We start from the raw sequence: 230,686 nt of genomic DNA, 5'->3' as shown, positions 1-230,686 counted from the left end.
CCGACGATACGGCCCAGGGCTGTCTTGATATCCATGAAAACTCCTTAGCGCACGCCACCGGTCTGTTTGAGAAAGTTGGCGAACAGCTCATGTCCCTGCTCGGAGAGGATCGACTCGGGGTGGAACTGCACCCCTTCGATGTTCAGTGTCTTGTGGCGCAAGCCCATGATTTCGTCGATCGAGCCGTCCTCCAGTTGGGTCCAGGCGGTCGGCTCCAGACAATCGGGCAAGGTTTCACGCTTGACGATCAGCGAATGGTAGCGCGTGACGGTCAACGGCAGGTGCAATCCCTCGAACACACCCTTGCCTTCGTGGAACAGCGGACTGGTCTTGCCATGCATCACCTGGCGGGCCCGCACCACGTCCCCACCAAAGGCCTGGCCGATGGACTGGTGTCCCAGGCACACGCCGAGGATCGGCAGCTTGCCGGCGAAATGCTGGATGGCTTCCAGGGAAATACCTGCCTCGGTCGGTGTGCAAGGGCCGGGCGAGACCACGATGCGCTCAGGCTTGAGGGCTTCGATTTCGGCCACGGTCAGTTCGTCGTTACGCACAACTTTGACGTCCGCGCCCAGTTCACCGAGGTATTGCACGACGTTGTAGGTAAACGAGTCGTAGTTATCGATCATCAGCAACATGACAAAGGGTTCCTCAGGCGTCGGACGCGGGGGTTTGTTCAGCAAGGGCAACCGCACGGAACATCGCGCGACGCTTGTTCAGCGTTTCTTCCCATTCCAGCGCCGGTACCGAGTCGGCGACGATGCCGCCACCGGCCTGCACGTGCAGCTCGCCGTCCTTGATCACCGCGGTACGAATGGCAATCGCGGTATCCATGTTGCCGTTCCAGGCGTAGTAACCGACCGCGCCGCCATACACGCCGCGCTTGACCGGTTCCAGCTCGTCGATGATTTCCATGGCACGGATCTTCGGCGCTCCGGACAACGTACCGGCCGGCAGGATCGCCCGCAGTGCATCCATGGAGGTCAGGCCATTCTTGAGCTGGCCGGTGACGTTGGAGACGATGTGCATCACGTTGGAATAACGTTCGATCACCATCTTCTCGGTGAGCTTCACCGAACCGATCTCGGAAACCCGACCGGTATCGTTGCGGCCCAGGTCGATCAGCATCAGGTGTTCGGCGATTTCCTTGTCATCCGACAGCAGGTCCTCCTCCAGCGCCCGGTCGGCCTCTTCGGTGGCGCCACGCGGACGGGTACCAGCGATTGGCCGGACGGTGATCAGGTTGTCTTCGACCCGCACCAGCACTTCCGGCGAGCTGCCGACTACGTGGAAATCACCGAAATTGAAGAAGTACATGTACGGCGTCGGGTTGAAGCAGCGCAGCGCCCGGTACAGATCGATGGGAGCGGCCTTGAAGTCGATGGACATGCGCTGCGACGGCACCACCTGCATGCAGTCGCCGGCCAGGATATATTCCTTGATGGTATCGACCGCGCGCTCGTAGTCACCCTGGGTGAAACTGGAACGGAACACCGGGTCGGCCGCCGGTGGGCGATCCAGTTCGAGGCCGCGACGCGGGGTGATCGGCTGGCGCAACTGTTCAAGCAACTGCTGCAGGCGCGCCTGGCCCTGCTCGTAGGCATTCTCCTGCGCCGGATCGGCCAGGACGATGGCGTGCATCTTGCCAGCCAGGTTGTCGAACACCACCACGGCATCGGACACCATCAGCAGAATGTCCGGTACGCCCAGTGGATCGGGGTTCGGACACTTGCCCAGGCGTTTTTCCACATAACGCACGCAGTCATAACCGAAGTACCCCACCAGGCCGCCGTTGAAACGTGGCAAACCAGGAATGGTCGGGACGTTGTAACGCGCCTTGAAGGCCTCGACGAAAGCCAATGGGTCTTCGGCCTCGCACGCTTCGACCTCGACGCCGTCGTGGGTGACACGGACCTGGTGATCATGCACCCGCAACACGGTGCGGCATGGCAGGCCAATGATCGAATAACGACCCCATTTCTCGCCGCCCTGCACCGACTCGAGCAGGTAGGAGTTGGGCTGGTCGGCCAGTTTCAGATAGATCGACAGCGGGGTATCGAAGTCGGCCAGGGTTTCGCAGGCAAGCGGGATGCGGTTGTAGCCGGCAGCGGCCAAACGCAGGAATTCTTCGCGGGTCATCATGTGCCTCGTGGCTTGAGGTTCAAACGGTCAGGTATGCAAACGCGCCGCACGGGGCGGCCAGATAAATGTCAGGCGCGCCAACGCCAACGGGCCAAGGCCTTGATGACTTTCATCCAGAGTTTGCGAGTGACCACCACGATGGCGTTTCCAGGAGGGGATTGATTACAGTCCGCCGACATTAGCTCAGCGCCGCCCTCCAGGCAACCAGGAATCAGCTCGCGCAGATCGTCGATGACCAGCGCCGGGTGTTCTTCGGCGATCGGTCGACCATGGTTGTAGCCATAGCTGAGTGCAATGCAGGCCACTCCGGCAGCCTTGGCCGCCTGCACATCGCTGCGCGAATCGCCGATGAACAGACTTTGCGACGCCGCAATACCGGCCATTTTCATCACATGGAACAACGCCGCCGGATCGGGCTTGCGTTGCGGCAGGGTGTCACCGCCGATGATCCAGCGGAAGAACCGTCCCAATTTCATCTCATCGAGCAACGGCGCAACGAAACGTTCGGGTTTGTTGGTGATCAGGGCCATTTCCACACCCTGCTTCTGCATCCAGCCCAGAGTTTCGCGCACGCCTGGGTAGACCGTGGTCCGGTCATGGCCGCCGTCGTAGGCCTCCATGAACAGTTCCAGCCCTTGCTCGGCATCGCTTTCGCTCACCGCCGAGTGATCGAGACCGCCAGCCAGCGCCCGACGCACCAGCACCGGAGCGCCGTTGCCGACCCATTCACGCACCGCGTCCAGGCCGGCGGCGGGCCGCCCCAGAGCGAGCAGCATCTTGTCGACGGCCGCCGCCAGATCCGGTACCGAGTCGATCAACGTCCCATCCAGATCGAACATCACCAGCTTGGGCAGCCTTCCGGCGAAGAGCTGCTCGAAGGCGCTCATGGACGAGCCAGCGCCAGTTCGGCGCGCATCTTCTGGATGACTTCACGGTAGTCCGCAGCGTTGAAGATCGCCGAACCGGCAACGAAGGTATCCGCGCCAGCCGCCGCGATTTCGCGAATGTTGTTCACGTTCACCCCACCGTCGATTTCCAGGCGGATATCGCGCCCGGAGGCATCGATCAGCGCCCGTGCCTCGCGCAGCTTGTCGAGGGTACCGGGGATGAATTTCTGGCCGCCAAAACCCGGGTTGACGCTCATCAGCAGGACCATGTCGACCTTGTCCATCACGTATTTGAGCACATCCAGCGGGGTCGCCGGGTTGAACACCAGGCCGGCCTTGCAACCACCGTCACGGATCAGTTGCAGGGAGCGGTCGACATGCAGAGTGGCTTCGGGATGGAAGGTGATATAGGTCGCACCGGCCTCGATGAAATCGCCGATGATGCGATCGACCGGACTGACCATCAGGTGTACATCGATCGGCGCGGTCACGCCGTACTTGCGCAGGGCCGCACAGACCATCGGGCCGATGGTCAGGTTGGGGACGTAGTGGTTGTCCATGACATCGAAATGCACGATGTCGGCGCCAGCGGCGAGGACGTTGTCCACTTCCTCACCCAGGCGGGCGAAGTCGGCAGAAAGAATCGACGGAGCAATTGCGAAGGGCTGCATGACGCACCTTTTTGAGCAGAATCACGGTGGCGCGCATTGTATACCTCATATTTCGCCGAGCGCACCGTGACCGCGATGATTGGCCGCACTTACAGCAGGCTCTTTCCTACGACTTTAGTCGCCTCGCAATAACCTCTTCATGGCCTTCAGAGTGGCATCAGACTTGGGCAGTACGCAGTTTCTCGCTGCGGCCCCGCAACCATTCCAGGGTCAGCAGCAGGATCACCGAGAAGGCAATCAGCAACGTCGCAGCGGCCGCAATGGTCGGGCTGAGGTTCTCGCGGATGCCACTGAACATCTGCCGTGGCAACGTTGCCTGCTCGGGGCCGGCGAGGAACAGCGTCACCACCACTTCATCGAAGGAGGTCGCGAAGGCGAACAACGCCCCGGAAATCACCCCTGGTGCAATCAACGGCAGGGTCACCCGGCGAAACGCCGTCAGTGGCGATGCCCCCAGGCTGGCTGCGGCGCGCACCAGGTTGTGGTTGAAGCCCTGCAAGGTTGCCGAAACCGTGATGATCACAAACGGCACACCCAATACCGCATGCACCACGATCAGTGACAGGAAGCTGTTACCCAGTCCCAGTGGGGCAAAGAACAGGTAGCTGGCAACTCCGATGATCACCACCGGGACCACCATCGGCGAAATCACCAGGGCCATGACCAGCGGCTTGCCAGGAAAATCACCCCGAGTCAGGCCGATGGCCGCCAGGGTACCGAAGATCATCGCCAGCGCCGTCGCCGCCGGGGCAACAATGATGCTGTTCTTGAGGGCCCGCATCCACTCGGCGGAGGCGAAGAAGTCCTGATACCAGTGCAGGGAGAAACCCTGCAGTGGATAGACCAGGAAACTGCCGGCATTGAACGACAACGGAATGATCACCAGCACCGGCAGGACCAGGAACAACAGGATCAACCCGCACAGAATGCGCAAGCTGTAGAACCAGACCCGCTCGACGGGCGACATGTACGGACTGAGCATTTCGATTCTCTCCTTAACCCAGGCTCAGGCGGCTCGCGCCCACCAGCCGGCTGTAGATCAGGTACAGCACCACGGTTGCCAGCAGCAGCAGGCCGCCCAGCGCCGTCGCCATGCCCCAGTTGATGCTGGTGTTGGTGTAGAAGGCGACGAAATAGCTGACCATCTGATCGTTCGGGCTGCCCAACAGCGCGGGGGTGATGTAGTAGCCGATCGCCAAAATGAACACCAACAGGCAGCCGGCGCCCACACCGGCATAGGTCTGCGGGAAATACACCCGCCAGAAACTGGCGAACGGATGGCAACCCAGGGAAATCGCCGCGCGCATGTAAGTCGGCGAGATGCCTTTCATCACGCTGTAGATCGGCAGGATCATGAACGGGAGCAGGATGTGCACCATGGAGATGTAGACCCCGGTGCGGTTGAACACCAGCTCCAACGGTTTGTCGATCACGCCCATGGCCATCAGCGCACTGTTGATCAGGCCGCCCGACTGCAGCAGCACGATCCAGGCCGCGACGCGTACCAGGATCGAGGTCCAGAACGGCAACAGCACGAGGATCATCAACAGGTTGCTTTTGCGCGCTGGCAGATTCGCCAACAGGTAGGCCAACGGGTACGCCAGGACCAGACAGATCGCGGTGATCACCAGCCCCATCCAGAACGTGCGAGCAAAGATATCGAGATAGATGGCCTGGTCAGGAGTAGCCGGGGCCAGTTCGCCGAGGTCGTCGATACGGTGATCGACAGCCGCCAGCAGGTAATAGGGGGTGATGCTACTGGTATTGCGGCGGATCGCCTGCCAGTACGCCGGATCGCCCCAACGTTCATCGAGCGCTTCCAGGGCATCCTTGTAGGAGGCCGGCTCGGCCTTGAACGGCAGGGAACGAGCAGTCTTGGTCAGCAGGCTGCGATAGCCGGCCAGTTCCATGTTCAGGCGCTTGGACAGATCGCCCAGGCTCTGATTCTTGCGGGCCTCACTCAGCTCTTCACCGAGGACCTTGTACACCGCTTCGCCAGGCAGGCCTTTACCGTCCCAGGCCGACACGGCCGCCACGGTACGCGGCAGGGCATTGACCACCTCGGGGTTGCCGACGCTCTTGTAGAGCAGTGCAACGATCGGTACCAGGAACACCAACAGCAGGAACAGCACCAGCGGCGCGATCAGGGCCTGGGCCTTCCAGCGGTTGACCCGCTCGGCACGCGCCAGGCGCTGCTTCAGGGTGGGACTGGTCCCCTCGTTCAGAGGAACGGTGATGGCCATGACGAACTCCGGAAAATTTTTATTGTGACTGACCGCATACCGACACCCGATGTGGAAACCAGCCCTGGAGGAGCGAGGCTTGCCTGCGAAGCTTTTGACGGCCTCGAGGGCCTATTCGCGGGCAAGCCACGTTCCTACAGGTCAAGGCAGGCCGGATGTACGGCGTCCGGGTGGACGCCGCCGCCAGCAAGCCGACTCCCACAAGGGGCAGTGGCGTATTACTTGGCCGCCCAGGCGTTGAAGCGCTGCTCCAGTTGCTCGCCGTTATCAGCCCAGAAGCTGACGTCGATCTGCACCTGGTTGGCGATGTTTTCCGGAGTGGTCGGCATATCCTTGAGGATGTCCTTGGCCAGCAGCGGTACCGCCTGGGTGTTGGCTGGGCCGTAGGCGATGTTTTCCGAGTAGGTCTTCTGCTGCTGCGGCATGACCGAGAAGGCGATGAATTTCTTCGCGACATCGGCACGCGCCTTGTCCAGGCCCTTCGGAATGGCCCAGGCATCGAAGTCGTAGATCCCGCCGTTCCACACCACCTTCAGGTTGCTTTCCTTCTGTACCGCAGCGATCCGGCCGTTGTAGGCCGAGCTCATCACCACGTCACCGGAAGCGAGATATTGCGGCGGCTGGGCACCGGCTTCCCACCACTGGATGTACGGCTTGAGTTCGTCGAGCTTCTTGAACGCGCGATCCTGGCCATCCTTGCCGGCCAGCACCTTGTAGACGTCTTTCGGCGCAACACCGTCGGCCATCAGAGCGAATTCCAGGGTGTACTTGGCGCCCTTGCGCAGGCCACGTTTGCCCGGGAATTTCTTGGTATCCCAGAAGTCGGCCCAGCTGGCGGGTGCGGAGGCGAGTTTATCGGCGTTGTAGGCCAGCACCGTCGACCAGACGAAGAAACCTACGCCACAAGGCTGGATGGCGCCCTTGACGTAGTCTTCGCTCTTGCCGAACAACGCAGGGTCCAGTTGCTCGAACATGTCTTCGTCACAGCCACGGGACAGCTCAGGCGACTCGACCTCGACCAGGTCCCAGGACACGCTCTTGGTGTCGACCATGGCCTTGATCTTGGCCATTTCGCCGTTGTATTCGCCGGCAACGATCTTGCCATTGCCCGCCTGGGCTTCCCAAGGTGCGTAGAACGCCTTGACCTGGGCCGCCTTGTTCGCGCCACCAAAGGACACCACGGTCAGGTCGGTCGCCGCCATGACATTTGCCGCGCACATCAGCCCTACTGCGAGGGCGCTGAATTTCAGGGATTTGAGCATTTATTCTTCTCTCCACGAGTGCAGGTTGGTGAAGCACGGGGCGATGGGTTCGCCTCTTGGGGGTACAGCGATCAGCCGGCGTCGAGCAACGGGTCCAGCGCACGAACGTGCTCGACCTGCCAGCCAAGGGGAACGACATCGCCGACCGCCAGCGCCGGGTCGAGCTCGGCGATGGGTTGTTTCACGAAAAAGTCGGTTTTGCCGCAGACTTCCAGGCGGACACGAACGTGGTCGCCCAGATAGATGAATTCAGCCACGCGTCCGGAGAAACGATTGACGCAGGATTCGCTGGAACCGTTGAGGCTGATGCGCTCGGGGCGAATCGACAGGGTCACCGGCTCGCCAGCCTTGCCGACATTGACCGCCAATGCCTCGACCTTCTCGCCACGGCCCAGCTCGACCACGCAGCGGTCGCCGGTATGACTGTGCAGGCGTCCGCTCAGACGGTTGTTCTCGCCGATGAAGTTGGCGACGAAGGTATTGCACGGCTCTTCGTACAGGGTACGTGGCGGCGCAATCTGCTGGATCTCGCCCTGATGGAACACCGCCACCCGGTCGGACATGGTCAGGGCTTCGCCCTGGTCGTGGGTCACGTAGACCACGGTCACACCGAGGCGCTGGTGCAGGTGCTTGATTTCCATCTGCATGTGTTCGCGCAACTGCTTGTCCAGCGCACCCAGCGGTTCGTCCATCAGCACCAGCTGCGGTTCGAACACCAGCGCCCGGGCCAACGCCACCCGCTGCTGCTGGCCACCGGACAACTGCGCCGGATAACGCTGGGCGAACTTGTCGAGCTGGACCATGCCGAGCACGCGCTTGACCCGCTCGCTGATGTCGGTCTTGCTCAGACCGCGCACGCTCAGCGGGAACGCCAGGTTCTCGGCCACGGTCATGTGCGGGAACAGTGCATAGTTCTGGAACACCATGCCGATATCACGCTTGTGCGGTGGCACGTTGTTGATGGAGCGGCCGGCCAGTTGGATCTCGCCGGCGGTCGGGGTTTCAAACCCGGCCAGCATCATCAGGCTGGTGGTCTTGCCGGAACCGGAAGGCCCGAGCAGGGTAAGAAATTCGCCCTTGCGAATGTCCAGGTTGAGGTCCTTGACGATCAGGTTCTCGCCATCGTAGCTCTTCTGCACGCCACGAAAGCTGACCAGGATGTCCTTGGCCCCAGCACTTGAATCAACCTCGCTCATACCCACACCTTCTTGTTTTGACTGCCGTGGTCTAAGCCTAGTGAAGGCTGCCGGCAGCGCAAATCGGGGGGTGTGAGAGATTGTCCTCAGCAGTCTGGAAGAGTTGGTGTAAGGATTGCCCTACAGGGATGACGCGATTGGATAAGCCGACAAACGGCTCATCACGGCAGAGCCCATCACTGCGTCAGCCCCCCATGCGCAGCTGTCGCAAATGGATATGCCAACGCAATTTTTCTGTAGGGCCGGCCTCAGAGCAATTTGTGCTCCATGGCGTATTTCACCAGTTCGGCCAGCGAGGTGATGTTGAGTTTCTGCATCAACCGGGCCTTGTGGGTACTGATGGTCTTGCTGCTCAAGGCCAGTTGGTGGGCGATGTCGTTCACGTTGGCGCCCTGGGCCAGGCGTTCAAACACCGAAAACTCGCGTTCCGACAGCAACGCATGCAAGGGTCGGGAGTCGGTCAGGCCGACCTCGAAGACCATCCGATCGGCCAGATCCGGATCGATATAACGCCCACCCGCCGCGACCTTGCGAATGGCCGTCAACAACAGGGATGGATCACTGTCCTTGGTGGCATACCCGGCTGCGCCGACCTTGAGCGCCCGAGCCGCCATCTGCGCCTCGTCATGCATGGACAGCACCAGGATAGCCGGGGGATCGTTCAACGCACGAATCCGCGGAATCGCCTCCAGGCCGTTCACCCCAGGCATGGAGATATCCAGTAGCACCACCTCGCAGGGCGTATGCCGCAAGGCTTCCAGCAACTGTTCGCCATTACTCGCCTCACCCACCACCTGCAGGTCCTTGGCCAGACCGATCAGTTGCTTGATACCCTCGCGGACGATGGTGTGGTCTTCGGCTACCAATACGCGGATCACGTCTTACTCCTGCTCGGTCAAAAGGCTCACATGGCCTGCGGCAGATCCAACGGTACACGAACGCTCAGGGTCGTGCCTTCGCCAACGCTGCTTTGCAACGACAGAGTGCCGCCCAGCATCAGCACGCGCTCGCGCATGCCCACTACACCGAACGAAGTCGGCCTACCGCTCTGGGCAGCAAATCCCACGCCGTCATCGCTGATGGTCAGACACAGGTCACTCCCATCGATCACCAGCGTCAGTTCCACAGTATGCGCCTGGGCATGGCGCATGACATTGGTCAGCGCCTCCTGAAGAATCCGGAACAGCCCGGTGGCCTTGGCATCGCTGAGCGCCGGCAGGTTTTCCGGCACCTGGACCAGGCACGGGATCTGCGTTCTTGCCTCGAAACGCCTGGCCTGCCATTCGATCGCCGAGGCAATGCCTGCGTCGAGAATCGGCGGACGCAGGGCAGTCGCGACATCGCGCACCAACTGGAACAACTGCGCGATCAGCTTCTTCATGCTGTTAAGGCGCTCGTTCAGCCCAGGGTCCAGCTCTGCATAGGCCAGCTCGCACATGGACGTTTCCAGCTTGAGCACCGTCAGCATCTGCCCCAGTTCATCGTGGACTTCCCGGGCGATACGGGCCTTCTCCTCTTCCCGGACACTTTCCAGGTGCGCCGACAGCTCACGCAGTTGCTCGCGCGAACTGGCCAGTTCCAACTCGATCCGCTTGCTTTCGCTGATGTCCCAGACAATACCGTCCCAGACCATCGTGCCGTCTGCCAGGCGACGGGTGATGGCCTTGATCTCGGCCCAGCGTTGCCGGCCTTCGCGGGTCACGATGCGCCCCTGCCAGGACCAGTCGCTGCTGGAATCGATTGCCAGGTCCTGAACACGATGATAATCGGCCCGATCATCCGGATGGACGACGCTGCGCAGGCCGATCTCCTGCCGCCGCAGGGTTGCGGGTGCATGGCCCACCAGACTGTCGCTGCCTTCACTGATATACGGGAAATACAGCTCGCCGGTCTGCGGCACCCGCTCCAGGCGGAACACCAGGCCCGGGACGTTGGCCGCGATGCCCTTGAGCCGGGCCTCGCTCTCCTGCAGCGCAGCCAGGGCACGACGCCGCTCGGTGACATCATTGAGATAGACCACCAGGTACTCGCCATCACGAAAACGCAGAAAGCTCAGGGACACATCCGCAGGCAGGACACTGCCGTCGGCGCGCAGGCATTGGGTCTCGAAGCTCTGCGGGGCCTCGTCAGTGGCCCGGGCGCGCTTCCACAGGTTCAGCCAGCGGTCCATGTGCAGGTTCGGCTCGAAGTCGATCAGCGGCCGGTCGAACAACGCGCCGGGGGGATAGCCGAGCATGTCCTCGGCCGCCCGGTTGGCGTAACGCACATGACTGTCCCAGTTGACCCAGAGGATGCCCACGGTGCTCTGGTCGATGGAGAACTGGGTCAGACGCAAGGCCTCCTCGCTGGCCTCGCGTCGGGCCAGATCCTCGCGGGCGGTCAGCAGAGCCTGTTCAAGAGCACGCTGCTGGCGACGCAACCAGAACACGATCGCCAGACAGGCCAGAAACATCACCAGCAACAGCAGGCAAAGGTTCAGCCAGAATCCCGGCGACGCCGACAGACGCGGGTACTTGGGCTGCAGCCAGCGCAGATGAAGTTGATCGAGATCCCGGGCCGGTATCGCATGCAGGGCTTTCTCGACGATACCCGCCAATTGTGGCCAGTCGCGCCGGGTCGCCACCCGCAACAACTGCGGCAGACCGATATCACCAACCACCGCCAGCCCGGCAAACTCCTCCTCGGTAGACAGGCGACTGAGCTGGGCCTCGTCGACCACCGCATAACGAGCCTGCTGGCTCAACAGCAATTGCAGGGCCTGGCGCTCCATCGGCACACCCTGCAAGTTGAGGTTGCTGTAGGTACTGCGCAAATAATCGGCGATGACACTGGGCATGCGCACGGCGACCCGGGTCTGGCTGTCGAGCTTCTCCAACTCGACAGCCCCGGCCCCATTACGCTCGCCGACGACCAACTGCGGCACCCGCATATAGGGGTCGGAGAACAACCACAGGCGCAAGCCGGCCGGTGTCTGGGTCAAGCCGGGGGCGATATCGATCTCATCGTCCTGCAGGGCCTTCTCCAGGTGTGCCTGGTCGGGGAAGTTTCGCCAGGTCAGCGCGACCTTCATCGTCGCGGCCAACCACTGCATCAGTTCGACATTCGCCCCCGACAGCCGCTGAAGGCGTCGATCGTACTGCGCGTAAGGCGCCTGCAGCACCAGACCGACACGCAGTTGCCGGTGCCCATCAAGCCAATGGCGCTGCTCGCCGGACAATGACAGATCGCTCGCGGCAGGTGCCGGCGCGGCCCAGGCCATCAAGGGAAGACACAGCCAGCCGATAACCCACAGACAGCAAAAACGCATGATTCGACTCATCCACACTGACAAATACTGACCAACCCATTAGGCTGCCAGGATTACCTCTGGCCTGGAAAATCCGATGCCCCCTGTCTACCGCTCGGCACTACCTGCGCTGTGCCTGTCGTTGATACTACCGCTAGCCGCACCGGTTCTGGCGGCAGATCCGGCAGCCCCCGCACAAGCGCCTACCGAGAAGCCGGCTGAACGTCAGTCATTGCCAGAACGCAGCCAGGAAGATGCCACAGCCCTGGAGCGGCAATTGCCACGCCAGGAGCAACAACAGTTGCAGGCGGCCGGCGACACGTTCCTGGCATTGTGGAAACCGGCCAACACGCCAACGCCCAACGGCGCGGTGATCATCATTCCCGGAGCCGGCGAAACCGCTGACTGGCCTCAAGTCGTCGCGCCCTTGCGCAACCAATTACCGGACGCGCGCTGGAGCAGCCTGAGTCTGACACTGCCGGATCTGCAAAGCGACGCCTCCTTGCCTCGGGTCGTGGAAGCGCCAAAACCTGCGGAGCCGGCCTCCAGCAACAGCAAGAACGCCAGCACCACTAGCAAGCCCATTGAACAGGCGGCCAGCGCCGAGACCGACGCGCCCGACCAGGCGCCAGCCGCGAACGCCGAAGACCCGCTCAAGGGTGACGCCGAACGGATTTTCGCTCGTCTCGACGCTGCCGTTGCCTACGCCCAGCAACAGAATGCCCGCAGCATCGTCCTGCTCGGACATGGAACCGGCGCCTATTGGGCTACCCGTTACCTGATCGAGAAAGCCTCGCCACAAGTGCAGAAACTGCTGTTGGTGGCCGCACAGACGCCGGCCAGCGCCAAGACAGACCTGGCACAACTGACCCCCGAACTGAAACTGGCGACCGCCGACTTCTTCTATAAGGACGAATCACTGGATCGCAAAGCGGCCCTGCAGCGCCTGCAAGCCAGCAAGCGTCAGAAGACGTCCAACTATACCCAGGTAGGACTCAAGGCGTTCCCCGGCAAGCCGGGGCAGGAGCAACTGGTGCGGCGGGTCCGCGGCTACCTGAACCCGCAGGACCTGGACAGCCAGTAAGCCCCTGGCACCTCAGCGAAAATCCCGGCGCTCGCGAATCAGTGTGTAAGCCTGATGCAGCTCCCGGGTCTTTTCGGTCGCGTCCTGCACCTGGGCCGGCGTTGCGCCGGCCCCCGCCACTTTGTCCGGATGATGGCGGCTCAACAAGCGACGATAAGCGCGCTTGATCTGCGCCGGTTCGCTGGTCGGGGTCACGCCCAGAACAATCAATGCGTCCTGGTAACTGCCGGCGCTGCTCAGCAGCGGTGTACGACCGGGTTCGTAGTCGCTGGCCAGTGCCTGGATCTGCTGCGCCGTCCAACCGAGCCACTTGCCCCAGAGCAGAATCAGCTCCCGCTCCTCACGCCCGGCACGGCCATCGGCCCAGACCATTCGCCAACAAGCACGCAATACGCCCTCGGCCGCGTGGGGCTGGGCCTTGAGATGACGCAGGTAGCCACGCAGGCGATCCTCTCCCGTCTTGCCACGATTGAAGGCGGCAATTGCCCGCCGCTGGGCGGCCTCACCCATATCCAATTGGCGCATTTCCTGGCGCGCCTGCTGAATATGCCCATCGACCACGCGACCGTCGCTCTTGGCCAGCCGGCCGAGCAGGACAAACAGCAGCTCGTCATTACGCAACGCCGGCTTGCCACCCAGGCGCTCGCGCAGATGCGCCAAGCTATGCAACTGCAAACGCCGATCCAGCGCCTGCCCCAACAATGCACCCAACATGGCCCCCGGAATACTGGCGATGGCAAAACCCGCCCCGGCTCCAATCAGAGTCCCTGGCCACAACATATCAGTGTCTCTCTTTCAACAATTGCTCGACTTGTGCCAAACGTTCCACGGTACCGACATCAACCCAGGCGCCGTCAAGATGCTCGCCACTCACCTGTCCCCGGGCCATGGCCTCGCGCAACAACGGCGCCAACTTGAAAGCCCCGGCGGTACAACCGGCAAACAGTTGCGGATGCAGCACCGAGATGCCGCTGAAGGTCAACCTCGGCACATCCGGCCGGTCGTCGAAGATTCGACCATCCAGCAGGGTGAAATCGCCTCCGGACGGATGATGCGGCGGATTATCGACCATCACCAGATGCGCCAGTCCACTCAGAGGACGACGCAACGCCGAAAAATCATAATCGGTCCAGATATCGCCATTAACCACCAGGAAGGGCTCATCGCCCAGCAATGGCAGTGCGCGGAAAATCCCGCCGCCGGTCTCCAGCGGCTCACCTTCCGGCGAATAGGCGATACTGAGACCATAGCGCGCCCCGTCACCCAGGTAGTCCTCGATCTGCTGCCCGAGCCAGGCATGATTGATGACGACCTCGGTGAAACCGGCTGCCGCCAGCGCCAGCAGGTGATAATCGATCAGTGGAACGCCTTGGGCACGAATCAGCGGCTTTGGCGTGTGCAGGGTCAGCGGGCGCATGCGCTCGCCCTTGCCCGCAGCGAGGACCATCGCCTTCATGACCCGGCCTCGACCGACGAACGCAGGCTGTCGAGCAACTCACCCAACTCGGCCAACTCCGGCCGACGCGCCAGGACTGACTCTATATAGGCAAAGAAACGCGGCACGTCCGCCAGGTAGCGCGGCTTGCCATCACGGTGGCAGATACGCGCAAAGATGCCGATCACCTTCAAGTGACGCTGCACGCCCATCAGGTCGCTGGCTCGACGGAAATCCTCGAAATCCGCCTGAACCGCAATGCCTTGCTGGCGAGCCCGTTGCCAGTAATCCTGTAACCAATCGGCAACCCGTGCCTCGGGCCAACTGAGAAACGCATCCTTGAACAGACAGGTAATGTCATAGGTCACCGGACCGTAGACCGCGTCCTGAAAGTCCAGCACACCCGGATTGGGCAGACTCAACATCAGATTGCGCGGCATGTAGTCGCGGTGCACCAAAACCTTCGGCTGCGCCAGCGCACTGTCAATCAACAAGGTACTGACACGCTGCCACAGCTCCAGCTGCTGCGGGCTGAAACGGGCACCCAGCTCGTGGCCCACATACCACTCGGGGAACAGTTCCAGTTCGCGGCGCAGCAAGGCGACGTCATAGCTGGGCAGTTGGGCATCCATCGGCAACTGCTGAAAGGCCAGCAAGGCATCGATGGCGTCGGCGAACAAGGCATCGGCGTTTTCCGCGTTGATGACATCCAGGTAGGTCTGATTGCCCAGGTCGTTGAGCAAAAGAAAGCCGTTTTCCAGATCCTGCGCATAAATTTCCGGCACGTTGATGCCGGATTTCGCCAACAGATGGGCGATATCCACGAAGGGAGCACAGTTCTCCCGGGGTGGCGGAGCGTCCATCACGATGAAGCTGCGGCCCTCGCCCAGCCAGCGGAAATACCGGCGGAAACTCGCGTCGCTGCTGGCTGCGGTCAATGTGGCATCAGATACGGGTCCCCAGCCCTTGGTCAGGAACAGGGCTGCCAGTTGCTCATCCAGCCAAACTTTCAGGTGTTGCAAGCGTAGATCTTGATCGGGCATCACAAGGGTCTCCGACGGCGCTAGCCGTCAAGCGGGTCATGCTTTATTATCCAGCATCTTTTTCAGACCATCGATAGGCGTGCGGCCCTTACCGCGGGCAGATGGCACGCAGGAAGCCCGGACTAATAAGATGGCATTGAAATCCCCCGCGTTTCGTAGAAAGTTTCCGTTGCTGGTCACCGGCAGTTTGCTGGTACTGCAACCTCTGGCCACTTCGTTCGTCGTTGCTGCTGAACAGTATGACTGTTCGGCCTCTGCTTCGGGCGCCTGGAACTGTGCGCCGAAAGCGACCACAGCACAGTTGCCACCGCGCCCGGTGCACGACGCCGGCTCGATCGGTGGCACTTCCCAGGCCACGGCGGACGGCAGCGCCGGCAGCGACAGCGCGCCAGCGACCAAACTGGTCACCGAGGCCAAGGGCCGCGGTCTGAAATCCCGCAGTGCCGACTACAGCCACCTCGACTGGGTTCCCCGCGAGAAGCTGACGCCTGCCCAGTTGGCCGAGACCGGTCCTTACTGCTCTGGTGCCTATATCGAACCGATTCGTCCTGGCATGAATGACAAGACGAATAAAAATGACGCGCCGACCTTCATCGGTGCCAAGGCGTCGCGCTATGAGCAGGAACAGCAGGTCGCCAGTCTGGCCGGTGACGTGGTCATGCGCCAGGGCAGCATGCAGGTCGAGGCCGACGAGGCGAATCTGTACCAGGCGGAAAACCGTGGCGAGCTGAGCGGCAACGTTCGCGTGCGCGATAACGGTGCACTGCTGGTCGGCGATCACGCCGACGTCCAGCTCGACACCGGCGAAGCCAAGGTCGACAACGCCGAATACGTTCTGCACAAATCGCGCGTGCGCGGCAGTGCGCTCTACGCCAAGCGTGCCGAAAACGCGATCATTCGCCTCAAGGATGGTACGTACACCACCTGCGAACCGAACAGCAACGCCTGGCAGCTCAAGGGTAACAACATCACCCTGAACCCGGCGACCGGCTTCGGCACCGCGACCAACGTGACACTTCGGGTCAAGGACATTCCCGTCCTGTACACGCCGTACATCTACTTCCCGATCGACAACCGTCGCCAGTCCGGTTTCCTGCCGCCCAGCTTCAGTTCGGGTGGTGATAACGGCTTCACGCTGGTCACGCCTTACTACTTCAACCTGGCGCCAAACTACGACGCCACGTTGTACCCACGCTACATGACCAAGCGCGGCCTGTTGATGGAAGGCGAATTCCGCTACCTGACCCAGTCCAGCGAAGGCCAGTTCGGCGGCGCATACCTGAACGACGACAGCAATGATCGCTCGAAGCAGACCGACTCCGAAAAAACCCGCTACATGCTCAACTGGCAGCACAAGGGCGGCCTGGACTCACGGGTACTGACCGAGGTCGACTACACCAAGATCAGCGACCCGTACTACTTCCAGGATTTGACCAGCGACCAGATCGGCGTCAAGGACGCTGGCGCCTACGTCAACCAGCAGGCGGCCGTCAGCTATCGTGGCGACAGCTATACAGCCAAGCTGAACGTACAGGCCTATCAGATGGCCAGCGTGTCGAACATCACGCCTTACAACCGCTTGCCGCAGATCACCTTCAACGGTGAACTGCCTTACCACCCTGAAGGTCTCGACTTCACTTACGAGACCGAAGCGGTGCGTTTCGAGCGTAGCCTGGAAAGTGGCAACTATTTCGATAAGGATGGTGGCCCGTTCGATGCCAACGGCAATGCTATCGGCACGCCACGCCTGGACACCAACGTCGTCGGCCTGGCCCGCGCAAACGGCGATCGCCTGAACCTGAAGCCCGGTGTCAGCCTGCCGCTTAACTGGACCTATGGCTACGTGAAGCCATCGCTCAAGTACCAGTACACCAAATATGACCTGGACCTGGGCGCTCAGGGCAGGGCTGACCTGGTCAACAATACCAGTAATGCCTCAGCACTCGGCGAGACCTTCAACAGCTCGCAAAGCCGTGGTGTGCCCATCGCCAGCATCGACAGCGGCCTGTACTTCGACCGCAACACCAGCATGTTCGGCACCAACTATCGCCAGACCCTGGAACCACGCCTGTTCTATCTCTATGTCCCCGAGAAAGACCAGAAAGACATCCCGGTCTTCGACACCGGCGAATACAGCTTCAACTACGCCTCGCTGTTCCGCGATAACCGTTTCTCCGGTTCGGACCGTGTGGGCGACGAGAACAAGCTGTCCCTGGGTGTGACCAGCCGCTGGATTGAAGACAATGGTTTCGAGCGCCAGCGCATCAGTGTCGGCCAGGCCATGTACTTCAAGGACCGTACCGTCCAGTTGCCGGGTGTCGATTACCGTACCCGCGCCGATGCCAAGGCCAATGTTTCGCCGTACGCTCTGGAATACGCCTACCGCTTCAACCGCGACTGGCGTGCGACAGCCGACTACAACTGGGATCCGGACAGCCACAGCCCGCGCTCGGGCAGTGCAATGTTCCACTACCAGCCTGAAGACAACCCGAACAAGGTGGTCAACGCCGGCTATCGCTATCGCAACGACCAGGTCATCTACAACCAGAACACCGGTCAATGGCAGTTCGGCGGCGACTACGGCACTCCAGGCACGGCCAACTACGTGAAGGACTACTACAAGATCCAGCAGCATGACTTCTCGGTCATCTGGCCGGTGCTGCCGCAGTGGAACCTCATCAGCCGCTGGCAATACGACTACAACCGCAACCGCACGCTGGAAGCCTTTGGTGGTTTCGAGTACGACAACTGCTGCTGGAAACTGCGCCTGATCAACCGTTACTGGGTCAAGTATGACGAATTCAGTCAGGACGCCCCACAGAACGAAAAAGGCGACCGCGGCATCTTCCTCCAAATTGTCCTGAAAGGTCTGGGCGGCGTTGTTGGCCAGAAAGTAGAAACCTTCCTCGACAAAGGCATCCAAGGTTATCGTGAACGTGAAGATCAAGCTTTCTGATTGTCTGCGCCCGCTGATGCTGGGCGTACTGGCCCTGAGTGCTGCGGTTCATGCCGCAGTACAACCGCTCGACAACGTCGTGGCGATCGTCGATAACGACGTGATCATGCAGAGCCAACTGGACCAGCGTGTCCACGAAGTCCAGCAGAGCATTGCCAAGCGCGGCGGCGGCGTGCCACCCAGCAGCGTCCTGGATCAGCAGGTTCTCGACCGCCTCATCGTCGAAAACCTGCAACTGCAGATCGGTGAACGCTCCGGTATTCGCATTTCCGACGAGGAACTGAACCAGGCCATCGGCAGCATCGCCCAGCGCAACAACATGTCGATCGATCAGTTCAAGGCCGCCCTGGTCCACGACGGCCTCTCCTATGAGGACGCCCGCGACCAGGTGCGCCGCGAAATGATCATCAGCCGCGTGCGCCAGCGCCGGGTTGCCGAGCGCGTGCAGGTATCCGAACAGGAAGTGAAGAACTTCCTCGCCTCGGACCTGGGCAAAATGCAGCTCTCCGAAGAACTGCACCTGGCCAACATCCTTGTCTCGACCCCGGACAGCGCCAGCTCGCAAGCCATCCAGGCAGCGGCGGCACAGGCTCAGGACATCTACCGGCAGCTCAAGCAGGGCGCCGATTTCGCCCAATTGGCCATTGCCAAGTCGGGTAGCGACAACGCCCTTGAAGGCGGCGACATGGGCTGGCGCAAGCCGGCACAACTGCCACCGCCGTTCGATCAGATGTTGAGCAACATGCCAGTGGGCGGTATCACCGAACCAGCCCGCGCACCCGGCGGTTTCATCATCCTCAAGGTGCTGGAAAAGCGTGGCGGCGAGACCCAGATGCGTGACGAAGTGCATGTGCGTCATATCCTGATCAAGCCGAACGCCATTCGCAGCGAAGCCGAGACCCAGGCCCTGGCCCAGAAAATCTACGAGCGCATCCAGAATGGCGAAGACTTCGCCACCCTGGCCAAGAGCTTCTCGGAAGACCCGGGTTCTGCCCTCAACGGCGGCGACCTGAACTGGATCGACCCGAAAGCGCTGGTCCCGGAGTTCCAGGAAGTCATGGCAAAGACCCCGCAAGGTGTGTTGTCCAAACCTTTCAAGACTCAATATGGCTGGCACGTGCTGGAAGTGCTGGGGCGCCGTGCCACCGACAGCACCAATCAGGCTCGCGAGCAACAAGCCATGACCGTACTGCGTAACCGCAAGTACGACGAAGAGCTGCAAACCTGGCTGCGTCAGATCCGTGACGAAGCCTACGTCGAAATCAAGCTCCCTGGCGCAAACCAGGCCGCCAAGTGAAACCCAAGCGTTTCGCGCTGACACCCGGCGAGCCGGCAGGCATCGGTCCCGACCTTTGCCTGCTACTGGCCTCGCAGCCCCAGCCCTACCCCCTGATTGCCATCACCAGCCGTGACCTGCTCGCCGAGCGGGCCGCGCAATTGGCGGTGGCCATCGAGTTGCTGCCAGTGGGACCGGATAACTGGCCCATTCAATCGGCTCCGGCGGGTAGTCTTTACGTCTGGGACACGCCATTGGCAGCGCCCGTCGTGCCCGGCCAACTGAACCAGGCCAACGCCGCCTTTGTGCTGGAAACCCTGACTCGCGCCGGACAGGGCTGCCTAAGCGGTGATTTCGCCGGCATGATCACCGCCCCGGTCCACAAGGGTGTGATCAACGATTCCGGTATCGCGTTTTCCGGCCACACTGAATTCCTCGCGGACCTGACCCGAACCGACCAGGTCGTCATGATGCTGGCCACCCGTGGACTACGGGTGGCGCTGGTGACCACACACCTGCCGCTACGCCAGGTGGCCGATGCAATCACCCCTGAGCGCCTGGAGCGCGTCACGCGAATCCTGCACACCGATCTCAAGGAAAAGTTCGGCCTCGGCCAACCGCGAATCCTGGTATGCGGGCTCAACCCCCATGCCGGCGAAGGCGGTCACCTGGGCCACGAAGAGATCGACATCATCGAACCCACCCTGGAGCGTCTGCGCAGCGAGGGCATGGATCTGCGCGGCCCGCTGCCTGCCGACACTCTGTTTACCCCCAAATATCTGGAGCACTGCGACGCGGTGCTGGCGATGTATCACGATCAGGGCCTGCCCGTGCTGAAATACAAAGGTTTCGGCGCGGCAGTCAATGTGACCCTGGGCTTGCCGATCATCCGCACTTCGGTCGACCACGGTACCGCCCTGGATCTGGCCGGCAGCGGCAAAATCGACACCGGCAGCCTGCAGGTCGCCCTGGAAACCGCCTACCAGATGGCCGAGACCCGTTTATGAGCGAGCAATACCAACACCGGGCGCGCAAGCGTTTCGGTCAGAACTTCCTGCATGATGCCGGCGTGATCGACCGCATTCTGCGGGCCATCCATGCCAAGTCCGAAGACCGCATGCTGGAAATCGGCCCCGGCCAGGGTGCCCTGACCGAAGGCCTGCTGAGCAGTGGTGCCCAGCTGGATGTGGTCGAACTGGACAAGGACCTGGTCCCGATCCTCAATCAGCAGTTCGCCGGCAAACCAAACTTCCAACTGCACCAGGGCGATGCGCTGAAGTTCGACTTCACCACCCTGAACGCTGCACCGAACAGCCTGCGAGTGGTCGGTAACCTGCCCTACAACATTTCCACCCCCCTGATTTTCCACCTGCTGAACAATGCCAACCTGATCCGCGACATGCACTTCATGCTGCAAAAGGAAGTTGTCGAGCGGCTGGCAGCCGGCCCTGGCGGCGGTGACTGGGGTCGCCTGTCGATCATGGTCCAGTATCACTGCCGCGTGGAGCACCTGTTCAATGTCGGGCCCGGGGCATTCAATCCCCCGCCCAAGGTCGATTCGGCAATTGTCCGCCTGGTGCCACATGCGGTACTGCCACACCCGGCCAAGGACCATCGCCTGCTGGAGCGCGTCGTTCGCGAAGCCTTCAACCAGCGCCGCAAGACCCTGCGCAATACCCTCAAGGCCCTGCTCGGCAGCGCCGAGATCGAGGCGGCGGGGGTCGATGGTAGCCTGCGTCCGGAACAATTGGATCTGGCAGCCTTCGTACGCCTGGCCGACAAACTCAGTGAACAGGCCGCCCAGCCGCCCGCCGCAGACTGACACTCACTTCATCGCCCCCGGGTACAACGCCAGCGACCATAGCTGGCCGACTACCCGGCAGTTGACCTAGACTAAGTGCCATCAGTCGCATCTTTCGCTTTTGCTTCCAAGGCCTCTTGCATGTCCGATCCTCGTTATCAGGTCGACGTCAGCGTCGTCACCCGGTTCCTTGCTGAACAATCACAGCCCGAACAGAACCGTTTCGCCTTTGCCTATACCATTACCGTGCGCAACAACGGACAACTGCCTGCCCGGCTGCTTTCCCGACACTGGGTGATCACCGATGGCGATGGGCATGTCGAAGAAGTCCGTGGCTCCGGCGTGGTCGGTCAGCAACCACTGATCGAAGTCGGGCAAAGCCATACCTACAGCAGTGGTACGGTCATGACGACCAAGGTCGGCAACATGCAAGGCAGCTACCAGATGCTGGCCGAGGATGGTCAGCACTTCGACGCCATCATCGCGCCCTTCCGCCTTGCCGTCCCCGGAGCCCTGCACTGATGGCGGTGTATGCCGTCGGCGACCTGCAAGGCTGCCTGGAGCCACTCAAGTGCCTGCTTGAGCGGGTCGCTTTCGACCCCGCCAGCGATCGCCTCTGGCTGGTCGGTGACCTGGTCAATCGTGGCCCTCAGTCCCTGGAAACCTTGCGCTATCTTTATCGCATGCGCGAGTCGCTGGTCTGCGTGCTCGGTAACCACGATCTGCATCTGCTGGCCGCCGCACAGAATGTCGAGCGTCTGAAGAAAAGCGATACCCTGCGTGAAATCCTTGAAGCCCCTGATGCGCCTGAACTACTCGGCTGGTTGCGCCAGCAGAAGCTGCTGCATCATGACGCCGAACGTAACGTGGCCCTGGTCCACGCCGGCATTCCCCCGCAGTGGTCGCTCAAGAAGGCGCTCAAGCTCGCGGCGGAAGTCGAGTCGGCCCTTCGCGACGATCAGCACTATGCGTCGTTCCTGGCCGGCATGTACGGCAACGAACCGAACAAGTGGGATGGCGACCTGGAAGGCATCACACGCCTGCGGGTGATCACCAATTACTTCACCCGCATGCGTTTCTGCACGGCCGAGGGCAAGCTCGACCTCAAGGGCAAGGAAGGCGCCGACACCGCGCCGGCCGGTTATGCGCCCTGGTTCAGCTTCAAGGAGCGCAAGACCCAGGGGCTGAAAATCATCTTCGGCCATTGGGCGGCACTCGAAGGCGAATGCAACGAACCGGGAATCTTTGCCCTCGACACCGGTTGTGTCTGGGGCGGTGCCATGACCCTGATAAACATCGATACCGGCGAGCGCCTGAACTGCAAATGCGACAGCCTGGGTGGGGTTGCGCCACCGCCAACCCTGGCCGAGCGATTCCGCGCCTGGCTCTATCGTTGACCCTACGACCTAACCGCCCCAGACGGAACCCATGATGAGCGAATTCAAACGCATCCCCCCCGAACAAGCCCAGGCCCTGCGCGAGCAAGGCGCCGTGGTCGTCGATGTCCGCGATCCACAGGCATTTGCCCTGAACCACATCACCGGCTCGAAACACCTGGATAACCATTCGCTGCACGACTTCATCACCAACGCCGATCTGGATCAGCCGCTGGTGGTGTGCTGCTACCACGGCAACTCCAGCCAGGGCGCGGCGGCCTACCTGGTCAGCCAGGGCTTCTCCGAGGTCTACAGCCTGGATGGCGGCTTCGAACTGTGGCGTACGACCTATCCGGCAGAAATCGCTCAGGATATTTCCGAATAATTTTTTTCCGTTGCTCCAGCCCGCATGAATCGCGGGCTGGAGCATTTCCAGACGAACGGTAAAGCACAACTAATTGTGCATCCCGCCTTGACCTCCCCGATTCCGAACTATCCTTAAGCGCGAGGCCATCCAAATCAGGGGAGAGCCGGTACACCGGCGTACGGGTCAGCGGTAGTAGGTTTCAAGGCCATCGCGCCTTGAGGGTGTTCTGGGGGGGTAAACATCAACGGTTTCACCGTTGCATGCCAGCACTTGACTGACTGATCCGGCACCGGCTCCAAGTATCGAGCGAGGTGACGTCATGAGCATATTCAGCCATTTCCAACAACGCTTCGAATCCACACGGCAGGAAGAACTCACGCTGCAGGAGTATCTTGAGCTGTGCAAAAAGGATCGTAGTGCCTACGCCTCGGCAGCCGAAAGGATGCTACTGGCAATCGGTGAGCCCGAACTGCTGGATACGTCCACCAACTCACGGTTGTCGCGTATTTTTTCCAACAAGGTGATCCGTCGCTATCCGGCCTTTGAAGACTTCCATGGAATGGAAGAATGCATCGACCAGATCGTCTCGTATTTCCGCCATGCTGCTCAGGGTCTGGAAGAGAAGAAGCAGATTCTTTATCTGCTCGGTCCGGTAGGCGGCGGTAAATCGTCCCTGGCGGAAAAACTCAAGCAACTGATCGAGAGGGTGCCCTTCTATGCCATCAAGGGCTCGCCGGTCTTCGAGTCACCACTGGGACTGTTCAACGCCACGGAAGACGGGGCGATCCTCGAGGAAGACTTCGGGATTCCACGGCGTTACCTGAACACCATCATGTCCCCCTGGGCGACCAAGCGCCTGGCCGAATTTGGCGGCGACATCAGCCAGTTCCGTGTGGTCAAGCTGTACCCTTCGATCCTCAACCAGATTGCCGTGGCCAAAACCGAACCCGGTGACGAGAACAACCAGGACATCTCTGCCCTGGTGGGCAAGGTCGATATCCGCAAGCTGGAGGAATTCCCGCAGAACGACGCCGACGCCTACAGCTACTCGGGCGCACTGTGTCGGGCCAACCAGGGCCTGATGGAATTCGTCGAGATGTTCAAGGCGCCGATCAAGGTGCTGCATCCACTGCTGACCGCCACCCAGGAAGGCAACTACAACAGCACCGAGGGGCTGGGCGCGATCCCGTTCACCGGCGTGCTGCTGGCCCACTCCAACGAATCGGAATGGCACACCTTCCGCAACAACAAGAACAACGAAGCGTTCATCGACCGTATCTATATCGTCAAGGTCCCGTACTGCCTGCGGGTCAGCGACGAAGTGAAGATCTACGACAAGCTGTTGCACAACAGTTCGCTGTCCAAGGCCCACTGTGCGCCTGACACCCTGAAGATGCTCGCACAGTTCACCGTCCTGTCGCGCCTCAAGGAGCCGGAAAACTCCAACATCTACTCGAAAATGCGGGTATATGACGGGGAAAATCTCAAGGACACCGATCCCAAGGCCAAGTCGATCCAGGAATACCGCGACTCTGCCGGCGTCGATGAAGGCATGAACGGCCTGTCGACCCGCTTCGCGTTCAAGATCCTGTCGAAAGTCTTCAACTTCGACCCCCACGAGATCGCCGCCAACCCGGTGCACCTGCTGTATGTGCTGGAGCAGCAGATCGAGCAGGAGCAGTTCCAGGCTGAAACCCGCGAGCGCTATCTGCGCTACCTGAAGGAATACCTGGCACCGCGCTATATCGAGTTCATCGGCAAGGAAATCCAGACCGCCTACCTGGAATCCTACAGCGAGTACGGCCAGAACATCTTCGACCGCTACGTGCTGTACGCCGACTTCTGGATCCAGGACCAGGAATACCGCGATCCGGAAACCGGCGAGATCCTCAACCGCGTTGCCCTCAACGAGGAACTGGAAAAGATCGAGAAACCGGCCGGCATCAGCAATCCGAAGGATTTCCGCAACGAAATCGTCAACTTCGTATTACGCGCCCGTGCCAACAACAACGGCAAGAATCCGACCTGGCTCAGCTACGAGAAGCTGCGGGTGGTGATCGAGAAGAAAATGTTCTCCAACACCGAGGATCTGCTGCCGGTCATCAGCTTCAACGCCAAGGCCAGCAAGGAGGATCAACAGAAGCACAACGACTTTGTCACCCGGATGGTCGAACGCGGCTACACCGACAAACAGGTACGTCTGCTCTCCGAGTGGTACCTGCGGGTTCGCAAGTCGCAGTAACGGCAGCTGCAAGCGTCAGGCTGCTGGTCGTCGACACGTCATACGACGTGTTTACGGTCCGTGCAGCCGACCGCTTGTCCCCGAGTTTCCAGCCCGGCGCTGGAAGCTTGTAACTTGAAGCTGCCCGGAGGGCTCCCCATGAGCTATGTGATCGACCGACGCCTCAATGGCAAGAACAAGAGCACGGTGAACCGCCAGCGCTTCCTGCGGCGTTATCGTGACCACATCAAGAAAGCGGTCGAGGAGGCCGTGAGCCGCCGTTCCATCACCGATATGGAACACGGCGAGCAGATCAGCATTCCCGGTCGCGACATCGACGAACCGGTGCTGCACCATGGGCGCGGCGGCAAGCAGACCGTGGTCCATCCCGGCAACAAGGAGTTCACCAGCGGTGAACACATCCCTCGCCCGCCCGGCGGAGGCGGTGGTCGCGGCCCCGGCAAGGCTGGCAACTCCGGCGAAGGCATGGATGAGTTCGTCTTCCAGATCACCCAGGAAGAATTCCTCGAATTCATGTTCGAGGACCTGGAACTGCCCAACCTGGTCAAGCGCAACCTCACCGGCACCGATACCTACAAGACCGTCCGCGCCGGGATCAGCAACGAGGGCAACCCTTCGCGCATCAACATCATCCGCACCCTGCGCTCGGCCCATGCGCGGCGAATCGCCCTGTCCGGCAGCAGCCGTGCCAAACTCAAGGAGGCCAAGGCCGAACTTGAGCGGTTGAAGCGTGAAGAGCCTGATAACTTCGGCGATATCCAGGAAATCGAGATGGAAATCGAGAAACTCAGCGCACGCATCCATCGCGTGCCGTTTCTCGACACCTTCGACCTCAAGTACAACCTGCTGGTCAAGCAACCCAATCCCAGCTCCAAGGCCGTGATGTTCTGCCTGATGGACGTGTCCGGTTCCATGACCCAGGCAACCAAGGATATCGCCAAGCGCTTCTTCATCCTGCTGTACCTGTTTCTCAAGCGTAACTACGACAAGATCGAAGTGGTGTTCATCCGCCATCACACCAGCGCCCGGGAAGTCGACGAGGAGGAGTTTTTCTACTCACGGGAAACCGGCGGCACCATCGTCTCCAGCGCCCTGAAGCTGATGCAGGAGATCATGGCCGAACGCTACCCAACCAACGAATGGAACATCTACGCCGCCCAGGCTTCGGACGGCGACAACTGGAACGACGACTCGCCGATCTGCCGTGACATCCTGATCAACCAGATCATGCCGTTCGTGCAGTACTACACGTATGTGGAGATTACCCCGCGCGAACATCAGGCCCTGTGGTACGAATACGAACGCATCAGCGAAGCGTTCAGCGATACGTTTGCCCAGCAGCAGCTGGTGTCGGCCGGCGATATCTATCCGGTCTTCCGTGAACTCTTCCAGCGCAGGTTAGTGACATGACCGCCAGAGAGCAGAAACAACCCAAGCGCCAACCCCTGTCCACCGGCTCGGAATGGACTTTCGAGCTGATCCAGGCTTACGACCGCGAAATCGGTCGTATTGCCGAGCGCTATGCGCTGGACACCTACCCCAACCAGATCGAGGTAATCACCGCCGAGCAGATGATGGACGCCTACGCCTCGGTGGGCATGCCGCTGGGCTACCATCACTGGTCCTACGGCAAGCACTTCCTCAGCACCGAAAAGTCCTATAGCCGTGGTCAAATGGGCCTGGCCTACGAAATCGTGATCAACTCCGATCCGTGCATCGCCTATCTGATGGAGGAAAACACCATCTGCATGCAGGCGCTGGTGGTGGCTCATGCCTGTTATGGTCACAACAGCTTCTTCAAGGGCAACTACCTGTTCCGGACCTGGACCGACGCCAGCTCGATCATCGATTACCTGGTCTTCGCCAAGCAGTACATCACCCAATGCGAGGAGCGCCACGGCATCGATGCCGTCGAGGACCTGCTCGACTCCTGCCACGCCCTGATGAACTACGGCGTCGACCGTTACAAACGGCCCTACCCGATTTCTGCGGAAGAGGAACGGCGGCGGCAGAAAGACCGCGAAGAACACCTGCAAAAGCAGATCAACGACCTGTGGCGGACCATTCCCAAGGGCGCGGACAAATACAGCGAGAAGGACAACGCCCGTTTTCCGTCCGAACCGCAGGAAAACATCCTCTATTTCATCGAGAAACACGCACCGCTGCTGGAGCCCTGGCAGCGGGAAATCGTGCGGATCGTGCGCAAGATCGCCCAATACTTCTACCCGCAACGCCAGACCCAGGTCATGAACGAAGGCTGGGCGACGTTCTGGCACTACACCCTGATGAATGACCTCTACGACGAGGGTCTGGTCACCGACGGTTTCATGATGGAGTTCCTCACCTCCCACACCAGTGTGGTCTTCCAACCCGGCTTCGATAGCCCCTACTACAGCGGTATCAACCCTTACGCCCTGGGTTTCGCGATGTATCGGGATATCCGCCGGATGTGTGAAGAACCAACCGAAGAGGATCGTCGCTGGTTCCCCGAACTGGCGGGGAGCGATTGGCTGTCGAGTATCAAGTTCGCCATGAGCAGCTTCAAGGACGAGAGTTTCATCCTGCAGTACCTGTCGCCCAAGGTGATGCGCGATCTGAAGCTGTTCAGCATTCTCGACGACGATCAGCGCGATGACCTGCTGGTGCCTGCCATTCATGATGAAAGCGGCTACCGCACCATCCGCGAAACCCTCGCGGCGCAATACAACCTGGGCAACCGCGAACCCAACGTGCAGATCTGGAGCATCGACCGTCGCGGCGATCGCTCGCTGACCCTGCGTCATCAACAGCACGACCGCAAGCCACTCGGCGAGTCGACCGACGAAGTGCTCAAGCACCTGCACCGACTCTGGGGCTTCGACATCCACCTGGAAACCCTGCAGGGCGACCAGATCATGAAGACCCACCATGTCCCGCCCAGGAGCGAACACAGCGAAAACGAATACGGTCGCCTCGACCTGGCCGTCATTCACCTCTGAGCAACGAGAGTCCTCCGCTGGCGCGACACAAGGGTTATCCTGTCGCGTCAACGGAGGTTTTTCATGCAGATCTATAAAGTCGGCGGCGCGGTTCGCGATCGTCTGTTGGGCCAACCTGTCACCGATATCGACTGGGTGGTGGTCGGCGCAACCAGCGATGACATGCTCGCCAAGGGCTTTCGCCCGGTCGGGGCCGACTTCCCGGTGTTTCTCCACCCCAAAAGTGGCGAGGAATACGCCCTGGCCCGCACCGAGCGCAAGAGCGGGCGCGGCTACGGCGGCTTTACCTTCCACGCCAGCCCCGAAGTCACTCTGGAAGAAGACCTGATCCGCCGCGACCTGACGATCAACGCCATGGCCGAGGACGATCATGGCCGACTGACCGACCCCTACCACGGCCAGCAGGACCTTGAAGCCCGCATATTACGCCATGTTTCCCCGGCATTCGCCGAAGATCCCCTGCGTGTCCTGCGGGTTGCCCGCTTCGCCGCCCGGTATGCCGGCCTGGGCTTCAGCGTGGCACCGCAGACCCTCGCACTGATGCATCAGTTAGCGGACTCAGGCGAACTGGAAGCGCTGACACCGGAGCGCAGTTGGAAGGAAATCTCCCGCGCCCTGATGGAAGAACAACCCCAGGTGTTTATCCAGGTGCTGCGGGACTGTGGCGCATTGGCGGTACTGTTTCCTGAAATCGATGCCCTGTTCGGCGTCCCGCAGCCTGCGGTCCATCACCCGGAGATCGACACGGGCCGGCATACGCTGAGCGTGCTGGAGCAGGCCGCCCGCCATCGACAACCGCTGACTGTGCGCTGGGCCTGCCTGCTGCATGACCTGGGCAAGGGCCTCACTCCCGAGGAAGAATGGCCAAGGCACATCGCACATGAGACCAAGGGCCTGACACTGATCAAGGCCGTCAACGAGCGCTACAAGGTACCCCGCGACTGTCAGGAATTGGCCTTGCTGGTGGGCGAGTATCACACCCACGGCCACCGCGCCCTGGAATTGAAAGCCTCGACCCTGCTGGAGTTGCTGCAGAGCTTCGACGTCTATCGCCGTCCGCAACGCTTCGAGGAGTTTATCGCCGCCTGTGAAATGGATGCCCGGGGACGGCAGGGGCTGGAGGCGCGTGATTATCCACAAGCCGCCTACCTGCGCGGCGCGGCGCAGGCCGCCAAGGCCGTTGCGGTCCAGCCGCTGATTGAAAAGGGCTTCAAGGGACCGGAACTGGGTGAGGCGCTCAGAGGCGAACGCCTGACCGCTCTCAAGGCCTACAAGCAACGCGCGGCGGTCTGACTCAGGTAGCCGTCATCACGCAGACAGCCATTGTGAAGGGGTCAATGGCTGTCCACGCCACTCGAATGCCACCGGCGCCAGCACCTGATCGATCTGCGCTTCGTCCCACAGGGTCGCAAAGCTCTTCTCGACTTCGGGATGCAGTTTGTCCGGGGCGATCAGCGACAATGGCCACAAGACGAACGCATTTTTCAGGATTTCCGCGCGAGGCAAGATCAATCCGTCGAAATTGCCCACCTGTTCGCCATACAACAAAACGTCGATGTCCAGCGGCAACCCCTTGCGATCGGGGGCATAACGGCCGTTATCGGCCTCGATGCACTTCAACCGACGATCCAGTTCCAGCAGGGGCAGATCGGTCGATGCCGACACCACCAGATTGAAGAATGGCCCGCTCTTGATCCCCACCGGCTGGCTCTCGAACACCGCCGAGCAGCGCATATCCGAGAGAAAACCGGCCAGGGCATCCAGACCGGCGCACAAATGGGTTTCGCGCTCGATATTACTGCCGAGCCCTAGATAAACCTGAGTTAGCGACATCCGCGCTCGATCTCCACGCCCACGCCCCTGGCGGCCGCAACCGCCCCCGGCTTGGTCAACTTGAGGTGCAGCCAGGGAATCTGGAACTCACTCATGAGCACTTCGGCCAGACGCTCGGCAAAGGTTTCCACCAACTGGAACTGCGACTGCTCGGCAAAGGTCTGGATACGCGTCGAAACGCTGGCGTAGTCGAGCGCCAGGGTCAGGTCATCCCCTGCGGCAGCCGGACGGTTGTCCCAGGCGAAGCTGAGGTCAAGACGCAGGCATTGCCTGATGCCGCGCTCCCAGTCGTAGGCCCCGATCACCGTGTCGACTTCCAGGCCCTCGATAAACACTCTGTCCAAGCACTCTTCTCCGCAGCACGACAAGGGCGCAATGCGCCGTTAGAATCAGGGCGTCCTCGCCCGGAATAGTTAGCATGTTTTGGTTACTGGCGATCCTCGCCTACCTGCTCGGCTCTCTGTCCTTCGCCATTTTGCTCAGCCGCCTGACCGGAACCCCCGATCCGCGAATGAGTGGCTCGGGCAATGCCGGCGCCACCAACATGCTGCGCCTGGCCGGCAAGAAGCTGGCGATCCTGACCCTGCTCGGCGACCTGTTCAAAGGCCTGCTGCCGGTGCTGATCGCCGGACTCGCCGGACTGGCGCTGCAACAACAGGCCTGGATCGGCGTCTGCGCCGTCCTCGGCCATCTGTTTCCCCTGTACTTCCGCTTTCGCGGCGGCAAGGGCGTCGCGACAGCCGCCGGCATGCTACTGGGGCTTTACCCACCTGCAGCCCTGCTGGCCATCACCACCTGGATCCTGACCTTCTACCTCACCCGCACCAGCTCGCTGGCCGCACTGATCGCCACACCCTTGACCCTGCCGCTGCTGGCCTGGCAGGAACCGGCGGCACTGCTGCCGATGAGCGTACTGACCGGGCTGATCGTATGGCGCCACCGCGGCAATCTACGCGACCTCTTTGCCGGTCGCGAACGGCATTTCTGACGCTGTACGTGAAAACCGTTCCAACCGTCGATGGGCAACCGCTCAAAGCGGCGGCAACTGCTCCATCGGCCAGCGCGCCTGCACGCTGATCGCCAGGCTCTCCTGTTGTCCCGCCTGCAGGCGCTGGCAACCGGCAAAAGCGATCATCGCGCCGTTATCGGTGCAGAACCTGGGACGCGCATAGAACACCTCGCCCTTCAGGTCGCCGAGCATCTTCTCCAGCGACGAGCGCAAGGCCTTGTTCGCACTGACACCGCCGGCAATCACCAGACGCTTCATACCGGTCTGCTTCAGCGCGCGCTTGCATTTGAAGGTCAGAGTCTCCACCACCGCCTGCTGGAAGGCCAGCGAGATGTCGCAACGGGTTTGCTCGCCGTCGTCCCCAGCGCTGACACACTGCTGCCAGGTATTGAGCGCAAAGGTTTTCAGACCACTGAAGCTGAACTCCAACCCGGGGCGATCACACATCGGCCGAGGGAACACAAAACGCCCAGGGACGCCCTGCTCGGCCAGCCGGGCAATTTCCGGGCCGCCCGGGTAGTTCAGGCCGATCAGCTTCGCGGTCTTGTCGAACGCTTCGCCGGCGGCATCGTCCAGGCTTTCGCCCAGCACGCTGTACTTGCCGATACCCTCGACCTGCACCAGTTGCGTGTGCCCGCCCGAGACCAGCAAGGCGACGAACGGAAACTGCGGAGGCTGCTCTTCGAGCATCGGTGCCAGCAGATGACCTTCCATATGGTGCACGCCCAGCGCCGGAATATCCCAGGCAAAGGCCAGCGCCTGAGCGCACGATGCGCCGACCAGCAAGGCGCCGACCAGGCCCGGGCCTGCGGTGTAGGCAATCGCATCGATCTCGGTCGCGGTGCAGTCGGCCTCGGCCAGCACCTGGCGGATCAATGGCAGCATGCGCTTGACGTGATCGCGCGAAGCCAGCTCCGGCACCACGCCGCCATAGGCCCGGTGCAGGTCGATCTGACTGAACAACGCATCAGCCAGCAGCCCGCGTTCACTGTCGTACAATGCGACGCCGGTCTCGTCGCAGGAGGTTTCTAATCCCAGTACTAGCATGGGTTTGCGCCCTGAGGCTGAATTCGAAGGCGCGCATGATAGTCGCCCCTCCCAGGCCCCGACCAGCGGTTTTCGATCAGAGGCTTTGCATTCCGCGTCCCGAGGGGTTAACATCCGCAACCCTTAAAAACCGATGATCTCCAGTGCGCTTTTGCCTGAGGACATCGACCCCGGTAATGAATGAAGGTAGCTCTGGATGCCAGCCGTCAAAGTTAAAGAGAACGAACCCTTCGACGTAGCTCTGCGTCGTTTCAAGCGCTCCTGCGAAAAAGCCGGTGTTCTGGCTGAGGTTCGTAGCCGCGAATTTTACGAGAAGCCAACTTCCGAGCGTAAGCGCAAAGCAGCTGCTGCTGTTAAGCGTCACGCCAAGAAAGTTCAGCGCGAACAGCGCCGCGCCGTTCGTCTGTACTAATACACAGACGTTCGTTGCAAGCTTCTGCCAAGCCCGGCCCTCAGCCGGGCTAATGGCATTTGCGGATAACGCTTGATGCTTCACCGTCAAAGCCGCTGATGTGGCCTCGACAAACCCGCTTCACCACGTCAGAACTGGCTTATAGCCAGCGGTGCACGTCTTTACTGACGAGCCTACCAAGGCTACCGACGAGCACACCCTTTCCAGCTTGCGGGCAATTCCGTGGTCGCCTTGACCTCCAACGGACCCGACAGCACATTGTACAAATCGAAACCTGAAAGGCCGTACGATTCAAGGTCAGTCAGTTTTGACAGATACACTTCCCGACGATGATTGAGCAGACGACGAACGGTCGCGCAGTGAACTGACCTGCATGCCCACGTCGACAGGCCCATTCGGGATTTCCTTGCAGCGCAGTGACGACGAGAACGCCATGGCCGGGCTGATACCCCAGAGCTTCATTGACGACCTGCTGAACCGTACCGACATCGTCGACGTGGTCAGCTCGCGCGTGCAGATGAAAAAGGCCGGCAAGAACTACACCGCCTGTTGCCCGTTCCACAAGGAAAAGACCCCCTCCTTCAGCGTCAGCCCGGACAAGCAGTTCTACTACTGCTTTGGCTGCGGCGCAGGGGGTAACGCCCTCGGCTTCATCATGGACCACGACAACCTGGACTTTCCCCAGGCCATCGAGGAACTGGCGAAAGCCGCCGGCATGGAAATCCCCCGCGAGGAAAGAGACAACGGCCGTGGGCGCAAGCCCCGCCAGCCGACCGACTCGCCGCTCTATCCGCTGCTGACCGCCGCCGCCGACTTCTACCGCCAGGCGCTCAAGAGCCACCCGGCCCGCAAGGCCGCCGTGGACTACCTCAAGGGCCGCGGCCTGACGGGCGAAATCGCCCGCGACTTCGGTCTGGGCTTCGCCCCACCGGGTTGGGACAACCTGTTCAAGCACCTGTCCAGCGATACCCTGCAACAGAAAGCGATGATCGACGCCGGCCTGTTGATCGAGAACGCCGAAACCGGCAAACGCTACGACCGCTTCCGCGATCGCGTGATGTTCCCCATCCGCGACACTCGCGGTCGTATCATCGCCTTCGGCGGCCGAGTACTCGGCGACGACAAGCCCAAGTACCTGAACTCGCCGGAAACCCCGGTATTCCACAAGGGCCAGGAACTCTACGGCCTGTTCGAAGCACGCAAGAACAACCGCAACCTCGACGAAATCATCGTCGTCGAGGGCTACATGGACGTCATCGCGCTGGCCCAGCAAGGCCTGCGCAACGCCGTCGCGACCCTGGGCACCGCGACCAGCGAAGAGCACATGAAACGCCTGTTCCGGGTGGTGCCCAACGTGCTGTTCTGCTTCGACGGCGACCAGGCCGGTCGCAACGCCGCCTGGCGCGCCCTGGAGGCGACCCTGAGCAGCCTGCAGGACGGCCGCCGGGCGCGCTTTCTGTTCCTGCCGGAAGGCGAAGACCCCGATACCCTGATCCGCGCGGAAGGCACCGACGCCTTCCGCGCCCGAATCAACCAGCATGCTCAACCGCTGGCCGATTATTTCTTCCAGCAATTGACGCAAGAGGCCGACCCGCGCTCACTGGAAGGCAAGGCCCACATGGCCACGCTCGCCGCGCCGCTGATCGACAAGGTGCCGGGGGCCAACCTGCGCACCCTGATGCGCCAGCGACTGACCGAAATCACCGGCCTGAGCAACGAAACCGTCAACCAGCTGGCTCAAAGCGCTCCGACGCAGATGCCACCGAGTTACGAACCGGCTATCGACTACGGTTTCACCCCGGACTACGCGGGCCATTCGGACTACTCCGATTACCATCAGCCGCAGGAAAGCTACGCGCCCCAGCAGGAATGGACACCGAAGAAACCCGGGGCCGGCGGCAAGAAATGGGACAAGAAACCCTGGGACAAGAATGGCAAACGAGGTGGCGATCGCGACCAGCCACGTGCCCCGAGAGTGCCGGCGCCCGTCGAACCTCCTATACAAGCTGCGGTGCGGACCTTGATCCACCACCCGCAACTGGCCGGCAAGGTCGAGACGGCGGGTCACTTCGCCGATGAAGACAACAGCACGACCCAGTTACTGGTGGCCTTGCTTGAGGCCGCACAGAAGAATCCTAAGCTAAGCTCAATTCAGATGCTTTCTCGTTGGCACGGCACCGAACAGGGCCGATTGCTGACCCGCCTGGCGGAAAAGGAATGGCTGATTGACGGAGAAAACCTTGAACAACAGTTTTTCGACACCATAACTAGCTTGTCAGCCCGCCAGCGCGAGCGAAAGCTGGAAACACTTATCAGGAAATCGCGACAGAGCGACTTGAGCAGCGAGGAAAAATCCCTGCTGCTCGAATTGCTCAAACGCGATATTCCTGCATCAAACCCGACCTCAACTGGCGCGTGAGGTCATAGCTCAGGTATAATCCTCGGCTTGTTTTTTGCCCGCCAAGACCTTCAGTGGATAGGGTGTTATGTCCGGAAAAGCGCAACAGCAGTCTCGCCTCAAAGAGTTGATCAGCCGTGGTCGTGAGCAGGGTTACCTGACTTACGCGGAGGTCAACGACCACCTGCCGGAGGATATTTCAGATCCGGAACAGGTGGAAGACATCATCCGCATGATCAACGACATGGGGATCAACGTATTCGAGAGTGCTCCGGATGCGGATGCCCTTTTGTTGGCCGAAGCCGATACCGACGAAGCCGCTGCCGAAGAAGCAGCTGCAGCGCTCGCGGCTGTGGAAACCGACATCGGTCGCACTACCGACCCGGTGCGCATGTACATGCGCGAAATGGGCACGGTAGAGCTGCTCACACGTGAAGGCGAAATTGAAATCGCCAAGCGTATCGAAGAGGGCATCCGTGAAGTGATGGGCGCAATCGCGCACTTCCCTGGCACGGTTGACTACATCCTCGACGAATACAATCGCGTCACCAGCGAAGGTGGCCGTCTGTCCGACGTTCTCAGCGGTTACATCGATCCGGACGACGGCATCGCGCTGCCTGCCGCCGAAGTACCGCCACCGGTCGATGCCAAGACCGGCAAGGAAAACGCCACCGATGACGAGGACGAAGAGTCCGACAGCGACGACGAGGACGAGGTCGAAAGCGGCCCGGACCCTATCGTTGCCGCACAGCGTTTCGGTGCCGTCGCCGATCAGCTGGAAATCGCTCGCAAGGCGCTGAAAAAGCACGGTCGCGGCAACAAGGCGACCATCGCCGAGCTGCTGCTCCTGGCCGAGCTGTTCATGCCGATCAAGCTGGTTCCCAAGCAGTTCGAAGTCCTGGTCGAGCGTGTTCGCAGTGCTCTGGAGCGTCTGCGTCAGCAAGAACGCGCCATCATGCAACTGTGCGTGCGTGATGCCCGCATGCCGCGTGCCGATTTCCTGCGCCAGTTCCCAGGCAACGAAATCGACGAAAGCTGGACCGACGCCCTGGCCAAAGGCAAGAGCAAATACGCCGAAGCCATCGGCCGTCTGCAGCCGGACATCATCCGTTGCCAGCAGAAGCTGACCGCACTCGAGGCCGAAACCGGCCTGACGATTGCCGAGATCAAGGACATCAACCGTCGCATGTCGATCGGTGAGGCCAAGGCCCGCCGCGCGAAGAAAGAGATGGTTGAAGCCAACTTGCGTCTGGTGATCTCCATCGCCAAGAAGTACACCAACCGTGGCCTGCAATTCCTCGACCTGATCCAGGAAGGCAACATCGGTCTGATGAAAGCGGTGGACAAGTTCGAATACCGTCGCGGCTACAAGTTCTCGACCTATGCCACCTGGTGGATCCGTCAGGCGATCACTCGCTCGATCGCCGACCAGGCCCGCACCATCCGTATTCCGGTGCACATGATCGAGACCATCAACAAGCTCAACCGCATTTCCCGGCAGATGCTGCAGGAAATGGGTCGTGAACCGACGCCGGAAGAGCTGGGCGAACGCATGGAAATGCCTGAGGACAAGATCCGCAAGGTATTGAAGATCGCCAAAGAGCCGATCTCCATGGAAACGCCGATCGGTGATGACGAAGACTCTCATCTGGGTGACTTCATCGAAGACTCGACCATGCAGTCGCCTATCGATGTCGCCACCGTAGAGAGCCTCAAGGAAGCTACCCGCGAAGTGCTGTCCGGCCTCACTGCCCGTGAAGCCAAGGTACTGCGGATGCGTTTCGGTATCGACATGAATACCGACCACACCCTCGAAGAAGTCGGCAAGCAGTTCGACGTGACCCGCGAGCGGATTCGTCAGATCGAAGCCAAGGCGTTGCGCAAGCTGCGTCACCCGACGCGAAGCGAGCATCTGCGCTCCTTCCTCGACGAGTGATAAACAAAACCCCCGGCCTGCCGGGGGTTTTGCTTTTTAGCGCAGCACAAAAGCCTCCCCTCCCCCACAGCCCGTCTACACTCGAATCAATCCCCGTGCCATAACGAGACCGTTATGCCCAGACTGCCAGCCCTGCTCATGCTGACGCTGCTTAACTGGACCGCAACGGCTGGCGCGTTAAGTCTCACCGATGAAGAACGTAGCTGGCTCGCGGCCCATCCGAACCTGCGCCTGGGCATCGACTCTTCCTGGCCGCCATTCGAGTTTCGCGACGAAGACGGGCGCCATCAGGGGTTGTCCGCCGACTACATGGCGCTGGTGGAAAAACGCCTGGGCATCCAGCTCACCCCCGCCGAGCCGATGAGTTGGGGCGACGTGCTGCGACAGGCGCGCGACAACCAGCTCGACCTGTTGCCCAGCGTGATGTCCACGCCCGAGCGTCTGGCCTATCTGGCCTTCACCCGGCCTTACCTGGACTTTCCAATCGTCATCCTGGCTCATGAAGGCGGTGCCAAGCCGCGCAACATGAAGGAGCTATATGGCCGGAAAGTCGCCGTGGTCGAAAACTACGCCTCCCACGAGCTGTTGCGCACGCATCATCCGGACCTGAACCTGGTTGTCCTGCCCAACGTCAGTTCGACCCTTCAGGCCCTGGCCACCGACGAAGTCGATGCGGTGGTCGGCGATCTTGCGTCCATGGTCTGGAGCCAGCGCGAACTCAAGCTCGATGGCTTGTATGTCAGCGGCGAAACGCCCTATCGCTACCAACTGGCAATGGGCGTACCGCCGGAACAGAAGATTCTGGTGGGCATTCTCGACAAGGTCATGGCCGACATGAGCCCCGCCGAAGTCGACGCCATCCAGAAGCACTGGGTCGGTAACGTGCTGACCGCCCCCTCGTATTGGGCCGATATCCTCAGCTACGGCCTGCCGGGCTTACTGTTGCTGGTCAGCGTGCTGGCGGTAGTGATCCGCATCAACCGGCGCCTGAGTTCGGAAATATCCCGAAGAGTGGCCCTCGAACGGGAACTGCGCAGCAGCGAGTACCACTACCGCGGCCTGGTGGAGAGCCTGTCGGCGATCGCCTGGGAAGCGCGGATGAGCGATTACAGCTACATTTATGTTTCGCCCCACGCCGAAGCCCTGCTCGGTTACCCATTGTCCCACTGGTTGACACCGGGCTTCTGGAGCAGCATCACCCACCCCGCCGACCTGACCCGCGCCCACGCCTTCTTCGACCATGAAGTCCTGGCCGGCCGAGACCACAGCCTCGATTACCGGGTCATCACCGCAGACGGCCAAGTCCTCTGGGTCCGCGATATCGTCAGCCTGATCGAACAGGGTGAGGAACGGCTCATACGCGGCCTGATGATCGACATCAGTGAAACCAAGCGCACCGAAGAAGCGTTGCGCCTGTCGGAACAGAAATTTGCCTCGGTATTCCAGCAATGCCCGGACATTCTGGTGATCGCCCGCCTTTGCGATGGCAGCCTGCTGGAAGTCAACGAAGCCTTCGAGAAACAGATCGGCCTGAGTGCCGCCCAGGTCGTCGGACGCACGGCCACCGAACTCAATATCTGGGGCCTCGAAGGGGTTGGCCCAGGACTCCTGCAACGCCTGCAGAATGGCAATATCCGCAATCTGGAAATGCCGCTACGCCGCAGCAACGGACAACTGTTCACCGGCCTGATTTCTGCCGAGGCTTTCGAACTCGACACCACCCCCGCGCTGGTGGTCGTGGTCCGTGATATCAGCCAACTCAAGGAAACCCAGCAGCAACTGGAAACCTCGGAAGAGAAATTCGCCAAGGCCTTCCATGCCTCCCCGGACGGCATGCTACTGAGCCGTCAACGCGACGGCCTGCTGCTGGAGATCAACGAGGGCTTCAGCCGCATTACCGGCTACAACAGCGCCAGCTCGCTGGATCACTCCACGCTGGACCTCGGCCTGTGGGTCAATCTCGACGAACGCAAGCACATGCTCAACGTGCTGCAGCGCGACGGTTTCGTCCGCGATTTAATGTGCCATATTCGCCGCAGCGATGGGCAGGTCCGTCTCTGTGAAGTTTCCAGCCGGCCACTGCCCATCGGCGGCGAAGACTGCATGCTGACCATCGCCCGGGACATTACCGAACGCCACCTGATGCAGGAAAAACTGCAACAGGCCGCCACGGTCTTCGAAAGTACCGCCGAAGGCGTGCTGATCACCGACACCCAGCAGCGCATCAGCGCGGTCAATCGGGCCTTTACTGAAATCACCGGCTACAGCGAAACCGAGGCGCTGGGCAATACGCCGCGCCTGCTCGCCTCGGGCCAGCACGATAGCGCCTTCTACATTGCCATGTGGTACCAGTTGAGCGCCGAAGGCCACTGGCAGGGCGAGATCTGCAACCGGCGCAAGAACGGCGAACTCTACCCCAGTTGGCTGACCATCAGCGCCGTACGCAACCGCGACAAGGTCATCACCCACTTCGTCGCCGTGTTTGCCGACATCTCCAGCCTCAAGCATGCCCAGGCCCGGCTCGACTACCAGGCCCACCACGACCCGCTGACCGGCCTGCCCAACCGCACGCTGTTCGAAAGTCGGCTACAGGCCGCGCTGGATAGCCAACCGGAGAATGGCGGCCAGGGCGCGGTGCTGTTTCTCGACCTGGATCGCTTCAAACATATCAACGACAGCCTCGGTCACCCGGTCGGCGACCTGCTGCTCAAGGGCATTGCCCAGCGTCTCAAGGAACAGTTGCGGGATATCGATACCGTGGCCCGTCTGGGCGGCGACGAGTTCATCATCCTGCTGCCCGGGCTGCACCAACCCAGCGACGCCGAGCACCTGGCCAACAAGCTGCTGGACTGCTTCAGCGCGCCCTTCCAGGCCGGCGAACACGAGTTCTTCATCAGCGCCAGTATCGGCAGCAGCCTTTACCCCAGGGACGGCAACGACGTCGCTACCCTGGTCAAGAACGCCGACGCTGCGATGTACCGTTCCAAGGCCAAGGGCCGCAACCGGGTCGAAAGCTACACCCGCGACCTCACCGCCCAGGCCAGCGAGCGAGTGGCGCTGGAACACGAACTGCGCCGCGCCATCGAGCGCCAGGAACTGCAACTCTATTACCAACCCAAGATCAGTCTCGAAACCGGCAGCCTGCTGGGCGCCGAGGCACTGATCCGCTGGCGCAATCCAACCTTTGGCGACGTACCGCCCGAACACTTCATACCGCTGGCGGAAGACAACGGCATGATCCTTCAGCTCGGCGACTGGGTACTGGAACGAGCCTGTCGCCAGATGCAGCGCTGGACCGCCCGTTACGGCGACTTCGGCGCACTCTCGGTCAACCTCGCCGGCGCGCAATTGCGCCAACCGAACCTGCTGGCGCGCATCGAACAATTGCTGAGGGACAACCACCTGCGCCCCGAGCGCCTGCAACTGGAAATCACCGAAAACTTCATCATGAGCCAGACCGAAGAAGCCCTGGAGGTGCTGCACCAACTCAAGCGCCTGGGCGTGCAACTGGCCATCGACGACTTCGGCACCGGCTACTCATCGCTGAGCTACCTCAAGCGCCTGCCGCTGGATGTACTCAAGATCGACCAGTCCTTTGTCCGCGGCCTGCCGGACGATCCTCACGACGTCGCCATCGTCCGCGCCATCATCGCCCTGGGCCGCAGCATGCAATTCACCGTGATCGCCGAGGGTGTGGAGAGCCTGGCGCAGCAGGAATTCCTGGCGGCCGAAGGCTGCGAACAGATCCAGGGCTACATCGTCAGCCTGCCGCTGGCGGCCGACGAATTTGCCGCGACCTTCCTTCATATGACGCTTTCGGAGTTTTCGGATAGCACAGGAGAGAAACCATCGTTATAATCCGCGGCCAACTGAGGGCCTATAGCTCAGTCGGTTAGAGCAGAGGACTCATAATCCTTTGGTCCACGGTTCGAGTCCGTGTGGGCCCACCAACTTCAAAGCCGCGCATTGCGCGGCTTTTGCGTTTCTGGTTTGCATGTTTTGACAGACTGACGATGACCCAGCTCTATTCAGGCGTTCTCTCCAAAAACGCCGGTAATCCCACGGTCAATGTCTGCCCACCGCCAGGTGCGTGTTGCACAATCCAATTCCGAATGTATGCCAACACCTGATTAGCACCTTCGACTGTTTCTGCCAGCTCTATCGGACGCTCCCCATCCAGGTACTGGTTGGGTTGCTCCATCCATTTGAACACTGCGGCCTTACTACCACGTACGGAAATTGCCAGCGCCAGAATCTCCGTAAGCGTACGGCGAACTCACCTTCCGAACTCCAGCATTAAGGGCGATGGTGTCCGCGTATTTTTAAGCGGACGCAATCACCCTTATCGCCAGGATTTTCATGCGCCAACGAAGCTCTTATCCGAAACCGTTCAAAGCCCAGGTCGTTCAGGAATGCCTGCAACCAGGGGCAACCGTGTCGAGTGTTGCCATCAGCCACGGCATCAATGCCAATGTCATCCGCAAATGGATGCCGCTCTATCGAGACCAGCCTGCAGCGACTTCACTACCGGCATTCGTTCCGCTAAAAGCCGCACCTAAACGGCCAGCCGAAGCGTCAGTGATCATCGAGTTGCCCATGGCCGGCCAAGTGATCACAGTGAAATGGCCAACCTCAGATCCCGAGGGCTGCGCGCAATTTATACGGGCTGTGGCCCAATGATCCGCATCAATGCGATCTGGCTGGCCACCGAGCCGATGGATATGCGCGCCGGTACCGAAACCGCATTAGCCCGGGTGATAGCGGTGTTCGGTGCGGCGAAGCCGCACTGCGCTTATCTGTTCACCAATCGCCGGGCTAACCGGATGAAGGTGCTGGTGCATGATGGTGTGGGCGTCTGGCTTGCCGCGCGGCGCCTGAATCAAGGCAAGTTTCACTGGCCCGGCATTCGCCACGGCTGCGAGGTCGAACTCGACAGCGAACAACTCCAGGCGTTGGTACTGGGTTTGCCGTGGCAGCGAGTCGGCGCGGGTGGCGTGATCAGCATGCTGTAATCGCCGGCCATTTGACCGGTCTGCTTATCGTCGTTTCGGGCCTGCTCTGGCACAATCGGTGGCATGACTTTCTCGCCCAACCTCGACCAGATGACCCCGGAACAGCTTCGTGCCTTGGCGGCACAGGCGTTGCAGTTGCAGTCCCAAGTCGAGGCGATGAGCAGAAAGATCCAGAACGATGAAACCATCATCGAGCAGCTCACTTACGAAATTGCCCTGCTCAAACGCCACAAGTTTGCCAAGCGCAGCGAGCAAATCAGTCCGGCGCAAGGCAGCTTGCTGGATGACCTGCTCGATACAGACCTTGAAGCTATCGAGGCAGAGCTGAAACAGCTCCTCCCAGCTTCGTCACAGGCCGAGCCACGGCAATCCCCCAAACGTGCGCCATTGCCACCGCAGTTTCCACGCACGGTGATTCGTCACGAACCGGAAAACACTCAGTGCGCTTGTGGCTGCCAACTTCAACGCATCGGCGAAGACGTTAGCGAGAAGCTGGATTACACGCCAGGCGTGTTTACCGTCGAGCAGCATGTACGTGGTAAATGGGCCTGCCGTCAGTGCGAAACACTGATCCAAGCGCCGGTGCCAGCGCAGGTTATCGACAAAGGTATCCCGACCGCAGGCTTGCTGGCCCACGTAATGGTGGCCAAGTTTGCCGATCACTTGCCGCTGTACCGGCAGGAGAAAATTTTTGGCCGCGCCGGGCTGGCAATCGCTCGCTCGACCTTGGCCCAGTGGGTCGGACAAACCGGTGTGCGGCTCCAGCCGCTTGTCGATGCACTGCGTGAAGCCGTGCTGAACCAAGGTGTGATTCACGCTGATGAAACACCGGTGCAAATGCTTGCGCCGGGTGAGAAGAAAACCCACCGAGCCTATGTCTGGGCCTACAGCACGACGCCGTTTTCGGCGCTCAAAGCTGTGGTTTACGATTTCAGCCCAAGCCGTGCAGGCGAACATGCGCGCAACTTCCTGGGCGACTGGAACGGCAAGTTGGTCTGCGATGACTTCGCTGGCTACAAAGCAGGTTTTGAGCAAGGCATCACTGAAATCGGCTGCATGGCCCACGCCCGTCGCAAGTTTTTCGACCTGCATGTTGCGAACAAAAGTCAGTTGGCCGAACAAGCGCTGCACTCGATCAGCGGCTTGTACGAAGTCGAGCGCCAAGCGCGGGACATGAGTGATGAAGATCGTTGGCGAATACGTCAGGAAATGGCGGTACCGATCTTCAAAAAACTGCATGACTGGATGTTGGCCCAGCGCGACTTGGTGCCCAACGGATCAGCCACGGCCAAAGCCCTCGACTACAGCCTGAAACGCTGGGTAGCGCTGACGCGCTACCTGGACGATGGAGCTGTGCCGATCGATAACAATCAGGTCGAGAACCAGATACGGCCATGGGCACTCGGGCGCTCGAACTGGCTGTTTGCCGGGTCGCTGCGCAGTGGTAAACGGGCGGCTGCAATCATGAGCCTGATCCAGTCGGCACGCATGAATGGGCATGATCCGTATGCCTATCTCAAAGATGTGCTGGCGCGGCTGCCGACACAGCGGGCCAGTGAGATCGGGCAGTTGCTGCCGCATCAGTGGGTGCCTGCCTAACTTACGCAAGGTGAGTTGGGCGGACGCTTACCTATCGGACGCTCCCCATCCAGGTACTGGTTGGGTTGCTCCATCCATTTGAACACTGCGGCCTTACTACCACGTACGGGAATTGCCAGCGCCAGAATCTCCTGCAACAACGCTGGCTGGCCGTACCAGGATTCAGGTTTGATAGTCGGCTTTCGGCCTGGAATCACTCGGGGTAACTGGCAGTCGGCTAGCTCCTGTGCGTTGATGTGCTTTCGCTTCCAGTGAGCAAACAGCCGTAGTAAAAGTTGTATCCGTCAATAATAGATGCGGGTGCGTAGAGACTCTAGAACTGGTTTCCCTTGCATTTCCGTACTCCGGAAACGAAAAAACCGGCTTGCGCCGGCTTTTTTCCCCTCCAACCAGATGGTCAAGCCACACCGGTCATGAGGGTTAGTTGTTGGACTGAGTATTGCGCAATGGTGACCGCGAAGCAAGGCGGTTTGAAGAGGGCAAGTAGCAACAAAACGTAACCCACACGCCAGTAACCGCCGATTTGACTGACAGTTACTGGCACAGTTTTAGACTGACGGCTGCGGCTCACCGGAGGCCAGAAGGGAATCCACCACGGCTCGCGACAACTCAAGCGAGTGCATCACACCGATGAACAGATCCCGATCGATACCATAGAGGCGCGGACCGATCTCGTCGCCATTCAACTCAGCGATTTTGAGCAGATCCGACACATGGGCTAGCGCGACTCTGGCAGTAATGCCCGACTGAACAACAAACAAAGGCTGTTGAGCAGAGCCGGAGGCGGCGGGATCGAAAGCGGTGCTGACGAGGCTATCGAGCAGAAGCGGCGGTGGTGGGTCTGAGTTGATCTGATCAGGCGTTACGCATGACGCTGCGTAAATAATCGCCTTTTTCAGAAAGACTGGATGTGCGGCAAGGTGGCGGATCGGGCGTAATTTTTTTGGTCACGAGTAAAACTCCTTCCGAATTACTGAGAGGAGTTCGCCAGTTTTCTCTTGTCCAGTGAAAGGGGTGGCGAATTGTACGCGGGTGGACAAACCGGGGGATTAGGACCCGGCACACACAAAGTGTCCCGCGCACAGCCCGCCATATCGCGGGCACAACGGCACCGTTCTCACGGCGTTGTGCGATTAATCCTAAATAAGCCACGGGTGTCCAGTCCGCATCGCTGATTTTGCAGCGATAGTCCAACACTAGGCGCCTAAACGGGTGCGATCAACGCAAATACCGTAGGAAAAGCCGCTAAAAAAACGCTCTGATTTCCCAACTAGCCCGCAGAAAAAGAAGCGTCCGTGAATAAGCCACAACTGGACGCTAAGCCGAATAACTCGCACAATCGGCTCACAAAATGAGCCGAATAGCCTTTTTATTCGGCTCACGCATCCGCCGAGACGCTAATGACCAACATTCCCTACTGGATCTGGCAGCAGTCCGACTGGCCCAATTTCAGCTGGCAAGCCGAAGCTCTGGCTCCCGACCTGCTGGCATGCAGTAAGGCCCAGGGGCGCTTGCTCGGCATGGCTCGCGCTATCGACAGAGACAGCAGCGCACAGAACGAACTGGATGCCCTGCTGCAAAACATCATCACCTCCTCGGCTATCGAGGGCGAGCAGTTGAATGCCGGCTCGGTCCGCTCCTCGCTCGCAAGACGCCTGGGGCTGGCTGCGGATCATCAGGTCAGTCCGCGCAGCGAAGGTCTGGCCGAGTTGCTTCTGGATGCGACCCAGCACCACGCACAACCACTGAGCCTGGAACGCCTGCTGCATTGGCACACATTGCTTTTTCCTGCTGACGAAGGTCCTTTGATAGCGCGTATCAGTCTGGGCAAGTTGCGGGGTGACGAGCCGATGCAAGTCGTCTCTGGGCGGCTCGATCGGCCAGTCGTGCACTTCGAGGCGCCACCGCGTAACAAGCTCGACCAGGAATTGCTGACCTTTATCCAGTGGTTCAACATCAGCCAAACGGATAACACACTGCATCCACTCCTACGTGCCGCCATCGCCCACTTCTGGTTTGTGACGCTGCATCCGTTCGATGATGGCAACGGCCGTTTGACCCGCAGCCTCACCGACCTGGCCCTGGCGCAGGCCGAGCAGCAGGCCATCCGCTTTTATGCGATGTCCGCCAGCATCCTCGAAGACCGCAAGGGCTATTACCAGATACTCGAAAGCAGTCAGAAAGGCTCGCTGGATATCACCGCCTGGTTGCAGTGGTTTCTCCAAACCTTGCTACGCAGTCTGGAACAAGCCCAGCATCGGATAGATCGCGTATTGATCAAGACCCGGTATTGGCAGCAGCATCGTCAGCATCAGCTCTCGGCCGAGCAGTTGAAGGTACTGAATCGCTTGCTCGATGGCGGCGAGAAAGGCTTCGCGAACGGGATCAGCGCCGCGCAGTATCAGGCGGTCGCCAAGGTCAGTAAGGCCACGGCAACGCGCCATCTGACCGACTTGCTGGAAAAGGGTTGCCTGATCCGCCTTCCCGGCGGTGGGCGCAGTACTCGCTATCAGATCCCTGGCCTGCACGCCGCGGATCAACTCGACCAATAATGTGAGCACGCCTCACCGACGGAGCAGCACCGTGCCTGACAGCCGTATCACCCTCGACGAAATCGACCGACAACTGATCGCTGCTTTGCAGATCAATGCCCGCGAAAGCGTGGCGATGCTCGCTCGGCAGTTGGGCATCGCCCGCACGACGGTGACCTCGCGGCTGGCACGGCTGGAAAAGGCCAAGGTGATTACCGGTTATGGCGTTCGTCTCGGCCAGCGGGTGGTCGATGGCGGCTTGCAGGCCTATGTCGGGATCACGGTGCAGCCGCGCTCCGGCAAGGATGTGGTGCGCAGGCTCAGCGCCATGGCGCAGATCCAGCAGCTCTGTGCGGTGAGCGGGGAATTCGACTACGTGGCATGGTTGCGCAGTGATTCGCCGGAGCAACTGGATCAGTTGCTCGACCAGATCGGCAGCGTCGAGGGCGTTGAGAAGACCACAACCTCGATCATTCTCAGTAGCAAGGTGGATCGAGGCCAACCGCTCTAATCCGGTTCCTGTTTTTGTTTCTTCCCTGACGCCCACATTCGCGAGCAAGCCCGCTCCCACAAGGGGCCGGCTCAAACCAAAGTCTTGCATACGACATCAACCCTGTGGGAGCAGGCCAGCCCGCGAATGGGTCGACACCCCTGCTACACAATAGCCAATGCTCTCGTCATAAAGCATCGAAGACCAGCAAAACGACGACACTCTGCGTCTTATTTACGTACTCCCCGCTGCCTACAATGGCGTCAGTCTTTTCCTAATTATACTTCTGTCGGGTAACGTTTCCGGCAGGGGTCGCCAGCAAGGTCCGCCATGAACAAGAAGAATCGCCACCCAGTCGACGGTAAAAAACCGGTGACCATTTTCGGCCCCGACTTTCCTTTCGCCTTTGATGACTGGATCGAGCACCCGGCCGGACTGGGCAGTATTCCTGTGGAAAACCATGGCGCCGAAGTCGCCATCGTCGGCGCCGGTATCGCGGGACTGGTAGCCGCCTACGAATTGATGAAGCTGGGCCTCAAGCCAGTGGTATACGAAGCCTCGAAGATGGGCGGCCGCCTGCGCTCCCAGGAGTTCGAAGGCGCCAAGGGCATCATCGCCGAGCTGGGCGGGATGCGCTTTCCGGTCTCGTCCACTGCGTTCTATCACTATGTCGACAAGCTCGGCCTGGAAACCAAACCCTTCCCCAACCCGCTGACCCCAGCCTCCGGCAGCACGGTGATCGACCTCGAAGGGCAAACCCACTACGCGGAAAAGCTCGCCGACCTGCCGGCGTTGTTCCAGGAAGTCGCCGACGCCTGGGCCGATGCCCTGGAGGACGGCTCGCGTTTCGGCGATATCCAGCAGGCCATCCGCGACCGCGATGTACCGCGCCTGAAAGAACTGTGGAACACCCTGGTGCCACTGTGGGACGACCGCACCTTCTATGACTTCGTCGCCACCTCGAAAGCCTTCGCCAAGCTGTCCTTCCATCACCGCGAAGTGTTTGGCCAGGTCGGTTTCGGTACCGGCGGCTGGGACTCGGACTTCCCCAACTCGATGCTGGAAATCTTCCGCGTGGTCATGACCAACTGCGACGATCACCAGCACCTGGTGGTCGGCGGCGTCGTGCAGGTGCCGCTGGGCATCTGGCGCCATGTCCCCGAGCGCTGCGCCCACTGGCCGGCCGGCACCAGCCTCAGTTCACTGCACCACGGCGCACCACGCACCGGGGTGAAACGCATTGCCCGTGCCGCCGACGGGCGCTTCGCCGTGACCGACAACTGGGGCGACACCCGCCACTACGCCGCCGTGCTCACCACCTGCCAGAGCTGGCTGCTGACCACCCAGATCGAGTGCGAGGAATCGCTGTTTTCGCAGAAGATGTGGATGGCCCTCGACCGCACCCGCTACATGCAGTCATCGAAGACCTTCGTCATGGTCGACCGACCGTTCTGGAAGGACAAGGACCCAGAGACCGGTCGCGACCTGATGAGCATGACCCTCACCGATCGCCTGACGCGCGGCACCTACCTGTTCGACAACGGCGACGACAAGCCGGGGGTGATCTGCCTGTCCTACTCGTGGATGAGCGACGCGCTGAAAATGCTCCCGCAGCCTATCGACAAGCGGGTCAAGCTGGCGCTGGACGCACTGAAGAAGATCTACCCGAAAGTGGACATCGCCGCGCGTATCATCGGCGACCCGATCACCGTGTCCTGGGAGGCCGACCCGCATTTCCTCGGTGCCTTCAAGGGTGCGCTGCCCGGCCATTACCGCTACAACCAGCGGATGTACGCACACTTCATGCAGGCCGACATGCCGGCTGAACAGCGCGGTATTTTCATCGCCGGTGACGATGTGTCCTGGACGCCGGCCTGGGTCGAAGGCGCGGTCCAGACCTCGCTCAACGCAGTGTGGGGCATCATGAATCACTTCGGCGGCCACACCCATGCCGAGAACCCAGGTCCGGGCGATGTCTTCGCCGAAATCGGCCCGATCGCCCTGGCCGACTGAATGGAGTCGCACCCATGCGCGTAGCGCTTTACCAATGCCCGCCGCTGCCCCTGGACGTGGCGGGCAACCTGCAACGATTGCAGCACCTGCTGAGCGAAGCCCATGGCGCCGATGTACTGGTGCTGCCGGAAATGTTCCTGACCGGCTACAACATCGGCCTCGAGGCGGTCGCAGCGCTGGCGCAACCCCGCGACGGCGCGGCGGCGCAGCACATCGCGGCGTTGGCCAAGGCCTCGAACATCGCCATCGTCTACGGTTATCCGGAGCGTGCCGAGGATGGCAGCCTCTACAACGCCGTACAGTTGATCGACGCCCAGGGCAACAGCCTGTGCAATTACCGCAAGACCCATCTGTTCGGCGATCTCGATCACTCGATGTTCAGCGCCGGGCCGGACGAGTTCCCGGTGGTCGAACTCAATGGCTGGAAGCTCGGATTGCTGATCTGCTACGACGTGGAGTTCCCGGAAACCACCCGCCGTCTGGCCCTGGCCGGGGCCGAGCTGATCCTGGTGCCCACCGCCAACATGGTGCCGTTCGACTTTGTCGCCGACGTGACCATCCGTGCCCGCGCGTTCGAGAACCAGTGTTACGTGGCCTATGCCAACTACTGCGGTCACGAAGACGACATCCACTATTGCGGCCAGAGCAGCATCGCCGCTCCGGACGGCAGCCGCATCGCCCACGCGGGCCTGGATGAAGCGCTGATCATCGGCACCCTCGATCGCGTCTCGATGCTGAAATCGCGTGCCAGCAACCGCTATCTGCTGGACCGGCGCCCCGCGCTCTACCGCCACCTCGGCCGGGACTGACCCGGCGTTATCCGCTAGCATGGGCGCTTCTCTGAAACGGAAGTGTCCATGCCTGCGCCCATCGCCCACGCCCCCCAATGCATGACCCTGGCCAATGGCCTGCGGGTCTCGCTGCGCCATGCGCCCCACCTGAAACGGTGCTCGGCGGCTTTACGGGTTGCGGCAGGCAGCCACGACGCTCCGCTGGCCTGGCCGGGGCTGGCGCACTTCCTCGAACACCTGGTGTTCCTCGGCACCGAACGCTTTGCTGCTGCCGATGGGCTGATGGCCTACGTCCAACGCCATGGCGGCCAGGTGAATGCGCAGACCCGTGAACGCAGCACCGAATTCTTCTTCGAACTGCCCCCCCAGGCCTTCGCCGGTGGACTTGAGCGTCTGTGCGATATGCTCGCCCGGGCACGCCTGGCAGTGGATGAACAGCGGCGCGAACGCGAGGTACTGGAAGCGGAGTACCTCGCCTGGTCGCGCGACGCCGTGGCCCAACGACAATTCCAACTCTACGCCGGGTTATCCGCAGACCATCCGCTGCGCGGCGTGCATGCCGGCAATCGCGCCAGCCTGCAGGTCGAAGAGCCAGCGTTCCAACAGGCGCTGCGAGAGTTTTACCAGGACTTCTACCAGACCGGACAAATGACCCTGAGCCTGGTCGGCCCGCAGTCGCTGGAGGAGTTGAAAACCCTGGCGCAAACCCTGACCGCCGACCTGCGGCCCGGCACGGCGATCGCCCGGAAGACACCACCGATGCTGTTCGAACATCACAGCAGACGTTATCAACAGGCTGACGCCCAACAGCTCGACCTGCTCCTGGGCTGGGAAGACCTGCCCGAAGGCGCCCGGCAGGCGTTGGACTTTCTCTGTACCTGGCTCAACGACAGTCAGCCCGGCGGACTCTCGGCAGCCTTGCATGAACGCCTGTGGATAAGCTCGCTGAATGCCACGCCGCTCTATCAGTTCGCCGGGCAAGCGCTTGTGCGAATCGAATGTGCACTGACGCCGCTGGGCGCCCACCAGGGCGCCGCGATCAGCGCGCTACTCGAACAATGGCTGGCCTTCTTCGCCAGCCACGCCGACTGGCCAGGGCTGCGCCGCGAATATCGCCTGCTGCAGAACCGCAAGATCCGCAGCAGCAGCGCCCTGGAACAGGCACGACGGGACGCCACCGACGACTCGCCAGAACTCTCGCAAGCCGCGCTTTTGGCCCTCAAGGCCCTGCTGAGCCAGACCCAGCCTGTGGATAATTTCACCGAGTCCTGGCGGCTGCCTGCGGCCAACCCCTTCCTGCGTTCCAGCGCGCCCGCCGAGCATCCGGGCCTGATTCGCGGACAGACCAGCGCCCACCGCGGGCTGCGCACCTTCGCCCAGGACCGCCTGCACAAGCGCCGGGACTTGTCCGCCATCACCCACACCGAGTTGCCGACGGACGACAGCGGCGAAGCAGCGGTCTACTTGCGCTGGCAACTGGACAACCCGAGCGATAGCTATCCTCTGCAGGCGCGACTGAACCAGAGCCTGAACCCTCTGCGGACCCAGGCACGCCAGGCCGGCGTGGAGCTGTCGTTCACAGTTCAGGCGAATGCCTGGCAACTGCAGCTCATCGGCTGGCGCGAACCGATTCCGGCGATTCTCGAACAGGCGCTGCGCTGCCTGACCCACCCGGCCGACACCTGCTGGCAAGCTCCGCTTGAGCAGCCCAAGCCGCTGATTCCCATCCGCGAGTTGCTCAGGCAGCTATCCGAGCAGGCACAACCGGCCGATGCCACCACACCCGCCTGGGATGCCGAGCGACTGGGCAATCTCTGGGCCGATACAAAATGGCAAGGCATGGCCCTGGGTTTTCCGGCAGCCGCCCAACCGGCCCTCAACAATGCCCTGAACCGCGCGCCCGGCAACCCGACACGGCAAGCTCCCACACTGCCGGTGACACCTGGCGAAAAGCGCTGGCAAACCATCCCCTGCGACACGGCCGAACAGGCCCTGTTGCTGTTCTGCCCAACCGCCAGCGACAGTAGAGTCGATGAGGCCGGCTGGCGAGCACTCGGCCAACTGATCCAGGCTCCGTTCTACCAACGCCTACGGGTCGAACTACAGTTGGGCTACGCGGTGTTCAGCAGTGTCCGTCAGCTCCAGGGCCGGACCGGCCTGTTGCTCGGCGTGCAGTCTCCCGGTGCATCGCTCCCGGAATTGCTGGGGCACTTCGAAGCATTCCTGGCGAGCCTGCCCGAACGGATCGACAGCCTGGATGAAGGCGCCTGGCAGGCCCAGCGCGAAGCCTTGGCCGCACAGTTCAAGCTGGCGGACCTGCCCCTTGCCCAAGCTGCCGAACTGCTCTGGCAGGCGCATCTGGCCAACCACTCGTCGGATTACCTCGAGCAACTTGCCTCGGCCATTCGATGCCTGGAACGCGAGCAACTGCAAACGGCCGCCAGGCAACTCAATCAGGCCGCAGGTGGCTGGCTGTGCCTGGCCAACGGCCCCGCAGTGCAACCGGGCTGGCAGACGGCGAGCGGATCATTACCCAGACTGCAATGAGCTTTCTCCAAGAAAACGGTCCACTCAGCCGGTAAGATTCAGTAACATTAGCTTGCTAAGTATTGGAACATCTCCCGTTGGAGGTGGACTATATGTAGAGATACCCATCCACCCAACCGAAGGAGTCACTCATGTCCTGGACCAAACCCGCCTACACCGACCTGCGCATCGGCTTCGAAGTCACCATGTACTTCGCCAACCGTTGATCCGGCGGTATGCAGAGCAACGCCTCGGCTCGCCGGGGCGTTTTCATTTTCAGTCCTTGTGTGAGTGACAGCGTCATGTTCGTCCAGATTCTCGGTTCCGCCGCCGGCGGCGGCTTTCCCCAATGGAACTGCAACTGCGCCAACTGTGCGGGGTTCCGCGCCGGCAGCCTGCGGGCAACGGCGCGCACCCAATCGTCCATCGCCCTCTCCGACGACGGCGTGAACTGGATACTGTGCAACGCCTCGCCGGATATCCGCGCCCAACTCCAGAGCTTCGCCCCCCTGCAGCCAGGCCGCGCCCTGCGCGATACCGGTATCCGCGCGATCATCCTGATGGACAGTCAGATCGACCACACCACCGGCCTGCTCAGCCTGCGCGAAGGCTGCCCGCACGAGGTCTGGTGCACCGACATGGTCAAGGAAGACCTGAGCACGGGCTTCCCACTGTTCAACATGCTGACCCACTGGAACGGCGGCCTCGACTGGCAACGCATCGAACTCGAAGGCCGCTTCACCATCCCCGCCTGCCCCAACCTGCTGTTCACCCCGCTGCCGCTGCGCAGCGCCGCGCCACCCTACTCGCCACATCGCTTTGACCCGCACCCGGGTGACAACATCGGCCTGCTCATCGAAGACCTGCGCACCGGCGGCAAGCTGTTCTATGCCCCGGGTCTGGGCAAGGTCGACGCCCCGCTGTTGCAAGTCATGGCCCAGAGCGACTGTCTGCTGGTGGATGGCACCCTGTGGGACGACGACGAAATGCAGCAGCGTGGCGTCGGCACCCGCACCGGTCGGGAAATGGGCCACCTGGCACAGAACGGCCCCGGCGGCATGCTCGAAGTGCTGGAGCAACTCCCGGCACAGCGCAAGGTCCTTATCCATATCAACAACACCAACCCGATCCTCGACGAAGATTCTGCGCAACGTGCCGAACTGCAGCGGCGCAATGTCGAAGTCGCCTACGACGGCATGAGCATCGAGCTGTAGGAGCACCAACGAATGAGCGACACCCCGCTGTCCCGCGCCGAATTCGAGCAGGCGCTGCGTGCCAAGGGCGCCTACTACCATATTTATCACCCCTACCATGTGGCGATGTATGAAGGTCGTGCCACCCGCGAACAGATCCAGGGCTGGGTCGCCAACCGTTTTTATTACCAGGTCAACATTCCCCTCAAGGACGCGGCGATCCTGGCCAACTGCCCGGATCGGGAAATTCGTCGCGAGTGGATCCAGCGCCTGCTCGACCATGACGGGGCCCCCGGCGAGGACGGTGGCATCGAGGCCTGGTTGCGCCTGGGCCAGGCCGTCGGCCTCGATCCCGACCAACTGCGCTCCCAGGAACTGGTATTGCCCGGCGTGCGTTTCGCCGTGGACGCCTACGTCAACTTCGCCCGCCGGGCCAGTTGGCAGGAAGCCGCCAGCAGTTCTCTGACCGAGCTGTTCGCGCCACAGATCCACCAGTCGCGTCTGGATAGCTGGCCACAGCATTACCCGTGGATCGATCCGGCCGGCTACGAATATTTCCGCACGCGCCTCGGTCAGGCCCGGCGCGATGTCGAGCACGGGCTGGAGATCACCCTGCAGCACTACACTACCTACGAAGGCCAGCAACGCATGCTGGAAATTCTCCAGTTCAAACTGGACATCCTCTGGAGCATGCTCGATGCCATGAGCATGGCCTACGAACTGAACCGACCGCCTTACCACAGCGTGACCGACCAGCGGGTCTGGCACCGAGGAATTCCCCTATGAGCTTCGATCGCGGCATGACGCCGAAATGGCGCCCTGGCTACCGCTTCCAGTACGAACCGGCGCAAAAGGGCCATGTGCTGCTGTACCCGGAGGGCATGATCAAGCTCAACGAGAGCGCGGCGCTGATTGGCGGCCTGATCGACGGCCAACGCGATGTCGCGGCAATCATCGCCGAGCTGCAGCAGCAGTTCGCCGACGTCCCCGAACTCGGAGAGGATATCGAGCAGTTCATGGAGGTCGCCCGTGCAGAGCACTGGATCGAACTGGCCTGATTCCAACCTGCCGCCCAAACCGGAAGTCGGCCTGCCACTGTGGCTGCTCGCCGAACTGACCTACCGTTGCCCGCTGCAATGCCCGTACTGCTCCAACCCGCTGGATTTCGCCCAGCAGGGCCAGGAGTTGAGCACCGAACAGTGGTTCAAGGTGTTGCGCGAGGCACGGGAAATGGGCGCGGCCCAACTGGGTTTTTCCGGCGGCGAACCGCTGGTGCGCCAGGACCTCGTCGAACTGATCGCCGAAGCTCGCCGGCTGGGTTTCTACACCAACCTGATCACCTCAGGCATCGGCCTGACCGAGCAGAAGATCAGCGACTTCAAGCAGGCCGGCCTGGATCACATCCAGATCAGCTTCCAGGCCAGCGACGAACAGGTGAACAACCTGCTGGCCGGTTCAAAGAAAGCCTTCGCGCAGAAGCTGGAGATGGCCAGGGCGGTGAAGGCCCACGGCTATCCGATGGTGCTGAACTTCGTCACCCATCGGCACAACATCGACAGGATCGACCGCATCATCGAGCTGTGCCTGGCTCTGGAAGCGGACTTCGTCGAACTTGCCACCTGCCAGTTCTACGGCTGGGCACAGCTCAACCGCCAGGGCCTGCTGCCGACCCGAGAGCAATTGCAGCGTGCCGAGCGCATCACCAATGAATACCGCGCCCGGCTGCAGGCCGAGGGCAACCCGTGCAAGCTGATCTTCGTCACCCCGGACTACTACGAGGAACGCCCGAAAGCATGCATGAATGGCTGGGGCAGCCTGTTCCTCACCGTTACGCCAGACGGCACCGCACTACCCTGCCATGGTGCCCGGCAATTGCCGGTGCAGTTCCCCAATGTACGCGATCACAGCCTGCAACATATCTGGTACGACTCGTTCGGCTTCAACCGTTTTCGCGGTTATGAATGGATGCCCGAACCGTGCCGCTCCTGTGATGAGAAGGAGAAGGACTTCGGCGGCTGCCGCTGCCAGGCCTTCATGCTCACCGGCGACGCCAGCAACGCCGACCCGGTCTGCGCCAAATCCCATCACCACGAGGTGATCCTGCAAGCCCGCGAAGAAGCCAACCAGGCTGGCCCGGCCATCGAGCAATTGGTGTTTCGCAACGAGCGTAACTCGCGCCTGATCGCCAAGGGCTGACCCTCGGCGCCCAGCGCACCAAGGGGCTCAGGCGAGTATCTGCAAGCCGTGCTTCTGGACGATGCTCAACAGCTTGAGCGCCATGCCGCTGGGCTGCTTGTCGCCCGCTTCCCACTGCTTGACCGTCGATACGCTGGTGTTCAGGTAGCGGGCGAACACCGGCTGGCTGACATGGTTACGCTCGCGCAGCGACTTGATCTGTTCGGGTGCGATCTCGTCGGGCACCGATGCCAGGCACGACTCGTCGAAGTCACGCAGGGTCGCCTTGCTGATCGCGCCAATCGCATGCAGGGCGCTGGCCGACTCGTGAACCGAGGCCAGGGCCTCGGATTTATACCGCTTGCTCATACGCTATCTCCACAAACTCTCTCATATCCAGCAACTGCCGGATCTGCCGGCTGCTCAGGTTTTCGTAGGCCTTCGCCAGGGCCTTGAAACTCTTGAGTTCCTGCTGGCTGATGTTGCTCTGGTCACTCTTGGCGAACAGGAACTGGAAAATCCAGTAACACCCGCCCCGGGCCAGGACGATGGAGCGATGGTGATTTTCGTTCAGGCGCTTTTTCCACACCCCGCCTCCCAGATTATCGGCCTGCCCCCTGATCACCGCGCCTATTGCCAACACCAGTTCGGCATCGTCGATCTTTGCCTTTCTGGCGCTGGCAGCGAATCCCCTGGTTTTGAAAACCCTGTATCGCATGGAAATCCTTCTCCATAAACGTACCACCAGGTGGTACACAAATTCAATTCCATTGAGGCTCTTTCCGCCCAAAGGCAACAGCCCTGCCGGTACCGGGAAGGCCCCTCGCAATAACGCCCAGACAAAAACACCCCGTGCCAAAAGAGTCAGGCACAGGGCGATGCGTTATACCGCGAGACGGTTCGGAATCAGGTTCAGGAAAAGGCGACGGACTGGGTCAGACGGCAATACCCTTGCGGCATTGCACCTGCGCGGTACGTACGCGGGAGAAGGCGCGGGCCAGGCGCAGCAGCATTTCGTCGATGGTGCCTTGGCTGACGGTCAGGGCCGGAGAGAAACGCAGGCTGTCGGCGGTCGGGGCATCGAGCAGCAGGCCTTCCAGCAACGCGGCCTTGACCACCGCCTCCGCCGAGGCATCGCTCAGGGTCAACCCCCAAAGCAGCCCGGCACCGCGCAGTTCGCCCTGTTCGTAACGCTGCGCCAGCCGCTCCAGGCCCTGCTGCAGATACCGGCCACGTTCGGCCACCTCGGCGAGAAAACCGTGCTTGAGCAACGTCTCGAGTACCGCGAGGCCGGCTGCGCTCATCAGTGCGTTGCCGTGATGACTGCCGCCGATCTCACCCGCCTCGAAACAACAGGCCTTGCCCCGGGCCAGTAGTGCCGACAACGGTGCACCACCGCCCAGGCCCTTGCCGAGGGCAATGATGTCGGCACGCACATCATAGAGTTGCTCGGCCAGCAGGCTGCCACAGCGTCCGATGCCGGTCTGCACCTCGTCGAAGATCAGCAGGATGCCCAACGCCCGACACAACTGCTCGACACCCTTGAGATAGTCACGGGTTGCCGGGGTAACGCCGGCTGCACGCTGGATGGGTTCGAGCATGATCGCCACGGTCTTGGCGTCCACTGCGGCATGCAACGCCTCCAGATCATTGAACGGCACCTGGCTGAAGCCCGGCAGTTGGGGTTCGAAGCGGTTGCCGAAACAATCCTGACCGGACGCCGACATCGCCCCGAAACTGCGACCGTGACAGGCGTTGCTCGCGCTGATGATGTGGTAGGCGCCGCCGCGATGCAGTTGGCCCCACTTGCGTGCCAGCTTGATCGCCGCCTCGCAGGCTTCCGAGCCACTGTTGAGAAAATACACCTGGTCGCTGTCAGTGGCGCGGCACAGGCGGTCGGCCAGTTTCGATTGCACCGGGTTATGGAAACCCGCTCCGACATTGATCAGGCCATGGGCCTGGTCCGCCAGGGCATGGGCCAGCACACCCGGGCTGTGGCCGAGGCTGTTGCTGCCACCGCCCTGGCTGAAATCCAGATACGCACGCTCCTCGCTGTCCCACACCCAGGAACCCTGACCACGGACGAACACCGGGCTGGGGCGCTCGGCGGCAGGCATCAGGCGTTCACTGGCGGCGTGCTGGTGGCGGGCACGGGGCTGGAAGTCGGCAGTCAGGTCATCGAGGCTCGGTTGTGGTCGACGCAGCTTGAACAGATTCATGCTCGGTCCTGCCCGAGGTTTTTTGTCTTGCCTATGTAAACACCATCCACATAAACGGTATTCATCGCACGCTCTGGCCCTGTAAGCCCATTGGATTGGGGTTAGACTAGGGCCCCCGGGCATTCACGGCCATTTCGTTTTTCGAGCATTTTCGATAAGTATTACTTATGGATTTCAAGCAACTGCGTTATTTCGTCGCGGTGTATGAAGAAGGCCATGTCGGCCGCGCCGCAGAGCGGTTGTCGATCTCCCAGCCGGCCCTGTCACAACAGATACGCCACCTGGAACACAACCTCGACGTGAGCCTGTTCGAACGCAGCAGCAAGCGCCTGCTGCCAACCCTGGCCGCGCACACGCTGTACAATCATGCCCTGCCGCTGCTCGACGGCCTGCAACGGGCGCGCGAAGCCTTGCGCAACTTCCAGGGACAAGCCTTGCGCACCATCGCCATCGGCGTGCTGCAGACCGTGCACACCAGCCTGGTACCCCAGATGCTCGAACGGGTGCGCAAGGCTCATCCCCACCTGGTGGTGCAGATCTACGAATTGACGGGTATGGAGATCGAACGGCGGCTGCTCAATGGCTCGCTGGATATCGGTATCAGTTATCTACCACCACGCCAACCGGGGTTGCACGGCCTGCCGCTGTACGAAGACGAACTGCAACTGGTAATCCCCAATGACCATCCATTGCGCGAATTCAAGAAGGTCTCCGTCAGCCAGGCGGCAGAACTGCCCATGTTGTTGCTAGGCGAAGAGTTCCAGGTCCGACAGATCTGGCAGGCGCAACTGGCCAACCTGGGCCGACGCCCGCAGGTGCAGGCCGAATTGAACAACATGGTGGGTATTCTCGACAGCTTGCCCCATACCCGTCTGGCGACCGTACTGCCGGGGCGCTCGCGGGACGAACACGCTGATCAGGCACTGCTGTGGAAACCGCTGACCGAACCGCGCGTACCCCTGCGGGTAGGGCTGGTGTGTCGCGATGTGCAACGCCAGCAGGCTTCACTGAAACTGCTGCGGGGGCTGCTGGAAGACGTGATGCACAGCCCGGTCGAACATCTGCCGGGCGCTGCGGGGCTCGAAGGCCTGAGCTGAGGAACACTTTTTCGCGGGCAAAAGAAAACCCCGCCGAAGCGGGGCTTTGCAGACTGTTTCCCTGACATCCATTTCGCTCCACCATCCTGGCAGAATCCTACGTGTCCTTGTTTTACTTTGAGCTTCCTGCTCGACGTCCTTGGTATGTAGATTACTGCTGGATCCAATTGAGCGATATGGGCAAACAGCAGCGCGTTATGTAAGCAAATGCTTACATATCAGACTGGACCTCAAAACTGCTCGGCATCGAGCAGGAACAGCGACTCGCTCCCCGCTTTAACCGACGCTGTCAGCGAGTGAATACGCGGCAGCAGACGTGCGAAATAGAACCGTGCGGTGCCCATCTTGCTCGCATAGAACGTCTCTTCCTTCTCCTTGCCCTGGGCTGCCCTGGCCATCAGCGCCCACATGTAGGCATAGGCGGTGTAACCGAAGGCATGCAGGTATTCGACGGATGCCGCACCGATTTCGTTCGGATTGGTCTTGGAGCGGTCCAGCACCCAGGCGGTCAATTCGTCGAGGTTATCCACCGCCGCAGCCAGGGGCCGAGTGAATTCGGCAAGGTCTGCACCGGCAGTGTCGATGAAGTGACGCATTTCCTCGGCAAACAGCCGGTAGTAGGCGCCGCCGCTGCCGACGATCTTGCGCCCCACCAGGTCCAGTGCCTGGATGCCGTTGGTGCCTTCGTAGATCTGGGTGATACGCACGTCACGCACCAGTTGCTCCTGGCCCCACTCGCGCACATAACCGTGACCGCCGAAAACCTGCTGGCCGTGCACCGTGGTTTCCAGACCCAGGTCGGTGAGGAACGCCTTGGCCACCGGCGTCAGCAAGGCCACCAGCTCATCGGCACGCTGGCGGGTCGCGGCGTCTTCACTGAACTTGGCGGTGTCGAGTTGCATCGCCACATAGGTGGAGAACGCCCGACCGCCTTCGTTCGCCGCCTTCATGGTCAGCAGCATGCGCCGCACATCGGGATGCACGATGATCGGGTCGGCAGCCTTGTCCTTGGCCTTGGGGCCGGTCGGCGAACGGCTCTGCAGGCGATCGCGGGCATATTCGATGGCGTTCTGGTAGGAGCGTTCGCCGGAAGCCAGGCCCTGGATACCCACGCCCAGACGTTCGTAGTTCATCATGGTGAACATCGCCGCCAGGCCCTTGTTCGGCTCGCCCACCAGATAACCGACAGCCTCGTCGAAGTTCATCACGCAGGTCGCCGACGCCTGGATGCCCATCTTGTGTTCGATCGAGCCGCAGCTCACCAGGTTGCGCGCGCCCAGGCTGCCATCGGCGTTGACCAGAAACTTGGGGACCAGGAACAGCGAGATGCCTTTCGGGCCAGCCGGTGCATCCGGCAGCTTGGCGAGCACCAGGTGAATGATGTTCTCGGTCAGGTCGTGCTCGCCGCCGGTGATGAAGATCTTGGTCCCGCTGATCTTGTAGGAACCGTCCGCCTGGGGCTCGGCTTTGGTCCGAATGATCCCCAGGTCGGTACCGGCGTGGGGTTCGGTCAGGCACATGGAGCCGGCCCAGGTACCGGCGTACATGTTCGGCAGGTAAGTCGCCTTGAGTGCTTCGCTGGCGTGGGTGTTGATCAAGACGCAGGCGCCGGACGTCAGCATCGGGTACAGGCCAAAGGCGAGACTGGCCGAGTTGATCATCTCCTCGACCTGGGCCGACACAGCCTTGGGCATGCCCATGCCACCGAAAGCCGGGTCGCCGCCGACACCGACCCAGCCGCCTTCGGCATAAGTCTGGTAGGCCTGTGGGAAACCGTTGGGCGTTTTGACCGAGCCATTGTCCCAGCGGCAGCCTTCCTCATCGCCCGAGCGACTCAGGGGCGCGATGCTCCTGGCAGTGACCTTGCCGGCTTCCTCCAGGATCGCCTCGACGGTTTCTGCATCGACGGTCTCGGCCAGGGCAGGCAACTGGGCCCAGAGGTTGGCAACCTCGAAGACTTCATTGAGGACGAAGCGCATATCGCGCAGGGGCGCTTTGTAGTCAGCCATGGCAAACCTCGCAGGATCTAGAACGATATGGCCCGCGCGGGGCCGATTTCCGAAGGCTTGAGTGTACCTGAACAACTTTTCAGACACATAGGGTCATCACGTGACGTTTTTGTTATTTTTAGTCACATGACGATGAAAGGATTGTTGCGGTGGATGTTCTGGCCTCTTCGCGGGCAAGCCCGCGAAGAGGTTCTGCAAGCCTCACACATCCACTACAGGGCAAACAGATCCGCCGGCAACCGCATCAAGCTCTCGCTCCCCGCCTCCACAGCCGCCCGATGACTGGCCGTGCGCGGCAGCAAGCGCTTGAAGTAGAACTCGCAGGTCGCCAGCTTGCCTTGGCAATAATCCGCCTCACCACTGCCGTCCGCCCACTGCGCCTGGGCCACCAGCGCCATGCGCAGCCACAGGTAGGCCAGGACGATATAGCCGCTGTACATCAGGTAATCCACTGCCGCCGCCCCCACTTCGTCAGGGTTCTGCATGGCCGCCTTGCCAACCTGCATCGTCAACTCGCCCCACTCCCGGTTGAGCTGATCGAGTTGCGCTACATAACCGCCCAACTGCGCATGCCCGGCGTTGGCTTCGCAGAACTTGTGCACGATCCGCGTGAAGCCGCGCAACAGCTTGCCCTGGCTGCCGAGCACCTTGCGCCCCAGCAGGTCGAGCGCCTGGATGCCATTGGTCCCCTCGTAGATCGGCGCAATCCGGCAATCACGCACCAGTTGCTCCATGCCCCACTCGCGAATGAAGCCGTGGCCGCCGAATACCTGCATACCATGGTTGGTCACCTCCAGCCCGGTCTCGGTCATGAAGGCCTTGCAGATCGGGGTCAGGAAGGCCAGCAGATCCTCGGCCTCCTGGCGCTGCTCGGGTTGCTCGGCGCGATGGGCGATATCCAGCCACTGCGCGGTGAAATAGGTCAGTGCCCGGTTGCCCTCGTTGAACGCCTTCATGGTCAACAGCATGCGCCGCACATCCGGGTGCACGATGATCGGGTCGGCCGCCTTGTCCGGCGCCTTGGGGCCGGTCAGCGCGCGCATCTGCAAACGGTCATTGGCATAGCGGACCGCGCCCTGGAAGCTGGTCTCGCCCAGGCACAGGCCCTGCATGCCGGTACCCAGACGGGCATGATTCATCATGGTGAACATGCAATTGAGGCCCTTGTTCGCCTCGCCGATCAGAAAGCCCTTGGCCGCATCGAAGTTCAGCACGCAGGTGGCCGAAGCCTTGATGCCCATCTTGTGCTCGATGGAGCCACAGTTCACCCCATTGCGCTCGCCCGCTTCGCCCGCCGCATCGGGCAGGAACTTGGGCACTATGAACAACGAGATGCCCTTGGTACCGGCCGGCGCATCCGGCAGCTTGGCCAGCACCAGGTGCACGATGTTGGCGCTCATGTCGTGCTCACCGGCGGAGATGAAAATCTTGCTCCCGGACACCGCATAGCTGCCATCGGCCTGAGGCACCGCGCGGGTCTTGATCAGCCCCAGGTCGGTGCCGCAATGGGCTTCGGTCAGGCACATGGTGCCGGTCCACTCGCCGGCGGTCAGCTTGCCCAGATAGGTCTGTTTCTGTTGCTCGGTGCCATGGGCGTGGATCGCCGACATGGCACCGTGGGTCAGGCCAGGGTACATGCCCCAGGAAGTGTTGCTGGAGCCGATCATTTCACTGATCACCAACCCCAGCGACTGCGGCAGGCCCTGCCCGCCATAGTGCGGATCGGCCGCCAACCCATGCCAGCCAGCTTCGACATACTGGGCAAAGGCCTGCTTGAAACCCTGGGGCGTGGTCACCACGCCCTTGTCGAAATGGCAGCCTTCTTCATCACCGGAGCGATTCAGCGGTGCCAGCACCTGCTCGCAGAATTTCGCGCCCTCGTCCAGGATCGCAGCGACCATATCCGGGCTGGCCTCGCTGGCACCGAGGCGCTTGTAGTGGGTGTGGAAATCGAAAACATGGTCGAGCAGAAAGCGCATGTCACGCAGCGGGGCTTTGTATTCAGGCATGGTCGTTTCTCCGGCAGCAGATGATTCAAGCTACTGTCGGCTCACACCCGGGGGCAATCACAGTCCAGCCGCTGAATGCCCCACCATCACTCAGCCCACGGCCTCGCCGGTACGCACGGCGCCACGCTTGGCGGTCTGTCCGGCGGCGATCACACAGTTGCGCCCGGCACCCTTGGCGGCGTAAAGCGCCTGGTCGGCGGACTTGAGGACTTCCTCAGCGGTACGCTGGTCCGGCTGACGCTCGGCCACGCCGATACTGATGGTCACCGACACGCTGGTCGCCGCGCTGCCGGCGCGGCGCTGCCGGCCTTGCTGGTCATCCTGCGGGCGATTGTCCGGGTTGCGCAGGTGGATGCTGTAGTTGGCGATGACCTCGCGGATCACCTCCAGGTGCGGCATGCATTCCTCCAGGCTCTTGCCGGCGAACACCACCGCGAACTCCTCGCCACCGTAGCGATAGGCCCGTCCGCCGCCGCTGACTTTTGCCAGTTTGCTGGCCACCAGGCGCAACACCTGATCACCCACATCGTGACCATGGGTGTCGTTGAATTTCTTGAAGTGGTCGACGTCGGTCATCGCCAGGACATAGCTGCGACCTAGCCGCTGCATCCGCTCGTTGAGCGCGCGACGGCCCGGCAAGCCGGTCAGCTCGTCGCGGAACGCCATCTGATAAGCCTCGTGGGCCACCGCCGCAGCGATCATCAGCATCACCTGGCTGCACATGATGTTCAGGGTGAAGGGCAGGATGAAAGTCATCGGCAACATCCAGAACAAGCCCAGCAGGCCGATCAACTGCGCCGCATGCAGCGGCCGTGGATGACGCCAGTACTGGACCGCCAACAGCAGGAAGGTGGCGAAGAAGACCGGATAGGACAGCTGGATCAGGCTCATCCAGGAACCATGCAACGCCGGCCAGCGGATCTCCGCCAGCCAGTCGAGCAAGGCCTGCGGGTAACTCTGTTCCAGGCCCAGGGCCACGCCGCCCACCGCCAGCAGCACGGCAAACCGCGCCACCATGTCCTGGAACAGGTGAGTTCGTTCCTGCCAGGCGGCAAAGACCCCAAACAGCAGGGGCAGCAGCAGACAGACAAGATGGAAAACTACCGCAGCATCCTCTCGGACCTTGCCGTGGTCACGGTAGAAATCCGCCTGTGTGGAAAGCAGGAAGTAGGAGATGTACACCGTGATCATCAGGAACAGTTCGCGCTGACGGCGATAGACCGCGCAATACGAGCCACCCAGCAGCAACACCAGGGTCGGCAGGACATTGAACAGTGAGGTGAAGAAAACGTTGAGGTCCTTGACGTAGGCTGCCGCAAGCCCCGCCAGCAACAACAGGGCGGAAGGTAAAAAGTGGCTGGCATGTTCAGCGGAAGAACGCGACAAGGGTAAAGCTCCGACCGACGGGCTCAATTGATGGCATTGTGCCTTGATTTGCCCATGGAAAGTACAAAGAAAGTGACACAGATCACGAATGCTCTCTCTTTAACGGCAGCTGACGGCTTCTTCTTAGGGTTTTAGCCAGGAATTTTGACGATTGACGCCAATAAATCGACAACACCGAAAAGCGCCCATGAAAAAGCCGCTTCCCCCAAAGGGGAAGCGGCTTCTGCGTGTCACTTCGCCAGGACTCAGTAGCCCAGGCTGAAATGCTCTTCTTTCATGTCCATCAGGTTGTTGGCGCCCGACAGCATGGTTGCCACGTAGGTCCGGGTGCGTGGCAGGATGCGCTGGAAGTAGAAGCGCGCGGTCTGCAGCTTGGCGGTGTAGAACGCCTCGTCGGTGGTACCTGCAGCCAGTTTCTCGGCAGCCACACGCGCCATGTCGGCCCAGAAATAGGCCAGGCAGGCGTAGCCGGAGTACATCAGGTAATCCACCGAAGCGGCACCGACTTCCTCACGGTCCTTCATCGCCGCCATGCCCACTTTCATGGTCAGCTCGCCCCACTCCTTGTTCAACGCGGCCAGCGGCGCAACGAACTCGCTGACGGCTTCGTTGCCTTCGTTGTTCTGGCAGAACTTGTGGACGATCTTGGTGAAGCCCTTCAGCGCTTCGCCCTGGGTCATCAGCACCTTGCGACCCAGCAGGTCGAGGGCCTGGATACCGGTGGTGCCTTCGTACAGCATCGAGATACGGCTGTCGCGAACGTTCTGCTCCATGCCCCACTCGGCGATGAAACCGTGGCCGCCGTAGATCTGCACGCCATGGTTGGCGGCTTCGAAGCCGACTTCGGTCATGAACGCCTTGGCGATCGGGGTCATGAACGCCAGCAGTGCGTCAGCCTTCTTCTTCTCTTCCTCGTCCTGGCTGTACTTGACGATGTCCACCTGCTTGGCGGTGAAGTACACCATCGCCCGGTTACCCTCGGCGAAGGCCTTCATGGTCAGCAGCATGCGCCGCACATCGGGGTGCACGATGATCGGGTCAGCGGCCTTGTCCGGCGCTTTCGGGCCAGTCAGGGAACGCATCTGCAGACGCTCGCGAGCGTACTTCAGGCCACCTTGGAAACCGATCTCGGCGTGGGCCAGGCCTTGCAGCGCGGTCCCCAGGCGAGCGGTGTTCATGAAGGTGAACATGCAGTTCAGGCCTTTGTTCGCCGGGCCGATCAGGAAGCCGGTGGCGCCGTCGAAGTTCATCACGCAAGTGGCGTTGCCGTGGATGCCCATCTTGTGTTCGATGGAACCACAGGACACCGCGTTGCGCTGGCCGACCGAGCCATCGGCGTTCGGCAGGAACTTGGGCACGATGAACAGCGAAATGCCCTTGGTGCCAGCCGGTGCATCCGGCAGACGCGCCAGAACGATGTGGACGATGTTGTCGGCCATGTCGTGTTCACCGGCCGAAATGAAGATCTTGGTCCCGCTGACCTTGTAGGAACCATCGGCCTGAGGCTCGGCCTTGGTGCGCAGCATGCCCAGGTCGGTGCCGCAATGCGGTTCGGTCAGGCACATGGTGCCGGTCCACTCGCCGGAGACCAGTTTGGTCAGATAAGCCTCTTGCTGCTCGGGGGTGCCGTGCTCGGAGATGGTGTTCATCGCGCCATGGGACAGGCCAGGGTACATGCCCCACGACCAGTTGGCCTCGCCGACCATTTCGCTGACCGCCAGGCCCAGCGACTCCGGCAGGCCTTGGCCGCCGTGCTCGACGTCGTGGGCCAGGCTTGGCCAGCCGCCGTCGACGAACTGCTTGTAGGCTTCCTTGAAGCCGCTCGGGGTCTTCACACCCGACTCGCTCCAGGTACAGCCTTCGGTATCACCAACACGGTTCAGCGGTGCCAGGACTTGCTCACAGAACTTGGCGCCTTCCTCGAGGATAGCGTCAACCATGTCCGGGGTAGCGTCCTGGCAAGCCGGCAGGCTCTGATAGTGCGCTTCGTAGCCAAGCAGTTCGTCACGAACGAAGCGAATATCACGCAAGGGGGCCTTGTAGTCAGGCATAGCGATAAACCTCTGCTGATGAAACCTGGAATAAGCGACCGCGTCGATTTGCCACGCCGGTCAAACAGTTGTTTGAAACATACGTTTGCGCCCATGCCTTGTCAAGCCTCGTTCATGAGCCATTGGTCATCCGGGCAGGACAACAGAGACAGGACAAGGCCAGCAGCCTGAGGGCAGGTACAGGAAAGGATAGTCGAGGGATGAAGATGATCTACCGCGCGGCCCTGGCCGATCACGGCATGGGACTGAAAGCGGCTATCGCGGTAAAACAGAATAAACACAGGAGAGATGCGCGATGTGTGAAACATCGCGCAAGACGAAGCGAACGTAGTAGTGCCCGACAGGCAGGCGTCGCGCGAACGATCAGGCGTAGGTGTCGATCAGCGTGCCAAGCGCCTTGTCTGCGGCCTTCTCGACCTTGGTGCCCAACTCGACCTGCATCTTGCCCTGGGACAAATCGGCCAGACTGTTCGACAGGTCCTGCTGGCTACGATCCAGCGACAGCAGGCGCTCGACTTGAGAGTCGGAGGACTGGCTCTTCAGCGAACGCTCGACAGTGGTATTGGCGATCTGACCGGCGGCCTGATCGACACGGTTCTGCCCGGACTGAATAGTGCTCAGACCGGCATAAAAAGCGGTATTTCCTGAGATTTCCATGGGCGAACTCGACTGTACGAAACGATTACACCTGCATTGAAGCAGACCTCGGGCCAAAACGCCCGTCAAAAACACTAATGGCACAATGCCCGGTAATAGGCAAAACCTAGCACCTGCCGCGCCTCAATCCAGCAGATCCAGTTGCAAGTGCTCTGCCACGGCCTGCGCAGTGGCGGCCTTGAGTCTGGGCACCCGCCCCAGGCACGGTGCCGGTAGGCGTTCGGCCAGCGTCGCGAGGTTTTCTTCCAGACGAGAGGTCGTCGGTTCAATGATGTTGGCCACCCAGCCAGCCAGTTGCAGACCGTCGCGGGCAATGGCTTCGGCGCTCAGCAAGGCATGACTGATACAGCCCAGGCGCACGCCCACCACCAGGATCACCGGCAGCCCCAGACCAGTGGCCAGGTCCGACAGATTGGCCTGGTCCGCCAAGGGTACCCGCCAGCCGCCCGCCCCTTCGATCAGGGTGAAATCGGCCTGCAGGGCGAGGATCTCGCGCATCGGCTCCAGCAGTGCCTGCACCGTCAATGCGATGCCGGCTTCGCGCGCCGCCAGATGCGGGGCGATGGCCGGCTCAAGCGCCACCGGATTGACCTGTGCGTAGGACAACGACAGCGAACATTCGGCCAGCAGCGCCAGCGCGTCGGCATTACGCAGGCCCTTGGCCGTGACCTCGCAGCCGGAGGCCACCGGCTTGCCGGCCGCCGTACTCAACCCAGCGGTCCGCGCCGCATGCAGAAGGCCTGCGGCGATGGTGGTCTTGCCGACATCGGTGTCGGTCCCGGCAATGAAATAGGCTGCACTCATAGCGGTTTCTCCAGCACGGCATAGACCACTTGGTAGGTCGCCGGCAGCCCCTGCGCCTGGCGAAACTCTTCATAGGCGTCGATCAGGCCGAGCACCCGCGCCCGTCCGGTCAATCCGCCCGGGCGCCCGGGGTTGAGGTTGTGTGCCCCCAGCGCCTTGAGTTCGTGGGTCAGGCTGCGCACGTCCGGGTAGAACAGTATTTGAGCCTGGTTTTCCAGGCTCAGCACACGCAAGCCGCTGGCCGCGCACAGCCGCTGGTACTCGGCAAACCCACGGAAGCGATTGACGTGCACCCGGCCATCCACCGCCCGCCAGCTTTCGCGCAGCTCATCCAGGGTACCGACACACAGGCTGGCGAACGCCATCAGCCCACCGGGCCGCAGCACCCGCCGAGCTTCGCCGAGCACGGCGGCAAAGTCGGCGCACCACTGCACCGCCAGGCTGGAAAACACCAGGTCGCAACACTCTGCCTGCAATGGCAGGCGCTCAGCATCACCGGCGACGAAGTACTTGGCGCCCCCCAGAGGACGGGCGTGCTCGAGCATGCCCTGGGCGATATCCAGCGCCACGCCCTGCTCTTCACCAAAGCGTGCGCCCAAAGCCCGGCTGAAATAGCCGGTACCGCAACCGACATCGAGCCAGCGCGACCGATTGCCCTGCGTGGGCAGGCGCCGCAGCAGTTCGTCGCCGACATCGCGCTGCAACTGCGCAACGCTGTCGTAACTGGCGGCTGCCCGGGAAAACGAGGCCGCAACCTGGCGCTTGTCGGGCAGGCTGCCCGGCAACGGCGGATGGGAAAGATCAGTCATCACCAGACTCGTGCAAAAAGGCCTGGATAGCCCCGGCCACTCCATGGGGGTCATCCAGAAGAAACGCATGGCCGGCCTGTTCGATCAGGCCGACTTCGACATCCGGCAACAACGCCAGCAGTTCACGGGCCGCCTCGGCCGGCACCAGGCCATCGAGCCCGGCAAACAGGTGCAACTGTGGCCCGCGATAGGTTTGCAGGGCCTCGCGGGTATCCAGTTGTGCCAGCACCTGGAGCCCACTCAGCAACACCTCGGCACTGCTGCGCGGAGCCCCGCCCGAGAGCAGGCGCGATTGCCCGCGCGGGTCAGCCGAACCTTGAGCGCACAGCAGGCCGAAACGCTTGAGGGTGGCCTGGGGCTGCTCGCGGCAGCCGTCGAGGAACTGTTCGAAGGTCTCGCTCGCCATGGCACTGGACCAGCCGGCACCGGCCACGAAACGTGGATTGCTCGCCAGCGTCAACAACCCGCAGCAGCGATCGCCACGGCGCGCCGCCAGTTGCGAAGCGAGCATACCGCCCAGCGACCAGCCGCCCAGCCAGGTGTTTTCCGGCAGCGTCGCGTCCAGTTCCTCGATCCACTCCGCCAGTTCGCCACTGGCAAGGTCCGGCAGCGGTTCGATCTCCACCCGCAGGTGTTCATTCAGCCCGCGCAAGGCCGCCGCCAAGGGTTCCAACGGCGAAATGCCAAGGCCCCAACCGGGTAACAGAATCAGACGATCACGCATGAGGTAGCTCCAACGGCTCATGGGGCCCCAGCCATCTGGAACACTCTGCCAACGCATCTAACAATAGCTGCACCTGCGTCTCGCTGTGGGCGGCCGTCAGGGTCACCCGCAACCGCGCACTGCCAGCCGGCACCGTCGGCGGCCGAATGGCCGTGACCATCAACCCACGCTCGCGCAGCAATTGCGAGAAGCGCAGCGCCCGCCCGGCATCACCGATCAGGATCGGCTGGATCGGCGTGAAGCTGTCCATCAATTGCAGGCCGATCTGCTCGGCGCCCGCGCGGAACTGGCGGATCAGCGTGTTCAGGTGCTCCCGGCGCCAATGCTCACTGCGCAGCAGTTCCAGGCTTTTCAAGGTGGCGCAGGCCAGCGCCGGCGGCTGGCTGGTGGTGTAGATATAAGGCCGGGCGAACTGCACCAGAGTCTCGATCAGCTCTTCGCTGCCGGCGACGAACGCCCCCGCCGTCCCAAAAGCCTTGCCGAGGGTGCCGACCAGCACCGGCACGTCGTCCTGGCTCAGGCCGAAGTGTTCGACGATGCCGCCGCCATGGGCGCCCAGCGGGCCGAAACCGTGGGCATCATCGACCATCAACCAGGCCCCGCGTGCACGGGTCTCACGGGCCAGAGCCGGCAGGTCGGCGATGTCGCCATCCATGCTGAACACCCCATCGGTGACCACCAGCGTATTACCGGTGGCTTTTTCCAGGCGTTTGGCGAGGCTGCTCGGATCGTTGTGCAGATAGCGATTGAAGCGCGCCCCCGAAAGCAGCCCGGCATCCAGCAGCGAGGCGTGGTTGAGGCGGTCTTCCAGCACCGTGTCACCCTGCCCGACCAAGGCCGTGACCGCGCCGAGGTTGGCCATGTAGCCGGTGCTGAACAGCAGCGCCCGAGGCCGCCCGTTCAGGTCGGCGAGAGCTTCTTCCAACGCATGGTGCGGACCGCTGTGACCGATCACCAGATGCGACGCGCCACCGCCCACGCCCCAACGCGCGGCGCCGGCCTGCCAGGCCTCGATCACCTGCGGGTGATTGGCCAGGCCAAGGTAGTCGTTGTTGCAGAAAGCCAGCAGCGACTGGCCATCGACCACCACTTCAGGCCCCTGGGGGCTTTCGAGCAGCGGCCTGTGGCGGTAGAGGTTTTCGACACGACGGGCAGCCAGGCGTGCGGACAGATCAAAGGACATGGGCGCCTCGCAGATGCAATCTGAAGAACACTACCGCCCCCTGTAGGAGCGGCCGGCCGACGCTCGGTTGCCCGCGAAAGCGTCCTCAAGATCGCTAAAGACTTCGCGGCAACCGAGCGTCGGGCCGTTCCTACAGGGGGGCGGTGGTGCCAGGAATCTGGCAGTGTTTCTCTTGGAATAGCGGTACCGTCAGACCGCCGCGTTATAAAACTGCTCGCTGCTCTTCTGCTCCACCAACGCCTGCTCGATCGCCGCCTGGTGCACTTCGTCGGCGTGTTCCTCGCGGGCTTCCGGCTGGATGCCCAGGCGCGCGAACAGTTGCATGTCTTTGTCGGCCTGCGGGTTGGCGGTGGTCAGCAACTTGTCGCCGTAGAAGATCGAGTTGGCGCCGGCAAAGAACGCCAGGGCCTGCATCTGCTCGTTCATCGCCTCGCGGCCCGCCGACAGGCGCACATGGGACTTGGGCATGAGAATCCGCGCCACCGCCAGCATGCGGATGAAGTCGAACGGATCGACTTCCTCGGCATTCTCCAGCGGCGTACCGGCGACCTTCACCAGCATGTTGATCGGCACCGACTCCGGGTGTTCCAGCAGGTTGGCCAGCTGGATCAGCAGACCGGCACGGTCATCGAGCGATTCGCCCATGCCGAGGATGCCGCCGGAACAGATCTTCATCCCGGCGTCGCGCACGTAGGCCAGGGTCTGCAGACGTTCGGCGTAGGTACGAGTGGTAATGATGTTGCCGTAGAACTCCGGCGAGGTGTCGAGGTTGTGGTTGTAGTAGTCCAGGCCAGCCTCGGCCAGCGCGGAAGTCTGTTCCTGGTCGAGCCGCCCCAGGGTCATGCAGGTTTCCAGGCCCATGGCCTTGACGCCCTTGACCATCTGCAGCACGTACGGCATGTCCTTGGCCGATGGGTGCTTCCACGCCGCGCCCATGCAGAAACGGGTCGAGCCGATGGCCTTGGCCCGCGCGGCTTCCTCCAGCACCTTCTGCACTTCCAGCAGCTTCTCTTTTTCCAGACCGGTGTTGTAGTGACCGGACTGCGGACAGTACTTGCAGTCCTCCGGGCAGGCGCCGGTCTTGATCGACAGCAGCGTCGACACTTGCACACGGTTGGCGTCGAAATGCGCGCGATGCACAGTCTGGGCCTGGAACAGCAGGTCGTTGAACGGCTGTTCGAACAGTGCCTTGACCTCGGCCAGGGACCAATCGTGACGCAAAGTGGCGGTAGTGCTGGCACTCATCGCTGGAGTTCCTTGTTTTATGCTGGGCAAGTGACCGGGCAACAGCCACGACCACGACACGGATGCCGGCATATTTAAGGAAGCGACATGGACTGTCAACCACATGACAAACAACAGGTTTACATCTGGTCAAAAAGCAACCAAACCTGTTTGCTCTGCGACGAACCCAGCGACAACCCCCATCCACTCTGCTCTCCCTGCGAAAGCGAATTGCCCTGGCTGCTGGACTACTGCCAGACCTGCGCCCTGCCCTTGCCGATGGCTGGCCTGACCTGTGGCCAATGCCTGAAACAACCGCCCAGCTTTGAACAGGTCATCGCGCCCTGGACCTACCACTTCCCGGTCGACAGCCTGATCACCCGCTTCAAGCACCAGAGCCAGTGGCCGCTGGGACGCCTGCTGGGCGAACTGCTGGCCCTGGCCCTGCGCGAACGTTTCGACCACGGCCTGCCCCGCCCGGACCTGCTGCTGCCAGTACCCATGGCGGTGAAACGGCAACGCCAGCGCGGCTACAACCAGGCCGCGATGCTGATGAACTGGCTGGGTAAATGCCTGCAGATTTCGGTAGATGAACACCGTTTGCTGCGTATTCAGGACACTGTCGCCCAACAGGAACTGGACGCCAGGGCGCGCCGACGCAACCTGCGGAACGCCTTTGCCCTGGCCTCCGGCGCCTCGGTCGAGGGCCTGCACCTGGCGCTGGTCGACGACGTACTGACCACCGGCGCCACAGCCGAAAGCCTGGCGCGTCTGCTGCTCAGGGCCGGCGCCAGACGGGTCGATGTCTACTGCCTGGCGCGTACACCCAAGCCCGGCGAGCCGGCTTGACGCCCGCCGCGCCAGCGGGCACCTTCGGGCGCATTGCCACCGTTCGAAGCCTGACCATGTCCCTGCCCGTCCTGCTGACCCAGTACATCGCCCGTCGCCCGCAGCGTATCGCCCTGCTGCAACACATCGCCGAACAGGGCTCGATCACCCGCGCAGCGAAAAGCGCGGGGCTGAGTTACAAGGCCGCCTGGGACACCATCGACGAGTTGAACAACCTCGCGCAAAAACCGCTGGTGGAGCGCAGCATCGGCGGCAAGGGTGGCGGTGGGGCGAAACTGTCGATCGAGGGCGAGCGGGTGTTGCGCCTGTATCAGCGCCTGCAGATCATCCAGGCGCAGGTGCTGGAAGCCGCCGAGGACGCTGGCGATCTCGATCTGCTCGGTCGCCTGATGTTGCGCACCAGCGCCCGCAACCAGTTGCATGGCACCGTGGTCGGCATCGACAGCCACGGCCGCAATGATCGGGTACGCCTGGAACTGCCGGCCGGCCTGGCCTTGCAGGCGCAAATCACCCACGACAGCACCTTGCGGCTGGAACTCGAAATCGGCACCCAGGTGGTCGCACTGATCAAGGCCGGTTGGCTGGAATTGCTCGCACCGCAGACCACGGCAACACCTGGACACAATTATCTGGATGGTATCGTCGAGAACATTCTGGAAGACGAAAACGGCCCATCCGAGGTCAGGATTGCCCTGCCGAACGGGCAGACACTTTGTGCCCTGAGCGCTCCAGAAAAACTCGCGGCCCTTGGTTTGACAGGCGGGAGCGCGGTGCGGGCGCAGTTTGCGCCGTCCTTTGTGTTGCTCGGTACGCCACTTTGACGCTTTCGCGGGCAAGCCGCGCGCCTACAGGGGTAGGTGTCGTTCTGTAGAAGGGGGTGGTGGACGAAACACTTCGACTTTTTCCTGCAACAAATCCGTCATCCGCGCTGATTAAGGTGACTGCCTAACCGCAGGGAGCCTGATGATGAGCCTATTAGAAGAAAACCAATCCACCGACCTCGAGCAGATGGTCGGCCTCAGCCGCCGCAGCTTCATCAGTGCGGGTGCCCTGTGCGGCGCGGCACTGTTCCTCGGCGGCAACCTGTTGACCCGCAGCGTGATGGCCGCCAGCACCGGCACACCTCCCGGCAAGCTGCTGGGCTTCGACAGCATCGCCGCCGCCACCAGCGACAGCCTGAGCCTGCCACCCGGCTACACCAGTTCGGTGCTGATCAGTTGGGGCCAGCCGCTGGAGAAGAACGGCCCGGCCTTCGACCCGAGCGGCAACGGCACCGCCAAGGCCCAGGAAGTCCAGTTCGGCGACAACAATGACGGCATGAGCCTGTTCCCGTTCCCCGGCGACGACAACCGCGCGCTGATGGCGATCAACAACGAATACACCAACTACCGCTACCTGTTCGCCCACGGCGGCCAGCCGCAATCGCTCGAAGATGTGCACAAGGCTCAGGCCAGCGAAGGCGTCTCGGTGATCGAGATCCAGCGCAAGGACGATCAGTGGCACTTCGTCCAGGGTTCACCCTACAACCGACGCATCCACGGCAACACGCCGATCCGCATCGGCGGTCCGGCAGCCGGTCACCCCTGGCTGCAGACCCGCGCCGACAAGCAGGGCCGCAAGGTGCTCGGCACCTTCCAGAACTGTGCCAATGGCAAGACGCCCTGGGGCACCTACCTGACCTGTGAAGAGAACTTCACCGACTGCTTCGGCAGCAGCAATGCCGAACAGAAGTTCGATGCCGCGCAGAAGCGTTATGGCGTGGTCGCTACCAGCAAGGAGATCGGCTGGCACGTCCACGACCCGCGCTTCGACCTGGCACTGAACCCCAACGAGTTGAATCGCCATGGCTGGGTGGTGGAGATCGATCCGTTCGACCCGCAGTCCACGCCGGTCAAGCGCACCGCCCTTGGCCGCTTCAAGCACGAGAACGCTGCCCTGGCCGAAACCCGCGACGGTCGCGCAGTGGTCTACATGGGCGACGACGAGCGCGGCGAGTTCATCTACAAATTCATCAGCCGCGACAAGATCAACCACAAGAACCCCAAGGCCAACCGCGACCTGCTCGATCACGGCACCTTGTATGTGGCGCGCTTCGACAACGGCGACGGCAACCCGGACCGGCCCAAGGGCGCGGGCGAGTGGGTCGAGCTGAGTTTCGGCAAACATGGCATCAACGCCGACAGCGGCTTTGCCAGCCAGGCCGAAGTGCTGATTCATGCCCGCCTGGCGGCCAGCGTGGTCAAGGCCACGCGCATGGACCGCCCCGAGTGGATCGTCGTCAGCCCCATCGACGGCCAAGTCTATTGCACCCTGACCAACAACGCCAAGCGCGGCGAAGACGGCCAGCCGGTGGGCGGCCCGAATCCACGGGAGAAGAATGTCTACGGGCAAATCCTGCGCTGGCACGCCGCCAGCAACGATCACGGCGCCCACACCTTCGAGTGGGACCTGTTCGTGGTCGCCGGCAACCCGGGTGTGCATGCCGGAACGCCCAAGGGCGGCTCGTCGAACATCAACCCGCAGAACATGTTCAACAGCCCCGACGGGCTGGGTTTCGACAAGGCCGGGCGGCTGTGGATTCTCACCGATGGCGACTACAGCAATGCGGGCGACTTCGCCGGCATGGGCAACAACCAGATGCTCTGCGCCGATCCGGCGAGCGGCGAGATCCGCCGGTTCATGGTCGGGCCGGTGGCGTGTGAAGTCACCGGGATCAGCTTCTCGCCAGACCAGAAGACCCTGTTCGTGGGGATTCAGCATCCGGGCGAAACCGGCGGATCGACCTTCCCCGAGCACCTGCCCAATGGCAAGCCGCGCTCATCGGTGATGGCAATTCGGCGCGAGGACGGCGGGATCATCGGCGCCTGACGTCCCCTCTGGTGAGCGGGCTTGTCGGGACGCCGCACCGCCGCGCTCGGCGGCAAGGCAGCCGTAAAATCGGCCAGCGGAGTCTACCTGCCAGACTTGGCCAGCCGGTTTCGGGGGCGCGTCGCGCCCCAGCGCGGGCAAGCCCGCTCGCCACCGACGGTGCACCAACAAGCGCGCTCGCCACAGGAGTCCATCACCTTTCTTGGCCCCGGTGCGCTAACATGCTTGGCCGAACGCGGCCGCCTGCCGCCCGCAGGAGCCAGTATGTCCCATCCGTTTGAAACACTGACCCCCGATCTGGTCCTCGATGCCGTGGAGAGCCTGGGTTTTCTCAGCGATGCTCGCGTACTGGCGCTCAACAGCTACGAAAACCGCGTCTACCAGGTGGGCATCGAAGACAGCGAACCGCTGATCGCCAAGTTCTATCGTCCCCAGCGCTGGACCAACGAGGCCATCCTCGAAGAACACCGCTACACCTTCGAACTGGCCGACTGCGAAGTACCGGTGGTCGCGCCGCTGCAGCACAATGGCGAAAGCCTGTTCGAACACAAGGGCTTTCGCTTCGCGCTGTTCCCCCGGCGTGGCGGACGTGCCCCGGAGCCAGGCAATCTCGACCAGCTCTACCGCCTCGGCCAGCTACTGGGCCGTCTGCACGCCGTCGGCGCGACCCGGCCATTCGAGCACCGCGAAGCCCTCGGCGTGAAGAACTTCGGCCATGATTCCCTGGCCACCCTGCTCGACGGCAATTTCATCCCGCGCAGCCTGTTGCCGGCCTACGAATCGGTAGCCCGCGACCTGCTCAAGCACGTAGAACGGATCTACGGCGAAACCCCGCACCAGAACATCCGCATGCACGGCGACTGCCACCCCGGCAACATGATGTGTCGCGACGAGGTATTCCACATCGTTGACCTCGACGACTGCCGTATGGGCCCAGCCGTGCAGGACCTGTGGATGATGCTGGCCGGTGACCGCCAGGAACGTCTCGGGCAACTCTCGGAACTGATCGAGGGCTACAGCGAATTCCACGATTTCAACCCGTGCGAACTGGCCCTGATCGAACCCCTGCGAGCCCTGCGCCTGATGCACTACAGCGCCTGGCTGGCACGGCGCTGGGACGACCCGGCCTTTCCGCACAGCTTCCCGTGGTTTGGCAGTGAGCGCTACTGGGGCGACCAGGTTCTTGCCTTGCGCGAGCAGATTGCAGCCTTGAATGAAGAGCCGCTCAAGCTGTTCTGAGTCGAGCACAAGGGCACAGCCACACAAGACTCCTGTAGGAGCGGGCTTGCCCGCGAAAGCGGTTTATCAGTCCAGCATCGTTGCTGAATACACCACGCAATCACCGGCAAGCCCGCTCCCAAACCGGATTTACGCCGCTCGCACCCAAACCCGGCAAATCTCCTTACAATCGCTTTTCTGCCCGTTGCCCAAGCAAGGATTCTGCATGCAAGCCGCCAACCCGCGCCGCGGGTACATCCTCGGCCTCACCGCCTACATCATCTGGGGCCTGTTCCCGATCTACTTCAAAGTCATCGCTAGCGTGCCGGCCGTGGAAATCATCATCCACCGCGTGCTCTGGTCAGCCCTGTTCGGCAGCCTGCTGCTGCTGGCCTGGAAACATCCCGGCTGGTGGCGTGAGCTGCGCGAGAACCCGCGCCGCCTGGCGATCCTGGCCCTGAGTGGCACGCTGATCGCGGCCAACTGGCTGACCTACGTGTGGTCGGTGAACAACGGGCGCATGCTCGAAGCCAGTCTCGGCTACTACATCAACCCGCTGATCAACGTCCTGCTGGGCATGTTGTTGCTAGGTGAGCGCCTGCGCCGCCTGCAGTGGGTCGCGGTTGGCCTGGCGGCCATCGGCGTGGCGCAACAGGTGTGGCAAGTCGGCAGCCTGCCGTGGGTTTCGCTGGTGCTGGCACTGACCTTCGGTTTCTATGGGCTGATCCGCAAACAGGCGCCGGTCCAGGCACTGCCCGGCCTGGTGGTGGAAACCTGGATGCTGGTACCGCTGGCCCTCGGCTGGCTGCTGTTGCATCCGGAGACGAGCACCGCCCACCTGGAATTCTGGAGCAGCTCCCAGGCCTGGTGGCTGGTGGCCGCCGGCCCGGTGACGCTGATCCCGCTGGTCAGCTTCAACGCTGCCGCCCGCCACCTGCCCTACACCACCCTCGGTTTCCTGCAATACCTGGCACCGACCCTGGTGCTGCTGGAGGCGGTGCTGCTGTTCGACGAACACCTCTCCTCGAGCACCCTGACCGCCTTCATGTTCATCTGGGCGGGCCTGCTGGTCTACAGTGTGGATATCTGGCTCAGCCTGCGCAAACGTAGCTGATCAGAAAACGTACAAAAGCCTGTAAGCCCCATATAACGTGGGCTGCAGGCTTCTACTCCAAGGTTATCCACAAGCCGGTCCACGCCGTTTGTGCACAAGCCCTTGAAACTGCTCATTTTTTACTCAAAACCTGGAAAGCCGCGGCCCGCCTGACCGGGCGCCGGGTCTCCCCAGGTTATCCACAGGCCCGTCCCCGTTAAAACTGGATAACCCGCCTCACGCTTCGTCGCCGTGTAACTGCAATTCCACCATCAACTCGTCCGCCAGGGTTTCGAGGCGCGACTGCAAGGTTTCCAACGGCAGGTCCAGCGGCACCGCCAGCATTGCCTCGGCGTGGAACAGCGGGTCGCCGCTCATGGGCGCGGCGTTCACATCGGTCACCAGTTGCTCCAGATTGATGCCCTGCTCGGTCAGCAAGCGGGTAATGTCCCGGACAATGCCCGGGCGATCATTGCCCACCAGTTCCATCGCGATGGGTTTCCAGTGACCGGGTGTTTCGCCGCCACCGGGAATAACCTGGATCTGAATGCCCTGGCTGGCGAGCGCCTGCAGCGCCTTGATCAGCGCATCATGGGCCTGGACCGGCGCCTCGATCCGGACAATACCGACAAACTGCCCGGCCAGGCCCGCCATCCGGCTTTCCAACCAGTTACCGCCATGCTCGGCGACACACAGGGCAATCCGCTCGACCTGGCCGGCCTTGTCGGGTGCGAATACAGTCAGAACGAGATGGTCCACGGGATAGCCCTCTTGTTATGGATCGATCCAGTATAGGCAAGAGGTCATGCCTGTGGGCTCGACACGACTTGAAGCCGAATACCTCGTCTAACGTAAACTTCTGATGTACTCCCAACACATCCTTGTAATCAAGGTAGGCGGTGCTTTCCTACGTCAAACCATGATCGTGTACAATTTTCAGATTTATCTGGAACAACCCGTACATTTCTTGAGAACATCAATGACTCATGCGTGACCAGACAGAACCGCCTGGTCGCAGAACGACGTATTTGGTCTGATTTTCACAACCGCAATCCATCATGTAGTATTCGCCAGCGCGGACTACAAGAGGTTGCACGGATGTCCGCCGAAGTGCCTGTGAGATCACGGAAAGCCCCGTCGGCGCTGCTCGCCGGGGTTCGCCCAGCCGCCTGCAAGGGCATGTTCTGGTACTGTGTTCAGAGAAGCACGCAAGGCTTTAAACAGAAGAGCTGAATAGCTGAGCAGAGTGAGGCAAGCAATGACTGAACACGTTCAAGTCGGTGGCCTTCGGGTCGCCAGAGTCCTGTTCGACTTCGTGAACAACGAAGCCATTCCCGGCACCGGTCTGACCGCAGACCAGTTCTGGGCCGGCGCCGACAAGGTCATCCACGACCTGGCACCGAAGAACAAAGCCCTACTCGCCAAACGCGATGATTTCCAGGCCCGCATCGACGCCTGGCACCAGTCGAGAGCCGGCCAGGCTCACGATGCCGTGGCTTACAAAGCCTTCCTGCAAGACATTGGCTACCTGCTGCCAGAAGCGGCGGATTTCCAGGCCACTACCCAGAATGTCGACGACGAGATCGCCCGTACCGCCGGTCCGCAACTGGTCGTCCCGGTGATGAACGCCCGTTTCGCCCTCAACGCCTCGAACGCCCGCTGGGGTTCGCTGTATGACGCTCTGTACGGCACCGACGCCATCAGCGAAGCCGACGGCGCGGAAAAGGGCAAGGGCTACAACAAGGTCCGTGGCGACAAGGTCATCGCCTTCGCCCGCGCCTTCCTCGACGAGGCCGCTCCGTTGGCCGCCGGCTCCCATGTCGACTCCACCGGCTACAGCATCGTCGCCGGCAAGCTGGTGGTCGCCCTCAAGGGCGGCAGCAACAGCGGCCTGCGCAACGACGCCCAACTGATCGGCTTCCAGGGCGATGCGGCCAAACCGACCGCCATCCTGCTGAAGAACAACGGCCTGCACTTCGAAATCCAGATCGACGCCACCAGCCCCATCGGCCAGACCGACGCCGCCGGCGTGAAGGACGTGCTGATGGAAGCCGCCCTGACCACCATCATGGACTGCGAAGACTCGGTCGCCGCCGTCGATGCCGATGACAAGGTGGTGATCTACCGCAACTGGCTCGGCCTGATGAAGGGCGACCTTGCCGAAGAAGTGGCCAAGGGCGGCAGCACCTTCACCCGTACCATGAACCCTGATCGTCGCTATACCGCCCTCGATGGCAGCGAACTGAGCCTGCACGGCCGCTCGTTGCTGTTCGTGCGCAACGTCGGTCACCTGATGACCATCGACGCGATCCTCGACAGCCACGGCAACGAAGTGCCTGAAGGCATTCTCGACGGCCTGCTCACCAGCCTCGCGGCGATCCACAACATCAACGGCAACACCGTCCGTAGCAACAGCCGCACCGGCTCGATCTACATCGTCAAGCCGAAGATGCATGGCCCCGAGGAAGTGGCATTCACCAACGAGTTGTTCGGTCGTATCGAAGACGTGCTGAACCTGCCGCGCAACACCCTCAAGGTCGGCATCATGGACGAGGAGCGACGGACCACGGTCAACCTCAAGGCCTGTATCAAGGCCGCCAGCGAACGTGTGGTGTTCATCAATACCGGCTTCCTCGACCGTACTGGCGACGAGATCCATACCTCCATGGAAGCCGGTGCGATGGTGCGCAAGGCCGCCATGAAAGCCGAGAAGTGGATCGGCGCCTACGAAAACTGGAACGTCGATATCGGCCTGAGCACCGGCCTGCAAGGCCGTGCCCAGATCGGCAAGGGCATGTGGGCGATGCCGGACCTGATGGCGGCGATGCTCGAACAGAAAATCGCTCACCCACTGGCCGGCGCCAACACCGCCTGGGTACCGTCGCCGACTGCCGCCGCGCTGCATGCGCTGCACTACCACAAGGTCGATGTGTTCGCCCGCCAGGCCGAACTGGCCAAGCGCGCCCGGGCGTCGGTGGACGACATCCTGAGCATCCCGCTGGCCAGCAACACCGACTGGTCGGCCGAAGAGATCCGCAACGAGCTGGACAACAACGCCCAGGGCATCCTCGGCTATGTGGTGCGCTGGATCGACCAGGGCGTCGGCTGCTCGAAAGTGCCGGATATCAATGACGTCGGGCTGATGGAAGACCGCGCGACCCTGCGCATTTCCAGCCAGCACATCGCCAACTGGCTGCGTCACGGTATCGTCAGCGAAAGCCAGGTACTGGAAAGCCTCAAGCGCATGGCCCCGGTGGTCGACCGACAGAATGCCGGTGACGCGCTGTACCGTCCGCTGGCACCGGATTTCGACAGCAACATCGCCTTCCAGGCGGCAGTCGAACTGGTGATCGAAGGTACCAAGCAGCCCAACGGCTACACCGAGCCGGTGCTGCATCGTCGTCGGCGTGAGTTCAAGGCCCGCAACGGCCTGTAATCACCCGCGCAACAAAAAGCCCTGATCGGTGACGGTCAGGGCTTTTTCATGTCAACGAGGTGATCAGACAACCATGCCCAGCTCACGTCGGGCCAGCTTGAGCAACTGGTCGGCATTGATCGGCTTGAGCAGGAAATCCACCACGCTCAGGTGCATCGCATCGATGGCATCACGTACCTGGGCATTGCCCGAGATGATGATGATCGGCAGCGCCGCACGCTCGGAACCGCGCACCTTGCGGATCAGGTCGAGGCCATCGTCAGCCATGCGCAGATCGGTGATCAGCAGACCAATGGCGCGATTGCTCTCCAGCAACTTGAATGCCGCACTGCCACTGGCGGCAGTCAAACAGTGAATACCATTGATGGCAAAAATCTCCGACAACAGCTCGCGCGCATCCGGATCGTCGTCAACGATCAACACACGTTGCGAAGGCAGCTGGGGAGCATGCATCACCTGCAGTAATGCCTCACGCTCGGCATCGCTCAAAATATCGTGGTCGGTCATACGCTTCTCTGGCTTCCCTTGGCCATTCAATTCTCTGGCTCTGTGGTCAGACATCATTAAACGGTTGCTCAATGTGCACTTCGTCGGAAAGTTTTCCAAGAGGCTCATTATCAAGAACTCGACCCATTAACTGTAGGTTATTTCCCAAAGTGGTGGAGTTGAACTGAAGATGACTGCACCGACCGCAAATGCCTCATGCGCACCCGAGTGGCCTGTACGGTTGATGTGCGGGGGCGAACCGGCCACACAGGCCACTAGACTTACGTCCAATGGGCACGCGCCACCAAGCGTCCGACCATGGGTGAAACAGCGACAGTCCTCGACAAAAAATCCCGATAACAACAACGGACAACAGCGGTAGCGGCCATGAGCAAAGCGGATGCCTTCACCCAGGCAGGGAAGACCGCGGTGTTGCAAAACATCCACGGCACCATGCAGTTCCTGCAACGTTTCCCCCCTTTCAACCAGATGGAACACGCTCACCTGGCCTATCTGGTCGAGCAGTGCCAACTGCGGTTCTACGGCCAGGGCGAGAGCATCATCAAGCCCGCCGACGGCCCGGTGGAACACTTCTACATCGTCAAGCAGGGGCGCATCGTCGGCGAGCGTCCGCACACAGCCAAGGGCGGCACCCAGACTGTCTTCGAAATCGCCACGGGCGAATGTTTCCCCCTCGCCGCCTTGTTGGGCGAGCGCGCCACCCGTACCGAACACCTGGCGGGCGAAGACACCTTCTGCCTGCAACTGAACAAGCCGGCGTTCATCAAGCTGTTCTCGCTGTCCGACAGTTTTCGCAATTTTGCCCTGCGGTGCGTCAGCAGCCTGCTCGACCAGGTCAACCAGCAGGTACAACAGAAGGCCGTGGAAACCCTCGGCACCCAATACTCGCTCAATAGCCGTCTCGGCGAGTTGGCCATGCGCCACCCGGTCACCTGTGACCCGCTCACGCCGCTGCGCGAGGCGGTCAGCCTGATGCATGAGCAGCAGGTCGGCAGCATCGTCGTGGTCGATGAAAACAAGGCGCCGCTGGGGATTTTCACCCTGCGCGACTTGCGCCAGGTGGTCGCCGACGGCGTCAGCGACTTCAACCAGAGCATCGACCGGCACATGACCCAGACACCGTTCGCCCTGACCCCGGAGCACAGCGCCTTCGATGCGGCGATTGCCATGACCCAGCGGCATATCGCCCATGTCTGTCTGGTGAAGGAGCAGCGGCTGTGTGGGGTGGTGTCCGAGCGCGACCTGTTTTCCCTGCAGCGGGTCGACCTGGTGCATCTGGCACGGACCATCCGCAACGCACCCCGCGTGGAAAACCTGGTGGCAATAAGAGGCGAGATCGGCCAACTGGTCGAACGCATGCTCGCCCATGGCGCGTCCTCGACCCAGATCACCCACATCATCACGCTGCTCAACGACCATACCGTGTGCCGGGTGATCGAACTGACCCTGCAGGAGCGCGGCGATCCCGGCGTGCCTTTCAGTTGGCTGTGTTTCGGCAGCGAAGGTCGCCGCGAACAGACCCTGCACACCGACCAGGACAACGGCATTCTCTTCGAAGCTAGCGATGCGGTGCACGCCGCCGAGATTCGCGGCAAGCTGCTGCCCTTGGCCCAACAGATCAACCAGTACCTGGCGTTGTGCGGCTTCACCCTGTGCAAGGGCAACATCATGGCCGGCAATCCCGAGCTGTGCCTGTCCCGCGCCGAATGGGCCCGGCGCTTTGCCGCGTTCATTCGCGAGGCCACGCCGGAAAACCTGCTGGGATCGAGCATCTATTTCGACCTGCGGGTGGTCTGGGGCGAGGAGCAGGCCTGCCAGCAACTGCGCCAGGGGATTCTCACCCAGGTCGCCGACAATCGCCTGTTCCAACGCATGCTGGCGGAAAACGCCCTGCGCAACCGGCCGCCGGTGGGGCGCTTCCGCGAGTTCGTGTTGAGCCGCAAAGGCAGTGACAAGGCCACCCTCGACCTGAAAGTCCAGTGTCTGACGCCGTTCGTCGACGGTGCCCGCCTGCTCGCGCTGGCCAATGGCATCGAGGCCAACAATACCCTGGAGCGCCTGCAGCAACTGGTCGCCCGAGAAGTGATCGACCCGCTCGACGGCGCCGCCTATGAAGAGGCCTATCACTTCATCCAGCAGACCCGCATGCAACAGCATCAATTACAGACCCGCAGCAACCTGCCCTACTCCAACCGGGTCGACCCGGAGAGCCTCAACCATCTGGACCGGCGCATCCTGCGCGAATCGTTGCGCCAGGCCCAGCGCCTGCAAGGCAGCCTGGCCCTGCGGTATCAGCTATGAAGCTGTTTTCCTGGTTCAAGGCCAACGCGCCGCAACTGGGCGCCGAGCAGGTCGAACGCCTGCAACAGCTCGTGGCGTCGCCCCCCCTGGGCGAGTGCTCGTTGCGCGAACAACGCTGGGTCGTGGTCGACCTGGAAACCACCGGCCTCAACCTCAACCGCGACCAGGTGATTTCGATTGGCGCGGTGGCGATCGAAGACGGCGCCATCGACCTCGGGCAATCGTTCGAACGCACCTTGCAACGCACCGAGCGGACCGTCAGCCCCAGCGTGCTGATCCACGGCCTGGGGCCCAGCGCACTGGCCGCTGGCAGTGACCCGGTCGAGGCGCTGCTGGACTTCATGGCGTTTGTCGGCGACAGCCCGCTGCTGGCCTTCCATGCACCGTTCGACCAGCACATGCTCTGCCGCGCCCTCAAGGAAAGCCTGGGCTATCGCCTGCAACATGTGTTTCTCGATGTCGCCGACCTGGCGCCGCTGTTGTGTCCCCAGGCGCAGTTGCGCGAAGCCGGGCTGGATGACTGGATCGGTCATTTCAAACTGCAGGTCGAGGAACGCCACCACGCCAGCGCCGATGCCCTGGCCACCGCCGAGCTGGCGCTGATCCTGTTCAGCCGGGCCCGACAGCAGCAGTTGGACAGCCCGCTGGCACTGCAACAGCGGCTGAGCCAGTGGAAGCGGCGGCAGCAGACACCGTCCTTCTGAAGATAGACAGCGCCTGGTTCGCGGCGGTCCGACGCCTGGGTAAATCCGGCTCCCCCAGACGCTCATCTTGTGCACACCGCATACAGTGTGGAAGCCGGTTTCATCCGCGAAGGGGCCTGCAGACACACCCTCCCACACATTCATGATGGCAATCCGACCGGCAGTTATTGCACCTTTCCTGGCGCCCTGACACAATCGCGAATAATTCTCGTTATTTTAAACTTCCTGCCGGTAATCTCCGTGTCGTCAGTCCGAAGCCCGCACAATGAGCTTGTTGGCGCCTTGTATCGCGACCATCGCAGTTGGTTGCTGGCATGGCTGCGACGCAATATTGCCTGCCCGCAACGCGCCGAGGATCTGAGCCAGGATACCTTCGTGCGCCTGCTCGGACGCGATGAACTCAAGGCTCCCCGCGAACCTCGCGCGTTCCTGGCGGCCATTGCCAAGGGCCTGCTGTTCGACCATTTCCGTCGAGCGGCGCTGGAGCAGGCCTACCTCAACGAACTGATGCTGCTGCCGGAAAACGAGCAACCGTCCCTGGAAGAGCAGCAACTGATCCTCGAAGACCTCAAGGCCATCGACCGGATGCTCGGCAAACTGTCGAGCAAGGCCCGCGCCGCCTTCCTCTACAACCGCCTCGAAGGCCTGAGCCATGCCGACATCGCGCAAAAGCTCGGCGTCTCGGTACCGCGCGTGCGCCAGTACCTGGCCCAGGGCATTCGCCAGTGCTACATCGCGCTGTACGGCGAGCCGACATGAACCCGTTCAACAACAAGCCGGTGTCCGCCCGCGTGCTCGACGCCGCCATTGCCTGGCAACTGTGCCTGGAGGGCAGCGGCCGCAGCGCCGTGGAACAGGCCGAGTTCGACAAATGGCATTCGGCCCATGAAGAACATGCACGGGCCTGGCGCCAGTTGGGCATGCTCGACCAGCGTTTCAGCGGCACCAGCGCGCCGGCGCGCAGTGCCCTGCTCAAGTCCCGTGACGGCGTTCACCAGCGGCTGCGCAAACTCGGCGGTGGCCTGGCGAGCGTCATGCTGGCCTGCGGCCTGGCGCTGCTGCTCGGCAAGCATTACCTGCCGATCGACTATTGGCTGGCCGACCAGCGCACTGCCACCGGCGAACAACGCACCCTGCACCTGGCCGATGGCACGGTCATTCAGCTCAACACCCACAGTGCGCTGGATGTGCGTTTCGATGAAAAAACCCGCCGGATCGTGCTGCGCGACGGCGAAATCCTGATCCAGACCGGTCATGGCGATACTCGCCCGTTCATCGTCGAGACCGACGACGGGCGCATGCGCGCGCTGGGCACACGATTCCTGGTCAAGCGCGAAGACCAGGGCACGCGCCTGAGCGTCCTGCAATCGGCGGTAGTCGCGCGTCCGGAGCAGCGATCCGATGAACAGATCCTGCATGAAGGCCAGCAGGCACTGATACAACACGACCGCCTGGGCCCGTTGCAACCCCTCGCCCCCGGTGCAGACGCCTGGACCCGGGGCATGCTGGTGGTGGACAACGTCCGCCTGGCGGACATGCTCGACGAACTGGGCCGCTACCGACGCGGCCACCTGGGTGTCGACCCGAAAGTCGCCAACCTGCGGATCACCGGCAGCTTCCCGCTGCACGACACCGACCTGGCGCTGAGCGCTCTGCTGCCGACCTTGCCGGTGCAGATCGAACGGCATACGCAGTGGTGGGTGACGGTACAGGCCAAGGCCGATACCAAGCCCTGAGTTTCCCCAACTGATCGTTCCCAATCGGGAACGATCATCCCCCATGACCGGCCACGGAATGCCCACACCCGAGTTCCCTTGTGGGAGCCGGCTTGCTGGCGATTGCGCTCTTCCAGACACCGCCTGGTTGCTTGAGCCCTCGCGATCGCCAGCAAGCCGGCTCCCGCAGGAGGATCGCGTTCATCCAGGCGAGCCAACGTGAATCTAAATTATTTTCAATCAACCCTATCACTTTTCCAATTTCGTCCGGCCCATAGGCATTGAGAAACATTTCCATTCAGGAATCTGCCCATGTCCCGCACGTTCGATACCCTGCTCCGTCCCAGTCTGCTGGCCGTCGCCATCGCCCTCGGCGCCCCGCTGCTCAGCCCGACACTGCTCGCCGCCGAACAGGCCTCCAGCGTGCGTAGCTACAACCTGCCAGCCGGCCCGCTGGGCGCAGTCCTGAGCCAGATCGCCAGCCAGGCCGGCGTGGCCCTGAGCCTTGACCCGGCCCTGGCCGCCGGCAAAACCTCGGCACCGGTCCAGGGCCAGTTCGACACCCTCACCGCGCTGCACACCGCCCTCAACGGCACCGGCCTGCAACTGGTGCAGAGCAGTGTCGAGACCTATACGCTGGTGGCCATTTCCACTGGCGCGCTGGCCCTGCCGGAAACCAGCATCACCGGCCAGGGTTACGCCGAAAGCGCCTGGGGACCGGTCGAAGGCTACGTCGCCACCCGCACCGCGGCCGGCACCAAGACCGATACCGCACTCGTCGAAGCGCCGCGCTCGATCTCCGTGGCGACTCGTGAACAGATGCAGGAACGCAACGTGCAGAATCTCGACGACGCCGTGCGCTACATGCCCGGCATCGTCGCCAGCAGCTATGGCAGTGACAGCCGTGCCGACTGGCTACAGGTGCGCGGCTTCGAACCGACCCAGTTTCTCGACGGACTGCCACTGCCCAAGGGCGTGTACGCCAACCCGAAAATGGAAACCTGGAACCTCGACCGCGTCGCCCTGCTCCGTGGCCCCGCCTCCTCGGTCTATGGCCAGACCCCGCCAGGCGGCCTGATAGACATGGTCAGCCGTCGTCCCAGCACCGAAACCAGCCATGAAGTCGAAGTGCAGTACGGCACCGACAACCATCGCCAGATCAACTTCGCCAGCACCGGCAAGATCGATGACGCCGGACAGTTCCTCTACAACCTCAGCGGCGTAGTGCGCGACGGCGGTACCCAGATCGAAAAGATCGATGACAAGCGCTACAACATCGCCCCCAGCCTGACCTGGAACATCGATACCGACACCCAGCTGACCCTGCTATCGCAGTTCACCCGCGACGATACCGGGATGACCAGCCAGTTCCGGCCGATCCAGGGCACCAAGATCAAGATGCCGTTTGGTGACATCTCCCGCGACAAGAACCTCGGCGACCCGAACTGGGAATACTACGACCGCACGTTCTACGCCCTGGGCTATGCCTTCGAGCACCGCTTCAACGACACCTGGCAGTTCCGCCAGAACCTGCGCTACACCAAGTCCGAGCTGCACTTCCAGGCCATTACCCCATCGTCCTACCCTTACGGGCAAGTGGATAACCAGGGCAACCTGTCTTCGCGCAGCACCACCAGCACCGACGAAAACATCGGCCAGATCGCCGTCGACAACAACCTGCAGGGCAACTTCAACACCGGTGACATCGCCCATACCCTGTTGCTCGGCCTGGACCATCAGCGCAGCGATACCACCTACACCTCGATCTTTGGCAGCGCGCCAGGCATCAACGTGAACAACCCGACCTACGGGTTGGCGATCACCCGCCCGGCGCGCTCCACGGCCTATTACGACTACAACCAGAAGACCAACCAGACCGGTCTCTACATCCAGGACCAGATGGCCCTGAATCAATGGCGCCTGGCCCTCGGCGGTCGTGACGACTGGGTTCACAGCGCCACCACCTACTTCAACAAGAACGACGCCACCAATACCCAACGCGACAAGGCCTTCACCGGCAACGCGGCGATCAGCTACGTGTTCGACTCGGGCGTTGTGCCCTACCTGTCGTATGCCGAGTCGTTCCAGCCGGCCAGCAACGCCAGCACTTCGCCCACCGAAACCTTCAAACCGACCGAAGGCAAGCAGTGGGAACTGGGGGTGAAATACCAGCCACCGGGTAGCAACACCCTGCTCACTGCCGCGGTCTACGACCTGACCCAGAAAAACGTCCAGGTCACCGATATCGTCGGCAATGTCTCGGTCACCAGCCAGACCGGCGAAGTGAAGGTCAAGGGCCTGGAGCTGGAAGCAGTCTCCGACGTCACCGAGAACCTCAAGCTGATCGCCAGCTACACCCTGTCCAAGTCCGAAGTGCAGAAAGGCATCTACAAAGGCAACCGCCTGCAACTGATGCCCGAACAACAGGCCTCGCTGTGGACCGACTACACCTGGCACAGCGGTGTCCTCGACGGCTTCGGCGTGGGCGCCGGTGCCCGCTACACCGGCAACACCTATGGCGACCAGGCCAACACCTGGCTCGGCAAGGCCGATGCCTACACGGTGTTCGACGCCTCGGTCCACTATGACCTGGGCCGCGTGGACAACGCCCTCAAGGGCACCACCGTGGCGGTCAAGGCGACCAACCTGTTCGACAAGGAATACCTGTCCACCTGCGACAGCTATTACTGCTACTACGGTGACCAGCGCAGCGTGGTCGCCAGCGTGAACTACAAGTGGTAAGCCGCCAGGCGTTGAAACAGGGGTCATGGGCAGCCGTGACCCTTTTGCATCTGGAAAAACCATGAACAGCCGAACCCTGCGCCGCTGGTCCTTCATCCACACCTGGACCAGCCTGATCTGCACCCTGTTTCTGCTGATGCTGGCGCTGACCGGGTTGCCGTTGATCTTCCACCATGAGATCGACCACCTGCTGGGCAACGAACCCGAGCTGCGGCAAATGCCCGCCGATACCCCGCACCTGAACCTGGAACAACTGGTCCAGGCCGCCCGGGCCCATCGTCCCGGCGAAGCCCTGCAGTACCTGGCCTGGGACGAGGACGATCGAAACGGGGTGATCGCGATCATGGCCGCCACTGCCGGCACCGAGCCCAACGCCTCGCATTCCTTCATGCTCGACGCCCGCACCGGCGAGGCCCTGGAAACACCGGCGGCGAATGGCGGACTGACGCTGTTCCTGCTGCGCCTGCACGTGGACATGTTCGCCGGACTGCCGGGCAAGCTGTTGCTGGCGTTCATGGGCGTGCTGTTCGTGCTGGCGATCATTTCCGGCACGGTGCTGTACCTGCCCTTCATGCGTCGCCTGAAGTTCGCCACGGTGCGCCAGGACAAATCCACCCGTCTGCGCTGGCTCGACCTGCATAACCTGATCGGCGTCGTCACCCTGACCTGGTGCCTGGTGGTCGGCATCACCGGCGTGATCAGTGCCTGTGCCGACCTGATCATCGACGCCTGGCGCAATGAAAGCCTCGCTGCCATGGTCGAGCCCTACCGCAACGCCCCACCGCTGACCCAACTCGCGCCGGCCAGTGACCTGCTGAAGATTGCCGGGCAAGCCGCACCCGGCATGACCCCTGACTTCATCGCCTTCCCGGGCACGCGCTTCTCCAGCGAGCATCACTACGCGGTGTTCATGAAGGGCGCCAGCCACCTGACCTCGCACCTGCTCACACCGGTGCTGATCGACGCCAGCAACCTGCAAGTCACCGCCGTCGCCGAGCGGCCCTGGTACATGGATGCAATGGGGATGTCACAGCCGCTGCACTTCGGCGACTACGGTGGCATGCCGATGAAGATCCTCTGGGCCCTGCTCGATATCCTGACCCTCATCGTGCTCGGCAGCGGCCTGTACCTGTGGTGGGTCCGCCGGCATGCCAAAGCCGCCACGACGAGGGAGGCCAGCCGATGAAACCCCGAACGTCGAGCTTCTGGAAGGTCTTCACCCTCCCCCTGCTGATCGCCGTGCTCACCGCCTCTGGGCTGTTCAGCGCCCTGCTCGGCGATGGCCTGTGGGATGCGCTGAGCTGGCTGGGGCTGGGTATTCCAACCGTCATCGGTCTCCAGGCGCTGCTGCGGCGCCGCCCATAGCAATAAGCCAGTCATACGACAACACCAAAAGCGCCCGTTGGCAAAACGCCTCTACGGGCGCTTCTTTATTGAAAAATCCATTGACATGACCTCTTGGCAGTCCTTATAAAGGCCACAGTCATACGACGACATACAACGAAACAAATTTGCTCCAATAAAAATAATTCAAAGAGTGTCAATGCAAATGATCAAATTCCTCGCTGTCCCCGCAGTTCCGTGCACCTCGCGCATCGCCTTCTCCCCGACGGCCAACTCGCCGCCCTGCTGATGCCCCTGTAAACCGGTTCCCCCTTCAAGTACGGGGCGCTGCGTACCACCTCGACTCCAAAAAAAACAATGGTGAAGTGATGAAAATCAAAGGCATCCGCTGGTGGATGATCGGCCTGGTCACCTGTGGCCTGATGGTCAACTACCTGGCTCGCAATACCCTGTCGGTGGCCGCTCCGACGCTGATGAGCGAGATGAGCATTTCCACCGAACAGTATTCGCACATCGTCGTCGCCTGGCAGATCGGCTATGCGCTGATGCAGCCGATTGCCGGCTACATCGTCGACGCCATCGGCACCAAGCTGGGCTTTGCGATCTTCGCTATTGCCTGGTCCCTGGCCTGTGCGGCCGCAGCCATGGCGAGCGGTTGGCAAGGCCTCGCGGTCGTGCGCGGGTTGCTCGGCATTACCGAAGCCGCCGGCCTGCCGTCGGCGGTCAAGACCACCACCGAATGGTTCCCGGCCAAGGAGCGTTCCGTCGCCATCGGCTGGTTCAACATCGGCTCGTCCTTCGGTGCGCTGCTGGCACCGCCGCTGGTAGTCTGGGCGATCCTGCACAGTGGCTGGCAACTGGCATTCATCATCGTCGGCGCCCTGGGCATCCTCTGGAGCCTGATCTGGCTGTGGCTGTACAAGCACCCACGGGACCAGAAGCACCTCGGCGACGCCGAGCGCGACTACATCCTCAGTGGCCAGGAAGAACACTTCAAAGACCCGGTGTCGAAAAAGGGCAGTTGGAAGAAAGTCGTCATCAGCCGTAACTTCTTCGCCATCGCCAGTGCACGCTTTCTCTCCGAACCGGCCTGGCAGACCTTCAACGCCTGGATTCCGCTGTACCTGATGACCGAGCGGCACATGAACATCAAGGAAATCGCGATGTTCGCCTGGCTGCCATTCCTGGCCGCAGACCTGGGCTGCATTCTCGGTGGCTACCTGAGCCCGTTCTTCCACAAGCACCTTAAGGTCAGCCTGTTCACCTCGCGCAAGATGGTGATGTTCCTCGGTTGCAGCTTCATGATCGGCCCGGCCTGCATCGGCCTGGTGGAAAGCCCTTACATGGCCATCGCCCTGCTCTGTGTCGGCGGCTTTGCCCACCAGACACTCTCGGGTGCACTGTACGCAATCACCTCCGACTCTTTCGGCAAGAACGAAGTGGCCACCGCCACCGGTGTCGGCGGCATGTTCGGCTACTTCGGCGCGGCGCTGTTCACCATGCTGCTGGGCATCATGGTGACCAAGGTCGGCTACAACCCGCTGTTCGTGGCCCTGGCGATCTTCGACATCGTCGCCGCGCTGCTGGTGTGGAACGTGGCTCGCCCGGTCAAGGCGGTACCGAACGAACCAACGCTGAGCGGTACTCCAGCCACGGCATGAGACTGAAGTAAGGTTCAAGGGCCCCTTCGCGGGCAAGCCCTGCTACTACAAGTGCGTTTCGACCACCGCCCCTTGTAGGAGCAGGGCTTGCCCGCGAAGCTCTTGGCAACCTCAAGAACGCCCTCGCCGATAAGCCGTGCCAACTCCATCCCCCACTGCTGATCCTCGCGCAACCCCAGCGACCTACTCATGGCGCACCTCAGCTGCGACCGGCTGGCCCTCGACCACCTTGGCCTGCCCAACCCCATACCAGTCGAGCTTGCGAGTCAGCACCATGAACACGCCAAGCAGGCAGAACAACAGCAACGAGCCCATCAGCAACGCGTAGTCCTCGGCGCTCAGCAACCCATACAGCAAGCCATAGAGAGCGGCCAACGCGCTGGCGAAACCCAGACCATGTCCCAGGCTGCGCAACACATGGCAGGTATAGAAGCCGATCAAGCCGACACAGGCCCCCGCCGACACCAGGTAGGCCAGGCCAAACCCCAGGTGCTCCGACAACGACAGCAACAACAGGTAAAACAACGCCAGCGCCGCGCCCACCAGGGCGTACTGGATCGGGTGGACCGCCAACCGCTTGAGCACTTCGAACAGGAAGAAACCGGCGAACGTCAGGGCAATGAACAGCAACGCATATTTGATCGCCCGATCGGACTTGAGGTACTGATCCACCGGATCGATCAGGCTCACCCCGAAACTGCGCTCGTTGAAGGCCTCGCAACGGTTGGTGTCGACGCAGTTGCTCATCGCTTCATGCAGGTTGGTGGAGAAGAACGAGGTCTGCCAGTTGGCACTGAAACCCTGCTCGGTCACTTCACGCTGGGTCGGCAGGTAGTTGCCGATGAAGCTTGGGTGCGGCCAGTCGGCACTCAGGTGCACGTTGCTGGTCTTGCCCACCGGAATCACCTGCAATTGACCGGTCCCCTGCAAGGCCAGGTCGAAGGAGAAGTCCAGGCGCTGCTGCTGACGACCGTCAACCCGTGGCAGAGTCACATGCACGCCGTCGCCCAGCCAACTCACCTGGGTCCCCGGCATGAACTCCAGTTGCCGCTCGCCCAATTGCAGCGTCAGGGCGTTCTCGATACCCCGGATATCGCTGATGCCGACCGCCAGGTAAGGCTCGTCGAAGCGGTAATCGGCAAAGTCTTCGTCAATTCCCAATTGTGCCGGCAGGACGAAGGTGCCGCTGATATGGTTATTGGCGTGAAACAACCGCGCTTCATAAATGCCGCGCGCACGGCGTTCGGTCTGGACCTTGCCGTCAAGCTCGAAACGGTCCGGCAGCAGGTACAGGCGCCCGCTGACTTCCTTGCTCTCCTGGATCCGCTTGCCCTTGGCGTCGGTCTTCCACTCGCGCACGGTCTGGCGATAGGGCACCACCAGCACCGGTCCGCTGATCAGTTGGCTGTTGCTGGAGCTGCGGGCGATATCTTCCAGGACACCGTCACGCAGGTACTGCCGCTCGCGGATCAAGCCGTCGATCATCATCAACGGAACCAGCAACAACAGCATCAGTAGGGCAATCGCCCCGAATTTTATCGCCAGACTGCGGTTCATGGGTCTCTCTCCCTGTTGGAATGGGAGAAAGTCTGAGCCGCCCGTGTGGGCCGTTGATGGAGCCTATGTGAAGACTGTGTGGAAATTCACGGCAGACGCAACGTCACCTCGACCCCACCTTCGACGTTGCCGATCAGCAACTGACCGCCGTGCAGCTTCACCACTTCCTCGACGAAGTTCAGCCCCAGCCCGGTGCTCTTGCGGCCGCTGTGGGGGCGCGGCAGCGAGTAGAAACGCTCGCTCAGGCGTGGCAGGGCGTAGTCGGGAATCGCTTCGGCCTGGTTGAACAGGCTCAACTGCAATTGCTCTCCGTCCCGCTCGGCGCTAAAGCGGATCACCCCGCCGCTGGGTGTGAAATCCAGGGCATTGTCCAGCAGGTTGCCGATGGCCTGGCGCAGCAGGAAACGCTCGCCGAACAGGCTGAGGTCGGCGGCGATCCGGCGCTCGATCTGCAGGCCGGCCTTTTCGATACGGGCAGCCTGTGCCAGCAGCACTTCGTCGACCAGCGCCGCCAACGGTACCTCGACCTGATCCTCCAGCACCTGGCGTTGCTCCACCAGCGCCAGGTTCAGCAGCCGTTCGATCAACTGCTGCATGCGCGCACTTTCGCTCTCGATGTTGCCGACGAAACGCTCGCGCTGGACCTGCGGCATCTCGCCATGCAGTAACTCGGCGGCGCCGCGAATCGCTGCCAGCGGGCTTTTCAGCTCATGAGTCAAAGTGTGCACGTAACGCTCGACGTAGGCCTTGCCCTCCAGTTGCGTACGCATGTGCTCCACGGCACTGGCCAACTGCTCCATTTCCCCACCGCGATAATGCGGCAGCTCGGCGCGCCGGCCCTCGCTGACGGCCTGGGCGTAGCCGGTCAAGCGCCGGAGCGCGGCGCTCAGCCACCAGGACAACAACGCCCCGAACAGCAAACCCATGGCGATCAGGCCGATGCCCCAGAGGATCAGGCGATGCTCGGTGCGATCGACATAGGGCTGCAATGAACTGTTGGGCTTGGCCACGGTGACCACGCCGATGATCTCGCCGTTATCTGTGATCGGCGCACCGACGTGCATCACCGAGGAATTCGGGTCGTCGGGATCGGAGCGGGTCGAGCGCGCACCGTATTCGCCACGTAGCGTCAGGTACACATCGTTCCAGCGAGAATAATCCTGCCCCAGCGCCAGCCCGGCGGAGTCGAGCAGGACGATGCCCTTGGCGTCGGTCACGTAGATCCGGTGGTTGACCTGGTTCTTCGGCAAACCCCAGATATTCGCCGCTGGCTTGCGCTTGCCGTAGGCCTTGAGCACTTCGGGCAAGCGGCTCTGGCCGAGGGAGCCAGCCTTGACGTCGTCATGGAGGATTTCCGCCAGCAGGTTGGCGGTGTCCACCAGGGTTTCCTCGGTGGACTGGCGCACACCGGGGCGGATTTCCTTCATCACCGTGCTCAGCACGAAATAGCCGGTCAGGCCGACGAACAGGAAATACACCAGAAAGATCCGCAGCCCCAACGGCATCAGCTGTTACTCGGGCTGTAGCTGTAACCCAGGCCGCGATGGGTCTGGATCGGCTCGGCATCGCTGGCCACCAGTCGCAACTTGGCCCGCAGGCTCTTGATGTGGCTGTCGATGCTGCGCTCGTAGCCGGCGTCCGCCGCGACCCCGACGGCGTCGAGCAGTTGCTCGCGGCTGAACACCCGCTCGGGCTGTTCCAGCAGGCAGGCGAGCAGGCGGAACTCATGCCGGGTCAGGCTCAGCAACTGTGCGCGGTAACTGATCTGCACCCGTTCGTGGTCGACCACGAAACGCTCGCTGCCCACGGCTGCCGGCGCTGCGGGCACCACCCGTTTGAGAATCGCCCGGACCCGCGCCGCCACTTCGCGCGGGCTGAAAGGCTTGACCACATAATCGTCGGCGCCGATCTCAAGACCCACTACACGGTCGATCTCGCCGTCACGGGCACTGAGAAAAATCACCGGCACCTCGGTGAACCGGCGCAATTGCTTGCAGACCTCGAAGCCAGTGATGTCCGGCAGGCCGATATCGAGAATCAGCAGGTCGGCCGGCGTCGTACGCTGGTACTCGACCGCCGCGCTGCCGAGGTTCAGCCAGGTGGTGGTGAAACCCTCGCCCTGCAAGGCATAGACCAGGGTATCGGCAATCGCCGTTTCGTCTTCGACTATCAGAATATGGGGCATGGCGTCCGAGCACTGTGGGCAATGGCGCAACGGTGCCGGACGCGTGTCGCCCCGTCAATCAGCAGTCGGGCTGGTCGGCGGTATAACGCCGGGCCGGGTTCACTGCCGCACCGAACTCGCGCAGGGCCTTGGCGCCGATCAGCAGCGGGTAGTTGAAGCTGCTGCGGTTGGTCAGGTTGACCTCAACCGTGCGTTTGACGTTGCCCAGGCACATTTCCAGGTCCACCACCGGGCGCTTGCTCGGGTCGGCGACTTCGCCCTCCTCGTCCTCTTCGGAACGGGTCTTGATCTTGCTGATGCGCGAGACCTTGTGCTGGTAGACCTTGTTGTCGGCATCGGCGGTGCCGAGGCGGAAACGCACCCAGTCCTCGCCATCGCGCTTGAACAACTCGATGTCCTTGGCCGACAGCGACGCAGTGAGCGCGCCGGTGTCCATCTTGGCTTTGAACGTCTGGCCGATTTCCGGCAGGCGAATGTATTCGTAGCGCCCGTAGAGGGTCGGCTCGGCGGCCATGACCGGCAGGGCCAGGAGGGACAACAGGGCAAGAACGGATTTCACTGGGATTGCACCTTTTGAGTGGACGCACAGAGAGCGCCATTTTAGACCGTGCCGACGTCATTGGTTCATGAACAAAGCGGCGAAATGACGGCTGATCCCGTGAAACCTGCGTCGGCCGGTCGATTTGGCGTCTGCCGGCCACGCCTTTATCATGGCCCGTCCTCTGGCCCTGGAAGAGTCCTGTATGCGCCGCCTGCTCACCGGCAGTCTCGTCACGCTGCTGTTACTGCTCAACACACTGGTGCTGTTCGGCCCGCTGATGCTGTTCGCCCTGCTCAAGCTGGTGCTGCCCGGTCGCCTGCGCGATCACGCCAGCCGCGCGGTGATGTGGATCGCCCAGACCTGGGCCGAAATCGACAAGCTGATCTTCAACCTGTGCATCCCCACCCGCTGGGAGATTCGCGGTGCCGAAGGGCTGCGCCGCGACACCTCGTACCTGGTGGTGTGCAACCACCAGAGCTGGGTCGATATTCCAGCCTTGATCCAGGCGCTCAACCGGCATACGCCGTTCTTCAAGTTCTTTCTCAAGAAGGAACTGATCTGGGTCCCCTTCCTCGGCCTGGCCTGGTGGGCGCTGGACTATCCGTTCATGAAACGCTACTCCAAGGCCTTTCTGGACAAACACCCGAAACTCAAGGGCCAGGACCTGGAAATCACCAAGGCCGCCTGCGAGCTGTTCAAGCGCCAGCCGGTGACCGTGGTCAACTACCTGGAAGGCACCCGTTTCAGCCAGGCCAAGCGCCAGCAGCAGGCGTCGCCGTTCCAGCACCTGCTCAAACCCAAAGCCGGCGGCGTGGCGTTCGTCCTGGCGGCGATGGGCGAACAGCTGGATGCGGTCCTTGATGTCACGGTGGTTTATCCACAGGACAGGATTCCGGGCTTCTGGGACCTGATCAGCGGCAACGTACCCAAGGTGATCATCGACTTCCAGACCCGGGCCATGGACCCGAGCCTGTGGCAGGGCGACTACGAGAGCGACCCGGTGCTGCGCAAGCGCGTCCAGGACTGGGTCAACCAGCTCTGGAGCGAGAAAGACCAGCGCATCGCCGCCCTGCGCAACGAGCGCGACTGAAGCTCAGTCGAGGATGATGTGCGGCAGGAAGCGGCTGGTGTCCTTGGTGATCAGTGAGTGGTCCTCGCGAATGCCGATGCCGGCCGGCTGGTCACCGATCATCCAACTGCCAAGCACTGTGTAGCTGCCGGCGAACGTCGGCAGCGGTTGGAACTGCTGCAGCACGAACGGCCCCTGGTCATAGGGGCCCGGCTCACTGAACCGTTCGCCGGTCGGCGTCTGGATCTCGACGTTGGCACCTTCGCGGGAAAAGAACGGCTTGCGCACCCAGCCGCGGGCAGGACGGCCGCTCGGGTCCGGGTCGATGAAGGCCGGCAAAAGGTTCGGGTGGCCTTCATGCATTTCCCACAGTAGCGCCAGGGCGCCTTTGTTCGAGAGGATCGCCTTCCACGGCGGCTCGACGAACAGCGTTCGGCTGTGGCCGATGGCTGGGCCGAATGCCTCACTGAACAGGTTTTCCCAAGGGTAGAGTTTGAACAGCGTACTGATCGGCTGGTCCTGCTCATCGACAAAACACCCAGACCGGTCCAGCCCAATCGCCTCGATATCGATCAGGTGCGTTACCAGCCCTGCCTGGCGGGCGATATCACTGAGATACTCGACCGTGCCACGATCCTCCAGCGAATCGCGCACCGAAGCGAAGTGGAACGGCGACTGGAAACCCGTCTCGACGAATGCCTGGAGCAACTTGTCTTCGAGACTGTTGAACTGGTCGGAGTGGGCCGGCAACTGCCCGCGCCGCATCTGTTCTTCGAGCCAGACGTACTGGAAGAAACTCGCCTCGTACAGCGACGTCGGCGTGTCGTAATTGGTCTCAAGCAGCTTGGCCGGGCCGTTGCCGTCGTAGCACAGGTCCATGCGTCCATAGAGATGCGGATGCCCCTGTCGCCAGGAATGACGGATCAGGTCACGATAACCCTCGGGGATCGCCAGTCGGTCGAGCAGTTGCTCGCTGTCCACTACCCGTTCGACCAACTCCATGCACAGCTCATGCAACTGGCGGGTCGGCTCTTCGAGGTCGTCCTCGATCTGGCGCAGGCTGAACTGGTAGTACGCCGACTCATCCCAATAGGGTTCGCCATCGAAGGTATGGAAGTGAAAACCCAGCCGTTCGGCAGTGGCCTGCCAGTCCGGGCGGGGGGCGCTGAGGATGCGTTTCATCAGCCGCCCCTGCTGCTGCCATGGGACGAACCGAAACCGCCGCGACTGATCGCCTCAGGTGCCGACCCGCGGTAGGACGCGGTGGTGAAAGAGCCTGGGCTCGACAGGCGAAAGCGTGCGTTGGTCGATTGCTCGAAAGTCTTGCCGGCCCGGGCCTGCTGGTTGAGGCTGCTGGCCTGATAACCGCCACGGCCGTCACGCTCGTTGTACAGCGGCTCGCTGAAGTAGCGCGGGGCGTAGGGATCGGAGCCCAGGCCGATCCAGCGCCAGAGCCGGCTGCCCCAGCTATTGGAATGGCTGGAATAACCGGAGCCGCCGTAGCTGCCACCGGTCGACGACGATGTCGTGCTGCTCTGCGCTGCAGTCTGCTGCTCCTGCTCCTGCTCTTGCTCCTTCTCCTGCTCAGGACTCACTGGCACCGCTTGCACAGTGGTCAGGTTGAAACCGGCCATCAGCGGATGGAAGCTTGCACGTTCCAGGTCGATCACACAGTCGCCGTGGGAAAAGTCACTGGCGCAGTCCGACTGGCTGGCATATTGCGGAGCGATTTCCAGGTGCTGCTCGCGGGCCGTTTCCGCCGCGTCGGCACAGACCTCGGCCGATACACCGGCCCTGACACAGGCCGCCTCGTCGGCGTATTGCACGGTTTTGCTGATATCTCGCGTCTGCACCTGCTCCCCGTCGCAGGCCACCAGTACAAAGGGCACGCTGCCCAACAACACCAGGCCGACACGTTGGCTACGTTTCATCGCCATCCCCTCAGACCGGTGGGGTCATGCAGGCCGCATTGAGCAGGCCGACACTGATGGCAATCGCCGCCGAGAGAATCGCCGCCGCCGACTCACCCTGACTGATCCGCGCCGACAAACCACGGATCAGCCAACTGACCAGGACAAAGGCCAGCAACTGGGCGACCAGGGCGATCAGCGCCCAGATCAGGAAATCCAGCAGCGATACCGAATGGGCGATGGCGCTGGCCGCCGGAATCGCGAAGCCGATCAGCGCGCCGCCCAGGGCAATCGCGGCGGCCACATTACCCTCTCGAATCAGCGTCCATTCCTTGTGGGGCGTCAACCGGGTATAGAGGCAGGCATACAGCCCGAACACCAGCAATGCCACCAGCAGGTACAGGACGAACCCCATCACCGCATCCAGGTGCAACGACATTTTCACCGCATCGACCAACATGCTTGCGCCACTCTCTCCATGAACTGGCGGCGACAAATACCACACTGCGCGCCGGAACAGAACCGGCCTTGCACCGGCACCCGGAAAAACGCACCGGAACCTTGCGCAGCCCGGTGCGTCAGTCAGTCGTGATCGCGGCTCAGTTGCCCGCGCCCCATATACCCCCGAGGCTCTGCAGCAGCGGGCCGCCGACGCCCTGATCGCCCAGATACTTGAGGATGATCGGCGCAAACTGGCCGACCATGCCGCTGTCCATGCCCAGGGCGCCGAACGCATTGTTCAGGTCGTTGGTGTTCTTCACATTACCCAGCGCATTGCCCACCGCCGACGAACCGTTCGACTGGCCGAGCAGGCCGCCGAGGCCGGCCAGGGCACCGCCGCCCGACAGTTGGTCGAGGCCCGGTACGCTCTGGCTCAATTGCGAATAGTCGTTGCCACTGAGCTTGTTCTTCGCCAGCCCAAGCATCGCGCCAGTGCCACCGATGGCCTGTTCCGGAGTGACGTTCAGTTGCGAGCCGAGGGCGCTGAGCAGGCCGCCCGCTGGCGCCGTGGCATTGCCGTTCTGACCACCTTGCATGGACGACAGCGCATTGGCCGCGTCATTCAGGCTGAAGGCCGCGAACACCGGGGTAACGGCGAAGGTCAGGAGCGAAGCCAGTACGACACCGCGTGGAATTTTCATTGCAGCCACCTCACAAGTCATCGAAGGCCGCCGCGGGCAAGCGGGCGGCGCTGGCCATTGGAGTGGAAAAAGCCGGTCTTGTTCCGCCCCATGACCACGCCCGGCAATCAACCGCAGCGGGCCGCCGATTTATCGTCAGCCGGGAAGCTGCTCGATGGCCGCCTGCAATATCGGCCGAGCCCATTCGGGCGTGTCTTGCAGGGCCTGGCCGTCCTGCGGATCGGGATAGAGCAATTGACCGTCGGCCATTTCCAGCAGCAGTTGCGGGTCGGGAATGTCTTCACCCGGTTCGACGTCGGTGCTGTTATCGAACACCTGCAAATGCGCCAGGTAGGGCATCAGGATAATCAGGTTGAGCCGCGACTTGACCCAGCGCTCGCGAATCTTCTGCTCCGGGATATCGTGTCCACCACGAGCGACCCGCAGGCCTACCCGGCGCAGATGCTGCTCCGGCGAGGACAGGCCGCAAAACAGCATCACCACATCGTGGGTGCGCGTGGCCTGGGCCAGCATCAGGGCAATGGTGTTGCCGCCCAGAGTGGTTTCGAAAGCGTAGTTGCGCCTCGCGCGCAGGGCGCTTTCCAGTTGCTGGCGCCCCTGTTCCCAGGCCAGGCCGTTGGCCTTGGCCATATCGATGCCCAGGGAAGCCGCCAGCTCGCGGGCAAAGGTGTCGGGGTTGAACCAGTCCAGGCCATGTTCGGCGAGCAGCGCACCGCCGACCGAACTCTTGCCGGCGCCGTTGACACCGGCCAGAACGAACACGAACGGCCGCTCGCTGGCGGACGTCGCCGACATCAGAACGTGGAGCCGGCTTTCGGCCGCCGGGCCAGCTTGCCCTTGGCCGCCAGCAGCGAACGCACGCCCTGGGCTGCCTGGGGTTGCTGCAGACTTTGCAGGCGCGTCTCGAAACGCTGGGTCAATTCATCCAGCGCCGATTGCTCGCGCGCCTTGTAGGCCTGCACCTGGGCGGTCAGTTGCTGATAGGTCTCGGCGTCGAGCAGGACCATCTCCACCGTGGAGTGATTGGTCACCGCGACACTGCCGGTCTGGTGCACCAGACGAACGACGTCGGCCCACTTGTTCTTCACCTGGGAGGCATTCTGGCGCGGCAAATCGAGAAGATCAGGCAGGGCAATCATGGCGTGTGCTCGCAAGCGGGGATGGCCAGATCACTATAACAACCCCTCGATATTTTGGCTATTTTTGCCATACAAGGCCATTTTCCCTGTGCGGCTCGGCGCAGGCCGGGAAACGCGCGGTGTCACGCAGTGGCTGCCGGCGATGCCGTGCAGTAGAGTACGGCTCCCCCTCATGAGACTCTGTACATGGACGTGAAAATCGGCGGCGGCGCCCTCGCACTCATCCTGATGGGCCTGGCAATTGCCTTTGGCATCAACGAATGCCAACGCGGCCCGCTGGACCCAGCGCGTCCGGAAAACATCAGCAACGAAGACAATGCCTGGCTGACCCTGCAACACCGGGTCAAGCGCACCGACCCGGCACTGACCGAGATCAGCCGCGAGTCGCAGAAACTGACCATTCTCTACCAGCCGCAGCCCGTTGCCGGCGACGACGAAGCCTGGGTTCCGCGCCTGTTGCGCACGCTCGGCCAGGGCCTGGCGGCGGTGAATAGCGCACCGGGGGGCAAGTCGTATCACCAGGTAACCATCAAGGCCCGGATCGTCGCCGACGATGATGTCGAGCTGGTTTACGACATGGACGGTTTCGACGCCATCAAGACCCAACAAGGCGGCTACACCACCTTCGCCAGCATGCCCCGCGAGCTCCGGTTCAGCCGCGAGACACTGGCCCAGGCCCGCGATTACTGCCGCGAACCGAGTAGCGCAGGTTTCTATCCGGAGTTCTGCCAACGTGTCAGCACCGCGAAGGCGGAGCCGCAGCGCTGAAGGGTTAAACGAATGCTTACAATGTGGGCCTTTCGCTACCTTGTTGACGGGAAAGACTGCGACTTATAGTCCGGCAGTCGCCCTCATTGGCGATACGAGTTTGGCGACTCGTTGTACACTACTTCATGCGAAGGCCCCGTGCTGGTTTGCAGGCGCAATCGTATCCGCAAAGTTGCACTATGGCGGCTGTGCGCGGGAGACCTTCGGGTCTGCCGGTTTGGGAGTAGTGTCCGGTTCGCCAACCTGCGTACAGCTGCCACCCTTATTTCGGAGATAGAAACGCGGTGGCCTCGTCCTAAACTCCCGAGGTTTTATCCATGACGAAGTACATTCCCCTTACCGCCATCGACTGCCTGGTCCCCAGCCTGCTGATCGATTCCGAAAGCCCGCTCGATGTCCTCCACGCCAATGCTACCGCACGTATCCGAGCGGCGACGCAGATGCTCGAATCCCTGGCCCGCATCGAACTGCACAATGCCAATGACATCGACTTCCAGCAGATCCTCCAACTACCGGCAATGGTGCTGCGCGATGGTTGCGACTTGATGGATGTGCTGGGCTGGAGGTTGCGGGCCTGAGGAAAGGGCTAAACCCCCGGCCGGTTATTTCAAAACAACCTAAAAACCTGTCAAATCTGACAGTAGCCGCTCCCCTCCCGGGCAATTCACCATGGAGACCCAAGACAACGGAAGGGAGTACCGACTCATGCGGAACAGACTTTCAACCAGCCTTGCGATGCTTATCCTGCTGCTCACGGGTCAGGCCTATGCCGACACTCCCGTGCTGACCGCCGCCTGCCCACGCCCGGAGGCCATCGAACAGACGGCCACCGACAACGGTTACGTCTACCAGGCTTCTATCCCCGGAATGGGTTACTGGATGGGCGAAAATCCGGAGACCCAGAAGCCTTACAAAGTCGCCTTCGACAGCGCCAGCTACAAGGACAGTACCCAGGCGATAATCTGTGACTACCTGGGCGATGGGGACGCGGCGATCCGCCTGACGCTCAAGGGCGTCCAGAATTGGAAACCCAGCCCGGATACCGACTGGAAAGATGGCTTTTGCCAGAGCAGGGAAGCCAATCGCTGTGGATTTGAATACAGTGCCGTAACAGGCGCGCAGTAACCGGCTGAACGTAAAAAGGGCGACCGTAGTCGCCCTTTTTTCAGCTACCGATCTACGCCGCGCTGAACAACTTGTGCGGGTCGATCACGAACTTCTTCGGTACACCGGCATCGAACTCGCCATAGCCCTTGGGCGCATCGTCCAGGCTGATCACCTGCACACCGACGATCTCGGCAATGTTGATGCGATCCCACATGATCGCCTGCATCAACTGGCGGTTGTACTTCATCACCGGCGTCTGACCAGTGTGGAAGCTGTGGGACTTGGCCCAGCCCAGGCCGAAACGGATGCTCAGGCTGCCGATTTTCGCCGCAGCGTCCACCGCACCCGGGTCTTCGGTCACGTACAGGCCCGGGATACCGATCTTGCCGGCCACCCGCACCACGCCCATCAGCGAGTTGAGCACGGTGGCGGGAGCCTCGTGCTTGACGCCCTCATGGCCGTGACCACGCGCTTCGAAGCCCACGGCGTCGACGGCGCAATCCACTTCCGGCTCACCCAGCAGCGCAGCGATCTGCTCATGCAGCGGGGTGTCCTTGGACAGGTCGGCGATTTCAAAACCCTGGGCCTTGGCGTGTGCCAGGCGCACCGGGTTGACGTCGCCGACGATCACCACCGCGGCGCCCAACAGGCGGGCCGAAGCGGCAGCGGCCAGGCCGACCGGACCGGCACCGGCGATGTACACCGAGCTGCCTGGGCCGACACCGGCGGTGACGGCACCGTGGTAGCCGGTCGGCAGGATATCGGAGAGGCAGGTCAGGTCGCGGATCTTGGACATGGCCTTGTCGCGATCCGGCAGTTTCAACAGGTTGAAGTCGGCGTAAGGCACCAGCACGTACTCGGCCTGGCCGCCGGTCCAGTCACCCATGTCGACATAACCGTAGGCACCACCGGCACGGGCCGGGTTGACTGTCAGGCAGACGCCGGTGTGCTGTTCCTTGCAGGAACGGCAGCGGCCGCAGGCGACGTTGAACGGTACCGACACCAGGTCGCCGATCTTCAGGTTCTCGACGTCGCTGCCCTTCTCGACCACTTCGCCGGTGATTTCGTGGCCCAGCACCAGACCCACCTGGGCCGTAGTACGACCGCGGACCATATGCTGGTCAGAGCCGCAGATATTGGTGGAGACCACGCGCAGGATGACCCCGTGCTCGATCTTCTTGCCACGCGGGTCCTGCATTTTCGGATAGTCGATTTTCTGTACTTCTACCTTGCCATTGCCAAGGTACACCACACCACGATTGCCAGACATGCTTTCACCTCGCTGTTGTTTTTATGTAGCGGCGCGTTGCCAGGGGGCAGCGCGTTGATTGCTCGGGGTTGTGCGTGTGTCTTTTTTTGACTGCGTTGTTTGTCAGATTTCCTTGCGGATAAATCCGGCTCCCACAGGTCTTCGGTGTTGACGCGTTTTGTGGAAAAAACCGATCCCTAGGGGAGCAGGATTCATCCGCGAAGGCCCCCAAAAAGACTCAGAGAACCACCGTCCGGTTGGCATTGAGAAACACCCGCCGTTCGATGTGATAGCCCACCGCTCGCGCCAGGGTCAGTCCCTCGATATCCCGGCCCTTGGCGATCAAGTCCTCGGGGTAATGGCTGTGATCCACCACTTCCACGCCCTGGGCGATGATCGGGCCTTCGTCCAGGTCGTTGTTGATGTAGTGCGCGGTGGCCCCCACCAGCTTCACGCCCTTGTTGTAGGCCTGGTGATACGGCTTGGCGCCCTTGAAACCGGGCAGCAGCGAGTGATGGATGTTGATCGCCCGGCCATCGAGCTTGCGGCACAGTTCCGGCGACAGTACCTGCATGTAGCGGGCAAGAATCACCAGCTCGGCACCGGACGCCTCGATCACCTGCAATACCTGCCGCTCCTGGGCCGGTTTGTCGTTGGGGTCGAGGGGGAAATGGTAGTAGGGAATGTCGTGCCAGTCGGCCAGGGGCTTGAGATCGGGATGGTTGGACACCACCGCGACCACGTCCATCGACAGTTGGCCGATCCGCTGACGGTAGAGCAGGTCGTTGAGGCAGTGATCGGCCTTGGAGACCATGATCACCACTTTGGGCCGGTAGTTCGGCGCGGTCAGCTCGAAGATCATCCCGAACGCCTTGCCACGCTCGGCCAGGCCTGCGCGGAACAGCTCCTCGTCGAAGCCTCCGGGCTGGCGGAACTCCACACGAATGAAGAACCGCCCCGAGAGGCGGTCATCGAACGAATGGTGCTCGGTGACATAGCAACCCTGCTCGAACAGGAAGCGGGTCACCGCATCCACCGTGCCGAGCACGCTGGGGCAGTCGGCGGTCAAAATCCATGTATCGGGGGCGCGGCTCATCGGGTGACTCCTGTTTTTGTGGGATAACCGCCCAGGCGGTTGATCGCGAAATCCCTGCGCTCATGGGCAACACCGCCCTTGTAGGAGGCGGTGTGTTTTCGAGATCAGGCCTGGACGCTCAAGCCGTACTCGGCCGACGCATCCTGCAACCACAGCCACCAGTAGTCCGAGAAGCTGCGGCGGATCACCAGTTCCCAGGTGTCTTCGGCGGTGTGACGGATGATCAGTTGCGACTTGGCGAACACCGTGCCCACGGCCTTGCCCACCGGAAAGTTGTTGGGGTGCACGTCGTAGCTGGTCGACTTCATCAGCACCTGGCGCACGTTCGGGCCGCTCAGTTCCAGCAGTTGCTGGCCACCGCTGACGTTGACGATAGCGATGTGCAGGTCGCCCAGCGCTTCACGCAGGGCCTTCTCGGCGGCGAACTCTTCACCGCTCGGGACCACCAGCAGCCACTCGTCCGGGCCCAGCCATTGCAGGCTGGTCTCGCCCTTGACGACGACGGTCAGCGCCGCTGGCAGTTCCAGGCCCAGGGCCTTGTGCACGCCCGCAGCGAAAGCCGGGTCATGGCCATCGCCACGAAGGGTCAGGTGGCCGAGCAGTTTCTTTTCCCGCACGGTCACACCGGCGTTCTTGCGGCCCTTGCCCACCAGGCTGGCGAGATCGGCATGGTGCAACGACGACTCGGCCTTGGCCCCGGAAGTCGGGCGTTGCTGGTAAACGTTGGCTGTGCTCATGTGAAACACCTGTATTGAATTCTGTTTTTCGGTGGATGGCGGATCCTGTGGTGCTGTGCTGACGTCATCGCCAGCAAGCCGGCTCCCACCAGAGTCCGCCCCAACCTGGAGTCGTTGCATCAGATGTTCTGGCGATCACCTTTCGGATCGAAGAACACCGAGGAAACGATCTCCGCCTCGATCACCCGGCCATCGGCCAAGGGCGCGAACACTCGCTCGCCCATGCGCTTGAGCCCGCCCTTCACGACCGCCATGGCAAATGAATAGCCAAGGGAGTTGTGGGCATAGCTGGAGGTCACGTGACCGACCATCTTCATCGGGATCGACTGCTTGGTGTCGAACACCAGTTGCGCACCTTCCGGCAGCCACTGGGTCGGATCGATCGGCTTGAGGCCGACCAGTTGCTTGCGATCCTCACGCACGCAGTCCTCGCGGTTCATCCCACGCCAGCCGATCCAGGAGAACGGTTTGGTGCGGCCAACACACCAGCCCATGTTCAGGTCGTCCGGGGTCATCGAGGCGTCAGTGTCCTGGCCGACGATGATGAAGCCCTTCTCGGCCCGCAGCACGTGCATGGTCTCGGTGCCGTACGGGGTCAGGTTGTACTTTTTGCCCGCCTCGGCGATCTGTTCGAGCACGCCCATGGCGTAGTCGGCCTGGATGTTGACCTCGTAGGAGAGTTCGCCGGTGAAGGAAATCCGGAACACCCGCGCCGGTACGCCACCCACCAGGCCTTCCTTCCAGGTCATGAACGGGAACGCGTCCTTGTCCAGGTCGATGTCGGTGACTTCGCGGAGCAGTTTGCGGCTGTTGGGGCCGGACAGGGTCAGGGTCGCCCAGTGGTCGGTCACGGAGGTGAAGTACACCTTCATCTCCGGCCATTCGGTCTGGTGGTACAGCTCCAGCCACTGCAGGACACGCGCCGCCCCGCCGGTGGTGGTGGTCATCAGGAAGTGGTTGTCGGCCAGGCAGGCGGTCACGCCGTCGTCGAAGACCATGCCGTCTTCCTTGCACATCAGGCCGTAACGGGCCTTGCCCACATCCAGCTTGGTCCAGGCGTTGGTATAAACGCGGTTGAGGAACTCGCGGGCATCCGGGCCCTGGATGTCGATCTTGCCCAGGGTCGAGGCGTCGAGCAGGCCTACGCTGTCGCGCACGGCCTTGCACTCACGCTTGATCGCCGCATGGATGTCTTCGCCGTTGCGCGGGAAGTACCAGGGACGTTTCCATTGGCCGACGTCCTCGAACTTGGCCCCCTGTTTCACATGCCAGGCCTGCAAGGCGGTGTAGCGCACCGGCTCGAAGATATGCCCGCAGTGACGGCCGGCCACCGCACCGAAGGTGATCGGCGTGTAGTTCGGACGGAACATGGTGGTGCCCATCTGCGGGATGGTCACATTCAGCGAACGAGCAGCAATCGCCAGGCCGTTGACGTTACCCAGCTTGCCCTGGTCGGTGCCGAAGCCCAGCGCGGTGTAACGTTTGACGTGCTCGACCGACTCGAAGCCCTCGCGGGTCGCCAGTTCGATGGCGGCGGCGGTGACGTCGTTCTGCAGGTCGACGAATTGCTTGGGAGCCCGTGCGGTGCCTTTTTCATGGGGCACCTGGAACAGCGCCAGGGTCGGTTCTTCCTGACGGGACAGGGCCTTGGGCAGTACGCCTTCGACGGTCTTGAAGCCGGCTTCGCTGGCTGCGCGCGCGCCGCCTTCGAAACCATCAGCCAAGGTATCGGCCAGGCTGTAGACACCGTTGAGGCCACCGACGCAGACGCGTTTCTGTGGCGCTTCACCGGCAACGAAACCGAGGATGTCTTCGCGCCAGACCGGCTTGCCGCCCAGGTGCGACGCCAGGTGCACCACCGGGCTGTAGCCGCCGGAGCTGGCGATCAGGTCGCAGTCCAGCCACTCCCCGGGGCTGGTGACCTTGTGGGCGCGGACGTCGATCGCGGCGATCCGGGCTGCGGTCACGCGCTTGCTGCCACGGGCCTCGATCACGGCGCTGCCGGTGAGGATACGAATGCCCTTGGCGCGAGCCTCTTCCACCAGCGCACCACGTGGGTTGCTGCGGGCGTCGGCGATCGCTACTACCTGCAGGCTGGCGTCGAGCCAGTCCAACGCGACGCGGTAGGCGTGGTCGTTGTTGGTGCTCAGCACCAGTTTCTTGCCCGGTGCCACGCCATAGCGGCGGACATACACCGAGACGGCACCGGCGAGCATGTTGCCCGGCACGTCGTTGTTGCCGTAGACCAGCGGACGCTCGTGGGCGCCGGTCGCCAGGACCACACGCTTGGCGCGCACCCGGTGGATACGCTGGCGCACCTGGCCGATCGGCGCGCGATCACCGAGGTGGTCGGTGAGGCGCTCGTGGATGGTCAGGAAGTTGTGGTCGTGGTAGCCGTTGACGGTGGCCCGTGGCAGCAGCAGCACGTCCGGCAGTGCCTTCAATTCGGCGATGACGCTGGTGACCCACTCGGCCGCCGGCTTGCCGTCGAGGCTTTCGCGGGAGTCGAGCAGGCTGCCGCCGAACTCTTCCTGTTCATCGGCGAGGATCACCCGCGCACCGCTGCGCGCAGCGGCCAGGGCGGCGGCCAGGCCAGCAGGGCCGGCGCCGACGATCAGCACGTCGCAGTGCTGGTTCATGTTGTCGTAGGTGTCCGGGTCGTTCTCGGTCGGCGAACGGCCCAGACCTGCCGCCTTGCGGATGTACTTTTCGTAAGTCATCCAGAAGGACTGCGGGTACATGAAGGTCTTGTAGTAGAAACCCGGTGGCATCAGCTTGCCGCCGACCTTGCCAAGAATGCCCATCACGTCGTTGTTGACGCTCGGCCAGCCGTTGGTGCTGGTGGCGACCAGGCCCTGGTACAGCGCCTGTTGGGTAGCCCGCACGTTGGGGATCTGGGTGGCTTCGGTGGCACCGATCTGCAGCACGGCGTTCGGCTCTTCGGCACCGGCGGCGAAGATGCCCCGTGGCCGGGAGTACTTGAAGCTGCGGCCGACGATGTCGACACCGTTGGCCAGCAGCGCGGCGGCCAGAGTGTCACCCTCGAAGCCCTTGTAGCTCTCGCCGTTGAAGGTGAAGTTCAAGACTTTGTTGCGATCGATGCGACCGCCGTTGGACAGGCGATTGACCTGGCTCATACCTTTTCTCCCACAGCCACGCCGGGCGCTTTCGAGCTTTCCGCCTTGGCAGCGGTGAATTGAGGCTTCTCGCCGATCTTGTAGGTTTCCAGGATTTCGTAGGTCACCGTGTCACGGGTGACGTTGAAGTACTGGCGGCAACCGGCGACGTGGTCCCAGAGTTCGTGGTGCAGCCCGCGCGGGTTGTCGCGGAAGAACATGTAGTCACCCCACTGCGCGTCGGTGCAGTTGTTGGGGTCCAGCGGACGTGGGATATGCGCCTGGCCGGAAGCGTGGAATTCCTCTTCGGAGCGCAGTTCGCCGCAATGAGGACAGAAGATATGCAACATGGGGATTTCTCCTCTCAAGCCTCTTGAAAACGTAGCGAGCGAAGGCAAGACAAGGCAAAAACAGGTGAGAAAGCGGAGCTTAGTTTACTAAGTGAGCATTTCGAGCCTGTTTTTAACGCCGTATTGCCGAGCGCAGTAGTTTTCATGAGGTCTTTGTTAGTGGGCGACCGCTGCAGCGCCATGTTCATCGATCAACGCACCGTTATGGAAACGGTCGATGGAGAAAGGGGCGGCCAGCGGGTGCATCTCGCCCTTGGCGAGGCTGGCGGCGAAGACGTTGCCCGAACCCGGGGTGGCCTTGAAGCCGCCGGTGCCCCAACCGCAGTTGAAGAACATGTTCGGGACCGGGGTCTTGGAAATGATCGGGCAGGCGTCCGGCGTGGTGTCGACGATGCCGCCCCACTGGCGGTTCATGCGCACCCGCGAGAGCACCGGGAACATTTCGACGATGGCCTGGATGGTGTGCTCGATCACCGGGTATGAACCACGCTGGCCGTAGCCGTTGTAGCCGTCGATACCGGCACCGATCACCAGGTCGCCCTTGTCGGACTGGCTGATGTAGCCGTGAACGGCGTTGGACATGATCACACTGTCGATGATCGGTTTGATCGGCTCGGACACCAGCGCCTGCAGCGGGTGGGATTCGAGTGGCAGGCGGAAGCCGGCCAGTTTCGCCATGTGCCCGGAGTTACCGGCGGTGACCACACCGACGCGCTTGGCGCCGATGAAGCCCTTGTTGGTTTCGACGCCGATGCACACACCGTTTTCCTTGCGGAAGCCGATCACTTCGGTCTGCTGGATCAGGTCGACGCCCAGGGCGTCGGCACCGCGGGCGAAGCCCCAGGCCACGGCATCGTGACGGGCCACGCCGCCGCGACGCTGGACGGTGGCGCCCAGTACCGGGTAACGGGTGTTCTTCGAGCAGTCCAGGTACGGGATCTCGTCCGCCACCTGCTGGGCGTTGAGCAGTTCGCCGTCGACGCCATTGAGGCGGTTGGCGCTGACCCGACGCTCGGAATCACGGATGTCCTGCAGGGTGTGGCAGAGGTTGTAGACGCCACGCTGGGAGAACATCACGTTGTAGTTGAGGTCCTGGGACAGGCCTTCCCACAGTTTCATCGCGTGTTCGTACAGGTGCGCCGATTCGTCCCACAGGTAGTTGGAGCGCACGATGGTGGTGTTGCGGGCGGTGTTGCCGCCGCCCAGCCAGCCCTTCTCGATCACCGCGACATTGGTGATACCGTGCTCCTTGGCCAGGTAGTAGGCAGTGGCCAGGCCATGCCCGCCACCGCCGACGATGATCACGTCGTAGACCTTTTTCGGCGTCGGCGTGCGCCACATGCGCTGCCAGTTCTCATGATGGCTGAGAGAGTGCTTGAAGAGGCCGAAGCCCGAATAGCGTTGCATAGTCATTTACTCCAAAACCGCTCTCAGCGATAAACCGGGAAGTCCGCGCACAGGGCCGCCACGTGCTTGGCAACATTCGCTTCGACGTCGGCATCGCCGAGGTTGTCGAGGATGTCGCAGATCCAGCCGGCCAGTTCGACACACTGGCTGACCTTGAACCCACGGCTGGTGACTGCCGGGGTACCGATACGCAGGCCGGAGGTGACGAAAGGCGACTGCGGGTCGTTCGGCACGGCGTTCTTGTTCACGGTGATATGGGCACGGCCCAGGGCCGCATCGGCGTCCTTGCCGGTCAGGCCCTGACGGATCAGGCTGACCAGGAACAGGTGGTTATCGGTGCCGCCGGACACTACATCGTAGCCACGTTTGACGAAAACGTCGGCCATGGCCTGGGCGTTGTCGATCACTTGCTGCTGGTAGGTCTTGAAGCCCGGTTCCAGCGCTTCCTTGAAGCACACGGCCTTGGCGGCGATCACGTGCATCAGCGGGCCGCCCTGGGCACCCGGGAATACCGCGGCGTTGAGCTTTTTCTCGATCTCTTCGTTGGCCTTGGCCAGGATCAGGCCGCCACGCGGACCGCGCAGGGTCTTGTGAGTGGTGGTGGTGACCACGTCGGCGAAGGGGATCGGGTTCGGGTACAGACCGGCTGCGACCAGACCGGCGACGTGGGCCATGTCGACGAACAGCAGTGCACCGACCTTGTCGGCAATCTGACGGAAACGTGGGAAATCGAGGGTTTTCGAGTAGGCGGAGAAACCGGCGACAATCATCTTCGGCTTGTGCTCGACCGCCAGGCGCTCGACTTCATCGTAGTCGATCAGGCCGGTATTGGTGTCGATCCCGTATTGAACGGCGTTGTACAGCTTGCCCGACGACGACACCTTGGCGCCGTGGGTCAGGTGACCGCCGTGGGCCAGGCTCATGCCCAGGATAGTGTCGCCGGCCTGCAGCAGTGCCAGGTACACCGCGCCGTTGGCCGAGGAGCCGGAGTGAGGCTGGACGTTGGCGTAGTCGGCGCCGAACAGGTGCTTGGCACGCTCGATGGCCAGGGCCTCGACCTTGTCCACGTGCTCGCAGCCACCGTAGTAGCGCTTGCCCGGGTAGCCTTCGGCGTATTTGTTGGTCAGGCCACTGCCCTGGGCCTGCATGACGCGCTTGCTGGTGTAGTTTTCCGACGCGATCAGTTCGATGTGATCTTCCTGGCGCTGCTCTTCGGCATTGATGGCCGCCATCAGTGCATCATCGTAACCCTGGATCTGGTCTTGCTTGCTGAACATCGCGTCTCTCCCAGCGGCAGTGCGCCATTTCTTTATTGGTGGGACCTGCCTGTTCGGCGGTGTCCTTTGATAGCGATGGTATGACCGGCGCAGACGCGTCAAATGCCTACGCACGCCTTGCAAGGGTGCATTTACGACATGCTCTGGCGCGCATGGATGAGGAAACAAAAACCGCTGACGGGTGGGCTTGTCGGGATGCCGCAAAATAGAGGGTTTTCCTACGGCAACTGTACCTGTGCGCTGACGTCGATTCTGGTTACAGTGCACGTCGTAAACGACCATAAGGACCGGGCCATGACCGACAAGAGCCAACAATTCGCCAGCGACAACTATTCCGGTATCTGCCCAGAAGCCTGGACCGCCATGGAACAGGCGAACCACGGCCACCAACGCGCCTACGGTGACGACGAGTGGACCCAGCGCGCCGCTGACGGTTTCCGCAAGCTGTTCGAAACCGATTGCGAGGTGTTCTTCGCCTTCAACGGCACCGCCGCCAACTCCCTCGCCCTGTCGTCGCTGTGCCAAAGCTACCACAGCGTGATCTGCTCGGAGACCGCCCACGTCGAGACCGACGAATGCGGCGCCCCGGAATTCTTTTCCAACGGTTCCAAGCTGCTCACCGCGCGCACTGAAAACGGCAAGCTGACCCCCGAGTCCATCCGCGAAATCGCCCTCAAGCGTCAGGACATCCACTACCCCAAGCCACGGGTCGTGACCCTGACCCAGGCCACGGAAGTCGGCAGCGTCTACACCCCGGATGAAATCCGCGCCATCAGCGCCACCTGCAAGGAGCTGGGCCTGCACCTGCACATGGACGGCGCGCGCTTCTCCAACGCCTGCGCCTTCCTCGGCTGCTCACCGGCCGACCTGACCTGGAAAGCCGGGGTCGACGTGCTGTGCTTTGGCGGGACGAAAAACGGCATGGCCGTGGGCGAGGCGATCCTGTTTTTCAACCACGACCTGGCGGAAGACTTCGACTACCGCTGCAAGCAGGCCGGGCAACTGGCCTCGAAGATGCGTTTCCTGTCGGCGCCGTGGGTCGGCCTGCTGGAAAACGACGCCTGGCTCAAGCACGCCCGCCATGCCAACCATTGCGCGCAACTGCTCAGCAGTCTGGTCAAGGACATCCCCGGCGTGGAACTGATGTTCCCGGTCGAGGCCAACGGTGTGTTCCTGCAACTGTCGGAACCGGCGATTGCCGCCCTGACCGCCCGGAGCTGGCGCTTCTATACCTTCATCGGCAAGGGTGGGGCACGCTTCATGTGCTCGTGGGATACCGAGGAAGCGCGGGTGCGGGAACTGGCGGCGGATATCCGCGAGGTCATGTCCGCCTGAAGAAAACACCTTGAAGACCGTGCTCCCGCGCAATACGGGAGCGCTCAGATACGGCTGGATCCTGAAAACAGAGGTTCCCGGTCTCTATCGCATAAGGCTCACCGAGTGAACCCGAACAACCGAGGACGGGCGCCATTTCCAGTTACCCGTGGAACTGACACCACCCAGTCATCGACCAGCGAACGTCGTGCGACTCAGTTCTGCCCGATGGTTTTCGAAATCACGTCGACCGTGGCGCTGACCTGTTCCTGATAACGGGCCAGCACCTCGCGGTGTTCGCGCTGATCCTCGATCCGCTGGGAACACAGATTCAGAGCCGCCAGGACCAGTAACTGCTCGCCAATCAACGTGGGAAACTTCTTCTTGGTGTCGACCAGGGCCGTCTTGAGCATCTGGGTCGCATCGTGCAAGGTCTGCTCCTGCCCGGCAGGTGCCTTGATCGAATACTCTTCGCCGAGAATAGAGATGACGGTCACGCCGTCGTTGCTGGCTCTCATGCGCTGACAGGACCTGCGCTGACGCGCTCGACCAGCGCCTGGATACGGGCGGCGGTGGCGCCATGCTTCTCTTCCTGCTCCATCAGACTCAGTTGCAGGCTTTCGTTTTCATCCTTGGCCTGGGCCAGCTCGGCGCTCAATGCGCTGTTGGCCTTCAAGAGTTCCTGTTTCTGCTGCACCAGCTCGCTGACCAGTTGCTCCAGTTGATTGAGGGAAGTCTCCAACATGTTCTTGATCTCTCGGGCAGTTTCAAAGGGCGCGTACGATAAAGAAAAGCCCCTCGGTTTGCCAGGGAAAAACGCTCGCAAAGCCTTGATTTTCCTGGCACGGAACTTCTCGTCGCCCCCTAGGGACTGCGATTGGCGAAACATGTTCCGCACCTTCCGTCGCAAAACTCGCTCTGCGACAAATCCGCACATCCCCTCTAGACTTTAGTCGCACAACCGATAAGCCCGCTAGACCTTCATCTCAAAGGCCGCACGGAACGCGCTTTTCTCAGGAAACATCATGTCTCTACGTAAAATGAATATCGCTCCGAGAGCGTTCCTCGGCTTTTCCCTGATCGGCGCATTGATGCTGATTCTGGGCATCTTCTCGCTGAGCCAGATGAGCAAGATTCGCGGCGCCGCCGAGCAATTGACCAGCAACAGTGTACCCAGCATCAAGACCCTGGACGAGTTCACCCAACTGACCCTGCGCCTGCGGGTACTCTCCTATCGCCTGCTGACCAATCGTGAACAGGACGTGCAGGCCAAAACCATGGAGCTGCTCGCCCAGCGCAACCAGCAGATCGATCGTGCCAGGGCCGCCTACGAAAAACTGATCGTCAGCCCAGAAGAACGGGCGGCCTATGAGCAGTATGTGCAATTGCTCGGGCAGTACCGGCAGATTGAAGAGCGCATGAAGAGCCTGTCGCGCAACAATCAGATGACCGAACTGACCAGCCTGCTCAACAGCGAGCTGCTGACCAACTCCGAGCAGGTCAACACCGCGCTCAACCGCCTGCTGGAAATCCTCGACCAGCAGACCCAAGACAACAACCAGCAAGCGAGTGATCAGTACGACACGGCGTTCAACATGGTCGTGGCCCTGTTGCTGCTCGCTACCGCCCTGACCTTCCTGTTCGCCTGGTTGCTGACCCGCAGCATCACCCAGCCGATCGACCAGGCCCTGAAGGCTGCCGAACAGATCGCCGAAGGCGACCTGACCCATACGGTCAAGGTCGACGGCACCGACGAAGCCGGCCGGTTGCTGCAGGCCATGCTCAAGATGCAGCAGAAACTGCGCGATACCCTGCAACGCATTTCCGGCTCGGCCACCCAACTGGCGTCCGCCGCCGAAGAGTTGAACAGCGTCACCGACGAAAGTGCGCGCGGGCTGCAACAGCAGAACAATGAAATCGAACAGGCGGCCACCGCAGTCAATGAAATGACCAGCGCCGTGGAAGAAGTCGCACGCAATGCCGTGAGCACTTCAGAAGCCTCGAAAAGCGCCACCGCCTCGGCCAGCGATGGTCGCGACCTGGTGCAGGAGACCGTCAGTGCCATCGAACGCATGAGCAGCGACGTCCAGAGCACCGCGACGCTGATCGGCAACCTCGCCGAAGAGTCACGGGACATTGGCAAGGTCCTGGACGTGATCCGTGGCCTGGCCGACCAGACCAACCTGCTTGCGCTGAACGCGGCGATCGAAGCGGCACGGGCCGGCGAAGCCGGGCGTGGTTTTGCGGTGGTCGCCGATGAGGTGCGCGCACTGGCTCATCGCACCCAGCAGTCGACCAGCGAAATCGAACGGATGATCGGCAGTATCCAGGGCGGTACCGAGCAGGCAGTGGACTCGATGCGCAACAGCACCGAACGGGCCGAGTCGACCTTGAATATCGCCAAGGGCGCAGGCCTGGCGCTGGATACCATCAACACGGCGGTCATCGAGATCAACGAGCGCAACCTGGTGATCGCCAGCGCCGCCGAAGAGCAGGCCCAGGTGGCCCGCGAGGTCGATCACAACCTGGTGAACATCCGCGACCTGTCGGTGCAGTCGGCCACCGGCGCCAGTCAGACCAGCACAGCCAGCAACGAGCTGGCACGCCTGGCGGTGGACCTCAACGGGTTGGTGGCGCGGTTCCAGCTCTAGACCGTGGTGCGCCCTTCGCGGGCAAGCCACGCGCCTACAGGAGCGTGTCGTGCACAAGATCTTTGTACGATACGGACCTGTAGGCGCCGGGCCTGCCCGCGAACAGGCTCACACCATTCTCAATCAATACTCGACCCGCACATCGCCTTTCGGCACGCTGCAACACGACAGGATGTAACCCTCGGCCACGTCTTCGTCGGTGATCCCGCCGTTGTGCTCCATCTCCACTTCCCCACCCAGCTTGAGCACCTTGCAGGTCCCGCAGATCCCCATGCCGCAAGCCTTGGGAATCATCAGGCCAAGCTTGGCCGCCGCCGCGTGCACGGTTTCCCCAGGTGCCACGCGAATGCTCTTGCCGGTGGCGGTGAACTCCACCTGATGCAGGTCCGCGGCGTCCGGCTGTGGCGCATCGGCGGCCTGCTCGGCCTGCTCCACCGCATCGGCACGGGCCTCCGGTGGCGTCGCGCCAAAGGATTCCTCGTGATAACGACTCATGTCGAAGCCCGCCGCCTCCAGCAGACGCTTGACCGCGTTCATGTACGGCGTCGGGCCGCAGCAGAACACTTCACGTTCGAGGAAGTCCGGCGCCATCAGCTCCAGCATCTTGTGGTTCAGATAACCGCGATAGCCAGCCCAAGGCTCGCCCAGGCCGTGCTTCTCGCAGATCAGGTGCAGGCTGAAGTTATCGATCCGCGACGCCATGTGTTCCAGCTCGCGGTGATAGATGATGTCCTTGGGCGAACGGGCGCTGTGGATGAACACCATGTCGACGTTGGCATTGGTGTCGTAGAACCAGCGAGCCATGGACATCACCGGGGTGATGCCGACACCGCCGCTGAGGTAGAGGGCCTTGGGGCTGGGGAAGTCGATTGCGTTGAACAGCCCCACCGGACCGTGCACCGCCAGCTCCTGGCCTTCGTGCAGGGTGTCATGCAGCCAGTTGGAAACCTTGCCGCCCGGTACGCGCTTGATGGTCACCGAAAAACTGTAGGGCACCGACGGCGAACTGGAGATGGTGTAGGAGCGCATGATCGGCTGCCCCTCGATTTCCAGCTCCAGCGTGACGAACTGCCCCGGCTTGAAGAAGAACATGATTGGCTGATCGGCCATGAAACAGAAGGTACGCACATCCCAGGTTTCCTGGATGACCTTCACGCAACGCACGATATGCCGACCATTGGCCCAGGTCTGGGTCGTTACCGGATTCAGGAAATTGTTCGACATGTTGTTCTCCACCGCCGACTGTCGGCTCTTATGGAGGCGATTCTGCGCAAGGCCCGAAGGCTTCGTTTACCTATTCGCGACATTGGCATACTTATCGCGACCAGCCCCCAACGACCGGGGCTTGCGCGTCGGGAACGGATTCGGCCATGTCGCCCATGGATAAGGTCCGCGTCGCTGCCAGCCCCACACTCCGTCGCAAATGACCCGCTGTATTTCGTCTTGCGTCGCAACCGTGTGGTACGAGCCCGCAGCATCGACCACTTAGCCAATATTCGTCGGCCACACCGTATGGCCATGAGGACACAATCGATGGACACCACCACCACACTGAGCCTGGGCGACCCACTGGAGCCCGCACGCAAGGCCACCGCACAGATGCTGCAGGAGCGCGAGCGAACCTTTTCCCTGCCGCAACCATTCTATTCGGACGACCGCCTGTTCGACATCGACATGCAGGAGATCTTCCACAAGGAATGGCTGATCGCCGGCATGACCAGCGAGATCCCGACCAAAGGCAACTACCTGACGCTGCAGATCGGCAAGAACCCGATCATCGTCATCCGTGGTGCCGATGGCGTGGTCCACGCCTTCCACAACGTCTGCCGGCACCGTGGCTCGCGCCTGTGCACCGGCGAAAAGGGCAAGGTCGCCAAGCTGGTCTGCCCCTATCACCAGTGGACCTACGAGCTCGATGGCCGCCTGCTGTTCGCCGGCACCGAGATGGGCGCCGACTTCGACATGAAGCAGTACGGCCTCAAGCCGGTCAATGTGAAGACCGCTGGCGGCTACATCTTCATCAGCCTGGCCGAGAACCCACCACCGATCGACGAGTTCCTCAACACCCTGAGCCACTACATGGAACCCTACGACATGGAGAACACCAAGGTGGCGGTACAGACCACCTTGATGGAAAAGGCCAACTGGAAACTGGTGATCGAGAACAACCGTGAGTGCTACCACTGCAACGGCTCTCACCCGGAACTGCTGAAAACCCTGCTGGAGTGGGACGACGTCACCGATCCGCGCGCCGACCAGGCATTCAAGGACCACGTGGCCGCCTCCGCCGCCGCCTGGGACGCCGAGAAGATCCCCTACGCCCACGCCAGCTTCGGTCTGCGTAACCGCATCGTGCGCATGCCGCTGCTCAAGGGCACCGTGTCGATGACCATGGACGGCCAGCCGGGCTGCAAGAAACTGATGGGCCGGATCAAGAACCCGGACCTGGGCTCGATGCGCATCCTGCACCTGCCGCACTCGTGGAACCACTGCATGGGCGACCACATCATCGTCTTCACCGTATGGCCGATCAGCGCCCAGGAAACCATGGTCACCACCAAGTGGCTGGTGCACAAGGACGCGGTCGAAGGTGTCGACTACGACGTGACCCGCATGCGCCAGGTATGGGACGCGACCAACGACCAGGACCGCCGCCTGGCCGAGGAAAACCAGCGTGGCATCAACTCCACGGCCTACCAGCCGGGTCCGTACTCCAAGACCTATGAGTTCGGCGTGGTCAACTTCATCGACTGGTACAGCGAGCGCATGCTGAGCAACCTCGGGGCAGAGCCTGCGCCGTACCTGAAGGGCGTGCCGGTCAACGGCTAAGAGCAGGGCTTGTCGGGGCGCCGAACTGCCGCGAAAGCGCCAGACCGGCCTCCCCCACCCACAACAACACCACAAGACTTGCTGGCCCTAGTCGCCAGCAAGCCGATTCCGACATCGCCCTGCAATACCCTATCCGTGTGACGCCCACCTCACCGAACCATCCTCGCCAATGAACTCCTCGATGATGTTCGGCCCATTCAGCCGGATCTTCACGAAGCCATTGAGCACCCGCTCCGGATAATCCGGGTCGCCGGCATTGCACGTCTCGGAAAACAGCACCCGGTCATTACCGTCCAATTCGCTGGTCACGCCATAGGGAATCGCCCCGTGCCCGGCACAACGGGCTTTCAGACCACCTTGCTCGGCATAGACGATGCCATTGTGCAAATGCCCCCAGTACCAGTAGTCCGGCACCCGCCCCAGGGCATCGCAGACCTGCGTGTACAAGCCGTTCGGGTTGTGCCCGGAGATGTCGAACCCCTGGTGGTGACTGAGCACCATCAGCCTGCTGCGCTTGGGCAGGGTCTTCATCCAGTCGATCTGCTGCGGGTTCAGGGTGCCGTCCATGTATAGGTTCAGCGGTGCGGCGGCATAGGCCGAATCCAGGCCGATGATCAGCCAGTCATCGTTATAAAGGGCAAAGTAGCTGGTGCCCTGTTGTACCGGGAAACGTGCATTGAGTTCGGCGAAATAGCCATGGGCGCCGCTGTACATCTCATGGTTGGAATTGAGCGTGAACGCGCCGTGCTTGCCCATCGGCCAGCCGGCCATGTCGACCCCCTCCTCGGAGCCGGTGCCAGCGTAGTAAACATCGCCCAGGTGAATGCTGAAATCGGCCTGCACCAGACTCATCTGGTTGGCCACACTGACCGCCGGCGCATGGCTGTCGAACGGCCCGGTGCCCCAGTCGCCGGCAATCGCCAGGATCACGTCGTGGTCGATACGGATCACCGTCGGCGTGGTGACAAACGTCGCATGGCGCCGCAGATTCTCGATCCACTTGATCAGCGCCTCGCTCCACAGCAGGTCCAGCAGTTCCCATTTGCGACAGCCCAGCAGCGTGCCGTCCTTGAGCACGCGGGTCGGCAACTGCGCCTCAGAAGTCGGCAGGGCCTGGGCGCTGCCCAGGTGCAGGATCGACAGGCCATGGGACAGCTCCCACGGTACCACTGGCTCGTCGCTCGGCAACTCGCCGTGCTCCAGCACGTACTGGGCCTGGTCGTGCCCGCGCTGCAACAGTTGCTGGATGGCCTGGAATTCCTCGGGTTCAATATCGTTGACGAGTTTCTTCCAGGACAGCTCCAGCCGGGCCTTGAGGCCACTGAGCCGGACGCGGATTTTCGCAAGTTCGTGTTCCAGATGGGACAGGCTCATGGCGTTCTTCCTATAACGTCTTCATGAATTCGATCAACGCCCATTTCTCGGCGTCGCTCAGTTGTGTCCCGTACAGGTGACCACCGTTGTGGTTGCCCTCCAGGCGGGTGTCGTACTTGAAGTAGCTCGGCGCCTGGACCGGCGCTCCGCTGGTGACGAAGCCGACCTTGATCGGATCGTAGACATCCGAGCCGGTGCTGAAGGTCTGCGGGCGCTTGGCCGGGGTCTGCAGCAGGTCCCACAGGCTCGGTACCGAACCGTTGTGCAGGTACGGCGCGCGCATCCAGATGCCGTCGGTGGGGGTATTGCTGTAGCTCTGGGTCTTGCGATAGGCACTGAAATCGAACGGCGGTTTCTTGAAGTCGTGGAACGCCTGGACCAGGCCGGTGGTGAACGAGTTCAAGCGATGCGGGTCGGTACCCAGGGTGTCGATAGGTACCGTGACCTGGCCGGTGTCGGCCTTGCCGAACGCATGGCAACCGGCGCAATTCTTATCCCAGAGCGGCTTGCCCTGGGCCACCCGCGCCTGATCGAGGGGGAATGGCCAGGCCGGTGGCTGGGTGCCGAGCAGCCAATTGGTGACCCGGTTGAAACTCTGCGGCAACACCGACTGTGGCGTCGCCCCTACGGCCATGGCCGCCGCGTAGTTGCGCTCGTGGATATTGTTGTTATTGCCGTCCCAGTGCAGGTACAGCGACTCGCGCGGTTTCTGGTTCCAGATCTGCGGCAGATCGACGGTGCCGATGGTCGAGTCGTCCGGGAAGCCGAACACCACCATCTTGGTCGGGTTGAAGGTGTCGGTACGCCCCGGGCCTTGGGCCGGCCGCAGTTTCTGCCAGGCGTACGCCTGCTTCTGCTTGAGCAGCGCATTTCGGGCCATCGGCATGATCAGATAGCGGTTGTACAACTTCTCGAAAAAGCCCAGCTGAAACTTGGCATTGATCGCCGCCATCACCGCATCGGTGGTGAATTTCGGATCGCTGGCACAGTCGTAGGCGAACCACTGGAAGGCCTGTAACTGCAGGGTGTTGGCCGGCGCCGTGACGAGTGGTCGGGCAACGTCGCTGGCCGAGGCGCGATAGGAACCGGTGTGACACAGGGCGCAGTTGGGCTCGACGGTCGGATAGCCGATCTGCCGCCTGGCCATGCCGATGGGCAGGTCACGGCCGTTCTCATAGAGAAAACCGAAGGCTTCCCAGCCACCTGGCCTGGGCATTTTTTCCGGGCACATCTGTGGCAGTACGGAAAACAGGTAGTAGGGAATTCGCGCCTCGATCCCCAAGCCAATGGCGGCGTACTTGAAGTGATCCTCGTCGGCGGCGAATTTTTCCTCGGGCACCACCCGCAACATGTTGTACCAGCTCTGGTAGCCGATGAAACCCACGACCAGCACAGTGATCAGCAAGCCGACCCGGAAGCTGTGGCGCTGCCAGCGCACCGACCAGCCGTGACACCAGGCGTGCCAGCCATCGACCAGCAGCGCCCACGGCCGAGTGGCTGGCGGGCTGCCCAGGTACAGCGTGATGCCCAGCAGCAGGAACATGCTCAGGTCGCCATAGAGCATTGGCACGAACACCGACGGTGTGGTGCTGGTCTGGATCAGGTAGATCCAGAACGCCACGGCGATCAACCGGCTCAGGACACAGAGCCAGGAGTTGATCGGAAAGCGCCGGGCGTTGAAGCCCGACGGCATGTAGAACAGGCTGATGCCCACCAGCAGCATGCCGGCGTTTTCCAGCCAGGGGTCCGACAGCACCGGCGGCAGGCCGACCACCGAGGTCAGCATGGCCGGAGCGAACAGGGCCGGCAGTGCGAACAGCATGTTCATCACGATGCCCAGCCAGATGAAGCGTTGGTACCAGCGAATGTAATTGTCCATATCACCCTCTAACTGCAAATCCATTTCTATCGAGGCACCGCAGCCCCATCCTGCTCCTGCAGGTTCGATGGCGTATTCAGAAAGGGCTGATCAGCCCAGCGCGGTTTTCTCCAGGTGCGCGAGTATCAACGGATACACATCGACCACCGCGTCCTTGCCGAACATGCAATCGATATGGCCGTACCCGGGCACCACGTGCCGGCTGTACAACTGCGGTCCGTGCATCTGCACCAGGCGCTCGTAGGTCTTCTCGGTGCTCTCTGGCAGGTAGCACTGATTGTCGGCACCGCTGATGAAGCAGATCGGCAGATCCAGGCGGTCGAAATGCGGCATGTAGACATCGTGGCCCTTGAAGTCCACCAAGTGCCCCTTGCGGCAGATCAGCGCCAGGTGCTCGAAGGTCTGGATATTCGACTCGCCGAACAGTTCGTGCAGGTTGTCGTGCAGGGTTTCGTTGAGGGTGTCGTGCCGATACAGCGAGGCATACATGAAGGTGATCCGGTGACAGACCGGGTTGGTGCAGTAGCCCTGGGCCTCGACCCGCGCATAGACATCCAGGGCCTTGTCATACAGTTTGTTGAACCAGCTTTCCTTGCTGTCTGCATAGGCGGTCAGCGACTTGATCCCCACCGTATCGAGCACACCCGGCAGGTGCAGGCCGGCCTTGATTCCGGTCGCCGTGGCCACCACCGTGTCAGCGGCGATCTGCGAGCAGACCACCGAGCGCACACCCTGCAGCCCCGCCAGCAGGGACATGAAGAAGGTCGTGGCGCCGTAGCAGTGCACCACGCATTGCACATCGAGGGCCCCGGTGGCCTCGCGGATCTGTGCGATGGCCGCCTTGAAATCGTACTGGGCGATCTGGTCGCCGTTGCATTCCTGCTTGCTCGCCGGCAGCAGGATGCTGACACGGAAATCCAGCAGCCAGACGTCATAGTCATGCTTGCACAGATACTCCAGCAGGTTGGTCTGGATGGTATCGGTGGAGAAAATGTTCGACCCCACCCCCAGGCCGTGTACCAGCATCACCGGGCCCTTGCGGCCAGCCTGGTAGCGGGTGAGGCGTAATTGCACCTGGTCTTCGGTTTCGAAGAAATGCACGGTTGGCACCGGTGCATCCAGCGGGCGCTTGTGCCGTGGCGGCGCATCCGGGTTGAAGTAGATATCGCCGGCAAAGACCCCGCCGTAACTTTCCCAGAGTATCCCGGCGAAGAACTTGCCGAAACGCGCCAGTGCGTCAATCCGCTCGCGCTCGTTGCGCGCGTTGAGCACCTTCATGGTGGTCATCTGTTTGGCGAAGTCGGCGGGCTCGATGTGCATGACGCCCGAACCGATCACCGGGCCGGTCTTGTCCGTGCCCTGGAAGAGGGTGACATAGAGGGTGCTGGTATCCGGCCAGATATTGAGCAGGCCATGATCCTCGGGAACACTCTTGAAGGCGCTGAAGTAATAGTCGCGGCCATCCTCGGCGGTCAGCTTCATGTCGTAGTTCATGTGCCGTACGCCAACCTGCTGCTCATACTGCTCGAACAGGTTGAACACCCCATTGCTGGCGGTCAGCGGATGCGGCGACAGCGCCGGAGCATCGACGGTGCCGACCAGGGTTGCGGCGTGGCCGGGCTGGTTGATCAACCGGTCGAGATCACCCGCCGTGATGGTCAGGGTGAACTCGATGGGTGAGTTCTGCGCCTCGCCGCTTTTCGCCGCAGCCTCGTAGACCTTGAGGTCGGTGCCCTGGGGCTGGGTGAAATCCCGGGAAAAATAGCCCTTCATGGTCTCGGTGAACTGCACGCCGAGGGTCGGTGCCGGTACCGGTTTGCGCGGCGCCGAAGGCAGGCTGTAGTCGATGAGCCAACCGCGATCGGCCGCCAGCAGACTCATGTTGCGCTCGCTGACTGCGGAAATGGTCAGCAACGGATTGACCGCCAGCGACGTCGGGATCACCGCGCCATCGGCCACGTACAAACCAGGGTACACCTCGCTGCCACTGGCCCCACTGAACACCTGCCCCTTGTGGTTGACCACGCCCTGCCCGGCGTCCTCGCCCATCACACAGCCACCCAGCGGATGCACCGAGACGATGCTGTGCTTGAGCAGCCTGGTCCAGATCGGGTTCGGCACCCAGACGCCGCCCAGAGCCTTGGTCGACTGGTGCAGGCGCTCATTGCCCAGCTTGACGTTCTCCTGCTCGCCAACACCCGGCCAGTCGATGCGCAACTGGTCCTGGGCATCAAGCACCATGCGCCCCTTGCCGTTGTCATGGCTCATGATCAGGTAGGTTTGCATGTTGTGCAGCGCGCCATAGTACGGGCCACGCAGGAAACTCTCGGCCTCGCGGGCCTTGTAGTGCAGTTCGGCGCTGACGCCCTTCTCGCTCGCCTCGCCGATCAGTTCGGCGAAGCCGGCCATCGCTGGCACCATGGCCCGCCCCAGCGCGCCCGGGATCGAGCCCTCTTCGATCACCATGCGGCTGCGCCAGTCGCCGCTGGTGCGCAAGTCGATGATCGAGGTGATACAGGGACCGACCGGCTGCAGGTCCTTGGCCGAGTGAGTACCGAAGCCGATGCCGTTGATGGTCTGCCCGCAGTTATGGCCGAAACCGAGAATGTCGCCATTGCCGCTCATGTGTTCGCCCAACTGGTCAGACAGGGTCAGGCCCTTGTTGCGCGAACGCAGCAGGATCTCCGTCGAGCCCAGGGTGCCGGCGGACAACACGACGATCTCGGCCCGGACGAACAGGGTCGGCGCCGAGAATTTCTCGCGACCACTGTCCAGGTACTGGAAGTGCACGATCCAGCCATCGCCATCGCGTTCCAGGTGACGGACCTCGGCCTGGCAGAAAATTTCCGCACCATGGTTCCAGGCATCCGGCAGGTAGTTCATCAGCGTGGTGTTCTTGGCCTTGTTGTTACAGCCCGAAACGCAGTCACCGCAGTGGTTGCACGGCAGTTGCTCGACACCGACGTGGTTGAGATTGGCGGGCAGCGGATCGAAAGTGACATTGATCGGCGGCGTATAGAAATGCGCTTTTTCCTGCAGGTAATCCGCCGACTTGCGATTGGCTTCCAGCTTGTCCAATCGCGGCGCGGAAGAGGGATAGGGGTTGGGCTTGAGCATCTCGCGGGCCCGTGCATACCCCTGGGCGAGCAGCGTGTCGCGATGTTCACGCACCGCCTGGGGCCAGCGCGGGTCATCGAACACTTCGGGCTCCGGCTCCAGGGACACGTTGGCATTGATCAACGAGGTACCGCCCAGGCCGCAACCGACCACCACGTTCTGCTGCGCATTGACGTGCAGGTCGTAGAGGCCGGTGCGCGAACCGATATGCCCATCCGGGTCATGGACCTGCAACTGCTCGGTGGCCGCCACCAGGGTATTGGGATATTCCCCCGGCTGGATCTCCCGACCGCGCTCCAGCAGGCAGACGCTTCTTCCGGCGCGGGACAGTCGCGAGGCGGCGATACCGCCGCCATAACCGGAACCGATGACAATGACGTCGTAGCGTTCCTTGATCTCACTGATGGGTGTCGAAATCCGTGTCATGGTTATTTCCTCTATCGGGCTAAGTCGGACAACTCTGCGGTTGCCTCTACGGGGCAGACGGTGGTGCTACAGGCAAACGCGCACACAGGTTCTCCAGACAATCCGGGCATGCGGAACAGGGGCGCAATGGCGTGCAGAACGATTCAGGCGCTACAGGCGAACACGCGGGTGGGAGGTATCACGATAAACACGCCCGTGCATCAGGCTCAGTCGCCTGGTCAGGGAATGGGGGATGGGGGTTTGCAACAAGCGGTAAGGCAAATGGGGATCCATAAAGCGCTCTCCCTGAACCTGGCATGGATGCCGACGACGTTCTGTCCTTGTGTCCTGAGTGAAGACCGCAGCCCAGAGTGTGTCAATAAAGGACTTTAGAACTGTACGAAATTTGATCTATAGCTCCCTGCACTTTAGAAATCGGGGCTCTCGGCACTTAGCGAACACTTTATCCACAGAGCCACCCACAGCAAATGTGGGCAACTAACGATTCAGCCCCTTCGACGCCCAAAGAAACTGAATAAAATCCGTGACTTATTCAGAAAGGCCAGTTTCAGCAAGGATTGATCGTTTTTTGATCTAAACCTTGTAGACCAGGTAAATAAAGGGCCCTAGAGGAACGCGAACACCTTATCCACAGAAACGCCAACAGACTTTGTGTGCAACTCGCAGCCTTTTCTGGGAATCTGTGGAAAACCCGCGAAAAGCGCGCTCCCTGAAGCGTTCAGGCGCATGCATGGAAGAAAAAGGCACAATTGGGTGTTTTTTGATCAATCACTTGCAGACCCTGTAAAATAAGGCCTGTAGCGGATAGCAAACAACTTATCCACATAATCGCCAACAGAGTTTGTTGACAAGTCGAGCACCACGCCGTCCTCTGACTGAGGCTTATCCACATTAAAACCTCAGAAAAAACCGTCAGTTAGCTTGATCACTTTTCATACTGCGGGCTACAGCCGTTAATCTGCAAGGGATTCAGCAATGCACGAACAACTTATCCACAGAGCCACCAACAGTCTCTGTGGACATGTATCCGCGAACAACCAGACCTGACGATTACAAGCGGCTCGCCTGGCATCCTCGAACTATCAACTACACTTCTCCCACAGCGCGCCATGTTCTTGCAGTAAAGGTGTCTTGGCCTGACGCATTTACCCGAGGACCTCCCGATGGTGCGATCTCCATGTGGCCGCTCCCGCTATTTTCCCTAGCGCTTCGCCGCCCATCCGCAGCCGGCTTCACCCTGATCGAGTTGCTGCTGACCCTGGCCTTGCTGGCAACCCTGGCAACGGTGGCCTATCCGCTGACCGCCCTGGTGGGCAAACGCGAACGTGAACTCGACCTGCAACGCTCGTTGCGGGAAATCCGCCGTGCCATCGATGCCTACAAGGAAGCCACCGACGACGGCCGGATCGACAAGGGAATCACCAACGGTTATCCGCCCACTCTGCAAAGCCTGGTCGAAGGTGTGGTCGACCGCAGCGACCCGGGCGGCCGGAAGATCTTCTTCCTGCGGCGTATTCCACGCGATCCGGTCTGCGAATGCCCGAACCTCTCCGCCGAAGCAACCTGGCGCCTGCGCAGCTACAAGAGCAGCGCCGAGGACCCGGCCGAAGGCGAAGACGTCTTCGATATCCGCTCCAGCAGCCAGCGGGAGGGCCTCAATGGCATTCCATACAACCAATGGTAAGGCCGGCGGTTTTACCCTGATCGAGCTGCTGGTGGTGATGGCCATTATCGCGACGCTGATGACCCTGGTCATGCCGCAGTATTTTCGCCAGCACACCAAGGCCCAGGAAACCGTGTTGCGCCATAACCTGGTGTCGATCCGTCAGGCACTGGATCACTACCGCGAAGACAAGGGCAACAACCCCGAGACCCTGGAAGAGCTGGTCAACGGCCACTATCTGCGCGAGATCCCCCGCGACCCGATCACCGGCCGGCGCGATACCTGGCAGTTGCAGCGCAGCGAGGACAGCGGGTTCGGCGATGTACACAGCGGCGCTCCCGGCCGCGCGGTGGATGGCAGCGACTATGGCAGCTGGTAACCGTCGGTGCCGACGAACAGCGCAGCGCGGCTCGGTGTTCATGGGCCTGCTGGTCTCGGTGGCCATCGTTGCCGTGCTGCTGATGGAGGTCGGCGTGCTCTGGTCGACCCGGCTGCGCCGCGAGCGCGAAGCGCAACTGCTGGCCCAGGGCGAGGAAATCCGTCGGGCCATCGGCCTGTACTACGAGTCACAGTCTCGACAGTACCCCAAGACGCTCGAGGACCTGCTGCTGGATCGCCGCCAACCGACGCTCAAGCGCTATTTGCGCCGGGTCTACCCCGACCCGCTGAGCGGATCGGCCAATTGGGGAATCATCCCCGGTCCCGGCGAAACCATCATGGGCGTGTTCAGCCAGGCTGCGGGACAACCCCTCAAGCAAGGCAACTTTCGTCAGCACCAGGAGAGTTTCACCGGGCAAGGCAGTTATCAGGGTTGGCAGTTTCTGTACCGGCCTGGACAGAGTAACCCTCCAAAAAGAACGTAGAGGCTACGTGGGAGGTGGGCATGTCTGGTGATCAAGCCAGTCGTTAAGTGAAAAGCCAAGGTTCCGAACGGTTCGGAACGTTTCTTCCAACTTGAACGTGGGTTGAACAATGAACAGCTTACATTTCTGCGCACACCCGATCATCCGCTGTGCTCTGGCGACGCTAATGGCAATACCCGTGCTGGGCTGGGGTCATGGGGCGGTGGAAACGCCCCCGACACGCCAGGTCATGTGCCGAAGTTTCCAGGACTTCAACGGCTCTGCCGAACAGATGAAGGACGAGGGTTGCCGCCAAGCCAAGACCGAACAACCTGGACAATTGGTGCACGGGATCAATCAATGGCATGAGGTCAGCGCGAACATCGGTGGTCGCTATGCGGATCCGGACAACGGCGACGCTGCCGTCAGGGAGGTCGTGCCCAACGGCAAGATCTGCTCGGCAAACCGCCCGGGGATGGATGTGTTCAACAAGGTCATGCCGCAGTGGACCAAGACCAAGGTCACGCCCGATACTGCGGGCAAGATCACTGTGCGCCTGGCCACCACCCAGCCCCATATACCCAGTTTCATCAAGATCTACCTCAGCAAGCCCGACTATGACAGCGCGACCCGTCAACTGAAGTGGGAGGACCTGGAACTGATTCACACCGAGGAACTGACCGATGTCCGCAAGGATTGGGCCCCCGCCCCGATCATCTCGGACCCCAACAGTTTCTTTCTGCTCAAGGTGCAGATCCCTCCTGGTCGCCATGGGAATGCCGTACTCGTCACCCGCTGGCAACGTCGGGATCCGGTCGGTGAAGGTTTCTACGGCTGCAGCGATATCGTCTTCGACGACAAGACCCAACCCTCCCCCTGGACCAAGGAAAAGGTGTTTATCGACGGCAACGGGATCAATCCGGAACCCGGTGATACGGTGCACTTTCGCGTATTCGGACATGACCGCGCGGTCAGTGAACTGGTCGACCTGAAACTGCCCATCACCGCCAGCAACCAGAATCCCAGGGTGTGGGGGGCGCAGTTGGTAAACCAACTGAGCAATAGCCAGCACATCATTCGTGTCGGCGTCAAAAAGAACGAAACCATCACGTTCGATCCCACCAACATCTACAGCAACTACAACTACCTGCTCGATGCCAGGGACTCCACGCAGATGTCCGTCGACTCTGGAGGCGGTGGCGAGAACCCAGGTCCGGTGGATGAACGTCCGCCCGTGGCGGTGATCGAAGGGCGCACCGAGATCAAGGCTGGTGAGCGTTTCGTCCTGGATGGCAGGAAATCCGTGTCCTACAACAACACGCCACTGCTCTATGCCTGGTCGTTCCAGGGCGGAGGCGACTGGACCTACGGATCGAGCACCGACCCGACCTTCACCATTACCACAGCGCCCAGCGACAAGCTCTCGACGGCGACGCTGCGGCTCAATGTCTACGATGACACCAACAAGAAACGCCACGAGGCACAGGTGACACTGACCGCCAGGCCGGAGTCCGGCGGTGGCGATTATCCGCAGTACGTGGAAGGCACCGAGTACGGGGCCGGCGAGATCGTCACCAATGCCGGCGCCAACTACAAATGCAAACCCTGGCCGGCCACCGGCTGGTGCAAGGGCGCGGCCTGGGCCTATGCCCCTGGCACCGGCGTGCATTGGCAGGAGGCCTGGGACAAGCTCTAGGGCAGTGAGTGATAACGCCGCACAGGCTGTGCGGCGTTATCCCGCCGGTGCTCTCGGTTATGCGTCTCCCTTGCAGGAAACACGCGACCTAATAGTAAAGAGATATAACCCTGCGCTCCTTGCCCTCGGGGGTATTGAACTAGAGTTACAGTCAGTCATTCACCCCGAGACATGTTCAACGTGTACCTGCCGGTGGTGCCCACCTGATGTCGGGCCGGAATGGGTTATGAAGTAACCACGTTCCTTGTCCCCAGCAATGGGCCGCACCCATGAAGGCATTCTCGTCACGTCGGCATCCCCACATCCGCCCCTGCGCCAGCGGCTTCACCCTGCTCGAATTGCTGGTGGTCCTGCTGATCATCGCTCTGCTGGCCGGCTACGTCGGGCCGAAGATGTTCGACCGCCTGGAACTGGCGAAAGTCCAGACCGCCAAGGGCCAGATGAAATCCCTGGCCGATGCCCTGAACCAGTACCGCCTGGACAATGGTCACTACCCCAGCGAGGCCCAGGGCCTCAACGTGCTGATCGAACGGCCCGCCAGCGAACCCGCCTGGCATGGACCGTACCTGTCCAAGGGCGTGCCGCCCGACCCCTGGAACAATCCCTATCTGTTCAAGAACCCCGGCGCCGGTCATGAGGTCGAGATCATCTCGCTGGGCCGCGATGGCAAGGCCGCAGGTGACGGCACCAACGCCGACATCGTGTATGGCTTCTGAGCCCGGAGGCCCTGCCCATGCGCCACTCATTCGCACTGCCGGTCGTCCTTGGCGCCCTCCTCACGGCGGGAGCCAGCGCCGCCAACTGTTTCCAGGACGCCGGCGAGCGCTACCGTATCGATCCCCTGCTGCTCTACGCCATCGCTCAGGTCGAGTCCGGGCTCGATCCCCGGGCCCGCAACACCAACCGTGATGGCAGTCACGACATCGGCCTGATGCAGATCAACAGCCGTCACCTGGGACGCCTGGCCGCCTTTGGCATTGGCGAACAGAACCTGCTCGACGAACCGTGCACCAGTGTCATGGCCGGGGCCTGGATTCTCGCCCAGTTCGTCCAGCAACTGGGTTACGGCTGGCAAGCCGTGGGCGCCTACAACGCCGGGGCCCGTGCCGAGCGCGACGCCAACCGCGACCGCTACGCAAGGCGGGTATGGGGCTACTACGCCAGCCTGCTGCAACTGCGCCAACGCGGCGCGCGCGCATTGGCCTCGGGCAACGGTGCGCGGCCATGAAGACGTTCGATGCCCGTATCGTCAGCCACGGCCAGTTTCGCCACCTGCGCCTGCAGGCCGTCGACCTCGATGATGCCCGGCGCCAGTTGCAGGACGCCCAGGTGGTCTCGCTGCGCCCACGCGCCTCGCTCACCTGGCCGGGTCGTGGAGCACGTTTCGCCCTCGGCCTGTTCATTCAGGAATTGGTGGTGCTGCTCGACGCCGGGCTGGTGCTGGTGGAATCGGTGGAAACCCTGCGCGACAAGGCTGCGCCGGGGATCAACCGGCAGGTGTTGAGCGAGCTGCTGGAGTCGATGTACCAGGGCCACGCCTTTTCCCGGGCGATGCAGGCCAGGCCAGCGATCTTTCCCAACCTGCTGGTGGCGACCGCCGCTTCCTCCGAACACAGCGGGCAGCTATCGGTGGCGCTGCGCCGTTACCATCATTTCGAAGCCCATCTGGAAACCGTGAAGAAGCGCGTCAGCAGCGCATTGATGTATCCGCTGGTGGTGCTCGGCGTGGGCGCGGTGATCCTGCTGTTCCTGTTGTTCTTCGTGATCCCGCGCTTCGCCTCGGTCTTCGACGCGATGAGCGACCTGCCGGCGACTGCGCGTTTCATGGTCTGGTGGGGCGAATTGGTGGAACGCCACGGCGGCCTGCTGATGGGCGCCCTGGCGGGAGTGGTCGCCGCGCTGGTGCTGCTGGTACGCACCGCGACGGTCAGGCAACAGTTGGCGGCCCTGCTGTGGAAAATCCCCAGCCTCGGTGCCCAGCGCACACTGTTCATTCTCGCGCGCTTCTACCGCACCGCCGGCATGCTGCTGATGGGCGGGATGCCGGCGGTGTCGGCGGTGGAAATGGCCGGGGCCCTGCTACCGGCCGAACGCCAGGGCGACCTGAACCGCAGCCTCAGCGATATTCGCGCCGGCCAGCCGCTGTCGGCCACCCTCACCCGGCACCGGCTCACCACCCCGGTGGCCGAGCGCCTGCTGCGTGTGGGCGAGCAGAGCGGCGAACTGGCGGCCATGTGCGAGCGTATCGCGCAGTTTCACGACGAAGCGCTGGAGCGTGCCATCGAGCTGTTCAGCAAGGTCTTCGAGCCGCTGCTGATGCTGGTGGTCGGCGGCTTGATCGGGCTGATCGTGTTCCTGCTGTACATGCCGATCTTCGAACTGGCCGGATCCATCCAGGGGTAGCACGATGGATACACTCAGACAGCAATGGCAGCAGCAGGCACGGCAGGACAACCGACCGTTGTCGGAACACCTGCAACAGGTGCTGGCGCAGTCGCCGGAACATCTGGCCGACGTCGCCGCCCTGCTTGGCCTGATGCCCCTTACCGAGGCCCAGCTCGAGGGTCGCGAATCTTTCACCACGCTCTCCCTGCCCCAGGCCCTGGCGCGCCAGACCCTGCCGGTGGAGATCGACGGCCAGGGCTACCTGGTGCTCGGCGCACCCTTCTCCCTGAGTGCCCGCCAATGGCTGCAGGCCCATGCCGAACTGGCGCCGATGACCCTGGCGATGAGCCTGCCGGGGGTAGTCGAGGCGCAGTTGAAAAAGGCCGAGGCCAGCCAGCGGGTGATGGACCCATTCGCCCGCGACGACGAAGACGCACGGGTGGCCGAGGCCGTCGAGGAAATCTCCCTGAGCAGCATCGCCCGCGATGACAATCCGGTGGTGCGGCTGGTCAACTCGATGCTCTTCGATGCCCTGCAGAGCCGGGCCAGCGATATCCACGTCGAGAGCACCCCCGAAGGTCTGGTGATCAAGTACCGGATCGATGGTGTGCTGCAGCAGATCGGTCAGAGCGCCGGGCTCGACACCGCCGAACAGGCGCTGTCACGGCTCAAGGTGCTCTCCGGCCTGGACATCGGCGAACGCCGGGTACCCCAGGACGGTCGCTTCAAGGCGCGTATCCAGCAACGCGACGTCGACTTCCGGGTTTCGATCATGCCCAGCATCCACGGCGAGGATGCGGTGTTGCGGGTGTTGGACAAATCCCAGCGCGGCGAGTCCCTGAGCCTCGACAGCCTGGGCCTGGACGCGGACGCGATCGGCCGTATCCGCCTGCTGGCCAGCGAGCCCTACGGCATGCTGCTGGTCACCGGGCCCACCGGCAGCGGCAAGTCGACGACACTCTATGCCGCCCTGTCGGAGACCAATACCGGCGAGAAGAAAATCATCACCATCGAAGACCCGGTGGAGTACGAACTGCCCGGCGTGCTGCAGATCCCGGTCAACGACAAGAAGGGCCTGACCTTCGCCCGAGGCCTGCGCTCGATCCTGCGGCACGACCCGGACACCATCCTGGTGGGCGAGATCCGCGACGGCGAAACCGCCGGGATCGCCGTGCAGGCTGCCCTCACCGGCCACCTGGTGCTGTCCTCGGTACACGCCAACAGCGCCTTCAGCGTACTGGAGCGTTTCAATTACCTGAAGGTGGAGCCGGCCAGCTTCGTCGAGGCGCTCAACGGCGTGGTCGCGCAACGACTGCTGCGCCGGGTGTGCAGCGAATGTGCCGAACCCTGCGAGCCGGACGCGCAGCTGCTGCGACTGGCCCACCTGCCGGCCGACGCACCCGACAGCCACTACCGGGTCGGCCGGGGCTGCGAGGCCTGCCGCCAGACCGGCTATCGCGGCCGGTTGGCGCTGGCCGAGGTGCTGAGCGTCACCGACACGCTCAAGGAGGGCCTGCTGCAACGCCGCTCGGCCGCCGCCCTGCGCGAACTGGCGCGCGAATCGGGCCACCGCTTCATGCGCGATATTGCCCTGGCGAGCGCTGCCGCCGGCCAGACCACCTTGCAGGAGGTCCATCGTGTCCTCTCCCTTTATTGACCATGTGGTGCTGCTGGCCCAGGACGAGGTGCACTGGGCCGCGCGTCCATGCTGGCCCAGGGGCCCGCTCTGGCAAGGCCATGAACGTGGCGATCCGCTGGAGGCCTGCGCCACGCTGCTGGAGCGGGCGCCCCATGGCCGCCTGGGCTATCTGGAGCGGGTCACGCTGCTACTCGGTTTCCCCCATGTGCATTACCTGATTCTGCCCTGGCAGGAGGGGCTCTACAGGACTCGCGACTGGCAAGACTTCGCGCTGGCGCTGTTGCGTCAGCACCACGATCTCGATCCCGAGCAATGGCAGGTCTCGATCGATCCCGCGCCGTTCGGCCGCGAGCGCCTGGCGGCAGCGGTCGACAAGGCCCTGATGGCCTCGCTCGAGAGCCTGTTCCGCGCACGGCACCTGCCCATCAAGCATTGCGCGCCGTTGCTGCTCGATGCCCTGCAACGCCATTGGCGCCAGTTACCCCGCGACTGTCGCTTCGCCGTCCGCGAACCCACGGCCCTCGGTTGCGTCTTCGCGCACCAGGGCTGGCCGGCGCAAGTCTGCGTATTGCCACTGAACCGGCAGACCTCCCTGGCCGATGCCCTGCTGATGGCCGATGTGCTGTGCGACGAACCGGAACAGCCGACCCTGGTGGTGGCCGCCGAGCCGGCGCTCGAAGCGTCGACAATACTGCCCTGGCACTGGCTTGGGCCGCTGCACCCCTGGCTGGCGGAGCAGGCCTGATGAACCTGGTGCGGCTTCGCCGCTGGCGGCAGCCACGGGCACCGTCGATCGACCTGCGCGGTGAGCGGCCCCGGTGTTGGCTGTGGGTGCTGCTGGGTGCGGTCGCCCTCGGTGTGTGGCTGCTGCTCTGGTCGGACTGGCAGGCCCTGCAGATCCAGGAGGCCGAAGCCGAACAGGTGGAACGGCAATTCACCGCCCTGGCGATTCAGCAGGAGCAGCAGATGCAAGCCGCATTGCGCACCTCGCCCCAACAGAAAAAACAGCTGGAGGCCTTTGCCCGGCAGGGCGCCACGCCCTTCGCCCTGCTCGATGCCCTCGGCCGGGCCTGGTCAGCGGACGTCGCACTGTTGCGCCTGGAGGTCAACACCACGGCCCGCGAACTCAGCCTGGAACTGGAGAGCCAACGTCTGGAAGGCAGCCTGCACTTCATCGAGCAACTCAAGGCCGACACCGGCCTCACCGTCAGCCTGCAACAGAGCGCGCGCAATACCCGCGATCCCATGCTGCCGATGAGCGTCAAATTCAAACTCGGCGCCCAGCCATAGGGAGCGAAGAGGTCATGCAGCCGACACCCCGTCCATGGCACGACGCCAGCCAACTGCAGGCCCGGTTGCGCTGGTATCTGGCCCAATTACAACGCTTGCTGGGTGTGGGAGGTAGCCTGGCGTTGCTGCTGATCGTTGCCGCGCTGGTGATCCGCCAGGGCGTGATCGTCCCTGGCCTCGACGACAGCGCCCTGCGCCTGCACGAAGCCCGGGCAGGTATCGCCGAACAGCCACTGGACCTGCATGCCGACGAGCCCCAGGCAGTCAGGCGCCTGCCCGACACCGGCAGTTTCGAGGCGCGCCTGCAAAGCCTGTTGACGGCCTTGCAGCAGAACGGTTTCGCGGTCTTGCAAACCGACTTCCAGTATTCGTCCGTGGCAGATGACCAGACCCAACGCCTGGAGCTGGATATTCCGCTGAGCGGCACCTACCCGACCTTGCGCAAGGCGCTCGACGACGTCGCGCGCCAACCGGCAGTACGCATAGAAAACCTGAGCCTGCAACGCAAGGACATCGCCAGCGCGCAACTGGACATCCGCCTGCGCCTCAGCCTGCTGGCGGTGCTCAAGTGACACTGCCGGTGTACCTGCGCGTACTGCTCGCAGGCGTACTGCTCGGCTGTGGCTGGCTGTTCTGGCAGGACCTGAACACCCCGACAGCGCCGACCGCCGCCACGCCCACTGCCGACTCACGCGAGCCGGTCGCCACGCCATCCGCCTCCGCCGAGGCCAACATGCCCGAGCAGGCCACTCGCCCGGTCGATCTGTTTCCCAGCCAGAGCTGGCTGCCCCCACCACCGCCCGTGGCCGCAACGAAACCGAGCGCCCCGCAGGCGCCGCCGATGCCGTTCACGGTTAGTGCGCAGTGGCGCTATCAGGGCCAGTCGAAGATCGTCGTGCTCCAGGGCCAGGGCGTGCGCTACACCCTGTGCACAAGTTGCTCAGTGGAGGGCCACATCCGGCCGGGCGCGACCTTCGGCAAGGATTACCGGCTGGACAAACTGACCGAATCCCGCGTGGTGCTGACGTACTTGCCACTGCGCCAGGTGACCACGTTGCGCCTGGATACTCCATGAGCACGGATGGCTCTAGCGAAGAGAACGATCATGTCAAAATCTATCCGGCCATGGCTGGCCCTGCTGCTGATCGCCCTGACCGCCTGCCAGTCCCGCGGACCGCTCAACGAGAGTGAACAGTTGCGCCAGGACGGTGATCTCACCCGCTCGGTCGATGTGCTGCGCGCTGCCGTGCGCGAGCATCCGGACGACATCCAGTTGCGTGCCGCGCTGTTCGGCAGGACCGAACAACTGGTCGACCAGTACAGCCGTCAATCGGCCGAGGCACTGGGACGCAACGACGATGCCGGGGCCATTGCCGCCATGCAGCAGATCCTCAAGTACGACCCCGGCAACCTCGGCGCCAGCCAGGCCATCCGCACCATCCGCAACCTCGCCCGGCTGCGCCCGGAACTGGCCCGGGCGCAGGCCCTGAGCGAACGCAAGCCACGGGAGGCATTGGCCCAGGTCCGCCAGATCATCGCGCAGCAACCCAACTACCGTGAGGCCCTGGACCTGCGCGACAGCCTGACGCGCACCCTGGTCAGCGTCGACAGCCTCAAGCCGAAGCTGGGCGAGGCGATGAAAAAGCCGGTCAGCCTGCACTTCAGTTCCCAGAGCCTGACCACCATCTTCGAGACCATCGCCAAGCTCTCGGGCATCAACTTCGTGATCGACAAGGACGTCAATCCGAACGCGGCCGCCAGCATCTCCGCGTCGCGTACCACCGCCGAAGATGCGCTGAACCTGCTGTTGTCGACCCACCAGCTACAGATGAAGGTGCTCAATGCCGACACCGTACTGATCTACCCCGCACGCCCGGACAAGGAGCGCGAGTACCGCGAACTGGCGGTGCGCACCTTCTATCTCAGCCATGCCGACCCGAAACTGGCGGCGGCCGAGATCAAGCAGTTGCTCAAGCCCAAGGAAGTGCTGGTGGATGAACGGCTCAGCGCGGTGATCGTCCGTGACGGCCTGGAGACCCTGAGCGCCGTGGAGAAACTGGTGCAAGCCATCGACCTGGCCGATTCGGAAGTGACCATCGACATCCAGGTGATGGAGGTCACCCTGGTGGACGAACTCAACCTGGGGATCAATTACCCCGGTTCCATCGGCCTCTCGCTGCCCGGCACGGCTTCGTCCACCACCAGCCTGGGGCGCCAACTCGAAGTCGGCAGCCTGGAGGCCAAGATCAACCTGCTGCAGCGCAGCGGCAATACCGTCACCCTGGCCAATCCGCGAATCCGCGTGAAGAACCGGGAAAAGGCCGAGATCAAGATCGGCGACAAGATTCCGGTGGTCACCTCGACCACGGCCAACCTGACGACCACCGCGTCGGTCTCCTACCAGGATGTCGGCCTGAGCATCGAGGTCCAGCCCAATATCAGCCTGAACGACGAGATCAACCTGCAGATGGTGATCGACATGACGCACATCACCAAGCGCAACGAAGGGACCGACAATATCCCGCCGACCTTCGAGCTGGGGTCGCGCTCGACCCGCACCACGCTGACCGCGCGGAACAATGAAACCCAGGTGGTCGCTGGCCTGATCCGCACCGCCGACATCGACGAGGGCAGCGGTTTGCCGGGGCTCAGCCGTCTTCCAGGCTTGGGCCAGGCGATTTTCGGCACCAACAAGAGTGAGCAGGGCAAGAGCGAAATCATCCTGCTGATCACCCCACGGATCGAGCGTAACCTCGACCTGCCGGCGTCCCAGGTCAGTACCTTCAGCAGTGGTACCGAGGCGCGCAGTTCGACCGAGGGCATGGTCCTGCACAACAGCCAGAACCTGAACATGCAGACCAGCGGCGGCGCCGGCGGCAGCGCCATCCCACCGCCATTGGCGGTGCCGCGCGCGAATGAAAACTGGCAGCCACTGCCAGCGCCGGTGGAGCAGCCGGTGATGGAATCGCCGCTGCCCAAGCCGGTTGAGCCACCGGCTGCACCGGCGCCGGCAGCCGCTCCCTCAGACCAACAGTGACAGGCAGTGTGGCGAGCGGGAATACCGCAGACGAGGGATCAGCGCACCACGCCTTCCTCGACCAGCAGCTTGAGGATCGCCTCGGCCCCGGCTTCGGCACTGACGCCCTTGAGCACCTGCCCCCCGCCGCCGCTGGCCTTGGCCGTGGCGGCTTTCATCCGGTCGGCACCGCTCTTCGCCTTGATCACCTTGAGGCGCTTGGGCCGGGGCTTGGCCGGTTGCAGTTGCGCACCGGTGAACAGCTCATCCTCAAGCACTTGCACTTCTTCGGCCTGCAACACACCCCGTTGCGCAGGGCCATAGGCACTCTGACGTGGCTTGGGCGCAGCGTTATCCACCGTGGCGAGAAACGGCAGGCGCACCTTCAGCCGCCGCCGCTGACCGCGCGGCAAGGCTTGCAACACCTGGGCCACGCCGTCATTGATCGACTCGACCTGGGCCAGCCCCACCACCAACGGCCAACCAAGGTTCTCCGCCAACAGAAAGGGCAACATCCCCGAACCTTCGCCGGTTTCCGCCTGGCTGCCGGTGAGCACCACCTGAGCCCCGACATCGCGCAGGTAGTCGGTCAGCACCGGCAGCGCATCGGCTCCGGCCGGCTGTTCGAGCACCCGCAATTCGTCCAGGCCCATGCCCAGGTAAGCGCGCAGCGCCGGCTCGGCGACATCGCCGGCATGCACCACCTGCAAGTTATCCCCAGCCAGTTGCAGCCCCAACTCCACCGCCCGCGCATCCTGCTCGGCGCGGCGGGCGCGGCCGGAAGTCGGGTGGGCTCCGATCGACACCAGGCTGATTACATTCGTGTTCATGAATTCGTTCCCACCTTAGGCCGCATCGCGCTTGGCGCCATTGCGATATGCCGTCACTGCGGCGATCAGTGCACGGCAGATCTCGTTGCTGTCGCCAATCACCGACAGGTCGGCACGCTTGATCATGTCGCAACCCGGATCAAGGTTGATCGCCACTACCTTGTCGCAGGCACCGATGCCTTGCAGGTGCTGGATCGCCCCGGAAATCCCCACGGCGACATAGACCCGCGCCGTGACCCAGGTACCGCTGGCCCCGACCTGCCGATCGCGGCTCATGAAGCCATCGTCCACCGCCACCCGCGACGCGCCTTCGGTGGCGCCCAGGGCCGCCGCCGTCTCGTGGAACAGCGACCAGTCCTGAACGCCGTTGCCGCCGGAGAAAATGAACTCGGCCTCGGCCATGGGAATCGCCGCCGGGTCGACCGCCACCGCGCCAAGATCCTCGATGCGTGGCAGACTGCGCACGACACTTGTGGATAACTCCACGGGCAAGGCTTCGTGACGGGTTTCGCTGACCGATTCGGCACATTCGGCAGCCGCCAGGATCAGCCTCGCCAACGGCCGCGCCAAATCCTGCAGGCCGGCGCCGGCACGGCCGATGCACTCGCCGTCCTTGACCTGCCAGACCCGCGTGGCCGGCCGTTCACCCAGGCTCGCGGCAAAGCGCCGGCCCAGTTCCCCACCGCCGCTGCGGCTGTCCGGCAGCAACCAGTGGCGCGGACTGAACTGGTTATCCACAGCCCGCAGGCCCTGGACCCTTTGCTCCGGTGAATAACCACTGAACTCGTCGCCTTCAAGCACCAGCAGGCGATCGACGCCAGCGGTCTCGAAAGTGCTTTCCTTGTGTTCGCCAAAGACCACGGCCAGTACCGCACCGTCCTTGCCCGCCAACTGATGGGCCAGGCCGAGCAGATCGCGGTCGTGGCTGCTCAAGCGGCCACCGACCATGTCCGGCACCACACAGATGTGGAACGCCGGCTGCACCACCTGATGCAGCGGCAATTGCACCTCGACGCTGGCCGAACGCTTGGTCGCGCCGCCCTGCTGGGCGCCGCTGCGGTCGATACGCTTGATGCCGTTGGGGCCGATGAAACCGACGCCATGGAGATTCTTGCGGATGATCCCGTTAGGCCCCATCCAGCTGTGTTGTACCGGCTGCATCGCCGCGTGCAGCGGATGCAGCCGGTTGCGGGCGATCCGCTCGGCGCGCGGGTCGCGCCGGATAATATCGCTCATCAGTGCACCTCCGCAGGTTCACGCCGGGATGCCGGCTTGCTCGCTGGCGCCTCTTCCAGCAGGGCATCGGCCACCAGTTCGGCCAGGTCCTTGATCATCGGGCGAGGTTCGACCACACCTTCGAGCATCGCCGTGCATTGTGGACAACCGACCGCCACCACTTCGGCGCCGGTTTCGCGGATATCTTCCATGCGCATGTCGGGAATCCGCTGCTTGCCGGGAATGTCGGTGATCGGCGCGCCGCCACCGCCGCCGCAGCAACGGGAACGGAAACCGGAGCGCTGCATTTCCTTGACCTCGATCCCCAGAGCCCGCAGGACTTCGCGCGGTGCCTCGTACTCGCCGTTGTAGCGGCCCAGGTAGCACGGGTCGTGATAGGTCACGCTGTTACCCTTGTGCTGGCCGATGTTCAGGGCACCGGCGCCAATCAGCTCGGCCAGGTAGGTGCTGTGGTGCTGCACCTGGTAGTTGCCGCCGAAGGCGCCGTACTCGTTCTTCAATACATGGAAGCTGTGCGGGTCGCAGGTGACGATGCGCTTGAAGCTGTACTTGGCCAGGGTCTGGATATTGCGTTTGGCCAACAGTTGGAAGGTCGCCTCGTCACCCAGGCGACGGGCCACGTCACCGCTGTCGCGTTCTTCCAGGCCAAGGACGGCGAAGTCGACCTTGGCGGCTTTCAGGACCTTGACGAAAGCGCGCAGGGTGCGCTGGTTACGCATGTCGAAGGCGCCGTCGCCGACCCAGAACAGCACGTCGGTGCTCTGCTTCTCGGCCAGCAGGTCGAGGTTCAGGTCCGCCGCCCAGTTCAGCCGACCGCCAGGGGCGAAACCGCCCGGGTTGTCGGTGGCGATCAGGTTTTCCAGGACCTCGGCGCCCTTGTTCGGCGTCGCGCCCTTTTCCAGGGTCAGGTGCCGGCGCATGTCGACGATGGCATCGACGTGCTCGATCATCATCGGGCATTCCTCGACGCAGGCGCGGCAGGTGGTGCAGGACCACAGGGTCTCGGCGTCCACCAGGCCGTTGACGATCGGTTGATGCGGATTACCCGCATGCTCGCCGATCGGTTTGCCCGGATACGGGCTGCCGGCGAACTTCGCATCGGTACCGCCGGCCAGGCCGACGACCATGTCCTGGATGAGTTTTTTCGGGTTCAGCGGCTGGCCGGCGGCGAACGCCGGGCAGGCCGCCTCGCATTTGCCGCACTGCACGCAGGCGTCGAAGCCGAGCAGTTGGTTCCAGGTGAAGTCCTTGGGTTTTTCCACCCCCAGCGGTGCCTGCGGATCACTCAGGTCCAGCGGCTTGAGGCCGGTGGAGCGGCCGCCGCCGAAACGTTCGGCGCGGCGGTGCCAGGCCAGGTGCAGAGCACCGGCGAAAGCGTGCTTCATCGGCCCGCCCCAGGTCATGCCGAAAAACAGCTCGGACACGCCCCACAGCACGCCAAGGCCGAGGATCAGCGCCAGTACCCAGCCGCCGAAATCTTCCGGCAGGATCCCGGCCACCGGCAGGGTCACCAGAAAGAACGACGCCGAGAACGCCAGCAGGCTTTTCGGCAGGCGCATCCACGGGCCTTTCGACAGCCGCGACGGCGGGTTGCGTCGACGCCGGTAGACGAAGATCGCGCCGACGAACATCACCGCCGACATCAGCAGCAAGGCATAGCCGAGGATACGGTTGTGCAGGCCGAAACCGTGCACCAGCAGCGCCAGGACAATCGACGCCACCGCGCCACCGGCCGTGGCGACGTGGGTGTTGGCGATGTATTTGTCGCGCGCCACCACATGGTGCAGATCGACCATGTAGCGCTTGGGCATGGCGAACAGGCCGCCGAGCAGATCGACCTTCGACGGTCGGCCGCGGCGCCACATGGCGACCCGCCGCAGCGCGCCGAGGACGGCGAGGCCCAGGGCGGCGAACAGCAGGATGGGCAGAAGGGTGTTCAACATGGTGAAGCTCCCAAAGACCTAGGGTCTTGCAGGTCGAGATGCCTGACTCGGTTCCCGTGGGAGCGGGCTTGCCCGCGAAAGCGATAGGTCAGCCGACACTGGTGTTGAATGTCGGTCCGCCTTCGCGGGCAAGCCTCGCTCCTACAGGGTTATGTGCAAGCCGTTAGAAATCCTTGCACAGGCGCAGGGCATCGTAGATCGCCGCATGCGTGTTGCGCTGAGCCACGCAGTCGCCGATACGGAACAGCAGATAACCGTCGCCAGGCTGGCTCAGGCATGGCTGCGGCTGGATCGCGAACAACGCCTCGACATCAATCTGGCCCTTGTTGCGCGAACCGTCCTTGAGCCCGTAGTAGAGCGCTTCGTCCGGCCGCACACCGTTCTCCACCACCACCTGGTCGACCACTCGCTCTTCCTTGGCACCGGTGTATTCGTTCTCCAGCACCGCCACCAGCTTGTCGCCCTCGCGATAGACCTTCTCCAGCATCATGTCGCCGGTCATGATCACTTCTTTCGGGTACATGCTGCGGTAGTAGGTCGGGAACGACGTACCACCAATCGCCACGCCCGGCTTGATGTCATCGGTGACGATTTCGACCTGGCTGCCCTTGTCGGCCAGGAAGTCGGCCACCGACATGCCGGTGAATTCGCAGATGGTGTCGTAGACCAGCACGTTCTTGCCCGGTGCGACCTTGCCGTCGAGCACGTCCCAACTGCTGACCACCAGCCCTTCGGCAGCGCCCCAGTGTTCGTTCTGCTCCAGGTTCGGATGGCCGCCGACGGCCAGCACGACGATGTCCGGACGCAGGTCGAGGATGGTTGCCGCGTCGGCGGCAGTGCCCAGACGCAGGTCGACCTTCAGCCGCGCCAACTCCAGCTGGAACCAGCGGGTGATCCCGGCGATCTGGTCACGCTGCGGCGCCTTGGACGCCGTGGTGATCTGCCCGCCGATGCTGTCCTTCTTCTCGAACAGGGTCACCTCGTGACCACGCTCGGCAGCGACCCGGGCGGCTTCCATACCGGCAGGGCCGGCGCCGACGATGACCACCTTGCGCTTGGCACCCGTGGTTTTCTCGATGATATGCGGCACGCCCATGTATTCACGGGAGGTCGCGGCGTTCTGGATGCACAGCACATCCAGCCCTTGATACTGGCGGTCGATGCAGTAGTTGGCGCCGACACACTGCTTGATCTGGTCGACCTGGCCCATCTTGATCTTGGCGATCAGGTGCGGGTCGGCGATGTGCGCACGGGTCATACCGACCATGTCCACGTAGCCGCCTTCGAGGATACGGGTGGCCTGGTTCGGGTCCTTGATGTTCTGCGCGTGCAGCACCGGGACCTTGACCACTTCCTTGATGCCGGCAGCCAGGTGCAGGAACGGCTCCGGCGGGAAGCTCATGTTCGGGATGACGTTGGCCAGGGTGTTGTGGGTGTCGCAACCCGAGCCGACCACGCCGATGAAGTCGAGCATGCCGGTGTCGTCGTAGTACTTGGCGATCTGCTTCATGTCCTCGTGGGACAGGCCGTCCGGGTGGAACTCGTCACCGCAGATACGCATGCCGACGCAGAAATCGTCACCGACTTCCTTGCGCACGGCCTTGAGCACTTCCAGGCCGAACTTCATCCGGCCCTCGAAGCTGCCGCCCCATTCGTCGGTACGCTTGTTGACCCGCGGGCTCCAGAACTGGTCGATCATGTGCTGGTGCACGGCGGACAGCTCGACGCCATCCAGGCCGCCTTCCTTCGCCCGGCGTGCAGCCTGGGCGTAGTTGCCGATCACCCGCCAGATCTCTTCAGGCTCGATGGTCTTGCAGGTGGCACGGTGCACCGGCTCACGCACGCCCGAGGGCGACATCAGGGTCGGCCAGTGATAGCCGTCCCAACGCGAGCGACGGCCCATGTGGGTAATCTGGATCATGATCTTGGCGCCATGCTTGTGCATGGCATCGGCCAGGTTCTGGAAGTGCGGGATGATGCGGTCGGTGGACAGGTTCACCGAACTCCACCACTGCTGCGGGCTGTCGATGGCGACCACCGACGAACCGCCGCAGATCGCCAGGCCGATACCGCCCTTGGCCTTTTCCTCGTAGTACTTCACGTAACGGTCAGTGGTCATCCCGCCGTCGGTGGCATACACCTCGGCGTGGGCGGTACTGAGCACACGGTTGCGGATGGTCAGCTTGCCGATCTGGATCGGCTGGAACATTGCTTCGAAAGCCATGGTTCGATCCTCGACTTACAGCGGCTTGACGGTGAACAGGCCATCATCGTGGCCCTCTTCGGAACCGCCATAGACCTGCTCGGCCACGGTGCGGATCTGGCTGCCACGGGCGGCGAGGATCTGGTCCATGGCACCGGCGAACCAGCCGGTAAACATGTAGTCGACCTTGCGCCCGACCTTGCCGTAGACGTAGACGAACGCCGAGTGCTCGAGCTTGACGCTGGCCGTGCCCTTGTCGAGGTCGATGTCCTGGATCTTGAACAGGCCCCAGCCGCGCTGCGACAGGCGCTTCATGTAGTGCTCGAACACCGCGACGCCTTCGAGGCCGTGGCATTCGGCTTCCTTTTCACACCAGTGCCAGGCGGACTTGTAGCCAGCCTTGTAGAGAATTTCGGCATAGGCTTCGGCGCCCAGCACTTCTTCGATGCCCATGTGGTTGTTGACGAAGAAATGGCGTGGCACGTAGAGCATCGGCAACGCATCGCTGGTCCAGACACCGGTTTCGCTGTCGACTTCGATGGGCAGTTGCGGGGCGATTTTAGCCATGGGAAACACTCCAGAATTCATTGTTTGCGGCAGGCCGCGTACGCCCTGCGCGACCGGCGCGCAGGGGGAAATATCGAAAGCGGATGGGGGCGGGACTTACTCGCCCCAGACGTCCTTGAGCACGTTGACCCAGTTCTCGCCCATGATCTTGCGCACCACGCGCTCGCTGTGACCGCGCTTGAGCAGGGTCTCGGTGAGGTTGGGGAACTCGCCCACGGTGCGGATACCCAGCGGGTTGATGATCTTGCCGAAGCTGGTCAGACGGCGGGCGTAGCCCTTGTCATGGGTCAGGTACTCGAAGAACTCCTGGCCATGGCCCTGGGTGAAGTCGGTGCCAATGCCGATGGCGTCTTCGCCGACGATATTCATCACGTACTCGATGGCTTCGGCGTAATCGTCGATGGTCGATTCGATGCCCTTGGCCAGGAACGGCGCGAACATGGTCACGCCGACGAAACCGCCATGGTCGGCGATGAATTTCAGTTCCGCGTCGGACTTGTTGCGCGGGTGCTCTTTCAGGCCCGAAGGCAGGCAGTGCGAGTAGGTCACCGGCTTCTTCGATTCGAGGATGACTTCCTCGCTGGTCTTGGAACCGACGTGGGACAGGTCGCACATGATACCGACACGGTTCATCTCGGCGACGATCTCGCGACCGAAGCCCGACAGACCGCCGTCACGCTCGTAGCAGCCGGTGCCGACCAGGTTCTGGGTGTTGTAGCACATCTGCACGATGCCCACGCCGAGCTGCTTGAAGATCTCCACGTAGCCGATCTGATCCTCGAACGCATGGGCGTTCTGGAAGCCGAAGAGGATGCCGGTCTTGCCCAGTTCCTTGGCCTTGCGGATGTCGGCGGTGGTGCGTACCGGCATCACCAGGTCGCTGTTCTCGCGAATCAGCTTCTGGCTGGCAGCGATGCTGTTGACGGTGGCCTGGAAGCCTTCCCAGACCGACACGGTGCAGTTGGCGGCGGTCAGCCCACCCTTGCGCATGTCTTCGAACAGTTCGCGGTTCCATTTGGCAATGATCAGCCCGTCGATAACGATGCTGTCGGCGTGTAACTCGGCTGGGCTCATCAGGCTGTCCCCTTTTTAGGCGATTCATGCGCCGAATCGTCTGCCGGCGCTTTGGACCCAGCATATGCCCAGGCCATGTCGGAGCCGGGTGCAAAAACGACAGGGGAATTGCCGAAAGCGTCAATCCGCGACAAAGGGCATCAAGACAGTAGGCTCAAGCACTTATCGTTGTACGACTATTCTTTGCATTCGGCTTGAGACAGAATTGCCGTTGACCGTTCCCCTATCAGCTTCAGGACGCCGTAATGAAATCGATTTTCCTGGCCTTGGCCCTTGTCAGCGTGGGTGTTCATGCGGCCGAAGACACCGACACCTCGCCGTGCGACGCGGTTGCGGACGACCAGCAGACCCTGGAATGCGCCACCTACAACAAAAACACCGCCGATCAGTTGCTCAAGGAAAACTTCCAGGCCTTGCTGGATCGGGTGACGTCGCAATACGCGAGCAAGAAAGCCGAGCAGGCCGATATCACCGCCCGCCTGCAAAAAGCCCAGCAGCTCTGGACCCAGTCGCGCGACGCCGACTGTGCCATCGCGCCGCTGCCGGCCAAGATCGGCAGCAAGCCGTACAACATCGACCTGAACGACTGCCTGGCGAGCAAGAGCGACGAGCGCTCGGAGTTTCTCGAATCGCTGCTGCAGGAATGACGCGCATGGGTAACGACAGGTCGCTGCCCGATCCGGCCTGGCCGTTTGCGGCCAGCGCCTTGACAAGCCCCACGACGAAACTTAACTGATAGGCAGCAACTCACGCCCTGAACTGGCTGTACAGGCGAGTCGATCACGATAATCAGAGGATTTTCGTATGCGCTCACTTTCAGCCATTCCGCTGTATGCCTGCCTCATTTTCATCGCCATCGTGCTGTTCATCGAGATCGGTCGGCGGGTCGGCGCGCGCCATCTGGCCGCTGATCCCGAGGGCGCACGCACCGGCATCGGCGCCATCGAAGGCGCGGTGTTCGGCCTGCTGGCGCTGCTGATCGCCTTCACCTTCTCCGGCGCGGCCACGCGCATGGACACCCGGCGCACACTGATCGTCGAGGAAACCAATGCCATAGGCACCGCCTGGCTACGCCTGGACCTGCTGCCGGCGGCCAGCCAGCCGGTCCTGCGCCAGGCCTTTCGCGACTACCTCGACGCGCGCATCGCCTACTACCGCGACCTGAGCGAAATCGACCTGGCCAGCCAGGAAAGCGCCCAGGCCAACGCCCTGCAACTGGATATCTGGAAACAGGCGATTACCGGTTTGCAGCAAATGCCGACACCGACCCTGGGCGTCAGCCTCTTGCAGGCGCTCAACGCGATGATCGACATCACCACCACCCGCAGCGTCGCCCTGGAAACCCACCCGCCGCTGATCATCTACCTGATGCTGATCGCCCTGACCCAGGTCAGCGCACTGTTCATCGGCTACGGCATGGCCGGCAGCGTCCGACACAACTGGCTGCATATCTTCGGTTATGCACTGGTGATGGTCTGTGTGCTCTACGTGATTCTCGACTTCGAGTTCCCCAGGCTGGGCATCATCCGGGTCGACCACTTCGACAAGATCATGCTGGACTTGCGTAACAGCATGCATTGACCTTCTATAGAGGGCTTGCTTCAACCTTGCCAACTCCCCCCCAAGGACTCAAATGACTATCTGCGGTATTGAAATCAAGGGCAGCGAAGCCATCTTCGCCCTCGCCGGCCTGCAAGGCGCAAACCCGGAACATGTAGCTGTCGCCATCAAGAAGCTCGGCCTGGATGACGATGAGGACGCGGCGGGCGTCAAGGCGTTTGCGGCGCAATTGCGGGCGTTTGTCGAGGCCAATGGCATCACGCGGATCGTGATCAAGAAACGCAGCAAGAAAGGCGAATTCGCCGGTGGGCCGATCACCTTCAAGATCGAAGGGATCCTGCAGTTGCTGGATCACTGCGAGGTGACGCTGCTGTCGCCGCAGACCGTCAACGCCCAGCACAAGAAGCACGGCTTCGAATTGCCGGGGACGCTGAACAAGTATCAGCACGAAGCCTACAAGACGGCCTGTGCGGCGCTTTTGAAGCAGTAACCCCCGACAGGGACACCGCTAGGCCTTGAGCGTCCGACGGTCCTCGCGCGGGCACTGGGCAAACCGGGCCCGGTAGCTACGGGTGAAATACGACGGCGATTCGAACCCGCTGGCGATGCTCACTTCCAGCACGCTCATGTCGGTCTGGCGCAGCAGTTGTCGGGCTTTCTCCAGGCGCAGGCCCAGGTAGAAGTTGCTCGGGGTGTCCTTGAGATAGAGGCGGAACAACCGCTCCAATTGCCGCCGCGTGACCTTGATCGACTGCGCCAGCTCCAGGGTGCTCAACGGCGGCTCCATGTGCTGTTCCATCTCGCCGATCACCTGCACCAGCTTTTTGTTGCTGATGCCGTAGCGCGTGGCGATCTGCATGCGCTGGTGATCCTTGCGCGGTCGAATACGCCCGAGCACGAACTGCTCCGAGACCTGGATCGCCAGTTCCGGGCCGTGGGCCTGGCCGATCAGGTCGAGCATCATGTCGATCGACGCCGTACCGCCCGCGCAGGTGATACGCCGACGGTCGATCTCGAACAGTTCCTGCGTCACTGTCAGTTGGGGATAAGATTCCTTGAACGCCTCCAGGGCTTCCCAGTGCAACGTCACCCGGTGACCTTCGAGCAGGCCGGCCTCGGCCAGTACCACGCTGCCGGTGTCGATCCCACCGAGAGTGACACCCTCGGCATCCAGGCGGCGCAACCAGTGCTGCAGCGTCGGGGTAACGAATTTCAGCGGCTCGAAGCCGGCGACCACCAGCAGGGTCGCGCCCTTCTTCAATGACTCCAGCGCGGCATCGGCGTTGACCGACATGCCGTTGCTCGCCAGTACCGCACCGCCGTCGGCGCTCAACACATGCCAGCGATACAACTCGCCACGAAAGCGATTGGCCACGCGCAGCGGTTCGACCGCCGAGATGAAACCCATCGCCGAGAAACCCGGCATCAGCAAGAAATAGAGATCCTGGGACATGGAGCGCACTCGCAAGACGGGCAGCGTTGTCGCTGTGATACGCCAGTTCGTCGATGGCGACAAGAGGACGGGTCGCCGCTGTGCAAGAGTCGGTCGCCACAGTGCGTTTTCAGGCATGCCAAGCTGAGTAACTTGAGCATCAACGGCGCATCAGACGCCGGAACCGACAACAACAATCTGCCGAGGAAACCCGCATGAAACGACTGATCAGCCGCTGTGCTCTCGCACTCACCGGCGCCGCACTCTTGAGTACCAGCGTGATGGCCGCCGACCAGGCCTCCTGTCAGAACGTCCGCCTCGGTGTGGTCAACTGGACCGACGTGATCGCCACCAGCGCCATGACCCAGGTGCTGCTCGACGGACTCGGCTACCAGGTAAAACAGACCAGCGCCTCCCAGCAGATCATCTTCGCCGGCATCCGCGACCAGCGCCTGGACCTGTTCCTCGGCTACTGGAACCCGCTGATGACCCAGACCATCACCCCGTTCGTCGACGCCAAACAGGTCAAGGTGCTGGCCGAGCCGAGCCTCAAGGACGCCCGCGCGACTCTGGCCGTGCCCACCTACCTGGCCGACAAGGGCCTCAAGACCTTCGCCGATATCGCCAAATTCCAGAAGGAACTGGGCGGCAAGATCTACGGCATCGAACCGGGCTCGGGGGCCAACACGCAGATCAAGGCAATGATCGCCAAGAACCAGTTCGGCCTCGGCAAGTTCCAGTTGGTGGAGTCCAGCGAGGCCGGCATGCTCGCCGCCGTCGACCGCGCCGTACGACGCAAGGAAGCCGTGGTGTTCTTCGGCTGGGCACCGCACCCGATGAACGTCAACGTGCAGATGACCTACCTCAGTGGCAGCGAAGGCGCCCTGGGGCCGGACGAAGGCATGGCGACAGTCTGGACCGTGACCTCGCCGAACTACGCCGAGCAGTGCCCGAATATCAACCGGTTGCTGACCAACCTGACCTTCAGCGCCGCCGACGAAAGCCGGATGATGCAACCGCTGCTCGATCACAAGGATCCCCTCGACTCGGCCCGCCAGTGGCTCAAGGACCACCCGCAGGACAAGGCGCGCTGGCTGCAGGGCGTGACCACCTTCGATGGCCGCCCGGCCGCCGAGAACCTGCAACTGACCAGCCAGTAACCCCGCGCTATAACTCCCCGCAGCCTTGACCGGCTGCGGTGTGAACCACCACGCCTGTAAGGAACCCGCATCATGAACCACGACGTCATCATCACCTGCGCACTCACCGGTGCGGGCGACACCAGCGCCAAGAGCCCGCATGTCCCGGTCACGCCCAAACAGATCGCCGCTGCGGCCGTCGAAGCGGCCAAGGCCGGTGCCACGGTGGTGCACTGCCATGTGCGCAACCCCGAGACCGGTCAGTTCAGCCGCGACGTGGCGCTGTACCGCGAAGTGATGGAGCGCATCCGTGAGGCCGACGTCGACATCATCGTCAACCTCACCGCCGGCATGGGCGGCGACCTGGAGATCGGCGCTGGCGAGAACCCCATGGAGTTCGGTCCCAACACCGACCTGGTCGGTCCGCTGACCCGCCTGGCCCATGTCGAGGAACTGCTGCCGGAAATCTGCACCCTGGATTGCGGCACCCTCAATTTCGGCGACGGCAACACCATTTATGTCTCCACCCCGGCGCAACTGCGTGCCGGTGCCAAGCGCATCCAGGAGTTGGGGGTGAAGGCCGAGCTGGAAATTTTCGACACCGGCCACCTGTGGTTCGCCAAGCAGATGATGAAGGAAGGCCTGCTCGATAACCCGCTGTTCCAGCTGTGCCTGGGCATCCCATGGGGCGCCCCGGCCGATACCACCACCATGAAGGCCATGGTCGACAACCTGCCAGCGGACGCGGTGTGGGCCGGCTTCGGTATCGGTCGCATGCAGATGCCGATGGCCGCACAAGCAGTGCTGCTGGGCGGCAACGTGCGGGTTGGCCTGGAAGACAACCTGTGGTTGGACAAGGGTGTGCTGGCAACCAACGGCCAACTGGTCGAGCGGGCTACGGAAATTCTCAGTCGCCTGGGCGCCCGCGTTCTGACTCCAGCCGAAGGGCGGGCAAAGATGGGGCTGACCCGGCGCGGCTGAGCCACCGAATTCAACTGTAACCGTGGGAGCCGGCTTGCTGACGATAGCGGCCACATGAACACCCTCGATGTATGGGATGGCCGCCTTCTGCGGATCGCCAGCAAGCCGGCTCCCCATGAGTAACCGCGTACTTCTTCAGGAATTCGTCATGAGCTTTATCACCGACATCAAAACCTTCGCCGCCCTCGGCAGCGGTGTCATCGGCAGCGGCTGGGTCGCCCGCGCCCTCGCCCACGGACTCGACGTGATCGCCTGGGACCCGGCGCCCGGTGCCGAGGCTGCCCTGCGCAAGCGCATCGCCAACGCCTGGGGCGCCCTGGAAAAACAGGGCCTGGCCCCCGGAGCCTCGCAGGACCGACTGCGCTTCGTCGATACCATCGAGGCGTGCGTGAAAGACGCCGACTTCATCCAGGAAAGCGCCCCGGAACGCCTGGAACTGAAACTCGAACTGCATGCCAGGATCAGTGCTGCGGCCAAGCCTGACGCGCTGATCGGCTCCAGCACCTCGGGTCTGCTGCCCAGCGAGTTCTACGAAGGTGCCACCCACCCGGAACGCTGCGTGGTCGGCCATCCGTTCAACCCGGTGTACCTGCTGCCGCTGGTGGAAGTGGTCGGCGGCAAGCAGACCGCCCCCGAAGCCGTGCAGGCGGCGATCAAGGTCTATGAATCGCTGGGCATGCGTCCATTGCACGTACGCAAGGAAGTCCCGGGTTTCATCGCCGACCGCCTGCTCGAAGCGCTGTGGCGCGAGGCGCTACACCTGGTCAACGACGGTGTCGCCAGCACCGGCGAAATCGACGATGCGATCCGTTTCGGCGCCGGGCTGCGCTGGTCCTTCATGGGCACCTTTCTCACCTACACCCTGGCCGGTGGTGACGCCGGCATGCGCCACTTCATGGCTCAGTTCGGCCCGGCGCTACAACTGCCGTGGACCTACCTGCCGGCGCCGGAGCTGACCGACAAGCTGATCGACGATGTGGTCGAGGGCACCCAAGAGCAGTTGGGCAGCCACAGCATTTCGGCGCTGGAGCGCTATCGTGATGATTGTCTGCTGGCGGTACTGGAGGCGGTGAAGAACACCAAGGCCAAACATGGCATGAGTTTCAGCGAGTAAGTTCAGTTGCGCTCAGGAGGCCCTCTTCGCGGGCGAGCCCGCGAAGAGTACCGCCCTGACACACTCCCTCTTCGATCCAACCACCCTCGGGAGCCTTCCTGATGTCCCACCTCACCACCTACACGACCCCCGTCCTCCCGGACTGGGTCGACTACAACGGCCACTTGCGCGACGCCTTCTACCTGCTGATCTTCAGCTACGCCACCGACGCGCTGATGGACCGCCTGGGCCTCGACAGCGACAACCGCGAAGCCACCGGCAGTTCGCTGTTCACCCTGGAACTGCACCTGAACTACCTGCACGAGGTGAAGCTCGGCGCCCAGGTCGAGGTGCACACCCGGATCATCGCCCACGACGCCAAGCGCCTGCACCTCTACCACAGCCTGCACCTGGTCGGCGGCGACAAGGAACTGGCCGGCAACGAGCAGATGCTGCTCCACGTCGACCTTGCCGGACCACGCTCGGCACCGTTCAGCGAGGCCGTGCTGGAACGCCTGCAGAGCCTGCTCGATGAACAGCGCGAACTGCCACCCCCGGAGTACATCGGCCGGGTGATCGGGCTACAGGAAAAAAAATAACCACAACCGAAAAGGGGCTCACCGTGAACACCGTCGCCGCGTTTGCCGACTTCCGCCATTATCCCCTGATCAGCGCCCTGACAACCGTGCAACTGCTGGCGGACCAGGTTCGGGTGAGCTGGGCCGATGGCCGGATCAGTCCATTTCATCACCCCTGGCTGCGGGACAACTGCCCGTGTCCGCAGTGCGTGTATACGGTGACCCGCGAGCAGTTGCTGGAGATCGTCGATGTGTCCGAGGACCTGGCACCGACGGCCGCGCGTATCGACGAATCAGGCTGCCTGTGCATCGATTGGCAGGATGGCCATGCCAGCCGCTTCGATCCGGGCTGGCTGCGGGCCCACGCCTACGATGGCGCCTCACGTGCCGAACGCCAGGCCGGCAGGCCGAAAAGCCGCGTGTGGGACAGTGCCCTGGAACTGCCGACATTCGATTACGCCGACCTCAAGGCTGACCCGCAAGTACTGCTGCAATGGCTGCTGGCCCTGCGCGACGTCGGCTTGACCCAGGTGCGTGGCGTACCCACCGAACCCGGTGCACTGGCGGAGGTGGCCAAGCTCATCTCGTTCATCCGCCAGACCAACTTCGGCGTACTGTTCAACGTGCAGTCCAAGGCCGACGCCGACAGCAACGCCTACACCGCCTTCAACCTGCCGCTGCACACCGACCTGCCGACCCGCGAACTGCAACCGGGGCTGCAGTTCCTGCATTGCCTGGTCAACGATGCCGTGGGTGGCGAAAGCATCTTTGTCGACGGTTTCGCGATCGCCGAGGCGCTGCGCCGGGAAGATCCGCCAGCCTTCCGGGCACTGAGTGAGATTCCCGTGGAGTTTCGCAACAAGGACCGCCACAGTGACTACCGCTGCCTGGCGCCGGTGATTGCGCTGGATAGACTCGGCCAGGTCAGCGAGGTGCGCATGGCGAACTTCCTGCGTGGGCCGTTCGATGCGCCCGAGGCGCAGATGCCGGTGTTGTATGGCGCTTACCGGCGCTTTATCGCCATGACCCGCGAGGCGCGCTTTCGCGTGGTGCGGCGACTCGATCCGGGCCAGTTATGGTGCTTCGACAACCGCCGCACGCTGCACGCGCGCAATGCCTTCGACCCGGCCAGCGGCGCGCGACACTTCCAGGGCTGCTATGTCGACCGGGATGAACTGCTGTCGCGCATCCTGGTGTTGCAGCGCGGGCCGGCCTGACGCATTCACGGCGATGCGACGAAGAACGATAACGCGGAACCACCCGAATACACCGCAGAAAAACAGGCAAAAAAAACCCCGATCAAGCCGTGACAGGATCGAGGTGAGAGAGTGTCTTCAGCAGTGGCTTCGAGAAGGTGACCAAACCGTCGACTGACCTAGCTGGAAGCCAGTCTGCCGGTTCATCCGGGCCCCGACTTTGCCGAAAACGACATGTTCATAGGCATCCATGACATCGTGACAATCTGTCCTTGCCGACACTCCCATGGCCTACCAGAATCGAGACACGAACAGCCCTGAATAGGAAAAGCGCCATGATGTACGCAGATCTGATTGACCAGGAAGACCTGTTGGGCCAGCTCAAGTCCCTCGGCCTGCAAGTACCCGGCGGCGTCACCGCCGAACAGGCGTGCGAACATGCGGTACGGGGCCTGGACGATGCCCGTGCCTATGCGCTGCGCAAGATGGTCAAGGACATGTACACCAGCAGCGCGACGATCCTGCCGGCCGTGCGCCAGGCCATCGACAAGCAACTGCTGCCGGCCCTGGCCGAATACCAGCAGCAAAGACGCGCCTGACCCGTCCTGCTTCTGATGAGAACATGGCCAATCTGGCACAGGCCAGTAGGCATGACTGCCACAACGCCTTCGGCTTCGAGGAAACCGAGGGTGTGGTGCAGTTAAGACAGCGTCTCCCAGGAAAGCCTCTCTAAAGACGCCTTGTGGCGAGGGGGTGGCCCACGCTGGACTGCACGGCAGTCCCAACCCCGCAGAACACGTCCTGTCAGGGACCAGGCGTTTTCCGGGTTACGCCCGCCAAGCGACCGGGCACGAGCAAGCTCGCTCGCCACAGAGGGCACGCCGCGCCATCGTTAGAGACGCACACTGGCAAAGGTCGACTCGTTGCGTGCCTGGCTCAGTGCCGACATCGGCCCGGACAGCGGCGCCAGCACCAGCGCCTGCGGGATCGGCATCATCGCCACCTGCTGGGCGGTGTTGGAGCCGACGCGCTCGTCACGCGGCGGAATGCCGAAGTACTCGCGGTAGCACTTGGAGAAGTGCGGCGTGGAGACGAAGCCACAGACCGAGGCCACCTCGATGATCGACATCGGCGTCTGCTTGAGCAGTTGCCGTGCACGGATCAGCCGCAGCTTGAGGTAGTAGCGCGACGGCGAGCAGTGCAGGTATTTCTGGAACAGTCGCTCCAGCTGCCGGCGGGATACGGCAACATAGACCGCCAGCTCGTCGAGGTCGATCGGCTCTTCCAGGTTGGCCTCCATCAGCGCGACGATTTCCTGCAGTTTCGGCTGGTTGGTGCCGAGCATGTGCTTGAGCGGCACACGCTGGTGATCCTGCTCGTTGCGGATGCGCTCATAGACGAACATCTCGGAGATCGCTGCCGACAGTTCACGCCCGTGATCACGGCTGATCAGGTGCAGCATCATGTCCAGCGGCGCAGTACCGCCAGAACTGGTGAAGCGGTTGCGGTCGAGGGTGAACAGCCGGGTGCTCATGGCCACCCGGGGGAAGGCTTCCTGCATCGCCGCCAGACATTCCCAGTGCACGCTGCAATCGAAACCGTCGAGCAGACCGGCGCAGGCCAGGGCCCAACTGCCGGTGCACACTGCACCCAGGCGGCGGGACTGGCGGGCCTGGCTCTGTAACCAGGAGACGTGTTCGCGGGTGACGGTGCGTTGGATACCGATGCCGCCACAGACGATCACGGTGTCCATCGCCGGGGCCTTGTGCATCGCCGCGTCAGGGGTGATCTGCAGACCGTCGCTGGCCCAGACCTGTCCACCGTCGACACTCAGGGTAGTCCAGCGATACAGCTCTCGACCGGACAACTGGTTGGCCATTCGCAGCGGTTCGACTGCGGAGGCCAGGGAAATGAGAGTGAAATTATCCAACAGCAGGAAGCCGATGGACTGAGGCGCACGGTTCTGAGGCTGAGCCCCGGAGTTGAACGACGTCATCGCGATATCTCCTCACACAAAGCGGGTGATGGCCTCAGGCGGAGGCTCTTGTTATTGCCCTTGTCCAAGTGGGAAAAGGCGCTTTGCTTTGACAGAGCAATTGCCATGCCTAAATTTGAATATGCATTCAATAACTCCTGAAAACGACATGACAGCGTGTCTGAATAGCCCTTGCAGGGAGTACGGGTTATCCGCATGGAAATCTTCGGCAGACGGCTTGCACCCGGGAGTTGAGCAGATCGGTAGCACTTGTGTTTCGGGGCTGGAGAGCGCCGTGGGGGAGTGTCACCGCAGGTACGGAAGAAGAGGTTTGAGAGGTGTTGCCGACGAAGTGGGCGGCAACGCTCGGTTATCTGTTTGCGACGCGCCAAAAGGTGGCGCATGGGAGGGTGTGTGGGCGATTAGTGCACAGTATTTGAGGTTCTCAGCACTCCACCGTGCTGACCGCCAACCCACCCCGCGAAGTTTCCTTGTACTTGTCATGCATGTCGGCGCCCGTATCACGCATGGTGCGGATCACCCGGTCGAGGGAGATGAAATGCTGGCCGTCGCCACGCAGGGCCATCTGCGCCGCGTTGATCGCCTTCACCGCGGCAATCGCGTTGCGCTCGATGCACGGCACCTGCACCAGGCCGCCAACCGGATCGCAGGTCAGCCCGAGGTTGTGCTCAAGGCCGATTTCGGCGGCGTTGCACAATTGCTCGGGGGTCGCCCCAAGAATCTCGGCCAGACCGGCAGCAGCCATCGCGCAAGCCGAGCCGACCTCGCCCTGGCAGCCGACTTCGGCACCGGAGATCGACGCATTCTTCTTGCACAGGATGCCGACCGAGGCCGCCCCGAGGAAGAAGTCGACGACATTGGCGTCGGTCACCGCCTCGCTGAATTTCATGAAGTAGTGCAGCACCGCCGGAATGATCCCCGCCGCGCCATTGGTCGGTGCCGTGACCATCCGCCCGCCGGCGGCGTTCTCTTCGTTGACGGCCAGGGCGAACAGGTTGACCCACTCCATCGCGCTCAGGGTCGAGCCGATCACGTTCGGCTTGTTCAGTTCCTGCAGGCTGCGGTGCAGCTTGGCTGCCCGCCGCCGTACGTTCAGCCCGCCAGGCAGGATGCCTTCGTGCTGCAGGCCCTGTTCGACACATGACTGCATGGCCCGCCAGAGTTTCATCAGCCCGCTGCGGATCTCGTCCTCCGAACGCCATACTCGCTCGTTGGCCATCATCAGCTCGGCCACCCGCAGGTTGTGCTTGCGGCACAAGTCCAGCAGCTCGACCGCACTGGAGAACTCATAAGGCAGCACGGTGCGGTCCATGTCCGCGACACCACTGGCCGCCTGCGCTTCGTCGACGACAAAACCGCCACCCACTGAATAGTAGGTGTCGCGATGCAGCTCGCCGTGATCACCGAAGACCACCAGGCTCATGGCGTTGGGGTGGAATGGCAGGTTCTCCTCGAGCAGCAGCATGTCCCGCGACCAGATAAAAGGCACCGGCAGGCGATTGTCGAGCAGCAGCGTGTCGGTTTCACGCAGGGTGGCGATGCGCAAGCCGATCTGCGACGGGTCAATCGCGTCCGGCCATTCGCCCATCAGCCCCATGATCACGGCGGTGTCGCTACCGTGGCCGATGCCGGTGGCCGACAGCGAGCCGTACAGCCGCACCTCGACCCGCCGGACCTGCTCCAGCAGGCCACGCTCGCGCAGCCCCTGTACGAACAACGCCGCTGCCCGCATGGGTCCCACGGTATGGGAGCTGGAAGGGCCGATGCCGATCTTGAACAGGTCAAACACACTGATTGCCATGACTGCGAGGTCCTCTGAATACGGGTTCCGGGTGGCCAGGCGCCCGGTGGCGCAGATGCTACGCTGACTGCGCGATCTGTCGGAATGAAAACATCATCAGCCTTTTGAAACCGCCCTCGACGTCTCGCACCGACGCAATCTTGTCCAACAACGCCAGACGCCGCCGACAGGCTTTTTTCAGCACTTTTTTGCGTTCACGTGACAGAAAAAACCGCTGAAAAGTCTGTAAGCGACCTCATCGACACTGGATGCGACCCCCCCTGTACTGGATACGACGCACCCCGTAGGCGACATTTTCAGGCTGGTACATGATCAAACCCGACTCGATTGCAAGGCACCGGGGTAGAGCTGTCCTCGACGCCTCCAACCGCAACAGAACAATTAAGTGCAATCGTCCCCTTGGACACTGCCAAAAAGAAACCGATAGGAGTCCACCCCGATGAAAGGTTCCCCCTCGTTGTTGTTGGCCGCCATGCTGAGTCTCCCGATGCTGGCCCAGGCCGCCGAACCGGCACAGTGCAGTACCGTGAACTTCTCCGACGTCGGCTGGACCGACATTACCGCGACCACCGCGACCACCAGCGTGGTCCTCAACGCCCTTGGCTACAAGACCAAGACCACGATGATTTCCGTGCCCGTGACCTACAAGTCCCTGGCCGACGGCAAGAACATGGACGTGTTCCTCGGCAACTGGATGCCGACCATGGAAAACGACATCAAGGCCTACCGCGATGCCGGCACCGTGGAAACCGTGCGCACCAACCTCAAAGGCGCCAAGTACACCCTCGCCGTTCCCCAGGCGCTGTATGACAAGGGCCTGCACGACTTCGCCGACATCGCCAAGTTCAAGAAGGAGCTGGACGGCAAGATCTACGGCATCGAGCCGGGCAACGACGGCAACCGCCTGATCCAGAGCATGATCGACAAGAACGCCTTCGGCCTCAAGGACGCCGGCTTCAAGGTGGTCGAATCCAGCGAGGCGGGTATGCTCTCGCAGGTCGACCGCGCCCAGAAACGCGACACCGCCGTGGTCTTCCTCGGTTGGGCGCCGCATCCGATGAACAAGCGCTTCAAGATCCAGTACCTGACCGGCGGCGACGACTTCTTCGGCCCGGACTTCGGTGCCGCCACCGTCTTGACCAACACCCGCAAGGGCTACGTCCAGGAATGCAGCAACGTCGGCCAGTTGCTGAAGAACCTGGAATTCACCGTCGATATGGAAAGCTCGCTGATGGGCAACATTCTCGACGACAAGATGAAACCGGAAGCCGCAGCCAAGGCCTGGCTGCAGAAAAACCCACAGGTACTCGATACCTGGCTGGCTGGCGTGACCACCATTGACGGTAAACCCGGCCTGGAAGCCGTGAAAGCCAAGCTCGCGCAATAACCGCCGACTCCGGGCGGGTCCGCCCGCCCGGAAAGGCATTTATTTCCCTGCATGTGGACGTTCGATACCATGCTGACTGAACACAAGATTCCCCTGGGCCAGTACATCGCCGCCTTCGTCGAATGGTTGACCAAACATGGTGCCAACTACTTCGATGCGATCGCTTCGACACTGGAAACGATGATCCACGGCGTGACGTTTGCGCTGGCCTGGTTCAATCCGCTGGCATTGATCGCGCTGATCGCACTGATCGCCCACCTGATCCAGCGCAAGTGGGGCCTGACCGCCTTCGTGATCGCCTCCTTCCTGCTGATCCTCAACCTGGGGTACTGGCAGGAAACCATGGAAACCCTCGCCCAGGTGATGTTCGCCACCCTGGTCTGCGTGATTATCGGTGTGCCGCTGGGCATCGTCGCCGCACATAAGCCGATGTTCTATACCGTGATGCGTCCGGTCCTCGACCTGATGCAGACCGTACCGACCTTCGTGTACCTCATTCCAACCCTGACCCTTTTCGGCCTGGGCGTCGTCCCCGGTCTGATCTCCACCGTGGTGTTCGCCATCGCCGCGCCGATCCGCCTGACCTACCTGGGCATCCAGGATGTCCCCCAGGAACTGCTGGACGCCGGCAAGGCCTTCGGCTGCTCGCGCCGCCAGTTGCTGTCGCGGATCGAACTGCCCCATGCGATGCCGAGCATCGCTGCCGGTATCACCCAATGCATCATGCTGTCGCTGTCGATGGTGGTCATCGCCGCCCTGGTGGGTGCCGACGGTCTGGGCAAACCCGTGGTCAACGCACTGAACACCGCCGATATCGCCCTGGGCTTCGAAGCAGGTCTTGCGATCGTACTGCTGGCAATCATGCTCGACCGTATCTGCAAACAACCCGACGCACAGGTAAGGGGTGACGCATGAGCATCATTCGCTTCGACAAGGTAGACGTTATCTTCTCCAAGAACCCGCGTGAGGCGCTGGCGTTGCTGGACCAGGGCCTCAAGCGGGAAGAAATCCTCAAGAAAACCGGCCAGATCGTCGGTGTCGAGAATGCCAGCCTGGAAATCGAGAAAGGCGAGATCTGCGTGCTGATGGGCCTCTCCGGCTCCGGCAAATCCAGCCTGCTGCGCTGCATCAACGGCCTGAACACCGTCAGCCGTGGACAATTGTTCGTCGAGCACGAAGGTCGGCAGATCGATATCGCCTCCTGCACGCCCGCCGAACTGAAGATGATGCGTACCAAGCGCATCGCCATGGTGTTCCAGAAATTCGCCCTGATGCCCTGGCTGACGGTGCGTGAAAACATCAGCTTCGGCCTGGAGATGCAGGGTCGCCCGGAAAAGGAACGGCGCAAGCTGGTGGACGAGAAGCTGGAGCTGGTGGGCCTGACGCAATGGCGCAACAAGAAGCCCGACGAACTGTCCGGCGGCATGCAGCAGCGGGTCGGCCTGGCCCGTGCCCTGGCGATGGATGCCGACATCCTGCTGATGGACGAACCGTTCTCGGCCCTCGACCCACTGATTCGCCAGGGCCTGCAGGACGAACTGCTGACCCTGCAGAACAAGCTGGCGAAAACCATCGTGTTCGTCAGCCACGACCTCGATGAAGCGCTCAAACTGGGTAGCCGCATCGCGATCATGAAGGACGGCCGGATCATTCAGTACAGCAAGCCCGAGGAAATCGTGCTCAATCCGGCGGATGAATACGTACGGACCTTCGTCGCCCACACCAACCCGCTCAACGTCCTCTGCGGACGCAGCCTGATGCGCAGCCTGGACAACTGCAAGCGCGTCAATGGTTCGGTGTGCATCGACCCGGGTGGCGATTCGTGGATCGACCTGGCCGAAGGCAACACCATCAAAGGTGCCCGCCAGAACGGTGCCAGCCTCAACCTGCAGAGCTGGGTCCAGGGCCAGGCGGTAGAAAGCCTGGCACGGACCCCGACCCTGGTGGACTCCAACATCGGCATGCGCGATGCCTTGCAGATCCGTTACCAGACCGGCAACAAGCTGGTGCTGCACGAGAACAACAAGGTGGTGGGGATTCTGGGCGACAGCGAGCTGTATCACGCCTTGCTGGGCAAGAACCTGGGCTAAGAGACAGAAACAAGAACGCCGCGAGCATCTCGCGGCGTTCTTGTTTGTGGGCCACCCCAAGCGACCCACCCCGTACTGCAGGAGCCGGGCTTGCCCGCGAAAGCGCACTTTCGGGCAACGCAAGGCTTACGGGCCTATTCGCGGGCAAGTCCGGCGCCTACAGGGTTCAGGGACAGGCCGGGGGATGTGGGTATCAGGCCGAGGGGTGGGGTCAGGCGATGATGAGCAGGAGTGGGCGGTGCAACGAGTGCACCGCGCAAACCTCAGCTATAAACCCGGCCCAGGAGCTGCCGATGGCTTTCGAACTGATCGAGCACATCACGGGTGATCTGCTCTTGTGTGAAGCCCATCAGGTCGTATTCCTGGCTACCGTTGTGCAAGTACACCTCGGCGCGATAGTAACGGGCCCGCACTTCGCTCTCGCCACCCTCGACCTGCGCCGATTCGCTCGGCGCCGCCAGGTAGCCATCCAGACTCACTTCATAGACGAAGGGATTGCCCTCCTCCATTTCCACCCGCAGGCCGATCAGGCTCCTGGACTTGCCCAGTTGCGTCTGTACCGTCAGGCCCAGTTGCCGCAGTTGCACCGCCGCCTCTTCCAACGCCGGGCTGATCTGCTTGTCCATGTAGCGCTGGACGATCGCCTGGGTCGGTTGCAGGTCCAGCAGGCTCAGGCGCTCGCTGAAACCACGACGCCCGCGGGCTGCCAGTTCGGCCTGTTCTTCTTCGATCTGTACGTCCTGGCGCATGGCCTTGTGCAAGCCGAACATGAAGAACACCAGCACCACCGAGAACGGCAGGCCAGCCAGCACCACCATGGTCTGCATCGCCTCGAAGTTACCGGCGAACAGCAGGCCGATGGTCACCAGGGTGATCACCGCCGACCAGAAGATCCGCAGCCAGTGTGGAGCGTCCTCGTCAACCTGCCCCCCGGTGCACGACAGGTTGGCCATCATCACGGCACCGGAGTCCGCCGGCGTCAGGAACAGCACGAAGCCGACGAAGATCGACACACCGATCACCACCTTGGACGCCGGGTAGTGGTCGAGCAACTGGTAGATCGCCATCGACGGCTGCTCCAGCGCAGTTTTCCCCAACTCCACGGCGCCATGGTTCATCACCAGGTCCAGGGCCGAGTTGCCGAAGATCGACAGCCACGCCAGGGTGAAGCCCAACGGGATCAGCAGTACGCCGGCCACCAGTTCACGCACGGTACGGCCACGGGAAATACGCGCGATGAACATGCCCACGAAAGGTGCCCAGGAAATCCACCAGGCCCAGTAGAACAGGGTCCACAGGCCGAGCCAGCGGTCGGACTTCTCGGCGTTGTTTTCATAGACGTAGAGATCGAAGGTCTTGAGCACCGCACCGTTGAGATAGTCACCGATGTTCTGCACGAAACCGTTGAGCAGGTGCAGGGTCGGGCCGAACAGCAGCACGAAGATCAGCAGGCCGCTGAACAGCACGATGTTCAGGTTGGACAACCGACGAATGCCGTTCTCCACACCCGACACGGCAGCGATGGTCGCCACGGTGCTCATGACGATGATCACGATCAGCAGGTTGGTGTTGCTGTGCTGCATGCCGAACAGGCTTTCCAGGCCGGAAGACACCTGCATCGCGCCGATACCGAGGTTGGTGACCAACCCCAGCAGGGTGACGAACATGCCGAAGCCGTCCACCGCGTGCCCGGCCGCGCCCTTGACCCAACGCTCGCCCGCCAGTGGGTACAGCGCCGAACGCAGGGCCAGCGGCTGGTTGTGCCGGTAGGCGAAGTAGGCCACCGCCAGGCCGACCAGGGCGTAGATCGCCCAGCCGTGCAGGCCCCAGTGCAGGAACGTCAGTTGCAGCGCCTGGCGTGCGACCTCATTGCTGCCGGGTGTGCCCTCTGGTGGGTTGAAGAAGTGGTCCAGCGGCTCGGAAGCACCGAAGTACAACAGCGAGATGCCGATCCCCGAGGAGAACAGCATGCCCGCCCAGGCGCCGTAGCTGAAGTCCGGGGTGTCCTGCCTGGAGCCCAGTTTCAGCTTGCCGTAGGAAGAGAACGCCAGCCCGATGACGAACACCAGGTAGGCGGCGATGACCACCATGTAGTACCAGCCAAAGCTGCGCGACAGCCAGGCCTGGGCCACGCCGAGCAGTTTGCCGGCCTCTTGCGGGGCGATGATCAGAACGGCAGTCAGCAGCAGTATCAGTGCGGTCGAGGTGTAGAACACCCAACCGTTGACCCGGACCTTTTCGGCGGGCGTTTTTATAAGAGAGGCAGAACTCATTGCACAGATGCTCCAGGCAGTGCGAGAGAAAGACACAAGGCAACACGGGATCCGACCAATCGGTTAGTGGGCAGCCGACCAGCGGGTGATATAAAGACACCCCGAAAAAAACCGATCCTGCGGGGATTGCGCCTGAACCGGCACGCAAGACCTCTGGGCAGAAACGTCGCCGCGCTGCCAGATATCTTTCGTGCCGGTCCGCAATATCCGTCTTCGCCCGCGCAGAGTGTCTGCCCCGCAGGTCTGGTATTTTTCGGAGGTCGTTTTTCCGTCAGCTGCCTGTAGGAAATACCTGTAGGCAGCGACGATTTGTCGCAGAGCTTATTCTTTGTTGATTGAACGTTCAATCAAAACAAAATAGACTGGTCCGCAGGCCGGTAGCCGTTTCACGTCTGTCGGCGGGCCTAAGGAGAGATGCACGATGCCCAAGGTCGGTATGCAACCCATACGCCGCCAACAATTGATCGAAGCCACGTTGATGGCAGTCGATCAGGTCGGAATGGGGGATGCCAGCATTGCGCTGATCGCCCGTCTGGCCGGTGTCTCGAATGGCATCATCAGTCATTACTTTCAGGACAAGAACGGCCTGATCGCTGCCACGATGCAGTACCTGATGAATGTCCTGAGCGAGAGTGTCGCCGCGCGCCGCCAGGCGCTGACAGATGGCAGCCCACGGGCGCATCTGCAGGTGATCATCGAAGGCAACTTCGACGCCAGCCAGGTCAATGGCCCTGCAATGAAAACCTGGCTGGCCTTCTGGGCCACCAGCATGCACCACCCGTCTTTGCACAGGTTGCAGCGGATCAACGATCACCGTCTGTATTCCAACCTGTGTTACCAGTTCCGTCGTGTCCTGCCGGCCTCAACGGCACGCAGCGCGGCAAGGGGACTGGCAGCGTTGATCGACGGTTTGTGGTTGCGCGGCGCATTGTCGGGAGACGCTTTCGACACCGCGCAGGCGCAACGGATCGCTTACGAATACATGGATTTGCAACTGGCGAAACAGGAGCACTAGAGCACAGAGAACCGCTCGGTCCCTGAACGACTGCCCATCAGCGTTGCCATAGTTTCATGGCGCGTCCGGCGGTTAACGCCCACCACTCATGCACTTGCGAGGACACTATGGCCCGTTTCGAACTGCAAAAACTCTACATTGACGGCGGCTACACCGATGCTGGCAGCGATGCCACGTTCGATGCCATCAACCCGGCTAACGGTGAAGTTCTCGCCAAAGTGCAGCGTGCGACCAGGGAAGACGTTGAACGCGCCGTGGTCAGTGCCGAAAAGGGCCAGAAGATCTGGGCGGCCATGACCGCCATGGAGCGTTCGCGCATCCTGCGTCGCGCCGTAGAGATCCTGCGTGAGCGCAACGACGAACTGGCCGCGCTGGAAACCCTGGACACCGGCAAAGCCTATTCCGAAACCCGCTATGTCGACATCGTCACCGGTGCCGATGTGCTCGAATACTACGCAGGCCTGGTGCCGGCGATCGAAGGCGAGCAGATCCCGCTGCGCACCACCTCGTTCGTCTACACCCGCCGCGAGCCGCTGGGCGTGGTCGCCGGTATCGGCGCATGGAACTACCCGATCCAGATCGCTCTGTGGAAATCCGCCCCGGCCCTGGCCGCCGGCAACGCGATGATCTTCAAGCCGAGCGAAGTCACTTCGCTGACCACCCTGAAACTGGCCGAGATCTACACCGAGGCCGGCCTGCCGGCAGGTGTGTTCAACGTCCTGACCGGCAGCGGCCGTGAAGTCGGCACTTGGCTGACCGAGCATCCGCGCATCGAGAAAGTCTCCTTCACCGGCGGCACCGACACCGGCAAGAAGGTCATGGCCAGTGCCTCGAGTTCGTCGCTCAAGGACGTGACCATGGAACTGGGCGGCAAGTCGCCGCTGATCATCTTCGACGACGCCGACCTGGATCGCGCCGCCGACACCGCGATGATGGCCAACTTCTACAGCTCCGGCCAGGTCTGCACCAACGGCACCCGTGTGTTTGTACCGAGCCACCTGAAAGCCGCCTTCGAAGCCAGGATCGTCGAGCGCGTGGCACGCATTCGCGTCGGCAATCCGCAAGACGAGAACACCAACTTCGGTCCGCTGGTCAGCTTCGCCCACATGGAAAGCGTGCTGGGCTACATCGCCAAGGGCAAGGAAGAAGGTGCCCGCCTGCTGTGTGGCGGCGAGCGCCTGGGTGGCGAATTCGCCAACGGTGCCTACGTGGCGCCGACCGTGTTCACCGACTGCACCGATGACATGACCATCGTGCGCGAGGAAATATTCGGCCCGGTGATGAGCATCCTCACCTACGAGACCGAGGAAGAAGTGATCCGTCGCGCCAATGACACCGACTTCGGCCTGGCCGCTGGCCTGGTGACCCGCGACCTGAACCGCGCCCACCGCGTGATTCATCAGCTCGAAGCCGGTATCTGCTGGATCAACGCCTGGGGCGAATCCGACGCGAAGATGCCGGTCGGCGGCTACAAGCAGTCGGGTGTGGGCCGTGAGAACGGCATCAGCTCGCTGAACAACTTCACCCGAATCAAATCGGTTCAGGTCGAACTGGGCGACTACGTCTCGGTGTTCTAAGCCCGAGTTCTGTCTTGCCCGTGAGGCCGTCTTCGCGGGCAAGCCCTGCTCCTACAGGGACGGCGGTGTACGCATGATCGATGTACGCCATCGTCCTGTAGGAGCGCAGGTCTTGCCCGCGAAAGGGTGCACCACACCCGCCACGGCCCACCCTGACCCACTTCAACAGAGGGAGTGCATTTCATGTCCCAAGAATACGACTACATCATCGTTGGCGCCGGTTCGGCCGGTAACACCATCACCACCCGCCTGACCGAAGACGAAGGCGTCACTGTTCTGCTGCTCGAAGCCGGCGGCCCCGACTACCGCTTCGACTTCCGCACCCAGATGCCCGCCGCCCTGGCTTTCCCGCTGCAGGGCCGGCGCTACAACTGGGCCTATGAGACCGACCCGGAGCCACACATGGACGGTCGCCGCATGGAATGCGGGCGCGGCAAGGGCCTGGGCGGCTCCTCGCTGATCAACGGCATGTGCTACATCCGCGGCAACGCCATGGACTACGACGGCTGGGCCAAGCTGCCGGGTCTCGAAGACTGGAGCTATCTGGACTGCCTGCCGTACTTTCGCAAGGCGGAAACCCGCGACATCGGCCCCAACGACTACCACGGCGGCGAAGGCCCGGTACGGGTGACCACACCCAAGGCCGGCAACAACCCGCTGTTCCACGCCATGGTCGAGGCCGGTGTGCAGGCCGGCTACCCGCGTACCGAAGACCTCAACGGCTATCAGCAGGAAGGTTTCGGTCCGATGGACCGTACCGTGACGCCGAACGGCCGTCGTTCCAGCACCGCCCGTGGCTACCTGGACATCGCCAAGAAGCGTTCGACCCTGACCATCGTCACCCACGCCCTGACCGACAAGGTCCTGTTCGAAGGCAAGCGTGCAATCGGCGTGCGTTACCTGGTGGGCTCGGCCGAAGAGCGCGTCGAAGCCCGCGCACGCAAGGAAGTCATCGTCTGCAGCGGCGCGATCGCCTCGCCACAATTGCTGCAGCGCTCCGGCGTCGGCCCGCGCAAACTGCTGGAAAGCCTGGATATCCCGGTGGTACATGACCTGCCGGGCGTTGGTGAGAACCTGCAGGATCACCTCGAGCTGTACCTGCAATACGCCTGTACCCAGCCCGTGTCGCTGTACCCTTCGCTGCTGTGGTGGAATCAGCCGGCCATCGGCGCCGAATGGCTGTTCAACGGCACCGGGATCGGCGCCAGCAACCAGTTCGAAGCTGGCGGTTTCATCCGTACCCGCGAAGAGTTCGAGTGGCCGAACATCCAGTATCACTTCCTGCCGGTGGCCATCAACTACAACGGCAGTAACGGTGTGAAGGAACACGGCTTCCAGGCGCACATGGGCTCGATGCGTTCACCGAGCCGTGGCCGCGTGCAGCTCAAGTCCAAGGACCCACGCCAGCACCCGAGCATCCTGTTCAACTACATGGCCACCGAGCAGGACTGGCAGGAGTTCCGCGACGGTATCCGCCTGACCCGCGAGATCATGGCGCAGCCGGCACTGGATGCCTACCGCGGTCGCGAGATCAGCCCGGGGATCGAGGTGCAGACCGACGAGCAACTGGACCAGTTCATCCGCGAGCACGCCGAGACCGCGTTCCACCCGTCCTGCTCGTGCAAGATGGGCACCGACGAGATGGCGGTGGTCGATGGTCAGGGCCGTGTCCATGGCATGCAGGGTCTGCGGGTGGTCGATGCGTCGATCATGCCGATCATCACCACCGGCAACCTGAACGCGCCGACGATCATGATCGCCGAGAAAATCGCCGACAAGATCCGTGGCCGCCAACCGTTGCCGCGCAGCACCGCGCCTTACCACGTTGCGGGCGATGCGCCAGCGCGTGGCAAGCCGTTGCGTGAAGTGAGCCGTACCGCGCAGTAAGTCACTTCCCTCCGGGTGGGGGCTTGCTGGGCTGGATGGCCGCCTTGGGCGGATCGCCAGCAAGCCGGCTCCCACAGAATTTTGTGTCGTTCGCAGCATTGGCCTACGACACAAATCCTGCGGGAACGGGCCGGGCGTTGCTCCGCCTGCCCGCCCATAGGCCCGCAAGGCCTACGCAAACCCTGAAATCCCCCGGCATTTTGTTTCACCGACTGGATTGCGCGCGCCTGACGCCGCACTATGAGGCAACTGGCGCGATGCGCCCCTCACCGATATTTCCAGGGAGGTTTCCTCATGTTCGACTTCCACCCCCAGCTCAAGCAGCACTTCGCTGCCTTGCGCACCGGGGCCGAATTCTTTTCGCTGCGCTACGTTCGGCAATCGGGCCAATACCTGTCGGTACGCAAGAACGTCCCGGAGCCACCCAGCCTGAGCCGCGACGAAGGTGCAATGCTGACCGTGCGGGTCAATGGCGTCGAAGCCTATGCCGCCACCAACGACCTCTCGCGCCAAGGCCTGCAGGCCGCGCTGCAACGGGCCGAGGAACAGGCACAGCGGATCGGTCCGTACGCCCTGCTCGACCTGCGCCAGCAAGCCGTTTCCACTGAGCGGGGCGATTACTGCTCGCCACAACTCGCACAGCCGTTCCCGGCGCTGAGTGACTGCTATGGGTTGCTGGCCGCCGAGTCCGCCGCCGTGCCCAGGGACGAACGCCTGGTCAACTGGGAAGTCAGCCTCGGTGTCAGTCACGTCGAGCAGATCTACCTCAACAGTGCCGGCGCCGAACTGCGCCAGGCCCAACGCTTCGTGTTCCCGGGTCTGAGCGTCACCGCCTTCGACGGCACGGACAGCCAGACCCGCACCCTGGGTCGGGAGAACTTCGGCCAACAGGGCGGCGCCGAAGTGCTCGGTCGCTCGGGCCTGATCGGCGCCGGGGCGCTGGTCGCCGACCAGGCCCTGCAACTGCTGCTGGCGCCCAATACCCCAGCGGGGCCGCGCGATCTGCTGCTGATGCCGGACCAGATGACCCTGCAGATCCACGAGTCCATCGGCCATCCGCTGGAACTGGACCGCATCCTCGGCGACGAGCGCAATTACGCCGGTACCAGCTTCGTCCAGGCCAGTGATTTCGGTCACCTGCAATATGGCTCCAGCCTGCTCAACGTGACCTTCGACCCACAGATCCCCGAGCAGTTGGCCAGCTACGCCCATGACGACGACGGCAGCGCCGCCCACAAGCAGTTCCTGATCCGCGAGGGACTGCTGCTGCGACCGCTGGGCGGAGCACTGTCGCAGTTCCGGGCGAATCTGCAAGGGGTCGCCAACAGCCGCGCCAGCAGCTGGAATCGACCGCCGATCGATCGCATGGCGAACCTGAACATTGAGCCGGGCGACCGCTCGTTCGAGCAACTGGTCGGCGGTATCGAACACGGCATTCTGATGTCGACCAACCGTTCGTGGTCCATCGACGATGCCCGCAACAAGTTCCAGTTCGGCTGCGAATGGGGCCAGTTGATCGAAAACGGTGAACTCAAGGGCGTGGTCAAGAACCCCAACTACCGGGGTATTTCCTCACAGTTCTGGCGCAACCTCAGCGCGGTCGGTGACGCCGGCACCTTCAAGGTCCTCGGTACGCCGAACTGCGGCAAGGGCGAACCCAACCAGGTGATTCGCGTCGGGCACGCCTCGCCCGCCTGCGTGTTCAGCCATGTCGATGTCTTCGGAGGGGATGCCTGATGGATCACACTCATTTCCAGGCGCTGGTGGATTGGCTGCAAGCGAACCTGCGGACCTCGGAACACTTCACCCTCGGTTATGCCGCCGAGTCGTCCGAGTTCATCCGTTTCAACCATGGCCGGGTACGCCAGGCCGGCCAGGTGCAGCAGGCCAGCCTGGACTTCAAGCTGATCGACACGGGCCGCCACGCCGACCTGCGGATCACCCTCTGTGGCGAACGGGAACAGGATCGCCAGCGCCTTGCCGATGGCCTGCAGCAATTGCGCGAAACCCTGCCGCTGCTGCCCGCCGATCCTTACCTGTTGCTCAACCATGACACCTGGCAAAGCCGCAGCGTGCAGGAACAGCCGCTGCCCGAGAGCGCTCAGGTACTTGAGGAAATCCGTCAGGCCGCGGGTGACCTGGACCTCGTCGGTTTCTACGCCGCCGGCCCGATCAGTCGAGGTTTCGCCAGCTCGGATGGCGCCTTCGGCTGGCACCAGGCCAATAGTTTCAACTTCGACTGGAGCCTGTTCCACCAGAACGGCCAGGCGGTCAAGGCCAGTTATGCCGGTGAGCACTGGAACAGCGAGCGCTTCGCCCGGCGCTTCCAGCAGGCCCGTGAACAGTTGGCCTTCCTCGGTCGGCCGCTACGCACCCTGGCTCCGGGCAAGTACCGCGCCTACCTGGCACCGGCGGCGCTGGAGGAAATCATGGGCATGCTCTGCTGGGGCGGCTTCTCGGCCCAGGCCATCGCCAGCAAATACAGCCCGTTGCAGAAGCTGTATGCCAGCGAAGCGTCGTTCCACCCGGATGTCTGGCTGGACGAGCAGGTCAGCGGTTCACTGAGCCCGGCGTTCTCCAGCGAAGGTTATCCGCGCAGCGATCTGTCGCTGGTGGCCAAGGGCTCGGCCAACGGCCGCATGGTCAGCTCCCGCAGCGCCGCCGAATACGGCCTGAGTGCCAATGGGGCGGACAGCGGCGAGTACCCCGGCGCCCTGCAGATGCGTGCGGGTGATCTGGCACAAGAGAATATTCTCAAGGAACTGGGCACCGGCCTGTACATCAGCAACCTGTGGTACCTGAACTATTCGGACCAGTCGGCGGGTCGCATGACCGGCATGACCCGCTTCGCCACCTTCTGGGTAGAAAACGGCGAGATCCAGGCGCCGGTCAGCACCATGCGCTTCGATGACAGCGTCTACAGTCTGCTGGGTAGCGAATTGCTGGGCCTGACCCGGGAGCGCGAGCTGCTGCTGTCGGCCAGCACCTACGATCAGCGGCAGACCTCGTCCAACCTGCTGCCCGGTGCTCTGATCGGCCAACTGACACTCACACTCTAAAACGATGACCCGCTGGGAGCTGGCGCAATGCCGCTCCCACGCCGCCGCGCTGGCCCAGCTACCCGCGCACCTATCCGTTCAGACGGTTGTCCCGCCAACACAGGCGCGTTATACATACCCTTCCCTATAGAGCGGCATTAAAAAGCCACCACCTCGTTCGTCTTCCGATCATGGAACCATCAGGCTTCGCCTACGATTTCGTTACTCAATGCCGCGTCTCTTTCCCCTTTCGAAAGTGTTTTGCTGGAGTTTGATATGAATCATGGAAGCTTCGTCATCACCAACCTGTTCAGGCATTTCAACCTCCACATCGAGCGCATCGGCGACGATCCACAGCGTAATACCGTGCTGATGGTCAATGGCGCCCTGTCCACTACCTCCTCCTTCACCCGCACCAGCAAATGCCTGGCCGAACATTTCAACGTGCTGTTGTTCGACCTGCCCTTCGCCGGCCGCTCGCTGGCCTACAACCCCGATCCCGGCCTGGTGACCAAGAACGACGAGGTGCAGATACTGCTGACGCTGATCGAACGCTTCAAGGTCAACCACCTGGTATCGGCCTCCTGGGGCGGCATCTCCAGCCTGCTGGCGCTGGCCAGGAACCCGCCAACCATCGAGAGCTCGGTGATCATGGCCCTGGCGCCCAACCTCAACCCGCCGATGCTGGCCTACGTGCAGCGGGTGCATGAGCTGATCCAGGTCGACGACAAGTCCGCCATCGGCCACCTGCTCAACGACACGGTCGGCCACTTCCTCCCCCCCCGCCTCAAGACCACCAACCACCAGCACCTCGCCAACATGACCAGCACCGAATACCGTCAGGCACGTTTCCATATCGACCAGGTGCTGCAACTGGGCGACGGCAACTACCTGAAGAGGCTCTGCGATATCCGCACTCCGGTGCACTTCCTCAACGGTGCCAAGGACATCTACACGCCCGCCGAAGGTGCCCGACTGTTCCAGCGACACATTCCCCGGTGCAGCTTTTCGGTCGCCGAGGACACCGGTCACCTGCTCGACCTGGAGTCGCGGGTGGCGGCCAACAACGTGCACCGGGCACTACTCGGTTTCCTGCTGCAAAAGGCGCAAATAGAACAGCAACGTAACGCCCAAGTACAAATCGATCAGGCATAATCAGGTCCATAGCCTGCTAACGAAGAGCCGTTTCATGCCCGACCGTGCCCCGCTGGACGCAACGACCGCTCGCTGGCTGCCCTGGGTGGTGGCCATTGCCTTCTTCATGCAATCGCTCGACGGGACGATCCTCAACACCGCCCTGCCCGCCATGGCCCGCGACCTGGCGGAAAACCCCTTGCGCATGCAGGGCGTGGTGATCGCCTACATGCTCACCGTGGCCTTGCTGATCCCGGCCTCGGGCTGGATCTCCGACCGTTTCGGCACCCGGCGGGTGTTCTTCAGTGCCATCCTGCTGTTCAGCATCGGCTCGTTGTTGTGCGCACTGTCGAGTTCGCTGAACATGCTGGTCGGTGCCCGGGTGATCCAGGGCCTGGGGGGCTCGCTGATGCTGCCGGTCGGGCGGCTGGTGGTGCTGCGCGCCTACCCGCGTTCGGAACTGGTGCGGATCATGGGTTTCATCACCATTCCCGGCCTGCTCGGCCCGCTGATCGGCCCGACCATGGGCGGCTGGATGGTGCAATTTCTGACCTGGCACTGGATCTTCCTGATCAACCTGCCGGTGGGGCTGATCGGTTGCTACGCCGTGTGGAAATTCATCCCCGACCTGCGCGGCAGCGAACGCACCCGTTTCGACGGCATCGGTTTCGTGCTGTTCGGCGCAGCGATGCTGCTGATCACTATCGCCATGGAGGGTCTGGGCGAGCTGCAACTGCCGCACTTGCGGGTGATGTTGCTGCTGTTCGCCGGCCTGGCCTGCCTGGCGGCCTACTGGCTGCGTGCCGGACATATCGACAATCCGTTGTTCGCGCCGTCGCTGTTCAAGACCCGGACGTTCGCCGTCGGCATCCTCGGCAACCTGTTCGCCCGCCTGGGCAGCGGCGCCCTGCCGTTCCTGGTGCCCTTGCTGCTGCAGGTGGCGCTGGGCTACTCGCCGTCCCAGGCCGGCATGAGCATGCTGCCCCTGGCGGCGGCGGCGATGTTCGCCAAATCGATAGCGCGGCCGCTGATCGAGCGCCTGGGTTATCGCATCGTGCTGACCGGCAATACTCTGGCCCTGGGGGTGATGCTCGCCGCACTGGGGCTGGTCACCGAACACACGCCGTATCCGCTGCTGCTGGGCATGCTGGCGATTGCCGGGGCGATCAACTCGCTGCAATTCACCGCGATGAACACCGTGACCCTGATCGATCTGGACGACAAGGCCGCCAGTAGCGGCAACAGCCTGCTGTCGGTGGTGGCGCAGTTGTCCCTGAGCCTCGGCGTGGCCTGTGCCGGCGCGCTGCTCGGCGGCTTTACTGCGGCCATCGGCAACGATGGCGTGGAGACGGTGCTCGGCGCCTTCCAACTGACCTTCCTCACCGTGGGCATCATGGCGATGCTGGCGGCGACAATCTTCCTGCAGCTCTCACCCCAGGACGGTCGCCGGGCTCGGGTGGTGCAGGAGCAGCATATCGAGCACTGACAGTTCGATGGTTCCTACAGGGGCCCTGGTGGTTTTGCGACAGGCACCGGGATATTTGGCTACTTTTCGTCCAGAAGTTACGGATTGACGAGAAGGTGCTGATACACTGCGCGACATTTTGTTTTGCAGGCCCGCCTCGTGACCACCATTGCCACCGCTTTCAACTCGCTGCCCCTGTCCGCCGCCATGCTGGCTAACCTGGAGTCCCTCGGTTATGCCCAGATGACGCCGATCCAGGCGCAGAGCCTGCCGGTGATCCTCAAGGGCATGGACCTGATCGCCCAGGCCAAGACCGGCAGTGGCAAGACCGCCGCCTTCGGCATCGGCCTGCTGAACCCGATCAACCCACGGTTCTTCGGTTGCCAGGCATTGGTGATCTGTCCGACCCGCGAGCTGGCCGACCAGGTGGCCAAGGAAATCCGCCGTCTGGCCCGTGCCGAGGACAACATCAAGGTCCTGACCCTGTGCGGCGGCGTGCCCTTCGGCCCGCAGATCGCCTCGCTGGAGCACGGCGCGCACATCATCGTCGGCACGCCCGGACGAATCCAGCAGCACCTGGACAAAGGCACGCTGGTCCTGCAGGGCCTGAACACGCTGGTGCTCGATGAAGCCGACCGCATGCTCGACATGGGCTTCTACGATGCCATCGAGGCGATCATCGCCCAGACCCCGGAACGCCGACAGACGCTGCTGTTCTCGGCCACCTACCCGACCGGCATCAAGCAGTTGTCGGCCAAGTTCATGCGTGACCCGCAGCAGGTCAAGGCCGAGGCGATGCACGCCGACAGCCAGATCGAGCAGCGCTTCTTCGAAGTCGCGCCAGAGGAACGCCTCGATGCGGTGGTGAAAGTGCTCAACCACTATCGCCCGCAATCGTGCGTGGCGTTCTGCTTCACCAAGCAGCAGGTACAGGAAACCGTCGACCTGCTCAGCGCCAAGGGCATGTCCGCCGTCGGCCTGCACGGCGATCTGGAGCAGCGCGACCGCGACCAGGTCCTGGCGATGTTCGCCAACCGCAGCACCTCGGTGCTGGTGGCCACCGACGTCGCCGCCCGCGGCCTGGACATCGATGCGCTGGACATGGTGATCAACGTCGAACTGGCCCGTGACGCCGAGATCCACATTCACCGTGTCGGCCGTACCGGCCGGGCGGGCGAGAAAGGCATGGCGATCAGTCTGGTAGCACCGTCCGAAGCCCATCGCGCGCGGGCGATCGAAGAATTGCAGAAGGCCCCGCTGCTCTGGGAACAGCTCGATAGCCTCAAGGCCAAGGAGGGCGGCCCGCTGCTGCCAGCCATGAGCACCTTGTGCATCGCTGCCGGGCGCAAGGACAAGGTGCGTCCAGGCGATATCCTCGGCGCCCTGACCGGCGATGCCGGGATTCCCGGGGCACAGGTCGGCAAAATCGCGATTTTCGATTTCCAGGCCTATGTCGCCGTGGAACGTGGCGTCGCCAAGCAGGCCCTGCAACGCCTGAACAGCGGCAAGATCAAGGGCCGCTCGCTGCGCGTGCGGATTCTCTGATCCCCGCCGGAATCTCCCGCCCTTGTGGGAGCCGGCTGGCTGGCGATAGCGATCCGTCAGTCGGCATCTCCATTGGCTGACACAACGCTATCGCCAGCCAGCCGGCTCCCACAGGAAAAGCAGACAAGCTTGCACCCACAAAACACCTTTCCGCCAGAAACCGAGTGAGGACAGCGTTGTGCGCTCTACTGAAGTTGTGATCATCGGCGCCGGTGCCGCCGGCCTGATGTGTGCCCTGACCGCCGCCGCCCGCGGGCGCCAGGTGCTGCTGCTCGACCACGCCAACAAGGCCGGGAAGAAGATCCTGATGTCCGGCGGCGGGCGCTGCAACTTCACCAACCTGTACACCGAGCCGGGCAACTTCCTCTCGCAGAACCCGCATTTCTGCAAATCGGCACTGGCCCGCTACACCCAGTGGGATTTCATCGCGATGGTGGCCAAGCATGGCGTGCCCTATCACGAGAAAAAACTCGGCCAGCTGTTCTGCGACAACAAGTCCAGCGACATCCTCGAGATGCTCCTGGAGGAATGCAACCAGGCCGGCGTCAGCCTGCACCTGGACACCTCGATCCAGCAGATCGAGAAACTGGAAAACGGCTACCTGCTGCAGACCAGCCTCGGCCCGATCACCTGCCAGTCGCTGGTGATCGCCACCGGCGGGCTGTCGATCCCGACCCTCGGCGCCACCGGTTTCGGTTACCAGGTCGCCCGGCAGTTCGGCCACCAGGTGTTACCGACTCGCGCGGGACTGGTGCCCTTCACCATTACCGATCAACTCAAGACCCTGTGCACGGAACTCTCGGGTACCTCGGTCGATTGCCTGGTGAGTTGCAACGATCAGGGCTTCCGGGAAAATATCCTGTTCACCCACCGAGGTCTCAGCGGCCCGGCGATCCTGCAGGTTTCGTCGTTCTGGCAGCCTGGCGACACGGTGCATATCAATCTGCTGCCGGACCATGATGCACTGCAATGGCTGCAACAGCAGCAGGCCGAACGCCCCAACAGCGAACTGAAGACCCTGCTGGGTGAAGTTTTCACCAAGAAGATGGCCAACCTGCTGGCCGAACACTGGTTCGTCTCCAAGCCGATGAAGCAGTACACCCCGGCCGAGCTGGCCGAGATCGCCGGCAAGCTCGGCGACTGGCAGGTGGTGCCTGCGGGCACCGAGGGTTATCGCACCGCCGAGGTTACCCTGGGCGGGGTCGATACCCGCGAGGTGTCCTCCAAGACCCTGGAGTCGCTGAAGAGCCCGGGCTTGTATTTTGTCGGTGAAGTGCTGGATGTCAGTGGCCACCTGGGCGGTTTCAACTTCCAGTGGGCCTGGGCGTCGGGGTATGCGGCCGCGCAGTTTGTCTGACGTTTTTCCGTAGGCCTGCCTGACGCTCCCGGAACAAATTTTGCTTTGTTTCCATGTGGCGCCATTGCGTCGTCACCCGTCTATAGGCACATACTGATCAACCGCTCGGCAGGCTCTCACACCTTCATGGCATCGACCTCGTTCAACCACTCTCTGCGTCGCCTCTGGGCACTGGATAAATTCAGTTATAGCGTCCGGGTATTCATCGCCCTGACCGGCATCATGACCCTGTGCTGGTTCCAGAACGAGATGAAGCTGCTGATCCCACTGTTCCTCGGAGTCATCGCCAGTGCGCTGGCCGAAACCGACGACAGTTGGCAGGGCCGTCTCAATGCGCTGGCGGTGACCCTGGTATGTTTCAGCGTTGCGGCCTTCTCGGTCGAGCTGCTGTTCCCCTATCCGCTGCTGTTCGTCTGCGCCATGGCCCTGGCGGCCTTCGGCCTGACCATGCTCGGTGCGCTCGGCGAACGTTATGGCGCGATTGCCTCGGCGACGCTGATTCTCTCGGTCTACACCATGATCGGCGTGGACCAGCGCGGCGGCGAAGTCTCCAACCTCTGGCACGAACCCCTGCTGCTGGTGGCCGGCGCCGGCTGGTATGGCGTGCTGTCGGTATTGTGGCAGGCGATGTTCTCCAACCAGCCGGTGCAGCAGAGCCTGGCCAAGGTGTTCCGCGAGCTGGGTTACTACCTCAAGCTCAAGTCGTCACTGTTCGAGCCGATCCGTCAGCTGGACGTCGAGGCCCGGCGCCTGGAGCTGGCCCAGCAGAACGGTCGGGTGGTCGCGGCACTGAACACCGCCAAGGAAATCATCCTGCACCGGGTCGGCAACGGTCGGCCGGGCTCGAAGGTCAGCCGCTACCTGAAGCTGTACTTTCTCGCCCAGGATATCCACGAACGCGCCAGTTCCTCGCACTACCCCTACAACGCCCTGGCAGAGGCGTTCTTCCACAGCGACGTGCTGTTCCGCTGCCAGCGCCTGCTGCGCCAGCAGGGCAAGGCCTGTCGATCCCTGGCGGCATCGATCCAACTGCGCCAGCCGTTCGTCTATGACGCCAGCTTCGCCGAAGCCCTGGCTGATCTGAATGCCTCGATGGAACACCTGCGCATCCAGAGCAATCCGGCCTGGCGCGGCCTGCTGCGTTCGTTGCGGGCGCTGGCAGCCAACCTCAGCACCCTGGACCGGCTGCTCAGCGCCGCGAGCAACCCCGACAGCCTGGCCGATGCCACCGACAGCAGTCTGCTGGACCGCTCGCCGCGCAACTTCAAGGACGTGCTGACACGCCTGCGCACCCAACTGACGCCTACTTCGCTGCTGTTCCGCCATGCCCTGCGCCTGCCACTGGCCTTGAGCATCGGGTACGGCATGGTGCACCTGGTGCACCCGTCCCAAGGTTACTGGATCATCCTCACCACGCTGTTCGTCTGCCAGCCGAACTACGGCGCAACCCGGCGCAAGCTCGGCCAGCGGATCATGGGAACCGCCATTGGCCTGACAGTGGCCTGGGCGCTCTTCGACCTGTTCCCAAGTCCGCTGATCCAGGCACTCTTCACCATCGCCGCCGGCCTGGTGTTCTTCATCAACCGCACCACCCGCTATACCCTGGCGACCGCCGCCATGACGCTGATGGTGCTGTTCTGCTTCAACCAGGTCGGCGACGGCTACGGGCTGTTCCTGCCGCGCCTGTTGGACACCCTGCTGGGCAGCCTGATCGCCGGCCTGGCGGTGTTCCTGTTTCTGCCGGACTGGCAGGGTCGACGCCTGAACAAGGTGCTGGCCAATACCCTGAGCTGCAACAGCCTGTACCTGCGCCAGGTGATGCAGCAATACGGCCAGGGCAAGAGTGACGACCTCGCCTACCGCCTGGCCCGCCGCAACGCCCACAACGCCGATGCAGCACTGTCGACCACGCTGGCGAACATGTTGATGGAGCCGGGGCATTTCCGTAAGGAAGCCGACGTCGGCTTCCGCTTCCTGGTGCTGTCGCACACCTTGCTCAGCTACCTCTCCGGGCTCGGCGCGCATCGCGAGAACCAGCTACCGGCAGAAGTCCGCGACTACCTGATCAATGGTGTCGGAGCAACCCTCGCCGCCAGCATCGAGCAGATCGCCACGGGACTGGCGAACAAGACCGCCATCGAGGTCCAGAGCGACGCCGAGGAAGCCCTGGCGACCGAACTGGAACAGATGCCGGACGAAATCGATGAGATACAGCGTCTGGTGCAGACACAACTGGCGCTGATCTGCCGTCAGTTGGGGCCGCTGCGCACGCTGGCGGCGCATCTGATCAAGGGACCGGAAGAACAGGCGCCGGTGTGAGCCGGCGAGACTGGCCACCGCGAGGAACATGACCGAACCGGTCGTAAACCTTGCGGCTGGACATCGTGTCCCGTCACGCAATCACATCCCATGCAGCTTGAGCAGCCGCTGGTAGCTGCCGTCAGCTTTCATCGCGGCAATCTCACGGTCGAACCCGGCGACGATCTGCGCATGCTCCGGGTTGCGCTCACTGACCAGGATATGCAGACCATTCTCGATGAGCGACTTGGGCAGGAACTCTACCGCGTCGCGGACCTCGGGCGGCTCACTGTTGAGGTAGTAGCGCGCCACATATTCGTCTTCCAGTGTCAGCTTCACTCGTTCCGCCGCCAGCATGCGCACGGCCATGGCGAAGTTGTGCACCGGAACTTTGCGTAATCGCGCATCCGCGTCGAATTCGTCGGAATAGGCATAGCCGCGCACCACGGCAATAGGATAGTCGTACAACTGCGACAGGTTGTCGTAGGTGATCGGTGAGTCACGGTGCTTGAGAAACATCACGCGGTTGACTAGGTACTCATTCGAGAACTGCCCCAACTGAGTTCGTTCCTTGCTGTACCAGGCATTGATCAGGACATCATAACGCCCCTCACCGACGCCCTTGAGCGCCCGGGCCCAGGGGACCTGCTCGTATTCGCTGGCATAGCCGGCCCGGGCCAGGGCCGTACTGACGATATCGGTCGCCAGGCCACCATTGACCAGGTTCGTATCGGTGAACGGTGGCCATGAATCAGCCACCAATCGCAATTTTTCCGCGGCGACTTCCTGCGCGAACAGTAGCCATCCAAGCAAGGCAAAAGCTCGATGCAATCGCGGCATGCCGAAGATCCTTAGCGGGCGGGTCTGCCCTACAGAATGAGGCTAAGCAGAAGATTCGGCGAAAGCAAATGGCCATCTCCGTGTTCCTAACAGTAGCTCATTCGCGCCCGGACAAACGTCCTGGCGGGCAGATTACACAAAGATAATGAAGCCGGGCAACGCAGTAGGGTAAAGCCCTGAATGACTTCACCTGTGCGAATCAACCACTCGAGCCGCTATTATCGGTACCGGGTATTCGAATCAGAGTGAATGACATGAGCATCGACTGGATCTGCAAGCACCATAGCGACCTGGGTAAGGAACAGCTTTACGCCATCCTGCAACTGCGTACCGAAGTCTTCGTGGTCGAACAGAAATGCCCCTATCAGGAAGTCGATGGCCGCGACCTCCAAGGCGACACCTATCATCTGATGGGCTGGCGCGATGATCGGCTGGTGGCCTATCTGCGCCTGCTCGACCCGCTGTCACAGGGCGGCAACGTGGCGATCGGGCGGGTGGTCATCGCCCCCCAAGCCCGCGGAATCGGACTGGGGCATGAACTGATGCGCGAAGCGCTCAAGCAGATCGAGAAAGTCTGGTCAGGACTGGAGATCTATTTGGGGGCCCAGGCGCATCTGCAGGACTACTACGGCCGCTATGGCTTCGTCGCCGTGGGCAAAACCTATCTGGAAGACGGCATCCCGCACGTCGGCATGCGCAAGGTTTGAAGCGACTCAGGGGTAACCCAGCACCTGCTTGATCGACATCAGGTTACGCTCGATCCAGCCCTTGTCGATCGCCCCCCACCCATGGATCCGGTAGTGTCCGGCATGGTTGCGGGCGCCCTCCTGCTGTTCGAATTCGCAGAGGATGTCCAGATCGGCCAGCGCCACGATCGTGTCCTGGGCCGTGCGCCGGGGCATGCCGGTCACCTCGGTCAACGCCGGGACACTGCTGGCCGTGCCGCTATCGATCAGCCAGGCCACGTACAGGCGGCGATAGAAACTGCTCTTGGTCTTGCTGATATCCATCGGAAAATCCTTGTCGATCGATCAATCGGCCGCGGCGGCCTTGCCTTGCAGATCCCGCCAGGTCAGGTAGACCCGCAGGTCGAACTCCAGCTGGTGATACCCTGGCTGCATATATTCGCACAACTGGTAGAACGCCTTGTTGTGGTCGCTTTCCTTGAGATGCGCCAGCTCGTGCACCACGATCATCCGGAGAAATTCCGGCGCCGCCTCCTTGAACAGCGAAGCAATGCGGATCTCCTTCTTGGCCTTGAGCTTGCCACCCTGGACTCGCGAGATCGCGGTGTGCAGGCCCAGGGCGCGGTGGGTCAGGTCCAGGCGATTATCGAACAGCACCTTGTCGATAGCCGGCGCGTTACGCAGGTGCTCCTGCTTCAGGGCCAGGGCGTAGCCGTACAGCGCCTTGTCACTCTGCACCGCATGCCGGCCGGGATAACGCTGGCTCAGATAATCGCCCAGCCGGTCCTGGGCGATCATCTGGCGCACCTGCTCCTGCAGCGACGCAGGATAGGCCTGGAGGTATTTCAGCACAGTCATGGGGGGCCGTCGGGGACATCGGGAAAGACTGCCAGTTTAACCAAATCAGCCCGACAGTGCGCTCCAGTCGAAGGTCTTGCCAAACTCGGTGGCGTCCTTGGCGATCAACGGGCGGGCGACCAGGAAGCCCTGGACGAAGGGGCAACCATTGGCTCGCAGCCACTGAGCCTGCTCCAGGGTCTCGACTCCTTCGGCAATCACCAACAGACCGAACTGCTGGCAGAGCTCAATCACGCTGCGCGCCAATGCGGCATCCCGTGGCGAATCGAGAATCCTCGCGATCAGGTGGCGGTCGAGCTTGAGCGTATCCAGTTCAAGATCACGCAGGTGGTTCAGCGAGCAATGACCGGAGCCGAAATCATCCAGGGCAACCCGCACACCCTGTGCGCGAACCCGCCGCATTTGCTTGCGCGAAGCTTCCAGGTCCTGCATCAAGGCCGACTCGGTGATTTCGACTTCCAACTGGCTGGGACGCAGGTCATGTCGCTCGATCACCTCCTGCAATTCATCGATCAGGTTCGGCATGCAAAATTGCGTGGCGCTCAAGCTCACGCTCAGCACCAGCTCGTCGGCGAATACGCCATTCCAGGCATGACGCTGGGTTGCCGCCTGGCGATAGATCCAACTACCCAGGCGGCTGATCAGCCGGACCTCCTCCAGCAGCGGCAGGAACAGGCCGGGCGGGACATCGCCGACGCTTGGGTGATGCCAGCGCAGCAGGGCCTCGAAGCCGCGCAGGCTGCCGTCCTCCAGGGACACCTGCGGCTGATAGACCATCTTGAATTCGCGGCCCTCGATGGCCGAACGCACGCTTTCCTCGAGCATCAGCCGCGAACGGGCGCGGCCGTTCATCTCATGGTCGTAGTAGCGATACTGCTGCCGTCCGGCGCGCTTGGCCTCGTACATGGCGATGTCGGCCGCCCGCAGCAGACCTTCCAGATCCGAGCCGCAGTCGGGATAGATGGCGATACCGATGCTGACGCCCAGGGTCATCTCCATGCCGTCGATCTGCTGGCGGATCGAGACGCGCTCGATCAGTTTTTCCGCCACTTTCGCCGCCTGCTCCGGGCGCTCCAGCTCCAGCAGGGCGGTGAATTCGTCACCGCCCATGCGCGCCAGGATATCGAAAGGCTTGAGGCAGACCTTCAACTGTTCGGAGACCCAGCGCAGCACGCGGTCGCCGGCATCGTGCCCGAGGGAGTCGTTGACCCGCTTGAAACCGTCGAGGTCCAAATACATCAGCACCATCGACTTGGGCGTATGGTCGCTGCGCAGCAGGGTATTTTCCGCCGTCTGGTAGAACCCCCGGCGATTGAGCAGGCCCGTCAGCGGGTCGGTCACCGCCTGGAACTCCAGTTGCTCATGCAGATGGCGCACCACCGACATGTCGAGCAGCGTCACCACCATGGCCTTCTGGTCACTCGGCAGGGGCGCGAACGACATCGCCACCGGCAGCGACTCGCCGCTACTGGTGCTCAACAGGGCGTCATGCAGGCGGTAGGTCTCGCCCTGGCAATACCCCTCGTAGAACGGCGACGTCAGCCACTCGTCGAAATGCGGTGTCTGCATGAAGTGCAGGAACGGCATGCCGATCAGCATGTCCAACGGCGCCCCCAGCAAGCGCGAAATCGCCGGGTTGGCGAAACGGATGCTGCCGTCGTCGTTGACGACCAGGATGCCTTCGGCGGCGTTGTCCAGCACCGAGGCATTGAATGCCCGGGCCGCCTCCAGATCGCGGGTCAGGCGTTGCAGCGTCCGACGGTTGCGCTGCTGCTCGAGCAACGCCTGGATCTTGGGCTTGAGAATATCCGGGTTGAATGGTTTGAACAGATAGTCCACTGCACCACTGGCATAGCCCTTGATCACGGCGTCCTGGGACTGCTCGTTGGCGGTCAGGAAAATGATCGGGGTCAGCCGCGTACGCTGACTGCCACGCATCAGGCGAGCGACTTCGAAACCGTCCATGCCAGGCATCTGCACATCCAGCAGGACGAGGTCGATTTCATGTTCGAGCAGTAGTGTCAGCGCTTCGATACCGGACGCCGCCGTCACCACCTGCCAGTCTTGCCGCTCCAACAGGGCCCGCATACTGATCAGGTTTTCAGGATAGTCGTCGACCACCAAAAGGACAGAACTGCTATCACCAGCCTTAAGTTGAGCGCAATCCATGCTGCATCTCTATCAGGTTCAGAGGACTCCACCCATGTCAGACGGAACCGGACTTCATCACAAAACCAACTCTAGTCCGAGTTTTCGCGAAGCGTAGTGATCATTACGCCATCATTTAACGGAAGCCGAAATCTCCCGACTAACGGTAGATGGAGGCAATGAGCCAGCTAGCGTAATAGCATCTTGCCAATCCGACTAACGGTCATCCGGGCAAACCGCCACCCGCCGGGGACCGTGCATTTCGTCGGAGGATTGACGTCAACCGTTCGCCGGAACGGCGTTAACAAACTATCGTTCAACCCTTATAAAGGGCGCGCAAACCTGCGGGCCAAAGCGGTTTGTCCGAAATACCGGACTTCGCCCGTGTTTCCGCGAGTCTTACGTTTTTCACGGAACAGACGATCATGATCGACCTGACGACCTGGAACCTCAGCGTCCCCGTCGGCACTCCGCCGGCAACCATCGATACGCCCAAACTGGTGCAAGGCTTCAAGGACCAGTACTTCCATTCGGATAGCGGCACCTTGTTCTTCTGGTCACCGGTGACCGGGTCCAAGACCGAGAACGCTATCTACCCGCGCAGCGAACTGCGCGAAACCTACCCCGACGGACGCCTGCGCAACTGGCTGTACGGCGAAGCCAACAACTACTTGCGCGCGACCCTGGCAGTGAACCAGGTCCCCTCCTCGGGCAAAATCGTCATTGGCCAGATCCACGCCTACAACAGCACCCAACCGATGCTCAAGGTCGAGTACCAGTACAAGGACAGCCGCAAGACCGGGATCATCGTGGTGAAGGTTCGCAATCATCCGGACGACAAGGAAAGCCGCGTGATCCAGATCGCCGACGACGTGCCGCTGGACAAGACGTTCACCTACGTCATTCACCTCAGTCGTGGTGGCTACCTGAGTGTGCGTGCCGCCGACGCGGCGTGGAATACCCAGGTCAGCACCAGTTGGCGTGACAAGCCGCTGTACTTCAAGGCCGGGGTCTATGTGCAGGACAACACCGGATATACCAGCGAAGGCGGAATGGTGACGTTCTACAAGCTGGATATCGATCACGAGACGGGCTGACGGCCCCAAATGCAGGGCGGGGCTGGAGAGAGGTGCCGGTCAATCAGGGTCAGAACAGGGATGACTTCCTGTAGCTGGCGATGGGATCGATCTGTTCGATCTCATCGAACTTCACGCTCCGGTACAGGCCGCTTTCCGCGCAGTAGATGAGTATCCGCGCGCTCCAGTCGATACTGCACAGCTCACCGCGCTCACAAGCCGGTTGCACACCCGGAGTGCGCCGGGTCACGTTGATCTTCTGGCGGACCTTGAAGTGCATCAGGTGGCTGTGATCGCTTTCTTCCTCTTCGCTCATGGTAATGGGCCTCGCTGGCTGGATGAGCCGCCAGCGTGGCGTATCGCCCCCCATCCATACCACTGTCATAATTGACAGTCCGCTATATCGTTTCCTCATAGTGCCAAGGTCGTTCACTTATAGCGTCGGTAGCGTGGTGCCCATAAAAAAACCCGCCTTTCGGCGGGTTCCCTTGAGCGCTGGAGGCCTTAGTTGACCTTGGCGTTCAGCTCACCTTTCAGATACCGCTGGAACATCGCTTCCAGGGAGATCGGCTTGATCTTCGAAGCGTTGCCGGCAGTACCGAAGGCTTCGTAACGGGCGATACACACGTCACGCATCGCGGTCACGGTGGCGCCGAAGAACTTGCGCGGGTCGAACTCGCTCGGGTTGGTAGCCATCAGGCGACGCATCGCACCGGTGGACGCCAGGCGCAGGTCGGTGTCGATGTTGACCTTGCGCACGCCGTGCTTGATACCCTCGACGATTTCCTCGACCGGCACGCCGTAGGTTTCCTTGATGTCGCCACCGTACTGGTTGATGATCGCCAGCCACTCCTGCGGTACCGAGGACGAACCGTGCATCACCAGGTGGGTGTTGGGGATGCGCTTGTGGATTTCCTTGATGCGGTCGATCGCCAGCACGTCACCGGTAGGCGGCTTGGTGAACTTGTAGGCGCCGTGGCTGGTGCCGATGGCGATAGCCAGGGCATCGACCTGAGTCTTCTTGACGAAGTCGGCGGCCTCTTCCGGGTCGGTCAGCATCTGGCTGTGATCCAGCACGCCTTCGGCGCCGATACCGTCTTCTTCACCGGCCATGCCGGTTTCCAGCGAACCCAGGCAACCCAGCTCGCCTTCCACCGAAACGCCGCAGGCGTGGGCCATGGCCACGGTCTGCTGAGTCACACGGACGTTGTATTCGTAGTCGGTCGGGGTCTTGCCGTCTTCGCCCAGGGAGCCGTCCATCATCACCGAGCTGAAGCCCAGTTGAATGGAGCGCTGGCAGACGTCAGGGCTGGTGCCGTGGTCCTGGTGCATGCACACCGGGATGTGCGGGAACTCTTCGATGGCCGCCAGGATCAGGTGGCGCAGGAACGGCGCGCCAGCATATTTGCGGGCACCGGCCGAAGCCTGGACGATCACCGGGGAGTCAGTCTTGTCAGCGGCTTCCATGATGGCGCGCATCTGCTCAAGGTTGTTGACGTTGAAGGCCGGAACGCCGTAGCCGTACTCGGCTGCGTGGTCCAGCATCTGGCGCATGCTGATAAGTGCCATTGTGTGTGTCTCTCCCGGTCGAGGGTCGTTAATCGTGCAAGCCTGCCGGAGCGGCGGCTGCTATTCAAGTGATTGCGGATCAAGCTGTTACCGGTCAGGGCGCCTTGCAGGCCCGACCGATCAAATCGTTGGTGGCAACCCAGTAAACCAGGCCTTCGTCACCCTTTTTGTGAAACGCCAACATGTTGTCGCTGTACAGCACGCCGCTGTCGACGGCACCGACTTCCGGCTTGAGGCGATACACCTGATCGGCGCCGCCAATGCGCACGTCGACCGACTGCTGGCTGCCATCAGCATAACGCCAGAACACTTCGGTCTGGCTGTCGCAGACCCAGCGGGTCCAGTTGTCCTTCGCCGATGTCGACGACGGCAGGTTGAAGGCGGCGCAACCGCCAAGCAGTGCCAGTGAAGCGAGGGCAATAAAGCCTTTCATGCCGGTTCCTCGACTGACGGCCCAGGCCGCCAGTGCTGCATGTAATAAGTCAGACCCGTCAGGGGCAACCCTGTTCCCGAGTCGGGGACGGAGCCTCGTATTTTTCCAGGCCATCCGGGCCCAGACGCTTGTTCAACACCGGCGCAGTTTCCGCCTGCCAGTCCGCTTGGTGGCAGCCCTTGCCGGCTGGCTCGGGAGCTTGCTCCGCGGGCCGGGTGCCGGGTTCGCTGGCGCATCCGGCCAGCGTGGCAACAACGATCAGCAGCGCAACGGCCTTGATCCTATGAATATTCCCTTTCAACGGCCAATACCCGCTCAGGCCTTGGCGCGGCTTTCGAGCACTTCCACGGCTGGCAGCACCTTGCCTTCGACGAATTCGAGGAAAGCACCACCTCCGGTAGAAATGTAGGAGATATCCGCAGACACGCCGTACTTGTCGATGGCCGCCAGGGTGTCACCGCCACCGGCGATGGAGAACGCGGAGCTTTCGGCGATAGCCTGGGCCAGCACCTGGGTGCCGTTACCGAACTGATCGAACTCGAACACCCCGACCGGACCGTTCCACAGGATAGTCTTCGACGACTTCAGCAGTTCGGCGAACTGCGCAGCGGTCTGCGGGCCGATGTCGAGGATCATGTCGTCAGCGGCCACGTCGGCGATCAGTTTCACGGTGGCGGCAGCACTTTCGGCGAATTCCTTGGCAACCACCACGTCCACTGGCAGCGGTACGCTGACCTTGGCGGCGATGGCGCGGGCGGTGTCCAGCAGATCTGGCTCGTACAGTGACTTGCCTACCGGATGACCGGCAGCGGCCAGGAAGGTGTTGGCGATGCCGCCGCCGACGATCAGTTGATCGCAGATCTGGCTCAGGCTGTTGAGGACATCGAGCTTGGTCGATACCTTGGAGCCGGCCACGATCGCCGCCATTGGCTTGGCCGGTGCACCCAGGGCCTTGCCCAGCGCGTCCAGCTCGGCCGCCAGCAGCGGGCCCGCAGCCGCGACCTTGGCGAACTTGGCCACGCCATGGGTCGAACCCTCGGCACGGTGAGCGGTACCGAAGGCATCCATCACGAACACGTCGCACAGGGCGGCGTATTTCTGGGCCAGCTCGTCGGCGTTCTTTTTCTCGCCCTTGTTGAAGCGCACGTTCTCGAACAGCACCAGGTCGCCGGCCTTGACGTCGACGCCGTCCAGGTAGTTGGCCACCAGCGGCACTTCGCGGCCCAGGACGAGGCTCAGATAGTCAGCCACCGGCTGCAGGCTGTTCTCGGCCGAGAACTCGCCTTCGGTCGGACGGCCCAGGTGCGAGCAGATCATGACTGCAGCACCTTTTTCCAGGGCCAGCTTGATGGTCGGCAGCGAAGCCAGGATACGCGCATCGCTGGTGACAACACCGTCCTTGACAGGGACGTTGAGGTCTTCGCGGATCAGCACGCGCTTACCTTGCAGATCGAGGTCGGTCATCTTCAACACGGTCATGGGTCGCAATCTCTGGTTTACGGTTTTTGGTGGACAACGTTCAGGTAATGCCCTGCAACGTCGATCATTCGGTTGGCAAAACCCCATTCGTTGTCGAACCAGGCCAGCACGTTCACCAGCCTGGGGCCACAAACGCGGGTCTGACCGGCATCGACAATTGCCGAATGAGGGTCATGATTGAAGTCACAGCTGGCGTGGGGCAGCTCGGTATAGGCCAGCAGGCCCTTGAGCGGACCGCTGGTGGCGGCCTCGCGCAGGATCCGGTTGACCTCCACGGCATCGGTGTCGCTGACGGTCTGCATCGTGATATCGAGGCAGGACACATTCACAGTCGGCACCCGTACCGCTTTGGCCTGGATTCGCCCGGCAAGTTCCGGCAGCAGGCGTTCGATACCTCGGGCCAGGCCGGTCGACACCGGAATGATCGACTGAAAGGCCGAGCGCGTACGCCGCAAGTCTTCAGCATGGTAGGCGTCGATCACCGGCTGATCGTTCATCGCCGAATGGATCGTGGTGATCGACACGTGCTCCAGGCCGATGGCCTGATCCAGCAGGCGCAGCAGCGGCACACTGCAGTTGGTGGTGCAGGAAGCGTTGGAAACCAGCAGTTCGTCGCCGGTCAGGCAATCCTGGTTGACCCCGTAGACGATGGTGGCATCCACCGCAGTCTCGCTGGCCATCGGCTGGGAAAACAGCACACGTGGCGCGCCGGCCGCGAGAAAGCGCTGGCCGTCCTCGCGGGTGTGATAGGCACCGGAGCACTCCAGCACCAGGTCGACGTTCAGAGTCACCCAATCGATGTCTTCGGGATTGGCGCTACGCAAGACCTTCACGCAGCGGCCATTGATATGCAGACAGTCGTCCTCGACCCGCACGTCGCCAGGAAAGCGGCCGTGAGTGGAGTCGAAGCGTGTCAGGTATTCAACACTGGCCATGTCGGCCAGATCGTTGAGGGCAACAATTTCCAGCCCGGCACGGTCTCCTCGCTCGAATAACGCGCGCAGGACACAACGACCGATACGGCCGTAGCCGTTAAGGGCAACTCTGTAGGGACGCGGTTGAGGCATGGAGATCTCGCCGGAGCTTGAACATCAAGAACCCATGCCAAGGCATGGGTTACATGAAAACGGGTGAGTTTGGGAGGCAAGCGGTATCTGGGCCGCCGTCTTCGCGGGCAAGCCCTGCTCCTACAAGGTTTGCGCCGAACACAAAGTGTGTGCACGACACTCTCCTGCAGGAGCAGGGCTTGTCCGCGAATGGGGCCGCCCCGCCTGTCACCGACCTCAGTCTTCCAGCAGTTCCTCAGCCTGACCCAGGATGTTCTCCAGGGTGAAGCCGAACTCTTCGAACAGGGCCGAGGCTGGCGCCGACTCACCGTAAGTGGTCATGCCGATAACGCGGCCTTCCAGGCCCACGTACTTGTACCAGTAGTCCGCATGCGCGGCTTCGATAGCGATACGCGCGCCGACCTGCAATGGCAGAACCGCCTGCTTGTAGCTGGCATCCTGGGCATCGAACAGGCTGGTGCATGGCATGGACACCACGCGGACCTTGCGGCCCTGCTCGGTCAGCTTGTCGAAAGCCTGCACTGCCAGGCCCACTTCCGAACCGGTGGCGATCAGGATCAGCTCAGGCTCGCCCGCGCAGTCCTTGAGTACATAACCACCACGGCTGATGTTGTCGATCTGCGCCGCATCGCGCTGCTGATGCTGTAGATTCTGACGGGAGAAGATCAGCGCCGAAGGGCCGTCCTTGCGCTCGATCGCGGACTTCCAGGCCACGGCGGACTCCACCGCGTCGGCAGGGCGCCAGGTGTCGAGGTTAGGCGTGCTGCGCAGGCTCGTCAGTTGTTCGATCGGCTGGTGGGTCGGACCGTCTTCGCCCAGACCGATGGAGTCGTGGGTGTAGACATGGATCACGCGTTTTTTCATCAGTGCCGACATGCGCACCGCGTTGCGGGCGTATTCCATGAACATCAGGAAGGTCGCGCCGTAGGGCACCAGGCCACCGTGCAGGGCGACGCCGTTCATGATCGCGGTCATGCCGAACTCGCGCACGCCGTAGTACATGTAGTTGCCGCTGGCATCTTCAGCGCTGACACCCTTGCAGCCTTTCCACAGGGTCAGGTTGGAACCGGCGAGGTCCGCCGAACCACCGAGGAACTCAGGCAGCAGCGGGCCGAAGGCATTCAGGGTGTTCTGGCTGGCCTTGCGGCTGGCAATGGTTTCGCCCTTGGCCGCGACTTCGGCGATGTAGGCCGAGGCCTTTTCCGAGAAGTCGGCCGGCAACTCGCCGCTCAGACGACGGATCAGTTCATTGGCTTCGGTCGGGAAGGCTGCGGAGTAGGCAGCAAAACGCTGGTCCCATTCGGCCTCGACGGCGCGACCGGCTTCCTTGGCGTCCCACTCGGCATAGATGTCGGCCGGGATTTCGAAAGGACCGTAGTTCCATTTCAGCGCCGCACGGGTCAGGGCGATTTCCGCGTCACCCAGCGGGGCGCCGTGGCAATCTTCCTTGCCCTGCTTGTTCGGCGAACCGAAGCCGATGGTGGTCTTGCAGCAGATCAGGGTCGGCTGCTCGCTCTTGCGGGCGGTTTCGATGGCGGTCTTGATCTCTTCCGGATCGTGGCCGTCGACGTTGCGGATCACCTGCCAGTTGTAGGACTCGAAACGCTTGGGCGTATCGTCGGTGAACCAGCCTTCGACTTCACCGTCGATGGAGATGCCGTTGTCGTCATAAAAGGCGATCAGCTTGCCCAGACCCAGGGTACCGGCCAGGGACGCGACTTCATGGGAAATGCCTTCCATCATGCAGCCGTCACCCAGGAACACATAGGTGTGGTGGTCGACGATGTTGTGACCAGGGCGGTTGAACTGGGCACCCAGAACCTTTTCCGCCAGGGCGAAACCGACCGCGTTGGCCAGACCCTGGCCGAGTGGGCCGGTGGTGGTTTCCACGCCCGGGGTGTAACCGAATTCCGGGTGGCCCGGGGTACGGCTGTGCAGTTGACGGAAGCTTTTCAGGTCATCGATCGACAGGTCGTAGCCGGTCAGGTGCAGCAACGAGTAGATCAGCATCGAGCCGTGGCCGTTGGACAGTACGAAACGGTCACGGTCGGCGAACGACGGGTTGCTCGGGTTGTGTTTCAGATAATCGCGCCAAAGCACTTCGGCGATATCCGCCATGCCCATGGGGGCACCGGGATGGCCGCTGTTGGCTTTTTGCACGGCATCCATGCTGAGGGCACGAATGGCGTTGGCACGCTCACGACGGCTGGGCATCGCTGATCTCCTGGGGTTTGATATTGAAACGAAACGGAAAAAAGGCCTGCATTTTCCCTCACGGAGCGCCTTCGGGGCAATGACAGATAGTCGTTCAACCGTGTTTTTCCCGTCGATAGTTGCGCATATCGCTGATGAATCCTTTCCGCGCTTCGTCTGTAGAGCGACGAGAAAAGCAGAAAGTGCCATTTATCCCGCAATATCAAAAGTTTTTGATATTGCCCTTGCGAGTCATCGATACGCTGACTAGACTGCTGGCCCTATGAACCTACCCGCGCCCGCGCTGCATCATGATCACTGCGATGAGCTGTCCGCCCTGTGCAAGGCCGGCGGCGACCCATTGCGGCTGAACGTCTTGCGGGCGCTGGCCAACGACTCGTTTGGCGTACTGGAATTGGCGCAGATATTCGCCATCGGCCAATCGGGCATGAGCCACCACCTCAAGGTATTGGCCCAGGCTGCCCTGGTGGCCACGCGTCGGGAAGGCAATGCGATCTTCTACCGCCGCGCCCTGCCCCATACCGAATTGCCGGGGGGCAAGCTGCATGCAGCACTGCTCGACGAAGTCGACGCCCTGCCACTGCCCCTCGATGTGCAGGCGCGGATCGCCCAGGTGCACGGGCAACGGGCCGCCGCCAGCCAGGACTTCTTCGCGCGGGTGGCGGAAAAATTCCGCGCCCAGCAGGACCTCATTGCCGGCCTGCCGCAATACCGCGACAGCGTCCTGGCCCTGCTCGACAAGCTCAACTTCGCTGCCGACGCCACGGCTCTGGAAATCGGCCCCGGCGACGGTGGTTTCCTGCCCGAGCTGGCGCGACGCTTTCAGCAGGTCACGGCGCTGGACAACAGCCCGGCGATGCTTGAGCTGGCCCGCCAGCTGTGCGAACGCGAAGCGTTGAGCAACGTCAGCCTGCAACTGGCCGATGCCTTGCAGAACAACAGTCTCCAGGCCGACTGCGTGGTCCTGAACATGGTCCTGCACCATTTCGCCGCGCCGGCCGAAGCCTTGAAGCAGATGACCGGGTTGCTGCAACCCGGCGGCAGTCTGCTGGTAACCGAGTTATGCAGCCACAACCAGAGTTGGGCCAGAGAGGCCTGCGGTGATCTCTGGTTGGGGTTCGAACAGGAAGATCTGGCCCGTTGGGCCATCGCTGCGGGACTCGTGCCCGAGGACAGCCTCTATGTAGGCTTACGTAATGGTTTCCAGATTCAGGTTCGCCACTTTCAGCGACCGGCTGGTGCCACTCAACATCGGTAAACTCAGGAAAACCATCGATATGAGCGAATATTCCGTTTTCACCTCCGAGTCCGTGTCTGAAGGGCATCCGGACAAGATCGCCGACCAGATTTCCGATGCGGTACTGGACGCCATCATTGCTCAGGACAAATTTGCCCGCGTCGCGTGCGAAACCCTGGTCAAGACCGGCGTGGCGATCATCGCTGGCGAAGTCACCACCTCGGCCTGGGTCGACCTGGAAGACATCGTCCGTAACGTGATTCTCGACATCGGCTACAACAGCTCCGAGGTCGGCTTCGACGGTGCTACCTGCGGCGTGATGAACATCATCGGCAAGCAGTCGGTGGACATCGCCCAAGGCGTTGACCGCAGCCGGCCGGAAGACCAGGGTGCCGGCGACCAGGGCCTGATGTTCGGCTACGCCAGCAACGAAACCCCGGAGCTGATGCCAGCCCCGATCGCCTACTCCCACCAGTTGGTCCAGCGCCAGGCCGAGGCCCGCAAGTCCGGCCTGCTGCCGTGGCTGCGCCCGGATGCCAAGTCGCAGGTGACCTGCCGTTATGAAGGTGGCAAGGTGGTTGGCGTCGACGCCATCGTCCTGTCGACCCAGCACAACCCTGACGTGTCCTACAAGGATTTGCGCGAAGGCGTGATGGAACTGATCGTCAAGCAGGTCATTCCAGCCGAGCTGCTGACCAAGGACACCCAGTTCCACATCAACCCGACCGGTAACTTCATCATCGGTGGTCCGGTAGGCGACTGCGGCCTGACCGGCCGCAAGATCATCGTCGACAGCTACGGCGGCATGGCCCGTCACGGCGGTGGCGCATTCTCCGGCAAGGACCCGTCCAAGGTTGACCGCTCCGCGGCCTACGCCGGTCGCTACGTGGCCAAGAACATCGTCGCTGCCGGCCTGGCCGACCGTTGCGAAATCCAGGTTTCCTACGCCATCGGCGTCGCCCAGCCGACCTCGATCTCGTTGAACACCTTCGGCACCGGCAAGATCAGCGATGACCAGATCATCAAGCTGGTCCGCGAAATCTTCGACCTGCGCCCATACGCCATCACCACCATGCTCGACCTGCTGCACCCGATGTACCAGGAGACCGCAGCCTACGGCCACTTCGGCCGTACCCCGGAGCAGAAAACCGTGGGCGAAGATACCTTCACCACCTTCACCTGGGAAAAAACCGACCGCATCGACGCCCTGCGCGCAGCTGCCGGCCTGTAAAGAGCCCCGTGTCACAAAAGCCCTTCATGGTCCGCCATGAAGGGCTTTTTCATGCAGGCCACGGCAAGCGATGCCAGTGCCAAGCCTGCGGACGGCCCGTTGCAGTCAGCCGACACACGCGGTAAGAAAGCCCTGCCCATTGCAGGGTTTGTCAATGCCGGGACTGATCTAGGCTGTGCTTTTGAGTCGAGCAAGGATGCTCCGGCATGCACCTTTTCCCTGGTTTCGTATTTTCCCTCTGCTGTTTCACTGCCCATGCCGCGCCCTGCCCGGACTGGCCGAAAGAACGTGGCCTGCGCGAAATCGAGGCCCTGGGGCAACAGATCGCGCAATGGGATGAACGCTACCATCGCCAAGGCGTTTCGCCGGTGGCCGACGAACTCTACGATCAATCCCGTCAGGCCCTACAACGCTGGCGTGGCTGTTTTACCGCCAACGAAACCCCACCGGACAGTCCACTGCTCAAGGCCCGCGGACCGACGCCCCATCCCTTTGCCCATACCGGTCTGGACAAACTGCCGGACGAACAGGCGGTCCGCGACTGGATCGGCAAACGCCAGGATCTGTGGGTCCAGCCCAAAATCGATGGCGTGGCGGTGACGCTCAGCTATCGGCAAGGCCGATTGCACCAGATCATCAGCCGGGGCGACGGCCTCACGGGCCAGGACTGGACCGACAGTGCCCGTCTGATCACGGCTATTCCCGCGCAGTTGCCACATCCGCTCGACCTGGTACTGCAGGGCGAGCTGTACTGGCGCCAGAACAACCATATCCAGGCCGAACACGGCAGCCTGAACGCCCGCAGCACGGTCGCCGGCCTGATGGCCCGGCACCAGTTGCAAGCCCACGAAGCCGAAGGCATCGGGCTGTTCGTCTGGGACTGGCCCGATGGCCCGAAGACCCAGCTTGAACGCCTGCAGGGGCTGAGCGCACTGGGCTTCCCCGACAGCGCGACCTACAGCCAGCCGATCAGCCAGTTTGCCGAGGCCCGACACTGGCGCGAGTACTGGTTCCGCCAGCCGTTACCGTTCGCCAGCGACGGCGTGGTTCTGCGCCAGGGCCAACGACCACCTGCACGTCTCTGGCAGGCACGACCACCGCATTGGGGCGTCGCCTGGAAATACCCTTACGCCCAGGCCCTGGCCCATGTGCGCAAGGTCAGCTTTGCGATCGGCCGCACCGGACGGATCACGCCTCTGCTCGAACTGATCCCGGTACGCCTGGATGATCGACAGATCAGGCGGGTCAGCGTCGGCTCCCTGCCACGCTGGCGGGAACTGGACGTGCGCCCCGGCGATCAGGTGGCGATCAGCCTGGCCGGCCTGACCATCCCGCGCCTGGACGACGTGGTCTGGCGCAGCGTCGAGCGTGAACCAGTGGCGGTTCCCGACCCGGAAGATTTTCATGAGTTGAGTTGCTGGCGCTACAGCCCAGGCTGCGAGAGCCAGTTTCTCGCCCGCCTGGCCTGGCTGAGCGGCAAGCAGGGGCTGGCGCTGCCAAGACTGGGACGCGGTACCTGGGAAAAGCTGATTCGTGCGGGGCGTCTTGAACAACTGCTCGATTGGCTGACCCTTGATGCCCGCGAGCTTGCTAACATTGCCGGCCTGGGCCCGCATGGCAGTCGACAGTTGCTCGATAACGTACAAATGGCCCGGCAGCAGCCATTCGAGCGCTGGCTGAAAGCCCTGGGATTGCCGGCAACCGCCGGCATCAGGCTGGACGGTACCTGGCAATCGCTCGCCAGCCGAAGCATTGAGGACTGGCAAGGCCAACCTGGGATCGGTCCCGAACGGGCCGCGCAATTGAGTGCCTTCTTTCGGCACCCGCAAGTGCTGGCCTTGGCTGAATCATTGCGTGTAGCCGGAATCGATGGGTTCTGAGGAAGAATTTGCACGCCGACCCGGAGCAGTCATACAACCGAATCGGCTTTATTTCGTTCATTGTCACTTTTCAGTATTTTTCAACACGGAGCCTTTCATGAAATTTCCCTCTCCACTGGTGCTTTTCACCCTGTGCACCGTCATGGCCGCCCCGCTCCTGGCTGCCGAAGAACAACCCGAACTGACCGGCTGTGCAGCCAAGCGCCAGGCGATCGGCAACCAGCTTGAAATCGCCAAGACCCAAGGCAACAGCGAACAACAGGCCGGCCTGGAAAAAGCCCTGGATGAAGTCACCACCCATTGCACCGATGCTTCGCTGAAAAAGGAGCGGGAAAACAAGGTGCTCGACGCCAGGCACGAAGTCAGCCGCCGCCAGTCCGATCTCGACAAGGCAATGAAAAAGGGCGACCCGGACAAGATCAACAAGCGCAAGGACAAGCTGGCCGAGTCGCGCAAGGTGTTGCAGGAAGCGCTGGACGAGTTGGACAAGTAACGCAGCGTCTACTCAGTGATCGCGAAACTCCTTGTGGCAGGCATCGCAGGCATCCTCGACCCGCTCTACCGCCGGCCTGAGCAGACTGGCCTGGTAGGGCTGAACCTTGCTGGCAATCACCAGCTCGCCGGTGGCGCCCTCCAGCGAACGGGCCAGTTCCTGGAAGCGCGCCTGTTTTTGCCAGACATCAGCCTTCGCGCTGGTATGCTCCGTTTCCTTGACCTGTGGGAAGTGTTTCCACGGCTCATGGGACAAGCTGTCCAGTTTGATTGCGCCCTCGGCAAAACGCGGGCCGTCGAAAGGAATCCGGCCGCGCAACATGCCGCCCAGATCCTCGCTGGTCTTGAGCATCTGCTTGAAAATGGCCTTGCGCTGGCCCAATGGCGAATTCGGATCGATACCGCCACAGGCGGCGAGGCTCAGGCCGGCCAGCAATACAACGAATATTTTCTTGATAGTCATGATGGCATCAGGTCACGGGAAACGGCGGCCAGTATCCTCGCCTGAAGATCAAAGACCAATAGGCCAGGCCGCCAATACCCACAATAAATGAATGGATTACCTGAACAAAGACTGAACAGGTAGTCGCTCAAGGAATACGCTTGTTCATGAAAAACACTTACAAACGCCTTGGCTGGAGCCTGCTCGCCCTGGCACTGCTAGCCGGCTGTAACGGCAAGGACAACCAGCCCCATGTGGCGGTGACCACCTATGTAAAGGCTGACTGGAAAGCGCTGCCGAGCGTTTCCGATGCCGACCTGCAGGCCGGCTTTGCCTCGTGGCGCAGTGCCTGCACCCGTTTGAAGAACGACGCTACCTGGGCGAACACCTGCGCCGCCGCGAGCAATGTGCCCACGGAGCCAGCAGCCATTCGCGCCTTCCTCCAGCAGAACCTCGAGGTCTACGGACTGCGCTCGGCGCAAAACAGTGCAGACGGCTTGATCACCGGCTATTACGAGCCGGTCTACCCCGGCAGCCTGACCCGCACGGACAAGGCCACGGTGCCGGTCTACGGCGTACCAGACGATCTGATCATCGTCCAACTGGAAAGCATCTACCCCGAACTCAAGGGCAAACGCCTGCGCGGACGCCTGGAAGGCCGCGTCGTCAAACCCTATGACGATGCCGCACTGATCGCCACCCAGGGCGTCAAGGCGCCGGTGCTGGCCTGGCTGACCGACCCTATGGACCTGCAGTTCCTGCAGATCCAGGGCTCGGGTCGAATTCGCCTGGATGACGGTCGACAACTGCGGATCGGTTACGCGGACCAGAACGGCTACCCCTACCGCGCCATTGGCCGCTGGCTGGTGGAACAGGGCGAGCTGAAAAAGGAAGACGTCACCATGGGCACCATCAGCGCCTGGGCCAAGGCGCATCCGACGCGCATCCCGCAGTTGCTGGGCAGCAACCCGAGTTACGTGTTCTTCGCCCGCAACCCGGACAGCAACGAAGGTCCGCGCGGCTCGCTGAACGTGCCGCTGACCGCCGGCTATAGCGTCGCGGTGGACCGCAAGGTCATTCCACTGGGCAGCCTGCTGTGGCTGTCGACGACCCGCCCGGACGGCACGCCGCTGGTGCGGCCGGTGGCTGCGCAGGATACCGGCGGGGCCATCGCCGGCGAAGTGCGTGCCGATCTGTTCTGGGGTACCGGTGATGCCGCCGGGCAACTGGCCGGGGACATGAAACAGAAGGGCAATATCTGGATGCTGTGGCCCAAGGGCATGGCGTTGCCCCAGGTGCCGGATATCGGTAGCTGATTGCGGCGCAAGCCGTCATGGCCTATTCGCGGGCAAGCCCGACTCCTACAGGTTCACCCCCCCTGCAGGAGCCGGGCTTGCCCGCGAAAAAGCCTTCGCCAGACCTCAGATGGATACGAAGAAGAAACTCAGAATCAACCCCATCCCCACCAACCACACCACCGAGCGCAACACCGCCCAGTCAGCCAGGTAGCAGATGATGTACAGCAGCCGACTGGTGACGAACAGCACCGCCAGCACATTGATTGTCACCAGCGAGGCGTGTCCCGCCAGATGCGCAATGATCACCGCCGCCGCGAAGGCCGGCGTCACTTCGAAACTGTTCAATTGCGCCGAATGCGCGCGTTTGGCAAAACCGTCGAGGGTTTCCAGAAACGCCCGCGGATCGTGGTTTTGCCGGGGCCCGTACTTGCCGCCACTGAACTTGGCAATGCCAGTGCACAGGTACGGCAGGATGATCGCGATCAATACACACCAGAATGCTGGAGTCATGACAAGGTCCTTGTTATTAGCGTTTCATGATGAACAGGCCGACCAGCAACGCAAGCACGCTGGTTTCGCGCACAACCACGGCTCGCCCCCTTGAGCCAGCCGCAGCGACCACAACACTAGCGCATAACACCCCCTCCGGGGGCACATTGTACAAATAGGTTCACAACGTGGCGATCAACACGCCTCCACGAATGCAACACACACGCACAGAGACCAATCGGTCACTTTCGAGACGACGCCCCCGACTCCGACCCTGAGCTTTCGCTGCGAATCTGCGCATGACTGATCAGGGCGAAGATAAAGCTGCCGCCAATGATATTGCCGGCCAGCGTAGGGCCGGCGAAGTGTAACCAGAACTCGTGCCAGGACAATTCCCCGGCGAACACCAGATACGAAACCTCGGCCGAGCCAACCACGATATGGGTGAAATCCCCTAGCGCCATGAGGTAGGTGATCAGGACGATGATCCACATTTTCGCGCTTTCCATGGACGGAATCATCCAGACCATGGTGGCGATCATCCAGCCGGAAACGATGCCCTTGGCGAACATCTGTGGCGGTTCATTCTCCATGACCTTGCGGCCGATCTCCAGGAAAGCCAGGTCGGTCTTGGCGTCGAAGATCGGCAGATGCAGCATCACATAGGCCACCAGCAACGTGCCGCAGAGGTTGCCTGCCAGCACCACGCCCCACAACCGCAGCAAACGGCCAAGGTTGAACAGGGTCGGCTGGCTCATCAACGGCAGCACCGCCGTCAGGGTGTTTTCCGTGAACAACTGCTGACGCCCGAGGATCACCGCAAGAAAGCCTGCGCAATACCCGAAGCTGGCGATCACCTTGAACGCTTCGCCTTCCGGCAACCGGGAGTTGAGCAAGCCCATTGCCATCAGCGACAGGCCCATGGTCAGGCCGGCAGCCAGCGCTGACCAGGCGAGCGCGGCCACGCTGCGTTCCAGTTCCTGATCGCCCTGCAGGCGGATGATTTCATGCAACACCGCCGCCCGTGGCGGCTGGTTGCGCTCGACGTCCTGCCGCTCTTCGGGCGACAGATCGGGAGTCTTGCCGTCTTTTTGCGTATCCATCGAAGCCTGCCCCAAGGTGTGCCTGCAAATGGGACACCAGGGGCTGGCAGCTGTTCACTGGCTGGAGGCGGTCTCGTCGTCCTTGAACTGATCCTTCACGTACTTGATTTCGGTCCGGCCATGGGGCGCCGGCAGGCCGTCTTCGCCGAGGTTGACGAAGACCATCTTTTCCACGGTCAGGATGCTCTTGCGGGTGATCTTGTTACGCACCTCGCAGGTCAGGGTGATCGAGGTACGGCCGAATTCGGTGGCGGTGATGCCCAGCTCGATGATGTCGCCCTGGCGCGAGGCGCTGACGAAGTTGATCTCGGAAATGTATTTGGTCACTACCCGCTGGTTGCCCAGCTGGACGATGGCGTAGATCGCCGCTTCCTCGTCGATCCAGCGCAGCAGGCTGCCGCCGAACAGGGTGCCGTTGGGGTTGAGGTCTTCGGGTTTGACCCATTTGCGGGTGTGGAAATTCATGCGCGCTCCTGACCGTCTTGCCATTGATGCCGGCTATCATGGCAGACCGTACGGTCAAGCTCTATGAGCACTCGACTATGGTCGTCATGAGCATTCTTCATCGAACCGACGGAAACCCTTGGGAAGTGCGCAGCAGGCCGCTATAATCAGCGCCGATCAAAACGGTCATCTTCAGCTGATACCGTTTTCCCGCCACCCGTCCGAGGGGCGCTGCAGCAGGTCCGACCTGTCAGGCTCGGATGGGGCGTTCTCCGGTCGTGATACGCGTCCGGATACTAAACGCACAACGGCGCCCATTCGCACATTACGAATGGAGGCTCTCTATGAGCGCTGTCAACACGCCTGCAGATTTCACTGACTACAAAGTCGCCGACATGTCCCTGGCTGCCTGGGGCCGTCGCGAAATCATCATCGCCGAATCGGAAATGCCAGCCCTGATGGGTCTGCGTCGCAAGTATCTGGCCGAGCAACCGCTCAAGGGCGCCAAGATCCTGGGCTGCATCCACATGACCATCCAGACCGCCGTGCTGATCGAAACCCTGGTTGCCCTGGGTGCCGAAGTACGCTGGTCGTCCTGCAACATCTTCTCGACCCAGGACCAGGCCGCTGCCGCCATCGCCGCTGCCGGTATCCCGGTTTTCGCCTGGAAAGGTGAAACCGAGCAGGAATACGAGTGGTGCCTGGAGCAGACCATCCTCAAGGATGGCGCACCGTGGGATACCAACATGATCCTCGACGACGGCGGCGACCTGACCGAACTGCTGCACAAGAAATATGCAGCCGTACTGGAAAAAGTCCACGGCGTCACCGAAGAAACCACCACCGGCGTACATCGCCTGCTGGACATGCTGGCCAAGGGCGAGCTGAAGATCCCGGCGATCAACGTCAACGACTCGGTCACCAAGAGCAAGAACGACAACAAGTACGGCTGCCGTCACAGCCTGAACGATGCCATCAAGCGTGGCACCGACCACCTGCTGTCGGGCAAGCAGGCCCTGGTGATCGGCTATGGTGACGTGGGCAAGGGTTCGGCCCAGTCCCTGCGTCAGGAAGGCATGATCGTCAAGGTCACCGAAGTCGACCCGATCTGCGCCATGCAAGCCTGCATGGACGGCTTCGAAGTGGTTTCGCCGTTCATCGACGGGATCAACAACGGCACCGAAGCCAGCATCGACAAGGCCCTGCTGGGCAAGATCGACCTGATCGTCACCACCACCGGTAACGTCAACGTCTGCGATGCCAACATGCTCAAGGCCCTGAAGAAGCGTGCCGTGGTCTGCAACATCGGTCACTTCGACAACGAAATCGACACCGCTTTCATGCGCAAGAACTGGGCATGGGAAGAAGTGAAGCCACAGGTACACAAGATCCACCGTACCGGCCATGGCGATTTCGACCCACAGAACGACGACTACCTGATCCTGCTGGCCGAAGGCCGTCTGGTGAACCTGGGCAACGCCACGGGTCACCCAAGCCGTATCATGGACGGTTCGTTCGCCAACCAGGTACTGGCGCAGATCTTCCTGTTCGGCCAGAAATACGCCGACCTGTCGCCAGCCCAGAAAGCCGAGCGCCTGACCGTTGAAGTACTGCCGAAGAAACTCGACGAAGAAGTGGCCCTGGAAATGGTCCGCGGCTTCGGCGGCGTGGTGACCCAACTGACCAAGACCCAGGCCGACTACATCGGCGTGGGCGTCGAAGGTCCGTTCAAGCCGCACGCCTACCGCTACTGATTGGTCTGGCTGCCTGCTCTCCCGGCGAGAGCAGGCTTTTGTGGGAGCGGCGGTGCGGCGCCCCGACTTGCCTGCGATAGCAACGCCTCGATATGGCTGAAAAGCCGTGGGGCCTGCATCGCGGACCTGTCGGAGAGCCCCACCGCCGCTTGCACATCGGTATTCTGAGCTTCCATAGGTATTACCATGTCCCAAGATCGTCGCTACAGCTTCGAGTTCTTCCCGACCAAGACCGATGCTGGGCATGAAAAACTGCTTGCCACTGCCCGCCAGTTGGCCAGCCACAACCCCGACTTCTTCTCCTGCACCTATGGCGCCGGTGGTTCGACCCGCGACCGCACGCTCAACACCGTGCTGCAGCTCGAGAATGAAGTGAAGATTCCGTCTGCGCCGCACCTGTCCTGCGTGGGCGACAGCAAGGACGACCTGCGCGGCCTGCTGACCCAGTACAAGGACGCCGGCATCAAGCGCATCGTCGCCCTGCGCGGCGACCTGCCATCCGGCATGGGCATGGCCAGCGGCGAACTGCGCCACGCCAATGATCTGGTCAGCTTCATCCGTGAAGAGACCGGCAGTCATTTCCACATCGAAGTCGCCGCCTATCCGGAAATGCATCCGCAGGCACGCAACTTCGAGGACGACATCCAGCATTTCGTGCGCAAGGCCAACGCCGGTGCCGACAGTGCGATCACCCAGTACTTCTTCAACGCCGACAGCTATTTCTACTTCGTCGATCGCGTACGGGCACTGGGGGTGAACATCCCGATCGTGCCGGGCATCATGCCGATCACCAACTACAGCAAGCTGGCGCGCTTCTCCGACGCCTGCGGTGCAGAAATCCCACGCTGGATCCGCAAACAGCTGGAAGCCTACGGTGATGACAGCCAGAGCATCCAGGCATTCGGCGAGCAGGTCGTCACCGAGATGTCCGAACGCCTGCTGCAAGGCGGCGCTCCAGGGCTGCATTTCTACACCCTGAACCTGGCCGAACCGAGCCTGGCGGTTTGGAACAACCTCAAGCTGCCACGTTGACTGCAGTAAGGGCAGCTCAGTGAAAAGATCCTCGCACAAGCCCGGGCCTTTTTAATAAGCTCTTCTAGTGGCAATACCCTGACCCAGAGCCCTCACAAGGCTCTGGCTATTTGCTACCGCCCCATCGTACCCTCTGACAATGCCCGTCATTGTCCAGATTCTGACCACCCTCCTCCTCACCTGCCTGAGCCTGACGGTTCGGGGTGAGCGGCTGCACATCGTCACCGACCCATGGGCACCCTATGCCTATGAGGAGAGCGGCCAGGCCAGAGGGCTCGACTACGAAACCACAGCGATTGTCTTCCAGCGCCTGGGAATAGACGTGGAGTGGCAGTTCATGCCCTGGAAACGTTGCCTGGCGATGATCGAACAAGGCCAGGCGGACGGTGTCCTGGATATCTTTCACAACAGCCAGCGCGATGACAGTCTGCTGTATCCCGACGAAGCCCTTTCCGAAGTGGAGTTCGTACTGTTTTACGCCAAGGCGCACCCCCACCCCTTCAACAGCCTGGACGACCTTCGGGGGCTGACCGTGGGCGTCACCCCCGGCTACCAGTACAGCCCGCAATTCAACGAGTCGCGCCTGTTCAAGCGCGAACCGGCACCCAGCCAGGAGTCCAACTTCGGCAAACTGGCATTGGGGCGCGTCGACCTGGTGATCACCGACCGCCGGGTCGGCCACTACACCCTGCACGCCTTGAACCTGCAGGAGCAGATCGCGCAATACCCCACCGTGATCAGCCGCAACAGGCAGTACCTGGCCTTGCGCCGCAACGCCGGGATGGATCTGCTGATGCAGCGTTTCAACGCCGAACTCAAGCGTTTCAAGCGTGAACCGGCCTACACCGAACTCCTTGCCCGCTATACCGGCACGTACAGCGCCAAGAAAGCCCGGTGAACCGTTGAGCAGCAGGAAAGCAGCACAGAACGATTGCTCTGTTATACTGCCCCTTCCCGCCAGGCTTACGCCCGGACGCTCGACCTTGCATCAGGTATTCCGACACAGTGACCTGCGCCGCCAAAGAGCCAGCGCGCGCTGTGCGTAGAGCCTCAAGATCCAGCATTACCGGACGGGATTGCGTCCTCCAGGACTGGATGAAAAAACGCCGCACATACTACCGGCCACGTTCGTTCAGCGCCCAGACGCCATTCGCGCCAGGCAAGATTCCCATCGGGCTTTGCCCTAACTGAACAGGATTACTCATGTCCTTTGCTTCCCTCGGTCTCTCCGAGGCTTTGGTCGGCGCCATCGAGGCTGCCGGCTACACCGAGCCTACTCCGGTGCAACAGCGGGCCATTCCCGCCGTGTTGCAAGGCCGCGACCTGATGGTCGCCGCACAGACAGGTACTGGTAAAACCGGCGGCTTCGCCCTCCCGATTCTGGAGCGGCTGTTCCCCAATGGTCACCCGGACAAATCCCAGCGCCACGGCCCGCGCCAACCTCGCGTGCTGGTCCTGACCCCAACCCGCGAACTCGCCGCCCAGGTCCATGAAAGCTTCAAGCTCTATGCCCGCGACCTGAAGTTCGTCAGCGCCTGCATCTTCGGCGGTGTCGGCATGAACCCGCAGGTGCAGGCCATGGCCCGTGGCGTCGACGTGCTCGTCGCCTGCCCGGGCCGCCTGCTGGACCTGGCCGGACAAGGCAGCGTCGACCTGTCCCACGTGGAAATCCTCGTGTTGGACGAAGCCGACCGCATGCTCGACATGGGCTTCGTCCATGACGTGAAAAAGGTTCTCGCACGACTGCCGGCCAAACGGCAGAACCTGCTGTTCTCGGCAACCTTCTCCAAGGACATCACCGACCTCGCCGGCAAGTTGCTGCACAACCCGGAACGCATCGAAGTGACGCCGCCGAACACCACGGTCGAGCGCATCGAGCAACGCGTGTTCCGCCTGGCCGCCAGCCACAAACGGGCATTGCTGGCCCACCTGATCACCACGGGTGCCTGGGAACAGGTGCTGGTGTTCACCCGTACCAAGCACGGCGCCAACCGTCTGGCCGAGTACCTGGACAAGCATGGCCTGAGCGCTGCGGCGATTCACGGTAACAAGAGCCAGAACGCCCGCACCAAGGCCCTGGCCGACTTCAAGGCTGGCGAAATACGCATCCTGGTCGCCACCGATATCGCGGCCCGTGGCCTGGATATCGACCAGCTGCCACACGTGGTCAACTTCGAGCTGCCGAACGTCGATGAAGACTACGTCCACCGTATCGGTCGTACCGGCCGCGCCGGGCGCTCGGGCGAGGCGATTTCCCTGGTTGCCCCGGACGAAGAGAAGCTGCTTAAAAGCATCGAGCGCATGACCCGGCAGAAGATCGCCGATGGCGACCTGGTGGGCTTTGACGCCAGTGCCGTGGAAGCCGAAAAACCGGAAGTGCGCGAGCGTCCGGAAGGCCGCAATCCGCGCAATGCCCGCGCCCCTCGGGGTGAGTCGGACAAAGGCGGCGGCAGTGGTCGCAAGGACAAGGGTAAGGACAAGGGCGGCAAGGAAAAGGAAAAATCGGCGAGCAGCGGTCGTGGCGAACGTCCAGCCCGCGAGCAGAAACCCCGTGACCCACAACCACGCCAAGTGCCACGCCCGGCCCCGGACCGTGATCCGGAAGAGTTCCTGGATGATGATGTGGACAACTTCGGCAATCGCGTCGACTACGTGCCGCCGGCAGCGCCGAAAAACCAGGGCCGTGGTCGCCGTCCAGGCACCGCCGCACCGGGCGCCCCACGTAGCAGCGCCAGTGGTGCGGCCCAAGGTCGCCAGAATAGCCAGCGCAGCAATAATGGCACGGGCGCCAGCACTGGGTCCGGAGCAGGCGCTGGCACGCCGAAACGCAATGGCCGCAACGGCGCATCGCGCGACGGCCAGCCACGCCGCGATGATTCGCGCAGCCGCCGCCCGGCACGGGACGAGCAATCGGCCCGTCAGGAACCGGCCGTGAAAAGCCCGCGTGAAAACCAGCCGAAGATCATGCACAAGGAGCCAAAGATCGATCGCTCCCTGACGCCTGAGCAACTGGATCAGTTGCCGAACCGCCCACGTGGCGAAAAACCGGCGTTGCTGACCCGCAATCGCTGAGTTTTCCACGGCAATGAAAACGCCCCCGGTTCTCACGAACCGGGGGCGTTTTGTTATGCAGACAAGCTTGAAGTATTACTTGGCCTGTACGCCTTCGAACGAAATATCCAGGTCCAGGGTCTGGGAGGATGGACCTGGGCCTTTGATACCGAAATCGTTCAGGTTGAGGGTGGTGGTGCCGTTGAAGCCGGCACGGTAGCCGCCCCATGGATCCTTGCCTTCACCGTTGAAGGTTGCCTTGAAGGTCACCGGCTTGGTCACGCCGTGCAGGGTCAGGTCACCGGTCACGTCAGCAGTTTTCGCGCCAGTGGACTTGACGGCGGTGGAGACGAACTTGGCTTCCGGATACTTGGCGACGTCCAGGAAGTCTTTGCTGGCGATGTGCTTGTCACGCTCGGCGTGGTTGGAGAACAGGCTGGCGGTTTTCAGCTCGACTTCGATCTTGCTGGCTTCAGGCGCCTTGGCGTCGAAGCTGAACTTGCCGCTCCAGTCCTTGAAAGTACCGTGAACGAAGCTGTAGCCCAGGTGGCTGATTTTCCAATCGATGAAAGCGTGCTGGCCTTCCTTGTCGATCACGTAGTCAGCGGCCATCGCCTGACCGGCAGTGAACAGTGCGGTACCGATTGCCAGAGCGGCGAGAGTCTTTTTCAACATACTTCTATTCCTTTTGAGTCGAGGTTGAACATCAGGCTTTGCGACCCAGCATGCGGGTCAGCGTCGCATCACGATCGATAAAATGGTGTTTCAGAGCGGCCAGGCCGTGCAGGACGGCAAAAACCACTACCGTCCAGGCCAGGTACAGGTGAACCGTGCCCGCGACATCCGCCTGATCGGGGATGCTGGAAATCCAGGCCGGCACGTCGAACAGATTGAACACCGGAATCCCGACACCTTCTGCGGTGGAAATCAGGTACCCAGAGAACATCAGGGCAAACAGCCCCAGATAGAGGAGCGCATGACCGAACTTCGCCCCCAGGCGAGTCAACCGGCCATGATTGGACGGTGCTGGCGGCGGCGGACTGACGAAACGCCAGAGCACCCGTACAACCATCACCGCGAACAGGGTCAAGCCGATACTTTTATGCAGGTCCGGAGCAGCCTTGCGATATTCGCTGTAATAATCGAGACCGACCATCCACAGGCCCAGCGCAAAAAGACTGAAGACCACCAGCGCCACGCCCCAATGCAGGAACATGCTGACAGCACCGTAGCGAGAGGATGAATTACGTAGCTGCATGGTCGAAGAGATCCTGTAAGTACTGCGCCCAAGACTAATGATTTACCTATCGAATTAAAGCGAAAAATTTCGCTTTGAAATATCGAGAAATACGATCATAAGTCTGGGACAAGCGAGTTAAGAAAATATTAAGGTAGCCGCTTATCTGGGACAGGCTGGCGAACGAGTTTATCCAGGGTATCTGTAAATAATCCTTGGCGCGGCTGCAAGCCACGTCGGCCGGGCTTTTCGCCCATTCCATGGATGTCTGGATAGCCGGCACGGGTTGTCGCTTCGTCCGGCATTGCATAGGCTTGCGCGATTGTTGGCCGGCGCCTGTCGCAAGCGGCCCGTGGGAGATTGGAAATGAGCCTGAACAACCAGTGGATGCAACGCGACCTCGCGGTGCTGTGGCATCCCTGCACCCAGATGAAAGATCACGAGCAACTGCCGATGATTCCCATCAAGCGCGGCGACGGCGTGTGGCTGGAGGATTTCGACGGCAAGCGCTACCTCGATGCCGTCAGCTCCTGGTGGGTCAATGTGTTCGGCCACTGCAATCCCCGCATCAGCCAGCGGATCAAGGATCAGGTCGACCAGCTGGAACACGTGATCCTCGCCGGTTTTAGCCATCAGCCGGTGATCGAGCTGTCCGAACGCCTGGTGAAGATGACACCCGAGGGACTGACCCGCTGCTTCTATGCCGACAACGGTTCGTCGTGCATCGAGGTCGCGTTGAAAATGAGCTTTCACTACTGGCTCAACCGTGGCCAACCGCAGAAGAAACGCTACATCACCCTGACCAACAGCTACCACGGCGAAACCGTGGCGGCGATGTCGGTCGGCGACGTGCCGCTGTTCACCGAAACCTACAAGGCGCTGCTGCTGGACACCATCAAGGTGCCAAGCCCGGATTGCTACCTGCGGCCGCAGGGCATGAGCTGGGAAGAGCATTCGCGCACGATGTTCCAGGTCATGGAGCAGACCCTGGCCGACAACCACCAGAGCGTCGCCGCGGTCATCGTCGAGCCGCTGATCCAGGGCGCTGGCGGCATGCGCATGTACCATCCGGTCTACCTCAAGCTGCTACGCGAGGCCTGCGACCGTTATGGCGTGCACCTGATCCACGACGAAATCGCCGTGGGCTTTGGCCGGACCGGCACGATGTTCGCCTGCGAGCAGGCCGGTATCCGCCCGGATTTCCTCTGCCTGTCCAAGGCCCTCACCGGCGGCTACCTGCCCCTGGCGGCCTGCCTGACTACCGAGGATGTCTACAGCGCCTTCTACGATGACTACCCGACCCTGCGGGCGTTCCTACATTCCCACAGCTACACCGGCAATCCGCTGGCCTGCGCGGCGGCACTGGCGACCCTGGACATCTTCGAGCAGGACAACGTCATCGAGAACAACCGCGCCTTGGCCCAGCGGATGGCCAGTTCCACCGCGCACCTGGTGGATCACCCGCATGTGGCCGAAGTGCGCCAGACCGGCATGGCCCTGGCGATCGAGATGGTCCGGGACAAGGCCGACAAAACCGCCTACCCGTGGCAGGAGCGGCGTGGCCTCAAGGTGTTCCAGCATGCCCTGGAGCGTGGCGCCCTATTGCGGCCGCTGGGCAACGTGGTGTATTTCCTGCCGCCCTACGTGATCACCCCGGAGCAGATCGATTTCCTCGCCGAGGTGGCCAGCGAAGGGATCGACATCGCCACCCGCAGCGCGGTCAGCGTGGCCGTGCCGAAGAACTTCCACCCGGACTTCCGTGATCCGGGCTAGGGTGCAGGCCCATGACGCCGCACCGCCGCGAATGGGTCCGGCCCGGCAACACATCATTTCGATATTCAGAGATACACCATGAGACTGTCCCGCTTTTTTATCGACGCCCCCCTGAGCCCCGGCGAACACCAGTTGCCGGAAGCCCAGGCCCACTACATCGGCCGCGTACTGCGTATGGCCGAGGGTGACGCGCTGCAAGTGTTCGACGGTTCGGGCAACGAATTCCTCGGCAGCCTGCTGGAAGTCGGCAAGAAACACGTGCGCGTGCAACTGACCGAAACCTTCGCCGGCCAGCCGGACTCGCCGCTGCATCTGCATCTCGGCCAGGGCCTGTCCCGGGGCGAGCGCATGGACTGGGCGATCCAGAAAGCCACCGAGTTGGGCGTGAGCGAAATCACCCCGATCGTCAGCGAACGCTGCGAGGTACGACTCAAGGACGAACGCGCCGACAAGCGCCTGGCTCATTGGCGGCAGATCGCGATCAGCGCCTGTGAGCAATGCGGTCGCTCCACCCTGCCGGTGATCCACCCGCCACTGCTGCTCAATGAATGGCTGAAACAGACCGAAGCCGAGCTGAAACTGGTGCTGCACCCGGTCGCCGAGCCGCTGACCAGTCACCCCAAGCCCGCCAGCCTGGCCTTTCTGATCGGCCCGGAAGGCGGCCTGTCGGATGCCGAAGTCGAGCAGGCGGCACGAGCCGGTTACTGGACGGCGCGCCTCGGTCCGCGCGTCTTGCGCACCGAAACCGCGCCGGTGGTTGCCCTGGCGGTGGCCCAGCAGCTCTGGGGCGACTTCTGACCAGTCAGATCACGTACCAGGAGATCGCCACGAAGTGCAGGAGACTGCCGGCGATCACGAACAGGTGCCAGATCCCATGGGAATGGCGCAGCCGGTGGTCCAGGGCAAAGAAGATGATACCCAGGGTATACAGCACGCCCCCCGTGGCCAGCCAGATGAACCCGGCCATGCCCAGCGCCGCCAGCAAGGGTTTGATCGCCACCAGCACGATCCAGCCCATCACCGCATAAATCACGATCGACAGGACCCGCGCCTCCGAACGCGGCTTGATCTCCTGCAACATGCCGATGACCGCCAGGCCCCAGACGATGCCGAAGAGCGTCCAGCCCCACGGCCCGCGCAGGGTGACCAGGCAGAACGGCGTGTAGCTGCCGGCGATCAGCAGGTAGATCGACAGGTGATCGACCTTCTGCATGATCACCTTCGCCCGCCCGCGTACGCTGTGGTACACGGTCGAAACGCTATACAGGGTCATTAACGTGACCCCGTAGATCGCCACGCTGACGATCTTCCAGGGGCTGCCATCCAGGCTCGCCATCACCAGCAGCCAGATGGCGCCGATGCACGCCAGCACCGCTCCTACCAAATGAGTCCAGGCGTTGAGTCGTTCCCCGTGATACATCTGCCACCTACCTCCATTGACCAGAACACTGCATCAGACTCGGGCCTGGCCGCGCGCAACGCAATACCCAGCCCATGAGCCCGATACCCTATACAGCTGCTTCCTGCTTCGAAAGAGGAAACACGCCGCCCTCAGCAACCTCGTCGGTTGATGGACAAGGCAATCCGCCCCGTCAGGAAAAGCTGCTGCGGAAAAAAGCCTCGGCCAACCACCTGGGACTTGGGCACAATCGGAGCATTCGAAAAAGAGTCCGGCCCATGTTGATCGATGAAGAACTGACCCTGAAAAAGCTGGAAGTGTTCCTGGCCTTCATGCGCACCGGCAATCTGGCCCGCGCGGCGGCCGAGCTGCAGACCAGCAACGTCAGCGTGCACCGCGCCATCCACTCTCTGGAAAATGCCCTGCGCTGCCCGTTGTTCAAGCATGAGGGACGTAACCTGACGCCGCTGGAAAGCGCCTATGTGCTGGAAGAACGGGCGCAGAAACTGATTCAGGACGTGGTCGAGAGCATCCGCGTGACCCGCGAAGCCGCCGGTTTCTCCGCCGAACGCTTCAAGCTCGGCTCGCTCTATTCGCTGACGGTGAAGACCGTGCCGCAACTGATCATGGGCCTGAAGATCCGCCGCAGCGAACTGAACATCGACCTGATCCTCGGCTCGAACATCGATCTGCTGTACAAGCTCAGGAACATGGAAGTGGACGCGATCCTCGTGTCGCTGGACGAAACCACCCATGACGCGGACTGCGCACACCTGCCCCTGTTCTCCGACGATATCTTTCTCGCCACCCCCGCCGACTCGCCCTTCGCCCATCAGGAACAGGTCGATCTGGCGGACCTGCGTGACATGACCTTCATCACCCTGACCCAGGGTTTTGCCACTCACCGTGACGGCAACCGGGTATTCGAGCAGGCGGGTTTCGAGCCCAAGGTGGCGATGCAGGTCAATGACATCTTCACCCTGTTGAGCATGGTCAGTTCAGGCGTCGGCTATGCCCTGCTGCCGGGGCGGATCGCCGCCGTGTACGAGAACCGGGTAAAACTGATCCCGTTGCAGGCGCGTTACCACCTGCAACAGCATATCGGCGTGGTGTTCCTCAAGGCCAAGGAACGCGATCCGAACCTGCTGGCACTCCTTGCGGAGTGCCGGATGTACGCCAACCACCGGCGTTGAACACGGTTCAGCCGACCAGCCCACGCACGATGAAGAACAGCACCGATGGCCCAAGCAGGCAGCCAAGACCGGTATGGAACGTGGCGGTCAGCGCACCATAGGGCACCAGTCGCCGATCCGTCGCCGCGAGCCCGGCCGTTACCCCGCTGACCGTGCCAGCCAGGCCGCCGAACACCATGGCCGAACGCGGGTTGTCCAGGCCCATCCAGCGCGCCGCTACCGGCGTGCCGACCATCACGATGATCGCCTTGATCAGGCCCGTGGCGATCGACAAGGCCATCACATCGGAACTGGCGCCAATCGCGGCACCGGTCACCGGCCCGACGATATAGGTCACTGCGCCGGCACCGATGGTGGTCATGCTCACTGCATCACGATAGCCGAAGGCCCAGGCCATGCTCGCGCCGACAATGAACGGCAACACCGTGCCCAACAGCAGGGATACCGCGCCGATCAGGCCAGCTTTCCTCGCCTCGGTGGCCTGCACCTCGAAAGCGGTCGCGACGATCGCGAAATCCCGCAACATGGCACCGCCCATCAGGCCAATGCCGGAGAACAACGCCATGTCCGCCAGGCCCTTCTGCCCGCCGGTCAGCGTGCCGCCGATCCAGGCCAGTACCAGGCCGATCACGATGGCGATCGCCGAACCGTGAATACGACCCAAAGTCAGGTGCCTGGACAACAGCACCGACAGCCACATCACCACCCCGACCAGCGCGAATGCGGTGATCAGCCCATTGTGTTCCAGTGCTTTCTCGACAAGTGTCCACATATCAGCGACCTCCCGCGACATGGGCATCCGGCACCGATGGCTCGGCAGGCAACGGCTCGCCCTTGTTGGTACGGCTGATCAGGGCGATGGTGCAACCGCACAGCAGCACCGAACCGACAGCCGCCAGCACTGCAACCGGGCCACCGTGCAAGGCGGTGACCACGTTCTGGTTGGCGGCCATCGCGACCACCACGGGAATGTACAGTGCTCCCCAGAAGCCGACGCCCATCTCGCAGTCCTTGCTCATGCCGCCGTGCTTGTCCATCCACAAGCGGGCGCAGATCAACAGGATCATCGCAATCCCGACGCCGCCAACATTGGATTTGACGCCCAACAGCACGCCGAGCATGTCACCCAGCACCACCCCTGCCAACGTACAGACCGCCAGCAGTGCCACACCGTAAATAATCATTGTTGTTATCCTCGCATCGCGTTGTCGAAGTTGTTGTTTTTGTCCTTCGAAGCAGCCGGTCTTTATCGGTGGCGGCGTCCCTCCTCATCCAGCAGTGCCTTGAGACTGTCCAGCCGGGCACCGTCGAAGGCCATCACGCTGCCTTGTTCGAATACCCGGCGCGCCAGGCCGGTCAAGACCGCGCCCGGTGGCAATTCGATCTGCAGGCGCACGCCGCGCTCGTAGGCGCTTTGTACGGTGCCGCGCCAATCGACGAGCCGGCACATGTTGAACGCCAGGTCATCGCGGATCTGCTCAGCGCTACGCAACAGCCGGGCGCTGCTGCCACTGAGGTAGCCCAACCGTGGCACCTGCATCGGTATTCCGGCGAATGCGCTCGCCAGCTCTTGCGCCGGTTCATCCAGCAACGGGCAGTGCGAAGGCACGCTGACCGCCAGACGCCTGGCTACGCCACCCTGCTGTTTCATCGCTGCGCCGACCCGTGCCATCGCCTCCTCGCTGCCAGCGATCACACACTGGTTGTCGGCATTGATATTCGCCAGATAGACCGGGGTGCCTGGGCCATGCACCTGGGCCAGCAACTTATCCACAGCCGTCAGGTCCAGGCCGATCAGCGCGGTCATTCCGTAGCCCTGTGGATAAGCCTGCTGCATCAGGCGGCCGCGCAGGCCGACCAGCCGCAGCGCATCGGCGAAATCCAGCGCTCCAGCCACGACCGCCGCCGGATAGGCGCCGATCGACAGGCCGGCCACGTAGGCCGGCGGCATACTGTTCTCCAACAGCAGCCGGGCTCCGGCGACGCCGGCGACCAGCAGGCAGAGCTGCACGGCACGGGTCGAGGCCAGTGCCTGTTCCGTGTCCAGCAACCCCAGGTTTTCCCCCAGCACATCGCTGGCTTCGCCCAGGCACTCGCGGACCACCGCCACATCGGGCAAGCGCCGCAACATGCCGGGCTGCTGCGCGCCCTGGCCGGGAAACACCAGCAGACTGCTCACGCCGCGTGCTCCTGGAGATTCCAGGGATCGCTCACCAACAGCGCACCGGCAGCCCCCTTGAGCAGCACACGTTGCGCCGATCCCGCCCACTCCGCCAAGGCCACCGCCCCCAGCGGGGTCTGCAACTGCAGGTCGACCCGACAGAACGGATTATCGAGTTGCTGCAACAGCTCGGCAGCCCGATGTCGCGGGAGCATCTGTGGTGTGCGCAGGATCAAATCGAGATCGCTCTGCGGGTGCACGGTCGGCAAGCCGGTCGCCAATTCGAAACCGGCACTGCCACTGATGCCCCAGACCAGCCCCCAGGCATCGAGCAACGGCCGCAGTTGGCGCAGCGCCTGCAATGCCGGCTCGTCCCGCGTAACCAACGAACAATCGACCAGCGCCTCGGGACGGACCCGACGCTCAACCAACCCGCGTGGCATAAGCGTCGCGAAACGCTGCTCGCGCAGTGTCCCGCGCACACCGACCGGCACCTGATCTGCCACCGTCAGCGCCCGCCGTACCACCACCGGCTGCCCCTGGCCCAGCACCTCGCTCACCCAGGCCGGGGCATCCGCCGGCAACTGCGCCGGGGTCAAACCCCAGAGCAAGTCGTGGGGCTGGTATTGAGCCTCGCTACACATCGCAGCTCACCACTGTTCGCGCAACAGTTGCCGGACACGACTCGACGCAGCCCGGTTGTTTGCGCCCAGACGTACGCTCAGATCCGTACCGTGCTGCGCCACATCGCCGATGGCAGCGCCCAGGCAATCCTGCACGCGAGCCAGGTCCTGCGCCGTGGGCTGTTCGATCCGCTCCACATCGAGGGTGTGCCAGAGCAGGCCGAGGCTGGCATAGCTGTCGATGTCATAAGCCATCGGCGGCACGCTGGCGGCCAAGGCCTCGAGTTCCTCGACACTGCGCAGGGTCACCAGCGCCGCCGACGCCTTGCCCATGGCATGCACCATCACGCCCGGATCACGCAGGGCGATCAGTCGGTTGGCCTGGTAGCCGTGGGCGAGAAACGCCCCGGACATCGCCTTGCCCACCAGCAATGCAATCACCGCATGCCCCGCCAGACGAGCCCTGGCATAACTGTCGGCGGCAGCGGCCAGGGCCAGGTGGATGCCCAGGGCTTCCTCCCGGCGTCCATAGGCTTGGCTCGGCACATCGACAATGGCGATCAGCGCGCGTTTTGCGCCACGGGTGCTGTCGGCCTCGATGACCTCATCCACCGCCTTGGCCAGGCCCCAGCCCTCCAGCAGGCCAACCTCGCCGTTGCGGGCACGGACAAAACGGTTGGCCGCATCGGGTACCACCGCCAACAGCCGTACCGGCTGGTTACCCAGCACGGTATCGGCCACCTTGAGTGAAGCCGGCAGCCCGGCGACCTCGACCGCATCGCCAGCCAAGGCCTGGAACCAGTGCAAACCGCGCAGGGAATAGGCACTCATGGGCGCTCTCCTTGGAAAAGGTCACGTACCGTGGCCGGATCGATCTGCGGCTCGGCATCCAGTTCGGCCAGCCGTTGCAGATACCAGTCCGCTTGCCGGCTGCGCTGCGTCTCGGGCAGGCCGACCTCCAGCAAGGCAGCGACCTGTTGTCGAATCGCCGCCACGTCATCGCTTACATAGCGGTCCACCAGGCCGCTGGCGAAGCGCTGTTCACCCCCGGTCAGGCTCCAGATGAAGGGCCGGTCGCGAGAGTCGTACTCTTCCAGCCCCGCTTCCTGTTCGATCACCTGCGGACCATTGAGCCCCAGACGGGCCTCCCGGGTCAGCACCAGGTAACTGCACAACGCCGCCGCAATCGACATGCCGCCAAAACAGCCGACACTGCCAGCCACCACGCCGATCACCGGCTGATAACGCCGCAGATCGACAATCGCCGCATGGATATCGGCGATGGCCGCCAACCCCAGGTTGGCCTCCTGCAAGCGCACGCCGCCGGTTTCCAGCAGCAACACGGCGCGGGTCGGGATGCCCTTGCGGTTGTCCTCGGCGGCCAACTCCAGGGCACCGGCGATCTTCGCGCCCCCGACCTCACCGAGGCTGCCGCCCTGGAATGCGCCTTCGATGGCCGCGATCACTACCGGCAGGCCATCGATGCTGCCCTTGGCGATCACCACGCCATCATCGGCCTGGGGGACCACGCCCTGGCGCTCGAGCCAGGGCGACATGACCCGGGCAAACGGATCGAGCAACTCACGGAAACTGCCGCTGTCGAGCAACGCCCTCGCCCGCTGCCGGGCACCGAGTTCGACGAAACTGTGCTTGTGCAAAAGACGCTCGCTGTCAGTCATGGCCGACCTCCTCGAAAGCTTGTTCCAGGCGCAACCGGACCACTCCGGGCGTTGCGCCGAAATCGTGGATGTCGATCGCCAGCGCCGGTGGCAGGCGACCCTCGAAGAGTCGCTCGAACAGGTGTTGCCAGCGGGCGGAACTGCCATTGACCGAGGTCGTCACCTGAATCGACAAGGTGCCGGGACGACCGGGCTCGAGCAGTACTTCCAGGTCGCCGGAGCCGACGCAACCCACCAGCGCACGGCCCTTGGGCGGCTGCCCGGCGGGGAATTCAAAGGATAGTTTTTCCATCACAAGGCTTCCTGTTCGAGACGATCGATCAGCAGACAGGCGGCGAGCAGATCCGCCGCACCGCCTGGTGATGCGTTCATCGCCAAAAGCTGTTGATCCAATTCGTGCAGGCAACGCCGACCGGCCAGACTGGCACTGCCGCCGGCCTCCAGCACGGCGCGGGCACCCTGCTGCATGGCCTGCAGGCCCGGCAGGCCGGCGCGGTAGAGCACGCAGGTGTCGGCCAGGCTGGTCATGATCGCCAGCAGCGCATCCAGCCGGGCATTCTGTTCGCCATGACCGGCCAGGCGGCTGCGGCGCAATTGCGGCAGGCCGAGCCGGGTCACGGCGGGGAAGCCCAGTTGCGCCTCTTCACGGGCACCACGGGCACCGTAACGTTGGGCTACCTGCTGCCCATGGCTATTGCTGCCGGGAGCGTAACGATCCTCCAGCAGCGCCAAGCGCGCGGCCCGCAGGGTCAGGGCAGCCGCAGAGAGCGAGCCGGGTTCCTGCGCCGCCGCCGCCACCAACAGGCCCAACGCCCAGATGGCCCCACGGTGGGTATTCACGCCGCCAGTGGTCTTGAGCATTGCCTGCTCGCCCTCCCGGCCGATACGGCCAAGGGCTTCGCGCAAGGCCAGGCTGATCTGCTGTTGTCGCTGCTGTGGGGCGGCGGCGTCACAAAACCAGACCCTGCGGTGCAGCAGGAGAACCGAGTGTTTCGGGTGTGCGGCGGCTTTGCCACCGAGCGCGGGAAAGCCCGCTCGCCACACCTTCGAGTCACGGCTCGCCGCGATCGCGGCATCGGCCATTTCCTTGAACATCGGCCACAACGACAATGCCGAGGCATGCATCAAGCCCAGGTGCAGGTCGCTATGCGCGCCGCTGCCACGCCGGTCGACCAGCGCCGGTTTGGGTGACAGATCGGCTTCGTCGATCAGCGCTTCGACCGCGAAGTCCGCCAGACGCTCGGCCAATGAAAGGGCTTGGGGCTGCAGATTGAAGGCGTGCATTTACCAGCTCCTGAATCGTGCAGGCGGGTTGTAGAGACCACCCGACCACTCCACCAGGTCGGCCACACTCTTGGCCGCCAGCAGTTCGCGGCTGGCGTCGGTACGACGGATACCCAGGTCCTCGGGCAAGGCGATCAGCCCTTCGCGGCGCAGCCGCGCGGTGTCTTCAGGCTTATGCCGCAGACCGATGGCGGTGACCCCGGCCACGGCGGCGATCATTGCCTGGCGCTCCTCCAAGGTGCGGGCCTTGTACAGGTAGGCGATCCCCTCTTCGGTCAACAGGTGAGTGACGTCGTCGCCATAGATCATGATCGGCGCCAGCGGCATGCCGCTTTTGCGCGCCACCTCCACCGCATCGAGGGTCTCGACGAAGGTGGGTTTGCCACCCTCCTGGAACGTCTCGACCATCTGCACCACCAGCTTCTTGCCGCGTTCGAGCAGGGCCTGGGGCGCATCGCTGCTGTCCAGGCGCATGTCGAGCCAGGCCGGCGTGCCATGGCGCCGGCCCCGGGGATCATGGCCCATGTTCGGCGCCCCGCCGAAACCGGCCAGGCGGCCACGGGTCACGGTGGAGGAATGACCGTCACCATCGACCTGCAGGGTCGCACCGATAAACAGGTCGACCGCATACTGCCCGGCCAGTTGGCAAACCATCCGGTTCGAACGCAACGAACCATCGCGCCCGGTGAAGAACACATCCGGCCGGGCGGCGATGTACTTTTCCATACCCAGTTCGGTGCCGAAACAGTGCACGCTCTCGACCCAGCCGCTTTCGATCGCCGGGATCAGCGTGGGATGCGGGTTGAGTGTCCAGTTGCGGCAGATCTTGCCCTTCAGGCCCAGGGATTCGCCGTAGGTCGGCAGGATCAGTTCGATAGCGGCAGTGTTGAAACCGATCCCGTGGTTGAGCGACTGGACGTTGTGCTTCTCGTAGATGCCACGAATCGCCATCATCGCCATCAGCACATGCACCGGCTTGATATGCCGCGGATCGCGGGTGAACAGCGGTTCGATATAGAACGGTCGGTCGGCCACCACCACGAAGTCGACCCAGGACGCGGGAATGTCCACACGGGGCAATTCGCTGACATCGTCGACCAACTGGTTGACCTGGACGATAACGATGCCATCGCTGAACGCCGCCGGCTCGATCAGCGCCGGGGTGTCTTCGGTGCTGGGGCCGGTGTAGATGTTGCCGGCGCGGTCGGCCATGAAGCCGGCGCTGAGCACCACATTGGGAATCAGGTCCACCACCAGCCGTGCATACAGTTCGATGTAGGTGTGGATCGCACCGATTTCCAGCAGACCGTCTTCGAGCAACTGGCTGATGCGCAGGCTCTGGGTGCCGGCGAAGGAGAAGTCGAGCTTGCGGGCGATGCCACGTTCGAACAGGTCCAGATGCTCAGCCCGACCGACACTGGGCATGATCATGTGCAAATCGTGGAGCCGGGCCGGGTCGACCTTGGCCAGGGCGCGGGAGAGGAAGTCCGCCTGCTTCTGGTTGTTGCCCTCCAGCACCACCCGGTCGCCGGGCATGATCAGGGCTTGCAGCGCGGCGACGATCTGCTCGGTCGGCAACACCACGCCATCGGCGAGGGCTCGCACCTGTTCGAGACGGCGCTGCTTCTCGGCACGGCGCCGCGTCCAGCGCGAGTCGGGGGAATTGGGGGTTGTCATGCTCACTCCACGGGTTCGCTGTCGTGGACTAGACAGTAGGAGTGATCGGACAGGGCATCAATCAAGCCCAGAGAGGAATTGTTACGCTCAGGTTAACGATCAGATAGGCTGGTGTTTATCGTCACCGTTTTTATCAGTGCCATAGTCCGTATGAGTTGAAGCCAGGCTTGAGTTTTATCGCGTTCAGCGGCGTGGGATGGGACCTAAATCTGCAGTAGGGTAAAGCTCGACCATCGCTTGCTCAACGACGATCTTCAGCGAAAGGGTATTCTCGATCAGAGCTGCCAGTAACCCTTCATCTTCGTCCATATAGCCTTCAGGCCAACCCCGACTCCAATACCAACTGCTCCAGCGCTGGCAGGTCCGGTATCTTCGCCACCAGGTCTGCGACCTGAACCGCAGCCTTCTCCAGGCGGCATAGCGGCACATCGACGAAGCTCAGCTGGCTGTCGAGTTTGTACGACCGCGGGATCCCCTGGATCACCAGGGCGATAAAGCGCAGTTCCGGGCGCCCGCCGAGGGTATTGAGCACCACGATCCGAGCCCGCTCGCCCACGGCGATCGCCCCGCCACAGGCCGCTTCGAAGCTGATCAGCGGCAACTGGCGGTCGCGCCAGACCACTTGCCGCAGGTACCACGGCGGCGCATCGCTGGCCGGTTCGCCACGCTGGAAATCGATCAACTCGGCGACCGCCACGTTCGGCAATAACAGGTAGCGATCGGCCAAGGGCAGCATCAGGCCGGTCAGGCTGCTGGTACTGTGTTCATGCATGGGCAGAGCTCCACTGGGCGATGCTTTCCAGCAACACCGACTCCTGGTAAGGCTTGCCCAGGTAGTCGTTGACGCCGATGGCCATGGCCCGGTCGCGGTGCTTCTGGCCGGTCCGGGAGGTGATCATGATGATCGGCAGGTCCTTCAGGCGGGGGTCGTTGCGCACCCGGGTCGCCACCTCGAAACCGTCCATGCGCGGCATCTCGATGTCCAGCAACATCAGGTCCGGGGTGTGCTCCTGCAACAGGGTCATCGCGTCGACCCCATCCTTGGCGGTGATCACGCTCATGCCGTTGCGCTCCAGCAGGCGGCTGGTGACCTTGCGTACGGTGACCGAGTCGTCCACCACCAGCACCAGCCGTGACCGCAGCGGCGTAAAGTCTCCCGCCAGGTCGCTCAAGGCCCGTGGCACCGGCACCCAGGCCTGGGAGGTGCGCACATGTGCCAGCAGATCGAGAATCGGTACCACCCGACCATCGCCGAGAATCGTCGCACCCGACAACCCCGACACCGCCGCGAACTGCGGCCCCAGGCTTTTGACCACGATCTCGCGAGTGCCCGCCAGGCTGTCGACCTGCAGCGCCACACGCTGCTCATTGCAATGCACCAGCAGCACCGGCAGCGGTTGGCTCAGGCCGAGCAGCTTGGGCTTGCTGACGGTTTTCAGCAGTTCGCCCAGATAACGCAATTCGTAGGTCTGCCCGGCGTACTCGTAACGCGGCGGGTTGATCAGGTAATAACCTTCCAGCTCGTTGGGCAGCACCCGCACCAGGCCTTCGACCGTATTCAGCGGGATCGCATACTGTTCCTCGCCACACTGCACCATCAGTGCCCGGTTCACCGACACACTGAACGGCAGGCGAATCTGGAAGTGCACACCCTGACCCTTGATCGAGTCGATGGTCATGGTCCCGCCCAACTGCCGTACTTCCTCGTGGACCACATCCATGCCAACGCCACGCCCGGAAATCTGGGTGATGCGCTCAGCGGTGGAAAAACCCGGCTGGAGAATGAACTGCAGGACGTCACGGTCACTGATGGGGGTACTTTCCTCGATCATCCCGCGCTTGATCGCCTTGCGTCGCACCGCCTCAAGCGGCACTCCCGCGCCGTCGTCATGAATATCGAAGACGATATCGCCGCCCTCATGGGACAGGTCCAGCGTGATCCGCCCCTGCTCCGGCTTGCCGGCAGCGAGGCGCGCCTCGGTGCTTTCCAGGCCATGGTCGACGGCGTTGCGCAGCATGTGTTCGAGCGGCGCGACCATCCGCTCCAGGACATTGCGGTCCACCTCGCCCTCGGCGTTACCGACGATGAACTCGACGTCCTTGCCCAACTCCCCAGCGACCTGCCGCACCACCCGCTTCAACCGCGGCACCATGCGCTCGAACGGCACCATGCGCGTGCGCATCAGGCCCTCCTGCAGCTCGGTGTTGACCCGTGCCTGTTGCAGCAGCAGATTCTCGGCGGCCTGGTTGCGGCCGGCCAGGGTTTCCTTGAGGTCCAGCAGGTCGGAAGCCGACTCGAACAAGGCCCGCGACAACTGTTGCAACTGCGAGTGGCGGTCCATCTCCAGCGGGTCGAACTCCTCGTAGCCCAGGCGCTCGGCCTCCACCTGCTGGCGGCTGAGAATCCGTCCCTGGGTCTCGGTGTCGAGACGACGCAGTTGGTCGCGCATCCGTTCGATGGTGGTTTCCATCTCGTTGAGCGCCACCTTGGCGTCATTGACCTGCTGCTCGATACGCCCACGGAAAATCGACGTCTCGCCCGCCAGGTTGACCAGGTCTTCCAGGACATCGGCGGACACCTTGACCATATCCTGGGGTGGGCGCTCGGCCTCGGGCGCCGCCGGCTCGCCCTTGAACGCGACGGGCGGCGGCGGCTCCACGACCAGTGGCGGCTCGACCGGCGGCTGCCGGCCAAACGCCTGGATCTCGGCGATCAGCGCATCGGCCGGCAGCACCGGCTGCTCGGCCCGTACCGCATCCAGCATCTGCGCCAGGCGGTCATGACCATCCTGCAGCAGCTCGAACAACGCCTCGCCAGGCTGCAACAGCATGGTCGACACGCCTTCGTAGAGAAACTCCAGCTCATGGGCCAGATCGCCAATAGCGGCGATCTCGACCATCCGCGCGCCCCCCTTGAGGGTGTGCAGATCACGCAGCAGGTTTTCCACTTCCTGGCGGCTCGACGGCTCGGCGCGCCAGCGCTGCAACGCGCTGCCGGAGCTTTCGATGAGGTCGAATCCTTCTTCGAGGAACACTTCGAGCAGTTCCGGATCATGCCCGGCCACTGTGGATTCGACCGGCTCGACTACCGGTGACGCGACGCCCTGCTGGCGGAACGTCCGAAGGCGCTCGATCAGTAACGCCGGATCGCTCAGCGGCTGCTGACCTTGCAACTGCTCCAGCAGCACGGCCAGATGGTCATGGCTCTTCTGCAGCAGCAAGGCCAATGGCGGCGAATGAAGGAAACGTCGATCCAGCAGGCCTTCGTAAAGATTTTCCAACTCGTGCGCCAGGTCGCCGACCGGACCGACCTCGGCCATCCGGGCACCGCCCTTGAGCGTGTGCAAGTCACGTTGCAGCGATAACAGCGGCGCGGCGTTGTCCGGTTCCTCAAGCCAGCGCTGCAGGGCCTGCCCGGCGCTGTCGAGGATGTCCGCCGCTTCTTCGAGGAAGATCGCCACGATCTCGTCGTCCAGGTCCACGTGCCCGATCTGTGCTGCAGCGGTGGCCGCGCTCAGTTCGCTGATGCTCTGGGCATGACCGCCGTCGGTCCTGATCAACCCGGTGGCGGACGGGGCGAGCGCTTCGTCGAGCAATTCGCGCAGGGCCTGGATCCGCGCCGGTTGCGCGTTGATCGCCTGACCGGCGGCCAGTTCGTCGAGCATATTGATCAGCGCTTCATGGGCCTGTTGTGCCTCATGGAAGAACCGCTCGCTGACCGCCAGGCTGCTTTCCTCGACAGCACCGTAGATATCCAGCAGGGCTTCGCACAACGCGTCCACCGGTTCCAGGTCGGCGATGTGCGCCGCCTGGCCGAGGGTGGTCAGCTCGTCCAGCAGGTCATTGAGTTCCTGGCGCTCGCCCGGATGCTGCTGCCAGCGCAGCAACAGGCTCTCGGCATCCAGCAGGATATCCATGCCCTGGGCCAGGAAGCTGCTGATCAGTTGTGGATCACGCCGGGGCCGCGAGGCACTGCTGGGTACGCTCAGCAGGGCTTCGAGCCGCTCTGCCAGCAACGCTTCGGCACGCTGGATCAGTTGCGGCGCCCCCTCGATGGCGATCAGCGGATCATCCACCAGTTGCTGCAAGCCCTGGCGAAACAACCCTTCGGCCTCGAACAGCAACTCGACCTCGTCCAGGTCCAGCGCCAGCAGATGGGCCTTGAACTCGCGCACCAGGTAGTAGAGCGGCCCGGCCAGCTCGGCCATCGGCAGGACGCCCGCCATGTAGGCGCTGCCCTTGAGGGTATGCAGCGCCCGTTGCAGTTCATCGCTGACCTGCAGCGGCAGGTGTTCGGCAGCCTGTTCGAGAAACCGGTTGAGGCTGTCGAGGTGCGACTCGGCTTCGTTGCGGAAGATCTCCAGCAATTGCAGATCGAGTCCTTCCACCCAGTCCTCGGTCTCGGCATCCTGCTCGCCTGCGACGTTCGCCAGGGCATGGGCGCGGGCCGCCAACTGGTCGACATCGTCGCGCTGGCGCTGGGCATCGGCGGCGAATTCGGCGACCAGCTCCGGCAGCAGGCGCACCACCTCCTCGATCAGTTGCGGCACCTCGGGGCCGGGTTCCAGGCTGCGCTCCAGAACCCGATTGAGCAGGTTCTCCATGGCCCAGGCCAACTCGGCCAGCACCAGCGCGCGCACCATCCGGCCACTGCCCTTGAGGGTATGGAAGGCCCGACGCAGTTCGCCCAAAGCCGACTTGCCTTCAAGATCGGCGAGCCAGCGCGGCAGGTAGTCGCGCAGGGCATCGAGGACCTCAGCGGCTTCCTCGAGAAACACTTCGCGCAACTCGTCATCGACCGGCGCCTCGTCAGGCGGCGGCGGCAGCAGGCTGCGGGGCACTTGCCGGGCCGGCGGGTTGAGTTCCGAGACCGGGTTGGCCAGCACATCGGCCAGGGACTGCACCACATGGGGGTCGTCCAACGCCTGCAGGTCGCGCATGACCAGCGCTTCGGTAGGGCTCAGCACCTCCTCGAGCAGCGGCACCTCCAGCTCCACCGGCAAGTAACCCAGGGCATCCAGGCTCTGCTCGACCTTGTCCAGCACCTGCTCGCCCAGGGCTTCGTGATCTTCTGCCAGGCGTTCGAGGTAATACTCGATGCCGCTCAACGCATCGGCCAATCGATCGAGCTGCTGCCAGGACGGCGCTGCCGGCCCGTCGATCAACTGTTCGCGGATGCAGTGATTGCAGGTTTCCAGCAGGCTCGCCGCACGCCCCAGAGGAATCATCGACAAGGCGCCGCGCACCTGGGTCAGCAGCTCGGGCAGCGGCGCCAGGCGCTCGCGGTCCCAGTCGGCATCGATATAGTCGACGATCAGGTCCTTGACCTGCTGCAGGCAGAGCAGCGCCTCCTTGATCACGATCTGATGAATCAACGTCAGATCGGTGGTTGGCAGGCGGTTTTCCTCACGACTTTGCGGCTCGACCGTGCCGACCATCCCGGCCAGTGTCGCCTCGACATAGAGCAAGGCGCCAGCCACATCCATCAGAACCGCATCGTTGGGTTCGCGCTGGCCCTGGGCCAAGCCCTGGACCACCGCCAACTGGTCGATTATGACCTTGCGCGGCTGGCCAAAGCCCAGCACCGCCAGGGTATCGGCGATCTGCCGCAAGGGTGCCAGCAGACTGCCCAGGTCGTCGGTGTGCAGGCGATCACTGCGCACGAACAGATCCAGTCGCTCCTTGACCCGCACCAGTTCCTCGCAAAGTGCCGAGACCACCGAACGCATGGCATCGCGGTCGGGACCGGCAAGACGTGCGCGCTCCTCGTCGACCACGGTCGTCTCCGGCAAGGCGTCGTCGAGGCCGTAACGAGCCTTTAGCACGAGCATTTGTGCGGTGGGGTGTTCGGCCTTGGCAATGTAGAACAGCAGGCTCTTGAGCAACTCTTCCGGCGCAGGTTGATTGATCCCTTCGATGCCCTGCTCCAGCAGGCGCTTGAGCTCCTTGTCGGCATCCTTGAGCAGGCTGCGCAGCGCCGGGCTGTTGCCGATTGCGCCCGCGAGCATGCCTTCGACCAACGCCGAACCGACCTGCCACAGCGGCGCCAGCGGAGCGCCCTGGCACAACCCTTCGAGACGGCTGAATACCTTGGCCATGTAGCCCAGGTTGGTGGCGTCGTCCTGCTCACGCAACAACCCGACCAACGCGGTCTGCAGCATCTGTCGCCACTTGCGCAGCAGCCCCGGCAGCTCTGCGGTTGCCAGCTCGACCAGCGCCTGGGCATCGAGGGGCGGCAACTCCAGCAGGGCCGGACTGAACAGGCTGGTCTCCGACAGCCGGCTTTCACCACGGGCGCTGCGCAGGTCGTTGAGCAATGGCAGCACCACCAGCGGCAAGTCGCGCCGGGCGCTGTGCACACGCTCCAGGTACAGCGGCAACTGGGCAAAGGCCTGGTGCAACAGGCTGACCGCCTCGGCCGGTTCGCTGACCCGCCCTTCTTGCATGGCCAGTACCAGTTGTTCCATTTCCTCGGCCAACAGCGCCGCGCCGTAGAACTCGACCATCTGCAAACTGCCATGCACCTGGTGGATACAGGCCAGGCACTCGGCGATATCCTGGCCCGCGTGCTCCGGCTCATCGAGGCCATCCAGCGCCTGGCGGGCCTGCCTCAAGGTATCGGCGATCTCATCCTTGACCCATTCGAGGGCCACGTAGTCGTGCTGGTCGCTCATGCTTGCACTACCGGGTTTCCCGCGCATCTTGCGCCTGGGGCAAGGTGAAGCCGGAGACCGAGCGCCGCAGTTGGCTGGCCATTTTCGCCAGGTTGCCAATGCTCTCGGCGGTGGCGGTCGAACCGGAGGATGTCTGGGTGGTGATCTGCTGGATCACGTTCATCGTCAGCGAAATCTGTCCCGCCGACGAGGTTTGCTGCTGGGCGGCATTGAAGATGCTCTGGATCAGCGCCGCCAGGGTTTTCGATACGCCTTCGATTTCCTCCAACGCCACACCGGCATCCTGCGCCAACCGGGCACCGCGCACCACTTCGGTGGTGGTCTGCTCCATGGAAATCACCGCTTCGTTGGTGTCGGTCTGGATTGCCCGCACCAGGGTTTCGATCTGCCGGGTCGCGGCGGACGAACGCTCTGCCAGGCGCTGGACCTCGTCGGCGACCACTGCGAAACCGCGTCCGGCATCCCCGGCCATGGATGCCTGGATCGCCGCGTTGAGCGCAAGGATGTTGGTCTGGTCGGCGATATCGTCGATCAGGCTGACGATATCGCCGATCTCCTGGGAAGACTCGCCAAGACGCTTGATTCGCTTGGCAGTGTCCTGGATCTGCTCGCGGATGTTGTCCATACCGTGGATGGTGTTGTGAACCACCTCGTTGCCCTTGTTGGCGATTTCCACCGAGCGTTCGGCCACCGCCGAGGATTCGGCGGCGTTGGCCGATACCTGGTCAATGGATTGAGCCATGTCGCTGATTGCCGCAGACGCCTCGCTGATCTGCTGGGCCTGGTGCTCCGAGGCCTCGGCCAGTTGCATCGCGGTGGCCTGGGTTTCCTGTACGGCAGCGGCGACCTTGCCAGCCGTGAGGTTGATGGTCGCGACCAGGTCGCGCAACTGGTCCACCGAATAGTTGATCGAGTCGGCAATGGTCCCGGTGAAGTCTTCGGTCACCGAGGCGGTCACGGTCAGGTCGCCGTCGGCCAGGTCTTCGATTTCATCCAGCAAGCGCATGATCGCGTGTTGGTTACGCTCATTCTTTTCGGCCGTTTCGTGCAACTGGCGATTGGTCTCTCGGACCATGACCAGCCCGATCAGAATGATCGAAGCCAGCGCCAGCAGGCCGAGCACATAACCGCCGATGGTGTCGAGGGAGCGCCCACCCGCCAGGTTCTCGAACCCGTTGGCCAGGTGCGAGGCTTCGTCCAGCAGGGTCTGCGACAGGCTGAAGATGCTGCTGGCGGATTCACGGACCTGGAACAGCTCCGGCGAGGTTTCGAGGATCTCGTCGACGGAGCCGGAAACGAACTCGAAGAGTTCGGCAATCTCGCCGAGGCGGGCGCGGGCATCCTTGTCTTCGACCTGGGAAATCTTCAGCGCGGCATTGCCCTGCAGCATGCCATTGAGTACCTGGCCGAAGCGGGCCGCATCGCGCCCGAAGGCGTCGGCGGCCTGGGACGAGTTTTCGTCGCCGGCCAACACGGTGTTCACCGCACCGAGAATGCGTTCGGCGAGCAACGACTGACGCTGGGCCATGGCCACCTGGGCCGCCGGCGCGCCACGCTGCAGGAGGATTTCCACGACCTTCTCGTATTCCACCTGCAACTGCGGCACGGTTTCAGCCAGGGTCGCCGCCACCTGGTGCAGGGACAGCACGGTCTGTTCGCTGGCGAGAATCGCGTCCGTGTTTTTCAGCAGGTTTTCCCAGTCCTGCTGCACTGCATGCATTTCATTACGCACGGCCGGCGGTGCGGCGGGCAGGCCGGTGGCCGGGTCGCCTTTCTTCAAGTAGCCCCAGCGCTGGGCGAAATCGTTGCGCGCATCGCTGAGCAACTTGAATGCCGCGGCCTTGCCGGAGGCGGCTTCGGTGGCGTTCTTGGCGATGCGCTGGGACAGCACGCGCAACTCGCCGGCGTGGCTGATGTACTGCTTGTCGTAGGTGGACTGGGTGTTGAGATACGCGAAATTGGCGAACAGCAACATGATGAACACGATCAGTGCGATAAACAGCACGATGATCTGCGAACGGCTGCGCGAGGCCTGTTCGGGGTTGCCGGTATTACCTTTGATCATCTCTGGCCCCTGCCTGTACGACTGTGGAAGCGGGCCCCGCGCAAGCCGGACACATGATTAGACCGCAACATCAAGAAACCCCGGTGCCTGTGCCAGGATGAACGGGCTGAACACCCACCAGTTGCGCTCACGCTCGAAACAGCCTTGTACAAAGGGCGCGACCACCCGCTCCGGGCGCGCCACCGAATGCAACTGCCGGCTGTGCCGGGGAAAGTGCTGCATGCCTGCCACCTCATCCACCAGCAGGCCGGCGAACACGTCCTTGTGCTCCAGCACCAGCACCCGCCGCTGTTTGCGCAATACCGACAACTCGTGACCGAAAAAACCACACAGGTCCATGATCGGCAGCAGCCGCCCACGCAGGTTGGCTACGCCCTTGACCCAGGGTTTCACCCCCGGCAGCAGGGTATAGCGCGGCTCATGCAGCACTTCGGCGACCTCGCCCATCGGCGCCACGTACCACTGCTCGCCGAGCCGGAAACCGATGCCGCTCCAGGTGTCCGGGCGGGTTTCCTGGGACGGCAGGTCGGCAGCCAGTGCCCGGCAGCGCTGGTCGATCTCCAGCAGCAGCTGGAAGGCGGTCGGCGATTCGGCCATGTCTGCCGGCCGTCAACCGGCCAGAACGTTGTTCAGGGTCTTGAGCAGGGTTTCCTCGTCGACCGGCTTGGTCAGGTAATCCCTGGCGCCCTGGCGCGTGCCCCAGACCTTGTCGGTCTCCTGGTCCTTGGTGGTAATGATGATCACCGGAATCGCCGAGGTTTCAGGATCCTTGGTCAGTTGTCGGGTCGCCTGGAAACCGTTGAGGCCTGGCATGACGATATCCATCAGGACCGCATCGGGCTTTTCCTGGCGGGCCAGGGCCACGCCGTCGGCGCCGTTCTCGGCCTTGAGGACTTCATGACCCTGCTTTTCCAGCATACCGGTCAGTTTGTACATTTCAGTCGGCGAATCATCGACGATCAGGATGCGTGCCATGGTGTTCCCCATTCTTATAAAGCAGGCGGCCCGGCGGCCACCCGTCAAAGTACTTGTTCTATTGCCGCGAAACCCGGGACATGAGCCTTGATCGCCGCCAGCAGTTCTTCCCGGCTGAAAGGCTTGGTCAAAAACTGATCAGAACCGACGATACGCCCCTTGGCCTTGTCGAACAGGCCGTCCTTGGAGGACAGCATGATCACCGGCGTCGACTTGAACGCACGGTTGTTCTTGATCAGGGCACAGGTCTGGTAGCCATCCAGGCGCGGCATCATGATGTCGACGAAAATGATCCCCGGGTGATGATCGGCGATCTTGGCCAACGCCTCGAAACCGTCGACGGCGGTGATGACTTCGCAGCCGACGTGCTTGAGCAGCGTCTCGGCGGTGCGGCGAATCGTCTTCGAGTCATCGATGACCATGACTTTCAAGGCTGTGGAATGCTGTTCCATATCTGCTCTACCATCGCCACAGCGACGCATTTTCCAGGGATGCCCGATTTCCGGGCGCGAAACCGTTGATGCGCAAGGATTTCGTACAGGATGCGAACCTTTTTAGCACAGTCTCCCCATGCAATCCATGCGCGGCCCCAGACCCAGCTTTTCCTTGACCGCAAACATCCGCAGCGCCACTCTGACGCCACTTTTCAAGTCATTACGGCCTTCACGGCCTACAGAGGATATAGCCCATGAGCGTTCGTCTCGGGATTGTCATGGACCCCATCGCGAGCATTTCCTACAAGAAGGACAGCTCGCTGGCCATGTTGCTGGCCGCCCAGGAGCGCGGCTGGACGCTGTTCTACATGGAGCAGCAGGACCTTTACCAGGACGCTGGCGTGGCCCGGGCACGGATGAAACCGCTGAAAGTGTTCGCCAACCCTGAGCACTGGTTCGAACTGGAAGCCGAGACCGACGCGGCCCTGAGCGACCTGGACGTGATCCTGATGCGCAAGGATCCGCCGTTCGACATGGAGTTCGTCTACTCCACCTACCTGCTGGAGCAGGCCGAACGTGCCGGCGTGCTGGTGGTGAACAAGCCCCAGAGCCTGCGTGACTGCAACGAAAAGCTGTTCGCCACCCAGTTCCCGCAGTGCACGCCACCGACCGTAGTCAGCCGCCGCGCCGACGTGTTGCGTGAGTTCGCCGCCAAGCACGGCGATGTGATCCTCAAGCCACTGGACGGCATGGGCGGCACTTCGATCTTCCGTCACCGGGTGGGCGACCCGAACCTGTCGGTGATCCTCGAGACGCTGACCGCGCTGGGCGGCCAGCAGATCATGGCCCAGGCCTACCTGCCGGCGATCAAGGACGGCGACAAGCGCATCCTGATGGTCGATGGCGAGCCGGTACCCTATTGCCTGGCACGTATCCCGGCCAGCGGCGAAACCCGTGGCAACCTGGCGGCCGGCGGACGTGGCGAAGCACGCCCACTGACAGACCGCGACCGCTGGATCGCCGCCCAGGTTGGACCTACCTTGCGTGAAAAGGGCCTGTTGTTCGTCGGTCTTGATGTCATCGGCGAGCATCTGACGGAAATCAATGTCACCAGCCCGACCTGCATCCGCGAGATCGACAACGCCTTCGGCACCCAGATCGGCGGCCTGCTGATGGATGCCATCGAGCAGAAGCTCAAAAGCCGTTGATGTAGAACAGCCGAGATGAAACCAACATTGCGCTATGATGCACCGCCTCTGATATGCGTGATGTTGGTTTTCTGGTCATGACTCTCCCCGCCGATCTGCCTCCCGAACTCTACCGCACCGGCGTGCGCCCGGCCGACAGGCTCGGCTTTACCCTGTTTCTCGCCGCGCTGATCCACCTGGCATTGCTGCTCGGGG

At 62.4% G+C, this 230,686-nt stretch carries 202 protein-coding genes, 1 tRNA gene, 3 pseudogenes and 1 riboswitch (2 of these 207 only partly in view); of the genes and pseudogenes, 105 read left to right on the top strand and 101 right to left on the bottom strand.

Annotated elements, in window-relative coordinates; translation table 11 throughout:
- The 11 genes from trpD to BLU37_RS10320 form a co-directional block, all read right to left on the bottom strand.
- A protein-coding gene (trpD, locus tag BLU37_RS10370; protein WP_019360713.1) for an anthranilate phosphoribosyltransferase crosses the window boundary here: on the bottom strand, nucleotides 1–35 show its 5' portion. 1,015 nt of this gene lie to the left of the window's left edge; 35 of the gene's 1,050 nt are visible here — the first part of the coding sequence; it begins with the start codon at nucleotides 33–35; the stop codon falls past the left edge of the window.
- Between the two features lie 9 nt (nucleotides 36–44).
- Nucleotides 45–638, bottom strand: a complete 594-nt coding sequence (locus BLU37_RS10365; RefSeq protein ID WP_090204609.1) for an aminodeoxychorismate/anthranilate synthase component II — start codon at nucleotides 636–638, stop codon at nucleotides 45–47.
- 13 nt (nucleotides 639–651) lie between these two features.
- Nucleotides 652–2,139, bottom strand: coding sequence for an anthranilate synthase component I (gene trpE / locus BLU37_RS10360; protein ID WP_090204607.1), 1,488 nt, complete (start codon nucleotides 2,137–2,139; stop codon nucleotides 652–654).
- Nucleotides 2,140–2,210: 71 nt separating this feature from the next.
- On the bottom strand, nucleotides 2,211–3,029 hold the full coding sequence (locus BLU37_RS10355) for a phosphoglycolate phosphatase (protein WP_010444170.1): 819 nt from the start codon (nucleotides 3,027–3,029) through the stop codon (nucleotides 2,211–2,213).
- Nucleotides 3,026–3,700, bottom strand: coding sequence for a ribulose-phosphate 3-epimerase (gene rpe / locus BLU37_RS10350; protein ID WP_090204604.1), 675 nt, complete (start codon nucleotides 3,698–3,700; stop codon nucleotides 3,026–3,028). Before rpe ends, BLU37_RS10355 begins: the two co-directional genes overlap by 4 nt.
- 157 nt (nucleotides 3,701–3,857) lie before the next feature.
- The gene (locus BLU37_RS10345) at nucleotides 3,858–4,682 is read right to left on the bottom strand and encodes an ABC transporter permease (protein WP_010444172.1); all 825 of its coding nucleotides are present in this window, start codon (nucleotides 4,680–4,682) and stop codon (nucleotides 3,858–3,860) included.
- 13 nt (nucleotides 4,683–4,695) lie between these two features.
- Nucleotides 4,696–5,943, bottom strand: a complete 1,248-nt coding sequence (locus BLU37_RS10340) for an ABC transporter permease (protein ID WP_090204601.1) — start codon at nucleotides 5,941–5,943, stop codon at nucleotides 4,696–4,698.
- Nucleotides 5,944–6,161: 218 nt separating this feature from the next.
- Nucleotides 6,162–7,205 (bottom strand): ABC transporter substrate-binding protein, encoded by a 1,044-nt coding sequence (locus BLU37_RS10335; RefSeq protein WP_090204599.1) that lies wholly within the window; start codon nucleotides 7,203–7,205, stop codon nucleotides 6,162–6,164.
- Nucleotides 7,206–7,276: 71 nt separating this feature from the next.
- On the bottom strand, nucleotides 7,277–8,401 hold the full coding sequence (locus BLU37_RS10330) for an ABC transporter ATP-binding protein (RefSeq protein ID WP_090204596.1): 1,125 nt from the start codon (nucleotides 8,399–8,401) through the stop codon (nucleotides 7,277–7,279).
- Nucleotides 8,402–8,649: 248 nt separating this feature from the next.
- Nucleotides 8,650–9,279, bottom strand: a complete 630-nt coding sequence (locus tag BLU37_RS10325; RefSeq protein WP_010444176.1) for a response regulator — start codon at nucleotides 9,277–9,279, stop codon at nucleotides 8,650–8,652.
- A gap of 26 nt (nucleotides 9,280–9,305) precedes the next feature.
- On the bottom strand, nucleotides 9,306–11,720 hold the full coding sequence (locus tag BLU37_RS10320) for a PAS domain-containing sensor histidine kinase (RefSeq protein WP_090204593.1): 2,415 nt from the start codon (nucleotides 11,718–11,720) through the stop codon (nucleotides 9,306–9,308).
- A 64-nt stretch (nucleotides 11,721–11,784) separates the two neighbouring features.
- Here BLU37_RS10320 and BLU37_RS10315 point away from each other — a divergent pair, with 64 nt between their 5' ends.
- On the top strand, nucleotides 11,785–12,771 hold the full coding sequence (locus tag BLU37_RS10315) for an alpha/beta hydrolase family protein (protein ID WP_090204590.1): 987 nt from the start codon (nucleotides 11,785–11,787) through the stop codon (nucleotides 12,769–12,771).
- Between the two features lie 12 nt (nucleotides 12,772–12,783).
- Here the strand turns inward: BLU37_RS10315 and BLU37_RS10310 are convergent, their stop codons facing one another.
- Genes BLU37_RS10310 through BLU37_RS10300 form a run of 3 tightly spaced genes read right to left on the bottom strand, consistent with a single transcriptional unit; the run spans nucleotide 12,784 to nucleotide 15,249 of the window.
- A complete protein-coding gene (locus BLU37_RS10310; protein WP_090204587.1) occupies nucleotides 12,784–13,551 on the bottom strand; it encodes a TerB family tellurite resistance protein in 768 nt (255 codons plus the stop codon).
- A 1-nt stretch (nucleotide 13,552) separates the two neighbouring features.
- Nucleotides 13,553–14,227, bottom strand: coding sequence for an N-acetylmuramate alpha-1-phosphate uridylyltransferase MurU (gene murU / locus BLU37_RS10305; RefSeq protein ID WP_019360717.1), 675 nt, complete (start codon nucleotides 14,225–14,227; stop codon nucleotides 13,553–13,555).
- Nucleotides 14,224–15,249 carry an aminoglycoside phosphotransferase family protein gene (locus BLU37_RS10300; protein WP_090204584.1) on the bottom strand — a complete coding sequence of 342 codons (1,026 nt, stop codon included), beginning with the start codon at nucleotides 15,247–15,249 and terminating at the stop codon, nucleotides 14,224–14,226. The genes murU and BLU37_RS10300 overlap by 4 nt, the downstream gene beginning before the upstream one ends.
- Before the next feature lie 130 nt (nucleotides 15,250–15,379).
- On the opposite strand from BLU37_RS10300, the gene BLU37_RS10295 reads away from it, so the two are divergent.
- The 11 genes from BLU37_RS10295 to BLU37_RS10245 all read left to right on the top strand — a co-directional run bounded on the left by BLU37_RS10295 (nucleotide 15,380) and on the right by BLU37_RS10245 (nucleotide 29,538).
- On the top strand, nucleotides 15,380–18,205 hold the full coding sequence (locus tag BLU37_RS10295) for an LPS-assembly protein LptD (RefSeq protein ID WP_090204582.1): 2,826 nt from the start codon (nucleotides 15,380–15,382) through the stop codon (nucleotides 18,203–18,205).
- Nucleotides 18,186–19,502 (top strand): peptidylprolyl isomerase, encoded by a 1,317-nt coding sequence (locus BLU37_RS10290; RefSeq protein ID WP_090210926.1) that lies wholly within the window; start codon nucleotides 18,186–18,188, stop codon nucleotides 19,500–19,502. Before BLU37_RS10295 ends, BLU37_RS10290 begins: the two co-directional genes overlap by 20 nt.
- The gene (gene pdxA / locus BLU37_RS10285; protein ID WP_090204579.1) at nucleotides 19,499–20,488 is read left to right on the top strand and encodes a 4-hydroxythreonine-4-phosphate dehydrogenase PdxA; all 990 of its coding nucleotides are present in this window, start codon (nucleotides 19,499–19,501) and stop codon (nucleotides 20,486–20,488) included. Before BLU37_RS10290 ends, pdxA begins: the two co-directional genes overlap by 4 nt.
- The gene (rsmA, locus tag BLU37_RS10280; RefSeq protein WP_029533027.1) at nucleotides 20,485–21,303 is read left to right on the top strand and encodes a 16S rRNA (adenine(1518)-N(6)/adenine(1519)-N(6))-dimethyltransferase RsmA; all 819 of its coding nucleotides are present in this window, start codon (nucleotides 20,485–20,487) and stop codon (nucleotides 21,301–21,303) included. Before pdxA ends, rsmA begins: the two co-directional genes overlap by 4 nt.
- Before the next feature lie 120 nt (nucleotides 21,304–21,423).
- Nucleotides 21,424–21,804 carry a Co2+/Mg2+ efflux protein ApaG gene (apaG, locus tag BLU37_RS10275; protein ID WP_010444186.1) on the top strand — a complete coding sequence of 127 codons (381 nt, stop codon included), beginning with the start codon at nucleotides 21,424–21,426 and terminating at the stop codon, nucleotides 21,802–21,804.
- The gene (locus tag BLU37_RS10270) at nucleotides 21,804–22,679 is read left to right on the top strand and encodes a symmetrical bis(5'-nucleosyl)-tetraphosphatase (protein WP_090204577.1); all 876 of its coding nucleotides are present in this window, start codon (nucleotides 21,804–21,806) and stop codon (nucleotides 22,677–22,679) included. The genes apaG and BLU37_RS10270 overlap by 1 nt, the downstream gene beginning before the upstream one ends.
- Before the next feature lie 34 nt (nucleotides 22,680–22,713).
- On the top strand, nucleotides 22,714–23,043 hold the full coding sequence (glpE, locus tag BLU37_RS10265) for a thiosulfate sulfurtransferase GlpE (RefSeq protein WP_010444188.1): 330 nt from the start codon (nucleotides 22,714–22,716) through the stop codon (nucleotides 23,041–23,043).
- Nucleotides 23,044–23,344: 301 nt separating this feature from the next.
- Nucleotides 23,345–25,267 (top strand): PrkA family serine protein kinase, encoded by a 1,923-nt coding sequence (locus BLU37_RS10260; protein WP_010444189.1) that lies wholly within the window; start codon nucleotides 23,345–23,347, stop codon nucleotides 25,265–25,267.
- A gap of 138 nt (nucleotides 25,268–25,405) precedes the next feature.
- The gene (locus tag BLU37_RS10255; protein WP_010444190.1) at nucleotides 25,406–26,677 is read left to right on the top strand and encodes a YeaH/YhbH family protein; all 1,272 of its coding nucleotides are present in this window, start codon (nucleotides 25,406–25,408) and stop codon (nucleotides 26,675–26,677) included.
- Nucleotides 26,674–28,245: a SpoVR family protein gene (locus tag BLU37_RS10250; protein ID WP_010444191.1), complete on the top strand. Its 1,572-nt coding sequence runs from the start codon at nucleotides 26,674–26,676 to the stop codon at nucleotides 28,243–28,245. Before BLU37_RS10255 ends, BLU37_RS10250 begins: the two co-directional genes overlap by 4 nt.
- A 63-nt stretch (nucleotides 28,246–28,308) precedes the next feature.
- Nucleotides 28,309–29,538 (top strand): multifunctional CCA addition/repair protein, encoded by a 1,230-nt coding sequence (locus tag BLU37_RS10245; RefSeq protein ID WP_090204574.1) that lies wholly within the window; start codon nucleotides 28,309–28,311, stop codon nucleotides 29,536–29,538.
- 15 nt (nucleotides 29,539–29,553) lie between these two features.
- On the opposite strand, the gene folK is transcribed toward BLU37_RS10245, so the two are convergent.
- Both folK and folB read right to left on the bottom strand, forming a co-directional pair.
- Nucleotides 29,554–30,078 (bottom strand): 2-amino-4-hydroxy-6-hydroxymethyldihydropteridine diphosphokinase, encoded by a 525-nt coding sequence (folK, locus tag BLU37_RS10240; protein WP_010444193.1) that lies wholly within the window; start codon nucleotides 30,076–30,078, stop codon nucleotides 29,554–29,556.
- Nucleotides 30,069–30,422: a dihydroneopterin aldolase gene (gene folB / locus BLU37_RS10235; protein WP_010444194.1), complete on the bottom strand. Its 354-nt coding sequence runs from the start codon at nucleotides 30,420–30,422 to the stop codon at nucleotides 30,069–30,071. The genes folK and folB overlap by 10 nt, the downstream gene beginning before the upstream one ends.
- Before the next feature lie 74 nt (nucleotides 30,423–30,496).
- Here folB and plsY point away from each other — a divergent pair, with 74 nt between their 5' ends.
- A complete protein-coding gene (gene plsY / locus BLU37_RS10230) occupies nucleotides 30,497–31,066 on the top strand; it encodes a glycerol-3-phosphate 1-O-acyltransferase PlsY (RefSeq protein WP_010444195.1) in 570 nt (189 codons plus the stop codon).
- Between the two features lie 42 nt (nucleotides 31,067–31,108).
- On the opposite strand, the gene tsaD is transcribed toward plsY, so the two are convergent.
- Entirely contained in the window at nucleotides 31,109–32,134 is a 1,026-nt protein-coding gene (gene tsaD / locus BLU37_RS10225; RefSeq protein ID WP_090204571.1) for a tRNA (adenosine(37)-N6)-threonylcarbamoyltransferase complex transferase subunit TsaD, read from the bottom strand.
- A 196-nt stretch (nucleotides 32,135–32,330) separates the two neighbouring features.
- Here tsaD and rpsU point away from each other — a divergent pair, with 196 nt between their 5' ends.
- From rpsU to BLU37_RS10200, 5 genes are all read left to right on the top strand, one after another.
- Nucleotides 32,331–32,546, top strand: coding sequence for a 30S ribosomal protein S21 (gene rpsU, locus BLU37_RS10220; RefSeq protein WP_002551877.1), 216 nt, complete (start codon nucleotides 32,331–32,333; stop codon nucleotides 32,544–32,546).
- 433 nt (nucleotides 32,547–32,979) lie between these two features.
- Nucleotides 32,980–34,965 (top strand): DNA primase, encoded by a 1,986-nt coding sequence (gene dnaG / locus BLU37_RS10215; protein ID WP_090210925.1) that lies wholly within the window; start codon nucleotides 32,980–32,982, stop codon nucleotides 34,963–34,965.
- A 67-nt stretch (nucleotides 34,966–35,032) separates the two neighbouring features.
- Nucleotides 35,033–36,880: an RNA polymerase sigma factor RpoD gene (rpoD, locus tag BLU37_RS10210; RefSeq protein ID WP_029530383.1), complete on the top strand. Its 1,848-nt coding sequence runs from the start codon at nucleotides 35,033–35,035 to the stop codon at nucleotides 36,878–36,880.
- Nucleotides 36,881–36,994: 114 nt separating this feature from the next.
- Nucleotides 36,995–40,738 carry an EAL domain-containing protein gene (locus tag BLU37_RS10205; RefSeq protein WP_090204567.1) on the top strand — a complete coding sequence of 1,248 codons (3,744 nt, stop codon included), beginning with the start codon at nucleotides 36,995–36,997 and terminating at the stop codon, nucleotides 40,736–40,738.
- A 15-nt stretch (nucleotides 40,739–40,753) separates the two neighbouring features.
- A tRNA-Ile gene (locus BLU37_RS10200) sits at nucleotides 40,754–40,830 on the top strand.
- A gap of 74 nt (nucleotides 40,831–40,904) precedes the next feature.
- On the opposite strand, the pseudogene BLU37_RS10195 reads toward BLU37_RS10200, so the two are convergent.
- Nucleotides 40,905–41,144, bottom strand: a pseudogene (locus tag BLU37_RS10195) (antitoxin Xre/MbcA/ParS toxin-binding domain-containing protein); the annotation flags it as partial.
- 95 nt (nucleotides 41,145–41,239) lie between these two features.
- Between BLU37_RS10195 and tnpA the strand changes: the two are divergent.
- From tnpA to tnpC, 3 genes are all read left to right on the top strand, one after another.
- On the top strand, nucleotides 41,240–41,560 hold the full coding sequence (gene tnpA / locus BLU37_RS10190; protein ID WP_080589852.1) for an IS66-like element accessory protein TnpA: 321 nt from the start codon (nucleotides 41,240–41,242) through the stop codon (nucleotides 41,558–41,560).
- The gene (gene tnpB, locus BLU37_RS29435) at nucleotides 41,557–41,892 is read left to right on the top strand and encodes an IS66 family insertion sequence element accessory protein TnpB (protein WP_157696370.1); all 336 of its coding nucleotides are present in this window, start codon (nucleotides 41,557–41,559) and stop codon (nucleotides 41,890–41,892) included. Before tnpA ends, tnpB begins: the two co-directional genes overlap by 4 nt.
- Before the next feature lie 63 nt (nucleotides 41,893–41,955).
- On the top strand, nucleotides 41,956–43,491 hold the full coding sequence (gene tnpC, locus BLU37_RS10180; RefSeq protein WP_029530957.1) for an IS66 family transposase: 1,536 nt from the start codon (nucleotides 41,956–41,958) through the stop codon (nucleotides 43,489–43,491).
- A gap of 32 nt (nucleotides 43,492–43,523) precedes the next feature.
- On the opposite strand, the pseudogene BLU37_RS10175 reads toward tnpC, so the two are convergent.
- Nucleotides 43,524–43,751 (bottom strand): annotated as a pseudogene (locus tag BLU37_RS10175) (6-hydroxy-3-succinoylpyridine hydroxylase); the annotation flags it as partial.
- Between the two features lie 1,140 nt (nucleotides 43,752–44,891).
- Here BLU37_RS10175 and BLU37_RS10165 point away from each other — a divergent pair.
- The 10 genes from BLU37_RS10165 (at nucleotide 44,892) to pqqE (ending at nucleotide 55,231) form a co-directional block, all read left to right on the top strand.
- Entirely contained in the window at nucleotides 44,892–46,043 is a 1,152-nt protein-coding gene (locus BLU37_RS10165; protein WP_090204561.1) for a Fic family protein, read from the top strand.
- Nucleotides 46,044–46,074: 31 nt separating this feature from the next.
- Nucleotides 46,075–46,533 carry an Lrp/AsnC family transcriptional regulator gene (locus BLU37_RS10160; RefSeq protein ID WP_090204557.1) on the top strand — a complete coding sequence of 153 codons (459 nt, stop codon included), beginning with the start codon at nucleotides 46,075–46,077 and terminating at the stop codon, nucleotides 46,531–46,533.
- Nucleotides 46,534–46,842: 309 nt separating this feature from the next.
- Complete coding sequence (locus tag BLU37_RS10155; RefSeq protein ID WP_090204555.1) at nucleotides 46,843–48,525, top strand: flavin monoamine oxidase family protein; 1,683 nt, start codon at nucleotides 46,843–46,845, stop codon at nucleotides 48,523–48,525.
- Between the two features lie 14 nt (nucleotides 48,526–48,539).
- The gene (locus tag BLU37_RS10150) at nucleotides 48,540–49,334 is read left to right on the top strand and encodes a carbon-nitrogen hydrolase family protein (protein ID WP_090204552.1); all 795 of its coding nucleotides are present in this window, start codon (nucleotides 48,540–48,542) and stop codon (nucleotides 49,332–49,334) included.
- 48 nt (nucleotides 49,335–49,382) lie between these two features.
- Nucleotides 49,383–51,863, top strand: a complete 2,481-nt coding sequence (gene pqqF / locus BLU37_RS10145) for a pyrroloquinoline quinone biosynthesis protein PqqF (protein ID WP_090204549.1) — start codon at nucleotides 49,383–49,385, stop codon at nucleotides 51,861–51,863.
- A 131-nt stretch (nucleotides 51,864–51,994) separates the two neighbouring features.
- Nucleotides 51,995–52,069, top strand: a complete 75-nt coding sequence (pqqA, locus tag BLU37_RS10140; RefSeq protein ID WP_010444206.1) for a pyrroloquinoline quinone precursor peptide PqqA — start codon at nucleotides 51,995–51,997, stop codon at nucleotides 52,067–52,069.
- A 75-nt stretch (nucleotides 52,070–52,144) separates the two neighbouring features.
- A complete protein-coding gene (gene pqqB / locus BLU37_RS10135) occupies nucleotides 52,145–53,056 on the top strand; it encodes a pyrroloquinoline quinone biosynthesis protein PqqB (protein WP_090210923.1) in 912 nt (303 codons plus the stop codon).
- A 12-nt stretch (nucleotides 53,057–53,068) separates the two neighbouring features.
- Nucleotides 53,069–53,821: a pyrroloquinoline-quinone synthase PqqC gene (gene pqqC, locus BLU37_RS10130; RefSeq protein ID WP_090204546.1), complete on the top strand. Its 753-nt coding sequence runs from the start codon at nucleotides 53,069–53,071 to the stop codon at nucleotides 53,819–53,821.
- Nucleotides 53,818–54,093: a pyrroloquinoline quinone biosynthesis peptide chaperone PqqD gene (gene pqqD / locus BLU37_RS10125; RefSeq protein ID WP_010444209.1), complete on the top strand. Its 276-nt coding sequence runs from the start codon at nucleotides 53,818–53,820 to the stop codon at nucleotides 54,091–54,093. Before pqqC ends, pqqD begins: the two co-directional genes overlap by 4 nt.
- Nucleotides 54,065–55,231 (top strand): pyrroloquinoline quinone biosynthesis protein PqqE, encoded by a 1,167-nt coding sequence (pqqE, locus tag BLU37_RS10120; protein ID WP_019362999.1) that lies wholly within the window; start codon nucleotides 54,065–54,067, stop codon nucleotides 55,229–55,231. The genes pqqD and pqqE overlap by 29 nt, the downstream gene beginning before the upstream one ends.
- Nucleotides 55,232–55,258: 27 nt before the next feature.
- Here the strand turns inward: pqqE and BLU37_RS10115 are convergent, their stop codons facing one another.
- From BLU37_RS10115 to BLU37_RS10105, 3 genes are all read right to left on the bottom strand, one after another.
- Nucleotides 55,259–55,579, bottom strand: coding sequence for a helix-turn-helix domain-containing protein (locus BLU37_RS10115; RefSeq protein WP_010444211.1), 321 nt, complete (start codon nucleotides 55,577–55,579; stop codon nucleotides 55,259–55,261).
- Complete coding sequence (locus tag BLU37_RS10110) at nucleotides 55,563–55,928, bottom strand: type II toxin-antitoxin system RelE/ParE family toxin (protein ID WP_019362998.1); 366 nt, start codon at nucleotides 55,926–55,928, stop codon at nucleotides 55,563–55,565. The genes BLU37_RS10115 and BLU37_RS10110 overlap by 17 nt, the downstream gene beginning before the upstream one ends.
- Before the next feature lie 217 nt (nucleotides 55,929–56,145).
- Nucleotides 56,146–57,429, bottom strand: a complete 1,284-nt coding sequence (locus tag BLU37_RS10105) for an aspartate aminotransferase family protein (protein WP_090204544.1) — start codon at nucleotides 57,427–57,429, stop codon at nucleotides 56,146–56,148.
- Between the two features lie 167 nt (nucleotides 57,430–57,596).
- Here BLU37_RS10105 and BLU37_RS10100 point away from each other — a divergent pair, with 167 nt between their 5' ends.
- Nucleotides 57,597–58,526 (top strand): LysR family transcriptional regulator, encoded by a 930-nt coding sequence (locus tag BLU37_RS10100; RefSeq protein ID WP_010444214.1) that lies wholly within the window; start codon nucleotides 57,597–57,599, stop codon nucleotides 58,524–58,526.
- 230 nt (nucleotides 58,527–58,756) lie between these two features.
- Here the strand turns inward: BLU37_RS10100 and BLU37_RS10095 are convergent, their stop codons facing one another.
- The 10 genes from BLU37_RS10095 to bioB form a co-directional block, all read right to left on the bottom strand.
- Nucleotides 58,757–60,535: an acyl-CoA dehydrogenase C-terminal domain-containing protein gene (locus tag BLU37_RS10095; protein WP_090204541.1), complete on the bottom strand. Its 1,779-nt coding sequence runs from the start codon at nucleotides 60,533–60,535 to the stop codon at nucleotides 58,757–58,759.
- Nucleotides 60,536–60,747: 212 nt separating this feature from the next.
- Complete coding sequence (locus BLU37_RS10090; RefSeq protein WP_090204538.1) at nucleotides 60,748–62,544, bottom strand: acyl-CoA dehydrogenase C-terminal domain-containing protein; 1,797 nt, start codon at nucleotides 62,542–62,544, stop codon at nucleotides 60,748–60,750.
- A 90-nt stretch (nucleotides 62,545–62,634) separates the two neighbouring features.
- The gene (locus BLU37_RS10085) at nucleotides 62,635–63,930 is read right to left on the bottom strand and encodes a GGDEF domain-containing protein (RefSeq protein WP_090204536.1); all 1,296 of its coding nucleotides are present in this window, start codon (nucleotides 63,928–63,930) and stop codon (nucleotides 62,635–62,637) included.
- A 245-nt stretch (nucleotides 63,931–64,175) separates the two neighbouring features.
- Nucleotides 64,176–65,981, bottom strand: a complete 1,806-nt coding sequence (locus tag BLU37_RS10080) for a phenylacyl-CoA dehydrogenase (protein WP_010444218.1) — start codon at nucleotides 65,979–65,981, stop codon at nucleotides 64,176–64,178.
- Between the two features lie 363 nt (nucleotides 65,982–66,344).
- The gene (locus BLU37_RS10075; protein WP_090204533.1) at nucleotides 66,345–66,638 is read right to left on the bottom strand and encodes a pyrroloquinoline quinone biosynthesis protein PqqE; all 294 of its coding nucleotides are present in this window, start codon (nucleotides 66,636–66,638) and stop codon (nucleotides 66,345–66,347) included.
- A gap of 123 nt (nucleotides 66,639–66,761) precedes the next feature.
- Nucleotides 66,762–67,442 (bottom strand): dethiobiotin synthase, encoded by a 681-nt coding sequence (gene bioD, locus BLU37_RS10070; protein ID WP_090204530.1) that lies wholly within the window; start codon nucleotides 67,440–67,442, stop codon nucleotides 66,762–66,764.
- Nucleotides 67,439–68,251: a malonyl-ACP O-methyltransferase BioC gene (bioC, locus tag BLU37_RS10065; RefSeq protein WP_090204527.1), complete on the bottom strand. Its 813-nt coding sequence runs from the start codon at nucleotides 68,249–68,251 to the stop codon at nucleotides 67,439–67,441. The genes bioD and bioC overlap by 4 nt, the downstream gene beginning before the upstream one ends.
- Nucleotides 68,244–68,975, bottom strand: a complete 732-nt coding sequence (locus BLU37_RS10060; protein WP_090204525.1) for an alpha/beta fold hydrolase — start codon at nucleotides 68,973–68,975, stop codon at nucleotides 68,244–68,246. The genes bioC and BLU37_RS10060 overlap by 8 nt, the downstream gene beginning before the upstream one ends.
- The gene (gene bioF, locus BLU37_RS10055) at nucleotides 68,968–70,158 is read right to left on the bottom strand and encodes an 8-amino-7-oxononanoate synthase (RefSeq protein ID WP_090204521.1); all 1,191 of its coding nucleotides are present in this window, start codon (nucleotides 70,156–70,158) and stop codon (nucleotides 68,968–68,970) included. Before bioF ends, BLU37_RS10060 begins: the two co-directional genes overlap by 8 nt.
- 189 nt (nucleotides 70,159–70,347) lie before the next feature.
- On the bottom strand, nucleotides 70,348–71,403 hold the full coding sequence (gene bioB / locus BLU37_RS10050; RefSeq protein WP_090204518.1) for a biotin synthase BioB: 1,056 nt from the start codon (nucleotides 71,401–71,403) through the stop codon (nucleotides 70,348–70,350).
- Between the two features lie 87 nt (nucleotides 71,404–71,490).
- On the opposite strand from bioB, the gene BLU37_RS10045 reads away from it, so the two are divergent.
- The 5 genes from BLU37_RS10045 (at nucleotide 71,491) to rarD (ending at nucleotide 77,431) form a co-directional block, all read left to right on the top strand.
- Nucleotides 71,491–72,231, top strand: coding sequence for a ComF family protein (locus BLU37_RS10045; RefSeq protein ID WP_090204515.1), 741 nt, complete (start codon nucleotides 71,491–71,493; stop codon nucleotides 72,229–72,231).
- Between the two features lie 56 nt (nucleotides 72,232–72,287).
- Entirely contained in the window at nucleotides 72,288–73,052 is a 765-nt protein-coding gene (locus BLU37_RS10040) for a TOBE domain-containing protein (RefSeq protein WP_090210922.1), read from the top strand.
- A gap of 145 nt (nucleotides 73,053–73,197) precedes the next feature.
- Complete coding sequence (locus BLU37_RS10035; RefSeq protein WP_090204513.1) at nucleotides 73,198–75,099, top strand: PhoX family protein; 1,902 nt, start codon at nucleotides 73,198–73,200, stop codon at nucleotides 75,097–75,099.
- A gap of 264 nt (nucleotides 75,100–75,363) precedes the next feature.
- Complete coding sequence (locus BLU37_RS10030) at nucleotides 75,364–76,338, top strand: serine/threonine protein kinase (RefSeq protein WP_090204511.1); 975 nt, start codon at nucleotides 75,364–75,366, stop codon at nucleotides 76,336–76,338.
- Nucleotides 76,339–76,543: 205 nt separating this feature from the next.
- Nucleotides 76,544–77,431 (top strand): EamA family transporter RarD, encoded by an 888-nt coding sequence (gene rarD / locus BLU37_RS10025; protein ID WP_090204508.1) that lies wholly within the window; start codon nucleotides 76,544–76,546, stop codon nucleotides 77,429–77,431.
- A gap of 216 nt (nucleotides 77,432–77,647) precedes the next feature.
- On the opposite strand, the gene BLU37_RS10020 is transcribed toward rarD, so the two are convergent.
- On the bottom strand, nucleotides 77,648–78,169 hold the full coding sequence (locus BLU37_RS10020) for a glycine cleavage system protein R (RefSeq protein WP_090204505.1): 522 nt from the start codon (nucleotides 78,167–78,169) through the stop codon (nucleotides 77,648–77,650).
- A gap of 499 nt (nucleotides 78,170–78,668) precedes the next feature.
- Between BLU37_RS10020 and BLU37_RS10015 the strand changes: the two genes are divergently transcribed.
- Nucleotides 78,669–80,846, top strand: coding sequence for a malate synthase G (locus BLU37_RS10015; RefSeq protein ID WP_090204503.1), 2,178 nt, complete (start codon nucleotides 78,669–78,671; stop codon nucleotides 80,844–80,846).
- 63 nt (nucleotides 80,847–80,909) lie between these two features.
- On the opposite strand, the gene BLU37_RS10010 is transcribed toward BLU37_RS10015, so the two are convergent.
- Nucleotides 80,910–81,353 (bottom strand): response regulator, encoded by a 444-nt coding sequence (locus BLU37_RS10010; RefSeq protein ID WP_010444228.1) that lies wholly within the window; start codon nucleotides 81,351–81,353, stop codon nucleotides 80,910–80,912.
- Between the two features lie 366 nt (nucleotides 81,354–81,719).
- On the opposite strand from BLU37_RS10010, the gene BLU37_RS10005 reads away from it, so the two are divergent.
- The 8 genes from BLU37_RS10005 to BLU37_RS09970 all read left to right on the top strand — a co-directional run bounded on the left by BLU37_RS10005 (nucleotide 81,720) and on the right by BLU37_RS09970 (nucleotide 91,820).
- Entirely contained in the window at nucleotides 81,720–83,654 is a 1,935-nt protein-coding gene (locus BLU37_RS10005) for a putative nucleotidyltransferase substrate binding domain-containing protein (RefSeq protein ID WP_081354330.1), read from the top strand.
- Nucleotides 83,651–84,358 carry a 3'-5' exonuclease gene (locus BLU37_RS10000; RefSeq protein ID WP_090204500.1) on the top strand — a complete coding sequence of 236 codons (708 nt, stop codon included), beginning with the start codon at nucleotides 83,651–83,653 and terminating at the stop codon, nucleotides 84,356–84,358. The genes BLU37_RS10005 and BLU37_RS10000 overlap by 4 nt, the downstream gene beginning before the upstream one ends.
- 240 nt (nucleotides 84,359–84,598) lie before the next feature.
- Nucleotides 84,599–85,117, top strand: a complete 519-nt coding sequence (locus BLU37_RS09995) for an RNA polymerase sigma factor (protein ID WP_010444231.1) — start codon at nucleotides 84,599–84,601, stop codon at nucleotides 85,115–85,117.
- Nucleotides 85,114–86,094 carry a FecR family protein gene (locus tag BLU37_RS09990; protein WP_090204498.1) on the top strand — a complete coding sequence of 327 codons (981 nt, stop codon included), beginning with the start codon at nucleotides 85,114–85,116 and terminating at the stop codon, nucleotides 86,092–86,094. Before BLU37_RS09995 ends, BLU37_RS09990 begins: the two co-directional genes overlap by 4 nt.
- Before the next feature lie 291 nt (nucleotides 86,095–86,385).
- Complete coding sequence (locus tag BLU37_RS09985; RefSeq protein WP_090204495.1) at nucleotides 86,386–88,815, top strand: TonB-dependent siderophore receptor; 2,430 nt, start codon at nucleotides 86,386–86,388, stop codon at nucleotides 88,813–88,815.
- Between the two features lie 61 nt (nucleotides 88,816–88,876).
- The gene (locus BLU37_RS09980; protein WP_090204492.1) at nucleotides 88,877–90,001 is read left to right on the top strand and encodes a PepSY-associated TM helix domain-containing protein; all 1,125 of its coding nucleotides are present in this window, start codon (nucleotides 88,877–88,879) and stop codon (nucleotides 89,999–90,001) included.
- Entirely contained in the window at nucleotides 89,998–90,180 is a 183-nt protein-coding gene (locus BLU37_RS09975) for a hypothetical protein (protein WP_090204490.1), read from the top strand. The genes BLU37_RS09980 and BLU37_RS09975 overlap by 4 nt, the downstream gene beginning before the upstream one ends.
- A 347-nt stretch (nucleotides 90,181–90,527) precedes the next feature.
- Entirely contained in the window at nucleotides 90,528–91,820 is a 1,293-nt protein-coding gene (locus BLU37_RS09970) for an MFS transporter (RefSeq protein WP_090204487.1), read from the top strand.
- A 183-nt stretch (nucleotides 91,821–92,003) separates the two neighbouring features.
- On the opposite strand, the gene creD is transcribed toward BLU37_RS09970, so the two are convergent.
- The 4 genes from creD to rloA2 form a co-directional block, all read right to left on the bottom strand.
- Complete coding sequence (gene creD / locus BLU37_RS09965; RefSeq protein WP_090204484.1) at nucleotides 92,004–93,377, bottom strand: cell envelope integrity protein CreD; 1,374 nt, start codon at nucleotides 93,375–93,377, stop codon at nucleotides 92,004–92,006.
- Nucleotides 93,378–93,463: 86 nt separating this feature from the next.
- Nucleotides 93,464–94,882 (bottom strand): two-component system sensor histidine kinase CreC, encoded by a 1,419-nt coding sequence (gene creC, locus BLU37_RS09960; RefSeq protein ID WP_090204481.1) that lies wholly within the window; start codon nucleotides 94,880–94,882, stop codon nucleotides 93,464–93,466.
- On the bottom strand, nucleotides 94,882–95,562 hold the full coding sequence (gene creB / locus BLU37_RS09955; protein WP_090204478.1) for a two-component system response regulator CreB: 681 nt from the start codon (nucleotides 95,560–95,562) through the stop codon (nucleotides 94,882–94,884). Before creB ends, creC begins: the two co-directional genes overlap by 1 nt.
- Before the next feature lie 58 nt (nucleotides 95,563–95,620).
- The gene (rloA2, locus tag BLU37_RS09950; protein WP_090204476.1) at nucleotides 95,621–96,121 is read right to left on the bottom strand and encodes a retropepsin-like aspartic peptidase RloA2; all 501 of its coding nucleotides are present in this window, start codon (nucleotides 96,119–96,121) and stop codon (nucleotides 95,621–95,623) included.
- Nucleotides 96,122–96,305: 184 nt separating this feature from the next.
- Between rloA2 and BLU37_RS09945 the strand changes: the two genes are divergently transcribed.
- Entirely contained in the window at nucleotides 96,306–97,193 is an 888-nt protein-coding gene (locus tag BLU37_RS09945) for an acyltransferase (RefSeq protein WP_090204473.1), read from the top strand.
- Nucleotides 97,194–97,196: 3 nt separating this feature from the next.
- On the opposite strand, the gene BLU37_RS09940 is transcribed toward BLU37_RS09945, so the two are convergent.
- The 6 genes from BLU37_RS09940 to BLU37_RS09915 all read right to left on the bottom strand — a co-directional run bounded on the left by BLU37_RS09940 (nucleotide 97,197) and on the right by BLU37_RS09915 (nucleotide 101,363).
- Nucleotides 97,197–98,354, bottom strand: a complete 1,158-nt coding sequence (locus BLU37_RS09940; protein WP_090204469.1) for a glutathionylspermidine synthase family protein — start codon at nucleotides 98,352–98,354, stop codon at nucleotides 97,197–97,199.
- Entirely contained in the window at nucleotides 98,354–99,103 is a 750-nt protein-coding gene (locus tag BLU37_RS09935; RefSeq protein WP_090210921.1) for a DUF1190 domain-containing protein, read from the bottom strand. The genes BLU37_RS09940 and BLU37_RS09935 overlap by 1 nt, the downstream gene beginning before the upstream one ends.
- 10 nt (nucleotides 99,104–99,113) lie before the next feature.
- Nucleotides 99,114–99,539: a DUF350 domain-containing protein gene (locus tag BLU37_RS09930; RefSeq protein WP_010452003.1), complete on the bottom strand. Its 426-nt coding sequence runs from the start codon at nucleotides 99,537–99,539 to the stop codon at nucleotides 99,114–99,116.
- A 142-nt stretch (nucleotides 99,540–99,681) separates the two neighbouring features.
- Nucleotides 99,682–100,224, bottom strand: a complete 543-nt coding sequence (locus BLU37_RS09925) for a DUF2780 domain-containing protein (protein ID WP_010452004.1) — start codon at nucleotides 100,222–100,224, stop codon at nucleotides 99,682–99,684.
- 135 nt (nucleotides 100,225–100,359) lie between these two features.
- The gene (locus BLU37_RS09920) at nucleotides 100,360–101,019 is read right to left on the bottom strand and encodes an AAA family ATPase (protein WP_090204467.1); all 660 of its coding nucleotides are present in this window, start codon (nucleotides 101,017–101,019) and stop codon (nucleotides 100,360–100,362) included.
- On the bottom strand, nucleotides 101,019–101,363 hold the full coding sequence (locus BLU37_RS09915; RefSeq protein WP_010452006.1) for a type II toxin-antitoxin system prevent-host-death family antitoxin: 345 nt from the start codon (nucleotides 101,361–101,363) through the stop codon (nucleotides 101,019–101,021). The genes BLU37_RS09920 and BLU37_RS09915 overlap by 1 nt, the downstream gene beginning before the upstream one ends.
- A gap of 186 nt (nucleotides 101,364–101,549) precedes the next feature.
- On the opposite strand from BLU37_RS09915, the gene BLU37_RS09910 reads away from it, so the two are divergent.
- The 3 genes from BLU37_RS09910 to BLU37_RS09900 all read left to right on the top strand — a co-directional run bounded on the left by BLU37_RS09910 (nucleotide 101,550) and on the right by BLU37_RS09900 (nucleotide 103,256).
- On the top strand, nucleotides 101,550–102,131 hold the full coding sequence (locus BLU37_RS09910; protein ID WP_090204464.1) for a hypothetical protein: 582 nt from the start codon (nucleotides 101,550–101,552) through the stop codon (nucleotides 102,129–102,131).
- Nucleotides 102,132–102,448: 317 nt separating this feature from the next.
- The gene (locus BLU37_RS09905) at nucleotides 102,449–102,709 is read left to right on the top strand and encodes a short-chain dehydrogenase (protein ID WP_090204461.1); all 261 of its coding nucleotides are present in this window, start codon (nucleotides 102,449–102,451) and stop codon (nucleotides 102,707–102,709) included.
- 91 nt (nucleotides 102,710–102,800) lie between these two features.
- Entirely contained in the window at nucleotides 102,801–103,256 is a 456-nt protein-coding gene (locus tag BLU37_RS09900) for a DUF3757 domain-containing protein (RefSeq protein WP_232000492.1), read from the top strand.
- A 52-nt stretch (nucleotides 103,257–103,308) separates the two neighbouring features.
- Here the strand turns inward: BLU37_RS09900 and fdhA are convergent, their stop codons facing one another.
- The 7 genes from fdhA to BLU37_RS09865 all read right to left on the bottom strand — a co-directional run bounded on the left by fdhA (nucleotide 103,309) and on the right by BLU37_RS09865 (nucleotide 112,470).
- Nucleotides 103,309–104,508: a formaldehyde dehydrogenase, glutathione-independent gene (gene fdhA, locus BLU37_RS09895; RefSeq protein ID WP_010452010.1), complete on the bottom strand. Its 1,200-nt coding sequence runs from the start codon at nucleotides 104,506–104,508 to the stop codon at nucleotides 103,309–103,311.
- A 217-nt stretch (nucleotides 104,509–104,725) separates the two neighbouring features.
- Entirely contained in the window at nucleotides 104,726–105,583 is an 858-nt protein-coding gene (gene purU, locus BLU37_RS09890) for a formyltetrahydrofolate deformylase (protein ID WP_090204458.1), read from the bottom strand.
- A gap of 104 nt (nucleotides 105,584–105,687) precedes the next feature.
- Nucleotides 105,688–106,320 carry a sarcosine oxidase subunit gamma gene (locus tag BLU37_RS09885; protein WP_019360888.1) on the bottom strand — a complete coding sequence of 211 codons (633 nt, stop codon included), beginning with the start codon at nucleotides 106,318–106,320 and terminating at the stop codon, nucleotides 105,688–105,690.
- 119 nt (nucleotides 106,321–106,439) lie between these two features.
- Complete coding sequence (locus BLU37_RS09880; RefSeq protein WP_090204455.1) at nucleotides 106,440–109,457, bottom strand: sarcosine oxidase subunit alpha; 3,018 nt, start codon at nucleotides 109,455–109,457, stop codon at nucleotides 106,440–106,442.
- Entirely contained in the window at nucleotides 109,454–109,786 is a 333-nt protein-coding gene (locus BLU37_RS09875; RefSeq protein WP_010452015.1) for a sarcosine oxidase subunit delta, read from the bottom strand. The genes BLU37_RS09880 and BLU37_RS09875 overlap by 4 nt, the downstream gene beginning before the upstream one ends.
- A gap of 156 nt (nucleotides 109,787–109,942) precedes the next feature.
- Nucleotides 109,943–111,193, bottom strand: coding sequence for a sarcosine oxidase subunit beta (locus BLU37_RS09870; protein WP_010452017.1), 1,251 nt, complete (start codon nucleotides 111,191–111,193; stop codon nucleotides 109,943–109,945).
- 23 nt (nucleotides 111,194–111,216) lie between these two features.
- Nucleotides 111,217–112,470: a serine hydroxymethyltransferase gene (locus BLU37_RS09865; protein ID WP_090204452.1), complete on the bottom strand. Its 1,254-nt coding sequence runs from the start codon at nucleotides 112,468–112,470 to the stop codon at nucleotides 111,217–111,219.
- 294 nt (nucleotides 112,471–112,764) lie between these two features.
- Between BLU37_RS09865 and BLU37_RS09860 the strand changes: the two genes are divergently transcribed.
- Nucleotides 112,765–113,805: a threonine aldolase family protein gene (locus BLU37_RS09860; protein WP_090204449.1), complete on the top strand. Its 1,041-nt coding sequence runs from the start codon at nucleotides 112,765–112,767 to the stop codon at nucleotides 113,803–113,805.
- A gap of 194 nt (nucleotides 113,806–113,999) precedes the next feature.
- On the opposite strand, the gene BLU37_RS09855 is transcribed toward BLU37_RS09860, so the two are convergent.
- Nucleotides 114,000–114,302 carry a cell division protein ZapA gene (locus tag BLU37_RS09855; protein WP_090204446.1) on the bottom strand — a complete coding sequence of 101 codons (303 nt, stop codon included), beginning with the start codon at nucleotides 114,300–114,302 and terminating at the stop codon, nucleotides 114,000–114,002.
- Nucleotides 114,299–114,529 (bottom strand): hypothetical protein, encoded by a 231-nt coding sequence (locus BLU37_RS09850; protein WP_010452028.1) that lies wholly within the window; start codon nucleotides 114,527–114,529, stop codon nucleotides 114,299–114,301. The genes BLU37_RS09855 and BLU37_RS09850 overlap by 4 nt, the downstream gene beginning before the upstream one ends.
- A 280-nt stretch (nucleotides 114,530–114,809) precedes the next feature.
- Between BLU37_RS09850 and BLU37_RS29890 the strand changes: the two are divergent.
- A pseudogene (locus BLU37_RS29890) lies at nucleotides 114,810–115,532 on the top strand (MCP four helix bundle domain-containing protein); the annotation flags it as partial.
- A 30-nt stretch (nucleotides 115,533–115,562) separates the two neighbouring features.
- Entirely contained in the window at nucleotides 115,563–116,435 is an 873-nt protein-coding gene (locus tag BLU37_RS29885) for a methyl-accepting chemotaxis protein (RefSeq protein WP_397428751.1), read from the top strand.
- Between the two features lie 123 nt (nucleotides 116,436–116,558).
- On the opposite strand, the gene gbcB is transcribed toward BLU37_RS29885, so the two are convergent.
- Nucleotides 116,559–117,659, bottom strand: coding sequence for a glycine-betaine demethylase subunit GbcB (gene gbcB, locus BLU37_RS09840; RefSeq protein ID WP_010452032.1), 1,101 nt, complete (start codon nucleotides 117,657–117,659; stop codon nucleotides 116,559–116,561).
- Between the two features lie 309 nt (nucleotides 117,660–117,968).
- Between gbcB and gbcA the strand changes: the two genes are divergently transcribed.
- Complete coding sequence (gene gbcA, locus BLU37_RS09835; RefSeq protein ID WP_090204443.1) at nucleotides 117,969–119,264, top strand: glycine-betaine demethylase subunit GbcA; 1,296 nt, start codon at nucleotides 117,969–117,971, stop codon at nucleotides 119,262–119,264.
- 129 nt (nucleotides 119,265–119,393) lie between these two features.
- Here the strand turns inward: gbcA and BLU37_RS09830 are convergent, their stop codons facing one another.
- The 3 genes from BLU37_RS09830 to BLU37_RS09820 form a co-directional block, all read right to left on the bottom strand.
- A complete protein-coding gene (locus BLU37_RS09830) occupies nucleotides 119,394–120,638 on the bottom strand; it encodes a metallophosphoesterase (RefSeq protein ID WP_090204439.1) in 1,245 nt (414 codons plus the stop codon).
- A gap of 10 nt (nucleotides 120,639–120,648) precedes the next feature.
- Nucleotides 120,649–122,517 (bottom strand): c-type cytochrome, encoded by a 1,869-nt coding sequence (locus BLU37_RS09825; RefSeq protein WP_090210920.1) that lies wholly within the window; start codon nucleotides 122,515–122,517, stop codon nucleotides 120,649–120,651.
- Nucleotides 122,518–122,607: 90 nt separating this feature from the next.
- Complete coding sequence (locus BLU37_RS09820) at nucleotides 122,608–126,060, bottom strand: GMC family oxidoreductase N-terminal domain-containing protein (RefSeq protein ID WP_090204436.1); 3,453 nt, start codon at nucleotides 126,058–126,060, stop codon at nucleotides 122,608–122,610.
- Between the two features lie 1,177 nt (nucleotides 126,061–127,237).
- On the opposite strand from BLU37_RS09820, the gene BLU37_RS09815 reads away from it, so the two are divergent.
- The 13 genes from BLU37_RS09815 to BLU37_RS09755 all read left to right on the top strand — a co-directional run bounded on the left by BLU37_RS09815 (nucleotide 127,238) and on the right by BLU37_RS09755 (nucleotide 138,612).
- The gene (locus BLU37_RS09815; RefSeq protein ID WP_090204433.1) at nucleotides 127,238–127,744 is read left to right on the top strand and encodes a type II secretion system protein; all 507 of its coding nucleotides are present in this window, start codon (nucleotides 127,238–127,240) and stop codon (nucleotides 127,742–127,744) included.
- Complete coding sequence (locus BLU37_RS09810; protein ID WP_010452045.1) at nucleotides 127,719–128,102, top strand: type II secretion system protein; 384 nt, start codon at nucleotides 127,719–127,721, stop codon at nucleotides 128,100–128,102. The genes BLU37_RS09815 and BLU37_RS09810 overlap by 26 nt, the downstream gene beginning before the upstream one ends.
- A gap of 40 nt (nucleotides 128,103–128,142) precedes the next feature.
- The gene (locus BLU37_RS09805) at nucleotides 128,143–128,586 is read left to right on the top strand and encodes a type II secretion system protein (RefSeq protein WP_090204429.1); all 444 of its coding nucleotides are present in this window, start codon (nucleotides 128,143–128,145) and stop codon (nucleotides 128,584–128,586) included.
- 109 nt (nucleotides 128,587–128,695) lie between these two features.
- Complete coding sequence (locus BLU37_RS09800; RefSeq protein ID WP_090204426.1) at nucleotides 128,696–130,261, top strand: lytic polysaccharide monooxygenase; 1,566 nt, start codon at nucleotides 128,696–128,698, stop codon at nucleotides 130,259–130,261.
- Between the two features lie 269 nt (nucleotides 130,262–130,530).
- On the top strand, nucleotides 130,531–130,977 hold the full coding sequence (gene gspG / locus BLU37_RS09795; protein ID WP_090204424.1) for a type II secretion system major pseudopilin GspG: 447 nt from the start codon (nucleotides 130,531–130,533) through the stop codon (nucleotides 130,975–130,977).
- 17 nt (nucleotides 130,978–130,994) lie between these two features.
- Entirely contained in the window at nucleotides 130,995–131,489 is a 495-nt protein-coding gene (locus BLU37_RS09790; protein WP_090204420.1) for a lytic transglycosylase domain-containing protein, read from the top strand.
- On the top strand, nucleotides 131,486–132,664 hold the full coding sequence (locus tag BLU37_RS09785) for a type II secretion system F family protein (RefSeq protein ID WP_010452055.1): 1,179 nt from the start codon (nucleotides 131,486–131,488) through the stop codon (nucleotides 132,662–132,664). The genes BLU37_RS09790 and BLU37_RS09785 overlap by 4 nt, the downstream gene beginning before the upstream one ends.
- 4 nt (nucleotides 132,665–132,668) lie before the next feature.
- On the top strand, nucleotides 132,669–134,303 hold the full coding sequence (locus tag BLU37_RS09780) for a GspE/PulE family protein (protein WP_090204417.1): 1,635 nt from the start codon (nucleotides 132,669–132,671) through the stop codon (nucleotides 134,301–134,303).
- Nucleotides 134,284–135,030, top strand: a complete 747-nt coding sequence (locus BLU37_RS09775) for a hypothetical protein (protein ID WP_232000491.1) — start codon at nucleotides 134,284–134,286, stop codon at nucleotides 135,028–135,030. Before BLU37_RS09780 ends, BLU37_RS09775 begins: the two co-directional genes overlap by 20 nt.
- On the top strand, nucleotides 135,030–135,575 hold the full coding sequence (locus BLU37_RS09770) for a hypothetical protein (RefSeq protein ID WP_090204412.1): 546 nt from the start codon (nucleotides 135,030–135,032) through the stop codon (nucleotides 135,573–135,575). Before BLU37_RS09775 ends, BLU37_RS09770 begins: the two co-directional genes overlap by 1 nt.
- 14 nt (nucleotides 135,576–135,589) lie before the next feature.
- Nucleotides 135,590–136,147: a GspMb/PilO family protein gene (locus tag BLU37_RS09765; RefSeq protein ID WP_090204409.1), complete on the top strand. Its 558-nt coding sequence runs from the start codon at nucleotides 135,590–135,592 to the stop codon at nucleotides 136,145–136,147.
- Nucleotides 136,144–136,650, top strand: coding sequence for a hypothetical protein (locus BLU37_RS09760; RefSeq protein ID WP_090204406.1), 507 nt, complete (start codon nucleotides 136,144–136,146; stop codon nucleotides 136,648–136,650). Before BLU37_RS09765 ends, BLU37_RS09760 begins: the two co-directional genes overlap by 4 nt.
- 30 nt (nucleotides 136,651–136,680) lie before the next feature.
- A complete protein-coding gene (locus BLU37_RS09755; RefSeq protein WP_090204403.1) occupies nucleotides 136,681–138,612 on the top strand; it encodes a secretin and TonB N-terminal domain-containing protein in 1,932 nt (643 codons plus the stop codon).
- A 38-nt stretch (nucleotides 138,613–138,650) separates the two neighbouring features.
- Here BLU37_RS09755 and etfB read toward each other — a convergent pair whose 3' ends face one another.
- The 6 genes from etfB to BLU37_RS09725 all read right to left on the bottom strand — a co-directional run bounded on the left by etfB (nucleotide 138,651) and on the right by BLU37_RS09725 (nucleotide 146,444).
- Entirely contained in the window at nucleotides 138,651–139,421 is a 771-nt protein-coding gene (gene etfB, locus BLU37_RS09750; RefSeq protein WP_019360902.1) for an electron transfer flavoprotein subunit beta, read from the bottom strand.
- A 15-nt stretch (nucleotides 139,422–139,436) separates the two neighbouring features.
- Nucleotides 139,437–140,657, bottom strand: coding sequence for an electron transfer flavoprotein subunit alpha (gene etfA, locus BLU37_RS09745; protein WP_090204400.1), 1,221 nt, complete (start codon nucleotides 140,655–140,657; stop codon nucleotides 139,437–139,439).
- Nucleotides 140,657–142,600, bottom strand: a complete 1,944-nt coding sequence (gene dgcB / locus BLU37_RS09740; protein ID WP_019360903.1) for a dimethylglycine demethylation protein DgcB — start codon at nucleotides 142,598–142,600, stop codon at nucleotides 140,657–140,659. The genes etfA and dgcB overlap by 1 nt, the downstream gene beginning before the upstream one ends.
- Nucleotides 142,601–142,763: 163 nt before the next feature.
- Nucleotides 142,764–144,824, bottom strand: a complete 2,061-nt coding sequence (gene dgcA, locus BLU37_RS09735; RefSeq protein WP_090204397.1) for a dimethylglycine demethylation protein DgcA — start codon at nucleotides 144,822–144,824, stop codon at nucleotides 142,764–142,766.
- Between the two features lie 15 nt (nucleotides 144,825–144,839).
- Nucleotides 144,840–145,370 carry a DUF5943 domain-containing protein gene (locus BLU37_RS09730; protein ID WP_010452075.1) on the bottom strand — a complete coding sequence of 177 codons (531 nt, stop codon included), beginning with the start codon at nucleotides 145,368–145,370 and terminating at the stop codon, nucleotides 144,840–144,842.
- A gap of 96 nt (nucleotides 145,371–145,466) precedes the next feature.
- Nucleotides 145,467–146,444, bottom strand: coding sequence for a dipeptidase (locus BLU37_RS09725; protein ID WP_010452077.1), 978 nt, complete (start codon nucleotides 146,442–146,444; stop codon nucleotides 145,467–145,469).
- A 245-nt stretch (nucleotides 146,445–146,689) separates the two neighbouring features.
- Between BLU37_RS09725 and BLU37_RS09720 the strand changes: the two genes are divergently transcribed.
- From BLU37_RS09720 to BLU37_RS09710, 3 genes are all read left to right on the top strand, one after another.
- Nucleotides 146,690–147,091, top strand: coding sequence for a lysozyme inhibitor LprI family protein (locus tag BLU37_RS09720; protein WP_010452082.1), 402 nt, complete (start codon nucleotides 146,690–146,692; stop codon nucleotides 147,089–147,091).
- 157 nt (nucleotides 147,092–147,248) lie between these two features.
- The gene (locus BLU37_RS09715; RefSeq protein WP_090204394.1) at nucleotides 147,249–148,025 is read left to right on the top strand and encodes a bestrophin-like domain; all 777 of its coding nucleotides are present in this window, start codon (nucleotides 147,249–147,251) and stop codon (nucleotides 148,023–148,025) included.
- A gap of 52 nt (nucleotides 148,026–148,077) precedes the next feature.
- Nucleotides 148,078–148,494: a DUF3010 family protein gene (locus BLU37_RS09710; protein ID WP_090204391.1), complete on the top strand. Its 417-nt coding sequence runs from the start codon at nucleotides 148,078–148,080 to the stop codon at nucleotides 148,492–148,494.
- A gap of 18 nt (nucleotides 148,495–148,512) precedes the next feature.
- Here BLU37_RS09710 and BLU37_RS09705 read toward each other — a convergent pair whose 3' ends face one another.
- On the bottom strand, nucleotides 148,513–149,457 hold the full coding sequence (locus BLU37_RS09705) for a GlxA family transcriptional regulator (protein ID WP_090204387.1): 945 nt from the start codon (nucleotides 149,455–149,457) through the stop codon (nucleotides 148,513–148,515).
- A 194-nt stretch (nucleotides 149,458–149,651) separates the two neighbouring features.
- Between BLU37_RS09705 and choX the strand changes: the two genes are divergently transcribed.
- The 6 genes from choX to BLU37_RS09675 all read left to right on the top strand — a co-directional run bounded on the left by choX (nucleotide 149,652) and on the right by BLU37_RS09675 (nucleotide 155,022).
- A complete protein-coding gene (gene choX / locus BLU37_RS09700) occupies nucleotides 149,652–150,596 on the top strand; it encodes a choline ABC transporter substrate-binding protein (protein WP_019360909.1) in 945 nt (314 codons plus the stop codon).
- Nucleotides 150,597–150,668: 72 nt separating this feature from the next.
- A complete protein-coding gene (locus tag BLU37_RS09695; RefSeq protein WP_019360910.1) occupies nucleotides 150,669–151,556 on the top strand; it encodes a BKACE family enzyme in 888 nt (295 codons plus the stop codon).
- A gap of 148 nt (nucleotides 151,557–151,704) precedes the next feature.
- Nucleotides 151,705–152,670 (top strand): L-carnitine dehydrogenase, encoded by a 966-nt coding sequence (locus tag BLU37_RS09690; protein ID WP_010452096.1) that lies wholly within the window; start codon nucleotides 151,705–151,707, stop codon nucleotides 152,668–152,670.
- Nucleotides 152,671–152,771: 101 nt separating this feature from the next.
- Nucleotides 152,772–153,248, top strand: a complete 477-nt coding sequence (locus BLU37_RS09685; RefSeq protein ID WP_090204383.1) for a thioesterase family protein — start codon at nucleotides 152,772–152,774, stop codon at nucleotides 153,246–153,248.
- Between the two features lie 23 nt (nucleotides 153,249–153,271).
- On the top strand, nucleotides 153,272–154,444 hold the full coding sequence (locus BLU37_RS09680; protein WP_090204380.1) for a gamma-butyrobetaine dioxygenase: 1,173 nt from the start codon (nucleotides 153,272–153,274) through the stop codon (nucleotides 154,442–154,444).
- Nucleotides 154,445–154,758: 314 nt separating this feature from the next.
- Nucleotides 154,759–155,022, top strand: a complete 264-nt coding sequence (locus BLU37_RS09675; protein WP_010452103.1) for a hypothetical protein — start codon at nucleotides 154,759–154,761, stop codon at nucleotides 155,020–155,022.
- Nucleotides 155,023–155,315: 293 nt separating this feature from the next.
- Here the strand turns inward: BLU37_RS09675 and gbdR are convergent, their stop codons facing one another.
- On the bottom strand, nucleotides 155,316–156,419 hold the full coding sequence (gene gbdR / locus BLU37_RS09670) for a choline metabolism transcriptional regulator GbdR (RefSeq protein ID WP_029533164.1): 1,104 nt from the start codon (nucleotides 156,417–156,419) through the stop codon (nucleotides 155,316–155,318).
- Between the two features lie 424 nt (nucleotides 156,420–156,843).
- Entirely contained in the window at nucleotides 156,844–158,220 is a 1,377-nt protein-coding gene (locus tag BLU37_RS09665) for an L-serine ammonia-lyase (RefSeq protein ID WP_090204377.1), read from the bottom strand.
- Nucleotides 158,221–158,659: 439 nt separating this feature from the next.
- On the opposite strand from BLU37_RS09665, the gene BLU37_RS09660 reads away from it, so the two are divergent.
- The 3 genes from BLU37_RS09660 (at nucleotide 158,660) to choV (ending at nucleotide 161,697) form a co-directional block, all read left to right on the top strand.
- Entirely contained in the window at nucleotides 158,660–159,607 is a 948-nt protein-coding gene (locus BLU37_RS09660; RefSeq protein ID WP_010444810.1) for a choline ABC transporter substrate-binding protein, read from the top strand.
- 69 nt (nucleotides 159,608–159,676) lie between these two features.
- Complete coding sequence (gene choW, locus BLU37_RS09655; protein WP_010444811.1) at nucleotides 159,677–160,522, top strand: choline ABC transporter permease subunit; 846 nt, start codon at nucleotides 159,677–159,679, stop codon at nucleotides 160,520–160,522.
- On the top strand, nucleotides 160,519–161,697 hold the full coding sequence (gene choV, locus BLU37_RS09650) for a choline ABC transporter ATP-binding protein (protein ID WP_090204374.1): 1,179 nt from the start codon (nucleotides 160,519–160,521) through the stop codon (nucleotides 161,695–161,697). Before choW ends, choV begins: the two co-directional genes overlap by 4 nt.
- A 263-nt stretch (nucleotides 161,698–161,960) precedes the next feature.
- Here choV and BLU37_RS09645 read toward each other — a convergent pair whose 3' ends face one another.
- Nucleotides 161,961–163,913, bottom strand: coding sequence for a BCCT family transporter (locus tag BLU37_RS09645; RefSeq protein ID WP_232000509.1), 1,953 nt, complete (start codon nucleotides 163,911–163,913; stop codon nucleotides 161,961–161,963).
- 478 nt (nucleotides 163,914–164,391) lie between these two features.
- Here BLU37_RS09645 and betI point away from each other — a divergent pair, with 478 nt between their 5' ends.
- The 10 genes from betI to yccS all read left to right on the top strand — a co-directional run bounded on the left by betI (nucleotide 164,392) and on the right by yccS (nucleotide 179,307).
- On the top strand, nucleotides 164,392–164,985 hold the full coding sequence (gene betI, locus BLU37_RS09640) for a transcriptional regulator BetI (protein WP_010444815.1): 594 nt from the start codon (nucleotides 164,392–164,394) through the stop codon (nucleotides 164,983–164,985).
- Nucleotides 164,986–165,092: 107 nt separating this feature from the next.
- Entirely contained in the window at nucleotides 165,093–166,562 is a 1,470-nt protein-coding gene (betB, locus tag BLU37_RS09635; protein ID WP_010444816.1) for a betaine-aldehyde dehydrogenase, read from the top strand.
- 183 nt (nucleotides 166,563–166,745) lie between these two features.
- Nucleotides 166,746–168,449 (top strand): choline dehydrogenase, encoded by a 1,704-nt coding sequence (betA, locus tag BLU37_RS09630; RefSeq protein ID WP_090204369.1) that lies wholly within the window; start codon nucleotides 166,746–166,748, stop codon nucleotides 168,447–168,449.
- Between the two features lie 294 nt (nucleotides 168,450–168,743).
- Nucleotides 168,744–170,186, top strand: a complete 1,443-nt coding sequence (locus tag BLU37_RS09625; protein ID WP_090204366.1) for a TldD/PmbA family protein — start codon at nucleotides 168,744–168,746, stop codon at nucleotides 170,184–170,186.
- Nucleotides 170,186–171,508: a TldD/PmbA family protein gene (locus BLU37_RS09620; RefSeq protein ID WP_090204363.1), complete on the top strand. Its 1,323-nt coding sequence runs from the start codon at nucleotides 170,186–170,188 to the stop codon at nucleotides 171,506–171,508. Before BLU37_RS09625 ends, BLU37_RS09620 begins: the two co-directional genes overlap by 1 nt.
- A 255-nt stretch (nucleotides 171,509–171,763) precedes the next feature.
- Nucleotides 171,764–172,642: an alpha/beta fold hydrolase gene (locus BLU37_RS09615; RefSeq protein ID WP_090204360.1), complete on the top strand. Its 879-nt coding sequence runs from the start codon at nucleotides 171,764–171,766 to the stop codon at nucleotides 172,640–172,642.
- Nucleotides 172,643–172,676: 34 nt separating this feature from the next.
- Nucleotides 172,677–174,107: a multidrug transporter subunit MdtD gene (gene mdtD, locus BLU37_RS09610; protein ID WP_090204357.1), complete on the top strand. Its 1,431-nt coding sequence runs from the start codon at nucleotides 172,677–172,679 to the stop codon at nucleotides 174,105–174,107.
- Nucleotides 174,108–174,293: 186 nt separating this feature from the next.
- On the top strand, nucleotides 174,294–175,631 hold the full coding sequence (gene dbpA, locus BLU37_RS09605; RefSeq protein WP_232000508.1) for an ATP-dependent RNA helicase DbpA: 1,338 nt from the start codon (nucleotides 174,294–174,296) through the stop codon (nucleotides 175,629–175,631).
- A gap of 178 nt (nucleotides 175,632–175,809) precedes the next feature.
- Nucleotides 175,810–176,988, top strand: a complete 1,179-nt coding sequence (locus BLU37_RS09600) for a BaiN/RdsA family NAD(P)/FAD-dependent oxidoreductase (RefSeq protein WP_090204355.1) — start codon at nucleotides 175,810–175,812, stop codon at nucleotides 176,986–176,988.
- A gap of 126 nt (nucleotides 176,989–177,114) precedes the next feature.
- Nucleotides 177,115–179,307 carry a YccS family putative transporter gene (gene yccS / locus BLU37_RS09595; protein ID WP_090204352.1) on the top strand — a complete coding sequence of 731 codons (2,193 nt, stop codon included), beginning with the start codon at nucleotides 177,115–177,117 and terminating at the stop codon, nucleotides 179,305–179,307.
- Nucleotides 179,308–179,388: 81 nt separating this feature from the next.
- Here yccS and BLU37_RS09590 read toward each other — a convergent pair whose 3' ends face one another.
- Nucleotides 179,389–180,126, bottom strand: a complete 738-nt coding sequence (locus tag BLU37_RS09590) for a substrate-binding periplasmic protein (protein WP_090204349.1) — start codon at nucleotides 180,124–180,126, stop codon at nucleotides 179,389–179,391.
- A gap of 254 nt (nucleotides 180,127–180,380) precedes the next feature.
- Here BLU37_RS09590 and BLU37_RS09585 point away from each other — a divergent pair, with 254 nt between their 5' ends.
- Nucleotides 180,381–180,833: a GNAT family N-acetyltransferase gene (locus tag BLU37_RS09585; RefSeq protein ID WP_090204346.1), complete on the top strand. Its 453-nt coding sequence runs from the start codon at nucleotides 180,381–180,383 to the stop codon at nucleotides 180,831–180,833.
- Nucleotides 180,834–180,839: 6 nt separating this feature from the next.
- On the opposite strand, the gene BLU37_RS09580 is transcribed toward BLU37_RS09585, so the two are convergent.
- Genes BLU37_RS09580 through BLU37_RS09570 form a run of 3 tightly spaced genes read right to left on the bottom strand, consistent with a single transcriptional unit; the run spans nucleotide 180,840 to nucleotide 183,839 of the window.
- The gene (locus BLU37_RS09580; RefSeq protein ID WP_019363038.1) at nucleotides 180,840–181,136 is read right to left on the bottom strand and encodes a winged helix-turn-helix domain-containing protein; all 297 of its coding nucleotides are present in this window, start codon (nucleotides 181,134–181,136) and stop codon (nucleotides 180,840–180,842) included.
- A 21-nt stretch (nucleotides 181,137–181,157) separates the two neighbouring features.
- Entirely contained in the window at nucleotides 181,158–181,670 is a 513-nt protein-coding gene (locus BLU37_RS09575; RefSeq protein WP_010444830.1) for a M48 metallopeptidase family protein, read from the bottom strand.
- 45 nt (nucleotides 181,671–181,715) lie between these two features.
- Nucleotides 181,716–183,839, bottom strand: a complete 2,124-nt coding sequence (locus BLU37_RS09570) for a putative bifunctional diguanylate cyclase/phosphodiesterase (protein ID WP_090204343.1) — start codon at nucleotides 183,837–183,839, stop codon at nucleotides 181,716–181,718.
- A 404-nt stretch (nucleotides 183,840–184,243) separates the two neighbouring features.
- Here BLU37_RS09570 and BLU37_RS09565 point away from each other — a divergent pair, with 404 nt between their 5' ends.
- Nucleotides 184,244–184,915 (top strand): polysaccharide lyase family 7 protein, encoded by a 672-nt coding sequence (locus BLU37_RS09565; protein WP_090204340.1) that lies wholly within the window; start codon nucleotides 184,244–184,246, stop codon nucleotides 184,913–184,915.
- A 49-nt stretch (nucleotides 184,916–184,964) separates the two neighbouring features.
- On the opposite strand, the gene BLU37_RS09560 is transcribed toward BLU37_RS09565, so the two are convergent.
- The 7 genes from BLU37_RS09560 to tkt all read right to left on the bottom strand — a co-directional run bounded on the left by BLU37_RS09560 (nucleotide 184,965) and on the right by tkt (nucleotide 191,656).
- Complete coding sequence (locus BLU37_RS09560) at nucleotides 184,965–185,210, bottom strand: hypothetical protein (protein WP_090204337.1); 246 nt, start codon at nucleotides 185,208–185,210, stop codon at nucleotides 184,965–184,967.
- Between the two features lie 188 nt (nucleotides 185,211–185,398).
- Complete coding sequence (gene fba / locus BLU37_RS09555) at nucleotides 185,399–186,463, bottom strand: class II fructose-bisphosphate aldolase (protein WP_010444835.1); 1,065 nt, start codon at nucleotides 186,461–186,463, stop codon at nucleotides 185,399–185,401.
- Nucleotides 186,464–186,557: 94 nt separating this feature from the next.
- Complete coding sequence (locus tag BLU37_RS09550) at nucleotides 186,558–186,896, bottom strand: MliC family protein (RefSeq protein ID WP_010444836.1); 339 nt, start codon at nucleotides 186,894–186,896, stop codon at nucleotides 186,558–186,560.
- 58 nt (nucleotides 186,897–186,954) lie between these two features.
- Nucleotides 186,955–187,197, bottom strand: coding sequence for a hypothetical protein (locus BLU37_RS09545; protein ID WP_232000490.1), 243 nt, complete (start codon nucleotides 187,195–187,197; stop codon nucleotides 186,955–186,957).
- 14 nt (nucleotides 187,198–187,211) lie between these two features.
- On the bottom strand, nucleotides 187,212–188,375 hold the full coding sequence (locus BLU37_RS09540) for a phosphoglycerate kinase (protein ID WP_090204334.1): 1,164 nt from the start codon (nucleotides 188,373–188,375) through the stop codon (nucleotides 187,212–187,214).
- A gap of 17 nt (nucleotides 188,376–188,392) precedes the next feature.
- A complete protein-coding gene (gene epd, locus BLU37_RS09535) occupies nucleotides 188,393–189,442 on the bottom strand; it encodes an erythrose-4-phosphate dehydrogenase (protein ID WP_090204332.1) in 1,050 nt (349 codons plus the stop codon).
- A 216-nt stretch (nucleotides 189,443–189,658) separates the two neighbouring features.
- Nucleotides 189,659–191,656, bottom strand: coding sequence for a transketolase (tkt, locus tag BLU37_RS09530; RefSeq protein WP_010444842.1), 1,998 nt, complete (start codon nucleotides 191,654–191,656; stop codon nucleotides 189,659–189,661).
- Between the two features lie 262 nt (nucleotides 191,657–191,918).
- Between tkt and BLU37_RS09525 the strand changes: the two genes are divergently transcribed.
- From BLU37_RS09525 to BLU37_RS09510, 4 genes are all read left to right on the top strand, one after another.
- On the top strand, nucleotides 191,919–192,914 hold the full coding sequence (locus tag BLU37_RS09525; RefSeq protein WP_090204330.1) for an ArsR/SmtB family transcription factor: 996 nt from the start codon (nucleotides 191,919–191,921) through the stop codon (nucleotides 192,912–192,914).
- A gap of 19 nt (nucleotides 192,915–192,933) precedes the next feature.
- On the top strand, nucleotides 192,934–194,124 hold the full coding sequence (gene metK, locus BLU37_RS09520) for a methionine adenosyltransferase (RefSeq protein WP_010444845.1): 1,191 nt from the start codon (nucleotides 192,934–192,936) through the stop codon (nucleotides 194,122–194,124).
- A 206-nt stretch (nucleotides 194,125–194,330) separates the two neighbouring features.
- Complete coding sequence (gene ligB, locus BLU37_RS09515) at nucleotides 194,331–196,004, top strand: NAD-dependent DNA ligase LigB (RefSeq protein WP_090204326.1); 1,674 nt, start codon at nucleotides 194,331–194,333, stop codon at nucleotides 196,002–196,004.
- A 97-nt stretch (nucleotides 196,005–196,101) separates the two neighbouring features.
- Nucleotides 196,102–196,497 carry a DUF1090 domain-containing protein gene (locus tag BLU37_RS09510; protein WP_010444850.1) on the top strand — a complete coding sequence of 132 codons (396 nt, stop codon included), beginning with the start codon at nucleotides 196,102–196,104 and terminating at the stop codon, nucleotides 196,495–196,497.
- A gap of 12 nt (nucleotides 196,498–196,509) precedes the next feature.
- On the opposite strand, the gene BLU37_RS09505 is transcribed toward BLU37_RS09510, so the two are convergent.
- On the bottom strand, nucleotides 196,510–196,959 hold the full coding sequence (locus tag BLU37_RS09505) for a c-type cytochrome (RefSeq protein WP_019362671.1): 450 nt from the start codon (nucleotides 196,957–196,959) through the stop codon (nucleotides 196,510–196,512).
- A gap of 146 nt (nucleotides 196,960–197,105) precedes the next feature.
- On the opposite strand from BLU37_RS09505, the gene mltA reads away from it, so the two are divergent.
- Nucleotides 197,106–198,254, top strand: a complete 1,149-nt coding sequence (mltA, locus tag BLU37_RS09500; protein ID WP_090204324.1) for a murein transglycosylase A — start codon at nucleotides 197,106–197,108, stop codon at nucleotides 198,252–198,254.
- Between the two features lie 105 nt (nucleotides 198,255–198,359).
- Here mltA and BLU37_RS09495 read toward each other — a convergent pair whose 3' ends face one another.
- The 3 genes from BLU37_RS09495 to BLU37_RS09485 form a co-directional block, all read right to left on the bottom strand.
- Entirely contained in the window at nucleotides 198,360–198,746 is a 387-nt protein-coding gene (locus BLU37_RS09495) for an MAPEG family protein (RefSeq protein WP_010444853.1), read from the bottom strand.
- A 221-nt stretch (nucleotides 198,747–198,967) separates the two neighbouring features.
- The gene (locus BLU37_RS09490; protein WP_090204320.1) at nucleotides 198,968–199,828 is read right to left on the bottom strand and encodes a formate/nitrite transporter family protein; all 861 of its coding nucleotides are present in this window, start codon (nucleotides 199,826–199,828) and stop codon (nucleotides 198,968–198,970) included.
- Nucleotides 199,829–199,882: 54 nt separating this feature from the next.
- A complete protein-coding gene (locus tag BLU37_RS09485; protein WP_010444856.1) occupies nucleotides 199,883–200,293 on the bottom strand; it encodes an acyl-CoA thioesterase in 411 nt (136 codons plus the stop codon).
- Between the two features lie 196 nt (nucleotides 200,294–200,489).
- Nucleotides 200,490–200,595: riboswitch (S-adenosyl-L-homocysteine riboswitch) on the top strand.
- A 21-nt stretch (nucleotides 200,596–200,616) separates the two neighbouring features.
- On the opposite strand from BLU37_RS09485, the gene ahcY reads away from it, so the two are divergent.
- The 4 genes from ahcY to BLU37_RS09460 all read left to right on the top strand — a co-directional run bounded on the left by ahcY (nucleotide 200,617) and on the right by BLU37_RS09460 (nucleotide 206,130).
- Nucleotides 200,617–202,026, top strand: a complete 1,410-nt coding sequence (ahcY, locus tag BLU37_RS09480) for an adenosylhomocysteinase (protein ID WP_090204318.1) — start codon at nucleotides 200,617–200,619, stop codon at nucleotides 202,024–202,026.
- Between the two features lie 186 nt (nucleotides 202,027–202,212).
- Nucleotides 202,213–203,058, top strand: a complete 846-nt coding sequence (gene metF, locus BLU37_RS09470) for a methylenetetrahydrofolate reductase [NAD(P)H] (protein WP_010444862.1) — start codon at nucleotides 202,213–202,215, stop codon at nucleotides 203,056–203,058.
- A gap of 139 nt (nucleotides 203,059–203,197) precedes the next feature.
- A complete protein-coding gene (locus BLU37_RS09465) occupies nucleotides 203,198–203,956 on the top strand; it encodes a substrate-binding periplasmic protein (protein WP_090204312.1) in 759 nt (252 codons plus the stop codon).
- Nucleotides 203,957–204,261: 305 nt separating this feature from the next.
- The gene (locus BLU37_RS09460) at nucleotides 204,262–206,130 is read left to right on the top strand and encodes a DEAD/DEAH box helicase (protein ID WP_090204309.1); all 1,869 of its coding nucleotides are present in this window, start codon (nucleotides 204,262–204,264) and stop codon (nucleotides 206,128–206,130) included.
- Nucleotides 206,131–206,205: 75 nt separating this feature from the next.
- Here the strand turns inward: BLU37_RS09460 and BLU37_RS09455 are convergent, their stop codons facing one another.
- Nucleotides 206,206–206,784 (bottom strand): YceI family protein, encoded by a 579-nt coding sequence (locus tag BLU37_RS09455; protein ID WP_090204306.1) that lies wholly within the window; start codon nucleotides 206,782–206,784, stop codon nucleotides 206,206–206,208.
- 31 nt (nucleotides 206,785–206,815) lie between these two features.
- Nucleotides 206,816–207,367, bottom strand: a complete 552-nt coding sequence (locus BLU37_RS09450) for a cytochrome b (protein WP_090204303.1) — start codon at nucleotides 207,365–207,367, stop codon at nucleotides 206,816–206,818.
- A 345-nt stretch (nucleotides 207,368–207,712) separates the two neighbouring features.
- On the opposite strand from BLU37_RS09450, the gene BLU37_RS09445 reads away from it, so the two are divergent.
- Together BLU37_RS09445 and BLU37_RS09440 are read left to right on the top strand one after the other, a co-directional pair.
- Nucleotides 207,713–209,119: an adenosylmethionine--8-amino-7-oxononanoate transaminase gene (locus tag BLU37_RS09445; RefSeq protein WP_010444874.1), complete on the top strand. Its 1,407-nt coding sequence runs from the start codon at nucleotides 207,713–207,715 to the stop codon at nucleotides 209,117–209,119.
- 78 nt (nucleotides 209,120–209,197) lie between these two features.
- Nucleotides 209,198–209,917, top strand: a complete 720-nt coding sequence (locus BLU37_RS09440) for a 16S rRNA (uracil(1498)-N(3))-methyltransferase (RefSeq protein WP_090204300.1) — start codon at nucleotides 209,198–209,200, stop codon at nucleotides 209,915–209,917.
- Between the two features lie 4 nt (nucleotides 209,918–209,921).
- Here BLU37_RS09440 and trhA read toward each other — a convergent pair whose 3' ends face one another.
- The gene (trhA, locus tag BLU37_RS09435) at nucleotides 209,922–210,539 is read right to left on the bottom strand and encodes a PAQR family membrane homeostasis protein TrhA (protein WP_090204296.1); all 618 of its coding nucleotides are present in this window, start codon (nucleotides 210,537–210,539) and stop codon (nucleotides 209,922–209,924) included.
- Nucleotides 210,540–210,796: 257 nt separating this feature from the next.
- Between trhA and BLU37_RS09430 the strand changes: the two genes are divergently transcribed.
- The gene (locus BLU37_RS09430; protein ID WP_090204294.1) at nucleotides 210,797–211,711 is read left to right on the top strand and encodes a LysR family transcriptional regulator; all 915 of its coding nucleotides are present in this window, start codon (nucleotides 210,797–210,799) and stop codon (nucleotides 211,709–211,711) included.
- 7 nt (nucleotides 211,712–211,718) lie between these two features.
- Here BLU37_RS09430 and madM read toward each other — a convergent pair whose 3' ends face one another.
- The 16 genes from madM to pilG form a co-directional block, all read right to left on the bottom strand.
- Nucleotides 211,719–212,483: a malonate transporter subunit MadM gene (gene madM, locus BLU37_RS09425; RefSeq protein WP_010444879.1), complete on the bottom strand. Its 765-nt coding sequence runs from the start codon at nucleotides 212,481–212,483 to the stop codon at nucleotides 211,719–211,721.
- Nucleotide 212,484: 1 nt separating this feature from the next.
- A complete protein-coding gene (madL, locus tag BLU37_RS09420) occupies nucleotides 212,485–212,895 on the bottom strand; it encodes a malonate transporter subunit MadL (RefSeq protein WP_019362680.1) in 411 nt (136 codons plus the stop codon).
- A gap of 62 nt (nucleotides 212,896–212,957) precedes the next feature.
- Nucleotides 212,958–213,890, bottom strand: coding sequence for a malonate decarboxylase subunit epsilon (mdcH, locus tag BLU37_RS09415; protein ID WP_090204291.1), 933 nt, complete (start codon nucleotides 213,888–213,890; stop codon nucleotides 212,958–212,960).
- Complete coding sequence (locus BLU37_RS09410) at nucleotides 213,887–214,516, bottom strand: malonate decarboxylase holo-ACP synthase (protein ID WP_090204288.1); 630 nt, start codon at nucleotides 214,514–214,516, stop codon at nucleotides 213,887–213,889. Before BLU37_RS09410 ends, mdcH begins: the two co-directional genes overlap by 4 nt.
- A gap of 6 nt (nucleotides 214,517–214,522) precedes the next feature.
- Nucleotides 214,523–215,326 (bottom strand): biotin-independent malonate decarboxylase subunit gamma, encoded by an 804-nt coding sequence (gene mdcE, locus BLU37_RS09405; protein ID WP_090204284.1) that lies wholly within the window; start codon nucleotides 215,324–215,326, stop codon nucleotides 214,523–214,525.
- Complete coding sequence (locus tag BLU37_RS09400; protein ID WP_090204281.1) at nucleotides 215,323–216,174, bottom strand: biotin-independent malonate decarboxylase subunit beta; 852 nt, start codon at nucleotides 216,172–216,174, stop codon at nucleotides 215,323–215,325. Before BLU37_RS09400 ends, mdcE begins: the two co-directional genes overlap by 4 nt.
- Nucleotides 216,167–216,466 (bottom strand): malonate decarboxylase subunit delta, encoded by a 300-nt coding sequence (locus tag BLU37_RS09395; RefSeq protein WP_010444889.1) that lies wholly within the window; start codon nucleotides 216,464–216,466, stop codon nucleotides 216,167–216,169. Before BLU37_RS09395 ends, BLU37_RS09400 begins: the two co-directional genes overlap by 8 nt.
- Nucleotides 216,466–217,458 carry a triphosphoribosyl-dephospho-CoA synthase gene (locus BLU37_RS09390; protein WP_029532988.1) on the bottom strand — a complete coding sequence of 331 codons (993 nt, stop codon included), beginning with the start codon at nucleotides 217,456–217,458 and terminating at the stop codon, nucleotides 216,466–216,468. Before BLU37_RS09390 ends, BLU37_RS09395 begins: the two co-directional genes overlap by 1 nt.
- Nucleotides 217,459–219,135 (bottom strand): malonate decarboxylase subunit alpha, encoded by a 1,677-nt coding sequence (mdcA, locus tag BLU37_RS09385; protein WP_090204279.1) that lies wholly within the window; start codon nucleotides 219,133–219,135, stop codon nucleotides 217,459–217,461.
- A 183-nt stretch (nucleotides 219,136–219,318) separates the two neighbouring features.
- A complete protein-coding gene (locus BLU37_RS29665; protein WP_269457979.1) occupies nucleotides 219,319–219,444 on the bottom strand; it encodes a hypothetical protein in 126 nt (41 codons plus the stop codon).
- A gap of 7 nt (nucleotides 219,445–219,451) precedes the next feature.
- Nucleotides 219,452–219,907 (bottom strand): chemotaxis protein CheW, encoded by a 456-nt coding sequence (locus BLU37_RS09380; RefSeq protein ID WP_010444897.1) that lies wholly within the window; start codon nucleotides 219,905–219,907, stop codon nucleotides 219,452–219,454.
- A complete protein-coding gene (locus BLU37_RS09375; protein ID WP_090204277.1) occupies nucleotides 219,900–225,809 on the bottom strand; it encodes an Hpt domain-containing protein in 5,910 nt (1,969 codons plus the stop codon). Before BLU37_RS09375 ends, BLU37_RS09380 begins: the two co-directional genes overlap by 8 nt.
- 7 nt (nucleotides 225,810–225,816) lie before the next feature.
- Nucleotides 225,817–227,874, bottom strand: coding sequence for a methyl-accepting chemotaxis protein (locus BLU37_RS09370; RefSeq protein ID WP_010444900.1), 2,058 nt, complete (start codon nucleotides 227,872–227,874; stop codon nucleotides 225,817–225,819).
- A 57-nt stretch (nucleotides 227,875–227,931) separates the two neighbouring features.
- Nucleotides 227,932–228,471 (bottom strand): chemotaxis protein CheW, encoded by a 540-nt coding sequence (locus BLU37_RS09365; protein WP_010444902.1) that lies wholly within the window; start codon nucleotides 228,469–228,471, stop codon nucleotides 227,932–227,934.
- 12 nt (nucleotides 228,472–228,483) lie between these two features.
- On the bottom strand, nucleotides 228,484–228,849 hold the full coding sequence (pilH, locus tag BLU37_RS09360) for a twitching motility response regulator PilH (protein WP_010444904.1): 366 nt from the start codon (nucleotides 228,847–228,849) through the stop codon (nucleotides 228,484–228,486).
- A gap of 44 nt (nucleotides 228,850–228,893) precedes the next feature.
- Nucleotides 228,894–229,301 carry a twitching motility response regulator PilG gene (gene pilG, locus BLU37_RS09355; protein WP_010444906.1) on the bottom strand — a complete coding sequence of 136 codons (408 nt, stop codon included), beginning with the start codon at nucleotides 229,299–229,301 and terminating at the stop codon, nucleotides 228,894–228,896.
- A gap of 236 nt (nucleotides 229,302–229,537) precedes the next feature.
- Between pilG and gshB the strand changes: the two genes are divergently transcribed.
- Nucleotides 229,538–230,491 (top strand): glutathione synthase, encoded by a 954-nt coding sequence (gene gshB / locus BLU37_RS09350; protein ID WP_010444908.1) that lies wholly within the window; start codon nucleotides 229,538–229,540, stop codon nucleotides 230,489–230,491.
- Between the two features lie 77 nt (nucleotides 230,492–230,568).
- A protein-coding gene (locus BLU37_RS09345; protein ID WP_010444910.1) for an energy transducer TonB crosses the window boundary here: on the top strand, nucleotides 230,569–230,686 show its 5' portion. 782 nt of this gene lie beyond the right edge of the window; only the first 118 of its 900 coding nucleotides appear in the window; its start codon is at nucleotides 230,569–230,571; the stop codon falls past the right edge of the window.

The organism is Pseudomonas asplenii (assembly GCF_900105475.1).
In the GTDB taxonomy this organism is placed as follows: Bacteria; Pseudomonadota; Gammaproteobacteria; order Pseudomonadales; family Pseudomonadaceae; genus Aquipseudomonas; species Aquipseudomonas asplenii.
The sequence above is the reverse complement of the archived record's forward strand: the minus strand, read 5'-3'. Positions and strand labels throughout refer to the sequence as shown.

Bases quoted from the DNA above. Each gene is read 5' to 3' on its own strand.
- BLU37_RS10365 (WP_090204609.1), bottom strand. From the start codon at position 638: ATGTTGCTGATGATCGATAACTACGACTCGTTTACCTACAACGTCGTG.
- trpE (WP_090204607.1), bottom strand. From the start codon at position 2,139: ATGACCCGCGAAGAATTCCTGCGTTTGGCCGCTGCCGGCTACAACCGC.
- BLU37_RS10355 (WP_010444170.1), bottom strand. From the start codon at position 3,029: ATGAGCGCCTTCGAGCAGCTCTTCGCCGGAAGGCTGCCCAAGCTGGTG.
- rpe (WP_090204604.1), bottom strand. From the start codon at position 3,700: ATGCAGCCCTTCGCAATTGCTCCGTCGATTCTTTCTGCCGACTTCGCC.
- BLU37_RS10345 (WP_010444172.1), bottom strand. From the start codon at position 4,682: ATGCTCAGTCCGTACATGTCGCCCGTCGAGCGGGTCTGGTTCTACAGC.
- BLU37_RS10340 (WP_090204601.1), bottom strand. From the start codon at position 5,943: ATGGCCATCACCGTTCCTCTGAACGAGGGGACCAGTCCCACCCTGAAG.
- BLU37_RS10335 (WP_090204599.1), bottom strand. From the start codon at position 7,205: ATGCTCAAATCCCTGAAATTCAGCGCCCTCGCAGTAGGGCTGATGTGC.
- BLU37_RS10330 (WP_090204596.1), bottom strand. From the start codon at position 8,401: ATGAGCGAGGTTGATTCAAGTGCTGGGGCCAAGGACATCCTGGTCAGC.
- BLU37_RS10320 (WP_090204593.1), bottom strand. From the start codon at position 11,720: ATGAGTCGAATCATGCGTTTTTGCTGTCTGTGGGTTATCGGCTGGCTG.
- BLU37_RS10315 (WP_090204590.1), top strand. From the start codon at position 11,785: ATGCCCCCTGTCTACCGCTCGGCACTACCTGCGCTGTGCCTGTCGTTG.
- BLU37_RS10310 (WP_090204587.1), bottom strand. From the start codon at position 13,551: ATGTTGTGGCCAGGGACTCTGATTGGAGCCGGGGCGGGTTTTGCCATC.
- murU (WP_019360717.1), bottom strand. From the start codon at position 14,227: ATGAAGGCGATGGTCCTCGCTGCGGGCAAGGGCGAGCGCATGCGCCCG.
- BLU37_RS10300 (WP_090204584.1), bottom strand. From the start codon at position 15,249: ATGCCCGATCAAGATCTACGCTTGCAACACCTGAAAGTTTGGCTGGAT.
- BLU37_RS10295 (WP_090204582.1), top strand. From the start codon at position 15,380: ATGGCATTGAAATCCCCCGCGTTTCGTAGAAAGTTTCCGTTGCTGGTC.
- rsmA (WP_029533027.1), top strand. From the start codon at position 20,485: ATGAGCGAGCAATACCAACACCGGGCGCGCAAGCGTTTCGGTCAGAAC.
- apaG (WP_010444186.1), top strand. From the start codon at position 21,424: ATGTCCGATCCTCGTTATCAGGTCGACGTCAGCGTCGTCACCCGGTTC.
- BLU37_RS10270 (WP_090204577.1), top strand. From the start codon at position 21,804: ATGGCGGTGTATGCCGTCGGCGACCTGCAAGGCTGCCTGGAGCCACTC.
- glpE (WP_010444188.1), top strand. From the start codon at position 22,714: ATGAGCGAATTCAAACGCATCCCCCCCGAACAAGCCCAGGCCCTGCGC.
- BLU37_RS10260 (WP_010444189.1), top strand. From the start codon at position 23,345: ATGAGCATATTCAGCCATTTCCAACAACGCTTCGAATCCACACGGCAG.
- BLU37_RS10255 (WP_010444190.1), top strand. From the start codon at position 25,406: ATGAGCTATGTGATCGACCGACGCCTCAATGGCAAGAACAAGAGCACG.
- BLU37_RS10250 (WP_010444191.1), top strand. From the start codon at position 26,674: ATGACCGCCAGAGAGCAGAAACAACCCAAGCGCCAACCCCTGTCCACC.
- BLU37_RS10245 (WP_090204574.1), top strand. From the start codon at position 28,309: ATGCAGATCTATAAAGTCGGCGGCGCGGTTCGCGATCGTCTGTTGGGC.
- folK (WP_010444193.1), bottom strand. From the start codon at position 30,078: ATGTCGCTAACTCAGGTTTATCTAGGGCTCGGCAGTAATATCGAGCGC.
- plsY (WP_010444195.1), top strand. From the start codon at position 30,497: ATGTTTTGGTTACTGGCGATCCTCGCCTACCTGCTCGGCTCTCTGTCC.
- tsaD (WP_090204571.1), bottom strand. From the start codon at position 32,134: ATGCTAGTACTGGGATTAGAAACCTCCTGCGACGAGACCGGCGTCGCA.
- rpsU (WP_002551877.1), top strand. From the start codon at position 32,331: ATGCCAGCCGTCAAAGTTAAAGAGAACGAACCCTTCGACGTAGCTCTG.
- dnaG (WP_090210925.1), top strand. From the start codon at position 32,980: ATGGCCGGGCTGATACCCCAGAGCTTCATTGACGACCTGCTGAACCGT.
- rpoD (WP_029530383.1), top strand. From the start codon at position 35,033: ATGTCCGGAAAAGCGCAACAGCAGTCTCGCCTCAAAGAGTTGATCAGC.
- BLU37_RS10205 (WP_090204567.1), top strand. From the start codon at position 36,995: ATGCCCAGACTGCCAGCCCTGCTCATGCTGACGCTGCTTAACTGGACC.
- tnpA (WP_080589852.1), top strand. From the start codon at position 41,240: ATGCGCCAACGAAGCTCTTATCCGAAACCGTTCAAAGCCCAGGTCGTT.
- tnpB (WP_157696370.1), top strand. From the start codon at position 41,557: ATGATCCGCATCAATGCGATCTGGCTGGCCACCGAGCCGATGGATATG.
- tnpC (WP_029530957.1), top strand. From the start codon at position 41,956: ATGACTTTCTCGCCCAACCTCGACCAGATGACCCCGGAACAGCTTCGT.
- BLU37_RS10165 (WP_090204561.1), top strand. From the start codon at position 44,892: ATGACCAACATTCCCTACTGGATCTGGCAGCAGTCCGACTGGCCCAAT.
- BLU37_RS10155 (WP_090204555.1), top strand. From the start codon at position 46,843: ATGAACAAGAAGAATCGCCACCCAGTCGACGGTAAAAAACCGGTGACC.
- BLU37_RS10150 (WP_090204552.1), top strand. From the start codon at position 48,540: ATGCGCGTAGCGCTTTACCAATGCCCGCCGCTGCCCCTGGACGTGGCG.
- pqqF (WP_090204549.1), top strand. From the start codon at position 49,383: ATGCCTGCGCCCATCGCCCACGCCCCCCAATGCATGACCCTGGCCAAT.
- pqqB (WP_090210923.1), top strand. From the start codon at position 52,145: ATGTTCGTCCAGATTCTCGGTTCCGCCGCCGGCGGCGGCTTTCCCCAA.
- pqqC (WP_090204546.1), top strand. From the start codon at position 53,069: ATGAGCGACACCCCGCTGTCCCGCGCCGAATTCGAGCAGGCGCTGCGT.
- pqqD (WP_010444209.1), top strand. From the start codon at position 53,818: ATGAGCTTCGATCGCGGCATGACGCCGAAATGGCGCCCTGGCTACCGC.
- BLU37_RS10115 (WP_010444211.1), bottom strand. From the start codon at position 55,579: ATGAGCAAGCGGTATAAATCCGAGGCCCTGGCCTCGGTTCACGAGTCG.
- BLU37_RS10110 (WP_019362998.1), bottom strand. From the start codon at position 55,928: ATGCGATACAGGGTTTTCAAAACCAGGGGATTCGCTGCCAGCGCCAGA.
- BLU37_RS10105 (WP_090204544.1), bottom strand. From the start codon at position 57,429: ATGAATCTGTTCAAGCTGCGTCGACCACAACCGAGCCTCGATGACCTG.
- BLU37_RS10100 (WP_010444214.1), top strand. From the start codon at position 57,597: ATGGATTTCAAGCAACTGCGTTATTTCGTCGCGGTGTATGAAGAAGGC.
- BLU37_RS10095 (WP_090204541.1), bottom strand. From the start codon at position 60,535: ATGGCTGACTACAAAGCGCCCCTGCGCGATATGCGCTTCGTCCTCAAT.
- BLU37_RS10090 (WP_090204538.1), bottom strand. From the start codon at position 62,544: ATGCCTGAATACAAAGCCCCGCTGCGTGACATGCGCTTTCTGCTCGAC.
- BLU37_RS10080 (WP_010444218.1), bottom strand. From the start codon at position 65,981: ATGCCTGACTACAAGGCCCCCTTGCGTGATATTCGCTTCGTTCGTGAC.
- BLU37_RS10075 (WP_090204533.1), bottom strand. From the start codon at position 66,638: ATGGAAATCTCAGGAAATACCGCTTTTTATGCCGGTCTGAGCACTATT.
- bioD (WP_090204530.1), bottom strand. From the start codon at position 67,442: ATGAGTGCAGCCTATTTCATTGCCGGGACCGACACCGATGTCGGCAAG.
- bioC (WP_090204527.1), bottom strand. From the start codon at position 68,251: ATGACTGATCTTTCCCATCCGCCGTTGCCGGGCAGCCTGCCCGACAAG.
- BLU37_RS10060 (WP_090204525.1), bottom strand. From the start codon at position 68,975: ATGCGTGATCGTCTGATTCTGTTACCCGGTTGGGGCCTTGGCATTTCG.
- bioF (WP_090204521.1), bottom strand. From the start codon at position 70,158: ATGTCCTTTGATCTGTCCGCACGCCTGGCTGCCCGTCGTGTCGAAAAC.
- bioB (WP_090204518.1), bottom strand. From the start codon at position 71,403: ATGAGTGCCAGCACTACCGCCACTTTGCGTCACGATTGGTCCCTGGCC.
- BLU37_RS10045 (WP_090204515.1), top strand. From the start codon at position 71,491: ATGGACTGTCAACCACATGACAAACAACAGGTTTACATCTGGTCAAAA.
- BLU37_RS10040 (WP_090210922.1), top strand. From the start codon at position 72,288: ATGTCCCTGCCCGTCCTGCTGACCCAGTACATCGCCCGTCGCCCGCAG.
- BLU37_RS10035 (WP_090204513.1), top strand. From the start codon at position 73,198: ATGAGCCTATTAGAAGAAAACCAATCCACCGACCTCGAGCAGATGGTC.
- BLU37_RS10030 (WP_090204511.1), top strand. From the start codon at position 75,364: ATGTCCCATCCGTTTGAAACACTGACCCCCGATCTGGTCCTCGATGCC.
- rarD (WP_090204508.1), top strand. From the start codon at position 76,544: ATGCAAGCCGCCAACCCGCGCCGCGGGTACATCCTCGGCCTCACCGCC.
- BLU37_RS10015 (WP_090204503.1), top strand. From the start codon at position 78,669: ATGACTGAACACGTTCAAGTCGGTGGCCTTCGGGTCGCCAGAGTCCTG.
- BLU37_RS10010 (WP_010444228.1), bottom strand. From the start codon at position 81,353: ATGACCGACCACGATATTTTGAGCGATGCCGAGCGTGAGGCATTACTG.
- BLU37_RS10005 (WP_081354330.1), top strand. From the start codon at position 81,720: ATGAGCAAAGCGGATGCCTTCACCCAGGCAGGGAAGACCGCGGTGTTG.
- BLU37_RS10000 (WP_090204500.1), top strand. From the start codon at position 83,651: ATGAAGCTGTTTTCCTGGTTCAAGGCCAACGCGCCGCAACTGGGCGCC.
- BLU37_RS09990 (WP_090204498.1), top strand. From the start codon at position 85,114: ATGAACCCGTTCAACAACAAGCCGGTGTCCGCCCGCGTGCTCGACGCC.
- BLU37_RS09985 (WP_090204495.1), top strand. From the start codon at position 86,386: ATGTCCCGCACGTTCGATACCCTGCTCCGTCCCAGTCTGCTGGCCGTC.
- BLU37_RS09980 (WP_090204492.1), top strand. From the start codon at position 88,877: ATGAACAGCCGAACCCTGCGCCGCTGGTCCTTCATCCACACCTGGACC.
- BLU37_RS09975 (WP_090204490.1), top strand. From the start codon at position 89,998: ATGAAACCCCGAACGTCGAGCTTCTGGAAGGTCTTCACCCTCCCCCTG.
- BLU37_RS09970 (WP_090204487.1), top strand. From the start codon at position 90,528: ATGAAAATCAAAGGCATCCGCTGGTGGATGATCGGCCTGGTCACCTGT.
- creD (WP_090204484.1), bottom strand. From the start codon at position 93,377: ATGAACCGCAGTCTGGCGATAAAATTCGGGGCGATTGCCCTACTGATG.
- creC (WP_090204481.1), bottom strand. From the start codon at position 94,882: ATGCCGTTGGGGCTGCGGATCTTTCTGGTGTATTTCCTGTTCGTCGGC.
- creB (WP_090204478.1), bottom strand. From the start codon at position 95,562: ATGCCCCATATTCTGATAGTCGAAGACGAAACGGCGATTGCCGATACC.
- BLU37_RS09945 (WP_090204473.1), top strand. From the start codon at position 96,306: ATGCGCCGCCTGCTCACCGGCAGTCTCGTCACGCTGCTGTTACTGCTC.
- BLU37_RS09940 (WP_090204469.1), bottom strand. From the start codon at position 98,354: ATGAAACGCATCCTCAGCGCCCCCCGCCCGGACTGGCAGGCCACTGCC.
- BLU37_RS09935 (WP_090210921.1), bottom strand. From the start codon at position 99,103: ATGAAACGTAGCCAACGTGTCGGCCTGGTGTTGTTGGGCAGCGTGCCC.
- BLU37_RS09925 (WP_010452004.1), bottom strand. From the start codon at position 100,224: ATGAAAATTCCACGCGGTGTCGTACTGGCTTCGCTCCTGACCTTCGCC.
- BLU37_RS09920 (WP_090204467.1), bottom strand. From the start codon at position 101,019: ATGTCGGCGACGTCCGCCAGCGAGCGGCCGTTCGTGTTCGTTCTGGCC.
- BLU37_RS09915 (WP_010452006.1), bottom strand. From the start codon at position 101,363: ATGATTGCCCTGCCTGATCTTCTCGATTTGCCGCGCCAGAATGCCTCC.
- BLU37_RS09910 (WP_090204464.1), top strand. From the start codon at position 101,550: ATGGACGTGAAAATCGGCGGCGGCGCCCTCGCACTCATCCTGATGGGC.
- BLU37_RS09905 (WP_090204461.1), top strand. From the start codon at position 102,449: ATGACGAAGTACATTCCCCTTACCGCCATCGACTGCCTGGTCCCCAGC.
- BLU37_RS09900 (WP_232000492.1), top strand. From the start codon at position 102,801: ATGGAGACCCAAGACAACGGAAGGGAGTACCGACTCATGCGGAACAGA.
- fdhA (WP_010452010.1), bottom strand. From the start codon at position 104,508: ATGTCTGGCAATCGTGGTGTGGTGTACCTTGGCAATGGCAAGGTAGAA.
- purU (WP_090204458.1), bottom strand. From the start codon at position 105,583: ATGAGCCGCGCCCCCGATACATGGATTTTGACCGCCGACTGCCCCAGC.
- BLU37_RS09885 (WP_019360888.1), bottom strand. From the start codon at position 106,320: ATGAGCACAGCCAACGTTTACCAGCAACGCCCGACTTCCGGGGCCAAG.
- BLU37_RS09880 (WP_090204455.1), bottom strand. From the start codon at position 109,457: ATGAGCCAGGTCAATCGCCTGTCCAACGGCGGTCGCATCGATCGCAAC.
- BLU37_RS09875 (WP_010452015.1), bottom strand. From the start codon at position 109,786: ATGTTGCATATCTTCTGTCCTCATTGCGGCGAACTGCGCTCCGAAGAG.
- BLU37_RS09870 (WP_010452017.1), bottom strand. From the start codon at position 111,193: ATGCAACGCTATTCGGGCTTCGGCCTCTTCAAGCACTCTCTCAGCCAT.
- BLU37_RS09865 (WP_090204452.1), bottom strand. From the start codon at position 112,470: ATGTTCAGCAAGCAAGACCAGATCCAGGGTTACGATGATGCACTGATG.
- BLU37_RS09860 (WP_090204449.1), top strand. From the start codon at position 112,765: ATGACCGACAAGAGCCAACAATTCGCCAGCGACAACTATTCCGGTATC.
- BLU37_RS09855 (WP_090204446.1), bottom strand. From the start codon at position 114,302: ATGAGAGCCAGCAACGACGGCGTGACCGTCATCTCTATTCTCGGCGAA.
- BLU37_RS09850 (WP_010452028.1), bottom strand. From the start codon at position 114,529: ATGTTGGAGACTTCCCTCAATCAACTGGAGCAACTGGTCAGCGAGCTG.
- BLU37_RS29885 (WP_397428751.1), top strand. From the start codon at position 115,563: ATGCTCAAGATGCAGCAGAAACTGCGCGATACCCTGCAACGCATTTCC.
- gbcB (WP_010452032.1), bottom strand. From the start codon at position 117,659: ATGTCGAACAATTTCCTGAATCCGGTAACGACCCAGACCTGGGCCAAT.
- gbcA (WP_090204443.1), top strand. From the start codon at position 117,969: ATGGACACCACCACCACACTGAGCCTGGGCGACCCACTGGAGCCCGCA.
- BLU37_RS09830 (WP_090204439.1), bottom strand. From the start codon at position 120,638: ATGAGCCTGTCCCATCTGGAACACGAACTTGCGAAAATCCGCGTCCGG.
- BLU37_RS09825 (WP_090210920.1), bottom strand. From the start codon at position 122,517: ATGGACAATTACATTCGCTGGTACCAACGCTTCATCTGGCTGGGCATC.
- BLU37_RS09820 (WP_090204436.1), bottom strand. From the start codon at position 126,060: ATGACACGGATTTCGACACCCATCAGTGAGATCAAGGAACGCTACGAC.
- BLU37_RS09815 (WP_090204433.1), top strand. From the start codon at position 127,238: ATGTGGCCGCTCCCGCTATTTTCCCTAGCGCTTCGCCGCCCATCCGCA.
- BLU37_RS09810 (WP_010452045.1), top strand. From the start codon at position 127,719: ATGGCATTCCATACAACCAATGGTAAGGCCGGCGGTTTTACCCTGATC.
- BLU37_RS09805 (WP_090204429.1), top strand. From the start codon at position 128,143: ATGGGCCTGCTGGTCTCGGTGGCCATCGTTGCCGTGCTGCTGATGGAG.
- BLU37_RS09800 (WP_090204426.1), top strand. From the start codon at position 128,696: ATGAACAGCTTACATTTCTGCGCACACCCGATCATCCGCTGTGCTCTG.
- gspG (WP_090204424.1), top strand. From the start codon at position 130,531: ATGAAGGCATTCTCGTCACGTCGGCATCCCCACATCCGCCCCTGCGCC.
- BLU37_RS09790 (WP_090204420.1), top strand. From the start codon at position 130,995: ATGCGCCACTCATTCGCACTGCCGGTCGTCCTTGGCGCCCTCCTCACG.
- BLU37_RS09785 (WP_010452055.1), top strand. From the start codon at position 131,486: ATGAAGACGTTCGATGCCCGTATCGTCAGCCACGGCCAGTTTCGCCAC.
- BLU37_RS09780 (WP_090204417.1), top strand. From the start codon at position 132,669: ATGGATACACTCAGACAGCAATGGCAGCAGCAGGCACGGCAGGACAAC.
- BLU37_RS09770 (WP_090204412.1), top strand. From the start codon at position 135,030: ATGAACCTGGTGCGGCTTCGCCGCTGGCGGCAGCCACGGGCACCGTCG.
- BLU37_RS09765 (WP_090204409.1), top strand. From the start codon at position 135,590: ATGCAGCCGACACCCCGTCCATGGCACGACGCCAGCCAACTGCAGGCC.
- BLU37_RS09755 (WP_090204403.1), top strand. From the start codon at position 136,681: ATGTCAAAATCTATCCGGCCATGGCTGGCCCTGCTGCTGATCGCCCTG.
- etfB (WP_019360902.1), bottom strand. From the start codon at position 139,421: ATGAACACGAATGTAATCAGCCTGGTGTCGATCGGAGCCCACCCGACT.
- etfA (WP_090204400.1), bottom strand. From the start codon at position 140,657: ATGAGCGATATTATCCGGCGCGACCCGCGCGCCGAGCGGATCGCCCGC.
- dgcB (WP_019360903.1), bottom strand. From the start codon at position 142,600: ATGTTGAACACCCTTCTGCCCATCCTGCTGTTCGCCGCCCTGGGCCTC.
- dgcA (WP_090204397.1), bottom strand. From the start codon at position 144,824: ATGGCTTTCGAAGCAATGTTCCAGCCGATCCAGATCGGCAAGCTGACC.
- BLU37_RS09730 (WP_010452075.1), bottom strand. From the start codon at position 145,370: ATGGCTAAAATCGCCCCGCAACTGCCCATCGAAGTCGACAGCGAAACC.
- BLU37_RS09725 (WP_010452077.1), bottom strand. From the start codon at position 146,444: ATGAGCCCAGCCGAGTTACACGCCGACAGCATCGTTATCGACGGGCTG.
- BLU37_RS09720 (WP_010452082.1), top strand. From the start codon at position 146,690: ATGAAATCGATTTTCCTGGCCTTGGCCCTTGTCAGCGTGGGTGTTCAT.
- BLU37_RS09715 (WP_090204394.1), top strand. From the start codon at position 147,249: ATGCGCTCACTTTCAGCCATTCCGCTGTATGCCTGCCTCATTTTCATC.
- BLU37_RS09710 (WP_090204391.1), top strand. From the start codon at position 148,078: ATGACTATCTGCGGTATTGAAATCAAGGGCAGCGAAGCCATCTTCGCC.
- BLU37_RS09705 (WP_090204387.1), bottom strand. From the start codon at position 149,457: ATGTCCCAGGATCTCTATTTCTTGCTGATGCCGGGTTTCTCGGCGATG.
- choX (WP_019360909.1), top strand. From the start codon at position 149,652: ATGAAACGACTGATCAGCCGCTGTGCTCTCGCACTCACCGGCGCCGCA.
- BLU37_RS09695 (WP_019360910.1), top strand. From the start codon at position 150,669: ATGAACCACGACGTCATCATCACCTGCGCACTCACCGGTGCGGGCGAC.
- BLU37_RS09690 (WP_010452096.1), top strand. From the start codon at position 151,705: ATGAGCTTTATCACCGACATCAAAACCTTCGCCGCCCTCGGCAGCGGT.
- BLU37_RS09685 (WP_090204383.1), top strand. From the start codon at position 152,772: ATGTCCCACCTCACCACCTACACGACCCCCGTCCTCCCGGACTGGGTC.
- BLU37_RS09675 (WP_010452103.1), top strand. From the start codon at position 154,759: ATGATGTACGCAGATCTGATTGACCAGGAAGACCTGTTGGGCCAGCTC.
- gbdR (WP_029533164.1), bottom strand. From the start codon at position 156,419: ATGACGTCGTTCAACTCCGGGGCTCAGCCTCAGAACCGTGCGCCTCAG.
- BLU37_RS09665 (WP_090204377.1), bottom strand. From the start codon at position 158,220: ATGGCAATCAGTGTGTTTGACCTGTTCAAGATCGGCATCGGCCCTTCC.
- BLU37_RS09660 (WP_010444810.1), top strand. From the start codon at position 158,660: ATGAAAGGTTCCCCCTCGTTGTTGTTGGCCGCCATGCTGAGTCTCCCG.
- choW (WP_010444811.1), top strand. From the start codon at position 159,677: ATGCTGACTGAACACAAGATTCCCCTGGGCCAGTACATCGCCGCCTTC.
- choV (WP_090204374.1), top strand. From the start codon at position 160,519: ATGAGCATCATTCGCTTCGACAAGGTAGACGTTATCTTCTCCAAGAAC.
- betI (WP_010444815.1), top strand. From the start codon at position 164,392: ATGCCCAAGGTCGGTATGCAACCCATACGCCGCCAACAATTGATCGAA.
- betB (WP_010444816.1), top strand. From the start codon at position 165,093: ATGGCCCGTTTCGAACTGCAAAAACTCTACATTGACGGCGGCTACACC.
- betA (WP_090204369.1), top strand. From the start codon at position 166,746: ATGTCCCAAGAATACGACTACATCATCGTTGGCGCCGGTTCGGCCGGT.
- BLU37_RS09625 (WP_090204366.1), top strand. From the start codon at position 168,744: ATGTTCGACTTCCACCCCCAGCTCAAGCAGCACTTCGCTGCCTTGCGC.
- BLU37_RS09620 (WP_090204363.1), top strand. From the start codon at position 170,186: ATGGATCACACTCATTTCCAGGCGCTGGTGGATTGGCTGCAAGCGAAC.
- BLU37_RS09615 (WP_090204360.1), top strand. From the start codon at position 171,764: ATGAATCATGGAAGCTTCGTCATCACCAACCTGTTCAGGCATTTCAAC.
- mdtD (WP_090204357.1), top strand. From the start codon at position 172,677: ATGCCCGACCGTGCCCCGCTGGACGCAACGACCGCTCGCTGGCTGCCC.
- dbpA (WP_232000508.1), top strand. From the start codon at position 174,294: ATGCTGGCTAACCTGGAGTCCCTCGGTTATGCCCAGATGACGCCGATC.
- yccS (WP_090204352.1), top strand. From the start codon at position 177,115: ATGGCATCGACCTCGTTCAACCACTCTCTGCGTCGCCTCTGGGCACTG.
- BLU37_RS09590 (WP_090204349.1), bottom strand. From the start codon at position 180,126: ATGCCGCGATTGCATCGAGCTTTTGCCTTGCTTGGATGGCTACTGTTC.
- BLU37_RS09585 (WP_090204346.1), top strand. From the start codon at position 180,381: ATGAGCATCGACTGGATCTGCAAGCACCATAGCGACCTGGGTAAGGAA.
- BLU37_RS09580 (WP_019363038.1), bottom strand. From the start codon at position 181,136: ATGGATATCAGCAAGACCAAGAGCAGTTTCTATCGCCGCCTGTACGTG.
- BLU37_RS09575 (WP_010444830.1), bottom strand. From the start codon at position 181,670: ATGACTGTGCTGAAATACCTCCAGGCCTATCCTGCGTCGCTGCAGGAG.
- BLU37_RS09570 (WP_090204343.1), bottom strand. From the start codon at position 183,839: ATGGATTGCGCTCAACTTAAGGCTGGTGATAGCAGTTCTGTCCTTTTG.
- BLU37_RS09565 (WP_090204340.1), top strand. From the start codon at position 184,244: ATGATCGACCTGACGACCTGGAACCTCAGCGTCCCCGTCGGCACTCCG.
- BLU37_RS09560 (WP_090204337.1), bottom strand. From the start codon at position 185,210: ATGAGCGAAGAGGAAGAAAGCGATCACAGCCACCTGATGCACTTCAAG.
- fba (WP_010444835.1), bottom strand. From the start codon at position 186,463: ATGGCACTTATCAGCATGCGCCAGATGCTGGACCACGCAGCCGAGTAC.
- BLU37_RS09550 (WP_010444836.1), bottom strand. From the start codon at position 186,896: ATGAAAGGCTTTATTGCCCTCGCTTCACTGGCACTGCTTGGCGGTTGC.
- BLU37_RS09540 (WP_090204334.1), bottom strand. From the start codon at position 188,375: ATGACCGTGTTGAAGATGACCGACCTCGATCTGCAAGGTAAGCGCGTG.
- epd (WP_090204332.1), bottom strand. From the start codon at position 189,442: ATGCCTCAACCGCGTCCCTACAGAGTTGCCCTTAACGGCTACGGCCGT.
- tkt (WP_010444842.1), bottom strand. From the start codon at position 191,656: ATGCCCAGCCGTCGTGAGCGTGCCAACGCCATTCGTGCCCTCAGCATG.
- BLU37_RS09525 (WP_090204330.1), top strand. From the start codon at position 191,919: ATGAACCTACCCGCGCCCGCGCTGCATCATGATCACTGCGATGAGCTG.
- metK (WP_010444845.1), top strand. From the start codon at position 192,934: ATGAGCGAATATTCCGTTTTCACCTCCGAGTCCGTGTCTGAAGGGCAT.
- ligB (WP_090204326.1), top strand. From the start codon at position 194,331: ATGCACCTTTTCCCTGGTTTCGTATTTTCCCTCTGCTGTTTCACTGCC.
- BLU37_RS09510 (WP_010444850.1), top strand. From the start codon at position 196,102: ATGAAATTTCCCTCTCCACTGGTGCTTTTCACCCTGTGCACCGTCATG.
- BLU37_RS09505 (WP_019362671.1), bottom strand. From the start codon at position 196,959: ATGACTATCAAGAAAATATTCGTTGTATTGCTGGCCGGCCTGAGCCTC.
- mltA (WP_090204324.1), top strand. From the start codon at position 197,106: ATGAAAAACACTTACAAACGCCTTGGCTGGAGCCTGCTCGCCCTGGCA.
- BLU37_RS09495 (WP_010444853.1), bottom strand. From the start codon at position 198,746: ATGACTCCAGCATTCTGGTGTGTATTGATCGCGATCATCCTGCCGTAC.
- BLU37_RS09490 (WP_090204320.1), bottom strand. From the start codon at position 199,828: ATGGATACGCAAAAAGACGGCAAGACTCCCGATCTGTCGCCCGAAGAG.
- BLU37_RS09485 (WP_010444856.1), bottom strand. From the start codon at position 200,293: ATGAATTTCCACACCCGCAAATGGGTCAAACCCGAAGACCTCAACCCC.
- ahcY (WP_090204318.1), top strand. From the start codon at position 200,617: ATGAGCGCTGTCAACACGCCTGCAGATTTCACTGACTACAAAGTCGCC.
- metF (WP_010444862.1), top strand. From the start codon at position 202,213: ATGTCCCAAGATCGTCGCTACAGCTTCGAGTTCTTCCCGACCAAGACC.
- BLU37_RS09465 (WP_090204312.1), top strand. From the start codon at position 203,198: ATGCCCGTCATTGTCCAGATTCTGACCACCCTCCTCCTCACCTGCCTG.
- BLU37_RS09460 (WP_090204309.1), top strand. From the start codon at position 204,262: ATGTCCTTTGCTTCCCTCGGTCTCTCCGAGGCTTTGGTCGGCGCCATC.
- BLU37_RS09455 (WP_090204306.1), bottom strand. From the start codon at position 206,784: ATGTTGAAAAAGACTCTCGCCGCTCTGGCAATCGGTACCGCACTGTTC.
- BLU37_RS09450 (WP_090204303.1), bottom strand. From the start codon at position 207,367: ATGCAGCTACGTAATTCATCCTCTCGCTACGGTGCTGTCAGCATGTTC.
- BLU37_RS09445 (WP_010444874.1), top strand. From the start codon at position 207,713: ATGAGCCTGAACAACCAGTGGATGCAACGCGACCTCGCGGTGCTGTGG.
- BLU37_RS09440 (WP_090204300.1), top strand. From the start codon at position 209,198: ATGAGACTGTCCCGCTTTTTTATCGACGCCCCCCTGAGCCCCGGCGAA.
- trhA (WP_090204296.1), bottom strand. From the start codon at position 210,539: ATGTATCACGGGGAACGACTCAACGCCTGGACTCATTTGGTAGGAGCG.
- BLU37_RS09430 (WP_090204294.1), top strand. From the start codon at position 210,797: ATGTTGATCGATGAAGAACTGACCCTGAAAAAGCTGGAAGTGTTCCTG.
- madM (WP_010444879.1), bottom strand. From the start codon at position 212,483: ATGTGGACACTTGTCGAGAAAGCACTGGAACACAATGGGCTGATCACC.
- madL (WP_019362680.1), bottom strand. From the start codon at position 212,895: ATGATTATTTACGGTGTGGCACTGCTGGCGGTCTGTACGTTGGCAGGG.
- BLU37_RS09410 (WP_090204288.1), bottom strand. From the start codon at position 214,516: ATGTGTAGCGAGGCTCAATACCAGCCCCACGACTTGCTCTGGGGTTTG.
- mdcE (WP_090204284.1), bottom strand. From the start codon at position 215,326: ATGAGTGCCTATTCCCTGCGCGGTTTGCACTGGTTCCAGGCCTTGGCT.
- BLU37_RS09400 (WP_090204281.1), bottom strand. From the start codon at position 216,174: ATGACTGACAGCGAGCGTCTTTTGCACAAGCACAGTTTCGTCGAACTC.
- BLU37_RS09395 (WP_010444889.1), bottom strand. From the start codon at position 216,466: ATGGAAAAACTATCCTTTGAATTCCCCGCCGGGCAGCCGCCCAAGGGC.
- BLU37_RS09390 (WP_029532988.1), bottom strand. From the start codon at position 217,458: ATGCACGCCTTCAATCTGCAGCCCCAAGCCCTTTCATTGGCCGAGCGT.
- mdcA (WP_090204279.1), bottom strand. From the start codon at position 219,135: ATGACAACCCCCAATTCCCCCGACTCGCGCTGGACGCGGCGCCGTGCC.
- BLU37_RS29665 (WP_269457979.1), bottom strand. From the start codon at position 219,444: ATGGACGAAGATGAAGGGTTACTGGCAGCTCTGATCGAGAATACCCTT.
- BLU37_RS09380 (WP_010444897.1), bottom strand. From the start codon at position 219,907: ATGCATGAACACAGTACCAGCAGCCTGACCGGCCTGATGCTGCCCTTG.
- BLU37_RS09375 (WP_090204277.1), bottom strand. From the start codon at position 225,809: ATGAGCGACCAGCACGACTACGTGGCCCTCGAATGGGTCAAGGATGAG.
- BLU37_RS09370 (WP_010444900.1), bottom strand. From the start codon at position 227,874: ATGATCAAAGGTAATACCGGCAACCCCGAACAGGCCTCGCGCAGCCGT.
- BLU37_RS09365 (WP_010444902.1), bottom strand. From the start codon at position 228,471: ATGGCCGAATCGCCGACCGCCTTCCAGCTGCTGCTGGAGATCGACCAG.
- pilH (WP_010444904.1), bottom strand. From the start codon at position 228,849: ATGGCACGCATCCTGATCGTCGATGATTCGCCGACTGAAATGTACAAA.
- pilG (WP_010444906.1), bottom strand. From the start codon at position 229,301: ATGGAACAGCATTCCACAGCCTTGAAAGTCATGGTCATCGATGACTCG.
- gshB (WP_010444908.1), top strand. From the start codon at position 229,538: ATGAGCGTTCGTCTCGGGATTGTCATGGACCCCATCGCGAGCATTTCC.